This is a genomic window from Corynebacterium tapiri, assembly GCF_006334925.1.
GTDB classification, from domain to species: Bacteria; Actinomycetota; Actinomycetes; order Mycobacteriales; family Mycobacteriaceae; genus Corynebacterium; species Corynebacterium tapiri.
Window position 1 is genome coordinate 1 of record NZ_VDHJ01000008.1, and the last position, 178,663, is coordinate 178,663.

Consider the following 178,663-nt stretch of genomic DNA (forward strand, 5'->3'; position numbering starts at 1 on the left):
ACTGCTTGACGCTTTTCTTCGGGTGTGAACATGATTGCCTCCTTGTTGCAGGGTGACTCACAACAAGGCTGGCACTACGGGTCCTGTAAACATTTGCACTCGGCAGCGCCCCACCCACGCGCGCCAGTAGTCCGGGCATGGCAAAACCCCCGCCAGCATCAGCTTGGCGGGGGTTGAAAGCGTAAAGACGCTTAAGCGGCGAGCTTACTTGAGCTCGACGGAGGCGCCAGCCTCCTCCAGCTTGGTCTTAGCAGCCTCAGCGTCGTCCTTGTTGGCGCCCTCGAGGATGGCCTTCGGAGCGGACTCAACGAGCTCCTTGGCTTCCTTCAGGCCCAGGCCGGAGACGATCTCGCGGACAGCCTTGATGACGCCGATCTTCTTGGCGCCAGCGTCGGTCAGAACGACGTCGAACTCGTCCTTCTCCTCGGCCGGGGCAGCGCCCTCAGCACCCGGAGCAGCGGCGACGGCAGCAACCGGAGCAGCAGCCTCAACCTCGAAGACGTCCTCGAACTCCTTGACGAACTCGGAGAGCTCGATCAGGGTCATCTCCTTGAAGGCCTCAATGAGCTCATCCTTGGAAAGCTTAGCCATGGTGGCATCCTTTCTGTTGTGCGCTTAATCCTTCAGGGATTAAGCAGCGATATGTATGTGGTGTTGGTAGCGGGTAAAACGCCTTAGGCGTTTTCCTGCTTCTCCTGCAGAGCGACGGCGAGGCGCGCCATCTTGGTTGCCGGTGCGTTGAACACAGCGGCTGCCTTTGCCAGATTGCCCTTCATGGCGCCAGCCAGCTTTGCGAGGGTGGTCTCGCGGTTGTCCAGCTCGGCGATGGCCTTGACCTGGTCAGCAGACAGAGCGTTGCCGTCCATGTAGCCGCCCTTGACAACGAGCTTGTCGTTGCCCTCGGCGAACTTCTTGAACACCTTGGCAGCGTCCACTGCCTCGCCCTTGATGAAGGCGACGGCGGTGGGGCCGGTGAGGTGCTCGTCAAGGCCCTCAATTCCCTGCTCAGCGGCAGCGATCTTGAGGAGGGTGTTCTTGGCGACGTGGTACTCGACGTCGAAGCCGAGATCGTTACGCAGCTCCTGCAGCTGCGAGACGGTCAGGCCGCGGTACTCCGTCAGAAAAACGGAAGAAGCCTCAGAGAACTTCTCCTTCAGAACGGCGAGTTCTGCGGTGTTCTTCGGGTTCGCCATTGACCAACGCCTCCTTTCCCTTGTGTCGTACATGTGATCCGCCGGAGCCCTTCCCACGAATGAGAAAAGCCCCGTGCAGCAGGCACAGGGCGCACATCAATGCGAACAAGTGTCTCCTGCGTGGGCCAACTCCATACTCGGAGTTCCTTCGATCCCGCTTACCGGGATGACCGACGGTCTTCGGTGAAACTTGAAATCGCCACGAGGGCGATCAAACTTCATCCGGAAACACTACAGCCCGTCCACGTGCATTCCAAATCGCCGACTGTGGACAAACGCCTCCACCCCTGTTAGGGGAGCAAAGACACACAAACTGCCTGTTTATGCCCATAGTTCGGGTTAGATTAATAGCCACTGACATTGTCCAGTTTTCTCGCTAGGAGTTAGCTCATGCCCCAATCTGAGCAGGCACGGCTGAGCCTGCTGTCCCCGACAGCAGGCACCGTCGTCGACCTCAAACATGTTCGCGACGACGTGTTTGCTTCCAAGAAAATGGGCGAGGGATTCGCCGTTACCGACACCCCAGGTGGCGCGGTGGTCGCCCCGGTCGCGGGCACCGTCATCATGGTGGCCAAGACCAAGCACGCGGTGGGCATCGAAACCGCCGACGGAACGCAGGTCCTGGTCCACCTCGGCATCGACACAGTGGAGCTCGACGGCGCTCCGTTTACCCTCGACGTTCAGCGCGGGGACACCGTCTCGGCGGGCCAGCAGATCGCCACGATGGACACGACCACCATCGCCAAGGCTGGCAAAGACGCCACCATCGTGGTGGTGATTTCCAACTACGCCAAGACCATGTCGGGAATTTCGCTTGTCGACGGCCATGTGCGTGCCGGCGAAGTAGCCGCGGAAGCTACTCCTAACTTGGCGGGCGTTGTTGCGTCGAGAAGCGAAAAAACGGAGCTGACCGGCTTTGACGCGCTGGCCGCGGACATCATTCGTCTGGTCGGTGGCAAGGAGAACGTGCGCAGCCTGACGCATTGCATCACGCGTGAGCGCTTCTACCTGCACGATGAGTCGAAGGCTGACGATGCCGCAATCAGCGAGCTCGACGGGGTGCTGCAGGTGATGCGCGCAGGCGGCCAGTACCAGGTGGTCATTGGTCCAGACGTCGAGGACGTCTACGACGCGCTCATCGCGCAGCTGGGTGAGCAGGCCGCTGGCGGTGAGGTGGCAGCGGATGCGAGTGCCCAGAAGGAGCGGCCGACGTCGGCGCTCGGCTGGGCCAAGCACGGATTCTCGGAGCTGATCGGCGTAATCACCGGCTCGATGATTCCGGTGATCGGTCTGCTGGCTGCGGCCGGCATCATCAAGGGAATCTTGTCGCTGCTGACCACCTTCGAGGTAATCACGGGTGACTCGCAGACCTACGAGATCATCAACGCGATGAGCGACGCGGTCTTCTACTTCCTGCCGATCTTCGTCGGCTTCACCGCTGCGCGCAGGCTGGGAGCGGACCCGGTTATTGTGGCGATTATCGGTGGTGTGCTCACCTACCCCTCCATCCTGGAGATGTCCGAAGGTGAGGGTGCACGCTCGATCGCGGGTATGTCGCTGAATGCGGATTTCTTTGGGCTGCCTTTCCACATGGCCAGCTACTCCTACTCCATCTTCCCAATCATCGTGGCAGCATGGCTAGCCTCGCGCATCGAGCCCTGGCTGAAGAAGGTCATCCCGAATATGGTGCGCATGATCTTTGTGCCGCTTATCGAGGTCGTGGTGGTCTCCCTGGCGATCCTGCTGGTCCTCGGCCCGGTGATTACGTTCATCTCCACCGGCATCGCCAACGGTATCCAGAGCGTCTACGACTTCTCCCCCACCATCTCCGGCCTGATCATTGGCGGCTTCTACCAGTGCCTGGTCATCTTCGGTCTGCACTGGGCCGTGATCCCGCTGGTAGCGCAGGACATCGCGGCCACTGGCAACTCCTCGCTGAACGCCATCATCTCGGCCACCATGGTCGCCCAGGGTGGTGCTGTGCTGGCCGTGTTTGTAAAGACCCGCCGCGAGAAGATCAAGGGGCTGTCCGGCCCGGCCGCCATCGCCGCGTTCTGTGGCATTACCGAGCCGGCGATGTACGGCGTGAACCTCAAGTACGGCCGCGTGTTCGCCATGGCCTCCATCGGCGGTGCCGCCGGCGGCCTGCTGACCGGCCTGTTCAACGTGAACATGTGGGGCTTTACCGGATCGCTCATCGGCTTCAGCTCGTTTATCAACCCCGAGGGTCTGGACTTCAGCTTCTGGGGCTTCCTCATCGCCTCGGCCACCGCCCTGGTCGTCGCCTTCGTGCTGACCTACCTCTTCGGGTTCAAGGACTCGGATGTCGACTCCGGGCGCGAGGTGAAGAAGGTCCGCCTGGGCAACCGCGAGCCCGTGCAGCGGTAGGCGCTGTTAAAAATTAAAACCCGGCGAGCAATGCAGAGATGCTCAGCCGGGTTTTCTCATGCCCCCGTAGTCACGGGCGCGGGCTCAACCGCAAGTAGCTCATCCCCGCCTGCCACTTGAGCGGGTAGCTCAAGCACAGGAGCGACCGGGCCGGTCTTCTTGGAGTTGCTCACCACCACGGGGGTTGTGACCTGGTATCCGGCGGCTTCGATTCCTGCGATGTCGAACTCGCAGAGCAGATCCCCAGCCTTGACGGTGTCCCCCTTGGAAACGTGCGGGGTGAAGTGCTGCCCCTTCAGCTGGACGGTATCGAAGCCGATGTGCATGAGAACGTCGATACGCTGGCCGTCCGAGGATTCCCCACGCACAGCGAATGCATGCCCCGACGGGAATGCGACAGTCACCGTTCCATCGACGGGAGCGACCAGGCGGCCATCGGTGGGAATGACGGCGACACCAGCGCCGAGTTTGCCCGAAGCGAACATCGCATCCTCGACCGTGGAAAGGTCAACGGCTTCCCCCGTCAAAGGTGAATTCACTCGAACAGCGGTAGACGACGGCGCGGCAGCCACTGGCTGAACCGCTTCGACTGCGTCCGGATCGATGGAGCCATTGCGTTTGACCAGAGTGCGTCCATAAATCCAGGCGACTGCAAAGGTAACTACGAAGACGACACCGGCGGCAATGAGGAAGGGGATCCAGTCGCCCTCGGAGATCGATACCACGCCGATGAAGCCAGCAGCACCGAGAGCCGATGCTGTCACGCCGAAGAGAGCGACGAGCATTCCGCCCAGCGCACCACCGGCCATCGCGACGAAGAAGGGCCAGCGCAACCGCAGGTTCACGCCGAAGATCGCAGGCTCAGTGATGCCGAAAATCGCTGAAATGCCCGACGCTCCCGCAAGTCCCTTGAGTTTGGGACTTCGAGCAAGCGTGTACACAGCAAGGGTGGCAGCGCCCTGTGCGATGTTGGCCATCGAAGCGATGGCGAAGATGAATGAACCGCCTTGATTCCACAGCTGGATCTCAAAGGGCGGGAACGACTGGTGCAGGCCGGTAATCACGATCGGCGAGTAGACCAAACCGAAGATCAGGCCGCCCAGCGGACCGGCGAGTTCATACCCGCGCGCCAGACCCAAGCCCAGCATGTCACCGACCCAGCGCATGGCCGGTCCCACTGCGATGAAAGTGATGAAGCCTGTCACCAGCAGGGTGAGCACTGGCGTGACCAGGAAGTCAACTGTCCCTTTAAGGCGACGACGCAGGAACTTTTCCACCGTGGCGATCAACCACGAGACCACCAGAATCGGCAGCACGGTTCCCTGGTACCCAGCCTGCGCAACATTCAGACCAAAGAGATCCCAGTAAGGCATCTCGCCTTCTGTGATGGTCTGGGCAACCTCATAACCCGAGACAAGTGCTGGTGAGACCATGGCCATGGCCATGCCCGCGCCCAGGAACTCGTTACCGCCGAATCGCTTAGTAGCTGTAAAACCAACCAGAACGGGCAGGAAGGCGAACGGGGCGGACGCGAGGACGTTGATCATCTCGGCCAAACCGGCGATCTGCGGGAAGCGCTCAACCAGAGATTGCTCACCGAATAAACCACCGGCGACCAGCACGTTGTTGATCGCCATGAGCAGACCGCCGCCGACCAGGATGGGGATCAACGGCACGAAGATATCCGCCAGCACCTTGACCGCCCGGGTGAAGCGGTTGCCGGACTTAGCGGCGACATTCTTCAGTTCATCCGTGCTCACCGCGATGTTCTTGCTGGTCTTCTTATCGAGTTCCGCGAAGACGGTGTCAACGTCACCCGGACCAACGATGACCTGGAACATACCTCCCGATTCGAAGGTGCCTTTCAGGTCCTCGTCGTTATCGAGGGCTGCTCGATCTACGCGATCAGCATCCTTGAGCACCAGTCGCAGACGCGTTGCGCAGTGGGCGGCAGCCACGATGTTGTCCTCGCCGCCGAGAGCCTTCAGCACCCGATCGGCAACAAGTGAGTGGTCCACAGTTATAGCCTTTCTTCTGTAATTTCCGTCCAGTCGCCATACGCCATGCTGGCAGCCGCCACTAGGCCATCTTCCGCGGTCAGCTCCAGGGCGCATCCATCAACAGTCAGGTGCAGTTCGCCCGAACCGCACGCCATGGATCGAATGTCCCCTTCCCGCGAGAGCGTCAATGTCCCCTTTTCAGGCTCGTAATGCACCCTCGGGCCGGGATTGCCATGCGAGTCGAAGACCGTCAAGACACGTTCTTCGTCTGCAAGGTCGACTCGCGTCTGTAGCGCCTGTTCAGGAAGCAGGATCTCTTGTTTGATCCGTCCGTTTTCCAAGACCAATTCACGCACCGCAGTGAGGCAATGGACCCACCCCTCGGTCGGGGTCTCATCACGGCCAGGCAACCCCATCCAGGCCATCATCAGGGCACGCCCATCGCGGGAAACCAGGTGCGGCGCGTAGAACTCGTGGCCGAAATCCAGCGGTGCGAAGTCTGTCTCGATGTGGAAGCTCGTTCCGTCGAGAAGCCCCACAGCATAAACGCACGTGTCGACGTCACTTTGTGGGCAGATAACCAAAACATCCCGCTGCTCCCCCGTCTGCGTATCAGTCATGGTAAGCAGATTCGGGCATTCATACATGTACCCACGAGGTGCAGGCCGGTCGAAGTTTAGTGGTCCCTGGAATTCCCAGGAATCCAAGTCCTGGGAACGGTAGAGCACAACCTGTCCCTCCAGGGCGTCGTTCTGCGCTCCGATAACCATGCGCCACCCCTGTTCATCGCACGTGACGTGGGGATCACGGAAGTGGGCGGTAAAGCCTGGAGCAGGGCCATCGATGAGCGGATTAGCCGGGTCTGGCCTGAAGATTCCCCCATGGGGACCGTCTGGATCGGAGAGGTGAACCTGATTTTGCGAAGTGTAGCGCTCACCATTGACCTTGACGTTTCCGGTGTAGAACAGGCGAACGCCTTCGTTTTGCGGCACCGCGCAACCGGAATAGCAACCGTCAAGGTCATAAGGCAAATGCGGGTACAGGGCATCGGGCAGGTGGCGGGGAATGAGATCGCCGCCAAGGTCGATCGTGGCGTGCCCCCAGCCTGTACGTTTGGGCCTCGTAGGAAAGACTGGATCGTGTTGGTAGAAGACGTGGAGCTTATCTCCGCTTAGGAACAGTCCGTTCGGATCATTGAGCCTGCCTGCAGGAGCGGTGAGATGCCATTGTGGCCGCAAGAAGTCACGAGACATACTCTAAGAATAAGATATTTCTGTTGTTTTATGCCCGGTTTTCATGCCCGAACAGACACGAAAGGATGAAAACTCCATGATCAGCGTGTACGGCGAGGGACTCGTCGACCTCGTGCCCACCGACCACTCCCCGCTCGCCCCGCTGCAGCCCGCCCTAGGCGGCGGCCCCTTTAACGCCGCCATCTCTGCGGCTCGGTTGGGAAGCTCCGTGCAATTTCACTCTCGCTTATCGACGGATCATTTCGGCCAACAGTTGGCTAACGCCCTCACCGACGAAGGAGTCAACCTCGATTACCTGGAGCGCGGCCCAGAACCCACGACCCTGGCCGTCACCTCCATCGACGACACTGGCTCGGCTACCTATTCGTTTTATGTCGAGGGCACCGCTGATCGCCTTCATAGCCCGGTTCTTGCCGAGCCCCGCGTAGCAGCCTTTGGAACTCTCTCGCTTGCTCTGCCCCCAGCTGCCGACCGCTACGTAGAGGCAGCTAAAGAACTCGCAGCTCAGGGCTGCATCGTGGCGCTGGACCCCAACATCCGTCCGCTTTCGGATACCGCGGAGCATCGCGCGCGCCTGGCCGGTATGCTCCAGCACGTCAGCATTTTGAAGCTCTCGGAAGAGGAGCTGGAGTTCTTCTCAGACATTTCCTTGGACGTTCCCGTGGTGGTGACCACCCGCGGAGAGGACGGTCTGGTTATTGCGGTAGGCGGAAACCGAATTGAGATCCCAGGCGTACCCACCACCGTGAAGGACACCATCGGGGCAGGCGACACCATCTTTGGCGCCATCTGCGCACAACTCGACCAAGCCGAGGCCACTCCAGGAAATCTGCTCGAACAGGGCTGGGAGAGGATCGGGCGCTACGCCGTTACCGCAGCGGCAATCACCTGTTCGCGAACGGGTGCGCAGCCGCCAAGTGCGGACGAGGTCGAGGGGATGCTGAGTTAGACGCTTCCGGTCGACCAGGCCCAGAGATCCAACCAGCCCACAACAAAGCCCCGCTCCACACTGTAACGGTGGAACGGGGCTTAGCGTCGTGACGCGAACTTATGCCTGCTGAGCGTAGTTCTTCTGCACGGAAGGATCAACCGGGACGCCCGGGCCGGACGTGGAGGACACGGTGACCTTCTTCAGGTAGATGCCCTTGGCGGAGGAGGGCTTGAGGCGCTGGATCTCGTCGAGAAGCGCACCGTAGTTCTCGGCCAGCTTCTCAGCGGAGAAGGAAGCCTTGCCGATCAGGGCGTGCAGGTTAGCAGCCTTGTCGACGCGGAAGGCGATCTTGCCGCCCTTGACTTCCTGGATGGCCTTGGTGACGTCAGCGGTCACGGTGCCGGTCTTCGGGTTCGGCATCAGACCGCGCGGGCCCAGGACGCGAGCGACGCGGCCAACCTTGGCCATCTGGTCCGGGGTAGCGATGGCGACGTCGAAGTCGATGTTGCCAGCGGTGATCTGCTCGACCAGCTGCTCGGTGCCGACGATGTCAGCGCCAGCGGCCTCAGCCTCGGTAGCCTTCTCGCCCTCAGCGAAGACTGCCACGCGGACGGTCTTACCGGTGCCGTTGGGCAGGGAGACGGTGCCTCGAACCAGCTGGTCAGCCTTGCGCGGGTCAACGCCCAGGCGCACAGCGACGTCGATGGTGGCGTCGTAGTTCTTGGAGGAGGTCTCCTGAGCCAGCTTCACAGCCTCGAGCGGGTGGTACAGCTTGGAGGAGTCGATCTTGGACTTGGCTTCCAGGTAAGCCTTGGACTTCTTTGCCATGGTGAATTCCTTTGTGGTGTGTAAGTAGTTCGGGCCGGGTCACAGTGCCCGGGCCCTCCCACGGATGGAGTGTTTAGTTCTCGACGGTGATGCCCATGGAGCGGGCGGTACCGGCGATGATCTTGGCGGCAGCCTCGATGTCGCGTGCGTTGAGGTCAGCCTTCTTGGTCTCGGCGATCTCCTTGCACTGATCCCAGGTCACGGAACCGACCTTGTCGGTGTGCGGAACGCCGGAACCCTTCTGCAGGCCTGCAGCCTTGAGCAGCAGCTTGGCAGCCGGCGGGGACTTCAGCTTGAAGTCGAAGGAGCGGTCCTCGTAGACCGTGATCTCCACCGGGATAACGTTGCCGCGCTGGTTCTCGGTAGCAGCGTTGTAAGCCTTGCAGAATTCCATGATGTTGACGCCGTGCGCACCGAGCGCCGGGCCAACCGGCGGAGCCGGGTTAGCGGCGCCAGCCTCGATCTGGAGCTTGATAAAGCCAGAAACCTTCTTCTTGGCCATAGTTTTGTACCTCCTAGGTAACGGGGAAAACTTCTCCCCGACCGGATGCTCGCCTCAAGCGGGCCACCGGGGACGTGAAAAAGTAAATGAGTCGCGCCGCTTACACGATGGCAAGCACACGCGACTGTTCAGAATACGGCAGCAGCCAGGTTCAACCCAAATCGCTGCCGCAAACCTGGTTAGTTGATCTTCTCGATCTGATCCGGGGTCAGCTCCACCGGGGTCTCGCGACCGAAGATGGACACCAGAGCCTGGATCTTGCCCGTGGACGGGTCAATCTCGGAGATCGACGCCGAGACGCTGGCCAGTGCACCGGACAGGATGGTAACTGCGTCGCCGACCTGGAAGTCGTGAGCGAACTTCGGAGCCTCCTGCTCCTCCGGCATTGCGATAACCATCTCGCCCTCGGAGTTGGCCTGAGCCTGCTGGCCCTCCTCCGTCGGGGCAGTCTTAGGCATGAGGAACTTGGAGACGTCCCGGTGGCGCACCACGGTAGCGTTGCCCTCGTTGCCCACGAAGCTGGTCACACCCGGGGTGTCGCGCACAACCGACCAAGCGCGGTCGTTGAGCTCCATGCGGACGAGAACGTAACCCGGAAGCAGCTTGCGCTTGACGATCTTCTTCTTGCCGTCCTTCATCTCCACAACCTGCTCGATCGGGACGACGACCTCGTGGATGTACTCCTCAACCTCCAGGGTCTGAGCACGCATGTCCAGGTTCGTCTTCACCTTGTTCTCGTACGAGGCGTAGGTCTGGATGATGTACCACTGGCCCGGCTGCTTCTTCAGCTCACGGGTGAATTCGCGCAAACGACGGCGGTACTCGCTGTCCGCATCGGCCTCGGAGGTGTCGCCCAAAGCGGCGGCAGCGTCAGCGACAGCGCCATCCGGGTTATCAGCGTTGACGGCCTCGTTAGCCTCAGCCTCCTGCTCGGCTACGTACTCAACCTCGAGGTTGGAATCCTGCTCGTCGCTCATCTTTTTCGACTCCTCGTGTACTTAGTGGGTTTTGGGAAAAATTATCCCGCCTTAGCCGGGGCGGCTAGGCGGGAAATCATGTTGTTTATGAGGCTACTACGGCGTGAGTACCGCTTCAACTCCCAGGCGAACCAGCTGATCGATGCCCCACACCAGGGCAGTCAGCAGGATGAGGAAGGAGAACACGACGATGGTGTAGGTGACCATCTCGCGACCAGTAGGCCAGATCACCTTGCGGATCTCGGTAACTACCTCTGGCAGGAACTTCGTGGGGCCGCCGCCCGGCTTCTCATTCTTGTCCGCCGCGCGGACCGCCTGGGCGTTCTTAGCCTGGTAGGAGGAGGTGGAGACGGTGCTCGATCCCGACAGCTGACGCTTGCCAGTAGGACGGGCGGAACCCGATCCTGCGGTCTGGTTCTCGCTCAACATGAACTCCTCGGAAATGGAAGTACGTGGCAGGGGCGACAGGACTCGAACCTGCAACCTACGGTTTTGGAGACCGTTGCGCTACCAATTGCGCCACGCCCCTATGCATCGTTCGCTGGGAACAATACGGACCACCTTATCAAAGGTGAGTCGTAGCGGTGGAGAGACTCGAACTCTCGACCTCGCGATTATGAGTCGCGCGCTCTCACCAGCTGAGCTACACCGCCAGGGCTGCCACCAAACAATGCCTGGCAACAACAGAGCCCCCTAACAGAATCGAACTGTTGACCTTCTCCTTACCATGGAGACGCTCTGCCGACTGAGCTAAGGGGGCATCGACTTTTCACTCGAAGTGCTTGCGCCTTCTCGCTGAAGCCTTGGAAAGATTAACCCGGCAGGCCGCAAACACACAAATCGCCAGTTCAGTGGCACTTTTTCTGCTGTTTTTCGTTTTCTTAACGATCGTCCCACACCAGCACGACCTGCAACACGAAATGAGGACGTGCCCCTGCAAAATCTTTCGGCTCGACACCTGGAAGCATTTCGCACAGCGCGACCTGGGGTTTTACCTTCACTAAGTGCTCCAGGTGTCGAGCCGAGGGAATTGGGCCGTTAGGGAGCGCCCCGCGCAAGGTGCTCACAACAGCCTCACCCGGCGCGCCGGCTGGCAACAATGCATAACGGACAGCCAACTTTTGGGGCCAGGGTGTACTGCAAAGTTGCCAGGCGCGGTCGTGGCGAGGGTTAACCGGAACACGAAAAGTCCCCGCCACATAAGTGACGGGGACTTTCAAGCACATGGTGCCAGGTAGAAGATTCGAACTTCTGAAGGCAATGCCGGCGGATTTACAGTCCGCTCCCTTTGGCCGCTCGGGCAACCTGGCGTGCGGGATATGACTTTACTACGAAAACTGGGGTCCCCGGCAAATCGCCAGCATAAACCCCATAAATCGCCCTATCCGACTCGGCTGACCGTGTAGTGGCACAGGCTGCGCAGCGCGGCCTTGGCCGGGATGTCGGGCAGGCGGTCAAACTGCTCCTCTGCACGAGCGAGGTAGTCATTGACCACCTCGAGGGTGCGCTCACGGCCGTTTGAGCGGCTCAGCAGATCGAGGGCATGGTTAACGTCATCGTCGGAGTGCAGGGGACCGTCGAGAAGCGAGCGCAGCTCCTGAGCCACCTCACCGTCGCCCTCCATCGCCAGCAACACCGGCAGGGTGAGCACGCCTTCGCGCAAATCGGTTCCGGGCGTCTTGCCGGACTCTTCGGAGGTGGAGAAGATGTCGATGACGTCGTCAACGATCTGGAAGATCATGCCGATCAGGCTGCCGAGCGTGCGCAGCGCGTCGACGTGCTCGGAACTCGCGCCGGAGTGGATGGCGCCCAGGTGGCCGGCCGAGGCGATCAACACTGCGGTCTTTTCTTCGATGACCTTGAGGTAGTGCTCCACGACGTCATCGCCATCACGCGGGCCAATGGTTTCGCGCATCTGGCCGGTGACCAGCATGCGGAAGGTGTCGGCGAAGTGCGCGACGGTCTCCACGTCGAGCTGAGCCATCAGGGCCGAGGCGTGGGAAAGCAGAATGTCGCCGGACAAGATGGCCACGGAGTTTCCCCACCGCGAGTTGGCGGATTCCACCCCGCGGCGGCGGTCGGCCTCGTCCATCACATCGTCGTGGTACAACGTGGCCACGTGAACCAGCTCGACGACAGTCGCGGCCTTGATCACGTCCTCGCACCCCGGGTGCTTGCCGAACTCGGAGGCCAGCAGCGTCATCATCGGGCGGAAGCGCTTGCCTCCGGCGTGCACGAGGTGCGCCGCCTTCTCCAGGACGAAGTCCTCCCCCACCGCCAGCTCATCGGCCAGGCGCTGCTCCACGGCCTCCATGCCGGTGGCGACGCGGGCGTTGAGCTCGGGGTCACCGAGATCGACGGAACCGGCGTGCTGCTGTGGCGGGTTCTGGCCGTGGGTCATTCTCGTGGCGTTCCTCGTTCTCGGGCCTATATTCGGCCGGGGCAAATGTCTCCCTAACCGTAGTCCAAAGTCCATGCCAGCTACACGCCAGGGTCAGCGAGGTGCGACAATGACGCCCATGACTGCACACGTGGACCTGGTGGTGGTGGGAGCTGGCCCGGCTGGCTCCGCGGCGGCGATCGCGGCAGCAAGGCGGGGCCGCGAGGTCATTCTGCTGGAATCGGGAGAGCTGGGCCGCGACAAAACCTGCGGCGACGGACTCACTCCGCGCGCCATCCACGAGCTGCGCCACCTCGGCCTGGCCGAGCAGATTCTGCGTACGCACCGCAACCGGGGCCTCAAACTCCATGGGTACGGCGGTTCAGTGACCGCGCCCTGGCCACAGTCCGCCTTCGGCGCCGAGGGCTCGGCCATGCCCCGCACGCTTTTCGACGCCCTGCTGGCCCGAACCGCCCGCGACTCCGGCGCTGACCTGCGCTCCTCATCGACCGCGCACGCCCCCGACGTAGAGGACGGCAAGATCGTTCGCCTCCAGGTCACCGGGCCCGACGGCTCCTACGATCTCCAGCCCCGCCACGTGGTGGTCGCCGACGGAGTGCGCTCCCCACTAGGAAAAGAATTGGGGCGTACCTGGCACCGCGAAGAGGTTTTCGGCGTGGCTGCCCGCTCCTACGTCACGTCTGAGCGTTCGCGCGATGAGTGGATGCACTCGCACGTCGAGCTGCGCGGCACCGAGGGCGAGATCCTGCCTGGGTACGGGTGGATGTTCCCGCTGGGCAACGGCGAGATGAACCTGGGGTGTGGCGCGCTGTCCACGCAGGCTCGGCCCGCTCAGGTGAATACCAAGAAGCTGCTCAAGCACTACGCAGACACCTACCGCGCGGAGTTTGGCCTGGGCGAACCGACCAAGGTCACCAGCGCACTTCTACCCATGGGGGGAGCGGTGTCTGGTGTTGCCGGGAAAAACTATGTGCTCATCGGCGATGCCGCCGCCGGGGTTAATCCCCTCAACGGCGAGGGCATCGATTACGGCCTGGAGATGGCGCGCTTATGCCTGGACGTCCTGGAGGCCGGCGATGCCACCGAAGCCTGGCCGGCACTGCTGCGCGAAACCTACGGGGAGGCCTTCACGCTCGCCCGAACCGCCGCCCGGCTGCTGACCTACCCGCAGTTCCTACCGCTGGTCGGGCCCGTGGCCTTGCGTTCCCCGCTCGGTCCGCTTCTCATGCCGGCCGCAGCACGACTGATGGCCAACATCGTTACCGAGGAGGACAAGGACTTACTGGCGCGCGCCTGGCGCCTCGCTGGACGAGGAGCCCGGGTTGTCCGTCGCTCCAGCCCGCTGTGGAGCTAGCGCTTTACGGCAGAGTGCAGCGCAACGATGCCAAAGGTGAGGTTTTGCCAACCCGCTTCGCGCCAGCCATTGGCGTTGATCTCGGCGGCTAGCTCCTCCTGAGTGGGCCAGGCGCGGATGGACTCTGCGAGGTACTCGTAGCTCTCCGGGTTAGAGGACACCACGCGCGCCACCTTGGGCAGCAAGCGCATGAGGTATTCCTTGTACACCGTGCTCAGCAGAGGAACCGTAGGCGTGGAGAACTCGTTGACCAGCAGCCGGCCCCCGGGTTTGGTCACGCGGGCGAATTCGCGCAGAGCCGCACGAAAGTCGTGGATGTTACGCAGCCCGTAGCTGATGGTCACCGCGTCGAAGGACTCATCGGCGAACGGGAGATGCATGCCGTCGCCTACCACCTTGGGCACCTCCCGCTTCTCGCCCGCGGCCAGCATGCCGGTGGAGAAGTCGCAGGCCACGCACCACGCACCTGTTTCGGCCAGGGACACGGTGGACACAGCGGTTCCGGCCGCCACGTCCAGGACGCGCTCGCCCGGCTGGGGGGCTAGGCGGCGCGTGGCGCGCGAGCGCCAGTAGCGATCCTGCCCAAAGGAGATCACGGTGTTAGTGAGGTCGTAGTTCTTCCCCACCGCGTCAAACATCGACGCTACGTCAAAGGGCTGTTTGTCCAGGTCTGCTCGTCCCACGGGAGTCGAGTCTAGGCTACGCGGCCGCCCAGGCCCCGCGTGGCCCACTCCGGAAGCTCCAGACGCAGCCCGAAAGGGCCGCGGGAGGTCGACTTTTCCCGCTCGATCGCAGTGGCGTAGTAGCTCAACAGCTGATCGCCGAGCGCAGACCAGGTCTTGTTGGCAACGGACTGGCGGGCCTGCCGCTTCAACTGGTCAAGCCGGGAGTCGTCGAGAAGCCACTCCGCAGCGGCGGGCAGATCGACACTGAAAGTGTCCACATCGAGCAGCAGGCCGTTGACACCGTCCTGGACCAAGTCCACCGGACCGCCTGCGCGCGGACCGATCGTGGGCACGCCAGAGGCTTGGGCCTCCTGAATGGCCTGACAGAACGTCTCGAATTCCCCGGCGTGGACGAAGAGATCCAGCGAGGCGTAGGCCCGGGCCAGATCATCTCCACCCAGGGCTCCGGTAAAGACCGCGGAGGGAATGCGCGAGGCCAGCTCTCCGCGGGACGGTCCATCGCCCACGATCACGAGCTGGATGTCATCGCGCCCGCCCAGGCTGGCAAGACGATGGACGCCCTTCTCCGGAGCCAGGCGGCCAACGAATCCGACGATCTTCTTCTTACCGGTGGGGTCCCAGGAACGTCGCAAAGCGTCGTCGCGCTTGGCGGGATCGAAGCGCACAGTGTCCACCCCACGGCCCCAATGGTGCACGTTGTTGATGCCGTGGCGTTCCAGCTGCGCGATGGTTAGCGACGAGGGAGCGAGCGTGAGCTGGCACTGGTTGTGAATGGTGCGCGTCCAGTCCCAGGCCGCGGTGGCCAGCGGCGTCAGGTGGTACTTGGAGGCAAAACCCGCCACGTCGGTCTGATACAAGGCCACCGCCGGGATGCGGAGCTGACGGGCGGCAAAGGCACCGGAAGCACCCAGCACGAATGGGCTTGCCAGGTGAACGACGTCGGGGCGGAACTCGTGCAGAGTCTCCGCGACGATGGAGTTGGGCACGCCGATGGGCAGCGAATCGATAAGCGGGACGCGGACGGTAGGCACGCGCCGAATCGGGAAGCCGAGGTAATCAGGGATCTCTTCCTGAAAGTCACGCGCGCCCGGAGCGATCACAACGGCGTCGTGCCCGTGCTCCTTGAGGTGTTCGAGCACGCGGAGCACGGAATTGGTTACCCCGTTGATGTTGGGAAGAAACGATTCCGCCACGATTGCAACTCGCATGCGCCACACCTTTGCAAACTCAAGGAAACTTCGTGTGAAGTCCCGGTTTCGATTTCGCTAAACCTTGGTCACGCTTGAATCCGTGGTTCTCGGCCGCGTAGCCCAGTTCACGCCGGCTAAGCATAATCCTGCGATGAGCAAGCTGACCACCGCCACGCTTAACGCAGGAATGATCGCCAAACTCCAGCCACGTCCCTCCACCTTGACTATCTCGGGGTTGGTCTTGGCGTAAGTGACCCACACGTTCTGCCCCTCCCCGAGCCCGACGGGATAGAGCAGACCCGCTGGCGGGGAATGGTACACCCCGGTTTCGTCCTGGTAGCTCACCGAGGTCCGCAGCCACGACTGCCCAGTCACCGTGGCCAGGGCGCGCCCGGGATTGCGATGAATGGTGGAATCGTTAATCGCCGCCCCGCCCACCATGCTCACGCACCCAAGCAGCGCGCAGGCTGCCAGCGCCAAGACGAGCTGGCGCAAGCGACGGCGAACGGTCGCCCGGCTAGGGCGTGGCAGCGCACTCACAGCCCCATGGCCTTCTTGAGTGCGCCATCCAGAGCGCGCCGAGTGGTTCTGGTGGTCTTAGCCTCGATGACCTGGATACCGACGGGTTCCTCCGCTGCTTGTTCTACCGCCGTGATCAGTTCCTTCAGATCCCCTGCCAGCACGTAGTTCACCCCATACGCCGCGCAGGCTGCTTCCAGGTCCACTCCATGCGGAGTGCCAAAGGCCCGCTCGAAGCTGGGCCGCAGGCTGTCCTGGCCCACCTCCAGCGACTCGAAGATCCCGCAGCCATCGTCGTTGGCGACCACGATGGTCAAGTTTTCTGGAGCCGGTTGATCCGGGCTGACGAGCAGGCCGCCAATGTCGTGCAGGAACGTCACATCCCCCATGAGGGCGATGGTGCGGGGTGCGCGCACGGCTTCGGGGTCCGCGGACTGCGTGGCTAGGGCGATACCGATGGCCTGCGACACTGTGCCGTCGATACCCGCTGCCCCACGCGGGGCATAAACATCCACACCGCCGAAAGGCAGGCCCACCAACGCGGCATCGCGCACCGGGTTCGATGCGCCGAGCACGAAGCTGTCGCCCACTCCCAGCCCGTCGGCCACAGCGGCCGCGGCGTGCACCCCGGTGAAACCGAACTGCTCATCCGCCAGTACGGTGCGCACCGCCTCGGCCGCTGTCTCGCTCAAGCCCCGGCAGACATTGAGCCATTGCTTGCGCGGCTGGCCGGTGACCTTGACGCGGCTGGCCACCCGGCGCGACACCCCAGCCGGGTCGGTCACCGTCTCGGACCGGGTGAGAGTAGTGACGTCGATGGAGGGATCGGACATCAGTGCCAGCACCGAACGGTGCAGCGTGGGATGGCCGACCACCACGATCTGCTCCGGCTTGGTGCGTGCGACGTACTCGGCGTAGTCGCTGGAACCGTCGACCGAGATCTCTCCGCGTGCGAACAGGCCAGCGGCCAGCGGATGCACGGGTTCGAAGGGAGCCGGAGCGCTCGGCTCAGCCAGGGTGGGAACGTATTCGAGCCCCTCAACTTCCCAGGCTTCGTCGCCTGCGATGACCAGGGTGTCTTTCGAAATATCCAGGGTGGCCTCGCCGTGATCCACGTGCAGCGACACCGGGCTGCGTCGGGTCGCGGCCACGGGCTGTCCCTCCGGCTCGGGAAGCTCGGAATCGACCAGGGGCGTATCCAGGGCCACGTTCAGGTGGACCGCTGGGCGCTTGACTGCCTCCGCGATCAGGGCGATGTCCTCGGGCGCGGCGATTTGAGTGGTCTCTACGACCGTGGAAAAGATACCCACCTGCTCGATGGTCTGCGACGCGCCCGTTCCCACCAGGCGACGCGGGCGATCTGCAGAGAGAACGATCAGCGGAACATGGGCGTGCGCCGCCTCAGTGATGGCCGGGGCACAGTTGGCTACCGCGGTTCCCGAGGTGGTGACCACCGCTGCGTGTCGCCCACTGGCACGTCCGATGCCTAGTGCTAGGAAGGCAGCGCTTCGCTCGTCGATACGCGTGTGCACTCGCAGGTCACGTCGCGCCAGCAGAGCCAGCGACAGCGGAGAGTTGCGCGACCCTGGGCACAGAACGACGTCGGTGACGTGCTGGGCGAGCTGTTGCGCAACAATGCGGGCAAGTTCAGGTGAGGCGGACATGCCCGCGAGTTTATCCCGCCTGGTTTAGCGAGCGGTTGCCGGTTCCTGACCAGCACCCGTGTTGCCCAGCAGGCTATCCAGGAAGGACTCCACGTCGCGACTATTCGGCAGGTCCTGGGTTGGCAGCTCGGACGGGATGGGCAGATCCCGCTTGGTCTCGGTCACGGTCACCGGCGGGGCGGTTTCCGTCACCGTCTGCGTCACCGGCGGTGGTGGCGGCTGATTGGCCCGGTCAGAGGCGGCCTTCCACATGAAAAACAGCACGCCGGCGGAGATGAGCGCTAGCGCCAAGAGCACGCCGAGCACAGTCACTCCGGCATTCGACGAACGCTGCGGTTCAGGCTCCGGTGCGGGCTGCGGGGCAGGTGCCGCGTATCCGGAGTAGCCAGCACGGTATTCCGGCTGGTAGTTGGGGTCGTATTCACCCGGGTAGTACTGGCGTGCTCGGGGCTGGTGCGCCGGCTGCGGCTCGGGCTGGGGTTCCGGCCGCCGCCCGGTGGGCCCGAGGTAGCGAGTCTCGTTGTCCTCAGTCATACCCATCAAAGATACGCGTATGCCGCGCGCAACCGCTCCAGCCATGCTTCTCGACGCCCTGCCTCCGCAGATAGATCCTCCAACCGGGCAGGGTCTGGCGCCTGGGGCGTGACGTCCAGATGCCCGTCGACGATCTGGCGGGGTTCGCAGACGTCCTCCACGAACAGGGCCTGGGTGGCTAGTCCAGCGGGGTTGGGGTGAACGTCGATCCCCTCGTCGTCCTCCACGCTGCCCAGCGCGGCGACGGCGGCGAGCCCGGCGTTCAGCCCCACGGCGGTATCGAGCGCCGAGGCCACCGTGATGTCCATGTGGCGGGCGTTGAGGTCGCTGGCCAACTGCAGCGTACGACGTACCCCGCCCAGCGGTGCGACCTTGACCACCGCAACGTCGGCTGCCCTGAGCTCAGCCACACGGTAGGGATCCTCACTGCGGCGAATCGACTCATCGGCGGCGACGCGACAGAAGATGCCTGCACGCTGCAGCTGCATGCGCACCTGCGCGAGCTCCTCGGCAGAGTGACACGGCTGTTCCAGGTAATCCAGCGGGCCTAGGGCCTTGGCCGCCTCGACGGCCTCGTCCACGTTCCACCCGCGGTTCGCATCGACGCGGACGATTGCGTTAGGCACGGCTTCTCGCAGCGCCGCGACGCGGGCAATATCGTCTGCCAGGGTCTGGCCCTTCTCGGCCACCTTGACCTTGAAGGTCTGGCAGCCGGGAAAACGCGCTGCCACCTCGGCGACCTTCTCCGCCGGCACCGCGGGAATCGTGCCATTGACCTCTACTGAGCTACGCACCGGATCCGGGAAGCCCTCCCAGGCAGCCTCAATTCCACTGCGCAGCCACGCAGCTGCCTCGCGCGGGGAATAATCCTCAAACGGGGCAAACTCACCCCAGCCGCGCGGTCCTTCAATCAGCACGGCCTCGCGTGTGTCGACGCCCCGGAAGCGCACAGCCATTGGCAAAGCAACAACGTGCGCGCGCTCGATGATCTCTTCCACAGCTGGAACCATGCCCCCTAGACTACGGGGCATGACTGCTGAAGATTTAGGCGCATTCGAAGAGGTCGACGGCCTGCTGGTCGCCGATTTTGAGACCACCGACTTCAACCAGGGCGTGAAGTTCGTCGTCGCCATCGGCGAGGCCGCGGACAAGGCGGATCACCACCCCGACGTCCTTTTGGCCTACAACTCCGTGACCGTGACGCTCAAGAGTCACGACGTGGACGCCATCACGTCCCGCGACCACCGCATGGCCCGCACCATCACCGAACTACACTCCGCGCTATGACCTTCGACCCCTCGCAATGGACGCTTGTCGACGGCTTCGCTGACCTGACCGACATCACCTACCACCGGCACGTGGGTACCTCGCGTGCCGACGGAATCGTCCGCATCGCTTTCGACCGCCCCGAAGTCCGCAATGCCTTCCGCCCCCACACCGTGGACGAGCTCTACCGCGCGCTCGACCATGCCCGGCGCGACCCCAGTGTGGGTGTGGTGCTGCTGACCGGTAACGGACCGTCGCCGAAGGACGGCGGGTGGGCCTTCTGCTCGGGTGGCGACCAGCGCATCCGCGGACGCTCCGGCTACCAGTACGCCTCTGGGGACACCGCCGAGACAGTAGACACCGCCCGCGCTAAGGCCGAGGGTGGGCGCCTGCACATCCTCGAGGTCCAGCGCTTGATCCGCACCATGCCCAAGGTGGTCATTGCCGTCGTGGGCGGCTGGGCTGCCGGCGGCGGACACTCGCTGCACGTCGTCTGCGATATGACCATCGCGTCCCGCGAACACGCCCGTTTCAAGCAGACTGATGCTGACGTGGGATCCTTCGATGCCGGTTACGGCTCCGCCTACCTGGCACGCATGGTGGGCCAGAAGAACGCCCGGGAGATCTTCTTCCTAGGCCGCACCTATACCGCCGAGGACATGCACCGCATGGGTGCGGTGAACATCGTTGCTTCTCACGATGAACTGGAAGCTGAGGCTATCCAGGCTGCGCGCGAGATCAACGGGAAGTCCCCGACTGCCCAGCGCATGCTCAAGTTTGCGTTCAACCTGGTCGACGACGGCCTGATGGGCCAGCAGGTCTTTGCCGGCGAGGCGACGCGCCTGGCTTACATGACCGACGAGGCCGTCGAGGGGCGCGACTCGTTCCTGCACAAGCGCGATCCCAACTGGGAGCAGTTCCCCTTCTACTACTAGGGGCTCGTCTTGGGACTGCTCCACAGAGCTCTAAAGGAATCGGACCAAACCACCCGCCCTTTAGAGCTCTGTGGTCATTTTTGGCGCCCTTTGGTCCGATTCCTTTAGAGGTTTGGCACACACCCACCACAGTATTTGAATTTTCAACTTGACCCACTGCCCCTCCCCGCCTACTTTTGTGGCCATGACCGCAATCTCCTCCGTGTCCCAGCTCATCGCCCGCATCATCCTCGGTGTCATCCTCGTCGCCCACGGCTGGCAGAAGTTTTCTGCCGGCATTGGCAACACCGTCACCGGCTTCGAGCAGATGGGAGTTCCGGCCGCTGGCCTGGCCGCCCCTGCGGTGGCCACCGTCGAGCTCGTTGGCGGCATCCTGCTCATCCTCGGCCTGGGGACCCGCATCGTCGGCATCATCGTCGCCCTGGTGATGCTGGGGGCAGCGATCTTCGCCCACCTGCCCAACGGCATCTTTGCCCAGAATGGCGGTTGGGAGCTGGTCGGCGCGATTGGCACCAGCGCTCTTCTGTTGGCCGGCACCGGTGCGGGTGCACTGAGCATCGACGCCATCCTGGGTAAGCGTCGCAACGCAAATGACCACACCGAAACCGCTGGCAGCACGGCCGTCACTGCCTAGTAGCCACTGCCCCACGTCACCCCCGCCAGGCACCCAGCGCCAAGCGGGGGTTTAAATGTATGACGTGAAAAGCATCGAGGTCGTCCCCGTTGATCTGGCCAACCCCACGGCGTTAGTGCCCGCAGTCGAGCGTGCCATCGCGGGAGGTTCGGCCCTCCTGCCGGTTCCCGCCCACGACCGGGCCCGCACGGAGATCCTGCGCAATGCCATGCGCATCAACGACCCCATCGACGACGAGATCAGCGTCATCATGTCGACGTCCGGGTCCACCGGAACCCCCAAGGGAGCCCAGCTCACCGCGGCAAATCTCATTTCTAGCGCGGATGCCACCCACCAGCACCTCGGCGGGCCCGGACAGTGGCTGCTCGCCCTACCCGCGCATCACATTGCTGGCCTCCAGGTGATCACCCGCAACCTGGTGGCTGGGGTCGAGCCACTCGCTCTCGATCTGAGCGCAGGTTTTGATGTCGATGCCTTCCTCACCGCCAGCCGCGAGCTTAAAGAGACAGGCGATCGCATCTACACCTCCATCTCTCCCATGCAGCTGACCAAGGCCCTGGAGCGGGTTACCGGCATCGAGGCACTGCGTCTCTATGACGCCATCCTGGTTGGCGGGGCAGCCGTGCACCCCAAGGACCTCGAGGCGTGCTCCAAGCTGGGAATCTCGGTGGTCACCAGCTATGGCTCTTCAGAAACCGCCGGTGGATGCGTGTACGACGGACGCGCGCTCCCAGGCGCCCAGGTGCGGGTGCAGGACGGCCGCATCTACCTGGGAGGACCGATGATTGCGCACGGGTATCGCAACCACCCGGACCACGAGGCCTTTGCCGAAGAGGGCTGGTTTGCCACCACGGACTGCGGCGTGCTGGACAATGACCTGCTCACCATCACGGGAAGGCTCGACTCGGTCATCATCACCGGGGGCCTCAAGCTGCACCCGGAGGTCCTGGAGCGCGAACTGACCACCATCGCCGGAGTCGATTCGGCCTGCGTGGTGGGCGTTCCTCACCCCCGCTTCGGGCAGGCGGTCTGCGCAGTCTACGAAGGCAGCGCAGAGGTCGATGAGGTTTTCGACGCCCTGGATCACCTCCCCCGCTGGCAGCTGCCGAAGGACCTGCGCCGGTTGGCAGAGATTCCGCGGATTGGTCCGGGCAAGGTGGATAGAACGGGCGTCGAGAAGCTCTTTAATCCTCGAGCTGACTGATGCGCACCAAGTGCGCGACGTCCTCGGGCGTGTAAGCCTGGGCGATTTGGGCGTCGTTGCCGCCCCCCATGGTGTTGCCACGCACGAGCGCCTCGCGCTGAGCCGGCGGATTGACGGCAAAGCTGCGCGGGCGGGAGAACACCTGGCGGATCTGGTGGCCGGAGCGGAGGGCGCATAGGTGGAGCCAGACGTCGTCGGCACGCGGGGAGAGCTCCATAAAAGCGTCGCCCTGTGCGACCACGAAGTCCACAAAGCTCGCTGGGTAGAGCACGCCCGAAACACCCGTGGCAAAGTGCAGGAGCGAGGCATCCGAGGTATTGGCCGGCGACCACTTCTTGTACGGCATGATGCGCCCGGCGCGCAGCTCGATGCGGTGCGCGCGATAAGGCACCACGCAGTCGGGGCGCAGCTGCCCGATGAACAGCATGCGCTCGAGGAGCCACTCCGGGTAGATCATGTCGTCGTCGATCGTGACCACGCGGGTGCCCGTGCCGGCCAGCTCACGGAAGGTGGACCAATACTTGGTGTGCGGGCCATAGGAGCCGTCGGAACAGCGGACCTGCAGCCCACGATCCACCAGGCGCTGCAGCGAGCGCGGCCAAGGGGCGTGGAAGTCCTTCTCATCCAGCCACAGCACCACCGGGGCCTGGAGATTGCCGCGCGCAATAGATTCCAGCGTCAAATGCACATGCCGCAGCCGCCCACCGTGACTGGTCAGCGAAATCACCACGTTGTGCGGGCTCTTTTGGGGAATCCGCACACGCGACAGACGGTTAGCCACCATCAACGGCACCGAACGCAGCAGGTTAGGAACAGCTACGACGACCTGTTTGGCCACGTAGTCGATCCACATGAAGAATCACCCTACCGCCCAAGGCACAATGAGTCGCATGGCAGTATCGACGTACCCCGCAACCGCCCGCGACTGGCTTCGCGGCGCCCGCCCCCACACCTGGGCCAATGCTTTCGCTCCCGTCATCGTGGGCACCGGCGCGGCCAGCTGGTCGAGCGGCGCCAACCTGTTCCGGGCCTTCCTGGCGTTGGTGGTGGCGTGGGCGTTGATCGTGGGCGTGAACTACGCCAATGACTACTCCGACGGTATCCGCGGTACCGATGACGACCGCTCTGGCCCGGTGCGACTTACCGGTTCAGGCCTGGCTCGACCGGCGCATGTGAAGCGCGCGGCGTTCTTGGCGTTCGGGGTTGCGGGCGTGGCCGGGGTGGCGTTGTCTTTGTTGAGCGCCTGGTGGTTCATCCTGCTTGGCGCGCTGTGCATCGCCGCCGCGTGGTTTTACACCGGGGGCAAGAACCCCTACGGCTATCGCGGGCTGGGCGAGGTCGCCGTGTTCATCTTCTTCGGGCTCGTCGCCGTCCTGGGCACGCAATACACCCAGGCCGGTGTGGTGAGCTGGTTGGGCCTGGTGTGCGCAATCGCCATCGGTGGGATCTCCGCCGCGGTCAACCTGGCCAACAACATTCGCGACATCCCCTCAGATAACGAGGCCGGCAAGATCACCTTGGCCGTGCGCTTAGGGCAGCAGCGCTCGCGTTCGCTGTTCGCCGTCTTGTCGTTCCTGCCCGCGGTGGCGTCGCTGATTCTGATCTGTGCGTGGTGGCCGCTGGCCGTCGGCGTGCTCAGCGCCGTGCTGGTGCTTCCCGGCGTGCGCACCGTGCTGTCGGGCGCCCGCGGGCCTGCGCTGATCCCGGTACTGGGAGGCAATGGGCGCGCGATGCTCATCTGGAGCGTGGTGACCGCGCTGCTGCTCGGGCTCGGCTCCGCTTAACGACGCTTTATTCGCCTGGTTCCTTTGCCTGGTTCCTTCGCCTGCCAGCGCGCTATGCGCCAAAGCGCTGGGAGTCCTATACGCCAGAGCTCTAAAGGAATCGGCACAAAGCAGTAGCCCTTTAGAGGTTTAGGGCCGAAAATCGAGCCCTTTAGAGCGATTCCTTTAGAGCTCTGTGGCTGCGGCCCCGATCAGCCCTCACCCAGCCCCACGGCCTGAAGCGCCTAAACTCTCACACCATGCAGGGAGTGCTCACAGGTTTTGCCATCATTTTCGCGGTCGTGGCAGTGGGCTGGTTATTGGCCCGCCGCGGAGTCATCGAGGGCAAAAACCGGTTGATGTTCAACCGCGTGGCTTTCTATGCATCCACGCCTGCGCTCATTTTCTCCTCGGTCACGACCACAGACCCGGGAACGTTTGCCTCCCCAGTCGTCCTGGCCGTATCGCTGGCCACGGTGGCCACCTCGCTGATCTATGTGGTCATCTCGCGCTTGTTCTTCCCACAGAACCGCGCGACCACCACGATGGGCGCGGGCGCATCGAGCTACTACAACTCGGTCAACATCGGGCTGCCGGTGTCGCTTTACGTCCTCGGAGACGCAGCACATGTGATTCCCACGCTGTTGGTGCAGATGTCCCTGTTCACGCCCATCATCTTGGCGCTCATTGGCTCGTCTGGCGTGTGGCGATCTGTGCGCCAGGCCGTTTTCTCTCCGATCGTGCTGTCTGCCGTCAGCGCTTTGTTGATCTCGCTGTCCGGCATCACGATCCCGACCCCAATCCTGGAGCCCATCCGCATTCTCGGCGGGGCGTCTGTGCCCATGATCCTCATGAGCTTCGGAGCCTCACTGACGGCGGGTTCGGTACTCAAGTCCGAACGAGCCGGCACGCTCACGGCCACCGCCCTCAAGGTCGCGGTGATGCCGGCCTGCGCGTTCCTCATCGCCAAAGCCATCGGCCTCAGTGGCGACGTGCTGTACGCAGCAGTCGTGTTGGCTGCTCTGCCGACTGCGCAGAACATCTACAACTACGCGGCGACCTACCGCCAGGGCGAGACCATCGCGCGCGACACGGTGTTCCTCACCACGTTTTTGTCTCTACCCGCGATCCTGGTCATCGCGTTTTTGTTTGGGCGCTAGCGAGACGAGAGCTCGTCACGCACCCACTGCTTGCGGGCAGCTCGTTGGCGGGAGAACTCCGCGACGGCCTGCGTGGCGTCGCGACGCAAACCCGAGAAGATCAGCATGGACAGCGGGAAAGCCACAATCAGCGCCAACAGTGCGGCCATGACTAGCGGCACGGGCGCGCCGATCAGCACGGCAATCAGCTCGATGAGAACTGTCAGTGCGATAAAAAGCCCCAGGCGTGCGAGTCCGTAGATCACCGCGGCGCGACGCGCACGGGAGGCCACGGCTGGGTCGAGTTCGGGAGCGTTCTGGTTCTCGTTCACCTGGCCAACCCTAGCCGAGTAGGCTGGCTGCTTATGGGTCGCCTGCTGCTCTTGCTCCTCGTTGTCCTTGCCATCTACTTGTTGTGGCGTGCGTTCGGGCCCCAGTCACGGCCAAAGGAGCAGCCGCCGGCCATCAAGGGGCCGGATGATGACCCGGACTTTCTGTGGAACATCGAGAAGGAGCGCTTTAAGCAGCGCCGGGCCGAAGAGGAGCGTCGCAAGCGCCAGCAGCGCCGCGACGAAGGCGACAAAGGAACAGAAAGCTAGGCCTCCTGGAAGCTGGGGCGCAGCCCCAATTCTGCTGCCACCGCGAATACCTTTTCCCAGCGCACCCCGGTTCCTCCGTGCTCGATGGTGTGCAGGGTTGATCGCGAGACTCCGGCAGCATCTGCGACGTCTTGTTGTAGCCGCCCGAGCTCACGACGTCGGTCAGCCAGCTGCTCCCCGAGTGACTGCAGAACGGGGTTGTCGCTAGCCGGCTTACCTGATTTGTGGCGCGGGGTAGCCGAATCGCTCCTTGTCATAGGAATGCAGCCTACCTGTGAGTGCCTCTACAGTGGAGCGTTATTAACTCAGTAAAAGCAATCAAGAAAGGCCCGCACTGCGTGAATTGCCGAGCCCTGCCCGCCGCCGTTGTCTTCGACATGGACGGGGTGATTACTAACACCGCCTCTGTCCACGCACGTGCGTGGAAGAAGCTTTTCGACGCCGCCCTTGCCCACTACGCACCCGACGCCGCCGAGTTCGACGTCGATACGGATTACCCCGAGCACGTGGACGGCAAGCCGCGCCTCGACGGGGTCATAAGCTTTTTGGCCTCGCGGGGCGTGGAGTTGGCGCAGGAAGACGTCGTTAAGCTCGGCGACCAGAAACAGGGCTACTTTCTGGAGGCCCTGGAGGCCGACGGTGTCGAGGTATTCGACGACGCGGTGCGACTGCTGGAGCGAGCAGCTGAGGCCGGGATTCCGCGCGCGCTGGTGACGTCTTCGCGCAACGCTCGTGCGGTGTTGGACAAGGCCGAGCTCACGCAGCTTTTCGACGTCCTCGTCGACGGCAACGACGTGGAAAACGAGAACATTGCCGGCAAGCCCGCCCCCGACCCTTTCCTGCTGGCCGCGCGCCGGCTGGGTGTTGATCCGGCCAAGTGCGCCGGCTTCGAGGATGCCCGCAGTGGTGTGGAGGCGCTGTCCAAGGCCAAGTTCGGCCTCATCGTGGGTGTGGACCGCTCCGAGGAGGGCGACGAGGTTGCCGACGCGCTGCTCGACGCCGGGGCCGATCGCACGCTGCGCTCCATCGCGGAGATCGACTGGGGCATCGGCTGGTCGGATAAGTCCAAGGTGCGCCAGGTCGACGTGTTCGGTGTGGATGGCTGGTCGCCGAAACACCTCAGCGACCGCGAGACACTCTTTGGCACCGCTAACGGGTATTGGGGCACGCGCGCCAGCCTGCCTGGCACCAAGGACGACGGGCAGAACTACCCCGGCACCTACGTGGCTGGCATCTTCAACCGGGTCTATACCGAGAACATTGACCTCGAGTCGGAGCACGTGCCCAACGTCTTCGACTGGACCTACCTGCGCATCGTGGATGAGCAGGGCCGACAGGTGCTGCCTTTTACCGACGAGGTGCTGGACTTCCGCCGTGAGATCGACCTGGGCGATGGCATCTCGGTGACCCACATGCGCGTGCGTGACACCGACGGGCGCATCACCCGCGTGAGCGTGAACCAGCTGACCAGCCTGACCGACCGGCATGTCGCCGGCATGAAGGTGACCGTGGAGCCGGAGAATTGGTCTGGTGAGGTCACCATCGAGTCGGCGATTAATCCGCACGTGCGTAACCGCAACGTGGCCGACGACCGGATGCTGGATACCCGCCACTTTGATACTCCGCGCGGTAAGCACGTGGACGCGCGCACCGCACTCGTATCCGCAGAAACCCGCCAGTCGCGCGTGACCGTGGCGGTGGCGACCCAGACCACCTGCGTGGCCGGTGCGGTCAGTGGTGAGGGTGGCGAGATGCTGGACTCGGAGCTGGTCGGCCACCGCTTCCGGGCGCATGCCGCGGACGGCCAGCCCGCCAGCTTTGAAAAGTTGGCCACCTGCTACACCTCGCGCGATCGCGCGGTGAGCACCCCGGAAGACCAAGCGCTGTGGAAGCTGGGTCGCCTGGGTTCGTTCGACGAGCTTGCGCAGAAGCACGCCGATGCGTGGACCGACTGGTGGCGCGTCTTTGACATCAACCTCGGCGGCACCCGCCTGGAGGAGCTGGCCATGCAGGTCAACATCTTCCACGTGCTGCAAGCCGTCGCCCTGGTAGGCGAGGATCTGGATGTGGGCCTGCCCGCCCGCGGCATCACCGGTGAGGGCTACCGCGGACACATCTTCTGGGATGAGGTCTACGTTTACCCGCTGCTGACCACCCACCAGCCCGAGCTGACCAAGGCGCTGCTGCGCTACCGCCATCGCCGCCTGGAGGCCTCCCGCGAGATCGCACAGGCCGATGGTTTCCGTGGCGCCCTGTTCGCCTGGCAGTCCGGCTCCACGGGCCGGGAGGAGACCCCCTACAAGCTGTACAACCCGCGCACCGAATCCTGGATGCCGGATAACTCCCATAACCAGCGCCACGTTGCCCTCGAGGTGGCCTACAGCGCCTGGCGCCTGTTCCAGTACACCGGGGATCGCGACTTCCTGCGCGATACCGGCGCCGAGCTCATGATCGAAACCGCCCGGGCCTTCAGCTCCATGGCCCAGCGCGGGGAGAATGGCCGCTACTCCATCGAGCACGTTATGGGCCCCGATGAGTTCCACGACGGCTACCCGGATAACCCGGGCTCGGGCCTTAAAGACAACGCCTACAACAACGTCATGGCCTCGTGGGTGCTGCGTCGCGCGGCCCGCGTCTTCGATCACATCGACGAGCTGGAGTCGGTTGCTCTGCGTCGCCGTCTTGCGGTCACCGACGAGGAGTTGGCGCTTTTCGACGACGTGTCTCGCAACCTCACCCTGCACTTCCATGCTGATGGCGTGCTCAGCCAGTTCGACGGCTACGAGCAACTGAAGGAGTTCGACTGGGAGGGTTACCGCGAGAAGTACGGCAACATTGGGCGGCTTGACCTGATCCTGGCCTCCGAGGGAGATCAGACCAACCGATACAAGCTGTCCAAGCAGGCCGACACCCTCATGCTCTTCTACCTGTTCAACCCGGAGGAGCTGGACGAGACGCTGGCCCACATGGGTTATGAGCTCAGCCGCGAGGACGCGCAGAAGACCGTGGACTACTACCGGGCGCGCACCTCAGATGGCTCCACTTTGAGCCAGTTCGTGCATTCCTGGGCAATCTCCCAGTTCGACCTGGACGAGGGCTACGAGCTCTACCGCCAAGCGCTCGAGGCAGACCTGGACAACGACAAGGGCTCGTCCACCTCCGAGGGCGTGCACTGCGGCGTGATGGGCGGCACGGCAGACATGGTGATGCGCTGCTTCGGTGGCCTCGCCGTGCGCGGGGACACGTTGTGCTTTGATCCCCGCCTGCCTGAGGCCGTCGACCACATCACCTTCGTGGTGCGCTTCCGCGGAGCACCTGTGCACTTCCACTTCGACGGCTCCTCCACCACGCTGTCCATGCCACGCTCGTTTGCGGGCCCAGTGGACGTCGAGGTGGCAGGCGAGCACGGCGTGCTGCGCAGTGGCGAGGAGCTGAAGTTCTAGTTCAGCCCGGCGTAGGAGTGCAGGCCTGAGACCACAAGGTTGATAAAGAACAGGTTGAAGATCATCGAGGCCAGCGCCACGATGTTGATGATGGCAGCGCGGTAGTCCTTCCATCCCGCGGTGGCGCGGGCATGGAGGTAGGCCGCATAGAGGATCCAGGTGACAAAGGCCATGGTCTCCTTCGGGTCCCAGCCCCAGAAGCGGCCCCACGCGGACTCGGCCCAGATGGCGCCCAGCACCACGCCCAGGCCAAAGACCGGAAGCGTGAAGATCGCCGACTTGTATGCCAGCGCGTCGAGACGCTTCGCCGACGGCAGCGGCTTGGCCAAGAAGCCAAAGACACCCTTTTCCTGCCCGGGCGTCTGCCACATGCGCAGCAAATAGAGCAGCGAGAACACACCGGAGACGATGCCGATGGAGGCACCGATCGAGACGGTGGAGACGTGAATCGGCAGCCAGTGCGACTGCAGCGCAGGCACGACGGGAGCGGATTCCGCATAGAGCTTGGTGCCCCCGTAGAACATCAAGGCCAGCATGGGAGTGAGCACCCACGGCCACAGCACGCGCCAGGAGGTGCGGGTGAGCGCTACGGCGATGATGATCATGACGCCCAGGGTGATGGTCAGGACGTACTCGTAGAGGTTGCCCAGCGGGAAGCGCTGCGTGGCCAGGCCGCGCAGGATCACCGCGGCGGTGTGAAAGACGATCGCGAGCCACACCAGGGCCTGCGTTATACCGGCTGCCTTGGTGGCCTGGCGCTGGGCCTTCTGGCCTGCACCGTCAACCTCGGGTAGCGCCGGAGAATCAGCCGGGATGTCCGGGCCACCGGCACCTACTAATACCGGGGTGCGCTCAGCGGTACGAGCACGGTGGGACTCCACCACGGTTTGCATGCGGGTGTACAGCACTGCCGAGGCGGCAAGTGCTACCACGTACAGCACGAAGGCGGACTGAAAAGCAAGGTCCGAGTAGTTAGAGAGGGTCTGGTCCACGGGCATGGCTAGACCATACCGCCGCGGTCCTTAACCCTCCAACCTTTGATTGATCTAGCGGCCGAGAACGTCGTCGTCGACAAGCGAGTCCTCTTCGACCTCGTCCGGATCCTCCCACCCCATGATCTCGCGCACGAGCTCATCGAATTCCGGGCCCCAGCCGGCGCGGTCGGTGCGGGCCAGGCCACCGAACTCCACGTGGGTGCCGTCATCGGCGGGACGCAGGCGCACCCACACGCGGCGCCGGCGGATGGTCAGCGAACCCACCAGAGCGACGAGCATGACCAGGGAGGCGACCAGCACCCACTTCTGGAAGGGATCATGCGAGACCTGGTAGTTGCCGAACTCCGCGGCGCCGTCGAAGGTGACCGTCGTGCCGTCGTCGAGCGTGACAGATTCGCCCTGCTGTAGATTTACGCGCTCCATGCGCTGCAGCGCGCCGGAGTGGAGCAGGGAGCTATCTAGCTGGTAGATCGACTGTCCGCGGCCGGTGTCCAGGCCCGCGTCGCCGCGGTAGATGTCGATGGCCACGGCCGGGTCGCGCATCTCCGGGTACGCCGAGGTCAGCAGCTGGCCAGTCTCGCCGGACCACTGCGCGGTCGGGGCGAACAGTCCCTGAATGGCGATCTGATTCTGGCGGCGCTCATACAGGTCCGGGTACATGCCCGCCGGCGGATCGAAGCGGAAAACGCCGGAGGAGAGGAAGAACGTGGGATCCGTGGGCGCCCACTGCATCATCTGCGTGCGCTTCTCCCCGTTGGGCCATTCGATGGTGAACTGGGGCGCGTACCCGTGTCCCTGCAGGTACACGCGGTCGCCCGCCAGTCGCAGCGGGTGGTTCACGCGCAGGGTGTAGTCCTTCCACGTGCTCGGATCACTGAAGATGTCCTGGCCGGTGGCGTAGGAAACGTCCGAGGTGAACATCTCCGCCTGGCCGTTGGGCAGGTAGTCGGCATGGAAGTTATGTACCTGGAGGCAGAAGGGGTGCAGGCCAGTGCCGTCGAAAAGCGGACCGGCGCGGAAGGAGTCGTAGTTGGCGGTGGAGGTGTTGCACAGCTCGCTGGAGCGCTCGACCGGGACGGCGGTGGGTGCCTCGGACTCGGTGACCACCACGGCCTGGCCCTCGTAATACACCATCCGCCCAGCGGCCACAGCCAGCAGCAACGCGACGATGCCCATGTGGAAGATCAGGTTGGCCAGCTCACGGGTGTATCCCCGCTCCGCAGACAGCGACACTGCCCCGGCGCGGTCCTGTTCCGGGGTGTAGCGCTGCACTCGCCAGCCCTTGAGCTTGTCGGTGACCTCGCGCTCCACCTGCTCCAGGGGCTTGTCGACGCTTCCCTCAGCATGCAGCGGCAGCTTGTGCAGGTAGCGCGGTGCGCGGGTTGGCGGGGTCTTATACGCCCGCCAGTGATCGAGAGAGCGCGGGATGATGCACCCGATCAGGGAGGCCATCAACAGCAGGAAGATGGCGCTGAACCAGACGGACTCGAAGACGTCGAAAAGCTGGAGCTTGTCGTAGATTTCAGCGAGCTTGCCGTTGGCCGCGATGTAGTCGTCGACGTTTTGCTTGTTCAGACTGCGCTGCGGCAACAGGGCACCCGGGATGGCGGCCAGGGCGAGCAGGAACAGCAAGGCCAGGGCCGTGCGCATGCTGGTGAGCCAGCGCCATGCCCGCAGTACCCAAATCTTCATCTCTTATGCGTCCTTCACGTGGTCTAAATCAGGGTGGCGCCGTACTCGACAGTCCATTGCCGGGTGAAAGCGATGACGTGATTCCACATCCCGGTAACCAGAGCCAGGCCCACCAGGATCATGAGCACTCCCCCGGTGATCTGTATGGCGCGGGAGTGACGCCGCAGGAAGCTCACCGCGCTCAAGGCCCGGGCTGACCCCAGGGCAATGAGGATGAAGGGCAATCCGAGCCCTAGGCAGTAGCCGATGATCAGTAAGGCCCCGCGAGCCGCTGTCATGCCCTCGGTGCCCGCCGACACCGAAATGATCGCGGCCAGAGTCGGGCCCAGGCAAGGCGTCCACCCCAGCGCGAACACCCCGCCCAGCAGCGGGGCGCCGATCAGCCCGGTCCACTTCTTCGGGTGCATTCGGGTGTCGCGCTGCAGTGCGGGGATCAGCCCCATGAACACCACGCCCATGAGGATGGTGATTACTCCCCCGGCGCGCATGAGCACATCGGCATTGAGCGCCAGCACGCTAATCAGCCCGAAGACACTCACGGTGGCCAGCAGGAACACCACGGTGAATCCGAGGACGAAGAACCCCGCCGCGCCGGCCACGGCCCATTGACGCTTCTTGTCCACGACCACACCGTGCTCGGCATCCGGACGCATCTGCGCGCCGACCACCCCCGCTAGATAGGAAATGTATCCGGGCACCAGCGGCACTACGCACGGCGAGGCGAAGGAGACCACCCCGGCGAGCGCGGCGGCCAGGATGCCGAGGAGAAGCGGGCCGGTGGCGACGACGTCGGCAAAGGTGTGACCGAGAGATGTTCCTGCAGCTACAAGCACGAAAGTTTAGGCCTCAGCTTTCAGCTTCTCTGTGACCTCGATGAGCTCATCCGCGGTGATAGCCCGAAGGAACACGGCCGCCGGGCGGTGTTGTTTGTCCAGAACGATGGTGGTGGGCACCACCGAGCTGGGCACACCACCAAGCGCGGCCGCCGTGCGGAAGGGCGGATCGTAGATCGAGGGGTAGGTCACCCCGTTGTCCTTAACAAAGTCGCGCGCCACGGCCGGGTTGTAGTCGCGCACGTTGATACCCAAGACGGTGCCGTCCTGGCCTAAGGCTTCCTGGACCTGCTGCAGGTCGTCGACCTCTGCGCGGCAGGGAGCACACCACTGGCCCCACGAGTTGAGCACCACGACCTGGCCGGCGTAGTCATCCAGCGAGATCGTTTTGCCGGGCTCCATCAGGCTTTCGCCGCTGAAGTTGGCCACCTTCTTGCGATCGCCCGGCTCGTAGAAGATCTCGGTCTGTCCGCCGGGGGAATGGAACTGGAAGTCCCCACCGGTGGCCACCGCATTTTGTGCATCCTCGCTATCAACGCCGCAGGCACTCAGCAGGCCAACACTCAGTGCCGCGGCCAGCGCCAGGCCGGCCCCTCGTACGACACGCATTTAGATGTCCCTCGCGGGCTCGCTGTAGCGGTAGTCCACGATCTCCCCGTCGCGGAAGATCAGGGAGGTCACACTTGCCAGGTCACAACGGCGCTGGGTGGGGCTGTGCGGCAGGCGCTTGCCGGCCACGCTGCGCTGCACCATCACGATCGGAAGCTGGTGGCTGACGATGATGGCCTCGTGGCCCTCAGCCTGCACGCGGGCGCGCTCGACGGCGTTCATCATGCGGGCAGCAATCGCCTCGTATTCCTCGCCCCAGGACGGAGTCAGGGGGTTGGTCATAAACCGCCAGCGCACCGGGTTGAGCAGCTGGGAGCGCCAGCCCTTGGTGCGCAGGCCCTCGAAGCGATTGTCCGACTCGATGACGTCCGCATCAGTCTGCACGTCCAGGCCGGTCACACGCGCAATCGGCTCGGCAGTCTGCTGCGCGCGGTCGAGCGGGCTGGCGATCAGGGCTGTGACGTCGTGCCCGGTGAAAGACTCAGCGGTACGAGCTGCCTGGCTACGCCCGCGGGAGGAGAGGTTGAAGCCCGGCATGCGCCCGTAGAGCACCTGCGAGGGGTTATGGACTTCTCCGTGGCGCACGAGGTGAACGATCGTGGTGGTCATAGCTGTCCTTCCTACGCGTGGGCAGCCGCGGCAGCGCGCGCGGCGGGGGCCAGGGCGGCCTCAATCGCCTCAAAATCTTCGTCGCCGAGTGCGGTAGACACAAACCACGTCTCAAATACGCTCGGCGGCCCGTAGACGCCGTGGTCCAAAAGGGCGTGGTAGAAGGCCGGGAAGCGGAAGGTATCGGCGGCCTTCATGTCGGCGAAGTTCTTGCCTTCCCCCTCAGCAAAGCGGATCGAGAGCATCGTGGAGGCGCGCTGGATGTGGTGCGGCACCGACTCACGCGTCAACGCCTCCGAGATCAGGGATTCCAGGCGGTCGGCGTGGGCGTGCAGGGTCGGGTAAATGGATTCGTCGGCCGCGCGTAGCGACGCCAGTCCTGCAGCCACGGCGACCGGGTTACCGGACAGCGTGCCGGCCTGGTAGACGGGGCCGTTAGGTGCCAGGTGCTCCATGATGTCCGCGCGTCCGCCGAAGGCAGCCGCCGGCAGACCGCCCGAGACGACCTTGCCAAAGGTGGTCAGGTCACCCGCCACGCCGTCGACGCCGTACCAGCCCTGGTATGAGGTCCGGAATCCGGTCATGACCTCGTCGATGATGAGCAGCGCACCCTCGGCGTGGGCGATGTCCTTGAGCGCCTGGTTGAACCCGGGTTCGGGCGCGACCGTGCCCATGTTGCCTGCTGCGGCCTCGGTGATGATGGCGGCAATCTCTCCCGGGTGAGCGGCAAAGGCGGCGCGCACTGCGTCGAGGTCGTTATAGGGAACGACGATGGTGTCGGCGGCCTGGGCGCCGGTGACACCCGGGGTTTCTGGCAGGGCGAACGTCGCCACGCCCGAGCCGGCCGAGGCCAGCAGCGCGTCGACATGCCCGTGGTAGCAACCCTCAAACTTGATGATCTTGGCGCGGGAGGTGAACCCGCGAGCCAAGCGCACGGCCGACATGGTCGCCTCGGTTCCAGAGTTGACCAGGCGCACCTGCTCCACGGAGGTGCGCGCCACGATCTCCTCTGCCAACGCGATCTCACCCTCGGTGGGCGCGCCGAAGGACAGGCCGCGGGTGGCAGTCTCCGTTACGGCCTGAACGATCTCTTCCCGCGCGTTGCCCATAAGCATGGGTCCCCAGGAGTCGACGAGATCGACGTAGCGGTTGCCGTCGACGTCGATAAGCGTCGAGCCCTGGGCGCGTTCGATAAAGCGTGTCTGTCCACCCACGGAGCCGAAAGCGCGCACCGGGGAGTTCACCCCACCGGGGGTGACGCGCTGTGCACGCTGGAAGAGCTCGGCGGAGCGGGAGGTGTTCTCGGACGTCACAGGCGAGGAAGTCATAGTGCGCCATTGTATGCCACCCCTCGGGGTAGTCCATAGGTTGGAGGCCGGTGCCGGATTCACGCACACTGGCAGCCATGAAGATTGCATTCCTGGGAACCGGCCGCATGGGTACCGAGCTCGCCCTCCACCTCATCAACGCCGGGCACGAACTGACCGTGTACAACCGCACCAAGGACAAGACCGCGCGCCTGGCTGAGGCCGGAGCCAAGGTCGCGGACACCCCCGAGGAGGCCGTATCCGCAGCCGAAATCGTGGTCACCAGCCTCTTCGGCCCCGACACCGTTCGCGAGGTCGTTGTGACTCCCGGCCTTATCCCCGCGGGAGTGACCTGGGTGGACACCACCACGATCTCGCCGGACGACGCCCGCGAGTTCGCCTCCGCCGTGGACACCTACGTTCATGCCCCCGTCGTGGGCACGCTCGGCCCGGCGCGCAAGGGTGCGCTGGGGGTTTATGTCGGCGGTGCTGATGAGGAGCGTCGCCAGCAGGCAGCTGAGCTGGTAAAGCCCTGGGCCGAGGCGAATGTGGAGCGCCTCGTGGTGGTCGACAGTGCCGCCCAGGCAGCGACCGGCAAGCTGCTGGCCAACCTGGCCCTGGCCGTAAGCATCCAGGGGGTGAAGGAGGCGCTGTACCTCGGCGCCGCCGAAGGCCTGGAGGCAGAGGCCACCCTGAAGATGCTCAACTTCACGGGCCTGGAGTTTATGAAGAACATGAAGGCGCCCTTCATCCTGGGCGAACGCGAGACGGATCCGGGCGACTTCAGCGTCAATGCGATCGCGAAGGATGTGCGCCTGATGCTGGATACCGCCGAGGAGTCCCTGCCCGCCACCCGCGCCGCGCTGGACTCGCTGAGCGCACAACAGGAGGCGGGCCGCGGCGAGCAGGATTTCTCGTCGGTGGCGGTGTACCGCTAACTAGATCACGCGCCGCGCCGTCGCCCGCGCATCGGCGATGACCGCGGGCACGCCCACGCCACCCGCCCAGGCTCCGGTGACTTCCAGCCCCGGAACCTGCGCCACCCCCTCGAGGACCGTATCGACGGTGGCCAGATGGGTGTGGTCATAACGTGGCAGGCCACCGAACCAGCGCTGGGTGAAGATTTCGCTTAAGCCCGCCGCGCGGCCATCGAAGCCGGTAATGGTCTGCAGGTCGTCCAGCGCCTGGTCGACCAGAGTGTCTTCGTCCATAGTGAGCGCGGTGCGCTCGCCGAAGCGGCCGAAGCTGGCCCGCACGATCGCGCCGCCACGCTGCTGCAGGTGCGGCCACTTCTTTGAGGAGAAGGTGAAGGCTTTGGCATTCAGCTCCGGCTCGTCGGCGGCCACCAACACCCCGGAGTTCTCCGGCAGGCCCTCGGCGGAGTCGAATCGCATGGCCACCACGACGCTATCGGCCAGCTTGACGGCCTTGAGCGCGGCCGAGGTTTCGGGGGCAACGGACTTGAGCAGCAGAGCGGTCGTCGGTGCCGGGGTGGCCAGAATGACGCGGTCATAGGTCCCCTCGCCCGCCCCGGTGAGCTGGAATCCGCCCTGCACGCGCTGGAGGCCGGAGACGAAGGCATCGAGGTAGATGTCCGCGCCACTCTTGTCCGCCAGCAGCTCGTAGAGCTGGGCGTATCCTCCCCGGAGGGTGGAAAAGACTGGATCGTGGCTGGGCTGGCGCGCAGAGAGCATTCGATCCGCGGCCCCGGTCAGCGTGACTGGCTCGCCCTCGTTGGCCAGCGCGTCGAGCGCCCCTGCCAGCTGCGGCACCGTGGCGCGCAGTCCCAGGTCATCGGCGGCGCAGGAGTACACGCCTCCCAGCAGTGCGGAGACCAGGCGGTCAGCCACCGCATCCCCCAGGCGCGTGCGCACGAGTTGACCGAGGTTGACGTCCTGTCCGACCTGCCAATCGAGGGGCTCAAGAGTGCGCTCGGCATCAATGCGCTGTGCGGCCTGCTCCCCCACCAGGTTGGCCACCTCAGCAGAGGAGGCCGGAATACCCATCACAGTGTTGCGCGGCATGGTGTGAGCGCGCCCCTGGGAGTAGATCAACGACGGCGCGTTGGAGGGGAACACCAGGTCATCCCCGAGTCCCAGGGACTCCAGGTACTCGATGGCGTCGCGACGCCGATACAGCAGCGCCTCCGCCCCCACATCCGTCGGACCAGACTCGAAGGCCGCGGTGTAGAGCTTGCCGCCGATGCGCCCGGTGGCCTCGAAGACCTCGATTTTCGCCTCTGGCTCGACCGAATTCAGCTCGTGGGCCGCGACCAGCCCGGCCAGACCCGCACCGATGATGGCTACTCGCATGGTTAGTTGACCTCCTCGTGAATGATGGCCACTGCCTCGGTCACCGCATCCGGATCGGTGGTGGGCAGCACTCCATGGCCCAGGTTAAAGATGTGGCCCGTGGCGTTGCCCTCCGCGCGTGCCCGGGCGGCCTCCGCTTTGATCCGCTGCACCTCGGAGCGCACCACATCCGCTCCTGCGAAGAGCATGGCGGGATCAAGGTTGCCCTGCAGCACACGCGGTGCGGATTCTTGCGCTATACGACGCGCTGCCTCATCCAGCGGCACGCGCCAATCAACCCCCATGACCTCGGAGCCGGCAAGCGACATCGCGCCCAGCAGCTCTCCGGTGGACACACCGAAGTGGATGCGCGGGATCTCACCCTCCACCTCAGCAAGGATCTGCGTGGAGTACGGCAGAACAAACTCGCGGTAGTCCTTCTGCGTGAGGAATCCGGCCCAGGAGTCGAACAGCTGCATCGCGTCGATGCCGGCATTCACCTGGGTGCGCAGGAAGGCGGCGATCGTAGGCGTCAGGCGCTCCATCAACGCGTGCCAGGACTGTGGGTCGGCGTGCATGAGTGCTTTGGTGCGCTCGTGGTTCTTGCTTGGCCCACCCTCGACCAGGTAGCTGGCCAGGGTAAACGGAGCACCAACGAAACCGATCAACGCCTGGGTATCGCTGAGTTCGGCCAGGATGTGGGAAATACCCTGCGCGACCTCGTCCACGTCATGCTCGAGGATGGGTAAGGCGTCGATGTCAGCACGCGTGCGCACCGGGTTGGCCACGACCGGACCGCGCCCTGGAACGATCTCCACATCCACGCCGGCGGCCTTGAGCGGGACCACGATGTCAGAGAACAGGATTGCGGCGTCAACGTCGTGGCGGCGCACGGGCTGGAGGGTGATCTCAGCGAGGAGCTCGGGCATGAAGCAGCTATCGAGCATCGCGATGCCCTCGCGCACCCGCTTGTATTCCGGAAGTGAGCGCCCGGCCTGGCGCATGAACCACACTGGGGTGCGGTCGGGCTGGTGGCCCTGGGCGGCCTGCAGCAGGGGGGCGTGTACTAGCTCACGTCGGTTCATAGCCCATGATTATGGTCCAAAAGTTGTACTCCGGGCCAATCGAGCGCTGCGCCTAACGCGGGAAGTACCCCGCCGAGTTCGAGCGTGCCTCCACCAACAGGGAGGAGCACAACATCAACACGGTCGCGCCCATGGGGTTGAGCACGCCCGCCACCGCCAAAAGCACTGCGACAACGTTGTAGGTCCAGCTGATGAGGAAGTTGCGGTCAATAATGCGACAGACCCGGCGCGAGTGAGCTACCAGCTTGGCGATCGTCCCGACCGACTCGTCAAGCACCACCACGCCCACCCCGGTGCGATCGCCGTGCGCGGCCGCTTCGAGAGCCTGCGTGGAACCGGCCAGGATGCCCACGTCGGCTGCCGGCATGGCGTGCATAACGGTCTGGTCCCCCACCAAGGCGACGGTGCCGCCGCGGGTGTGCACGCCACGCACGGCCTTGAGCTTGTCACCCGGGGCGATGCCCGCCAAAACCTTGTCGATGCCGATTCGGTCGGCCAGGCGGCGGGAAACCGGGTAGGCATCGCGCGAGAGCATGACCGTCTCAATACCGTGCTCTTCCAGGGATTCCACGCCCTCGCTGGCGTCCTCGCGGACGGAGTCCAAAAGCGTGATCACACCGCGGTCCACCCCCTGCCAACGCACGATCAGCGGTGTTCCTCCGGACACGACCGCAGCCGCCAGGCGTCCCGACAGGTTGGACATCGTGCGCGGGCGCCACAGCTCCGCCTCGACCTGTCGGGTGCCGTTGCCATCCTTGCGGTTGAGCTCGATGATGCCGACGAACGAGCCCTCCTCCGTGATGCGCAGGCGAGACACGTCGATCCAGTGCGGGACTTCGCTCACGGTGGTGTGGTCGCGGTCGCGTGAGGCGCGTGCCGCCTTGACGATGGCCTGCGAAGCCGGGTGGTCCGACTCCATCATCAGCGCGGCTGCCACGCGCAGGATCACCTCGGGGTTCTCGCCGCGCTCGGCAACCACGTTTTCCAGCGTCATGGCGTTGGTGGTCAACGTACCCAGGCGATTGAATATGACCGTATCCACAGCGTCGATCTGGCGCACCGTGGCGCCATCGCGAAAGAGCACTCCGTGGCGAGCTGCGGCCTCCACTCCATGGCGGATAGCCAAGGTCGGGGACAGCGCGAGCGCCACGGGCGCGATTGAGGCCAGGACCGCGATGGCCGTGGCAATGGCGATGTTGAGGTTCTGGGACACCAAGTACCACAGCGCGAAGTCAATGACGGCCACGCCGATCGCCGCGGGGATGAGGACGGAGGCCGCCTTGGTGGAAAGCATGGTGGCGTGGTTTTGGCGTCGATTAGCCTCCGTCACCCAGGCATGCACCGACGCTAGGCGCGTGCGGTGCCCCGTGCGCTCGACGCGCACCTTGATCCGGCCGTCGAGATTGCGGGTGCCGGCGTAGACGTAGGAACCGACCTTGACCTCGGTGCCATGCTCGATGCCCGCAGCCACCAGCCCGGGGCTGAGGTGACAGGATCCGCCGACAACTTGGCCGTCGACGGGAATGAGCTCGCCAGCGAGGATGATGATGTCATCGCCCACGTTGACCTCACCCAGAGCAACAGGACGAGGCTCGCGTGGCTCCTTGGACGTGGCCCCCTTGTGCCCACGTTGCCCCACTGTGAGCACCTCCGCGTGCGGATCGGGGCGCCGCAGCTCCATCTCGCGCAGCAGGCTGCCCCGATGGCGGGTGGTGGCTAGGCGACCGGCGAGCAGAAGGGTCGTCATTACGCAGGCGACGTCGAGGAACAAAGCTCCGTCCGCGATCGGCCCATGGTCGAAAGAGAACCACGTGGGCTGGGTGTGCCACCCCAGGTCCCCGGCCCGGGTAAACAGCATCACCGCGAAGGACCAGAGGTAGGCCACGATGACGGCCAAGGCGCTTGCCCCATCCAGGGCGGTCAACCCCCTCCGGATACCGCCGGCCAGGGCTCGATGGAAGGGCCAGGCGCACCAGGTGACCACCGGTGTAGCTAACGCGAGGCTGAGCCACTGCCAGCCGGAGAACTGCGCGGACGACACCGAGAACATCACCACGACAGGCAGAGTGAGTGCGGCAGCCAGAATCAGGCGCGGCAGCGAGATCAGCTCGCGCGCGGTGTACAGCACGTCGCGGTCATGGTTGGACTCGGCCAACACGGCATGCGAGTCCTCCCCGAAGAATCCCGCGGCCTGGGCGCGCTCGAGGGCACGCTTTTCTTCCTCATGGTGCCGGCGCGTAGCCCACGGCACCTTGTGCATCTTCTTGCTCGCCCCGCTGGGACCCCGGCGCGCTGCCAGCGTGCGCCGCCGCAGCGAGGAATCGGTCAGCGTCGCCTGCACCCCAAAGGACTCAATGATCTCGGCCAACTGGGCGGGCTTGACCGTCTCCGGCGCGGTAATCCACGCGGTAGAGGAGGAATAGATCAGTCGCGCGCGCACTCCCGGGACGTCCTCGAGTGCCGCCTCGATGTCCGCGCAGTCGGGTGCCGAGCGCAGCCCCGTGATGTCAAAGGCGTAGGAGACGTTCGCTCCATCCTCCCCGCGGGCCTCCTCGCCCCCGGGGCTCAGGCCGACAGAACGTGCGGCCGACCACGCCTCGTTGATGGCGCGATCAGCATTGACGACGGGGTCGACAGAGTCCGCGAGATCACTGATCTCGGAGTGGAAGGGGCTGGACATGGCCGGAAAGCTTAGCGCAGATAGGCCGTAGCCGAGGGACGGAAGGCGTACACCAGCGCGAACGCCAGCAGGCCCACGATGACAATCGCCGCAAACGACGCCACCGTGACCACAAATCCAGCCACGTTAACGGCAATCACCAGCGCACTCAGCGCTGTATACCACCGGCGCGAGTGGCGCACCCCGCGTCGCATGGCAGCCACGGTCCACCCCAGCGCCACCGCACCGAGGATGTTGGACACCGCCACTACTCGCTGACTGCGCTCAAACGCGGCGATGACCTCCAAGGGGGCGTCGCCGCCCTGGAATCCGGCGGTCAGCATAATGATCGCCGAAATGAGCATGAGCGCCGCCGCACCCACCGTCAGCACCCACGCGATGGTCAACGAGTTAGGCACGCCATCGCCCTCGGCGTAGTCGTCTCGCCAGGAGCGGTTGGGGTCGCCAGGGGAAAAAGGCGTGGGAAACATCGACATGTTAGGCCTCTTTGTGCGCGGAGTTCACGTGCTCGATTGAGCTGGAGCGGTTAGCAAAAATAATCGCCAGCACAGCCGCGACAGCGATGAGTATTTGCACGCTGCCGTCGAGAAGCGGAAGCCAGGTGGGCACCTTCGTGCCGGCGGGGAACGCTCCGAAGATTAACAGGCCGCGCATCACCAGGAAGGCGGAGAAGATCGTGAGAAGGCGTTGCGACGTCGGCCCGTACCTGTGCAGCCGAGCGTAAAAGCGCAGCGCAACCCCGAGCGCGATAACAACGGCGATATTCAGCAGCGCCATCATCACAATGCTCACGTACACCGAGGCGTTCAACAGGTGATCCCCGGCCTCCGCAATCGTGGAGTTGGCCGAATCCTTGGCCACGGCGAGCAGCTCGGAGGGATCGATGAAACTGGTTACGGTCTGCAGAATCTGGTGGAGCAGCTCCCCACCGATCACCGCCGCCCAACAGTAGACCGCGAGGACAAATGACTCGGGAACGCTCGACTCGCTCTTTGCCATGGCCATTACCCGCGCAGAGCCCGCGCTGCCTCGATGGCGTAGTAGGTGAGGATCTGATTCGCACCGGCCCGCTTGATGGAGGTCAGCGACTCCATCATCACCGCGTGGGCGTCCACCCAGCCATTACGGCCGGCGGCCTGGATCATCGCGTACTCGCCCGAGACCTGATAAGCCGCCACCGGAACCGGCGACATCTCGGCCACCGCGCTGAGTACGTCGAGGTACGGCAGGGCGGGCTTGACCATCACAAAGTCCGCGCCCTCTTCGATGTCCAGCTGCGTCTCCAGCAGGGACTCCCGGAAGTTGGCCGGATCCTGCTGGTAGGTGCGACGATCGCCCTGCAGCGAGGACCCCACGGCCTCCCGGAAGGGTCCAAAGAACGCCGAGGCGTACTTGGCGGAGTACGCCATGATGGAAACGTCCTGGTAGCCGGCCTCGTCCAGGGCCTCGCGGATCTCGGCGACCTGGCCGTCCATCATCCCGGAGGGGCTCACCACGTGCGCTCCGGCCGCCGCCTGGGCCACGGCCATCTTCTGATAGAGCGGCAGGGTCGCATCGTTATCGACGACCGGGTTGCCCCGGTGATCGGTGCCCAGGACACCGCAGTGGCCGTGATCGGTGAACTCATCGAGGCAGGTGTCCGCGATGATCACCACGTCGTCGCCGAATTCCTCGCGCAACGCGGCGAGCCCGCGGTTGAGGATTCCCTCCTCAGCCCAGGACTGCGAGCCAGTTGGGTCCTTATCCTCATCCTGCGGGACGCCGAACAGGTCGATCGAGCGCACCCCCGCCACGAGCGCATCGTGGACGTGCGCCTTGAGCGAGTCCATCGTGTGCTGGTACACCCCCGGCATGGAGCTGATCTCACGCGGTTGGTCTAGGCCATCGGCCACGAAGGCCGGCAGGATGAAGTCAGCGGGGTCCAAGCGGAACTCGGCGGTGAGCTCGCGCATGGCCGGGGTGGTGCGAAGTCGACGGGGGCGACGGTTGATCATTGTGCTGAGCTCATCCTCAATGTGTGACGTCCATTAGGGCAGTAGAACGCCAGCCTAGGCGCTCTTCGTTTCCTCTGGCGAGTCGCCGGAGGCCTCCGCCGCCTTCTTGCGAGCCCGACGCTTCTTGCGCGCCGGAGGCAGCTGACCAGCAGCCCGCAGGTGCGCCACGTGGTCTGCCAGCGCATCCACCAGGTGCTCTACGTCTGCCACCTCGGGAACGACGTCGACCCGCAGGCCCATCTCCTTGGCCGTAGCAGCGGCCATCGGGCCAATGCACGCGATGATGGTGCGCTGATGCGGCTTGCCAGCAATGCCCACCAGGTTCTTCACCGTCGAGGACGACGTGAAGCACACGGCATCGAAGCCACCGGTCTTGATCATGTCGCGGGTCTCCGCCGGCGGCGGCGAAGCGCGCACGGTGCGGTAGGCGACCACGTCGTCGACTTCCCATTCGAGGTCGGCAAGGCCGTCGACAAGCGTGTCCGCGGCGATGTCCGCGCGCGGCAAAAGCACACGCGAGACAGGATCGATCTCGTCCACGTAATTGGGGAAGATCTCCAGTAGGCCCTGGGCGTTCTGCTTATGGCGCGGCGGGACCAGCTCGGGGATGAGGCCCTTTTCCACAACGGCGGCGGCGGTCTTCTCCCCCACCGCAGCGAGGTGCACGCCGGCGAAGGATCGCGCGTCCAAGCCCAGCTCGGAGATCTTGTCCCACACCGCGGTTACAGCGTTGACCGAGGTGAACACGATCCACTGGTAGCGGCCCTCGACAATGCCCTTGATCGCACGGTCCATCTGAGCCGGGTTGCGCGGCGGCTCCACCGAGATCGTGGGCACGGACTGCGGGATTGCGCCGTGCGTGGCCAGTCGCGCGCTCATCGAGGCGGCCTGCTCCTTGGTGCGCGGGACCAACACGCGCCAACCGTAGAGAGCACGGTTCTCCCACCAGGAGTACTTAGTGCGTTCATCGACGCCGGTGCCCAGGGTGATCACGACATTGCCCGGCAGGTCCACGCCCAGCTTGGGCAGGGTGGCCAGGGTCGCGTCATAGGTGCGCTGCAAACGCGTGGTGCCGTTGATCGTCACCGAGGCCGGGGTGTTCTTCTCCAGCCCGTGCTCAATGAGCTCGGCAGTGATCGTCGGGATGTCCTCGGCGGTTGCCTGCAACACCAGCGGCTTGGGAGCCTGGGCAAGCTGCGCCCAGTCCGCCTGGCCGCCCGTGACGTCGGTTTCCGTGTAGGTCGATCCCAAGGCGATTCCGGCGAATGACGGCACGGTCGACGGCAGGGACATGCCCGGGACCACCTGAAACTCCAGGCCTGCGGCGGCGACTGCGGCGATTTCTTCCTTGATGTCGTCACGAGTCAGCGGGTTGCCCGAGACGAGACGGACCACGCAGCCCCCGGTGGTCTCCGGGGACTTTGCGGCGTCGGCGAGCGCAGCTTGCAGGATCTCCACGGTAGCGGCGGTATCCGCACCTGCATCGCGTACGTCAGCTGCCCGCGGGGGCGCTGGGCGAGCAGGCTTACGGCGCGCGCCGGCCTCTTTAGCTTCTGCGCACAGCCTTTGGTACTCGGCCTCTGCGGCGTCGAGAAGCGCCTGGGGAACCGGGAGGTGCTCGGCGACGACCTCGCGCACACCAGCGCTGACGTCACTATCGGCAACTGCAATGGCGTTGGTTGCCAGCACGTCGCGGGCACGAACCGTGAGCAGGTCGGGGTTTCCCGGCCCGGCGCCCACGAAGACGATGGTCCCCGGCTGGGGAGTCGTTAAAGCCTGGGTCATTCGGATCTTTTCTAGGAATCGGTAAAGCGAAATCTCGGGCGTAGCTTGAGCACAGTCGCGTGTGCCGGGCGCGTGTGTCCCGGCGGGTTTTGCTAAAAGGGGACCCGCGAGTTCAGGCGGGAGCGACCGTATGGTATCCCCAACCTTAAGCCAGCCGGCCTAAATTCCAAAAAAGCCGGATTCAACTATTTCGCGTCGCTCATGACCTCGGCTGCCCCCGCATCCAGCAGACGCTGCGCCAACTGCTGCCCCAGTGCCTGCGGATCCGTACCCTGTGCCCGCTCCACCAGGCGGCGGCTGCCGTCGAGTGCGAAAACCCCCGCGCGCAGGTCAATATGCGCATCCTCGTCCACAGTTGCCCAGGCGGCGACGGGGGCCGTACAACCCGCTTCCAGGGAGGCCAACACAGTTCGCTCCGCCAGCGCACACGTAGTGGCTTGGGCGTCGGCAAGCGCGGTAATCGCCGCAACCGCATCAGCATCATCGGCGCGGCACTCGATGGCCAACGCCCCTTGGGCGGGCGCTGGGTACAGCTGCTCCGAGGCAAAGACCTGGGTGGCGCGCTCCCCGAGCCCCACACGGTTAAGCCCGGCGTAAGCCAGGACGACCGCGTCCAGTTCCCCGTCAGTTACTCGCCCCATGCGCGTGTCGATGTTGCCACGCAAGGGGACGATCTCCAGGTCAGGGCGCAGAGCGCGCAGCTGCGAGACTCGACGCGGGGCGGAGGTGCCCACGCGGGCCCCGGCCGGAAGCGTGTCCAACGTCAGGCCATCGCGAGCGATCAGGGCCTCACGGTTGTCCTCGCGCTGCGGAACCACCAGTCGAAAGCGCTCATCGGGGGCGGTCGGCAGGTCCTTGAAGGAGTGGACGGCGATGTCGCACTCGCCGCGCTCCAAAGCGTCGCGCAAGGCCTGGGTAAACACGCCCACGCCTATGCGCTCCACCGGAGACATGTTGACGTCCCCGGCCGTGGTGATGATCTTCAGCTCCGCCTGCACCCCACCCGCGATCAACGCGTCGCGGACGTGGCCGGACTGCGTGGTGGCGAGCTTTGATCCGCGAGTACCAATTCGCATCATCGGTTGGGTCCTTCCTCGAGTGTGCACAGGTCTTTCTCCACGCCCACGTCCTCGGCGGGCAGCTCCGTCGCGTCCACGGCCACAGCCGGTGCTTGCCCGGCATCCAGGCCGAAGAGTTGCTGGAGGGCCGTCTCGTAGCTCAGCGTCCCCGACTCGGCCGCCAATCGCTTGGCCTGCACGGTTGGTTCATGCAGAAGCTTATCGACGACCCTTCTTACCGTTCGCGTGACTTCCCTAAAGGCGTCTTCATCCACCGAGTTTGCGGAATCGAGTTTCCCGCGCAAACGGGCCAACTCGGCATCCGCAATGGCGGTGGCCGCCTGCCGCAAGGCCGCCACCGCGGGGGCCACATCGCGCACGCGCTGCGCGGAGGAGTAGGCCGCTAGCTCCTCAGCCACGATGCTTTGGGCCTTGCGATGCGCCGGCGAGCTGGACTCGCGGGCCGTTACAGAGGCGTGCAGGGACTCAATGTTGACCAAATGCGCGCCGGGCTGTTGACCTGCGGCGTCCTCGATGTCGCGGGGCAGGGAGAGATCAACCAGGGTCAGCTTTCGCTTCGACCGATCCCCTACCTCGGCTCCCGTCACTGTGAACTCGTCGGCTCCGGTGGCGGAGACGACGATGTCCACCTCACCCAAACCGGCTGCGCGCTCCTCGAAACGGATTGCCCGGGCTGGCACCCCGGCCTCGCGGGAGTGGTCGGCTAGGCGCTGGGCACGCTCGTAGGTGCGGTTGGCCACGACGATCTCGGAGACCCCCAGCTTGCCCAGCTGGGTCGCAGCCAGCGATGCCATAGCGCCTGCCCCCAGCACCAGCGCGGTGCGGCCTTCCAGGCCGTCCTCCCCGCGCGCGTGCAGAGCCTCGTCGAGAGCAAAACTCACCATCGAGGACCCGGCGTCGTCGATGCCAGTCTCAGCGTGCACCCGCTTGCCTGCCCGCAGGGCGGACTGGGATAACGCATGCAGGCCCGGTCCCACCGTGCCCTTTTCGCTGGCGCTTTGGTAGGCCGAGCGCACCTGGCCAATGATCTGCTGCTCCCCTACCACCATGGAGTCCAGGCCAGAGGCCACCACCATCATGTGCTCGGCAGCGGCATCGGCATAGCGCACGTAAAGGTAGCTGCGCAGCGTGTCCGCGTCCACCCCCGACATGTCCTTGAGCACGTCCACGACGTCACGCACGCCGGCATGGAAGGAGGTGGTGACGGCATAAACCTCGAGGCGGTTGCAGGTGGAGACCACCATGGCCTCGGTCAGCGCTGGACGCCCCACCAACTCAACGGTGGCCGCATCCACTCCGGCCCCGTCCATGCTCAGGCGCTCCAAGAGCGCTACCGGTGCGCAACGATGCGACATACCGACGACGAGCACACTCACAACGAACGGGCCTCCCAGGGTTGGCGAATATCAACCGAAAGGATAACCCCGGCCCGTCACCCCATGTCACATCGGGGCGGAAAGTCGCGCCCGCAGCTGGTCGCTATCGACTTCCCAACAGGAGAATTCTTCCCCATCCACCACGGTCACGGGCACCCGGTCGCCGAACTCCATGGCCAGCTCAGAGTCTTCGTCAACGTTGACGATCTCCAGGGCCCACCCAGCCTCCTGGACAATCGGCTCGATCTGCGCAGCCACCCGCGCGCACGACCCACAACTCGGCCGCACCATCAGTTCAACCACATGATTGTCCATTGGGCGGGCCTCCTACTCTCGGTTGTGGCACTCTACGATTGCGCTAGAGATACTACTGAATGGACCGCACCGTGGACACTAACCCTCACCCCGATCATTTCCCGCCCAGTGCTCGCGAATTCTTAAGCTCCTGGACCGCGAGCAGGGGCAACGTGCGCCATTTCATGGAGGACATCGCGGTCCCTCCCATTGACAGCGAGCACCAGCGCGAGGCCGGTGAGGCCGCCGCCGCGGCCGCCATCCAGGAGGTCTTTGGGCTGCAGCTGGAGGATTACTCCGCCGGGCTGGACTCCGTGCGTGGCTCCTTTGCCGCCGCCGGCACCGCCAAGCTCACCGCACCAGACCCGGACATTCCGGTGGATCCCGGCGCCGCCGCGTTCTTCGACGTGGACAACACCCTGATCCAGGGTTCCTCCCTGGTGCAGCTGGCCATGGGCATGGCCAAGCACAAGTTCTTCACCGCCCGCGACGTCGCCCCCATCGCCTGGAAGCAGGCCAAGTTCCGACTCACCGGCTCCGAGAACGCCGCCGACGTGGCCTCAGGCCGCATCCAGGCCCTGGAGTTCATCAAGGGCCGTCGCGTGGATGAACTCGTCGAGTTGGGTGAGGCAATCGTCGACAAGCGCATGATCAACAAGGTCTACGCCGGCACCCGCGACCTAGCGCACATGCATCTCGACGCCGGCCAGCAGGTCTGGCTGGTCACCGCTACCCCGGTTCAGCTGGCTCAGATCCTGGCCGAGCGGCTCGGCTTTACCGGCGCGCTGGGAACGGTGCCTGAGCAGATCGACGGGGTGTTCACAGGCCGCCTGGTCGGCGACATCCTGCATGGCCCGGGTAAGAAGCACGCGGTGGCTGCGCTGTCTTCCCTGGAGGGGTTGGACCTGGCGCGCTGCACCGCGTATTCGGATTCCGCCAACGACATCCCCCTGTTGTCCATGGTGGGCACAGCCGTGGCTATTAACCCGGACAAGACCCTCAAGGCAGAGGCAGCTAAGCGCGGATGGGTGATCCGCGACTATCGCAACGTGCGCCGGGCCGTGCGCACCTACGGGGTTCCTGCCCTGGCGGCGGCGGGGGTTTCGCTCGCCGGTTACAACGTGCGCCGACGCTTCACGCATTAAGAAAAGGAGGATGCCCACCGAAGTGGTGGCATCCTCCTTAACAGCGCTAGGGCTTACTTGCCCAGCTTACGACGCTGCACGCGGGTACGACGCAGCATCTTGCGGTGCTTCTTCTTGGACATGCGCTTGCGGCGCTTCTTGATGACGGAACCCATCAGTTACCTCACTTCTATTCAAGTACGTACTAGATCTGTTAGCGCAGTCCGTCCGCGGTGCACTCGCGGGCTCACAATGATGTGGAGCAAGCACGGACACATCGCTAACACGATTACCCAGCGAGTCTAGCCGCCTTCATGGGCAAGGCCAAAAAGTCAGGCTTGTTCGCGCTCCGCTCACGTCCTTTTCGGCATATCACCCGATTTACCCGCCTTGATTTTTAGGGTCGACCAGAAGCATTCCAGCGCGCTTCCGGTCGTCAGTAAGCAGCACCTCCAAGCGCAAAAGCCCAGGTCACGGTTCTCGAACCTGGTTTTGGAGTCGACCGGAAGGCGGGGTGGTCGCTTCCGGTCGTCAGTAAGCGGCACCTCCAAGCCTAAAAGCCCAGGTCACGGCTTCTCGACGAGCTCCCGTGGTCGACCGGAAGATCCCCAGCGCGCTTCCGGTCGACCAGAACCCGGGATAAAACGAGAAAACCCCCGTCGCTTTTTACAGCAACGGGGGTGTGAGCACGCGATCGAGCAATTACCCGACCTCGTAGTACGAGGAATCCAGGTACTCGTTCACGGCCTTCTCGTGGACTCGGAACGAGCGCCCCACGCGAACCGCCGGCAGCTCACCGGAGTGAACCAGACGGTAAACGGTCATCTTGGAAACGCGCATGATTTCCGCAACCTCCGCAACGGTGAGGAACGTTCCTTTGTCTTCGTTAGCCATACTTTTCCTTTAACCCTTCAGCAAGTGGCGCGCTGCAGGCTTCCCCTCCCGCAGGACCAACACGCACCTGCCTGTGTAAGTCTAGCGTGAAACCTGTGACTTGTGCGACTAAAGAGTGGGAGGTGTACCCCTGAGCTTCAAGTGCCCAGCGCAACGGGGGTTAATCCTGTGCGCCTAATTCCTTGGAGCGCAGGGCACACGCCTCGACTGCGCGGTAGAACGCACCCCGGATTCCGGACTCTTCAAGCTCACGCAAAGCGGCCACGGTGGTTCCCGCCGGGGAAGAGATGTTGGCACGCAGCTGTACGGGATCGTCCTCGCTGGACTCGATGAGCGCGCCTGCCCCGGCTGCGGAGTTACGCGCCAGGGTGGTAGCCAGGTCGCGGGGCAACCCCATCTGCACACCGGCGTCGATAAGCGCCTCCGTGACGAGGAAGTAGTACGCGGGGGCGGACCCGGAGAGCGCGCAGACCGCGTCCATGTCGGATTCGCTAACGACGACCGTGTCACCAACCGTGCCCAGCAGTTCCCGCACAGCTCCTAGTTGCTCGGTGCTGACGAATCGCCCGGGGCTGCAGGAGTTCATTCCTTTGCCCACCAGCATCGGGGTGTTGGGCATAGCGCGCACCACCGGGGTTCCCGCAGCCAGGGCGTCCTCCATTGCGGCCACGGAAATGCCAGCTGCGAGAGAGACGACGGTGGTGGAGTCGTTGTTATCGATGGCGTCGGACAGCTCCCCCAGCATCTCGACGACGTACTGCGGCTTCACGCAGATGAATACGAACTCGGCCTTGTCCACTGCCTGGACATTGTCTGAGGTCGTGCGCACCCCATACTCGCGCTCGAGAAACTCGCTGCGCTCTGGGGTGCGGTTGGTGGCAATAATGGACTGCGGATCCCGCCCAGCCTTGACCAGTCCCGCGATCAGGGCCTCACCGATATTGCCTGCTCCGATGATTGCAATGTCACTCATGCCCTCCGATGGTGCCAGAAGTCTGCACCAGCGGAGTATTCACCCGGGGCCTTAGAGGACCAGAAGCGCCGGGCCAAAGGTGACCACGAGGCCAACCAACCCGGCCAGCGTCATCGAAAGTCCGTCGCTGGAAGTGCGCAGGGCACGCACACCGAAGACCATGATGGCCACGACGACCAGAGCCAGCAGGGCAACCACCAGGGCCGGCAGCGCGTTCCACAGGAATTGGAAGGCGAGGAACACGACCGCGCCCAGGATGATGCCCACAGCAGCGAGACCGATGACCGGCAGGATCCCAGAGGAGGGGTTATCTTCCTCTGCCTCGCCCCTCCAGTCAGAGTTCACGGGTTCGACCGGAGCGGAGGGCTCCTCCGCAGGCTGCGGCTGGGGAGCATTAACCAGAGCGCTACCAGCAGAGTGTCCCTCTACACGCGGCATGACGCCGGTCTCGTCTGGGGCGGTGGCAGGCTGTGCCTCCGCCTTGGCTTCCGGCTTTGCCTCAACCTTCGGCTCTGGCTCAGGCTTCGCTTCCGGCTTAGCTTCCGGCTTCACTTCCGGAACGTCCTTGACCTTCTCGATGACGCCGGTGTCCTCGTCGGACGGGGCCGGCTTTTTGTCCTCATCAAGCGGCACTGCCGAGTGGCGCGACTCCGCCGGGGCAGCCTTGACTGCCTTGAAGGAGCCCGTCAGCTCGGCCACCGACACTCCGCCGTCCTCCAGGCTGCGACGACGGCGGCGCTTGGGAGCTTCCGCTTTGTCGGGATCATCCTTACGCGCGCGAGCCAGCAGCTCGGCGACAGTCAGCTGGTCCTTATCCGACATGGTGGCGTCTTTCCTTTACTTCGTCGTGTCTCTGGAGTGGCCTAGGCCAAGCCCTTATCGATCCGGCGCAAAATCACGCCTTCCCGCAGAGCCCACGGGCAGATTTCCAGTTCTTCTATCCCCAAGGCTCGCATACTCGCCTCGGCGACCAGGGCACCGGCCACAATCTGATGTGATCTATCAGAGCTTATCCCCTCGAGCTCCGCTCTGTCCGCAGCAGTCATGCGAGAGATGAAAGCAATGAGTTGGCGCAGACCCGGAGCAGTCAGCCTGCGCTTGACGTACGGGCCAGCCGAGCTGGGTGCGGCTCCGGTGAGCCGAGCAAGAGTTCGGAAGGTCTTTGAGGTTCCCACTGCCACGCCCGGTTCACCAAACTGGGCAAACTGGCGGGCTGGTTCCGTCAGCTCAGCGTCGATGTAATCGCGCAGCGCGTTGACTCGCTTGCGCTCCGGGGGATCAGCATCAAACCACTGGTGGGTCAGGCGCCCGGCCCCCAAGTCCAGCGAGAGCGCCAGGTCAGGGTGCTCATCGGATCCGGTGGACAGCTCCAGCGATCCGCCTCCAATGTCCAGGTTGGTGATGCGACCGGCCGACCAGCCATACCAGCGGCGCACGGCCAGAAACGTCAGGCGGGCTTCCTCCTCCCCGCTCAAGACCTCCAGCTCCACTCCGGTGTGCTTGGCCACGTGAGCCAGGACCTCGTCTCCGTTCGATGCGGAGCGAATCGCCGAGGTCGCAAAAGCTAGCAGCTCCGTGCAATTGAGCTTGTCGGCCAGTTCTGCGGCCTCCGCGACGGCGGCGACGAGCTTCTTCTTGCCCTTGTCGGTGATCGCCCCATCGTCGTCGAGATGCTCGACCAAGCGCAGGCTGGTTTTCCAGTCGCTCATGGGGGTCGGTCGGCCGCCCACTCGAGCATCCACTGCTACGAGGTGGACAGTGTTGCTGCCCACGTCCAATACACCTAAACGCACGGGCTCCAGGGTAGACGGTCTAGGTTGGGCAGGTGTGAATAACTCGCGCACTAACCCCGTTCACCTTGGATTCCCGGCCTCCTCTCCGGCTGCGGCGCAGATCCGCGCCGGGCGGGAGCTTGCGCCGAATTACCCGCGCGAGTTCTTCGAGTTTTACGACCCCCATGATCCAGAGCACCTGTTCAAGGTGGATCTGACGTGGATGGAGTCTCATTATGGCTGCGCGTTTGGCACCGAAAGGTGCCCGGGTATCGACGCCTCGCAACCCGATGTCGGCTGCTGCACTCATGGCGCCTACCTGGCCGATGACCAGGACCGACAGGAACTGGCCGATGCCGTCGCTCGCATGCCCGCGCGCTTCTGGCAGCACCGCGTGACCCGCGACGATGAAGACCAGCTGGAGCCATGGCTGACCTGGGACGAGCTCGATGGCGACGACGGCGAACCGGAGCCCGCACTCAAGACGGTGCTTGTCGACGGCGCCTGCATCTTTGCCAACCGGGCCGGCTGGGAAACCGGCGCTGGGTGCGCCCTGCACCAGTGGGCACTAGAGGCCGGCGAGGAATTGACCGTCGTCAAGCCTGAGGTGTGTTGGCAGCTGCCCATCCGGCGCCACGAGTCCTACATCGAGCGCACCGACGGAGCAGAAATCCTGCTCACCGAGGTCGGAGAATACGACCGCCGCGGCTGGGGCGAGGGCGGAGAGGACTTCGACTGGTACTGCTCGACGGACCCGGCCTGCCACGCGAACGCGCAGCCACTATGGAAGTCTCATCGCACCGAGCTGGTGGCGATCATGGGCGAGGCCGCATACGAGGTCCTGAGCCAGCGCCTGGCCCAGCGTGAGCGCCAGGGCGGGCAGCTGGAGCACCCGGCCACGGCGCAAGCGCGGAACTAGGCCTCGAACTTGTAGCCCAGGCCGCGCACCGTCACCAGGTGGCGCGGGCGCGACGGCTCGGCCTCGATCTTGGAGCGCAGGCGCTTAACGTGCACATCCAAGGTCTTGGTGTCGCCCACGTAGTCGGCACCCCAAATGCGGTCGATGAGCTGGCCGCGGGTAAGCACGCGCCCGGCGTTGGAGAGCAGGTACTCGAGCAGGTCGAACTCCTTGAGCGGCATCGGCACCGGCTCGCCATCGACGGTGACGGTGTGGCGGCTGATGTCCATGCGCACTCGACCGCCCTGCAGGATCTGGCCGGCGGAGTCGGCAGCCTCCTCTGTCTCACCGCCGCGGCGAAGCACAGCCCGGATGCGGGCGATGAGCTCGCGTGAGGAGTAGGGCTTGGTCACGTAGTCGTCGGCACCGAGCTCGAGGCCAACGACCTTGTCGATCTCGGAGTCACGCGCGGTGACCATGATGATCGGGACGTTGGAGGTGGTACGGATCTGCTTGGCCACGTCCGTTCCCGACATGCCCGGCAGCATGAGGTCGAGGAGCACGATGTCGGTCTCTCCCTTATCGAACTCCTGCAAGGCGCTCGGACCATCCGTCACGGCGGTGACCTCAAACCCCTCCTTGCGCAGCAAGAAAGCCAGCGGATCTGCGAGAGATTCCTCGTCCTCTACGATCAAAATCCTGGTCATATCGCCGTATCCTTTCTGCGCATTCCTCCGCCTCGCTTGGCCGGAAGGTTATCGGTGTGCAGCTCGGCCTCGGGGCGATAGATCGGCAGTTCCAAGGTGAACGTCGATCCTGTTCCCAGCCGAGACCATAGCTTTACATTACCCCCGTGGTTTGCCACCACATGCTTGACTATCGCCAAACCCAGCCCGGTCCCGCCGGTGGCCCGCGAGCGCGCCTTATCCACGCGGTAGAAGCGCTCGAAAACTCGTTGCTGGTCCTCCGGGGCGATGCCCAGGCCGCGGTCGGTCACGCGGATATGGACCACATCGCCCGCCACCCTCTGGGATACAGACACCGGCTTCGCCTTCGGGGAGTAGTTGATGGCGTTGGAGATGAGGTTGGACAAAGCCGTCACCAGCAGAGCCCGGTCGCCATTGACCTGCACTCCGCTGGGAGCACCCACCGTGAGGTTGATGCCGGCGCCCTCGGCGGTGAACTGGTTGCGCCCGATCGCCTCCTGCACCACATCGTCGACGGATACCGGGGCCATCTCCGGCAAGGCCTCTGCTCCCTGCAGCTTGGACAGGGAGATTAGCTCGGTGATCATTTCGCCCATTCGGTGGGACTCGTCGAGCAGCTTGGTGCCAAAGTACTCCACATGCTCGACGTCCTCGGGCGAGTCGAGCAGCGCCTCCGCCAACAGGCTCATGCCGCCGACAGGGGTTTTTAGCTCGTGGGAGACGTTGGCCACGAAGTCGCGGCGCGCATTCTCCATGCGCACGTATTCGCTCTCGTCGGTGCCGTAGACGATGAGGTAGCGGTCGTCGACAAGCGTGAGCGGCTTGATCAACGCCCGGACCTGGGTCACGCGATTGCCGGTGCGCCGCTTGGGCACGGACAGCTCGATCTCGCGTGCCTCGCGGTCCTCGCCCACCCGGTGCACATTTTCTAACACCTCAGGGTTGAGGGTGCGATTATGCACGATCGCCATCTCGTGGGCCCGGGTGTTCGACAGGATGATTTCTCCCTGCCGGTCCACCACCGTCACCGCGGTCGGTGAGCCCTGCATCGCCAGATGCAGCACTTGGCTCACCGTGGTGACCTGGTTGTCTTCCAGGTTTGCCTGCGAACGCGCCGAGCGGATGCGAGCTTTCAGGCGCGAAAACAGCGGGAACGCCGCTGCAACCAGCAGCGCTCCCGCGATGAAAGCGATGACGACGTTCAGGGCAAACGCACCCTTTTACTTACCTTGGTTGGCCACCGCAGCGGCGCCAGCGGCAGCTGCCTCGGGGTCAAGGTAGGTGCCACCCGGGTTCTTCACAGAACCATCGGCAGCGATCTCGTAGACCAGCGGCATACCGGTCGGGATGTTGAGGCCCGCGATCTCCTCATCCGAGATGTTGTCCAGGTACTTCACCAGGGCACGCAGCGAGTTGCCGTGAGCGGCGATCATGACCGTCTCGCCCTTCTGGGCACGCGGCAGGATCTCCTCGGTGAAGTAGGGAACGAAGCGCTCGACGACGTCCTTCAGGCACTCGGTCAGCGGGACCTCATTGAGGTTTGCGTAGCGCGGGTCACCGGACTGGGAGTACTCGTTGTCCGGGTCGATCTCCGGCGGCGGGGTGCCGTAGGAGCGACGCCACTCCATGAACTGCTCCTCACCGAACTGCTCGCGGATCTCCGCCTTGTTCAGACCCTGGAGCTTGCCGTAGTGACGCTCGTTGAGTCGCCAGTCACGGATGACCGGGATCCAGTGGCGATCAGCCGCATCCAGGCTCAGGTTGGCGGTGTTGATGGCACGGCGCAGCAGGGAGGTGTAGACCACCTCCGGCAGGACGTTCTTTTCCTTCAGGAGGGCGCCGGCGTTCTTTGCCTCGGCGACACCCTTCTCGGTGAGATCGACGTCTACCCAGCCGGTGAACTGATTGGACTCGTTCCATACGCTCTGTCCGTGGCGCAGGAGGATTAGCTTACCTTCAGTCATACGTACTACTTTGCCACTTTTCTCCGGTGCCAGCTAGCCCTGCGCCTGGCGATGCCCGCAGTCGTTGACCTCGCGCTGCATAACCCGCTCGTAGAGCTCCGCGAGACGCTCGGCAGACGAGGCCCAGCTGAAGGTCTTGGCGTGTTCGGCGGCTGCTTCGCCCATGGCGATTCGGCGGGGGTCGTCGTCGAGAAGCGACGCCAGAGCATCCGCCCACGCGTCGGTATCGTGCCCGCTGACCAGCACGCCCGTCTCATTGTCACGCACGGCGATCGGCAAACCGCCCACGCGCGAGGCCACCACCGGTGTGCCCGTGGCCTGGGCTTCCACGGCCACCAGGCCGAAGGACTCGTTGTAGCTGGGCACGGCCACGATGTCGGCGGCCTGATAGACGGCCACCAGCTCCTCTGGCGGACGGGGGTCGATGAAGCGGATGCGGCCAGCCACCCCCTCCTCCTGCGCCAGCTGGCGGTAGCGCTCCAGGGTGGAGGTGCTTCCCGACGCCCCTCCGCAGATGAGTACGCGCAGGTTGCGCTGCGGGTCGCGGCGAATGAGCTCGCCGACCGCGCGAATGAGCACCTGGGGCCCCTTGAGCTCCTGCATACGCCCCACAAACGCGATGACCTTGGCATGCAGCGGCACGCCCAGGTGGCGGCGGGAGCGCTCCGTGTTGCGATCAGTACCCGGGGTAAACACCTCGATGTCGGCGCCGGGAGAGACCACGTGCACCCGCTGCTGCTCGGCGTCATAGTGCTCGATGAGGTCCGCCACCTCCGCCTCGGTATTGACCACCAGGGCATCTGCATTGTCGGTGACCTGCTGCTCGCAGATCCGCCGGGCCTCGGATTCCGGGGCATCCCCCTCCGCGAGATAAGCATTCTTGACCGCCGCCAGGGTGTGGGCGGTGTGCACCAGCGGGACGCGCCAAAGATCGCGCAACAGCCAGCCCACCTGCCCAGAAAGCCAGTAGTGGGAGTGGATCAGGTCGTAGTGCAGGTTATGGCAGCGCTGGAACTGCACTATGCCTCCGGTAAAGGCTGCCAGCTGGGTGGACAGCTCGTCCTTGCTCAGCCCCTCGTACGGCCCGGCCACGATGTTGATAACGCGCAGCCCCGGCTCCACCTCGACGATCTCGCCTTGGCTCGGTCGCGTGGCACGGGTAAAGACGTCTACGCTCACTCCCCGGCGAGCGAGTTGTCGCGCGATGGCCAGAACGTACACGTTCATTCCCCCGGCGTCCCCCATCCCGGGCTGTTCGAGCGGGGAGGTGTGCATGGAGATCATCGCGACAAACATGAGGCAAGTCTAACCGCGCCGGCATTCCGCAGGGTTACGCTCTCGTAGGTTATGCTTACAGCCGCGAAACTAACTGAGTCCCCCGAAAACCTGTTGAGTTGAGGAGTTTTTCATGAGCGCAGCAGAGACCAAGGCCTGGCTTTCCTCCTACAGCGAGTGGACCCCCGCGTCGCTGGACTACGGTTCGATGACGCTTAACGACGTCTACCGCCACCGACTCGAGGAACACCTGGACAAGCCCGCAACATGGTTCTTCGGGCGCACCACCACCTATGGCGAACTGGACAAGCAGGTCAAGGGCGCAGCAGCCGGCCTACGTGCGCTGGGCGTGCGCACAGGCGACCGGGTTGTGCTGGCCATGCCCAACTGCCCGCAACACGTGGCCGCCTACTACGCGATTCTTTCGCTCGGAGCCGTCGTGGTCGAACACAACCCGCTCTACACCGCGCATGAGCTCACCGCCCCGATGGATAACCACGAGGCCCGGGTCGCCATTGTGTGGGACAAGGCCGTGCCTACCTTTGAGACGCTGCGCGCTAACACCAGCCTGGAGACGATCGTCTCGGTCAACATGATCCTCGCGATGCCGCGCTCCAAGCAGTTTGCGCTGAGCCTGCCCATCCCTAAGATCCGGGCCGCACGCGAGCAGCTGCACGCCCCGGCTAAGGACACGGTTACCTGGGAATCGCTGGTGAGCAAGGAAATTGGCGGTACCGGTGCTGATCTTGAACCGCTCGATTCGATCACCCCGGATTCCCCCGCAGTGATCATGTACACCTCGGGTACGACCGGCACCCCGAAGGGTGCGGTGCTCACTCACGGGAACCTCTACGCCAACCTCCTGCAGGGCAAGCAGTGGGTGCCCGGTATGGGCGAGAAGGAGGAGCGCATCCTGGCCGCACTTCCGTTCTTCCACGCCTACGGCATGACGATGGCACTCACACTCACGATCTTTCTCAAGGGGGAGATGGTCCTGGTGCCCACTCCTAAGATCGAGCTGATCAGCGACGCCGTGATCAAGCGCAAGCCGACCCTCTTCTCCGGCGTTCCCCTGCTGTTTGAGAAGACGATCAAGGCTGCCGAAGAGAACAAGAAGATGTCCCTGGAGTCGGTGCGCGCCGCCTTCTGCGGAGCCGCCAACATGCCGGCCGACATCACCGCTGAATGGGAGCGCCACACTTCCGGAATGATGGTGGAGGGTTACGGTCTTACGGAAACCTCCCCGATCGTGATCGGCACGCCCATGAACGATTCCCGCAAGCGCGGTTACATCGGCCTCCCCTTCCCCGACACCCACGTCAAAATCGCCAACCCGGACAACTTGGACGAGATCATGCCGGACGGCCAAGAGGGCGAGATCCTGGTCAAGGCCCCGCAGGTGTTCTCTGGCTACCTCAACAACCCGGAGGCGACTGAGGCGGCCTTCCACAAGGGATACTTCCGAACCGGTGACGTGGGAGTGATGGACCCGGATGGATTCGTCAAACTCGTGGCCCGCATCAAGGAGGTCATCATCACCGGTGGCTTTAACGTCTTCCCGCCGGAGGTCGAATCCGCTCTGCGCGAGCATCGCGACGTGGCCGACGTGGCCGTGGTGGGTCGCCCGCGCCCCGACGGCTCCGAGGACGTCGTGGCCTGCGTTGTGCTTAACGACGGCGCCGCGCTCGACCCGGAGGGCCTCAAGGACTTCGCCCGCGAGCGCCTGACCCGCTACAAGGTCCCGCGCACCTTCTACCACTTCGAGGAGCTGCCCACGAACATCATGGGCAAGGTCGTCCGCAAGGACGTCCAGGCCGAACTGCTTTCGCTGCTGGAAAAGGACAAGTAAGCACCTCCTGCATCGCCCCGGCAACACGCCCACCGAGTGGTGGGCGTTTCTTTTTACTCTGCCGTAAGTTACGGTTACGTAGCCGTATAGTTTTCTATGGGAAAGAACAGGATCAATCATGAGCTTGACCCCCTTGTCCGAACTCACCGGGAATCATCCCCCTGCGATCCTCTTCGCCGGCCAGGCAAGTGCCTGGCAAAAAGCGCTGGCCGACGCATCCAGCACCCCGCATAGCGCTGCCCGCCTGCGCGACCTCCTGCGTTCGGCCCGGGCACGCCTTGCCCCTCTTGCCCGCGAGCTCACTGCCACCCTGCCCGGCGCGGCCGACCGCCTGGCCGAGCTCATCGGGGCCGAAGCTACGAAAGTGACGAACCAGCCCCTCGACGTCCACCCCGCGGTAAGCATCCCCGGCATCACGCTGGGCCAGATCGCGGCTACCGATCACCTGCGCGAGATCGGCCTGCCGGTGGACTCCTGCGAGCTCATCGCACACTCCCAAGGCCGCCTCGGTGTGGCCGCGGTGGCTGAACCGGAAACCGCCCTCGCCTTCGCTCTGCTGCTGGGCGCAGCCGCCAACCAGGTGCACGGCAGCGCAGATAGCGATTCTCACCTGCTCAGCGTGCAGGGAATCAACCGGGAAGCCCTCCACGAGATCATTGCCGGAACCGGGGCGGAGGTCGCCGTGGTCAACGGCCCGCGCCATGTCACGCTCTCGGGAACCCCCGCTGAGCTCGCAGCGGCCCAGCGAGCACTCGAGACCGCAGCCGAGCGCAGCAACGACGAGATCTCTGCTGCCCGTCGAGGCGGTGCCGGAGTTGACCTGCGATGCACCCGGTTGGCGGTGGCCTATCCCTTCCACCATTCGACCAACCAAGCAGCGGCTGACCTGGCGGTCCGCTGGGCCGACGAATGCGGATTGAGCTTTAGCGGCACGAGCGCACACGAGCTGGCCGAGCAGATTCTGGTGGAGCCGGACGAGTTTGCCTCTCGTCCCATCGCCGCGCGCTACGTGCTGAGCTTGGACGAGGGGGTAGGACGCATCGTCGAAAAGCTCGTCGAAGGCCGTGGCACCGCCGTCATCAACGCAGCTACGGCGGCCGCGCGCGATCTGCTGGCAACCCCCGGCGCGACGCTGCCCGAGCCTCTGGATTACTCCTCCTTCGCCCCGCGCCTGGTCACGCTCGACGACGGCCGCACCTACACCCAAACCCGATTCTCCGAGCTCACCGGTTTGTCGCCGATCCTTTTGGGAGGCATGACCCCCACCACCGCGGACGCCGGCATTGTGGCTGCCGCCGCCAACGCGGGGTACTGGACGGAGCTGGCAGGCGGCGGCATGTACTCCGACGAGGTATTCAACGAGCAGGTCGTGCGCCTCGAGGAGAGCCTGCAGCCGGGTCGCACCGCGCAGTTCAACACGATGTTCATGGATCGGTTCTTGTGGAACCTCCACTTTGGACCGGCCGGCATCGTGCCCAAGGCGCGTGCCGCTGGGGCCCCGTTCTCCGGCGTGGTGATCTCCGCCGGCATTCCGGAGATCGACGAGGCGGGAGAGCTCATCCAGCGCCTGCATAAAGAGGGCTTCACCTACGTGGCGTTCAAGCCCGGAACTCCGTCGCAGATCCGGGATGTGGTGGCCATCGCCCAGGAGTACCCCGATGTCGATCTGGTGATGATGGTGGAGGACGGGCACGCCGGCGGGCATCACTCGTGGACCGACCTGGACGAGATGCTGCTGGAAACCTATGCGGAGATTCGCCGCAGCCCCAACCTGGTGCTGACCGTGGGAGGTGGCGTACATGCTCCGGAACGGGCGAGCGCGCTGCTGACCGGCGAGTGGTCCAAGCGTTATCAGGTCCCACCGATGCCGGTTGACGGGGTCTTTGTGGGAACGGTCGCCATGGCCTGCCGGGAGGCGCAGGCCACCGACTCCGTTAAACAGCTGCTCGTGGACACACCGGGCATCGATTACCAGACCAACGGCGGCTGGGTCGCCCGCGGCACGGGGTCGGGTGGTGCCGCCTCCTCGCAGTCGCACTTGCTGGCGGACATCCACGAGGTGGACAACTCCTTTGCCCGCGCCTCGCGCCTGATCACCTCGTTGTCGCTGGAAGAGTACGCGCAGCGTCGCGACGAGATCATCGAGCATCTCAACCACACCTGCAAGCCCTATTTCGGCGACGTGGAAGCCATGACGTATGCCGAGTGGATCAATCGCTTTGTGGAGCTGGCCCACCCGTTCGTCGACTCCTCCTGGGACGATCGCTTCCTGGACCTACTCCACCGCATCGAGGCCCGGCTTAACCCGGCCGACCACGGCGAGATCGAGACGCTCTTTCCTGTTACACCCGCCGACCCAGTTGCTGCGACACGCCAACTCCTTGAGGCCTACCCCAGCGCGCAGACCACCACGGTGTCTCCCCGTGATGCCGCCTGGTGGATCGCCCTGCACTACAAGCACCCCAAGCCCATGCCCTGGGTCCCGGCTATCGACGGCGATCTGGCCACCTGGTTTGGCAAGGACACCCTGTGGCAGGCCCAGGACGAGCGCTACACCGCCGACCAGGTCCGCATCATCCCGGGACCGGTTGCCGTGGCCGGCATTGCCCGTCAGGACGAACCCATTGCCGAGCTGCTGGCTCGCTTTGAGCAGGCAGCCACGCAGCGCCTTTCCGAGCTGGGGGTGCAGCCGGAAAGCGTCTTTGCTCGTTTGCACTCAGCCCGCTCCGCGGAGGAGTACCTGCGCAGCGCCCCGTACCTGGTGTGGCATGGGCACCTCATCGATAACCCGGCACACACGATGGCTCCCGAGGTCTGCGAGGTCGTCCACGACGAGGACGGCTGGGCCCTGCGGGTCCATACCGACTCGGCGTGGGATGAACTCGATCCTGCTGAGCGCCCCTTCTACGTCCACAGCGTGAGCATTCCGGTGCAGCTTCCCGCTGGCGCGGCCACGGGAGCACACCCCGTGGTCAGCGACGATCGCCTTCCCCGGGCAGTCTTTGACCTGCTCAGTGGCCTGGCAGGTGTGGGGTCTACGTCGGCCAGCGGTGACCGCATCGACAAGCTGCCGGCCCTGGAACCCAGCGATGAGTCCCCCTATGGCGTGGTCCACGACTCGTTTACCTTCACTCCCGACCTGTTGCAGGCGCACACCGCGGTCACCGGCGCAGCGCTGGGCAGCGTGCGCCCCGGAACCCCGGACGTGCTGGTTGGCCCCTGCTGGCCGGCCATCTACACCGCGCTAGGTTCGGGCCGCTTGAGCGACGGTTTCCCCGTCATCGAGGGACTGCTCAACGCCGTACACCTCAATCACGTCATTGACCTGCGCAAGGATCTCTCCGAGCTGGCCGACGGCCGCACGATCGACGTGACCAGCCGCTGCACCGCCATCGAGGAGTCCGCCTCCGGGCGCATCGTCACCGTGGAGCTGGAACTGTTCGATGCCGGAGAAATCGTGGCCACGCAGATGCAGCGCTTTGCCATCCGCGGCCGCGCCCACGGCAGCTCGGCCCCCTCCCCCGCACCGGAGTGGGGTGGCGGAAAGTCCTCGACCAAGGTCGTGAGCACACCGCGCTCCTTCCTGGAACGCGCCACCGTCCACGCCCCGGCGGACATGACCCCGTTCGCGCTGGTCTCGGGTGATTACAATCCGATTCACACCTCCGCGCACGCCGCCCAGCTGGTCGGCTTGGAGGACGCCCTGGTGCACGGCATGTGGCTGTCCGCCACCGCTCAGCACCTGGCGGGCCGCCACGGGTGCGTGGTGGGCTGGACCTACTCGATGTACGGCATGGTGCAGCTGCGCGATGCCGTGGAGATCACCGTCGAGCGCGTGGGACGTAAGGGCATTCACCCGGCCCTCGAGGTGACGTGCCGCATCGACGGCGAGGTGGTCTCGGTAGGCCAAGCGCTGCTGGCCCAGCCGCGCACGGCCTACGTCTACCCCGGCCAGGGAATTCAGACTGAGGGCATGGGAGCGGCCGATCGCGCCGCCAGCCCCGCTGCCCGCGAGGTCTTTGCCCGCGCCGACGCCCATACTCGCACCCAGCACGGCTTTTCCATCCAGCACATCATCGACGACAACCCGGTGGAGCTTTCCGTCCGTGGCACCCTGTTCACCCATCCGCAGGGTGTGCTGCATCTGACCCAGTTCACGCAGGTCGCGCTGGCCGTGGTGGCCTATGCGCAAACCGAGCGCCTGCGCGAGGCCAACGCCCTGGGCTCCAACGCGCTCTATGCCGGCCATTCCCTGGGCGAGTACACCGCTTTGGCCTCACAGGCCAATATCTTCGACCTGGAATCGGTCATCGACGTGGTCTACTCCCGCGGCACCGCCATGGGTTCCCTGGTCGAACGCGATGAGCAGGGCAATTCCAACTACGCCATGGCGGCCCTGCGCCCCAACCTGATCGCCGTCAGTGACGCGCAGGTCACCGACTATGTGGCCGAGATTGCGCAGCGCACCGGGGAATTCCTGGAGATCGTCAACTACAACATCGCGGGCCAGCAGTACTCGGTCGCCGGCACCAAGGCCGGCCTGGCGGCGCTCACCCAGCAGGCCACCGCGGTCCACCCCCGGGCCGTGGTGACCGTGCCCGGCATCGACGTGCCCTTCCACTCCAGTGTGCTGCGCCCCGGCGTGGCGGACTTTGCGGAGAAGCTCGACGCGTTGCTGCCTGCCCAGCTCGACCTGGATGCCCTGGTGGGGCGTTACATCCCGAACCTGGTGGCTCGTCCGTTCGCTCTCGATGACGACTTTATCGACGCCGTGCGTGCTGCCGCCCCATCGCAGCGACTGGCGGGCAAGAAGGTTGCCGACTTCGCCAGTGAGCACGAGCTCGCCCGCGTCCTCATGATCGAGCTGCTGAGCTGGCAGTTCGCCTCCCCGGTGCGCTGGATCGAGACCCAGGATGTGTTATTCGACAGCGCCGAACAGATCATCGAGGTCGGCCTCGCCTCCTCCCCGACGCTGAGCACCATGGCTCAGCGTTCCCTGAAGATCCTGGGCAAGGACATGCCAGTACTCAATGTGGAGCGCGATCAGGAGCAGGTCATGCTCAGCGACGTGGCCAGCGCCCCGGTCGAAGAAGAAGCGGACACTCCTGTCCCGGCTGCGGTGGAGGAAAGCCCGGAGGAGCCGGTTAAGCCGGTGGAAGTGAGCGTCGACAAGCGCCACACCGCCGCGCCCGAGCTGTCCTTCCGTGCCGCGGACGCGATCATGAACCTGTGCGCTTATAGCAACAAGCTGCGCCTGGAGCAGATCAGCGACACCGACACGGTGGAGGAGCTGACTAATGGTGTGTCCTCGCGCAGAAATCAGCTGCTCATGGACATGTCCGCCGAGCTGGGGGTGCCCGCCATCGACGGTGCCGCCGAGGCCACGATGACGCAGCTGCGCGAGCGCGTGGATGCCTCAGTTGCGGGGTACTCTCCGTTTGGCCCCGTACTCAGCGAGGCGCTGACTTCCCGCCTGCGCACACTCCTCGGAGCCTCCGGAGTGAAGTCCTCTGCGATCGGTGAGCGCGTCACCAGCACCTGGGGCCTGCCCGGCTCCTGGGTCCCGCACGTGGAGTGCGAGATTCTCCTGGGCACCCGCGAAGGCGACTCGGTACGCGGTGGGCAGCTGGCTACGCTTCCGACGAGCGCGTCGAACAAGGCCGAGGCGCATGCGCTTATCGACGCCGCCGTCAACGCCCTCGCCTCCCGCCACGGAGTCGCTGTTTCCCTGGATAATGCCTCCGCGCAACCGGGGGCGGCCATGGTCGACTCCGCCGCGCTGAACGCCTTCGCCGATTCAGTCACCGGCCCCGACGGAGTCTTGGCAGCCACGGCCCGCACTGTTCTCGAGCACCTGGGCCTGCAGCCCGAACCCGCGCCCGCCGCGGAGACCGACTCCCAGGCAGCCGTCTTAAGCACCATCGAGGCCGAACTGGGCAGCGGCTGGCTGGACATGGTCTCTCCTGCCTTCGACGAGCGCCAGGCCGTGCTTTTCGACGACCGCTTCGCCTACGCCCGCGAAGATCTCGCGCGCGTTGCACTCGGCGAGATCACGTTGCCTGCCCACCGCTTTGCCGGAGATGGGGCAGTCGTGGCCAACCAGGCGCGCTGGTGGGCAGATAACGGCGGTGCCGACCCGCAGCTGCTGGGCGCCATCGCTGACCAGGCGCAGTCTTCGCCAAAGCGCGAGTTTGCCGAGGATATTGCCCTGGTTACCGGTGCCGCTCCGGGATCCATCGCCGAGGCGCTGGTGGCTGGCTTGCTGGCCGAGGGCGCCACGGTGATCATGACCGCCTCGCGCATCAGCCAGCAGCGCAAGGAGTTTGCCCGCCAGCTCTTTGCCGAGCACGGCGTGGCCGGCTCCGCGCTCTGGCTGGTTCCGGCCAACCTCTCCAGCTTCCGGGACGTGGACTCGCTGATTGCGTGGATCTCCACCGAGCAGGTGGAGACGGTCGGTTCGGAAGTCAAGGTGCTCAAGCCTGCGCTGGTGCCCACGCTGGCCTTCCCCTTTGCCGCCCCCGGAGTCTCCGGTTCGGTGGCCGATGCTGGCCCTCAAACAGAGAATCAGGCCCGACTGCTGTTGTGGTCGGTCGAGCGCACCATCGCCGGCCTCGCGGAGGTGGCAGCGCGGAGCGCCGATACCCGCACGCACATCGTGCTGCCGGGCAGCCCCAACCGCGGAATGTTCGGCGGCGACGGAGCATACGCCGAGGTCAAAAACGCCTTGGATGCGATCCTGGCCAAGTGGAGCTCGGAGTCCGGCTGGCCGGAGGCGGTCACGCTGGCACAGGCCAAGATCGGCTGGGTTGCCGGCACCCACCTGATGGCAGGCAACGACGTCCTGGTCCCGGCCGCCCAGGAGGCGGGCATCCGCGTCTGGACCCCAGACGAGATCTCTGCGCATCTCCTGCAGCTGGCCACCCCGCAGGCTCGCGAGCGCGCCTGCGAGCGCCCGCTTGAGGCCGACCTCACCGGTGGGTTGGGCGAGCGCGAGTTCTCCATCGCCGAGCTGGCCCACGCTGCAGCTGCTTCTCCAAGCGCCGAGGAGCCCCGCGCGACCACGCACGTGCGTGCTCTGCCCAACACGCCGAATCCTCACCAGGTCGCTGGCGTGGAGGTCGGCGAGGTGACGCGGTCCCTGGAGGACATGGTCGTCGTCGTCGGCATTGGGGAAGCCTCCTCTTGGGGCTCTGGGCGTACCCGGTTCGAGGCCGAGTACGGCATCCAGCGCGACGGCACCGTGGATCTGACCGCCGCCGGTGTGCTCGAGCTGGCGTGGATGACCGGCCTGGTGCGCTGGAGCGAGGACCCCACTCCGGGCTGGTACGACGCCTCCGGCGAGCTGGTGGCGGAGGAGGACATCTACGATCGCTTCCGCGACGAGGTGCTGGCCCGCTCCGGCATCCGCGAGCTCAGCGACAAGTATCACCTGGTTGACCAGGGATCCATCGACCTGACCACCGTCTTCTTGGACCGGGACATCACCTTCCCGGTGGACTCCGAGGCCCAAGCTCGCGACATCGCTGCCGCGGACCCGGACATGACGCGCATTGCTCAGGTCGACGGAGAGTGGCAGGTCACCCGCCTCAAGGGCGCGACCGCGCACGTCCCGCGCAAGGCCACGCTGAGCCGCACGGTGGCCGGTCAGATGCCCGAGGGCTTCGACCCCGGCGCGTGGGGCATTCCCGAGCACATGGTGGATTCGCTCGACCGCATGGCGGTATGGAACCTGGTCACTGCGGTCGACGCGTTCATCAACGCGGGATTCAGCCCGGCTGAGCTGCTGCAGGCCGTGCATCCTCTCGACGTGGCCACCACCCAGGGCACCGGCATCGGTGGCATGGAGAGCCTGCACAAGGTGTTCGTCTCCCGCTTCCTGGGCGAGGATCGCCCCAGCGACATCCTCCAGGAGGCGCTGCCCAACGTGGTGGCCGCGCACACGATGCAGTCGCTGGTGGGTGGCTATGGTTCGATGATCCACCCCATCGGCGCCTGCGCCACGGCCGCGGTTTCCATCGAGGAGGCTGCCGACAAGATCGCCCTGGGTAAGGCGGACTTTGTGGTCGCCGGTGGTATCGACGACGTCCAGGTGGAGTCCCTCACCGGTTTCGGCGACATGAATGCCACCGCGCAGACCCAGGCCATGCGTAACAAGGGCATCGCTGATCGCTTTATCTCTCGTGCCAACGATCGCCGCCGCGGCGGCTTCCTCGAGGCCGAAGGAGGCGGAACCGTGCTGCTGGCACGCGCCTCTGTGGCGGCAGACCTCGGACTGCCGGTCCACGCGGTGCTTGTCCACGCCGCCTCGTATGGCGACGGTGCCCACACGTCCATCCCCGCGCCGGGCATCGGCGTGCTCGGCGCAGCTCGTGGCGGCGAGAATTCCCGCCTGGCTCGCTCGCTGCGCAGCCTGGGTCTGAGTCCGAACGACGTGCGCGTGTTGTCCAAGCATGACACCTCCACCAACGCCAACGACCCGAACGAGGCCGAGCTGCACTCGCTGCTCTGGCCGGCCATCGGACGCGACCCGGACGCGCCCATGTTTGTGATCTCGCAAAAGAGCCTGACCGGCCACGCCAAGGCGGGTGCGGCGCTGTTCCAGACGGGAGGGCTTATCGACGCCCTGCGTACCGGAAAGCTCCCCGCCAACGCCTCGTTGGACACCGTGGATCCGCTCATTGAGCCCAAGGCCACCAGCCTGGTGTGGCTGCGCTCGCCTCTGCACCTAGGCGAGGTCAAGGCGGCCGCGCTCACCTCGCTCGGCTTCGGCCATGTGGGAGCTCTGGTCGTCTACGCCCACCCGGGAGTCTTTGAGGCCGCCCTGCGCGCTGCTGGGCGCAGCGTGGAACAGTGGCGTAAGCGGGCAACCGAGCGTCTGCGCCGAGGGGCGGCTCGCCTGCAGGCGGGCATGCTGGGTAGGGCACCGCTCTTTGTTCCCATCGAGGGACGTCGTCTGCCCGCGGACAACGCACACGAGGCGGAGATCGCGATGCTTCTCGACGCCTCTGCTCGCCTCTCCGCCGACGGACACTACTAGGAGCGTAGGGCCGAGTGCTTCCGGCTGTAGCCGAAGTACACGGCCAGCCCCACCGCTAGCCAGATAATAAAGGTCAGCCAGGTCTCTGGCCCCAGCCCCAGCATCAGCAACGCGCAAAAGGCGATACCGAGCATGGGAACGAGGGGAAACAGTGGAGTCCGAAAGCCCTCGTTCACGCCCTCGGGGGCCTTGCGGCGCAGCACAATGACCGAGACGTTGACGATGGTGAACGCCACCAACGCACCGATGCTGGTGGCATCGGCGAGCTCGCCTAGCGGGATGAGCGCAGCCAGGATGGCCACAAATGCGCCGACGATGATGATGTTGGCGCTGGGCACATTCGTCTTCGGGTTAACTCGCCCGAAGATCGGGGGAATCAGCCGATCGCGCGACATGGTGAACAGGATGCGCGTCTGGCCGTACATGACAGACAGCACCACCGAGGAGATGGCGATCACCGCTCCCGCCGAGAGGATCAGCGCGGCCCAGTTGCCCTGCGTCGCTTCCTTCATCACACGTGCCAGAGAGGCCTCGGACTCCCCCAACTGGGTCCAGTTCAGCGCGCCCAACGCGGCAACGGCGACCAGGCAATAGACGGCGGTAACGATGCCGAGCGACCAGATGATCGCTCGCGGCAGGTCGCGCTGCGGGTTCTTCGCCTCGTTCGCGGCTGTCGACGCGGCGTCGAAGCCCACATAGGAGAAAAACACCTGGGAGGCCGCCACCGTCACTCCCACCGCTCCCAAGGGCGCGAAGGGCGCAAAGTTACCGGCCTTAAACGCCGTAAAGGCCACCACACAGAAGAATGCCAGCACGGCGATCTTGAGCCCCACCATGACCGTGTTGACCACGGCGGACTCCTTGCCACCGGTCAGCAGCACGAGCGTCGCCAAGATCACCACGACCGCAGCCGGCAGGTTGATGAGCCCACCTGAACCGGGGCCGGCATTCAGAACGTCGGGAAGCGCGACGTTAAACATGCCGGTGAGCAGCTCGTTGATGTACTGCCCCCAACCCACCGCAACTGCGGCCACCGAAACGGCGTACTCGAGCATGAGGCACCAACCACACACCCAGGCGACGATCTCTCCGACCGTGGCGTAGGCATAGGAATAGGAGGAGCCAGATACCGGCACGCGACTGGCCATCTCGGCATAGGAGAGCGCCGAAAATCCGGCGGTTAGCGCTGCCAAGACGAAGGACAACACCAGGGCTGGCCCGGCCAGCGGTGCCGCCTCTCCCAGTACGACGAAGATTCCCGTGCCCAGCGAGGCACCCACGGACAAAGCCGTGAGGTGGACCACGCCCATGGAGCGTCTGAGGCCACCGTCTTCTTCAGTGTCCTCGATGACTCGAGAAATGGGCTTGCGTGCAAAGACGGAAACCGCGGGAGTCGTTCCTGTCATGGGTTTACCACCTAAATACTCACGCCGATCCACACCGGCTCGGGCTCCAGAGTGATGCCAAACTTCGCGCTCACCCCGTCACGCACGGTGCGTGCGAGCTGCACAATGTCGTCCGTGGTGGCCGACCCACGATTGGTCAGCGCAAGGGTGTGCTTGGTCGATAGTCGAGCTGCCGCATCTTCTCCGGGGAAACCGCGCGGGAATCCGGCACGCTCGATGAGCCAGGCCGCCGAAAGCTTCACTCCTGCATCGACGTCCCAGCGCGGCATGCGCTCCTCACCGACTTTCTCGTACACGCGATCGGCGACCGCGGCGTCGACAATAGGGTTGGTAAAGAAGGAACCGGCGGACCAGGTATCCGGATCATCCGGGTCGCTGACCATGCCCTTAGAGCTGCGCAGCGCGAGAACCTCCGCACGCACCTCGGCGGCCGGTCGCCGGTCTCCCGGAGCGCCGGCTAGCTGGCCGAAGCGCAGGGGGGCAGAGAGGGCGTCGTCACGCAACTGCATCTCCATCTCCAGGACCACTGCGCGCTGGGTGAACTTCAGGTTGGAGTAGCGATACGCCAGATCCAGCTCGCTGGCCTGGACCCAGGAGGTCTCGCCGCTGCGCCGGTCGTACAGCTTGACCCGGGTGAGTACGTCGGAGATTTCAACACCGTAAGCACCCACGTTTTGCACCGGAGTCGCACCCGCGGACCCAGGAATTCCGGACAGGCACTCGATGCCTCCCAGCCCCTTGTCCACGCAGGCTGCCACAACGTCGTCCCACACCATGCCGGCCTGCACGCGCACGAGCCCGCCGTCGAAGAACTCGATCCCGGAGTTCTCGAGCTTGACCACCACGACGTCCACCTCGCCCTCGGCGATGACCAGGTTGGAGCCACCGCCGAGGATGAGGGTGGGCACGGCGGCATCGTCGAGAAGCGACACCACCTCGGTGATGGCCTCCTGGGTCTGGCACCGCACGAGCGCGCGGGGGCGTCCCCCAACCCGGAGCGTGGTCAGCTCGCTCAGGGTGGTGTCGTGCTCGACGGTGGCGCCGGGAATCTCACGGGGTACAAGAAACTCGTTCACCCGTACCACGGTAGTCTGTTGCCCATGGCTACCCGTAGCGAGAACACTGTCACCATCAATCAGCCGCTGGATAAGGTCCAGCAGGCCTACGCGAACGAGGACTACTGGCGTTACATCGCTGCCAACCTGTCCCCCGAGCCCGGCGAGGTTGCTGAGTTCAACCCCGGCTCCGTCACCCTGTACGAGGTGCTGCCGCTCGACCTGCTGCCCGAGGCCGTGCGCTCCATGGTTTCGCAGTCCCTGAAGGTCAAGCGCGTGGTCACCATCGAGGGTGAAAACTACAACTACACCGCTGACGTCAAGGGCACCCCGGTGGACTTCTCCGGTGAGGCCAAGCTGGCTGACGCAGGCGAGAACACCACCCTGGCCTACGACAACGAGGTCTCTGTGAACATCCCGTTCATGGGTCCGGCCATTGAGCCGAAGGTCGCTGAGGCCCTGGAGGAGCTCTTCCAGAAGGAAGGCGACCTCACCGCTACCTGGATCTCGGAGAACCTCTAACTCCGTATGGCCGATCACGCCCACAACCTCCGCGCCGAGGGTGGGCGTTTTCGTCCCTTTGGGGTGATTACCCGCGGCACGACCGGCGTCAACCGCCTCCGGCGTTGCGATCGCTGGATGACCCACCACCCCGACATTTCCTCTCTCCTGCGCGCGCACCCTGCGCCCCTAGCCCTGGACGTGGGCTACGGCGCCTCGCACACCACCACGGTCGAATGGGCTCGGTGGATGCGCCGCGTCAACCCGTCCGTCGAGGTCATCGGCCTAGAGATTGACCCCGAACGCGTCCTCGCTCCCCGCGATGGAGTGCGCTTCGAACTCGGCGGCTTCGAGCTGGCCGGCCACTCCCCTCATCTGGTCCGCGCCTTTAATGTGCTGCGTCAATACGATGTCGACCAGGTGCCCGCCGCCTGGGAGTCGGTGACGTCACGCCTCAAGCCCGGTGGGATGTTCGTGGAAGGGACCTGCGACGAGATCGGCCGGCGCTCGTGTTGGTTGCTTATCGACGCCTCCGGCCCCCGCACCCTCACCATGGCCTGGGACGCCTTCGACATCGAGCAGCCCTCAGACGTGGCCGAGCGCCTGCCCAAGGTGCTCATCCACCGCAATCGCCCAGGCGAGAAGATCTACGAACTACTGCTTGCGGCCGATGAGGCTTATCGACGCGCCGCCGCATTCGCGCCCTACGGGCCGCGTGTGAGGTGGGAGAAGGCACATGACTCCCTCCGCGCTGCCGGGGTTCCCATCTATCCGCGTTCGCGCCGGCGCACCCGCGATTGCTTCCTCACCATCGACTGGGAACACGTCAAGCCCTAAGCTTGTATGCCATGGCTCGTTCTTCTATCGGAAGCGTGCTGGCCAAGATTGTGGCCATCACCCTGCTCATACTGCTCATTCTCATCGTCGTGGGAGAGATCCTGGCGCGCATGTTCGTTGCTGATCAGATCCGCGAAGGATTTGTGGAGCAAGCAAAGGCCGAAGGCGCTACCTCGGTGGAAGAACCGCACGTCTCCTTCGGTACGGTTCCGCTACTGACGTCCCTGATCACCGGCAAGGTTCACCACCTCGACCTCGGGGTTCCCTCCACCCTCAACCTGGACGGGGCCAACATCACCGGCGTGCCGGCCTCCGATGTCTCCCTGGAGGGCATGGAGCTGCGCGGCGACAACGTCGCCGACAACGTCCACGTGAGCACCCAGCTGCCCACCGACATGCTGCTGCGCATCGTGCAGGATCAGATCGCCCAAAATCCGCCCGCCGACCTCGGTCCGCTGACCAAGTACCTGACCGTCACCGACATGACCACCCTGCCTGAGCAGGACGCCATAGGTGTCGAACTGGTCAACGGCGCGGCCACCCTCACCGTGCAGCCAGAGGCCCGTGATGGCCAGCTCGCGTTCACCGTGATCGACTCTCAGGTGCTGGGCATTTCCCTTCCCGACTCCGTGTCCCAGGCGCTGACGGCGGGCATGCAATCGGCGGTCGAGGACTCCACCGCACAGCAAGAGGGCCTGCGCATCGACGCCGTCGATGTACAGGCCCCCGGGGTGCACCTGGACTTGAGCGGATCACAGATCCCGCTCAAGCAGCTGCAGTAATTACCAGCCGTAGTTACCGGAGATAATGTCCTTGAGCTGCGGGCGGACATCGAAGAAGTACACGCCGATGACCACCATGCCCGCCCAGGACAGGAACGGGAAGTGGGTGGCCACCACCAGTGCCGAGAGCACCAGCAGGCCGACCCACACCCACTTTCCTTGACGATCACCCGCCGGGAAGGCATCTTCGCGGGTCATTGCAGCCAGCACCGCGCCGACCAGCCCGGCCACGGCAACGAGCAGGAACAGGCCAGCCTCCACGAAGCTGTACCAGTTCAGGATTTCAATCGGATGCATCCAGATCTCCCCTTCTCTTAGGCGCCGAAAAGCGCAGTGCTCACAGTGTAAATGGCCAGGCCCGCCAGCGCGCCCACGATGGTGCCGTTGAGGCGAATGAACTGCAGATCCTTGCCCACCATCAGCTCGATCTTGTCGCTGGCCTCTTCCGCATCCCACTGGTGCACCGTCTCGGAAATGATCGCAGTGATCTCTCCGGAGTAGTTCTCCGCCAGGAACCGGACGGCCCCGGTGAGTCGGCGGTCCAGGCTGGCCCGCAGCTGCTCATCAGTCTGAATTCGCTCGCCCCATTCCTGCGCGATCTCCGTGACCTTGCGGCGCAGCACGGATTCGGGGTCGCGGGCGGCGTCGACAAGCGCCTCCGAGGCAGCGCGCCACAGCGTTCCTCCTGCCTGACGCACGGCCGCCGATCCCATGATGTCGCTCTTAATCTCCTCCACGCGCGCGATCATGGTGGGGTCGCTTTGCAAGTCTTGGGCCAGCTGAGCGATGAACCTGCGCAGCGACTCGCGAGCCTCATGCTGCGGGTCAGCTTCCACGTCCTCGACGAAGGAGACGATCTCGCGGTAAACGCGCGCGCCCACCAACTCGCGGGCGAATTGCGGGGCCCAGGTGGGCATGCGCTCGTCGATTGCATTCACGATGGTGAATTCTGAGCGATAGATGCGCTCCTTCGCCCACGTGATCGCGGAGTCGATGAGCGGCTCCGTCTTGCCATCGCGAATCAGCGACTCCAGCATCGTGCCGGCGGGTGGGCCCCATTCGGGCTCAGCGAAGCGTCCCACGATGTGCGTCTGGATCAGCGCGGCCGCCTCATCGTCGTCCATCGCCGTTATCGCGCGTTCGGTAAAGGTGCCCACCTCGCGCGAGACGGTCCGCGCATTATCAGGCTGTGCCAGCCACCCACCCACGCGCTGTGGAATCTCCGCCTGGGCGACCTTCTCCGTGATCAGCTGGGGGTTGAGGAAGTTCTCCCCCACAAACCCGCTCAGGGAGTCGCCCAGCTGATCCTTCTTCTTGGGTACCAGCGCGGTGTGCGGGATCGGCAGGCCCAGCGGGTGGCGAAACAGCGCGGTGACCGCGAACCAGTCAGCCAGGCCGCCGACCATGCCGGCCTCGGCCGCGGCGCGCACGTAGCCTACCCAGCCCGGCACCGGCCCCTGGCTCTGCCACCAGGAACATCCCAAGAAAATCACGGCGGCAAGGATAAGCAGGGCTGTGACCCCCGCCTTGTGCCGGCGCAGAGCGCGGCGCCGCTGTTCATCAGTCACCGAGGACTGCGCAAACTGAAAACTCATAATGCTTTCCCTTGTACACCACAAAAGCCCGCTCCCCAACGGGAAGCGGGCTCGAGGGCAGCTAGGTTGCTACTGGGTTCGTCCCGATCGGCGGACGTACTCCTTGTAGCCCTTACGGCCGGAGAAGATCAGGCCGAAGCCGACGATCAGCAGGCCGAAGCCGATGATCGCTCCGATAATCAGGAACAGCGACGGGCTGTGATCCACCGATCCGGTGCCGACCAGGCTCTGCCCGGCAGCCCAGATCATGGTGCCGAAACCGACTAGCGAGGCCATTACCAGGCCCATGCCCACCCACGTGGTGGTCACTAGCAGAGAGGAGTGGGAGGCGCCGAGCGACGACGGCTCGTAACCCTCGATGTAGTTGTCTTCCGCGTTTCCGTGAGTGTAGACCGGGTGTCCGTTCTCACGGGTGCGGTCGAGCGACGCGCTGTGGGAGCTCATGGCTGGTAATGGTCCTTTCCGTATTTACCTAAGAGACTTTAGTCGTCCTTGCCACGGAACGCGGCACGCGCACGCTCGCGGGTGACCGACGACACGGCGGTCAGCGGAATGCCGGCCGGGCAGACATCGGCGCACTCGCCGTAAAGGCTGCAGTGACCGAAGTTGGTCTCCAGCTCATCCACCATCTGACGGGCACGCTTGCCACGCTCCTCCTTGCCCAGCGGCATCAGGGAGAGGTGGGTCAGCTTGGCGCCGGTGAACAGGTGGGCAGCACCGTTCGGGCAGGCTGCCACGCAGGCGCCGCAGCCGATGCAGGCGGCGTGGTCCAGCGCCAGCTCGGCCTGCTCGGAGTTCTGGTGCAGGGTGTCTGCATCCGGAGCCGTGCCAGCGTTGATGGAGACGTATCCGCCCTGCTGCATGACGCGGTCCAGCGCGGAACGGTCGACGACCATGTCCTTGATCACCGGGTACGCAGCGGAACGCAGCGGCTCGAGCTTGATGTGGTCGCCATCGCTAAACGACGTCAGGCGCTGCTGGCAGGCCGGAGCGTGCTGGTCGGGGCCGTGCGGGCGGCCGTTGACCATCAGGCCACAGGTACCGCAGATGCCCTCGCGGCAGTCGGAGGCGAAAGCGTAGGGCTCCTCGCCACGCGCAACGATGCCGGAGTTGATGTGATCGAGCAGCTCCAGGATGGACATCTGCTCCTCTGCGTCGGGGACCTCCACGGTCTCAAACGCGCCGTCGTGATTCGGTCCGGCCTGACGCCAGATTTCTACAGTCAGCTTCATTACTTGTAGTTCCTTGTCTGCAGCGGGATCGATTCGAAGGTCAGCGGCTCTGCGTGGCGGATGAACTGGTTCTCCCCGTTGGGCTCCCAGGCGGAGACGAAGCACCAGTTCTCGTCGTCACGCTCAGCCTCGCCGTCTTCAGAGAGGTGATCGTCGCGGTAGTGGGCACCACAGGACTCATCGCGGTCCAGGGCGTCCACGCACATCAGCTCGGCCAGGTCGATGTAGTCGGCCACGCGGGCGGCATACTCGAGGGCCTGGTTCATGTAGTTGGCCTCGCCCGGCACGCGGACGTTGGCCCAGAAGTCGGCGCGCAGGGCGCGGATCTTCTCGATCGCGGTGGTCAGATCCTCCACGTTGCGCGACACACCACAGCCCCAGTAGAGCAGCTCGCCCAGCTCGCGGTGGTAGTCCTCTGCCGGACGCGGGTTCGGGCCCTGCACCGTCATCAGGCGGTTGATGCGATCCTCTGCACGCTGGACCGCGGCCTTCACGTCGGCGTGATCCAGGTCCAGGACCTCGGCGCCCAGGTGGTTAGCCAAGTAGTGAGGCACCGTGAACGGGAGGGTGAACCAGCCGTCGACAGAAGCGGACAGCAGGGAGTTCGCACCCAGGCGGTTAGCACCGTGGTAGGTCCAGGAGCACTCACCAGCGGCGAAGAGCCCCGGCAGGGAGGTCATCTCGTTGAAGTCCGTCCACAGGCCACCCATGGTGAAGTGGACGGTCGGCGCGATACGCATCGGGGTGTCGTGCGGATCCTCGCCGATGGACTCCTCGTACATCTTGAAGAGGTTGGAGTAGCGAGAGTCGATGGTCTCTCGGCCCAAACGCTCAAAGGCATCGCGGAAGTCCAGGTAGGCGGCGTTGCGCATCGGGCCCACGCCGTATCCGGCGTTGATCTGCTGGGAGATGGCGCGGGAGGCCACGTCACGCGGCACCAGGTTGCCGAAGGCCGGGTAGCGGCGCTCCAGGAAGTAGTCGCGCTCCTCCTCCGGGATGGAGTTGGGATCGCGATCGTCTTCCTTGTTCTTCGGGGTCCAGATACGACCGTCGTTACGCAGGGACTCCGACATCAGGGTGGTCTTGGACTGCCACACCGAGTTGACCGGCAGACCGGTCGGGTGGAACTGCACGAACGCCGGGGAAGCCAGGTAAGCACCCTGCTCGTAGGCACGCATCATGCCGCCGGCGTTGGAGTTCTTGGCCAGCGTGGACATGTGATAGACGTTGCCGTAACCGCCGGTCGCCAGGATGACGGCGTGGCCGGTATGCGGCTCGAGCTCACCCGTGATCAGGTTGCGGGTGACGATACCCTGGCAGCGACGCTCACCGTCCTGCTCGGTAACGATCAGTTCCTGCAGGTCGTTGTGGGTGAAGATCTCCACATTGCCCAGGTGGATCTGGCGCTGCAGAGCAGAGGCGGTGGACAGCTGCAGCTGCTGACCTGTTTGGCCACGGGTGTAGTAGGTACGCGAGACCTGGACACCACCGAAGGAACGGGTAGCCAGGGTTCCGCCGTACTCGCGGGCGAACGGAGCGCCGATGGCCGACATGTGGTCGATGACTCGGACGGACTCGACCGCCAGGCGCCAGCAGTCGGACTCACGGCAGCGGTAGTCGCCACCCTTGACGGTGTCCTTGACGTGGCGGTAAGCACCGTCGTTGTCCACCTTCTTGCCGCGGGCGGAGTTAACGCCACCCTGCGCAGCGATGGAGTGCGCACGGCGCGGAGCGTCGTGGTAGGTGAAAACCTTCACGTTGTAACCGAGCTCGCCGAGAGCAGCAGCGGCAGCGCCGCCGGACAGGCCCGTGCCCACCACCAGGATGGTGAACTTACGACGGTTCAGCGGAGACACCAGGTTCATGTGCTCCTTGTGGTACTCCCACATGTCCTTGGTGGGAACACCCTTGGGCTCGGCGCTATCGAGCACCGTGCCCACGCTGACGCCGGCAACGGACGACTGCGGAGCGTTAAAAGCAGTGGATGCAGAAGCGGTTGTGCTCATGGTCTAAAGAACTCCTAGCTCAGCAGGCCGAGGGCAATGGACAGGGGCATGACGATGTTGCCGATGACAACGATCGCCGGGATCACGGCCGCGAGGAACGTGAACAGCGACAGCCACTTCTTACCGGTGATGCCCAGGTCCGACGCTGCCAGGCGAATGCCGTGGAACAGGTGCAGGAACAGGCACAGCATGGCGATGACGTAGAAGATGGTCACCGGCCAGCGAGAGAAGGTGGCGATCATGTTGCTGTAAACCTCGCCGTGCTGGAAGGCGGCGGAGGCTGCAGGCTGCACACCGAGGGTCAGGTCCAGGATGTGGAAGATGATGAAGGCCAACAGCAAAACGCCGGTGATCAGCATCGAACGGGTAGCCGTGGAATCCAGGCCGCCCATGAGGTTGGTGCGACGGAACTTACCGCGCGACTGCTTAGAGCGGCTGATCAGAGTGATGGCACCGTGGATGTGCGCGATCACGGCTACCAGCAGCACGATTCGAGCGATCCACAGCAAGCCCTCGTGAGGCAGCAGGGGCTCGCCAGCCGAGCGCAGGAACTCTCCGTAAACATCGATGGCCGGCTCACCGTCGTGAGCGGGCAGGAAGATCTTCAGGTTGCCCACCATGTGCACGAGCACGAACAGGGCGAAGATCAGGCCAGTGATGGCCATTACAAGTTTGATGGCCCACGTCGGGTAGGCCGGCCGCTGACGAAGCGGCTGCTCAGTAATCTTGCCGTGACGGATCGATTCACGGTCAACGTTGTTAACAGTCATGGCACCTCCAGTGTCTTTTACACTGTAGGCCCCGCCCGCCAGGCTTAACCAGCCAGGCGTACTGTTTTGCGGTGGCGCACCCGGGGATTTCGCATTCTTTCGCCATGAAATTGCAAGAATCCCCGCAAATGTGACCTTGGCCATACAAGGTCGCAGGCTACACGCTCGTCACCCCGATCGGCGTCAAACTTATGGATGATGGACTTTTAGTCGCGCCGAGCGTTCTCGCGCGGGTTATACGTCGCTGACCGTATTCGAGGTGAGCGATCGAAGTTGGAGGCCACCGCTCCGCCCAGAGTTCCCAGACACGCGGCAAACCAACCGATCCGGAAATAAGGCGTCGACCCTACTTGCTCTCGCAGGTAACCCGGCGGAACCACCACGAGCCCCAGCAACCATAGAGCTAAGACACTGGCCACGAAGATGAGCGCGGTACTGATCCCTACCGTAATAAGGGTCGACAAGTTATCCAGCCGGCCCAGCCAGCGCGGCTCTCGCTCGTGCGAATGCTCCCACAGACCGTTTCCCACCACCAGGGAAACGGTCACCGCCGCCACCCCCAGCACGCTGATCACGCTCAGACGGACGGGTGTGAGCTCTGCAGCCATGGTCCAGATTGATCCGTAGAACACTCCAAAGCCGCCGGTGGCCAGAATGGCGATGAAGGCGCTCATGAGCACCAGCGCCAGGCGTCCGGGTTGGTTGGAACGGATCATGCCAGCCAACAGTCGAGGCTGAGGAACAGCGCTCAGCTCAGTGCCGTTCCCCTCGAATATCGCGGCCAGTTTCTGAGGAATCCGCGTATACCCCAGAGCGACGGTGGAAATGACAGTCAGCTTCCCCTGCTCCACGATGGCCAACGGCTCGCCCTCGTTACCGACCAGTGGTTGGTCCGTAACGTAGAAAAGCCGAGACCCGCACTGCTCAGCGAATTCGGCCGCCTCCGTCCAGCCGTCCGGAGCTCCCAGTGGAAGGGTGTGCTCCTCGGGCTGCACAGGGGCGTCGATAAGCGAAAGCGCAGTGCGGGTGTCCGCTAAGGGAAGGCCGCTGTCCGCAATGATGCGGAAAATAACGGGCTCCTTCCTAGAGGTTGATCATGTGACCCTCGATGCCGTGGGCGGCTTCCTTCAGCGCCTCGGACAGGGTCGGGTGGATGTGCACGTTGCGAGCGATCTCCCCGGCGGTCAGGTCGAAGCGCTGCGCCAGGGTCAGCTCCGGCAGGAGCTCGGAGACGTTTGCGCCAACGAGGTGGGCACCGAGCAGCTCGCCGTACTCCTCGTCGGCCACGATCTTGGCAAAGCCATCGGTCTCAGCCAGGCCCACGGCCTTACCGTTCGCGGAGAACGGGAAGGTGGCGACCTTGATGTTCTTCTCCGGCCACTTCTCCTTCGCCTGTGCCTCGGTGTAGCCGAAGGAGGCGACCTGCGGGTTACAGAAGGTGGCGCGCGGCATCATCATGTAGTCGCCCAGCTCCTGGGTTTCGGCACCCGCGATGGTCTCGGCGGCCACCACGCCCTGCGCCTCCGCAACGTGAGCGAGCTGCAGCTTGGCGGTGACATCACCGATGGCGTAAATGCCCTCGACGTTGGTGCGCATGAAGTCGTCGATCTCAATAGCGCCGCGCTCGGTGAGCTTGACGCCGGTGTTCTCCAGGCCGAAGCCTTCCACGCGGGGAGCAAAGCCCACGGAGACCATGACGCGATCGACGGTGACGGTCTCGGTCTTGTCCGAGCCCTTCTTCTGGTAATCCACCTCGACGCTGTCCCCGTTGTCGCGGACAGCAGTGGTGGCGTGGCCGGTGAGGATCTTCACGCCCAACTTCTTGTAGGCCTTAGCGATGGCCTTGGAGACCTCGGCGTCCTCGTTCGGCAGAACGCGGTCCATGAACTCGATGACGGTGACGTCCACGCCGTAGTTGGACAGGACGTAGGCGAACTCCATGCCGATGGCGCCGGCGCCGACGATGACCATCTTCTTCGGAGCCTCGGGGTTGAGGATCTGCTCCTCGTAGGAGACAACGTTGTCCGAGAACTCCACGCCCGGCAGGGTGCGGACCACGGAACCGGTGGCGATGATGCAGTTATCAAAGGTGATGGTCTTGCCCTTGTCATCACCCTCGGTGATCTCCAGGGTCTTGGCGTCCTTGAAGGAACCCAGGCCGTTGATCTCGGTGATCTTGTTCTTCTTCATGAGGTAATGCACGCCGCCGACGATCTTTTCGGAGACCTTGCGGGAGCGCTTGTGGGCATCCTCAAACTTGAACGAGACGTCGCCCTCGATACCGAAGGTCTTCTTCTCGTGGGTGAACAGGTGGGCAACCTCTGCGTTCTTAATCAGGGCCTTGGAGGGAATGCAGCCCACGTTGAGGCAGACGCCTCCCCAGTACTGCTTCTCCACAACGGCAACCTTCTTGCCCAGCTGTGCAGCGCGGATGGCGGCGACGTAGCCACCAGGGCCGGCGCCGAGTACAACAACGTCAAAATGTTCGTTAGTCACGGTGCCCAATCGTACTAAAAAGGAACACCCACCGTGCCGATACCGACAGGTGGGTGCGCGTTCGCAGAAGGCCTTAGTTGAACAGGCCTGCCAGGATTCCGAGGTTGGCCGCCTGGGAAGAGAGGCCGTGCAGGCCGCCGCCGAGGAACTCGTTGATGAAGAGCTGGAACTGATCGAGCATAGGGATTCCCGTCTGGTGATAATTGACTTGTCTTAGGTGTTAGCGTGGCCGAAGGGCGCAGCGTTACGGTGCCTGATTATGCACTAGGAAACACTTGCACACCACCTGAAACAGGCCTAGCATTTTCCTTTAATTGGCACGTTAACGCTATCGTCGTCAGACACGATTAAGGCAGTTGCATGCCCCTAAACCCCGTAGCTTAAGGATTGCCCTAGTGAAGAAGTATGCCCACCTCGTAGCCGCCCCCGCGCTGGCTGCGGCTCTCGCTTTCTCCCTCGCACCAGCTGCCCACGCCGCCGAGAAGACCCCGGCACAGGTGGCCGGAAACGTCCAGGTGGGCGCGGTGTCCCCGATTACTGATCCGATCACCCCTGAGTCCCCCAAGTGGCGCCAGAAGACCGAGGGTGACAAGCGCGTTCAGCACCTCAACGTCTTCTCCCCTTCGATGAACCGCAACATCCCGGTGGCGCTAATTAAGGCTGATAAGCCGGGCGCTCCGACCCTCTACCTGCTCAACGGCGCTGGTGGCGCCGAGCAGAACATGGACTGGATCACCTCCGGTGACAATGTGGTGGACTTCTACCACTCCAAGGGCATCAACGTGGTCATCCCGATGGACGGCGCTTTCTCCTACTACATCGACTGGGTTGGTCAGCCGACCGGCAACAAGTACCTGGACAACGGCCCGCAGCGCTGGGAGACCTTCTTGACCAAGGAGCTGCCCGGCCCGATCGAGGCACACGCCCAGGCGAACAACAACCGCGCCATCGCCGGCATGTCCATGTCCGCTTCCTCCGCCGCCATCCTGGCTGCCCACAACCCGGGCTTCTACGACGCTGTGGCTGGCTTCTCCGGCTTCTACAACTTCGTGGACCAGCCGGCCCACGCAGTCCACGGCCTGACCCTGCAGCGTGGCAACGCCACCCCGGATCAGATGCTGGGCGCCCCGGGCTCCCCCTCCGCTCGCCACGCCGACGTGGTCCGCAACGCCGAGGGCCTGCGCGGCACCGAGCTGTACTTCTCCAACGGCTCCGGCCTGGCTGATCGCACCGACCAGGCGGGCTACTACCTCGAGCAGGGCATCAACCCGGCCGCTGCCACCATCGGTTCTGCTCAGCTGCAGGTCGAAGGCGGCGTTATCGAGGCCGGTACCAACGCCTCCACCCACTTGCTTGATGAGAAGCTGAAGTCGCTCGGCATCCCGGCCACCTTCAACTTCCGCAACAAGGGCACCCACTCGTGGCCGTCCTGGCGCGATGACCAGGAGAAGTCCTGGCCGGTGCTCGAGCGTGGCCTTTTCCGCTAAACGCTGAAGCCATTCTGGTCTACCCTGGCCAGCATGGCACGCCACGATATCGATCCCGTCGTTCTGGAGACTATCGATAACCCCGAGGCTCTGAGCTGGGCCCATGAGTGGTCGCAGGCAACCGAAACTGCCCGCGACCACTCTTTGCTATCTGCCCAGCTTCTCGAGGCCCTCAACGCTCAAGATCGCATCCCGTATGTCTCCCGGCGCGGGGACTACCTCTATAACTTCTGGCGCGATAGCACTCATCCCCGTGGGCTGTGGCGCCGAACCACGCTGGAGAGCTACACCGCGGACGATCCCCAGTGGGACGTGCTCCTCGACATCGACGCGCTGGCACAAGACGAAGCCGAGGACTGGGTGTTCAAGGGCGTTTCGCTGCGCCGACCCAATGCGGACCGCGCGCTGGTTCGCCTCTCCCGCGGCGGGGCGGATGCGGTCGTGGTGCGCGAGTACGACGTCGAGAAGCGTTGTTTCCTCCCCGAAGGATTTGTTCTTCCCGAGGCTAAGACAGAGATTTCCTGGGCCGGCGAGGATTCCGTGCTGGTGGGCACTGACCTGGGAGAGGATTCCCTCACCTCGTCTGGTTATCCCCGGCAGGTGCGTCTGTGGCACCGCGGGGACAGGGTGGACAACAGCGAGGTCCTGGCGACGGCCAGCCGCGACGATGTGCTCATCGCGGGTGACTACGACCACCAGTCGGGCCGCGTGAGTGTGGTGCGACTGTTGGATTTCTATTCCACCCGCTACAGCGTCTCCTCAGGCGGCGGAATGACCCAGCTTGCCCTGCCCGAGGATTGCCATGCCACGATTGATGGCGAACAGCTCTTCATCGAGCCGCGCACCGAGTTCGCGGGGGTTCCGGCGGGTGGTTTGGGAGTTATGCGTATCGACGACTTCCTTGCCGGCCAGCGCGATTTTCGCGTGGTCTTCCGTCCGAGCGAGTCGACCGCGCTGCGAGGCTTGAGCCTCACCCGTAACTACCTCGTGCTCACCGTGCTGGATACGGTGCGTACCCGGGTGCTGTTTGTCTCCCGGGACGTGCCTTCTAAGCCGGCCACTCCCCTGGCGCTGCCGGACATGCTTACGGCCACCGTGGTGGCCACCGACGACGACTCCGATGAGCTGTGGATCTCTGCTTCCTCCTTCGCGGTTGCTCCCACGCTGTATCGGGTGGACTTGTCGACGTCGCTTCAGCCCGAACCCATCAAGGCCATGCCCAAGCGCTTCGATGACCGGGGGGTGGAAACCCGCCAGCACTGGGCAGTGTCCGCAGACGGGACACGCATCCCGTACTTCATCACCGGGCGTTTCGAGGGCAAGCGCCCAACGCTCGTGGGTGGCTATGGCGGATTTGAGGTTTCACTGACCCCCTCGTATTCCCCGGTGCAGGGACTGGCCTGGCTGGAACGCGGCGGGTATCTGGTGCAGCCCAACCTGCGGGGTGGTGGCGAGTTTGGCCCGCAGTGGCATTCGCAGGTCACGGGCCGGAATCGCCACAAGGTATGGGAAGACCACGAGGCGGTGCTGCGCGATGTGCAGTCCCGCGGGTACGCCGATGCGCACCAGACGGGAATCCGCGGTGGCTCCAACGGTGGCCTGTTGACCTCGGGTGCGGTTACCCGCTATCCGGAATTGTTGGGTGCCGTCGTGGTCAATGTGCCCCTGACGGACATGCTGCGCTATCACACCTGGAGCGCGGGAGCTTCCTGGATGGCGGAGTATGGCGACCCAGACGACCCGCAGGATCGGGCAGCGATCGAAAAGTGGTCCCCGCTGCATAACGTCAGCTCCGCGCAGGCCTATCCGCCGACCTTGGTGACCACCTCCACACGGGACGACCGCGTTCATCCCGCCCACGCTCGCCTCTTCGCCCACGCTTTGTCGGCCGCCGGGCAGCCGGTGGACTACTACGAGAACTCCGTGGGCGGTCACGCGGGCGCTAGCGACAACGAGCAGATTGCCCACGTCGAGGCGCTGACCTTTGAGTGGCTCTGGCACCACCTGGGCTAGCATTGAGCCGGTTATGACTGCTTCTTATACCGGTGATGAGCCAAACCTCGGCATCCGCGTCAACCACTACGCCGTGGATTTGAATTATCGCGTGTTGCCGAACCGCCTCGATGCCCGCGCGGGCGTCAGCATCGAGCCCACCGGTGTGCTCGAGCACTTCACCTTGGATTTGCAGCCCTCGATGGCGGTGCGGCGCGTCAGCGCCACCGGGGCCACGGTCCGCAAATTCAAGCAGTCAGGCGGCAAGCTGCGGGTAACGCTCGAGCCCACAACCGAGCCCTTCACACTGGACGTTCGCTATGGAGGAACCCCGCGCCCACGCCGAACCACCTGGGGGGAAATCGGCTGGGAGGAGACCGACAACGGTGCACTTGTGGCCTCGCAGCCCAATGGAGCCTCCACCTGGTTCCCGTGTGATGACGCCCCCGGCGCAAAGGCCACCTTCGATCTGGTGGTCACCGCCGATAACCCCTTCACCGTCATCTGCCACGGCAACCTTGTTTCCCGCACCCCGGGGGCGTCGACAAGCACCTGGCGCTACGTCAGCGACACCCCGCTGGCTACGTACCTGGCCACGGTGCAGGTCGGCGAGTTCACGCACGTCGAGCTGGGGTCGCGGTGTACCGCCTTTGCCCCGGCGGAGCTGGCCTCGACGGTTTCTGCCTCTTTCGTGGACCAGCAGGAGATGCTCGAGCTCTACGAACGGTTGTTTGGCCCCTACCCGTTCGACGATTACCGGGTGGTGATCACCCGCGACGTGCTGGAGATTCCCCTCGAGGCGCAGGGGTTGTCGATTTTTGGTGCCAACCATGCGCGCCAACCCGCGGTGTATGAGCGTCTCATTGCCCACGAGCTGGCGCATCAGTGGTTCGGCAACTCCGTGGGAATCGGCCGATGGCAAGACATCTGGCTCAATGAGGGTTTTGCCTGCTACTGCGAGTGGCTGTGGTTCGAGCACCGGGGACGACCGGCCGCCGACAGCGCGCTGGCGCATTACCGCGTGCTCGCCCAAGAACCGCAGGATCTGTTGCTTGCCGACCCCGGCGCCCGCGACATGTTCGACGACCGCGTGTACAAGCGTGGCGCTCTGACCATCCATGCCCTGCGCACGTGCGTGGGTGATGAGGCTTTCTTCTCAGCGGTGCAGCGCTATGTTGCCGCGGGCCGTCACTCAGTGGTTACCCGGCCAACGCTTGCGGCGGCTTTCGACTCCCCCGAGGTTGACGCCGTGCTCGCTCGTTGGCTCGACTCTCCGGTGCTGCCGCCGTTCCCGCAATGAGGTCACTGACCGCGGCCACGCTTTTTGCCGCTCTGGCTGGCTTCGGCATTCTCATCGCAGCCTCGCGCACTCTTTCCGTCGCCGATTACGAGCGCTTCTTCGCAGCGTGGGGAGCATTCTTTGCCGGCACGGGAATCATCGACGGCCTCACGCATGAGACCACCCGTAGCGTCAACGCTTCTCGACGCGCCTCCGCTCCCGGCCAGGCACGCCCCTGGAAGCTGGCTATTGGCGTCGGCGTTGTAGGGGCACTGTTGGCGCTCGTTCTTGGTGGTCCCGCCGGCGCCTTGCTGGCGCTTGGCATTGCTTCCTATAGCTTCCAGGCAGTGGCTGCAGGTTCGCTGGCGGGGACTGGCCGGTGGCGGAGGTATGCCGGCCTCATCGCTTTCGATTCCGGTATCCGGGTTGTCCTCGCAGGTTTGGCCTGGTGGTTGAACTGGGGGCTGACGAGCTTCTGGATCATCACCGTGATCGGGGCCCTGAGCTGGATTTTGATCTACAGGCACATCGACATCGTTGTTGACGCCGATCAGCGCACTTTCAACCGGCGCAGTGCGGCGGCCATGGCAGCCGCCGGTTCGTCGGCGGCGATGATCCCAGGTTTTCCCTTTGTGCTGCATCTGACCACGCATGGCGCGGACTCGCTCACCGGAGTAACCATCGGCGCAATCATGACCGCGGTGACGTTCACTCGCGCCCCCATCGTTGTTCCACTACAAAGGTTCCAATCCGCGTTGATCGTCCGCTTCGCCCACACCACGCACGTGCGTGCTCTGGCGATTCCCGTCGGGATAGTCCTGGGAGTGGGGCTGATCGGTGCAATACTTGCCGGCGCCATAGGACCGCGTTTGATGTTGGCAATCACCGGCAATCCGGCGCTGGTGGCCCCGGGTGTGGTGCTCGCTCTTCTGACGTTCGCCTCGGCTTTCACCGGGGTCCTGCTCATCACCGGCGCAGCGAGCCTGGCGCGCGCGCAGCATCGCCGATACGTTCTCGGCTGGTTGAGCGCGACGCTCGCCTCGGCTCTAGTGCTCTGCCTACCCCTCCCCCTCGAAGTCGCCGTGATTTCGGCCCTCATCGCCGGACCCGTTATCGGCGGAACTATCCATGCCTGGCGCTGACCACGCACGTGCGTGGTCGTCGAACGAAAGTTCATCGACCCATTCTTCTGCACACGCCGGCACCACCCGCACCGGCAGAGAACGATTGTGGGAGTGATACTCGCTTCCATCGCGGAACCGGAATACGACTGTGGATGTGTCATTGTGCGCGAAGCCGATACTGAACACCCCATCCGAGACCCGCGCATGGCAATGGGAACACAGGGGAAGAATGTTGTTGGGATCAGTCAATCCTCCGGTCACCCATTCCTCGATGTGGTGAAACTCCATGAACTGTGTGTGCTTGCACCCTGGAGTCGCGCACATGAATCCCCAACGAGCGAGGACGGCTTCGGCCAGGCCATCGCTGACTAGGCGACGCGAGCGACCGTAGTACAAGTGTCTGCCTGCCGAATCGAGCAAGTGCCCGCGCATTTCCGCGTTGAGGATATCCCCGGTCAAACGTCGAGAGGGGCAGGCTGGATTCCCCGGTAGGAATGCGTGCCCGTCCTCCGAGAACATCACGTGAACCTGGGTCCCGGGAGCTCTCCTCCGGTTCATTGGCTGGCAATGCGCAATGCCGACTAGACCCAAGAAGGCTGGAACGAGATTCTTGCCGGCAGGTACGCCGTATCCGGAGGCGCTGCGTATCCGGGTAGTTTCCACAGGCTCCGGCTGCGTAGCCGTCTCCTCCAGCTTCTCATCCACATCCTGGGTGTTGTGGGGATCTGGTATGTCAGAGGCGTCGATAAGCATGGAGAGCTCTCCCACCTTCAGTGCCGCCTTGATCTTCTCACCGGTGAGTGGGTCGAAGTTCCCGGAGATATGGAGCCGGCCGGTAGCTTTGTTCGTCCAAATCCGGAGGCGGTTTTCCTCGTCATTGTCTTTGCTTCCTGGCTGGTCACGGCCGGCGAGCGCTCGCTCGAGCTCTCGGTAGGACAGGGATACCGCCAGTTCGACGAGGTCCAACTCGTTGTCCGTGGTGAGATACCTCGCCAGCAAGCGAACTTGCGAATAGGAGATCCGGCCAGCCATATATTCGTCGGCGCAGTAGACGTATTGCTTGAGTAGCCGGGCGACGCGGACATATTCGTAAGCAGTGTTGTCGGCCATATCGAAATAACGTGCGAGCCAGGCAGCCGTCGAAACGGCACCGCAGTAGCGGTAAACCTGACGTTCATCGAAGTCGCCAAGACACTCCAAGAAGCGTGCCTGGCTCCGCGAAATCTCTCGATGAGCTCCCGAAAGATCGCTAATAAGCTGCTCGTGAGTCTTTTCGTACACATTTTCCAGCACCGTCATGTTTCTCCCCCTAAGACGAAGCGCGCGATCTACCCCGACGCGCTTTCGTAGAACATAATAGCGAAAACCACACGCACCGCAACCCCATTTTCACACACTTGTTCGAATCACATCAAGACGCTATACTCTCCCCCATGACACGACTCACGATTACCGGCGGCGCCGGATTCATCGGTTCCAACTTCGTTCGTTCTGCGCTCAACCGCGGCTACGACATCACTGTGGTCGATGCATTCACTTACGCCGGCAATCGAGCGAACCTCGAGGGTCTAGATGTCGAGGTCATCGAGGGGGATGTGGCGGATCCGGACATCGCTCGGCGCGCAGCACAGCGAGGGGACACGATCGTGCACTTCGCCGCGGAGAGCCACAACGACAACTCCCTGAAGGACCCCTCCCCGTTCGTACGCACCAACATTCTGGGAACGTTTGAGCTGCTGCAGGCGGCGCTGCGTAACGACGTCCGTTTCCACCACATATCCACAGACGAAGTCTTTGGCGACCTGGAGATCGACGAGCCTCGAAAGTTCAACGAGGACACCGCCTACCACCCATCGAGCCCGTACTCCGCCACTAAGGCCGGTTCGGACCACCTGGTCAACGCGTGGATTCGCTCCTTCGGACTCGCAGCCACCATGTCCAACTGCTCGAACAACTACGGCCCTCGCCAGCATGTGGAGAAGTTCATCCCCCGGCAAATCACCAACATCCTCAGCGGACGAACGCCCAAGCTCTACGGCTCTGGCTTACAGGTTCGCGATTGGATCCACGTAGACGACCACAATGAGGCTGTCCTGGACATTCTCGAGCGCGGACGAATCGGGCAGACGTACGCCATCGGAGCTGACAACGATCACGTCAATAACCTGCAGGTCATCGAGCTGATCTGCGAGCTCATGGGCGCCCCCGGATACGAGCACGTGGCGGACCGAGCGGGGCATGATCAGCGCTACGCTATCGATTCCAGCAAGATTCGCGAAGAGCTGGGATGGCGCCCCCGGTTCACCGACACCGAAACCGGCATGCGCTCCGGTCTGGAGAATACGATTGCCTGGTATCGCGAGAATGAAGACTGGTGGCGGCCAGTCAAAGACCATGTGGAAAGTGCCTACGCACAGAAGGGGCAGTAGATGAGCATCGACGGCCTACACGTCATCGACCTGACCGTGCACCCCGACGCACGCGGGTACTTCAAGGAGAACTGGCGCATTGACTGGTTGGACTTCCATCCGGTCCAGCAGAATGTATCCCTCAACGTCGAACGCGGAACCACCCGAGGCCTCCACGCTGAGCCGTGGGACAAGCTGGTCTCCGTGGCTACCGGCTCGGTCTTCGGTGCCTGGATGGACCTGCGAGAAGGCTCCCCCACCTTTGGAGAGACCTTCACCACCACCATCACGCCAGACACAGCGGTTTTTGTGCCCCGGGGCGTGGCCAATGGCTTCCAGGCGCTCGAAGATGAAGTCGCGTACCTGTACCTGGTCAACGACCACTACTCCCCCAACGCCACCTACGCCAATGTCTCCTACCGAGTCATCGACTGGCCTCTCGAGCCCACCAACGTGTCAGACAAGGACCAGCACCACTCCCCAGAGCCCACCCCGGTTCCACCGAAGAAAATCCTTGTGACCGGCGCGAACGGCCAGCTAGGACGCGCGCTCAGAAAGCAGCTCGGCGATCGAGCCGACTACTTTTCCCACAAAGAGTTCGACGTCTGTAACCCGCCTGAACTGCGCTATCGCAACTATTCCGCGATCATCAACACTGCCGCCTACAACGCGGTGGACAAAGCGGAATGCGACGCGGCCAACGCCTGGGCCGTCAATGCGCAAGCTCCGGGAAAGCTGGCGGACATCGCCACCCAGCACGACCTCACCCTTGTACACGTGTCCACCGATTTCGTTTTCGCCGGCAGCGACCAGGATTACACCGAGGACGCTGAGGTCACACCGCTCTCGACCTACGGCGCCTCCAAGGCCGCAGGTGAGATCGCAGCTCAGCGCAGCCGACGCCATTACGTCGTGCGCACGTCCTGGGTCATCGGCGACGGCGCCAACTTCGTGGACACGATGCGTTCTTTGGCAGAACGGGGAGTAAAACCCAGCGTGGTCCATGACCAGGTAGGCACCCCGACGATGGCCTCCGAACTGGCCCGCGGGATCGTGCACCTGCTGGATAAGAAATGCGACTATGGCCTCTACCACCTCACCTCCGGTGGAGACCCCGTAGGCCGCGACGAGCTGGCCATGGCGACCTTTATCGCCGTGGGCCACGACCCGTCTGAGGTCCGCCCGGTAAGCACCGCGGACTACGCGCAGGGCAAGGAGCTGGCACGCCGCCCCCACCGCGCTGTGTTGTCGACCAGCAAAATCGAGGCGACCGGTTTCACACCCGAAAACTGGCGCGTGGGCCTGGCACTATATCTGGCATGAGAGGCATCATCCTGGCCGGCGGTTCCGGCACACGGCTGTACCCCATCACCCAGGGGATCTCTAAGCAGCTCATGCCGATCTACGACAAGCCCATGATCTACTACCCGCTCACCACCCTGATCCAGGCGGGTATTCGCGACATTCTGATCATCACCACGCCCGAGGACCAGCCGGCATTCCAGAGATTGCTTGGCGACGGTTCCCACCTGGGCATCATGCTCGACTACGCCGTGCAACCCCGCCCGGAGGGCCTGGCCCAGGCGTTTGTGATCGGCGCCGACTTCATCGGCGATGATTCCGTGGCCCTCGTGCTCGGCGACAACATCTTCGACGGTCACGGCTTCAGCACCGCTTTGCCGCAATGCCAGCACCCGGAGGGCGGAATCGTGTTCGCCTACGAGGTCTCGGACCCGCAGCGCTATGGCGTGGTGGAGTTCGATGAGACCGGGCGCGCAATCTCCATCGAGGAAAAACCAAACCAGCCGAAGTCGAATCACGCGGTCGTCGGGCTGTATTTCTATGACAACCGGGTGGTGGACATCGCATCGTCGATAAGCCCCAGCGACCGCGGGGAACTCGAAATCACCGCCGTGAACGAGGCATATCTTCGCTCCGGGGAGCTCGCGGTACACACCATGCACCGGGGCGATGTGTGGCTGGATACCGGGACGATCGACTCCATGGCGGAGGCGGCCGCGTATGTGGAGGTGATCCAGAAGCGCACCGGGCAGGTGATTGGATCGCCGGAGGTGGCCGCCTACGAGGCCGGATTCATCAATGCCGAGCAGCTGAAAGCGCTGGCCGAGCCGCTGATGAAGTCGGGGTACGGGCGCTACCTCTTAGACGCAGCGAGTTAGTGCCCGCGCCTGATCCACTCCTCGAGGTGAGGCGCCTCGTCCTTGACGTAGGTGTGCGGACCGTGACCGGTGCGCACCTTGGTCTCGGCCGGCAGGGTGAGGATCGACTTCTGGATGGAGTCGATGATCGTGTCGAAGGAGGAGAAAGAACGGCCAGTCGCACCTGGACCGCCCTGGAAGAGGGTGTCGCCAGAGAAGAGCTCGTTGGCTTCGGGCAGGTAGAGGCAGCAGGAGCCCGGCGAGTGACCTGGGGTGTTGAGCACCTGCATGTCAGTGCCGGCGATCGTGAAGGTCTGCATGCCGTGCATCTCGATGAAGGTCGTGTCACCGTGCGTCATCTCCCACAGCATGCGGTCGCCGCCGTGCAGGTAGATCGGGGCGGATAGGCGTGCGGAAAGCTCCGGGGCCACGGTCACGTGGTCGTTGTGTCCGTGGGTGCAGATGATGCCCCGGACCGTACGATCCCCGACCGCCTCGATGATGGGCGCAGCGTTGTGGGCGGCGTCGATGATGTAGACCTCGGAGTCATCGCCCACGAGCCAGATGTTGTTGTCCACGTTCCACTCTCCACCATCGAGGGCGAAGGTGCCGTTGGTTTCTACGTGATCGATGCGCAGCATTAGACCTCCACCACCGATCGCAGGACGTCACCCTTCTTCATGGTCGCGAAGGCGCGCTCCACGTCCTTAAGGCCGATGCGCTCGGTCACAAAGGCATCCAGCGGCAACTGTCCGTTGTTGAACAGCTGCACGTAGGCCGGGAAGTCACGCTCCGGCAGGCAGTCGCCATACCAGGAGGGGCGCAGGGATCCACCGCGACCGAAGAAGTCGATGGCAGGCAGTTCAATCTTGTCGGTGAGGTTGGGCACGCCCACCAGGACCAGGCGGCCAGCGTGATCGCGCGAGTAGAAGGCCTGCTGGAAGGTAGGCATGATACCCACCGCGTCGATGGCCACGTCGGTGCCAAAGCCATCGGTCAGGTCGCGGATCTTCTCGGCAACCTCCTCCACGCTCAAGTCGGTGGAGTTGATGGTGTGGGTCGCCCCGAAGTCCTTGGCCTGCTCGATCTTGCGCTCATCCAGGTCAACGGCGATGATCTTGGCCGCGCCTGCCAGCTTGGCTCCCGCCACGGCGGCCATGCCCACGCCGCCCAGGCCGAAGACGGCGACGGACTCGCCGATCTGGATCTCGCCGGTATTCACCGCAGCGCCCAGGCCGGCCATGATGCCGCAGCCCAGCAGGCCGGCGGCGGCCAGGTTGGTATCCGGGTTGATCTTGGTGCACTGGCCCTCGTGGACCAGGGTCTTCTCTGCAAACGATCCGATGCCCAGTGCGGCGGTCAGCTCCGTGCCGTCGGTAAGCGTCATGGGCTTCGACGCGTTGTGCGTGGCAAAGCAGTACTTTGGCTCCCCCTTCTTGCAGGCGCGGCACTCGCCACACACGGCACGCCAGTTGAGCACCACCGTGTCGCCGGGCGCGACATGGGTGACGTTCTCACCCACCGTTTCCACAATGCCGGCAGACTCGTGGCCCAGGAGGAAGGGGTAATCATCGGCGATATCGCCCTCGCGGTACGCCAGGTCGGTATGGCACACGCCGCAGGTCTTTACCGCGACGATGACGTCGTTCGGGCCGGGATCGGGGATAACGATGTCCGTTAGCTCGACCTCGGCACCCTTTTCGCGGGCGATGATTCCCTTGACAGTGGTAGGCATAATGATTCCTTTCGTTGAACCATCGCGAGCCTACCTGTCATATTCAATAGGCGCTTTTTATTGAAAACGCTTTCCGTAACCGTATTCGTAGCTCACACCGTCGCGGTCCAAGTACGCGTATCCAGACTCCTGGAACTTGCCCGGAACATCGCGCGCAGAGTTCTCCACCACGGCCACCGATGCCGGCAGGCTCATGGGCAGCTTGCCCTTCGGGCCACCGTCGACACCAGCCAGGGAGGCCAGCAGCTCATCCGGGGTGATCTCAAAGGTGGCCACCACCGAGTCGGCGGCTGGCTCTAGCTCGCCAAGCAGCCAGGGGTTGATGAGATTGACGCACAGCACCGTGGGCACGTCCTGCTCGATGCGCAGAATGCGGTCCACATCCACGCCATTGTCGCGCGGGTCGATGGACAGCGATGTGCCCTCCTTGTCGTCGGCGAAGAGGTTGATCTCCGGGCGGGCCCACACGATGGCCAGGTCGGCCTCGGCCGCGCTGTCGACCAGCTCGGCGTCGGGGAGTTGGCGGGATACGGCGTCGACAAGCTTCTCCTGCACCCGCTCCGGCTGCGTGCGACCGGTGACGTACACAAAGATCTTGCGGGCATTCAGCGGCAGCGTCTCACCCTGGCGCAGCAGAGTCACACTGTCACGCTGGGCTGCGCGGCCCAGCTCGGCCACCTCGTCGCCGCCGACAATGCGCTCGGCAGCGGCCTCATCCACGTAGGGGTTGTCAAACAGCCCCAGCTCGAACATCTCCTTCAGGAGGCGACCGCAGGCCTGATCCAGGTCGGCGTCCTCCAACAACCCCTGCTCATAAGCAGCGAGCAGCTGGCGGGGATCCGCCATGTCCGAGAAGATGTCCGTGCCTGCCTTCACCGCCGCCGCAAAGCGCTCCGGCTTGCTCAGTTCTTCCACTCCCCACGGCATGGCGTCGATGATTCCGGAGTCGGAGTTGACGTAGCCGGTGTGCCCCATCGTCTCGCGCAGCAGGCGCTGGATGAAGGTGGTGTTGTAAGCAAAGGCCACCTCCTCGAACTGCGTGGTCGGGCCCTGCCAGAACTGCTCCTCCAGCTGGGGTGCAGACTCGTTGACGGGCTTAGCGTAGTAGGGCATGACCGAGGCCACGCCCGCGTCGATCGCCGCCTGGAAAGGCGGCAGATGATAGCGCCCGAGGGCCGACTCGGTGGGGTACTCATTGGTCTGGCCCCACTCAAAGTGGGGATCGTGGCCGTCGTAACGCACTCCTCCACCCGGGAAGTGCTTCACCGTCAGCGCCACCGACTCCTCGCTCAGCTTCGCGCCCTGCATGCCGCGCACCAACGCCCCCAGGTAGGCCGAGGCCAGATCGGGATCCTCGCCAAAGGTGCCGTTGAAGCGCGACCACCGCGGCTCAGAGGCCACATCGGCCATGTACCCGTACAGCTTGTGTATGCCAGCCGCACGCCACTCCTGGGCGATGCGGCGACCATAGTCCTCCATGCGCTCGGCATCGTCCAGCGCCGCCAGGCCAATCTCGGCGGGCCACTCGGAGAACACACCGGAGGACTCATTCACGCCGAACGTGGCCACCAGCGCCACGTGGTTACGAGGGTTAGAGGCAAAAACCACCGGGATGCCCAGTCGCGATTGCTCGGCAACCTCCTGAACGGCGTTGGTCCACACAGCCAGATCGCGCGGCGCCAGGTTATCGCGGCAGATCAGGTAGCGCTGGTGCCGCTCGTTGATGGCGGTGTCCGTCGCCGAGGTGACCAGGACCGGCTCGGGGTAGGCCTGGGAGGTAATCGGGTTGGAGTCGCGCCAGACGTCCTTGGGGTTAAGGAGTTGACCTTCTTCGGCGTGGTCGAGAAACTCGGAGTACCCGGGGTAGTGCGACCCGATGATCATCAGGCCGATCTTCTCCTCTGGGCGCATCCGGGTGAGCAGATCAGCCGCGCGTTCCTGTGGACTCAGGCGCCAGTCCTCGTAGGGGGTAAGCTTTCCATCTCCGTCCAAATCACGGAACGAGTGCCCATCAACGGTCAGAAGTTCTTTGTGACGGCTTGTAACGCGCGGTTGATGTGTCATGTTTATCCATAATAGATAAGACTTTTAACCCGGCCAGTCTCCTCGCTTAAATAGTTTCGGGGGCGTAACGTTTGCTCAGAACTTTTCCATTTGCTTTAAGGAGCCCAGTGCGCAGCACCATCAGTGACGCAGCCTTTACCGCGAGCACCGTGGCAAAGAACCTGCCCGTCCTTTTCCGCAACCGCTTGATCGACCTGTCTGCGCCACCCAAGGCAACGCTCAGTCTCGTACCGGGACTCGCTCGTTATTGGTTCACCCTGGCCCGCGAATTCGAGCTGGCCTACGCCACCTGCCCTGATCGCATTGGGCTTATCGACGACGACGGCACCCTGACCTACCGTCAGCTCCGCGAGCAGGCACGCACGATTGCCCGCTTCCTTTTGAGCCTGGGCGAAGACGAGCTCCACATCGGCATCATGGCGCGTAACGGGCGCGGCATCATTCTGCCCATGGCCGCCAAGGGGTACGCCGGCGCCACCCTGTACCTGCTCAACGTGGGGTCCTCCCCCGAGCAGCTGCTTGGCTGCATCGAGGAGAACAACATCAACGTCCTCTTCGTGGACGACGAGTTCGCCGACCGCGTCCCGCAGCGCCCGGGCCTTAACGTGATCTATGCCCACCAGGCGCAGCAGCGCAACGACCACGTGGGCATCAACCACATCGTTCGCCACCCCGAGGATTACCGCAGCGTTTCGCTGCCAACCTTCCCGCGCCATGGCGGCATCATCCTGATGAGCTCCGGCACCTCCGGCGTGCCCAAGGGCGTGGTCCGCCCCGAGCCCAAGCTGCCCACCGTGCTGGGTGGAGTGATGCGCGCGATTCCTTGGCGTGCCGACGTCCGGGTGCAGATGACCGCCTCCATGTTCCACACCTGGGGCTGGTCCATGATCAACATCGCCTTCGCAGCCCGCGCCACTGTGATCACCCAGCGCGTGTTCGACGCCGAGAACTGTCTGCGACAGATCGAGCGCTACCGCGTCGAGGGACTGGTCAGCTCCCCCATCTTCTTCAAGCAGATGCTCCAGGTGCCCGGCAACGAGCAGTACGACACGAGCTCGCTGGACTTCATTGCCTCCTCCGGCAACGCGCTGACCCCCGCCCTGGTCGAAGAGACCATCGAGCGTTTCGGCCCCATCCTGTGCAACATCTACGGGTCTACCGAGCTCACCCTGGCCGCCAGCGCGACCGCCGAGGAGATCGCCGCTGATCCCACGATCGCTGGCCACATCTCCACCGGCACCCGCCTGAAGATCCTGGACAAGAACGGCAAAGAGGTCCCCAATGGGCAGATCGGCCGGGTGTTCCTGCGCAACAACACGTCACTGACCGGATACACCAACCCGAACATTCCGATCATCGAGGAGCAAGGCCTCATTCAGATGGGCGATCTGGGTTACCTCGATGAGAACAACATGCTCCACGTCCTCGGCCGCATCGATGACATGATCATCGTCGGCGGCGAGAACGTCTACCCGCGCAGCGTCGAAGAAATCCTGGAGCCCATGCCGGGCATCAAGGACCTCACCGCAAAGGGCGTGGACGATCCGGACACCTTCCAGCGCATCGCCGTGTGGGTCGTGCGTGACGAGACCCCCGCCGGGCAGGACTTGAGCGAGGATTCCGTGCGCGCCTGGGTGGCCGATCACCTGGCGGACCACTCCATCCCGCGCGACGTGCACTTCGTCGACGAGCTGCCCCGCAACGCCACCGGCAAGGTTATGCCGCGGATGCTGTAACCAGGGTTCCGACCTCACTCTGCCCCAGGCACACCTTGGTGTCTGGGGAATTCAGCGTCAGGGTCGCCCCTCCCCCGCGCAGCCGCACGTGAGTCTGGTGCAGGCCCTCATGCACGGGGATGATCACCGGCTCACCGCCTTCCAGCTCGATCGTGAGCTGCCCCTCAGCATCTGCCAGGTAGTTCAGCCGCAGCGTCCACTCCACATTCATGAGCGGCCCATCGAGGGCAATCGTGCGTGATCCCTCCACACACCCAGGCTGGGCAGCAGTGGACCGCGCGGGAATGAGGGTGGCGGGCACCAGCGCACCATCTGGGCCCACCAGATATGGCTTCTCGACGTCCGGGCTCACCCGGTCGGGGACCAACGTCGATAGCCGGTTGTACGGGTGGGTAATCGGTAGCAGCACCTGGAAGGATACCGCCTGGTCCAGCACCTGTTCCTCGCTGTTGTTAAAAGCCGCAAAGTAATCGCGCGCCGGCTGATCTGACCACGCACGTGCGTAGTTAACGATGCTCGTCAGCGACACAAGTAGCACTGCAGCCACCAGCCCCTTCCCCAGCCCCCGCGGAATCTGGCGGGCGGCGGGGGCTGCCAGGCTTAGACCCACCAGCAGGGCAACCTCGGGGAAATGGCGAAGTGTCTGTGTAATTTCTGGGGCCGTATTGGGACCAGATCGAGCAATTGCCAACAGTAGAAACACCAACGCGGGGTAGGCCAGCGCCACAATGGTGGGAACGACCCGTCGGTACAAAAGCAACCCCACCACAATGAACCCGGCGAGCAGCAACACAATCGGCGGGGTGGCCAGCGGCGGGCCCGGGTGCCAGCGTTCCCAGAGCACAGGCCCGCCGGCCAGCGCGGGTACGAAGGAATCCAGGTACCCGGTGCGCAAGAAGTCACCAAAGGTGGTCAAGGAAGCATGAATGGGGTTCCCGGCGACCAGCATGTACACCACCGCCCAGGCAGTCGAAGGAACCAGGACGGCGCAGACCAACCACGGGGAGATGCGACGGACGACTGCGAGGAAGATCAGCGTGAACGGTGCCAGAATGATCACCCGCTCGCTGAATGCCCCGGCCAGCCCGATGGCTGCGGCCACGACAAAGAGATCGCGCGGGTGCTGGGCGTTCCACGCGTGGGCACACCAGATGGCCGCGAGTGCTAGCAAGGGAATCGCCTGCACGGCGGCGGCTGCCCAGGTCGCCGCAGGAAGCGTGACGGGGTTAAGCAACACCACCGGCACCAACCACCAGGCCCTCGTCGGGGCAATGCGCCAAAAAGCGTATCCAACGCTCGCACACAGCAACAGGTTGCCCAGCCCCAAAGCGACGGCAGCTGCGGGCCAGGTTAGGCCCTCGCTCAGCTGCGCCCAGAGCCAGATCACCAGCCAGGCGCCGGGCATGAGGTGACCATCACGCACCTGCCATAGCAGGGTTCCCAGGTCGCTGTCCCGCGCCTGCGCCAACAGGACCAGGTCGTCCATATAGAACCAGCCGCTGGCTGCCACGAGGACTCGAATGAGCGCCACGATCACCACTGACGCAAAAGCTTTCTGCATGCTATCGATTATGCCCCGAAGGCCGCAGTTCCCACCGAGCGTCCCCCAACGCTTCTTCGGTGTCTGCGACCCCGGCTCGCCCCCGAGGAGCACAGTAGGCAACCATCCGGCGCGCCACGATGGAAGGTTGCCAAATGCAATGGTTGTCAAGAATTTGACTGATCACTCGTTGCCTGCAAAGCCAAAATCCGGCCTTGCCTGCTGTTCTCAGCGGGTAAGACCGGATGTTTGCCTGGAGCCGCCTGCGAGAATCGAACTCGCGACCTTTTCATTACGAGTGAAGCGCTCTACCGACTGAGCTAAGGCGGCAACACGCGACAATCTTAGTCGAGCTCACAGTCAGAGAGAAAACGCCAGGTTAGCGCACCTTAAAAGCGAGGCGGATGCGGCCGAGCATTCCGTCGAAGGCCAGCTGTGGGGTGACGTTGGCTCGCAGTCGCTCGCGGCATTGGCGAATCGCATCCTGGGCCTCGACCAGCGCGGGCATCCCACCCTTGTCCGCGAGCTCGCGGGCCAGCGGCTCAAAGTCCGGGTGGACGAGTTCTTCTTCGGCTTCAGCTGCGAGCATCATGGCATCGCGGTAAATCGCGGCGAAGTCCACCAAAGCCAGGTCCAGGATGTCGGTGCGCGCACGGGTGCGTCGCCGCTTCTGGTTGGCCTGCAGCTCCTTGATGTCACCGGCACTACCGCGAGTGGATTTGTGCACGCCCTTGCCCTTCGCCCCGTAGCCGAGGGACTCCTCGAGCTTGCGCAGCTCCTTTTCGTCCTGCTCTTCATAGGTCTCCGCGATTTCCTTGTCCACCGCCTTGAGCAGGGAGTTAACGGCCTGGAAGGCCTGATCGCCGTGGAATACTAGCTCCGCGAGGTTGATGGCCTGCGCACGGCGGGCCTGCATGCTGGGCATGTTCACCAGCCGCCGAGCCCGGCCGATGTGATGCAAGGAGGTCACGGCCGCCAGGTGTGCGTCCTGCGGGGTGGCCTTGTCCTCGTCGACAAGCAACTGGACGATGTGCTGCGTGCTGGGGCTCGGAATGTAGAGGTGCCGGCAGCGCGAACGAAGGGTGGGCATGAAGTCATCGGGCGCTAAGGAGGGCGCGCACATGAGTATCGCGGTGGAGGCTGGCGGTTCCTCGATCGTCTTGAGCAAGGAGTTGGCCGCGTGCGCGTTAAGACGATCCGCGTCCTCGATGATGACCACGCGCCATTGGGCAACCGTCGGCAGCGAGTGCGCCGCCGGGATGATGTGATCGCGGGCCTGGGCGGCCAGGATCTCGGAGCCCTGCGGGATGATTTGGACGATGTCGGTGTGCGCACCGGTGGCGGCATCGATGCAGTTCTGGCAGCGTCCGCACCCGATCTCTGCAGAGTCGGAGCACACCAGCGCCTGCGCAAAGGCTCGCGCCGCGACGGAGCGACCAGCCCCGGGCGGACCAGTCAGGACCCACGAGTGCGTCATCGCGTGGGCATCGGCCCCGTCTTCTCCTCGGGCGGCTGCGACGGCCGCGAATACGGCGTCGCGCACGCGGGGCATATCGGCCAACACTTCAGCCACGCTCTTGACGCTCACTCCCTACACCCTAGCGTCTAAAGTAAAACACCATGAGCAGACTGGTACGAGAGCTGAAGTGGCTGTGGTCGACGTCGTGGCCCCTCTATGCCGCCCTCGTGCTCAGTTGCAACCTCATCGGCGCGGTAGCCACCATGCTGTTTGTGCGCTACCTCCTGCCGCTGCGTGATCCGGCAACCTCGACCCTGGGGTCGGTGGAGCTGGGCGCGATCGGCGTCAGCTACGTGGTCTTCGCCATCGTCGTCGGCATCCTGGTCACCCTGCTGCTCTTCAGACCGGTGCTGGATTGGCAGCGCGACCCGGAGCGACACGACCCCAACATGGTCCGCTCCCTGGTCATGCGCCTGCCCGTGTACCAGGCGGTGGTGTGCGCGGCCGTGTGGCTGGTGGGAATCGTGTTAGCTGTGGCCATCATCGCCACCACCAGCACGGTCAATGCGATCGCCTCAGGCGCGGCGATGGCGCTGGCGGCCGCCGTGATCGTGCTGCTCACTTTCCTGCAGGCAGAGCGCCTCGTGCGTCCGGTGGCGGCAGAGGCCCTGGCCCGCCAGTTCGAGGACGCTTCCTTGGAGCCGCCGATCACCCACCGGTTGCTGCTCACCTGGATTATCACCTCGGCGGTTCCGATCCTGGGCATCATCATGACGCTGTTGGGTCAGCGCTACGGCCTGCTGAGCAACAACCCCGGTGAGGAGATTCCGGCGATCGTCGCGCTGGCGATCATGGCTATCGTCACCGGCTACATCGGCACGACGTTGTCCACCGCCAGCGTCACGGATCCCATCCACGAGCTGCAGGCGGCCATCAACCGGGTGCGCCGCGGCGACGCCGACGTGCAGGTAGACATCTACGACGGCTCCGAGATCGGCGTGCTCCAGGCCGGGTTCAACGAGATGATGCGCGGGCTCAAGGAGCGTCAACGCGTGCGCGACATCTTCGGCGCCTATGTGGGCACCGAGGTGGCCGAGCGCGCCCTCGAGGAGCAGCCCGAGCTCGGCGGGGAGGACCGCAAGGTGGCGGTGCTCTTTATCGACGTCATCGGCTCCACGACGTTTGCGGTCGATCACTCCCCGGAGGAGGTCGTCACGGAGCTCAACAAGTTCTTCGAGGTCGTCGTCTCCGTGGTGCACCGCAATAAGGGCATCATCAACAAGTTCCAGGGAGATGCCGCCCTGGCCATCTTCGGCGCTCCGCTGCAGGTCAATGACGCGACCAGCTGGGCTTTGTCCGCTGCCCGTGAGTTGCGCCAGGAGCTGCGCGACCTGCGCCTCCAGGCGGGCATTGGTGTGGCCGCGGGTCACGTGGTCGCCGGCAACATCGGTGGCCACGACCGCTTCGAGTACACCGTGATTGGCGACGCGGTCAACCTTGCCGCCCGACTCACCGAGCTAGCCAAGGACACCCCGGGGCGTGTGCTCACCAACTCCTCCACCCTGCGCGGCGCCAACGAGGCCGAGCAGGCGCGGTGGACCACCCTGAAGTCCATCGAGTTGCGTGGGCGCAACAGCATGACCCAGCTCGCCCGGCCAATTCGCGCCACCCTGGCGGATCGCTCCTAACCCTTGCCAGGGGCGCTCGGTCTGATCTAGCGTCGAGATCACCGCGACGACGCGGTCTACAGCTGTCATCGACGGGGACGACCCCGATTAAGGATTTCTCGTCAGAGAATGCCCACTGTCGTCGCACTCGCCGCTGCCGCGGTAATTGGAATTCTTCCAACCCATTCGCTCCTAGCAGTCTGGGCCATCCTCGGGCTTACGCTTGCGGCCATCGCCTATGCCTCTACCGGAGTACTGCACCACGCCGAGACCCTGGCCAAGCGGGTTCCCGATCCTTTTGGCACCCTCATCCTCACGATCTCCATCGTGGCCATGGAGGTCATCCTGCTCAGCGCCGTGTTGTTCGGCCCAGGCGAGCACGCCAGCATTGCCCGCGACTCCACCATGGCCGCACTTGCGCTGGTCATCGGGGCCTTGATTCCGGTGTCGCTGTGGCTATCCCCGCGCTCGTCTCAGCTACGCCGCTCCGGCTTGGCGACGTACCTTTTCACCCTGGTCACACTGGGCATCCTGGCCTTTGGCGCGGTGCATCTGCTTCCTAGCCTGTGGGTGGCTGCGCTGACCGCGCTCAGCTATGCGGCCTTTTTGTACCGTCAGCTGGTCACTCATCCGCACGACTTCGCCAGCAAAGAGGTGGACGCACCAGACACCAGTGCTCACTCCACCGGGGTACACGTGGGCCTGCTCTTGCTGACCGCCGCGCCCATCGTGCTGCTCAGCCACCACATGGCCGGGCTGCTCACCCCCGCCCTAGCCAGCATCGGTGCGCCCGGGGCCTGGGCGGGAGTCATCGTGGCTGCCACAGTGCTCCTGCCGGAGGGACTGACCACGCTGCGAGCGGCCCAGCGCGGTGACTTGCAGCGCGTCTCCAATCTCACCCACGGGGCTTTGACCTCGGTAGTAGGGCTTACCATCCCGGTCGTCCTGGTCATCGGCGCAGCCACCGGCCAAGCCATCGACCTCACAATCGGTGCCTGGCACGCCGCCACGCTGGCACTCGCGGCCGTAGTCACCGCCGCCCTGTGGGCCCATCCGCGGCCAGCGCATTGGCTCGCCGCCGCCCACCTCACGGTGGCAGCGGCATTCCTGGCCGGCCTCTAGGACGGGAACTTACTTGCGGCGGCTGCCTGCCTTAACCACGCGCTTGGTGGTGCGCTTGACCGAGGACTTTTTCTTCTTCGGCTTAGCGCCACCCTCCGCGGCCTCCTTCGCCCGGCGTTCGGAGAGCAGCTCGTTGGCGCGGGCATCGGTCAGCGTCTCCGGGGTATCGCCCTTGCGCAGCGAGGCGTTGGTCTCGCCATCGGTGACGTAAGGGCCAAAGCGACCGTCCTTGACGCTCATCGGCTTGCCCGAGACGTCGTTGTCGCCCAGCATCTTCAGCGGCGGCTTGGCGGCAGCGCGCCCGCGACGCTTCGGCTCGGCGTAGATGCGACGGGCCTGCTCGAGGGTCACGGTGAAGATCTCCTCCTCGCTGGCCAGCGATCGGGAGTCGGAGCCCTTCTTCAGGTAGGGGCCGTAGCGACCGTTCTGGGCGGTGATCATTTCACCGTCAGCCGGGTCGACACCGACCTCGCGCGGCAGGGCCAGCAGCTGCAGTGCCTCCTCCAGGGTCACCGACCCCGGATCCATCGAGCTGAGCAGCGATGCGGTTCCGGGCTTGAGCTTGTTCTCCACAAACTCGTTGATCCGCTTTTCCTTCTGCTTCGCAGCGGTCTTGGTGTCCCAGTTCTTCTTGCGCTTGCCCTCTTCGGCCCGCTGCTTGTCCTCGGCTTCGCGCTCGGCGGCGACGACCTGCTCGGCTTCGGCTTCTGCTCGCTCGCGCTCGTCGTCACGCACCTGCTCGGTGACGTAGGGGCCGTAGCGGCCCTCCTTAGCCATCACCATGCGGCCGTTGGCCGGGTTTTCGCCCAGCTCGCGCCCGCCCTGCGGGGTGGCAAACAGCTTCTCGGCCACCTCGAGGGTGAGCTCATCCGGCGTCGTGGCCTCGGGGAGGTTGGCACGCTGGTACTCGGGCTCGCCCTCGCTGGTGGTGCCCACGATGCGCTCGATGTAGGGCCCATAACGGCCCACGCGCACGGTCACGGCCCTACCCTCGTCGTCCGTGAAGAGCACCAGGGAGTTGACCTCGCGGGCGTCGATGGCTTCCAAATTGACGTCGACAAGCGTCTTCAAACCACCGCGAGCCGCGATCGAATCCGCCATATCGTCGCCGGCCTCGGCATCGCCAAAGTAGAACCCGGTGAGCCACTCGGTGCGGTCCTCCAGGCCCGCTGCGATGGCATCCAGCTGGTCCTCCATCGAGGAGGTGAAGCCGTAATCCACCAGCGAGGTGAAGTTACGCTCCATAAGGCCCACGACGGCAAACGCGACCCAACTCGGCACCAGGGCATTGCCGCGCGGGTAGACGTATCCGCGGTCCTGAATGGTCTTGATGATCGAGGCGTACGTCGACGGGCGCCCGATGCCCAGATCCTCCATCTTCTTCACCAGGCTTGCCTCGGTGTAGCGCGCCGGCGGGTTGGTGGAGTGGCCATCGGCGCTGATCTGCAGAGCGGTCAGCTCGTCACCCTTGGTTAGCCGCGGCAGGTGGGACTCGTTCTTCTCCCCCGCATCCGCGCTCAGTGCACGCATGAAGCCCGGGAAGGTGATGGTGCGACCGGTGGCGCTAAATTCCACCTGCTCACCCGAGGAGGCCTGGCCGGTGACGAGCACCTTCATCGAGGTGCCTCGGGCGTCGGCCATCTGGGAGGCGACGGTGCGGGCCCAGATGAGTTCGTAGAGCTTGAACTCCTCGGCATCGAGCTGGCCGGACAGCTCGCCCGGGGTGGCAAAGCGGTCGCCGGCGGGACGCACAGCCTCGTGTGCCTCCTGCGAGTTCTTCACCTTGCGCTCATAGCGGCGAGGAGATTCGGAGACGAACTTCTCGCCGAACAGCTGCCGGGCCTGGCTGCGCGCGGCGTCTAGCCCCTGCTTGGACAGGGCCGTGGAGTCGGTACGCATATAGGTGATGTGGCCGTTTTCGTACAGGCGCTGGGCGATGCGCATCGTGCGCTCGGAGGTGAAGTGCAGGCGCCGGCCGGCCTCTTGCTGCAGGGTCGAGGTCATAAACGGTGCCTGCGGCTTGCGGGAGTACGGCTTTTCCTCCACGGACGCCACGTGCAGCATCGCGCCGTCGAGCCCGGCGGCCAGCTTCTTAGCCACCGCTTCATCGACCACGGTGACATCCGACGCGGAGCCCTTGAGGCGGCCGTCGTCACCGAAGTCCCGGCCCTGCGCCACGCGCTTGCCCTCGAGGCCGCTCAGGCGAGCCGAGAACGTGCGCGGGTTCTCCTCATCGGACTGCGTGTTGCCGGTGTCCAGGTCGGCGGTCAGGTCCCAGAAGTCAGCTGAGACGAAGGCCATCCGCTCGCGTTCACGCTCCACGATGACGCGGGTAGCCACCGACTGCACACGTCCGGCGGACAGGCGGGGCATGACCTTCTTCCACAGCACGGGGGAAACCTCGTAGCCGTAGAGGCGGTCCAAGATGCGGCGGGTCTCCTGCGCGTCGACCAGGTGGTCGTCGATGTCGCGGGTGTTGCGTGCCGCCTCCTGGATGGCGGACTCGGTGATCTCGTTGAACACCATGCGCCGCACCGGCACCTTGGGCTTGAGCACCTCCAGCAGGTGCCACGCGATGGCCTCGCCCTCGCGGTCGGGGTCTGTGGCCAGGAAAAGCTGATCGCACTGCTTGAGCTTGGCCTTGAGGTCGGAGACCTTCTTCTTCTTGTCCGGGCTGACGATGTAGAGCGGCTTGAAACCGTGATCCATGTCCACACCCAAACGGGCCCAGGGTTCCTTCTTGTATTTCGCTGGGACGTCGGCGGCACCGCGGGGAAGGTCACGGATGTGACCCACGGAGGCCTCAACGATGTAGCTGGAGCCCAGGTACTTCTGGATCTTCTTCGCCTTCGTTGCCGACTCCACGATCACCAGGGTCTTGCCGGCTGGCTCCGGGGAGTCGCTGTGGGGAGCGTGAGTAGCCACAGTGTGCTCGTTGTCCTTCCTCGCGAACGGTGTTTTCACCTGTGACGGTACACAGTATCTAATGGGTCCCCTGCATGCCAGGTACCTTTAGGCGTCGTTACACTCGCCAACAGTGGCTCGGCAGCCTGGAGAAGCGAAGGGAGTGGCCATGACGGATCAGTTGACCCAATGGGTCGAAGCGGTCATGACGATGCCCTGGTTATATCCGCTCGTCTCACTCTTTGTTGCCATAGACGCCCTTGTTCCCCTGATCCCCAGCGAGACCGTCCTCAACCTCGCCGGGGCCTGGGCCGGCGCCACGGGACGCCCGAATCTGGGTGGAGTCTTCTGGGCGGCGATGGTCGGTGGCATTCTCGGCGACAACGTGCTGTTCTTCTTGGGACGTCGCTATGGTTCGCGTATCAACCAGTTCCGCCCCAACTCCAAGCCCGGGCGTGCCGTGAACTGGGTCAAGGGGTCGCTGCGCAAGAACGCCGGGGCCACGATCATCATCGCTCGCTTTATCCCCTGGGGGCGCTGGGTAACAACCCTGTTGCTGGGGTCGGTGAGCTACTCCTGGTTGCTGTTCGTGCTTTACGACGTCCTGGGCCTGGCCCTCTGGGCCGGAGTCGGCCTGGGCGTGGGCTTTGCGGGAGGCATGCTCTTCCAGGACGCTCCCCTGCTAGCACTGGTAGTAGGCATCGTGGCCGGCACGGCCGTCGGCCTGGCCATCCAGCGCCTGCAGCTGGCCGTCCTGGAGTGGATGGACGAGCGCCGAGGCCAATCGAAGGCATAAAAGAAGCGCCCCACCATCAGTTGGTGAAGCGCCATCTTTAGTGGTGCTTAGAGAGCACGCACCTGCTGAGCCTGCGGGCCCTTAGCGCCCTCGCCGACCTCGAACTCAACCTGCTGGTTCTCCTCGAGGGTGCGGAAGCCGTTGCCCTGGATCTCGGAGTAGTGAACGAAGACGTCGGAGGAGCCGTCGTCCGGAGCGATGAAGCCGAAGCCCTTTTCAGCGTTGAACCACTTAACGGTGCCAGTAGCCATGTTGTTTCCTTCAATCTGATTTCTGTGGGATTGGTCAGCCTTGCCACGTTGGTGACAAACCTGGGTCGGGCCGAACCACCAAGCCCCCTCAGAGAGGAAACCTGGTGCCCGCGTAAACGTCCTTGCGAGCACCTACGTGTAACTGCGCTAGAAATCCGCGACCACTGCCTAGTGTGGCACGGTTTAGGGGAAATAGCTTGCTTTAGACTGAAATTTTCCATTGCGGAGCACTACACCCGGGGGTAATCGTGGCAGGTCAAACACTGGGACAAGAGCTCATCGAGGCAGCTCAGAAACGCTTTCCTGAGTCCCATCTGACCCATCCGCATACCATCGAACCCCGCGCAGCTCGCTATGGAGATTGGCCCGATTGGGTCCTTGGCCCCCTTCAGCAGCGCCTCATCGACGCCGGAATTTCCCGCCCCTACATCCACCAGGTCGCGGTGGCCGAGGCCGCCTTTGGCGGCCACGACGTCATCGTCTCCACCGGCACGTCCTCTGGAAAGTCGCTGGGATACCAGCTGCCCATCCTGACCACGCTGGCCACGCACCCCCGAGCCTGCGCGCTGTATCTCACCCCCACCAAGGCCCTGGGCTCGGACCAGTTACAAGCGCTCACGCGCCTGATTAGCGGGATCGACGAGCTAGCTAACGTCCACCCCGCTCCCTACGACGGCGATACCCCCACCGAGGCTCGTTCCACCATCCGCGATCATTCGCGCCTGGTCTTTTCTAATCCCGACATGGTGCATTCCTCCCTGCTCGGGGCTCATGAACGCTGGGGGCGGTTCTTCCGAAACCTGCAGTACATCGTGATCGACGAATGCCACAGCTATCGCGGTGTTTTCGGTGCGAATGTCGCGCTGGTTATTCGCCGCCTGCTGCGCATCGCCGCCCGATATGGTGCCCACCCGGTGATTATCCTGGCCTCCGCCACGGTCGCCGATCCCGCCGACGGGGCTCGCCGCCTTACTGGCCGAGACGAAATCCTGGCGGTCACCGAGGACGGTTCTGCCCAGGGGGAAAGGACCGTCGCCCTCTGGGAGCCTGGGTTCATCGAGGGCGCCCAGACCCCGGATGGAACTCCGATCAGACGAGCGGCCACCACCGAGGCCGCCGGTTTAATGGCCGTGGCTATCCGGGAGGGAGCACGCACCCTGACCTTCGTGCGCTCCCGGCGCGCCGCCGAAATCGTGGCGCTTCGCACCCAAGAAGAGCTATCTGCCATGGGTCGGCTCGACTTCGCTCATCGCGTCGCGCCGTATCGCGCAGGTTACCTTGCCGACGACCGGCGAGAACTGGAACGCAAGCTCGACGACGGTTCCCTGCTAGGGGTGGCCACCACCAATGCCCTGGAGATGGGGATTGACGTCGGTGGCCTGGATGCGGTGGTTACCGCGGGCTTTCCCGGCACCGTCGCGAGCTTCTGGCAGCAGGCCGGTCGCGCGGGCCGGCGTGGCCAGGGTTCTCTGGTAGCCCTGGTGGCGCGCGACGACCCCATGGACACCTACCTGGTACATCACCCCGAAGCCTTGCTGGGGCGCCCGGTCGAGCGCAGTGTGTTCAACCCGGCGAACCCCTACCTGCTGCGCGGCCATCTCTACTGCGCTGCGGTCGAAGCACCGTTGACGCAAGAGGAGGTCACAGCTTTCCAGGGTGAGCAGGTGGTAGGCGAGCTACTGGACATGGGATTGCTGCGCAAGCGCCCACAGGGGTACTTTGCTGCTCCCCGGCCGCATGATGACAGCGACTTACCCACCCCGGACACCGCGCATTCCGCCGTAGCTATCCGCGGGGGCGCGGGGCAGGAGGTGATGATCGTCGACATGACCGATTCGCGGTTGTTGGGAACTGTCGACGCCGCCCGCGCAGCAGCTCAAGTTCATACCGGGGCCGTGTACCTCCACCAGGGAGAGAGCTTTGTCATTGAGGAGCTCGACCTAGACAACTATCTCGCCCTGGCCCGACCTGACGAGCCCGAATACACCACGAGTGCGCGCTCCACGACGGACATCCGCATCCTGGGCGAGCCCGATCAGCTGATCTCCTACGGAGCCGGGCTGTGGGTAGCCAACGTGGAGGTCGAGGTGAGCGACCGCGTCACGGGGTACGTCGTGCGCTTCCCTGATGGCACGGTCGGTGAGCACATCCCCCTGGATTTGCCGGAGCAAAGGCTGGTCACCAGGGCAGTTGCCTACACCGTTGATCCCCTAGTGCTCACAGCTGCTGGCATTACTGCCGGTGAGATCCCCGGCGCGCTGCACGCCGCCGAGCACGCGGCCATAGGCTTGCTCCCTCTATTGGCTACGTGCGATCGCTGGGACATCGGAGGAGTGTCCACCGCTTTGCACGCCGACACCGGGCTGCCCACAGTGTTCGTCTACGACGGGCACCCCGGTGGAGCTGGATTCGCCGACGAAGGTTTCCGGCGCTTCCCCGAGTGGATCGCCGCCACTTATCGAGCGGTCCGCGCCTGTGAGTGCGAGTCCGGGTGCCCGTCGTGTGTGCAATCACCCAAGTGCGGCAACGGGAATAACCCCTTGGACAAGCAAGCGGCATTGAGGCTTCTCGACGCCCTGCACACCCTCACGAGTTCAGAGGGCCAGCCCGCGCGCTGACCTGGGAAGCGCGAACTGCGACGGTCACCTGGACATCGCGCTCTTGTATCACGCATTCCTCCAGGCGGGCGTGGTTGAGCTCGGCCACTCTGACAGCCGTCGAGCAGCCGTCCTCCCCTCGGACGTGACGTTCGGCAGCAGCTACTGCGGTGAGGTCCGCGGCGAGGCGTGCCTGGTGAGTATCCAGGCGAAGCGTTGCTATCCCTGCCACCAGGCCAGTGAGGGCAGCGAGGGCGGCGATAATACCAACTGCTGCGATGGTGGCATTGCCGTGATCGTTTCTCACGGAACCTCCACGGGGAACACGGCCTGGGCTTCCATCGGCTTGATGGGGCCGGGTACCGAGGAGGTGACCCGCACAAAGTCTGTGTCCTGCTCGATGCTGACCGTGCCTATTGGTGGTTCGTAGTCCAGGCCCACGGCATGGGCGCGGGCGGCAGCGGCGGCAATATCAACGGCAGTGATCTTGGCAGCCAAGGTGGCCATGGCCGCGACGATCGCAGCTGCCACGATGACGAGGCTGGCCAGGCTAAGGGCGGCTTCGATCGTGACGGAGCCGCGGTCGTCGCGAAGCATGATCCTAGGCCGGGGAGTTCGAGAGGGCGTCGGTGATGATGGACTCGATGGCGTTGACTACACCGTCGCCATTAATGACGGTGTAGAGAACCGCAGCTAGAGCAGCTGCAGCCAAAGAACCCATGGCGTATTCAACAGTTGACATTCCCCCATCATTGGTAACGAGGGACTTGATGCGGAGGTAGATATTCATGGTCAAAAGACTTCTTTCTACGGTAGGTGTGTGAATAGTGAGTAGAGAAGGGGTGCTAACCCCAGGACGAGGAACGCGGGAAGAAAGCATCCGGTAAGCGGTAGGGAAATGAGGACCCCGGCACGCTCGGCCCGAGCCACGGCGTCGTCGCTTGCTTGTTCGCGCAGTCGGATGGCCAGCTGGCGCAGGCCCTGCACGAGGGATGACCCCGAGGAGGATGAGCGTCTCAGCATGCGACTGAGTTCGTCGAAGCCGGTGAGGCTCTCGGAATCCGCGAACGCTCGATCAGCACCAATGCCGAGTGCCATGAGGCTGCCGGCGCGGCGCCATTCCGCCTTCGTAGAGGAACCAGCCGCGTCTGCCACCGCTCGCACTGCATGGGTGAGCGGGAGGCCCGCCGCTAGGCAGAGGGCAAAGAGATCGAGGTCATCAGCAAATTCCAAGGAGTTGATCTTCCCCGGGCCGTCCCTTGGGTTCTTGGCAGTGCGCTGCCCGAGGGGCAAGCGTCGAGCCGGAGATATGAAAGGCAGGGCGCACACCGCTGCAAGCAGGACAAGTGCGAGGATCATGCCGCTGCCCTCGCAATGATCAGATCGGAGATGATGAGCCCGGCGCAGATCAACGCACTACCGCTGACCAACAGCGCCGCGCCGACACCGGGGCCCAAGAGAACTCCGAGCGGATCCGCACCCATGCTGGCTCCGAGCAGAATTCCTGCTAGTGGCAGGAGGCTCAAGATCACGGCCGTGGCGCGAGGACCTTGCAGGCTGGCAGAGGTCGCTCCCCGATGGGCTCGCTGCGCGGCCAGGCGCGCTCGCACTTGATCAAGAAGGTCTGCTGCTGCCAGGCCATGCGATTCACTCAGCGCCCACACACTCGCCAGGGGTGCTAGCTGCGGATGCTCCTGGAGCGCGAGGTGAGCGGGAATTCCGCGGCGCACGTGGGTGGAGGTTTGGGCGAAGACGGTGCGAAGTTCCTCGGGACAGTGCGCCGGTAAGTCCTCGCTGGCTCGGGTAAACGCGTTAGCCAAGAGTGCACCGGAGCGCACGTCTGCAACCACGTGAGTCAAAAGGGTTTCCGTTACCTGTTGGGCGGTCCGGCGCTGGCGCTCACGAACCCCGCGACTAACCAAGCGCACTCCGGTTGCGGCGAACAAAACTGCGCTGACAACCACTCCCGCTTGTCCACCGGCGCTCAGAATGAGGGCACCCACAATGGGTAACACCAACGCCACTGTGCGGGGGACTCCGGCCTGCTCACTGGGAACAATCCGCTTTCGCGGATGTGGGACACCGACGAGACAAGCCAGCGCAGCGAGCAAGGGAATAACTACGGAAGGCATCTACCATTCCTTCCCAGTCAGTTGCTCTCGCAGGCGTGCTGAAGCCGGTTCACCGCTGCGCCACAAGGTTCTTACTTGGACAGGGTTTCCCTCCAACACGGCGATTTGGGCAAGCTCGCGGGTTCCGTCCTGACGCCTGCGCATGACCAGTGCGATGTCTACCGCCGCAGCAAGCTGGGAATGCAGGGCCGCGCGATCCAGTCCGCCCAGGGCTGCGAGGGCTTCCATTCGGGCCGGGATCTCCGCGGCGGTGTTGGCATGCAACGTCCCCGCTCCCCCATCGTGACCGGTGTTGAGCGCCGCGAGAAGGTCCACCACCTCGCGTCCACGGATCTCCCCGACGACAAGTCGGTCCGGTCGCATGCGGAGCGCCTGCACGAGGAGGTCGGACATCGAAATGGCACCGGTTCCCTCAGTGTTGTGCGCCCGCGTGGTTAGGCCCACGACGTGGGGGTGGACGGGATCGAGTTCCGCGGTGTCCTCGATGCAGATGATGCGCTCGTGGGCGGGCACCTCGGCCAGTAGTGCGCTCAGCAAAGTCGTTTTCCCGGTACCGGTTCCGCCCACCACCAAAAAGGACAACCGGGCGGCGATCATGGACTGCAGCAGTTCGGCAATCTCTGCTGGCACGCTAGCTGAGCGCACGAGGTCTTCCAGGCGGGTGGTCGCCTGGCGCAGCACTCGTAGGCTGAGCAACGTATGGCTGCGCGCGGGAGGACTCAATACCGCGTGCAGGCGAACCAGGGTGCCGTCGTCACGCCGAATTCGCCCATCGACGAAGGGTTGGGCGTCATCGAGTCGTCGCCCACAGGCCGAGGCCAAACGTGTGGCCAGCCGGCGGACGTCGTCGTCTTCGGCGAAGCGCACCTCGGTCAGCTCAAGACCATGTCCCCGGTCGATCCAGACTTCCTGGGGACTGTTGACTATGACGTCGGTGAGGCCGTCGAGAAGCAAGAGCCGCTCGAGGGGACCCGCGCCAGTGACGTTATCTCGCAGGCGGCGGAGGACGTCGAGGAGTTCGAGATCGCTGATGACGCCGGCCTCGTCGCGAATGAGCCGGGCGAGTGCGGCCGGGTCGTCGATCGGGTTGTCTAGGAGGCGTCGCTGCACGCGGTCGAGCAGGTCATCGGACATGTTCATGCGCCGACCTCGCTGAGAATGTCATCGGCTAGGCGGGCCAGGGCTGCAGGCAGTCGCCGCGGCAATCCCCCTAGCTCGGTGTCCTTGGCCAGACCGCGCACACTTGGCAAGGTGGCCAAAACACTGCTGGAAGTAATGCGCTCTACCTCGGACTCCTCCAGCCCCGCCCACCCGCGGTTGCGAGCCACGATCACGTGCGGCAGGCGTTGGGCGCGCAGCCGTGCCGCGAGGCGAGCCGCGGAAGCTGCGGCGCGCACCTCGGTGGGGCACACGATCACGGTCAAGTCCGCGTTAATGAGCTCGGGCGGGGCGTCGACCACGATCACGCCGCCCCCACCGCGCAGGCTGGACAGCAGGGCATCCAGCGCCGAGGCAGTCAGCCGGAAGGGGTCATCGATGGTCGAGCGTGCCGCCGATAACACCGCCAGCTGATCGGGTCCCTGGATCAGCGCGGCCCGCAGGTCAGCATGGTTGAGCCCTTGCTCACCGCCGGGGATGTCCGGCCAGCGCAGGCCGGGGGCGTCTTCCACGCCGAGCAGCAAGTCGATGCCCCCGGATCGCGGATCCGCATCCACCAAGGTGACCGCCCCTCCGGCACGCCGCGCGATCGCCGCCGCCAAGGTCGAGGCGCCAGCTCCACCGGCACTGCCCACGACCGCGATGCACACGGCATTGCCTCCGATGGCAGCTCGAGGTGAGGCACCGGTAGCCGAGACCTTTGCCAAAGCTCGCAGCAGTTCGGCCGATTCGGCGGGCAGCGAGAAAGCCTGCTGTGCGTGCGCAGCGAGCGCGGCGTTCCAGGCCATGGGTACGCCATCGGGAGTCAGGAAGAACCTCGGAGGCCCCACCGGAGAATCAGGAAGGTGCGGCGCAAATTCCGCATCCACCAGCACCGCCGCGGCACGGTGAGAATGGCGGGCAACATCGTGCGGGGAGGTGGACACATCGATCACTGGACGGGTGCTAGCCGCAGCGATGTGGACTGCCTCAGGATGAAGCGTCGGATCACCCACCGCGACCACCACGAAGGCCTCGGTCCTGTGTGCTGCATCGTTCATGGCATCGTTCATGCCTCGAATGGTGCTGGACAAGTCGGCCACCCAGGCCTCGCGACGGAAAAGCTGGGGATAACTCGCCAATTAGTTGATGGATCCCCAAACAAGGTGGGGAAATTAAGAGACGGCCCGCACCTCGGGGGGATGTGCGAGCCGTCGTAACCCGGCCTCGGGGGGCGAGCCGGGGCCGATCAACCGGTAAACGGGATCAGGCACATGCGAGTATGACACACCAAAAGTCAAGCCTCCAAATACCTGGCGGGCGTGTTTTCACGGTGCTCATTCTTACGTAACGATGGTCAGCAAAGGCGTCGATAAGCTCCCTAGAACCCCTCCCCCAAACCACGTAGAGTCGAGCACTATGAGCCCACGGCCCACGGCAGCATTTTTTGACCTGGACAAGACCATCATCGCCACCTCTTCTGCGCTCGCGTTTGGGCGCGAATTCATGCACAACGGCCTGGTCACCCGCGCCGAAGCGATGCATTTCTCCCTGGTCAAGGCCAGTTATCTGGTTTCCGGGCAAACCAGCGAGCAGATGGATACCACCCGCGATCAGCTCACCGCCCTGGTCGCCGGCTGGGACGTCGATGAGGTCCAGCGCATCACCACCGAGGCGATGCATTCCGTGGTTACCCCGGTTATTTACGCCGAGGCCCGCGACCTGATTCGCCAGCACCGGGAGGCCGGCCGTGACGTCGTCATCGTTTCTGCGTCGGTGACGCACCTGGTGCACCCCATCGCCGCCGAGCTGGGGATTGCGCCGGAGGACGTCATCGCCTCCGAGCTCGAAGTGGAACAGGGGCGCTTTACGGGCGAGGTCCTGGCCTACCTCAAGGGTCCGGCTAAGGCGGAAGCTATGCGCGCCATGGCCGAGCGCCGTGGTTATGACATGGCAGGCAGCTACGCCTACTCCGACTCGGCCACTGACGTTCCCATGTTGGAGCAGGTCGGAAACCCGGTGGCCGTGAACCCGGATCGCGCCCTGAAAAAGGCTGCATTGGAGCGCGGCTGGACCATTCGTTCCTTTAAGGACCCGGTCCCCCTGGTCACTTTGCCCACCGCCCGCGACATCGGCATCGGCGCGGGCGTGCTCGCCGGGCTCGCTGCGGTCACGGCCGGAAGCATCTGGATAGCCCAACGCGGGCGCAACAGCTCGGCCTCCTAGCAGGCCGCCACGATAGATTCCGCTTCCGCAGCGCCTGCGCTCCAGGCACACAGCACCCCTTCCAACAAGGGAATCGGATCCTGCGCATAGCTCTTCGCCAACCCGTGGACCTCGGTGCGATGGCGCGAAAACCACACCTCCGGCACGCAGATGCCCGCGGGATCAGCACCATTGGCTCGGGCAAGTAGGCGCATGAACACGCGGGCCACGACCGCGCTGTGCTGTCCACACAGCTGGCGTCCCGCGATTTCCCCGTAGGCCACCGCGCACAGGAGCAACGGTTCGAGCTCGCTCTGCGCGATGGTCCGGCTCAGCTGACGCGCCCGCTCGGCTGCTCCCGGGGCAGGCGTGGCCTGGCCACCGGCCAAAACGCTCAGCCGCGCCAAGGCATGTGCTGGCTCCCGAAGCGCAACCCGGGCAGCGGCCTCCACGGAGTTGGGCGCTAAGAGGCCGTAGACGCGCAGGTCGGTCTTACCCAGCTCGCGCTGTTCAATGCGCGCGCTCAACCTAGCCCCGCGCAGGGCGGACTCAGCGGCGATCACTTCTCCCCGCCTGAGCACGGGCGGTCGACGATGGACGGTGGCGATGTCCGCCCGAGCCTGGTCATGCAGCGCCTGAAGGTCACCCACCTGCAGGAGTGAAAAAGTGGACATACCGCAACCCTAAGCCCTAGATAGCAACGTCTCGCTAGTAAGCTGTCAAGCAGCATTGCACGTTTTAGACGTACACTGTTGTTCTGGATCGGTCTCACACTATTGGTGAAGTCAGGGACCATGAGATCAACTCAAGTCAAGTACAAACCCATAAGGTAGGACACAACGTGAGCACCCCCGCGAACGAAAACGGCCTTTTCACGGAAGGCCCGGAGAAGTTCTCCGGCAAAGTAAATTCCATCCCGCTGAGCGACGTCGACTCGACTCGCCCGGGCGAGACCTCGCTGGGCGACCTCGTTTCCAACGCCACCTCGCAGATCTCCACCCTGGTCCGCTCCGAGATTGAGCTGGCCAAGACCGAGATCGCTGGTGAGGTGAAGAAGGGCGCCATCGGCGGCGGCCTATTCGCTGTGGCAGGCGTCATTGCCCTGTACAGCTCCTTCTTCTTTTTCTTCTTCCTCGCTGAGCTGCTCGACCTCTGGCTCGATCGCTGGGCTGCCTTCCTCATCGTCTTCCTGCTCATGCTGGTCATTGCGGCCGTTGCCGCTCTGATCGGTTGGAACCGCTTTAAGAAGATCCAGAAGCCCAAGGCCACGATCGACTCGGTATCGGAAATGAAGAACCTGGTGCCGGGCAAGGCGCAGAAGAAGATCGGTGCCCGCAACGAGCACGGCCTGTACACCTAAGCTGGCCCTAAGAAACCCCAGTCGCTGGTTGGCGGCTGGGGTTTTATCGTTCAAAGGACGTTTTTGCACGCATGGCATCTCCTAACACCGTGGCCTTTGAGGGCGACTTCGCACACACCTACCTGTACACCCGGGGTATCCGCTTGCACGTCGCACAGTCCGGAGAGCCCTCCGGCGAGCTGGTCATTCTGCTGCACGACGGGTTCGGCGCCTGGTTTGACTTCGCACACGTCATCGCACCCCTGGCCGCCCAGGGGTTCCATGTGGCAGCCCTGGACCTGCGCGGGTATGGACTCTCCGACAAGCCCCCGCTCGGCTCCGACTTCAGCGTCCGTACTCTCGCCAGCGACCTAGCGGGGGTGATACCTGCCCTTGGCCACGAGTCGGCGCACCTGGTGGGAGCTGACATCGGCGGCGCAATCGGGTGGGTGCTCGCCACGACCCATCCCCACCTTGTCACCTCGCTAACATCCATTTCCGCAGCCCATCCCCATGATCTGCGCCGGGCCATGCGCGCCCGCCCGTGGGATTATCTGGTTCTGCTGGTACGTCAGATGATGTTGCGCTTATCTGCGCCCCTTCCCTCCCATCAGCGGCTTCTTCACTGGTTGGCTGCCCGCCACGAGCGCCTTAACGTCACCCCGGAAAACGCCCCCAGCGAGCGGGTGCAGAGCCACCTCGCGCAGCGTCACGCTGGTATTCGCGTGGATGCAGCTGCGGGTGCCATGTCCCGAATCGCCGGACTGATTGTGTCTTATGTTCCCGGAAGCAGGGCGCGCGGCCAGGTACGCTGCCCGGTCCTGCTGCTCCACCCGCCACAGTCGCTTTGGCCACGCATGCTGCGAATCATGCGCACACGCGTAGCGGAGCCTGCCTTGCTGGCCCACGACCACATCGCTGGTACCAAGAACCTGCCGCACGTGGAACGCCCGGAGGAATTCACGCAGCGGGTCAGCGACTTTGTACGCAGCCTGCCGTGTCCACCAGCTGGGTCAGCTCAGTAACATCTCCGATGTGCGAGCGGACCTCTTCGGCTGTGAGGGCGAAGCCCATGCCTTCGACGTCGCGCGAGGCTCCGAACACCACGCCCATAACCTCGCCCTGCGGGGTGAGCAGCGGTCCACCCGAGTTGCCTTCACGGATGGTGCCGCGCACGCTGTAGGCCTCCCGCTCAATGCTGCCCTGGGCGTAGATGTCGGCCCCGGCGATACGTAGCCGGTCTGCGATGCGGGCCGGTGCGGCCTCGAAGGGACCAGACTCGGGGTATCCCAGAACGACTGCGTCATCTCCCGACGCTGCGGGCTTGGCTGCCCACGGCAAGGGAGAGATTCCCAGGTCGGGGCTGTAAAGGACCGCGATGTCCAGCTCCGGGTCGAAGTAGACCACGTCGGCATCCTTGACGCCGAGCACGGTGTCCAGGCGCACGGAATTTGTTCCGGCCACCACGTGGGCGTTGGTCACCACGTAATCGGGAGCGGTCACAAAACCGGATCCCATGAGGCGGCGCTGGCAGGTTTCGGCGGCACCCATAACGTGGATGACGGAGGGACGAACCTCGGCGATGACCTGCGGGTTAGCCAGTTCCTGGTCAGGTGCCGCTACCTCGCGTCCGAGCGGGTTCGGGTCGTGATCGACCAAATGGGGCAGGCCGGCGTCGTCGATAAGCGAGGACAGTCGAGACGGCACCGAGTGCAGCCACCTCGGGGCGAGCGAATCCACCGCCCCGAGAACGCGGGAGTCCTCGATTCCGCGCGCGACGGGCGGCGCGGGCTGCTCCAAGACGCGCCCAAGGGGTTGGGCCACGAACCAGCACACCACGAGCACGACTGGCACGTGCAGAATCGCCCCCAGCACGGAGTTGAGACGCATGGCAGCACGCGTACGGAACTGGCGGTGTACCGAATATCCCAAGTTGGCGCCGAGGTAGCTGCACAGCCACACCACCACGACCAGCACCACCAAGGCCAGGATGAAGCTCACGCCCTGTTCCAGGGAGGAGCGCATGATGACGGGCGCGATGGCAAGCCCCAGGAAGCAACCGGCCACTACGCCAATGGCAGAGAGCACCGAGCCGATCGCGCCATGGCGCCATCCCGCGGCGAAGGCGCTCAGCGCGAATCCGATGAGGATCACGTCAACTATCAGGCTGGCCACGTCAGTGTGCACGCTCCCCATCTGGGTATAGACAGCAGGGCAAATGAACTGAAAGTCTACTCCCTAGCGCCGGCGTTCCTGGTTTCTGGAGGCATCCAGCGCGCCGGCCAGGTCCTCGACCGGACCGTGTGGGTCCAGCTCCTCGGCCCATTCCGCGGCGACCAGCACCGACTCGATCACGCTGGCCGTAAAACCCCACACCAGATAGCCGTTGTGCCAGAAGGCTGGGCCTCGGTAATTGCCGGCACCCACCTGGATGCGTTGCGCGAGCAGCTCGTCGACGGAAGCCGAGAATACGTCGTCCACCTCCACCTCACTGTGCGGAAAAACCGGTGAGGGTGAGTGCCAATGGGCAAGCACTGGGTGGACGGGGTGGTTGTTGGCGCTGACGTGCAAAGCCCCCAACACGCCCAGGGGCGTGATGTCCTCGGCCCGGGCTGCAGTTTCCTCCCAGGCTTCACGCAGCGCGCACGCCACCACGGAGCGATCCTCCGGGTCGACCCTCCCGCCCGGCAGCGCGATCTGACCGGGGTGCGAGCGCATCGTCGGCGAGCGGTGGGTCAGGAGAAGCTGGGCCTCGTCCCGGCTATCCCCGGCAAAAAGAAGGAGGACAGCCGCGGCCCGCTTACCGCGGGGCGGATTCTGCTCATCGACCCCCAGCAGGTTGCGGGCGTAGGCGGTCGCCTGGGGCAGGCGCGCCACCGCGGGACGCAGCCACGCCGGCGCCCGTGATGGCCTCAGCGTGTCCACTACGACCTCCCTGCCAGCGCTTCTGCGACCTTGCTTTCAATCTGCTCCACGCTCTCGAAGGCGACGGGGATGCGGGCGACCGGCTCGCCGTCGACAAACACCACAGTGATGGGAACAACCGACGGCAGGCCCAGGGAGCCGGCGAAGCGATTGTCATTGTCCTGGTAGCTGGGCAATCCAACCCCCAGGTCATTGAGGAAGGCCGCGCCATTGCCGGCAGCCTTGTCGGCATGCACCCCAACCACCTGATGCTCTGGGTGGGCCTGCGAGTACTGCTCGAGCAACGGCAACTCCTCGCGACACGGCCCGCACCACCAGGCCCAGACGTTGGCGATGACCACGCCCTCATTTTGCGGTCGCTGCCCCGCATTACCGCCGAGGCACTCCAGGTCAATGCCCCCTATACCGTGGGAGGGGCAATCAGGGCGCTGCGGAACGGGGGCCGCCTGTTGGGATGCTTCTGCGCTCTGCTCGTTCGAGGTTCCCGACGAGGTCAAAAACAAGGCTGCTGCCACCACCGCGATGATGGACACCAGTGCTAGCGCGATCCCGGCGATCAGGGACTTCTTGTTCATCGGAGTGCCTCCAGATTGTCTCGGCGCGCCAGATCCGCCTCACTCACCAAACTCTGAGCTGCGCCTGGTTCGGCCGGCCCGGCGATCCCAAAGGAGGGACAGTCCGCGGCCAAGGGGCACACCCCGCACGCGGCTTTCCGGGCATGACAGTACCTGCGTCCGTGCCAGATGATGCGCTGGGAAAAGTCGGTCCACTCTCGCTTCTCGACGCGCCTTCCCACCTCCTTCTCAATCTGCTCCGGAGTCGGTTTTTGTCCTAGCCCGTCGATTACCCGGAAGCGTGCCATCAGGCGCTGAAAGTGCGTGTCCACGGTCAGCCCGGGCTGGCCAAAAGCATTTCCGCGCACAACATGCGCGGTCTTGCGACCTACTCCGGCAAGACGAACCAGGTCATCCAGTCCCTCCGGCACCTGGCCGCCGTGCTCGGTGACCAGGCTTTGCGCCAGGCTGATGATGTTTGCCGCCTTGGCGCGGTAGAAACCAGTGGGTCGAATGATCTCCTCGACCTCCGCCGGGGAGGCGCCGGCCAATGCCGCCGCGTTGGGGAATCGTGCGAAAAGGCGCGGGGTGACCTGGTTGACGCGCACGTCGGTGGTCTGGGCGGACAGTACGGTCGCAATCAGCAGCTCGAAGGCAGAGTTAAAGTCGAGCTCCGCGTGGGCATCCGGGTACACCGCTGCCAGCGTGCGGTTGATTCGGCGGAGCCGGCGGGTAGCACCCAGGTCCGTTTCCTTCCCGCGCGCTGCCCGGTGGGAGCCCACACGTGGCAGGTTCGCTGGAGTCAGGCTCCCGGACGCTGTTTCAGCTGGCGACATATCTCCAAATATTAGTGCGCGGCGCGGCAGGTTAGGATGTTGGGCATGATCGTCCTACTCGTCCTGGCAGCCCCGCTCGCGCTCGCCCTCTTTACGATGTGGATGGAAAAGATGGAGTCCGCCGTGTTGCGGCGCCCGGATACGACCCCGCCCGATCCCGGCGCATGATACTATCTTTAAAGGTTTTGTGACTATTGCACTTTTACTTTCTCCAGCGTGACCAAAAACACGGTAAGGTAGACCGGGTAAAAGTTACATAGCATCAATCGCTAGCGCCGGACTCTCCACTACCTCGCCATTCGGAGCGCATTTTCACGGTGAATCCGGCACGCACATGTAGCCAAGAGGAAGAGCTTATGGAAAACGTCCAGGAAATTCTCGCCCGCGCAGGAATTTTTCACGGGGTAGACCCGACGGCCGTCAACAACCTGATCAAGGAGCTGGAGACCGTCCGTTTCACCCGCGGAACCACCATCTTCGACGAGGGCGACCCTGGCGACCGCCTCTACATCATTACCTCGGGCAAGGTGAAGCTCGCCCGCCACGCCAACGACGGCCGCGAGAACCTGCTGACCGTCATGGGCCCCTCCGACATGTTCGGCGAGCTGTCCATCTTCGATCCGGGCCCGCGCACCTCCTCGGCCGTCTGCGTCACCGAAGTTCACGCGGCAACTATGGATTCTGAGCTGCTGCGTAAGTGGATCTCTGATCACCCGGAGATCTCCCAGCAGCTGCTGCGCGTGCTGGCTCGACGCCTGCGCCGCACCAACGCGGCCCTGGCCGACCTCATCTTCACCGACGTGCCAGGCCGTGTGGCTAAGACCCTGCTGCAGCTGGCCAATCGCTTCGGCACCCAGGAGGGTGGCGCCCTGCGCGTGAACCACGATCTCACCCAGGAGGAGATCGCTCAGCTGGTAGGCGCCTCGCGCGAGACCGTGAACAAGGCGCTGGCCACGTTCGCCCACCGCGGATGGATCCGCCTGGAGGGCAAGTCGGTAGTCATCGTGGACACCGAGCACTTGGCCAAGCGCGCGCGCTAATTACTCCTGCTCAGCGAGGTAACGCAGGGCCACTCGCGTGGACTGCTCTGCGGCACCTCGCAGCACCGGGTCGACGTCCTGGTACATGGCGTCGACCAATTCCCCGACGCTGATGTCGCGCCCCTTGAGCTCCCACTGCTCCTTAATCTGCTGCAGACGGTAGAGACGGCGCTCGATGTACTTCTTCGCCACCGCAGACACATCCGGCTGCTCGGCACCGTGCCCGGGCAGCAGGGTGATGTCCTTGCCGCGCTCCTGCAAAATCTCGAGGGATCGCAGGTAGTCACCGAGGTCGCCATCGGTTTCGGAGATCATAGTGGTGTGGCGGCCGGCGAGCGTATCGCCGGTGATGATGCCCTCGAGCTGGGAGTTCTTAGCCTCACCGCCGTAGACGAAAAGGCTGACGGAATCGCGGGTATGGCCCGGGGTGTGCACGACCTCTACCTGAGGCGTGACATCCTCCACGGTGAGAATTTCCCCGTCGACAAGCGCCTCTCCCCCAGCACAGTAACGCGGATCGAAGGAGCGCACGGGAGCGCCGGTGAGCTGGCGGAAGCGTTCGGCACTGTCCGCGTGGTCGTAGTGACGGTGAGTCAGCACGACCAGTCCCACGCGCTCTCCCCGAGCGGCGAGCACATTGAGGTGCCCCTCATCTTCGGGGCCGGGATCAACGACGATGCTTACCTCGTCTTCAGGCGCGCGCACGACCCAGGAATTTGTTCCCTCGAGGGCCGCGTAGCTCGGGTTCGGGCACAGCACAACGGCTGCCGAATCCGTGACCTGACGAAGCTGGCTATAAGCAGGGTGCTCCATGGGTATTAAGCCTACCGCGCATCAGGCGATGCACAGCAACTCTTAGACGCGCGCCTCGACGACGACCTCAACCTCAACCGGGGAGTTCTTCGGCAGCACCGCCACGCCCACAGCGGAGCGGGCGTGGATGCCGGCCTCGCCGAATACGTCGCCCACGAGCTCGGAGGCGCCGTTGGCCACCTGCGGCTGGCCGTAGAAGTCAGGGGCGGAGGCCACGAACACGACCACCTTGATCACTCGCGTGACGTTGTCCAAGCCCACCTGCGCGTCGATAGCCGCAAGAGCGTTCAGCGCGCTGGTGCGGGCGTACTCGTAGGCCTCTTTCTCCGAGATCTCTGCGCCTACCTTGCCGGTGGCGGGCAGCTGCCCATCCACGAAGGGGAGCTGGCCCGAGGTGTGCACCTGGTTTCCTACGGTTACCGCCGGCACATAGGCCGCCACTGGCGCGGCCACCGGGGGAAGCTGGAGTCCAAGCTTCTGCAATGCGCTGGTTGCCGACATATTAGGAACGCTCCCGCTTCAAGTAGGCGATGGAGTTCTCCGGGTTCGGGCCCGGGGTCACGGTCACGAGCTCCCAGCCGTCTTCACCCCAGGTGTTCAGAATCTGGGTAGTGGCGTGGCTCAGCAGCGGAACGGTTGCGTATTCCCAAGTAGTCATGCCCCAACCCTACCTACGCAGGACGCTGGCGCTCGGTGGCAGCGATGCAGTGGGCGGCGCCGCGGCCCGGGGCGACGATCTCTCCACCCTCGGCAAGGAAACGGGCCCAGCTGGTCACGTCGGGGTTTGCCCGCAGAAGCGCACGGCGCTGGCGCTCGGTGAGACCACCCCAGACGCCAAATTCGATGCGGTTATCCAGGGCATCGGCCAGGCACTGTTGTGCCACCGCACAGGAGCCGCACACGCTGGTGGCCACGCCCCGCTGCTCAGCGCCACGCACAAACAGCGCCTCCGGATCCGCCCCGCGGCAGCGCGCCTTGGTTACCCACTGAGAACGACGAAATTCCTCCGGAGCCTCATCAATCTTGGTATCGCGTCGAGGTGCCTCGGTGACCATCGTGCTCATTCGCTTCGACTGCTCCTTGTCGTGTTCGTCGTACAACAACTCGCGGCAAGTTGTTTCTTATAGAAACCCAACTACTGTCAGTGTTGGTTAAGGTTTTCACACAATTTCCACATTGTCGAACAGATCACACATTATGGGGTAGCTGTCAGTTCCACATCGGGGGTAGAGGCCGTAATGTGTCGAGAGTGAATGCACAGAAATCCCTGGGACACGTCCTCCTGGCCACGTTGGCAGCCGGTGTGCTCATCGCACTTGCACTCACCCCCGCCGCTGGCCTCGCCGGTGCCGCCGCGCACCGCACTACCAAGACCATGGAGTCGAACCTGGCGGATATGACCTCTGGGTGGACCCCCGGGGTGACCACGATCAACGACTCAACCGGGCAGCCCATTGCCCGGTTGTTCAAGCAGAACCGCACCTCGGTTAATCCTGATCAGATCGCCCAGCCCATGAAGGACGCGATCGTCTCCATCGAGGATCGCCGCTTCTACGAGCACGACGGCGTGGATATCCAATCCACCGCCCGAGCACTGCTGACCAATCTTTTCGCCGGTGGCGTGGAACAGGGCGCCTCGACGCTCAACCAGCAATACGTGAAGAACTACCTGCTGCTGGTCACCGCCGACTCCGAAGAGGAGCAGCAGGCGGCCACCGAGCAGTCGATCCCGCGCAAGCTGCGAGAAATGCGCATGGCCACCGAGCTGGACAAGCAGCTGAGCAAGGATGAGATTCTCACCCGCTACCTCAACCTCGTCCCCTTCGGCAATCACGCCTACGGCATCCAGTCGGCCGCGCAGACGTACTTTGGTGTCGATGCCGCCCAGCTCACCGTCCCCCAGTCGGCGATGCTGGCCGGAATGGTCCAGTCCTCGGAGTATCTCAACCCGTACACCAACACCGACGAGGTGATTGCGCGCCGCAACACCGTCTTGCAGTCGATGGTGGATTTTGGCGCCATCGATCAGGCCACTGCCGACCTGCACGCTGGCGAACCGCTCGGAGTGTTGGAGTCCCCCAACATCCCCACCAATGGTTGCATCGGTTCCGGTAACGCCGGATTCTTCTGTGACTATGCCCTGACCTACCTGCAGGCCAAGGGCATCGACGAGGAACAGCTGCGTACCGAGGCGTTGACCATCAACACCACCCTCGACCCGCAGGCCCAGGAGGCCGCACACTCGACGGTGGTCTCCAACGTCAGCCCCACCCAGCCCGGTGTGGCCCAGGTGCTCAACGTGGTGGAGCCCGGCAAGGACTCTCGCCGGATCCTGGCCATGACGTCCTCGCGCAACTACGGCCTTGATGCTGAAGCCGGGGAGACCTATCTACCCCAGCCCACCTCCCTGGTTGGCAACGGCGCCGGCTCCGTGTTCAAGGTGTTCACGGCGGCTGCGGCGCTTGAGCAGGGGCGCGGGCTTAACGACGTTCTCCCTGTCCCGACCCGCTACGAAGCCCAAGGCCTGGGTGATGGCGGTGCGGACAACTGCCCGCCGGGCCGCTACTGCGTGGAGAACGCTGGCACCTACAAGCCGCAGATGACCATGGCCGAGGCCTTGGCTCACTCCCCGAACACCACCTTTGTGCAGCTCATCGAGCAGGTAGGCGTGCCCGCGGTCGTGGATATGTCGGTCAAGCTGGGACTGCGCTCCTATGACGACCCCGGGACCTACAACGAAGATCACTCGATTGCCTCCTACTTCAAGGAGGCAAACCTCGGCTCCTACACCCTGGGTCCGACCCCGGTTAACCCGCTTGAGCTGTCCAACGTTGGCGCCACCCTCGGTTCTGAGGGCATGTGGTGCGAGCCCAGCCCGATCGAAAAGGTACTCAACCCGCAAGGCGATGAGCTCGCTCTCGAGCGCCCGGAGTGCGAGCAGGTCGTTGACCCCCAGCTGGCCGGTTCACTTTCCCAGGCCATGACCCTGGACATTAAGGAAGGAACGGCTTCCGAGGCCGCCAAGGCCTTGGGCTTCGGCGGAACGGCCGCCGCAAAGACGGGTACGACCGAGTCCCACCAGTCGGCCGCGTTCCTGGGCTTTAACAACGCGATCGCCGCGGCTCCGTACATCTTCAACGACGGAACCTCCACCGCCCCGCTGTGCACCTCGCCGGTGCGCCAGTGTGGCGAAGGCACCCTCTTCGGCGGCAAGGAGCCCGCTCGCACTTTCTTTGGCACCGTCAACCAGCTACCACGCGCCATGGCCGGCGGCCTGTCCGGCAGCAGCGGTGCCTACGAAAAGGGTGAGTTGGAGTCCATCGCTTCCGAGGTGCGCGGCCAGTCCGAGGCCCAGGCCCGCAACCGGCTGAGCTCCAAGGGATACTCGGTGACCTCGACCAGCTATGTCAGCGGCTCGGGCTACCCGCGCGGCACCGTGGTGGGCGTGGCCCCTGAGCGCGACCGCAAGGTCGTCCTGCAGATTTCTGATGGCACGGGGTCCCGGCCAGCGTCGCCAAGCCCCTCCTCCCCCGGCACCACCGGAACGCCGCAGCGACCGGAACAGCCTGCCGGCCCCAGTGAGCTCGATCGCGCCGTGGAGGACCTCAACAACACGCTGGAGGAGTTCCGCCGCAATTTCGGCCTCTAGTAGGCTGGCGAGGGTGATTAAGCCTCGCCATCTGCTTGCCCCCGCCCTCGCCGCTACCGCCGCTGGGGCGGGGTTTCTTGCGTGGGGAAACTCCGAGCTGCGCCGCTTTGAGCTCAAGAAGGTCACCGCGCCGGTCCTCGAGCCCGGCACGCTGGGCGAGGGCGAGCGCTTCACCATTCTGCACATCTCGGATCTGCACATGATCCCCGGCCAGGACACCAAGATCGCCTGGGTATCCGCACTCGACGCCCTTGATCCCGACCTGGTGATCAACACCGGAGACAACCTCTCGGACGAGCGCGCGGTACCTGACGCGCTGGCCGCCATGGGGCCGCTGCTGAACCGCCCAGGAATGATGGTTTTTGGCACCAACGACTACTGGGCCCCTCGCCCTGCCAATCCCTTCAATTACCTGTTGGGGCGCAAGCGCGAGCCGTCGCATGTGGACCTGCCATGGAAGGACCTGCGCGCCGGCATGATCGAGCGCGGATGGCACGATGCGACTCACCAGCGCATTGAGATCAAGGTCGGCCCGCTGCGGCTCGCGGCTGCGGGTGTCGACGACCCCCATCACGACCTGGATGACTACTCCACCATCGCGGGAACCCCCAATCCCGACGCTGACCTACGACTCGCGCTGACCCATTCCCCTGAGCCACGCATCCTGCGTCAGTTCGCCGCCGATGGCTACCAGCTAGCGCTGGCTGGGCACACACATGGCGGGCAATTCTGCCTGCCGGGGTCCCGCGCGATCGTGACCAACTGCGGCATCGACACCGCCCGCGTGCAGGGCTTAAGCACTTTCGATGGCATGCACCTGCACGTCTCCAACGGCCTGGGAACCTCCAAGTACGTGCCGTTCCGATTCTTCTGCCGCCCCTCCGCCACGCTCATCACTCTCACCGAGAAGGCCGAATAACCTGCAGTTTTGCTGTGCGCTCCGGCATTGGTCTAAGGTATGTGGATGTTCGCGCAGCCCTGTTGGGAACGCTGAACGCACCGGGATATGGCGCAGCTTGGTAGCGCGCCTCGTTCGGGACGAGGAGGTCGCAGGTTCAAATCCTGTTATCCCGACCAACTAGTACGGCCCCAGGCAAGATTATTTGCCTGGGGCCGTTTTTTGTTCATCGTCCTACGGCGCGCAGCGCGATGCATGGCGCATCTGTGGTGTCGACCGGAAGGCCGCCTTAATGCTTCCGGTCGACAGTAAGCGGGGATCTCCGTGCCACAAACACTGCCGTCACCGCCGCGAGCCCGGCCAGTACTGCCAGTGCGATCCACGTCAGGTGGGAATTTCCGGCATTGCCCAAGGCGGCGAGTGCCGCCGTCGCCCAGTTCAATGGGGAGGTAGCTGCGGCTATCCACGACCACTCAGGCAGCTGGCTGGTGGCAGCTGCTCGCCAGACCCATCCCACAAATCCCAGCTGCACCAAAGCGCCCAGCAGGACCATCACTGCGCCCAGGGTTGGACCTCCCAGGCGGACGGCGAGCGTCGTTAAGCCCGCCGAAGAGGCCGTAGTGAGGAACAACACCGCACCTGAGAGCGCGGCCGCGGCCGCAGGCATGCCAGAGGCAAAGACGAAGAGACAGACCAACCCAGTTACAGCTCCCAGTGCCGAGGCAACGGCAAGGGTGAGCAGGCGCCGCTGAGCCCCCGCAGCTGAAAGCAGAAGGTAACCGCCGGCGATGCCAATCAGACCCGCCAGTGTTGCCACCAGGAGCGCCACCTGCGGGGGAAGGGCACGCACGGTGTTCGCAGCTCCCCACGCCGGTGCCGGCAGGGCCCGGTTCACGGCACCGACCCGGTCGTTGGTCTCCTGCGCCATGGTGTTGACTCGTTCGCTGCCCTCGCGCAGCTGGGTGCTGCCCGCGTGGGCGTCAGCGGCTCCGGTCGAAAGGTCGTCCAACCCAGCGGCCAGATCGTGAGCCCCCTTGTGCGCCGAGTAGATCCCGTCGTGGAAGGCATAGCCCGGAGCATTCAGCTGATTGGCCAGCTCGCGGGCCCCGCTGCGCACGCGCTCCAGCTCCGCGGTCGCGTTGGCATCTGTGGGCAGGGCGTTGGCCTGATCTCGCAGTGCCCGCAAGTCCTCGCGTACCTTGGCCACCTCCGGGTCGGGGTTGCCCTCCAGGGCGGCGATCGTGCGATCCAGCTTGCCCACCAGCTGACCCGATACTGCCCCGGCGCCGATGAGCGGGGCGGTGGCTGCGTCCACGCCGTCGGCAAGCTGGGTGGCCCCAGCACCGAGCTGGCCGACTCCCGCCTGGAGCTGGGTGAGGCCGTCGGCAAGCTTCTGCGAGCCTTCCGCAGCGTCGTTGGTTCCCTCGGCCAGCTTGGCCGTGCCGCCCTCAAGCGCACGGGCCCCATCCTGAAGCTGCGTAGTTCCGCTGGTCAGAAGGCTGGACTGGCTGGCTGCTTCGCCGGCAGCCCGGCGCGCCTGCTGCACCTCGGGCGACTGTCCGGCAGCGCTCACGCTCGGCGCGCCTCCCGCCTCGTTGGTCCAGGACTTCGAGGGTTCAAGGTGGGCGAAAGCGGCCACCCCGGCCGCGGCTAACAGGATGAGCACGCAGAGGGCGGGAAAGAGGAGTTGGCGACGCATAACCTCTCACGGTATCCAGCGTTCTCTAAGAAACTCTCGAGGCACTCCGAACTTTTCGCAACGTGTAACGTGATACGGGCTTAATGCATAAAGCTCAACCAGAAGTGAGGAGTCGATGGCGCTTCTAGTAGCGATCCTCGCCGTGGCCTCCGCTGTCGTCCTGTCCCCAGTGGCGGTGCGCGTGATGGACCGGGCGTCTGGCTACCCGCTGGCCGCCCTCTTTGCCATAGGCGCTGTAGCGCTGGCGCGAGAGGCGTCAGCCGTGTGGAACGGTCAGGCGCTGACCTATTCAATAACGTGGGCTCGGGGGGTGTTCGGCCCCACGACGGACGTGGTCTTCTCGCTAAAGGCAGATGGCCTGAGTTTGTTCTTCGCCCTGCTTGCGCTGATTATCGGCGCTGCGGTGTTCGTCTATTCCGCGGCGTATCTGCCCAAGAAGGACGGCAACTTAAGCTTCTACCTGATCATGACCGCCTTCACCTTGTCGGTGCTGTTGCTGGTCACCGCGGATGACGTCCTCGTGCTCTTCATTGGCTGGGAGCTGGTCTCGCTCGCGTCGTTCATGCTGATCGCGCGCTCGGGACTCTCGGGTGCCGACGGTGCCTCGCGCACCCTCATCCTCACCTTCGTGGGTGGTCTGACGCTGCTGGCTGCCCTGGCGATTGCCACCATGGCGGCGGGCACGACCAACCTGACGCAGATCCTCGCCTCCGACGTCTGGGATCAGCGCCCCGGTATGACCGTGCTGGTGGCGCTGCTGATTGCTGCCTCTGCCTTTACCAAGGCCGCGCAGTTCCCCTTCCACTTCTGGCTGCCCGAGGCCATGGCCGCTGCCACCCCGGTCTCGGCGTTCCTGCACGCGGCCGCCGTGGTCAAGGCTGGTGTGTACCTCCTGCTGCGTTTCAGCGCGGTCTTTCATGATGTGCCCGCGTGGAATGCCACGCTGATCATCGTCGGTATGTTCACGGCGCTCATCAGCGCTGCCTTCGCCCTGCAAAAAACCGACCTGAAGCAGCTGACTGCCTACTCCACGGTGTCTCACCTGGGCTGGATCGTGGCCACCATCGGCGTGGGGACTCCCGCTGCACTGGCCGCCGCGCTGGTGCACACCCTGGCACACGCGCTGTTCAAGTCCTCGCTGTTCATGCTCATCGGCGTCGTCGACCACGAGGCCGGTTCGCGTGACATGACGCGCCTGGGCCCGCTCTGGCGCAAGATGCCCTTCACCTTTGGCTCCACCGCGATCGCCGCGGCGTCCATGGCCTCGATTCCGCCGCTGTTCGGATTCGTGTCCAAGGAGGGCATGCTCACCGCGTTCGAGGAGGCCCCGGCCGCCTCCTGGTTGCTGCTTGCTCTCGCGGGCGTGGCTGCGCTGCTGACCTTCAGCTACTCCGCCAAGATCATCTTTGGCGCATTCTTCGACGGCCCGCGCGACGTCTCGGGCGTGCACGAGGCTCCGGTGCGTCTGTGGCTGCCGGCGGCACTTCCGGGATTGCTTTCGCTTCCCTTGGCGTTCCTGCTTCCGCTTCTCGACGCCCCCGTCGACGCGGCAGTCAAGGCCATCGCCCCGGATACTCACCACCACTCCCACCTGGCCCTGTGGCACGGCTTGACCATCCCGCTGCTGATCACCGTCATCGTGCTGGTGGCCGGCGTATTCGTGGCCATCAACCGCCGCCGAGTGTGGAACTTCTTCGAAAACACCACGTTGTCCCCGGTCACTGGTAATGACGCGCTGCACTCCATCACCCGCAGCGCCGAGTGGTCTGGCCGCAAGCTGGGTTGGATCGCTGACTCGCTCGATCCGTCCCGCCACCTGTCGGGCATGATCGCGCTGATCGTGGTGCTGGGTGGTACCACCCTGGTCAACTCCTGGATCGCCGGCGGCGTGGATGGCGTGGCGCTGGCACCGCGTGCCGACGGCCTGGACAACCCGTGGGACCTCCTCCCGCTGGCCATCATCCTGGGCTCGGTCGCCGGCCTGGTGCTCACTCGTACCCGCTTGACGGCTGCCATCCTCCTGGGTGGTGTCGGCGTGGGCATGAGCCTGCAGATGCTGCTGCTGGGTGCACCGGACGTAGCGCTTACCCAGTTCCTGGTCGAGTCGCTCACCGTCATCGTGATCATGCTGGTGGTTCGCCACCAGCCCAAGACCTTCTTCCTCGTCGGGCCGACCCGCAAGAAGATCAGCATCGTGCTCGCCCTGCTCTCCGGCGTAGTTGCTTTCGCGGCCTCCCACGCCCTGCTGGGACGACGCGACCGCTCCGACCTGGCTATGTGGTTCCTGGACCACGGCAAGGAGATCACCGGGGGCAACAACATTGTCGCCGTGATCATCGTGGAGTTCCGTGGATTCGATACCCTCGGCGAGCTGTCCGTGCTGGGCATGGGCGCAGTCGTGCTGGCTGCCATGGTCACCACGATGCCGCGCTACCCCTTCTTGCGCGGTACTCACCCGGCCCCGTTTGGCCAGTCCGAACTCAACGCCCTGCCGCTGCGCATGGTGTTCAAGCTGGTCTTGCCGGTCCTCATCGTGCTCAGCGTGCTTATCTTCTTCCGCGGCCACACCGCTCCGGGTGGTGGCTTCGTTGCCGCCCTCGTGCTCTCGACCGCCTTCGGGCTGTCCTACCTCTCGCAGAAGTCGGACTCTCCGGTGGTCTCGCGCAAGACGCCGATGTTCCTGTCGGGAGTGGGCATCATCGTTGCCATCTCCTCCGGTTTCGCTGGCCTGCTCGAGGGTGGCTTCCTCTACGCCATCCACGGCCACATCCTGGGGCAGCACGTGACCACCTCGCTGATCTTCGATGCCGGCATCTATCTGGCGGTGTTGGGCATGATCACCGAGGCCATCAATGCCCTCGGTGACTACCTGCGCCCGGGCGTGTCGTCTGTGGACGACCTCAACTACTCGCGCCTCAAGAGCGAGCTGCCCGACGTCCCCGACGTGGAGTACACGGGAGATGTGGATGAGGACTTCCCGCGTCCCATCAACCCGGCGGAGAATCCGCTTGGCGTGGCTGCCGATCCCACCTCGGGCAACCACCCGAACCCGAAGGAGGACGCGTAATGATTTTGTCCACCACAATTGCCATTCTGGTGGCGGGCGCGGTCTACCTGGTGCTCCAGCGCTCGATGGTGCGCGTGATCTTTGGCATGTCCCTGATGTCTCACGCCGCCAACCTCCTGCTGCTCGCCGGTGGCGTGGGTGCCTGGCGCGGCGAGGCCTTCGTCGGCATGCGCGACGTAGACCAGGCTGCCGATCCCCTCCCCCAGGCCTTTGTACTCACCGCCATCGTGATCGCCATGGCGACCACGACCATCCTCCTGGCAACCGCCGCGCTGGGCGCCGACGACGACACCGAGGATGAGGGCGGACACGAGGGTCCCGGCATCGATGACGGCACACCGGATGTGCACGAAACCGCTGACCCGTTCTCCACGCTGGGACGTGATTCCCAGCGCGCCCGGGAGGTTAAAGCAAGTGAAAAGCAGGCTCGTCGAGCCCGGAAAGGCAGCACGGCCAGCCGTGCGCAGAAGAAGGCAGGTGCCTAAGTGACCATCGACGCCACCCTCCCCCTCTTCGTCGCCACTCCGCTCATTCTGGCTGCGGTCGTAGTTCTTAGCCCTGCCAAGTGGATCCGCGATGCTTTACACATCGCTGTTCCGGCGATCCTCGCGATCGCGTCTGTCGCGCTCTTTGCTCACGTCCAGGACCACGGCACGGTCGCGCATGTCATCGGCCTGTACCCCGGCAACGTCGGCATCACCTTCGCCGCGGATCAGTTCTCGGCGATCATGCTTTTCACCACGATGCTGGTGGCCACGATCGCTAACTGGTTTGCCACGGCCACCGGTGAAACCCGCTCCCGCTATTACCCGTCTCTGACCTTGATCCTGATCACCGGTGTGAACGGCGCCTTGCTCACCGCGGATCTGTTCAACTTCTTCGTCATGATCGAGGTCATGCTCCTGCCCTCCTATGGCCTCATGGCCATGACGGGCGGACGAGATCGCCTCCGCGCCAGCCGCATGTTCATCCTGGTCAACCTGGCAGCCTCAACGCTGCTCGTGGTCGGCGTGGGCATCGTCTACGGCGTGACCGGTGTGGTTAACATCGCGGCCCTCAAGTCCGCGGCCGCCGGAAACGGCCCGGTGACGGTGGCCATGGGGGCAATCATCATCGCGATTGTGGTCAAGGCGGGCGTGTTCCCGGTCCATACCTGGTTGCCGCGCACTTACCCCAACACCTCGGCGGCCGTCATGGGATTGTTCTCGGGCCTGCACACCAAGGTCGCCGTGTACATGCTCATGCGCATCTACGTGGTCATCTTTGACGTCGAGAAGCGCTTCGAGTGGCTGATCATCGTCGTCATGGTGATCTCGATGATCATCGGCGCTTTCGCTGGTCTTGCCGAGAACTCGATCCGCAAGGTTCTGGCTTACCAGATGGTCGTGGGCATGCCGTTCATCCTGGTGATGTTCGCCTTTGCCCCCGAGCACCCGCGGGTCGCCCTGTCCGCGGCGCTGATGTACACCCTGCATCACATGATCACCGTCGGCGCGCTGATCCTGAACTCCGGCGCGATCGAGGAGACCTATGGCACCGGCCAGCTGTCCAAGCTCTCGGGCCTGGGTTCCCGCGACAAGTGGACCGCGGCTATCTTCGCCGCCGGTTCCTTCTCGGTGCTGGGATTCCCGCCGTTCTCCGGACTCTGGGGCAAGGTCATGCTGGTCGTCGCGGCGGCGCAGTCGGGTGATGTGAAGGCGATCGTCGTGATCACCACCATCATCATCGCTTCCTTCGGCGCGCTGCTGTCCATGCTGCGCGTCTGGCGCAAGGTGTTCTGGGGACGCCCGATGCAGCGCGTGCCCGACAACTTGACCGTGCGGTGGCGCTTGCTCGCCCCCTCGGCGACTCTGATGGCGATCTCGGTGCTCATGTTTGTTGCGGCCGGCCCGCTCGTGGACGCCGTCAACGGGGCGACGGATTCGCTTCTCGACGTCGACAGCTACACCTCAGCGGTGTTGGGCGACGACGCAGTGGGCCTGCCCGATCTGACTGGCCTGCAGGAAGGACGCTAGAGCATGCATTACTTCACCTATGCCCTGTGGCTGATCAAGGAGATCTTCGCAGCCGGCTGGTCGGTTGCCATCCGGGCTATCCGCCCGGACATGGGTTTTAGCCCGATCGTGGTGCGCTACCCGCTGCGTGTGACCAGCGACTGGCACATCTTCTGGTTCTCCACGTCGATCACCGCCACCCCGTCGACACTCTCGCTGGGTTTGCGTGAGCCTGCCGGGGAGGGTCAGCCGCGCATCCTGCTCGTTCAGGATGCCTTCGGAGTCGATCCCGCGGAGACCACTCGTGGCTTGGCTGAGATGGAAGAGCGCCTCGCCCCACACGTCAAGGGCATCGACCATGGGGTCCCCGGGCAAGGAAGCGCCGAAGAGCTCGACCCGAGCCTCTACGACTTCACCCGCCCCTTCGAGCATTAGGAGAAGGAGTAGATCATGAGTGCATTCGAGTGGATTTTGCTGGTGTGCATGATCACCGTAGGCCTATGCCTGCTCGCCGGGCTGGCCTTGATCCTGCTTACTAAGGACATCCTCAGCCGCGCCGTGCTGTCGGACATGCTGTTCTACGCCATGGTGTGCTTCTACTTGATCTGGACGATTCGTAATGACACCTTCATCGCCTATGAGATCGCCATTCTGGCGGGCCTGGTGGGTGGCGTGATGCCCACCCTGTCGATGTCGCGCGTCGTTTCCCGAGGACGGAGGTAAATCGCATGAGCCTCGTCGAAATTATCGTGGCCATCCTGGTCATCTTTGCCACGTTCATGGTGGTCGCCACCGTCTTCGCCCAGTGGCGTGCCCCGGATGCTCTGACCCGGGCCAACCTCATGGGCCCCACCGTCGCCGTGGCGTTTCCGGTGTTGATCGTGGCCAAGCTCATCTACGATATCGCCGAGCACGGGTTCGACCTGCACGACTTCCTGCGCGCGCTGCTCGCCATTGCTGGCGCCTGGATCGTCGCCTCGGTGGGTTCCTTCTACCTGGCCCGCTCGATTTACGGCGTGACCGTCGTCGACGAAACGCCCGAAGGCTCGGCCTCGGAGGGTGCCGGCAAGTAAGCCTTAAGGTCGCACAAGAAAACCCGCTGGTAAAAAGCCAGCGGGTTTCTTATTGTCTACGCGCTACTTGGAGGAGGTGAAGATCTCCTTCACGCGTGCGCCCAGGTCCGGGTGCACGTTGGTCCAGTATTCGTAGCAGCGCTGCTCAGTCTCCGGCTTCACACCGTCCATGGCGCCGGCGATGTTGTTGGCCAGCTCCTCCTTCTCCTCGTCGTTCATGACGTCGCGGTAAAGGATGGTGGCCTGGATGAAGTTGTCATCCTCGGCGTGCTGGACGTACTGGCCGCGGTAGAGCTGGTTACCGTGCTGGTCGTTGCCCACCATGGCGTCGTCAACCACCGGGTGCTCGGCGGAGTGATCGGAGGTCTCGCCGCTGTCGAGTACGCCGGCGCCCTTGTTGGTCTTGTTCGGGGAGTACGGCAGCGATCCGTTCTCGTTGAACTGGTAGGCCATCGGGCCGTTCTGGCTGTAGGTGTTCACATCACCGTTGACGGGCTGGTTGATCGGCAGCTGACGGTAGTTCGGTCCGATGCGGTAGCGCTGCTGATCGGAGTAAGCGAAGATGCGCCCCTGCAGCATCTTGTCCGGGGAGAAGCCCACGCCCGGAACCAGGTTGGAGGGGTCGAGGGCGATCTGCTCGATCTGCGCGTGGAAGTTCACCGGGTTGCGGTTGAGCTCGAAGTAGCCGATCTTCTTGCGCGGGTAGTCCTTCTTGGACCAGACCTTGGTCAGGTCGAACGGGTTGAAGCGGTAGGTCTCGGCCTCATCCAGCGGCATGATCTGAACCTCGACGCTCCAGCGCGGGAAGTCGCCACGCTCGATGGCTTCGTAGAGGTCCTGGCGGTGCAGATCCGGGGTCTCACCGGCGGCCTTGGTGGCCTCGTCCTGGGTGAGATTGTGCACGCCCTGCTCGGAGATGAAGTGGTACTTGACCCAGAAAGCCTCGCCTTCGGCATTGATCCACTGGAAGGTGTGGGAGCCGTAACCGTTCATCTCGCGAGCGCTGCGCGGAGTTCCACGGCCGCCCATGAGGTAGGTGACCTGGTGGGCGGACTCCGGGGTGCGGGTCCAGAAATCCCACTGCATGTCGGCGCTGCGCAGGCCGGTTGCCGGGTGACGCTTCTGGGACTGAATGAAGTCCGGGAACTTCACGGAGTCGCGCATGAAGAACACGGGGGTGTTGTTGCCGACGATGTCGTAGTTACCCTCCTGCGTCCAGAAGCGCAGGGCGAAGCCGTGGACGTCACGCCAGGTATCCGGGGAGCCGGACTCGCCTGCCACGGTGGAGAAGCGAGCAGCCATCGGGGTGACGGTGCCCTTCTGGAACAGGGACGCCTTGGTGTAAGCAGAGACGTCCTCGGTGATGTGCAGCTCACCGAAAGCCCCCAGGCCCTTGGCGTGCGGGATGCGGTCAGGAACAACCTGGCGGTTAAACGCAGCCAACTTCTCAATGAGGTGGATGTCGTTGAGGATCACCGGTCCCTGCTGGCCCGAGGTGACGCTGTGGTTTTCGCTCTGGACGGGCGAACCATTGAGCTTGGTGGTGTGGGCGTGCGCGTTGGTGCGCTCACCCCGGTTGAGGATGTCATCGATGCCGGTCATAGCTTTAACCTTCCGATTGTTAGACAGTTCCTATTAGAACGTTTCTACTGATAGGTTACCGCGAAATTGCGTGGGGACGCAACGGTATCCAGTTTAGGGACAAATCATTTCCATGCAGCAGAATGCATGCGTCGACAAGCGCGCAGTGCCTGAGCATTCCACTGCTACCCTCAATGTTCGTGTCCCCCCAAGATCCGCGCGATGACGAGCGAGTAACCGAACTCGCCCTGCGCGCGGGCAGCGGCGACAAGCGCGCGCTGGCCGAATTCATCCGGCTCACCCATGGCGACGTGTGGCGCCTCCTGGCACACCTGGCCGGCCCAGAGGCGGCCGACGACCTCACCCAGGAGACCTACCTGCGCGTCCTCGGCGCGCTCCCCCGCTTTGCCGCTCGCTCCTCGGCACGCACGTGGCTGCTCTCACTGGCGCGACGCGCCTGGGTCGACAACATTCGCCACGAACGGGCCCGACCGCGCAAGTCCGCCACGGAATACGAGGACGCGGCCGCCACCTCGACCGTGGCGGACACCGACTGGAGCGCGTGGATCGACGCACGCACCATGATCGACCAGCTGGACCCGGATCGTCGAGAAGCACTCATCCTCACCCAGGTACTGGGATACTCCTACGACGAAGCCGCACGCATCGCGGGCGTACGCGTGGGCACGATCCGCTCCCGGGTGGCACGCGCGCGCAAGGAGCTTATCGACGGCTCGACAACCCCCTCCCGAGAGCATTAGCGAGAAGCGCAGCAACCTGTTTAGATAAGACTATTGCCCTGTTTTATCTAAATAGAAAGCCAAAATTATGTGGCAGCGAGCCATATCAGTCGCACTAGCTTTTACTGGCGTCATCGTCGGCGCCGGCTTTGCCTCCGGCCAGGAGGCCCTGCAGTTCTACGTCGCCTTCGGTGTGTGGGGCGTGGCAGGTGCTCTTCTGGCTTCCGCCCTCATGCTGATCTCGGGCGTGGCCGTCCTCCAGCTCGGTAGTTACTACCAGGCACGCGAGCACATGAGCGTGCTCAGCCGCATCTCCAACAAGGCGATTGCCTGGATCCTGGATATCTCCACGATCATCACGCTGTTTTCCATCGGCTTTGTCATGTTCGCCGGCGGCGGATCCAACCTGCAGCAGCAGTTCGGCCTACCCCTCTGGGCCGGCGCGGGCCTCATGCTCGTCTTGGTGCTGATCACCGGCATGATGGACGTGAATAAGGTCTCCGCCGTGATCGGTGCGATTACCCCGTTCGTGATCGCGACCATCCTCTTTGTCACCATCTACACCCTGGTGACCTCCGACTGGAATTTCGCGCACCTCAACGAATACTCCCAGGCTGAGGTGGCCACCACCCTGCCCAACTGGTGGATCTCCGCCCTGAACTACATCGGCCTGTGCATCATGACCGGCGTGTCCATGGCCATCGTGATCGGCGGCAACATGATGGACACCAAGGCCGCGGGCTTCGGCGGCCTGCTCGGTGGACTGTTCTTCACCATCATGCTGGTGCTGTTGGTGGCCGCCATGTTTGTCAAGGTCGAGACCGTCAACGGGGACGCGATGCCAGTGCTGTCTTTGATGACGGACATCCACCCCTGGCTGGGCGCATTCATGGCGATCGTGGTCTACGGCATGATCTTTAATACCGCTATCGGCATGTTCTACGCCCTGGGCAAGCGCCTGACTCGCAAGAACCCGAGCCGCTACCGCGTGGTGTTCATCGTTACCTGCTTGGTGGGTTTTGTGCTCTCATTTGTCGGCTTCAAGACGCTAGTCGCCTATGTCTACCCCGCTTTGGGTTACCTAGGCGTTCTCCTGATCGCCGTCCTGGCCTACGCCTGGATCCGCGGTGGAGCAAAGCTGCGTTCCGAAGGCCGCCGCCGCGCCCGCGCACTCGCCCTCACCGAACGCAAAATGGACCCGCGCATGCGCTTCTCCAAGCGCAACGAACGCGAACTGGCCAAGCTCACCGCCGCCTCCAACCTCGAAGACAAAGACTTCACCGAATCCATCACCGACGAAGTCCACGACAAACTCGAAGCAGACGACGAACTCCCCGACTACGACCGCACCGAGGAACCCGCGGACGTCACCTACGTGGCCCACACCGAACCCGTGGCCCAGGGTGAACACCACCACCGCGACGTCACGGAAAACGAGTAATTAGGACAAACGCCTCCCCCAGGGGAGGCGTTTTTTATGGCGCAATCGTTATCAATGGAGTTAACTAAGTTTCTACCCCGAGTGTGTGAGCATCGATCGCCGATCCCTGGAATACGACCGTCGCAGACCGACGCGACACTCTCTATCCACAGGGCCATACTCGGAGGGAACATACACAGGAAGAACTCCCATGCTTAAACGAGCTCTCGGCATTGCGCTCGCTTTTACTGGCGTCGTTGTTGGCGCCGGCTTTGCTTCCGGCCAGGAGGCCCTGCAATTCTTCGTCGCCTTTGGCACGTGGGGTCTGGTAGGCGCAGTCTTTGCTTCACTACTCATGGTCGTTGTTGCAGTGGCCCTGCTGCAGCTTGGCAGCTACTACCAGGCCAAGGAGCACATGAGTGTGCTCAGCCGCATCTCCAACAAGGTAGTCGCGTGGATTCTGGACATCTCCACCATCGTGACCCTCTTCTCCATCGGCTTCGTCATGTTCGCCGGCGGCGGCTCCAACCTGCAACAGCAGTTCGGCCTACCCCTGTGGGTTGGCGCTGTGATCATGCTGGTGCTGGTGCTGATTACCGGCATGATGGACGTGGAAAAGGTCACTGCCGTCATCGGCGCCGTGACCCCCTTTGTGATCATCTTCGTCGTCTTTGTCACCGTGTACACCCTGGTGACCTCCGACTGGAACCTGGCAGCTCTCGATGAGGCCTCGCGCAGCGTGGAAACCACCCTGCCCAACTGGTGGATCTCCGCCCTGAACTACACCGGGCTTAACGTCATGACTGCCGTGTCCATGGCCATCGTGATCGGCGGCAGCTTCATGGACACCAAGGCTGCCGGCTACGGCGGCCTGCTGGGCGGAATCTTCTACCTGGTCATGCTCATGCTGCTGGTCTCCGCGCTCTTCCTTCAGGTCGAGACTGTCAACGGCACCGACATGCCGGTGCTCACCCTCATCAATGAGATTCACCCGTGGATGGGCGTGGTCATGACCTTCGTGGTCTACGGCATGATCTTCAACACCGCCATCGGCATGTTCTACGCCCTGGGCAAGCGCCTGACGCGCACACGCCGTCACCTGTTCCGTCCGGTGTTCATCGTGACGTGCCTGATCGGTTTCGCGTTGTCCTTCGCCGGCTTTAAGACGCTGGTCTCCTACGTCTACCCGGCCCTGGGATACCTGGGCATCCTCATGATCATCGTGCTGTCTACCGCGTGGATCCGCGGTGGAGCAAAGCTGCGTTCCGAAGGCCGCCGCCGCGCCCGCGCACTCGCCCTCACCGAACGCAAAATGGACCCGCGCATGCGCTTCTCCAAGCGCAACGAACGCGAACTAGCCAAACTCACCGCCGCCTCCAACCTCGAGGACAAGGACTTCACCGAGTCCCTGACCGACGAAATCCACGACAAACTCGAGGCAGACGACGAACTCCCCGACTACGACCGCACCGAGGAATCCGCAGGCGTTACCTACGTGACTCACTCGGAGCCGGCCGCTCGCGAGGAGAAGAAGAACTCCTAGACCAGGAGTTCGGCAATCTGGATGGTATTCAGCGCGGCACCCTTACGCAGGTTGTCGCCAGATACCACCAGCACCAGGCCCTTGTTGTCGGCGACGGCCTGATCCTGGCGGATGCGTCCGACCAGGGAATCGTCCTTGCCGGCCGCGTTGAGCGGAGTCGGCACGTCGACGAGCGAGACTCCCGGCGCGTCCCGGAGCAGATCCTCTGCCTCCTGCGGGGTAATCGACTGGTCAAACTCGGCGTGGATCACCATGGTGTGACCGGTAAAGACGGGGATGCGCACGCAGGTGGCCGACACACGCAGCTCGGGGATGCCCAGAATCTTGCGCGACTCATTGCGCAGCTTCTGCTCCTCATCCGTTTCCAGCGAACCGTCGTCCACGATGGAGCCTGCCAGGGGCACCGCGTTGAACGCGATCGGAGCGACGTAGGGGCCCAGGTCCTCCGGAGCCAGCAGGGAACCATCGTGCGCGAGCTCCACGTTGTGGTCCCCGATTTCCGCGGTCTGGCGCGCCAGCGTTTCCACTCCGGCCAGCCCGGAACCCGATACCGCCTGGTAGCTAGCCACCCGCAGCGTGTTCAGCCCCTTGGCCTTGTGCAGGGCACTCATCACCGGCATCGCCGCCATGGTGGTGCAATTCGGGTTGGCGATAATCCCCTGTGCCTTTGCGGCCTCCGCCGGGTTGACCTCGGAGACGATCAGCGGAACCTCCGGGTCCTTGCGCCAGGCCGAGGAGTTGTCCACCACGGTCGCGCCGGCCGCAGCAAACACCGGGGCCCACTGCTTCGAGGTCGCGCCTCCCGCGGAGAACAGCGCAATATCAATCCCGCGCAGGCTCTCCTCGGTCTGCTGGGTAAGGTCCTCGACCTCCACAGTCTGCTCCCCGAACTCCAGCTGCTTGCCGGCCGAACGCGGGGAAGAGAAGAAGCGCACCTGATCTGCGGGGAACTTACGCTCCAGCAGGATGTCGCGCATGACGCGTCCTACTTGTCCGGTTGCGCCGACAACGGCAACGGTAGTCATCTGGGTATTCCTCTCTTACGTGTCTTTAGCGTCCGGTTCCGGCGTAAACGACGGCGATCTCGTCACCGCCCAGCTGGAACTTGTTGTGCAGCGCGCGGGTGGCCTTGGGCAGTTCGGTCTCTCGCAACACAGCGGTGATCCGGATCTCGGAGGTGGTGAACATCTCGATGTTGATTCCCTCGTCGCGCAGCGCCTCGGAGAAGTCTGCGGTCACCCCAGGGTGGGACTTCATGCCCGCGCCGACCAATGAGACCTTGCCGATCTGGTCGTCGTAAAGCACGTCCTTCCACTCCCCCTCTTCCTTCAGCGCCGAGAGCAGCTCGACGGCGCGGGGGCCGTCGGCACGCGGGCACGTGAAGGTGATGTCGGTGGTGTTGTCGTCGACCGCCGAGATGTTCTGCAGCACCATGTCGATGTTGATCTCAGCGTCGGCCAGCACGCGGAAGACCTTGGCAGCCTCCCCCGGGTGATCCTTAATGCCAATGACGGTGACCTTGGCCTCGGACTGGTCGGTTGCCACACCGGACAGGACTGCTTCTTCCACGGGAATATCCTCCATTGAGCCGGCCACTAGGGTGCCGGGATCGTTGCTGTACGACGAACGGACGCGCAGCGGGACGTTAAACGCCCGGGCGTATTCCACGCTGCGCAGGACGAGAATCTTGCTACCCGATGCGGCCAGCTCCAACATCTCGTCGAAGGAGAGTTTCTCCAGCTTTTGGGCATCGGGCACGATGCGGGGATCGGCGGTGTAGACGCCGTCGACATCGGAATATATTTCGCACACATCGGCGTTGAGCGCCGCGGCGAGGGCGACCGCGGTGGTATCCGAGCCGCCGCGCCCCAGGGTGGTCACGTCGCGGGTTTCCTTGTTCACGCCCTGGAAGCCAGCGACGATGCAGATCTTGCCCTCGTCCAAGGCCTCCTGGACGCGCCCCGGGGTGACGTCGACGATGCGCGCATTGCCATGGCGCTCCGTCGTAAGCACGCCCGCCTGGGAACCCGTAAACGAGCGGGCCTCTGCGCCCAGGCTGGAAATCGCCATGGCAACCAGCGCATTGGAGATGCGTTCACCGGCGGTGAGCAGCATATCCATCTCGCGGGCTGGCGGAACGGGATTGACCTGCTCGGCTAGATCCAGCAACTCGTCGGTGGTGTCGCCCATGGCGGAACACACCACAACGACGTCGTTTCCGGCCTTCTTCGTGGCGACAATTCGCTGCGCTACCGCACGAATTCGCTCAGCGGACTCCAGGGAAGACCCACCGTATTTCTGAACAACTAACGCCACGTTGTGTTCACCCTCTAACAATTGCCGGGTACTAAGTTCTGACAGCCACAATAGACTGCTCGGTTCATCATAGTTGCAAGATCAAGCCCGGGTGGCTACCGGTAAAGTAACGCGCGTGCACAACAACCTCGTGGCGGTGATCTTCGCCCTCGCTTCTGCTCTCACGATCGCGTGGGGCACCGTCGTACGCCACCGCATCGCCGGTGAGGCCACACTCGACGGAACGCTCAAGGGCTCTCCGCTGATCAACGCCATCACCCGCCCTCTCTGGTGGGCCGGAACGTCCACGGCGCTGTTGGGTTATGGCTTCCAAATCATCGCCCTGGCCTTTGGCACGCTGCTGGTGGTCCAGCCGATCCTGGTGCTGTCGCTCATGTTTACTCTGCCGCTGGCGGCGCGTTACGACGGCCGAAGGCTGCACAGCCAAGAAATCATCTGGTCCTGCCTGCTCACCATTGCCGTAACAGTGCTGGTCTTGCTCGGCCGCCCCGCCCCCGGAGATCCGCATCCCCCGCTTAGCCGCTGGATGTGGGCGCTGGCCCTCGGCCTATTGGTCATGACCGGACTGGGGATCGCGGCTCGCTGGATGCAGGGCCCGCCGCGCGCCTTGACCCTGGGCATCGTCACCGGCGGAATCTTCGGTTACGTCGCCGTGCTGTCGAAGGGATTCGTGGACATCGCAGTCAACCAGGGAGTCTTTAGTGTTCTGACCTCCTGGGAGACCTACGCGCTCATCGCCGGAGCCACCCTGGGCACCATTGTGCAGCAGTATTCCTTTAATGCCGGACAGCTGCGCCATAGCTTGCCGGCCATGACAGCGGCTGAGCCAGTTTTCGCCTTCAGCTTGGGTTATGCCGTCCTCGGTGAGCAGTTTCAGGTCAAGACAATCGCCGGGTGGTGCGCGATGGCAGTCTCCCTGGTGGTCATGATTGCCTCTACCGTCCTCTTGTCTCGTCGGGGTATATAGATCCGTTCCATGCCGTGAGATTTACTCGCCACGCTGTGGACAGGAGAGACGCGGATCACTACAGTGGGTTCGCATGAACGCTAGGGCGCAGCTCCTTCTACGCCGCGGCGGGGCCTAGTTCTTCTTCAGCCGAATGTCACGGCCGGCACCCCGTCGCGTAGTTCCTCGCGCCGGCCGTGAGCACACTTCACGTAAGAAGGACACTATGAGCTCCAACGATTCTTTTTTCTCTGCACCGGCCGACATCCGCACCCCCAACGGTGAGATCCCTGCCGACCAGCCCTCCTGGAACAAGCAGCGAGCTTCCAGCATGCCTGTGAACCGCTACCTGTCTTTCGCCCAGGAAGTTGAGGACATCCAGCTGCCGGACCGGACCTGGCCCGACAAAAAGATCACGCGCGCTCCGCAGTGGTGTGCCGTCGACCTGCGCGACGGCAACCAGGCTTTGATCGACCCCATGAGCCCCGAGCGCAAGCGCCGCATGTTCGAACTGCTGGTGCAGATGGGCTACAAGGAAATCGAGGTCGGCTTCCCGTCCGCCTCTCAAACGGACTTCAACTTCGTGCGCGAGATCATCGAGAAGAACATGATCCCGGACGACGTCACCATCCAGGTCCTGGTCCAGGCGCGCGAGCATCTGATCCGCCGCACCTTCGAGGCCTGCGCGGGAGCTAAGAACGTCATCGTTCACTTCTACAACTCCACCTCGAAGCTGCAGCGCAAGGTCGTGTTCCGTAAGGAGCGCCCGGCCATCAAGAAGCTGGCCACCGACGCCGCCGAGCTGATCAAGTCCATCGCAGCCGACTACCCCGATACCCACTGGCGCTGGGAGTACTCGCCGGAGTCCTTCACGGGCACCGAGCTGGACTTCGCTTTGGAGGTCTGCAACGAGGTCGTCGACATCATGGGTGCCACCCCAGAAGATCCCATGATCATCAACCTGCCGTCGACCGTGGAGATGATCACGCCCAACGTCTACGCGGATTCCATCGAGTGGATGCACCGCAACCTCGCGCGTCGCGACGCCATCATCCTCTCCCTGCACCCCCACAACGACCGTGGCGAGGGCATCGCCGCTGCAGAGCTGGGCTACCTCGCGGGTGCCGACCGCATCGAGGGCTGCCTCTTCGGTAACGGCGAGCGCACCGGCAACGTCGACCTGATCACCCTCGGGCTGAACATGCTGACCCAGGGAGTTGACCCGCAGATCGACTTCTCGGACATCAACAAGATCCGCTCCACCGTCGAATACTGCAACCAGCTGCGCGTTCCCGAGCGCCACCCCTACGGCGGCGACCTGGTTTTCACCGCGTTCTCCGGCTCCCACCAGGACGCCGTGAACAAGGGCCTGGATGCCATGGCCGCCAAGATCAAGGAAGGCGCCGACAACACCCAGGTCAGCTGGGACGAGCTGCGCGGCGTCACGTGGGAGGTCCCCTACCTGCCGATCGACCCCAAGGACGTCGGCCGCGACTACGAGGCCGTCATTCGCGTGAACTCGCAGTCCGGCAAGGGCGGCGTGGCCTACATTATGAAGACCGACCACGGCATCAACATGCCGCGCGGCATGCAGCCCGAGTTCTCCTCGGTCGTACAGGCTGTCACCGACTCCGAGGGTGGCGAGGTCAACTCCAAGAACATGTTCGACCTCTTCGCCCGCGAGTACCTGGATCGCGACGAAGTCCTGGAGCACACCCACATCCACGTCGATGGTGCCGAAGAAGACGAGGCTGCCCTGACTGCCACCGTGACTTTCCGGGGCTCCGAGCAGGAGATTTCCGGCACCGGCAACGGCCCGATTGCGGCCTACGCCAACGCGCTGGAGAAGATCGGGGTCGACCTCGAGGTGCTCGACTACACCCAGCGCTCGCGCTCCTCAGGTGACGACGCCGAGGCCGCCTGCTACATCTACGCGGACGTCAATGGCACCCAGGTCTGGGGCGTGGGCATCGCGGGCTCGACGACGCGCGCCTCGCTCGACGCAGTAGCCAGCGCTGTCAACCGCGCACTCGCGGAGGCCTAGCTGGTTTTCGGGGACCCTGGAGTTTTGGACAGACCTCTAAAGGAATGGGCACAAAGAAGCCGTCCTTTAGAGGTCTGTGAGCTTTTCTCGCGTCCTTTGTGCCGATTCCTTTAGAGGTTTAAGCCCCGCACCTCTGCGCCTAACCCCGATCCTCGGCATACTCCCCAACCATGGGGGAAAATTTCACAACTCAACTCATCGAACTGCGAAAACTTCAGCACGACGACCACGCAATCAAGCGCCAACTCGCCACCGGGGAACTCGTCAGGCTCAACGCGGAAGTCGCTATCCGCAAAGAAGCGCTTAATACGGCCACTCCGTGGGAACGCGCTCGTTTATATGCCTGGGCATACGCCAAAGCCAGCGACCGGGCCGTCTTGGTGTCGCTGTCCGCAGCACGCATCTACGGGCTTTCTTGCCTCAGCACATCTACCGAGGTCGAGCTCTCCTACATCCGCAGCCGACGCCCGGGGTACGGACGCAGCATCCCCGGCTTGGTACGGTTTCGTGGCTCGCGCTTGCGCGAAGATGAGACTCAGCTTTACGACGGCGCCCGCGTCACCACCTTAGGAAGAACCGTCATCGACGTAGCTCGCTTCCACGGTGTTACCGAAGGCGTCGTAGCTATGGATTCGGCCCTGCAATGGAGCAGGTCTTCGCCGGAATCCCTCGATCAATACCTAGCCGATTGCTCGAATATGACTGGCATTGCTCAGGCACGGAAAGCAGCCAAACTGAGTACGGGCAAAGCAGAGAGTGCACTGGAATCTCTCGCTCGCTTGGCGTGGACCACCTGGGACGATCCCCGCCTCTTCTCCGTAGAAGAACAGTGGGAATGCACACTCAGCGCACACCTCATTCGGGTCGATTTTCTCCTCAACGGTTGGCTCATCGTAGAAGTCGATGGGGCCATCAAGTACGACGGACAGACCTTCGGCCGCACCACAGATGAAGCGATTCGTCGCGAACGTGACCGGGAGAAGGCGCTGCAAAACGCCGGCTTCATCGTTGCCCGCTTCTCCTATTCCGACATCAATGGCCCTCAAGGAGCGCGCCCCATGTTGCGCCAGATTGCCGCGCTTTTCGACGCCTACGGTGCCCGCGGTCCTCGATCCGCCGCGTAGATTTCCACCGGGTCCGGCCGCGTTGGCCCCATATCCGCACAAACCTCTAAAGGAATCGGCACAAAGGGGTCGAATTTTGCCCCTAAACCTCTAAAGGACGACTCCTTTGCGAACATTCCTTTAGAGGTCTGGAACGGTGAACCACGCAGCTAATCAGCCACACCTCGCTCCTGGGCTAGACTTGAGCCAATGAACCAAGAGAGTGACTTCCCCTACGTCGCGTTGGTGGCCCGAGGCAGTGGCATCCACCCGTCGACGTCTCGGCTGATCACGCTCGATGCCCTCACGTTCGACGACCACGGCTCGGCCGGCGAGCGCATTCACCTGCGTTTTAACCCCGGCACTGATCCCGGGCCCCGGCACATGCACGGGTTGACCCATGAGGAGGTCGCGGAGGCACCTCGTTTCGCCTCCAGCCTGAAGAAACTGGACGCGCTCCTCGACGATCGCACATTGGTCACCCACCGCACCTCGCTTACCTGGGGGTTTGTGGTCTCCGAAGCGCGGAAGGCCATGAACGCGGCTGCCCGGGCAAATCGTTCTCGGGGCCGGGGGCGAAACCGCGGACGCGGCCGCCAGCGCGTAGGCCATGTACCGCGCCCGGCGACGATCGTGGATACCCTCGCAACGGCTCGCCGCCAAGGGGTGAGTTTGAGCGATACGCGAATCCCGCACGTCGCAAAGCACTACGGGGTAACGGAGCAGGCCCCTGTCGACATGGTCAAGGACCTGTTCCTCGAGCAGCGCCGGCGCGGAGCCCTCGCCGAGTGTGGACCGAAGGAGTTGCGCGCGGACCGTTGCGGGTTGCAGCGTTCGCATGTGCGTATCGACGCCGTGGAGGCGCCTCGTCCTGTGCCCAACCCGGGCCAGTACCGGCCGGGCAGCGAGCTCAAGCGCGGTATGGAGATCGTGGTGGCACCGGAGATCGAGATGGATCCGAATGAGGTGGTCGAGGCGATCGTCAAGGCGGAGCTGGCGTATTCGGAGAAGCTGACCCGGCAGACCTCGCTGGTGGTGTGCAATGAGACCACTGACCTGCACGGCAAGGCGATGCATGCCCAGCGCAAGGACATTCCGCTGATGTCTGATGTGGCCTTCATGGAGGCTGTCCAGCGAGTGGAAGGCAACTGAGAGGGCGACTGACGGCTAGGGTTGAGGGTCATGAATGCTTCACTGCTCGGTTCGTCAGGCCCGCTGCGTCGTTTGCGCTCGAAGGCGGCCACCACGGCCGCTCGCTTGGCCACTAAGGCTTCCCAGGTTTCTGGACGTGGCGCCGGCGGAATGATCGGCGGCCTCGTGGCGGGAGCGATCGACCCCACGATCATGAGCCAGCTGGGCGGACAGCGCCCGGCAGTGCTGGTGACCGGCACGAATGGCAAGTCCACCACGACCCGCATGCTGGCCGCCGCGCTGCGCACCCGCTACAGCGTGGCCACCAACGAGGGCGGCGACAACATGGACGCCGGCATCATCTCTGCGCTGATGGCGGGGCGCGATGCCGACGCCATCGCATTGGAGGTCGACGAGCTGCACGTTCCCGCGGTGGCGGACAAGCTCGAGCCCAAGGCACTCGTGCTGCTCAACTTGTCGCGCGACCAGCTCGACCGGGTGGGTGAGATCAACAAGATCGAGCGCGCCCTGCGTTCCTGCGTGGAGGCGCACCCGGACATGGTGGTGATCGCCAACTGCGACGACGTGCTCATGACCTCGGTGGCCTACGACGCCAAGAACGTGGTGTGGGTGTCCGCGGGTGCCGGCTGGCTGGGTGACTCGGTGACCTGCCCGCGCACGGGCGGGCACGTGGTGCGTACCGACGACGACTGGTACGCAGTCAAGCCGCTGCCCGATGGCCGCCAGTTCCGCCGCCCCACCCCGACGTGGGAAGTCAACTCCGAACAGCTCACCTCCCCCGCCGGTAGCCGCCCCATGTCGCTCACGCTGCCCGGGCGCGCCAACCGCGGCAACGCAACCCAGGCCATCGCAGCAGCGGTCGAGGCCTTCGACGTTGAGCTCGACGCGGCAGTCTCCGCTGCCGAGGCCGTGGACAACGTGGCGGGTCGCTACTCCACCATCGAACTGGGTGAGCACAGCGTGCACCTGTTGCTGGCCAAGAACCCGGCCGGTTGGCAGGAGGCGCTGACCATGGTGGATCGCACCGCCGACGGTTTGGTGGTGGCGGTGAACGGCCAGGTCGCCGACGGAGAGGACCTCTCCTGGCTCTGGGACGTGAAGTTCGAGGACTTCGACGATCTAGCGGTCAAGGCGGCCGGAGAGCGCGGCACGGACCTGGCCGTGCGCCTGACGTATGCCGATATTTCCCACGAGCTCATCGCCGATCCGGTAGAGGCCATTCGTGCCTGCCCGCCCGGGCGAGTCGAGGTGCTGGCCAACTACACCGCCTTCCGTGATCTGCGTAAGGCTCTGACCAAGCAGGAGGATTACCGTGGCTGATCAACTCACCATTGGCCTGGTCTTGCCCGACGTTTTGGGCACCTATGGCGACGACGGCAACGCCCTGGTCCTGCGCCAGCGCGCCCGCATGCGCGGCATCGACGCCGAAATTCACCGCGTTCACCTGGGCGAACCAGTCCCCGAGTCCTTGGACGTGTACTGCATGGGAGGTGGCGAGGACACCGCCCAGATCTTGGCGGCAGAGCACCTCATCGCAGATGGCGGGCTGACGCGCGCTGCCTGGGCCGGGCGCCCGATCCTGGCGATCTGTGCTGGCTTGCAGGTTCTCGGAGAGTCCTTCCGTGCCTCGGGTCGCGTGGTCGATGGTGTGGGGCTTATCGACGCCACCACTGCATCCATGCAGCGTCGAGCCATCGGAGAAGTCGCCTCGACCCCAACCCGAGCAGGCCTGACCGCCGAGCTCACCGAGCCGCTCACGGGCTTTGAAAACCACATGGGCGCTACAGTGCTCGGCCCAGAGGCGCAGCCGCTAGGCACCGTGACCACCGGCGTGGGCAACGCCGATAACTCGGCGACTGAGGACCTCGCCGACGGTGCTGCGCAGCGCGTGGCGGAGGGAGCGGTCCAGGGCTCGGTGATCGCTACCTATATGCACGGTCCAGCCCTGGCGCGTAACCCCCAGTTGGCCGATCTCCTGCTGGCCAAGGCCATGGGAGTGAGCCTGGATAGCCTCGAGCCGCTGGCCCTGCCGGTGGTCGACCGACTGCGCCTCGAACGCCTGGCGTAACTAAAGCTACAGAGCCCGGCGCCCGCTTAGGGCCCGGGACAGGGTGAGCTCGTCGACGAACTCCAAGTCCCCGCCCAGCGGGATTCCCGAGGCCAGGCGGGTCACCTTAAGGTCTGGGAAGTCGCACAAGAGGCGGCCCAGATAGGAGGCCGTGGCCTCTCCCTCCGTGTTCGGGTCGGTGGCCAGGATGACTTCGGTGATGTTGGGGGCGTCGTCGTAAAGCCTGTTCTCCGGGGTGGAGTCCGCGAGTTCGCGATCAGGCAGCACGCCGCCGATTCGTTGCAGCAATTGAGCAATAGTCAGATCCTTGGGGCCCACGCTGGCCAGCGGATCCAGCGCTCCGCCGAGCACGTGGTAGCGCCCGGTGTATTCGCCGGTGCGCTCGATGACCTGGATGTCCTTGGCCTCCTCGACCACACAGATCAGGCTGGCGTCGCGCCCAGAATCCGCGCAAATCCGACAGACTTCCTGGCGGGACACGTTAGAGCAAATGCGACAGAAGGTGACGCCGTCGCGGACGCTGGCCAGGGCGTCGCGAAGCCTATCGATGTCCTCGGGCTCCACGCGCATGAGATGAAAGGCGATGCGTTGCGCGCTTTTTGGGCCGATACCGGGAAGGCGCGAAAACTCGTCGATCAGGTCCTGCAGGGGCCCTTCAAACACTGTGGTGTACCTCGTGGATGCGTCGAAAAAGAACCCGCGGCAGGCAGGCACAACTTAAGGTTGCACCCAACCCGCCGCGGTGGATGAAAAGGAAGCGGGCTGCTTAGCCGAACATGCCGCTCAGGTCTCCACCCTGAGCGTCAGAGAACGGGCCCATCTTTTCCTGGGCGACTTCGCCAGCCTTCTGGTGAGCGTCGCGGAAAGCACCCAGGACCAGGTCCTGGAGGGTGTCTACATCCTCGGGATCAACCACCTGCGGGTCGATCGTGACGGCCTTAACCTCTGCGCCGCCGGTCATGGTCACGGACACCAGGCCATTGCCGGCAGTTCCGGTGACCTCGGTGTTCAGGATCTCCTGCTGGGCCTGCTGGAGCTGTGCCTGCATCTCAGAAGCGCGGGCGATGAGCTCGTTCATGTCGGGCTGCGGGGAAGTCATAGTGTGCTTAACGTCCTATCGTTGTTGGGTACGCAGTTCGCCTGGACGATTCTACGCGTGCTCGGATTCATGGGCCCACCGGCAAAAGCGATTACGCCCGGCGCGCTCCAAGCTCGGTCTGGAGCAGATCGACTGCCACCTGGGTGGCATCCCGGTGATCACGCGTGCCTGGTTCTCGGGCCTCGTCCGCCATCATCTGCTCCTCCTCGTCGCGGCTGGGCGCAGGAGGTGCAGTAGGCGCTGCTGCCGGTCTTGCCGCAGGTGGTGCCGACGGTGGCAGCGAGGCTGGATCGGGTTCCCACTCCTCTTCGGGCCCCGGCTCGGGCGGCAGCGGGACGCCGTTGGAAAACGACATCGCCGAATCTCGCTCCGAGCGTTGCGCCGCCTGTTGTGCTGCTCGCTGAGCAGCCTGGCGCCAATCTGGGGTTTGCCGTGGTTGCTGGGCGGGCGCGGGTTCCGGGCGAGTGTGGGGACGCGGCGGCGGTGTCGGTTCCGCAGAGGGTGCTGGCGCTGCTTCCTGATCAGGGATCGCTGCGGGACGCTTCCATCCCCGAGGTTCCTCGGCGGGGTGGGGTTGGTCGTCTTCTCGGGAGCTCTCGGTAGCCTCACCGGACTGCTCAGTGCGCGCCTGGCGCTGGTTGGCCTGCGGATTCCAGGTCTTGGGGGCAGCCGCGGCGGAGAAACCCGCTGCGGAGGGATCCGTGCCCACCACGCAAGTCACCTTCAGTTGCCTCTGTGTGCGCGAGGACACGACCTGCGCGATCGCGGAATTGTTGGAACCCGCATTGATGCGCTGCGCCAACGCACCCGTGTTGTGCCCCAGGACGAGGGTGTCGTCTTTGATTCCCAACACGCGAGCCTCGGTGAGCATGATCTCGGCGATTCGATTGTGCTTGCCCACCTCCTGTCGGATCTGGGCCCAGTCCGCACGCAGCTTCTCGACGATCTCCTCGCCAGCCTGGCCAGTGGACTCCGACTGTTGCGTTTCCGGCTGGGCAGGCTCTTCCGCCTTTGGCTCCGGCTTTTGCGCGGCAGCCTCATTGGGTTGCGGCGTGTCGACCTTGGGCCGCTCGGTCTTAGGCTCTTCCGCCTTCGGATCGGGGCGCTGTGGCTCCGGGCGCTGCGGCTCCGGGCGCTGCGGCGCAGACGGGCGGGGCTGCTCTTTAGGCTCAGCAGCCTGCGGTTCCTGCTTCGTCGCCGGGGACTGGGCTGCCTGGGGAGCCTTAGGAGCCGAGCGGGTCGCCGCCAGCTTGGCAGCCGCCGCAGCAGCAGCCGCATCCCGCGACGTTTCGGCCACCGGGGCCGGGGCCGGCGAGGAGTCGACGAGCATGCGCGCACACGCGATCTCCAGGAGGAGTCGCTGCGAGGTCGGCCCCTTCATGTCGTCGAGAGCCTGGTTGACCGTACTGGCCAGGCGGGCGACGCTATCTCCAGTGAACTGCCCGGCCTGGCCCTGCAGGAGCTCGGCGCGGTCGGTCGGGGCCGCCACCAACCCCTGGTCGATGGCGGTGGGAACTGCCTGGATGACCATGAGGTCGCGCAGGCGCGCCAGAAGATCCTGAGCAAAGCGACGCGGTTCGTGGCCCGAGTCGACCACCTGACCCACCACGCGGAACAAGTCAGCGGCGTTGCTGTCCGCCAGGGCGGTCACGGCGGCGTCGAGAAGCGAAAGATCGGTCGCGCCCAGCAGCGGAAGCGCCTGCGCATAGGTCAGACCGCCCTCCCCGGCACCGGCGAGCAGCTGGTCCAGAATGGACAGGGTGTCGCGCGGGGAGCCACCACCAGCCTCGATGGCCAGCGGGTAGACGGCGGGCTCAACCTGGACGCCCTCCTCGGCCACGATCCGCTCCATGAGCCCCTGCATGTCCGGCGGGGACACCAGGCGGAACGGGTAGTGGTGCGTACGCGAACGAATGGTGCCAATGACCTTTTCCGGCTCCGTCGTCGCAAAGATAAAGATGAGGTGCTCCGGCGGCTCCTCCACCACCTTCAGCAGGGCGTTGGAACCTGCGTTGGTGATCATGTGCGCCTCGTCGATGATAAAGACGCGGTATCGCGACTCCGCCGGCGCATAGATCGCCCGGTCGCGCAGCTCACGCATGTCCTCGACGCCATTGTGGCTGGCAGCATCCAGCTCCATGACGTCCAGGTTGCCGGGACCGCCCGGCGCGAGCGCCACGCACGATTCACACTTGCCGCACGGAGTCGAGGTCGGCCCGTGCACACAGTTGAGCGAGCGCGCCAGGATGCGGGCGGACGAGGTCTTACCGCAACCGCGCGGACCCGAAAACAGATAGGCGTGATTGATCCGCCCGGCGTCGAGCGCCTTCGACAGGGGGACGGTTACCTGCTCCTGCCCCACAACCTCACCAAAGGTGGAGGGGCGATACTTCCGGTACAAAGCCACGTCCCACAGACTACCCGCCGGGGTGCGCACCGCCGGATCAGTCGAGTGGGCGCTGCCAATCGTTGGGGTTAACCGCCCGCCGACGCAGGCGCGTCAGCAGCGCATCGACGCCCTTTTCTCGCGCAAGCTGATACTCCTCATCTGAGATCAGGACCAACTGCGCCAGCAGCGTGATGCGTCGATCCTCCTGAACCTGCGGCACCTGCCCACCCCACGGGGTCGGTGCCACCAGCGCCCCGTGCGTCAAGGTGGTACTCAGCTGAGTGCGCTTGACGACGTCCGGCAGCAACGTGCCCGGTTGCGCCGGCACCACACCGTTCGCCTGCTTGAGTAGGTCCGCCGCTGCCAAGACAGCCTCCGCTGCATCGGCCTGGGAGCCATTGGTGAAGGTGAGAAGCTCGCACCGGATCTCGGTCTCTGGGTCTTGCTCCATGACCAGCCCGGTGTCTACGTCGCCAAAGCCGATGCTGGCAGCAAAGCTAATGCCCTCCGGAGCACTGCCGGTGGCTACTCGCCACTGCCCTACCTGGCGCAGCGAGAGCTCCCCGGGCAGGACCCCATCCAGCCAATACGCGGTTTCCTCCGGGCTCAGCTTAGGCCTCCAGCTTTTCCAGTGCGGCCAGCAAGGCGCAGGTGGTAAAGCCCTTCATGGCCTGCTCGAGCTCATTGATGGGCGGCATCGAAGGGGCAAGGCGCAGGTTGCGGTCGTTGGGATCGTCGTGAAGCGGGAAGGATGAGCCTGCTTCGGTGAGCTTGATTCCGGCCTCGCGCGCGAGCTCCACAACGCGGGCAGCGGTTCCATCGATGAGGTCCACCGAGATGAAGTAGCCACCCTCCGGAGTGGTCCAGCGAGCGATGTCGTATTCACCCAGGTTGGACTCGAGGATGTCCAGCACCCGACGGAACTTCGGCGCCAGCAGGCTGGCGTGCTTACGCATAACCACGCGCACCCCCTCGGCGTCGTGGAAGAAGCGCGCATGCGCGAGCTGGTTGACCTTGTTGGGCCCGATTCCGCGCACACCCGCGATTGCGAGGTACCAGGCGAGGTTGGCCTCGGAGGAGGCGAAGAAGCTCACGCCAGCACCCGCATGGGTAATCTTCGAGGTCGACGCCATGTGCCAGAAGCGGTTCGGGTTACCGGCCTGCTCGGCGAGCTCAAGGACGTTGATGGGGGTCGGGAAAGACTCGCTCAGCGTATGGACGGCGTAGGCGTTATCCCAGATGATGCGGAAGTCCGGGGCCGCGGTCTCCATCTCGGCCAAGCCACGAGCGATGTCTGCAGACACGGATTGGCCGGTGGGGTTGGCAAACATCGGCACGACCCACATGCCCTTGACCTGGGGATCCTTGACTGCCTCGCGAATGGCGTTGAGGTCCGGGCCGTCTTCGAGCCACGGCACGGTGATCATCTCAAAGCCAAACTTCTCCGTGATGGTGAAGTGCCGGTCATACCCCGGCACCGGGCAGATCCATTTGACCTTCTCCTCTGCGGACCACGGGCGCTCGGAGTCGTTCGTTCCCCAGATGTACGAGGCGGAGATGAGGTCGAACATGATGTTCAGCGAGGAAGCATCCCCGGCCACGATCTGCTCCAGCTTGATCCCGAGCAGGTCCGCCCAGATCTGGCGGATGTCCGTGATGCCCTTGAGGTTGCCGTAGTTGCGCACGTCGGCACCACTGGCGTCCTTAATGTCGCCTTCCCCCGGCAGGCTCAGCAGCTCGTGAGAAACATCCAGTTGCTCGGACGAGGGCTTACCGCGGGTGAGATCCAGGTTGAGGTTCGAGGCCTTGAGTTCCTCGTAATCCTGCCGTACGCGAGCCAGCAGCTCCGCGCGCTGATCAGCGTCCAAATCCAGCAGCGACATTACGCTTCGCACCTCCTGCGAGGGTGGGGTCAGGGTATGAATCCCTTTCAGCCTACCGCGTCACCGCTGGGCTCCCCCTGCAAGAAAACTAAGGGGACCTCACGCACCCGCCAGAGCCCGCTGACCCTTGCTGCATTCCTGCCCTGGGGGAGTTCACGAGATGGACGCCGCATGAGGTCCTGGCGGTCAGTCTATCCAGTCAGCAGGCGCACGCCAAACCCACGTCCACCCATTCCTCCCTAAGCACTCCTGACCAGCGATTTTGTTGGATGAGGGGTTATCCACTAATGTTTGTCCACGGAGGATTCGACTAGCGGCCTATGTCACACGCCTGGAACGCGTGCGGGAGTCACATCCCTCAGGGGTTCAAATCCCCTATCCTCCGCCAACGAGCAGCGGCTCGGTTTTCGTCCGAAAGGATAAAGACCGGGCCGCTGCTTTTTACTTTTGGGCGCTTAGCCAAGCCGCCCAGGAGATTTAAGGCCGAAACGTCCAGGGGTCGCGGGACAAGTGCGCGGGATCGAACACCTCGCGCAGCTGCGCCAGCGTGTGCGCCTCCGGATAGCCCAGGGACTGACAGATCAGCGCCGGGACGTCGACGCCTTGCTGTTGAAGTTCGCGGAGGGTGACCGCACCGTCGCGCTTGGCCAGGCGCTTGCCCTCCGGCCCCAGGACCAAAGGAACATGGACGTACTCGGGCACGGGGTAACCCAGCAGCTGCGCCAGATAGGCCTGCCGGGGCGCGGAACTTAACAGGTCATCCCCGCGCACGACCTGATCAATCCCAGCGTCGCCGTCGTCGATCACCACGACAAAGTTGTAGGCGAAGTCGCCCGCCTGGCCGATGTTTCCTCCGCGTTGGAGCACAAAGTCGTCGATAGGCGCCTCAAACTCACCGGCGTAGTAGTCAAGGATGCGGTGCACCGGGGCGTCTACACGCAAGCGCAGCGACGGCGCCCTCCCCTGAGCCGCCACCTCCGCGCGTCGCTGTTCGCGCTCGCTCTCACTTAGGCTCCGGCAGGTTCCGGGGTAGGAACCGGGGGCGGAGTGGGGCGCACTGGCGGCCTGCTGGATGTCGCGGCGGGTGCAGTAGCACTCGTAGGTCAGGCCGCGGGCAGAAAGCTCGTCGAGCACTGCGTGATAGCGATCGAAACGCTGGGATTGGTAGACAACCTCACCGTCGAAATCCAGGCCGATCGACTGCAGGTCCTCGATCTGCCGGTGGGCGGAGTCGAGAGAGGAGCGCCCGGAGTCGATGTCCTCGACCCGCAGATAGAAGTCCCTGCCTGTGGTGCGGGCGAAAAGCCACGCCAGCGCGGCGGTCCGGAGGTTGCCTAGGTGCAAGTCTCCGCTTGGCGACGGCGCATAGCGCCCTGCAGGTCCAGTCATAGTTTTCCAGCCTAAAATGTCGCTTATGACTACCGCACCCCGCCACGTTCCTGTGGGCTCTGGCATCTACCCCGTCTTGGTGGCCATCAGCTCCGCTGTCTTTTTGGTATCCAACATCAACGCCTCGAAGGGAGTGGAGATTGGGCCGCTCGTTCTGGATGCGGCGTTCTTCCTCTTCCCCATCTCTTACATCGTCGGTGACGTCCTCGCCGAGGTCTATGGGTTCCGGGGTGCGCGACGGGCGATCTTTACGGCCTTTGGTATCACGCTGGCCGCCACGATCTGCTTCTACATCGGCATCTGGCTGCCGCCGGCCAGCTTCTATGAGAACCAGGCGGAGTTCGCGCTGATCCTAGGGCTCGTGCCGCAGATCGTGCTGGCCTCCCTGGCGGGGTACGCCGTGGGTCAGTTGCTGAATGCCTGGTCGCTGGTGGTGCTGAAGAAGCGCACCGGAGAGTCCTCCCTGTGGGTGCGCCTGATCGGCTCCACCGTGGTGGGCCAGTTCGGCGATACGCTGCTGTTCTGCGCGATCGCCGCCCCGGTCATCGGCATCACCACCATGGGGGACTTTGCCAACTACGTCATCGTTGGCTTCGTGTGGAAGACCGCCCTGGAAGCCATGCTCCTCCCGGTCACCTACGCGGTTGTCCGGGCAGTCAAGCGCCGGGAGGGGTACCACCAGGCGGCTTAGTGCTGCTGAGCTCTAGCGCTGGTGGGCAGCGATGAAGCCCAGTGCCTCACCCACCTGGGGGGCACCGTAGACGTTATGTAGAGCTTGGGCCCGGCTGACTTCAAAGGGGTTCAGCGGCATAGCGGCGGCAAGTGCCTGGTTCATTTCACCGGCGCCGGGGAACTTACCCTGGCCAAGTCCGATGCCCGTGCCCGCGGTCTCGGCGACAGTGCGCCAGTTGGCCTGCGGGTCGCACACCAAATCTCCCGCGTTGCAGATGTCCAGGGTGCGCGGGGTGAGCTCGCCGTAGCCCATGCCCGGCCCGAGGATGCCGTGGCCAGCCGGTGCGCCGGACTGGTTCGGGGTACCACCGCGGTGCGGGTTGGCTACGAAAACGCCGGCCTCGAACTTATCCGCCGAGATGGGCCCACGCCCGGCAGCGATTTCCGACGTTAGAGTCGCCGCGATATCCGCACCCATGGAGTAGCCCACGATGCTGAACTTGGTGTTGGGGCAAGCCTGCGCGCGCTCAGCCATGATGCCAGCCACCACGTGGCGTGCAGAGTTCGAGGCCGAATCGTAGGAGTCGTTGAGGAAGGGGGTGGCGTCGTAATTCGCGGTGATCACCGAGGTGTCACTGAGCATCTGGGGCGCCATGGACACAACCTGCGGGGCCACCCAGCCGATGCCCACGTTGGACTGCAGGACCTGGGCGCTGCTCAAGCCTCCGGGAACGTTGATGAGGGTATGCGCCGTGCAGTTGCCCTGGGGGCCAAGGTCGACCGTCGCCAAGCCAAGAGAGGACTGTTGCGCCATCGCGGGCGTATTCACGGCGGAAGCAACACAGGCAAAAGCAGCACACACGGTGGCTGCGATCTTTGAAGACAAGGACACGGCGGCAGGCTCCTTGAGGAGAGGTCGACAATCTACTCGGTGCACTTCTTTAAGCAAATGCACATATTCCTGGCATACATTAGTACGCCTCCATGACATTTGTGCAGCGTGGCGCCGAAACCCTTTATTTTCCTTCCGGGGCCCGCCCGCCATTGGCGTAGTAGCGCCCCAGAAATTCGGCGCGGTACTCCTCAAAACGCCCCTCGGCGATAGAGGCACGGATGTTATCCACCAGCGTCACCATGAAGGCCACGTTGTGAATCGTGCACAGCGTGCCAGCCAGGAACTCCTTGGCCTTGAGCAGGTGGTGAAGGTAAGCACGCGAGTAGTTTTCGGAGACGTATCCCCCAAACTCCTCATCCACTCCGCGGAAATCGCGCTTGAAGCGAGATGCCACCAGGTTCATACGCCCGTCGAGTGTGTACACCCCGCCGCGGCGGGCCAGGCGGGTCGGCGCCACGCAGTCGAAGGTGTCTGCACCTGCGGCGACGGCGGTAAACAGGTCGTCCGGCTCCGAGATGCCCAGCAAATGACGCGGCTTCTCAGCGGGCAGCTCATCGCATACCCAGCCCACGATCGTGCCCAGGTTGCTCTTCTCCATCGCCCCGCCGATGCCGAAGCCTCCGAAGCCGCGCATCCCCTTCTCTTGCGCTTGCTCGGACATCTCGACCAGCTGGCGAGCTGCCAGCCGGCGCAGGTCCTCGTAGTTGGCGCCTTGTACCACGCCCCATAGGGATTGCTTGGGGCGATGCGTGCGCTCTTGGGTCAGGCGGTTGTGCTCCACCAGGCAGCGCTGCGCCCAGCGACGGGTCCGCTCGACGGACTCCTCCTGGTAGGCACGCGTGTCCACGAGCGTGGTCAGCTCGTCGAAGGCGAACATGATGTCCGCGCCCAGCCCATGCTGGATCTGCATGCTCACCTCGGGGGTGAAGCGGTGCTTGGACCCGTCGATGACAGAGCGGAAGTCCACCCCGTCCTCGTCCACCTTGGCCAGGCGTTCCTTGTCCTTGGCCTTGATGTCCTCGGGGTTGAGCTTGGCGGTGTCCATCGCCAGCACCTTCCGGAAGCCCGCGCCCAGGCTCATCACCTGAAAGCCGCCCGAATCGGTGTAGGTGGGGCCGTGCCAGTTTTCAAATGCGGCCACTCCCCCAGCCTCATCGACGATGTCATGCCCCGGCTGCAGGTAGAGGTGATACGCGTTGGACAGAATCGCCTGCGCGCCGGTCGAGCGGATCTGCTCCGGGGTCAGCGTCTTCACTGTCGCCTTGGTGGCCACCGGAATGAACGCCGGGGTCTGAATATCCCCATGCGGGGTGTGAATCGTGCCCGTGCGCCCATGGCGCCCCACGCCAGCATCGGAGATCTCGGTGCCGAGGCTGAAACTCACATCATCCATGTTCTAGTCCTTCTTGGGGGCGCTTGTCGACGCCCGGGTTGATCCAGATTGCTCAAAGCGCTCCTCCAGCTTGGTGCCCTCGATGTCGATGGCCGGCAGGAGCTTGTCCATCCAGCGCGGCATCCACCAGGTTGCGCGTCCCAGCAGGAACATTGCGGCGGGGACGAGTGCCATGCGGATGAAGAAGGCGTCGAAAAGCACACCCAGACCCAGCGCAAAGCCGAAGATCTGAATGAAGGGCAGCGGCTGATTAATAAATGCCACGAACACCGCGATCATGATGATCGCCGCGGCGGTGACCACACGAGCGGCCCGCGAGAAGCCCACGATCACGGACTCCTCGACGGCGTTGTAGACCGAGTCCCTGCGCGAGCGCCCTCCTCCTCGCACAAAGTGCTCGCGCATGCGGGTGACCAGGAATACCTGGTAGTCCATGGCCAGGCCGAAGGTCACGCCGATCAGGAAGATCGGCATGAAGGAAATCAGCGGCGCCGGGGTGGGCACCAGGCCCCACAGGCCCTCCTGCCAGACCAGGACGGTGAGGCCAAAGGCGGCGCCGACGGACAGGAGGAAGCCCAGGCCGGCGACGATCGGAACCATGATGGAGCGGAAGACAATCAGCAGCAGGACGATGGCCAGGCCCACCACGACGCCCAGGTACAGCGGCATCGCCCCGGCAAGGCGCTCGGTGATGTCCATCTGCACCGCTGTCAGGCCGGTCAGACCGATGGAGGCGCCGGTGGCGTCTGAGATCTGCTGTCCGAGCGAACGCAGAGAGTGCGCCGTCTCCACGGTCTGCTGGTCCGCCGGGCCCGAGCGGGGCCACACAGCGATCTGCGCTGCCGTGCCGTCCTCGCTCTGGGCGATGAGCTGGGCATGCTTCACATCCACCAGCGAGTTGACCTGCCCCACCGTGTACAGGAACGAGGAGGTCTGGGCCGCCTCCTGGGGCGAGATGGTGGACTCCGGACGCGACGTCTGGGCGTCGATGAGCGGGGCCAGGGCCGGGGACTCGGGATTCGCATTCTCGGCGTTAACAATCATCAGCAGGGGCGCGTTGATGCCCTCGCCGAAGCCCTTTGCCATCAGCTCAGCCGATTGGCGCTGGGTGGTGTCGTAGTTGCTGGTCATGTCCGAGGGCAAGGCCATCTCCAGTTTGGACACCGGAAGCGTCATCACCCCGAGGCTCAAAATCACCACGGCGATGACCAGGCCCGGAACACGGTGCACAAACTTCACCCAGCGCGCGCCCATGGTCTCTGGCATGCGGCGACGCTTGCCACGGCCACGGCGATTTCCGGCCACTCCGGGGACTCGGCCCGCAAAGGCCTTGGATCCGAATAGACCCAGCAATGCCGGGGTCAGCGTCAGGGCGACGAGCACGGCGATCAACACGGTGACCGCGGCGGCCAGGCCCATCCAGGTGAGGAACTCGATGTTGGCGATCACCAACGCCGCCAGCGCCACAAACACCGTGGCGCCCGCGAACACCACGGACGATCCGGCGGTGCCGGTGGCCAAGCCGGCTGCCTCGGGGCCACTGAGCCGCTGCCTTTCTGCGCGGTAGCGCGAGAGGATGAACAGCGAGTAGTCGATACCCACGGCCAGGCCGATCATCACTGCAAGGACCGGGGTCGTGTCGTTGAGCTCCACCCAGTGGGTGGCGGTAAACAGCAGCGCCATTCCCAGGCCCACACCCACCACGGCGGTGACCACGGGCATTACGGCGGCGGCCAAGGAGCCAAAAGTGATCACCAGGACCACGAAGGCGATCGCCAGACCGATGATCTCACTGGTGGAGTTGACTACGATCGGATCGCCAAATCCGGGGCCGCCGGCCTCGACCCGCAGGCCTTGATCGCGCCCGATCTGCAGGGCCTCGTTGATGACGTCGCGCTGCTCCTGCGTGACTGCCTGGGCGCTTTCCACGTCGATGGTGAAGGTGGTGTACGCAATCGTGCCGTCCTCGGACACCATCGACAGGTTTTGCGCATCATTGCGGGCTGTTTCCTCTGGCAGCCCCATGCTGGTCTCCTGGTCAAAGACCATCCGCTGCAACTCGGGAGAGATCTTGAGTGGGTTGCCAAAGCGCTCGGTGTCCCTGATCTCGGTGAGGTTGTCCTCGACATGTCCGACGACCTGATCGATCGCGGCTGAACTCTGCGGCGTGTTCAGGGTCTGCCCCTCTGGGGCCTCGAACACGAGGTTGACCGTGGCCGCATTGACGGTTTCCCCCGCACCGGGGAACTTTTCATCCAGCTGCGAGATGGCGTCGATCGATGGGGTACCACTGATGGCGAACTCGCTGGTAAAGGGCTTCATCAAGGTGGCGGCCGCGCCGCCTACTCCACCCAGAATGATGACCCACGCGATGATGACCTTCCACTTGTTCAGGAAGGACCACGATCCCAATCGATAGAGAAGTTCAGCCACGGAGGCGCTACCCCTTTGCGGTAGTCGGCGGTCGGTTCATTTTTAAAGCAACCTAGTTGGCTCATCGAGTCTAAACGTTGCCCCTGGGCATTTGCTTAAGGCGGTGCAGAACCGAAAAAGACCCGGCACCTACGAGAGGTAACCGGGTCTTTATTCAAGAGCGGTGGCGGCGGGATTCGAACCCGCGGTGGTTTTACCCACATTCGCTTTCGAGGCGAACACCTTCGGCCGCTCGGACACGCCACCGCTAACCAAAGTAACGGAGCGCGCGCCCGGCGACCAAATCAGCCGCTACTTGTTGTCCTGGAACTTGCCGAGCAGCTTGTCGGCGCCTTCCTTGACAGCGTCCTTAGCGTTGTTCAGGGCGTCCTTGATGTCACCCTTGGTCTGGTCGGCCTTGCCCTCGTTCTTGAGGGAGTCGTTCTCGGTAGCCTCGCCGAAAACTTCCTTGGCCTTGCCACCCAGCTCGTCGCTCTTGGCGTTGAACTCGTCCTGAATGTCAGCCATGTTTACTGCTCCTCGTTGTTAGCGTCGTCGCCCTTGGGGGCGAACTTTTCCTGGGCCTTATCGATGCCCTCGTTAACCTTATCGTTGTTAACGAACTTCTCCTGCGCCTTATCCACACCAGTGGTGGCTGCTGCGTCCTTAGCCTTATCCATGATTCCCATGAGTTAACCTCCTGCTAAATGCGATGCGTTTAACGTGCGGGTTCCACGCTAGACACGGTGTGCGGGCTTCGCCACCTTCGGCGCCACACCGATACCTAACTGTGATCCGGGTTGCAGCGCGGGCACAGCCCTAACGCAGGGTGCGAAAAAACTCCCTGAGCTGGGCTGCTGCCTCACTCTCCAGAATGCCCCCACGCACCTGCGGAACATGGAGGGCCCCTGGCGCCCGGGGCACGTCGACCAACGACCCGCAGGCCCCCGTGCGGGGTTCAAACGCGCCAAAGACTATCGAATCAATGCGGGCGCCCACTGCCGCGCCCGCGCACATTGCACAGGGCTCCAGGGTGACGACGAGCTCGCAACCAGTCAGGCGCCATCCGTCGCCAAGCGCCTCCACCGCGGAACGAATCGCCGCGATCTCAGCGTGCCCCAGGGGGTCTGTGTCTGCTTCTCGACGATTCACCCCCCAGCTCAATTCCCTGCCCTCCGCGGAGTAGATCACCGCCCCCACCGGAACATCGCCAGGTGGGGTCAGCGCGGCCACCTCGAGCGCGCGCCGCATTCGGCGCTCGGCCTCGACGACGCCGCGCGGGCGTGGCAGGGCGCTCACGAGTAGTCGGTGGCGTCGCTGAGCTCCTCGGAAAAGCCCAGCTCGTCCGCGATGCGCATGATCGCCTGGTGGGGATACAGGTCCTGGTCGTCGGCAATCACTCCCAGGATTTCCTCGGAGAGCCCCAGGTCCTCCAGCACCTCGAAGTCACCTTCGGGCCAGCCGTCGATGTCGTCGAGAGTGTCGGGGTCGATGTCCGGGATCTCCATCCCGGCGTCCTCGGCCAGGTCGCGCGCGTAGTCGTCGTCGACTGCCATGGTGACGTCGGACAACAGCACAAGGTTGCGGCTCGGGGCGGGGCGCAAAATGACGAAGTATTCATCCTCTACGCACAACAGCGCGAAGGCCGCGCCTGGGGAACGCAGCGCGCGTACGGCCTTGAGAGCTCGCGTCGGATCGGTGAAGTCGTCCGCGAATCGCCGCACCTGCCACTGGCCGTCATCGCTGGTCACCGTGACGGCGAAGCTCATTTCCCGCATAAAAAGTCAGAGTAGTCGGGGTGGGGCATAATTGTCACCGTGAGCTTCCAAAACCTAACCCGCCCCATCTGCATCGTTGGCCTCGGCCTCATTGGTGGTTCGCTCATGCGCGACCTCGCCGCCGCGAACCAGCCCGTGTTCGGGTACAACCGCTCCACCTCCGGCACCCGCACCGCGGTCAAAGAGGGGTTCGACGTCTCCGATAACCTCGATGCCACCCTTGAGCGCGCCGAGCAGGAGAAAGCGATCCTGGTCCTCGCCGTGCCCATGCATGCGATAGGCGAAGTCCTCGACCGCGTGGTGGAGCTGGCGCCCAGCTGCGGCATCACGGACGTGGTGAGCGTGAAGTCCCCGGTGTATGAGGAAATTCGCGCCCGCGGGTTGGAATCGCGCTACGTGGGTGGCCACCCGATGGCCGGCACGGAAAGGTCGGGCTGGAAGGCCTCCCAGCCCGGATTGTTCACCCGGGCGGCGTGGGTGGTCACCTATGACTACGCCGCGGAGCTGGCCGAGCGCGGCGAGCACACGCCGAACGAATGGATCGACCTGTTTTCTAACGTTGTGCGGATGATCGTCCGCGTCCAGGCCGAGGCCGTCCCGGCGCGTGTGTCCAACCACGATGCCGCCGTGGCGCGCGTGAGCCACCTTCCCCACATCGTGGCCGAGGCCCTGTCGATTGTCGGCGACGACGGCGGTGTGCTCGCGCAATCGCTGGCGGCGGGCTCATTCAAGGACGCCACGCGAGTGGCCGCTACCGAGCCCTCCCTGGTGCGAGCAATGTGTGAGTCCAACGCGCCAGCGCTGGTCGATGCGTTGGATCAGTTCATCGACAAGCTGGCCCAGGCGCGGGATTCGCTGGCCGCGGAACAACCGGACATTCGAGGGCTGGTGGAGGCTGGTCACCGCACACGCACCCGCCTGGAGGCACGCTCGGGCGCACGCCAGGATTCCGTGTCACCGGTGAAGATCTCCTCCCGCCCCGTGTTGCGCTTGCATCCGGGTGGACCTCGGTGGGTCCAGCAGCTAGCTCAGACCGAGGATCTGGGCGGGCGCATCGAGATTTTCTAGGCCTCTGCGCTCTCCTCGGGGCTCGCGTTCGTGGCGTCGACCCGGCGCAGCAAACGCGAGATGAGGTAGCCCAGCGCCATATACAGCGCGCTGGCTACCACCGCCACGGACAACGGCCGGGCGAGGAAGTCGGTGATGATCACCGTTCCGATAAAGAGCAGGACCAGCTCAACACCGTTTCTTAGCTTGGCGGACGATGTGGGCAGGTATGGGGACGCAGCAATCCCTCCTGCCAGCTTCTCCACCAAAATCAACGCTCCAGGCAAAGTCAGCACCGTGCACACCAGGGAGAAAAAGCTTAAGTCCCAACGCCACTCCCCGGCAGGTATAAGAACCACGGCGCACACCACGATCAGGAAATACGGGATGGTCGTGAGAGCCATGACAGCGAGGGCTCCGGCGATGTCGCCGGCCTTCAGCCGCTGGTTATCCATGTGCCTGACCTTCCCCAAGAATTTTCAGCGTTAGCTTACCGCGCACCTACGATCGACGTGGAACGGAAAAGGCCCCTAGGCGCAGTGTTTCACTGTTCCTAGGGGCCTAAATGGTGCGCCCGGAGGGATTCGAACCCCCAACCTTCTGATCCGTAGTCAGATGCTCTATCCGTTGAGCTACGGGCGCTGGTGCCGTTTTCCTTGGCAACGGAATGAAACTTTACACCCGCCCCCTTAAGTAAACAAAACGGCAGGTTAACTGGACTTTAAAGGACTTGGGAGGTCGGGTTAAGTGGCAAAATGTGCATCTTGTCTCGGCGCGTCGCCTGGGGGTTGTCGGTGGCGGGTTGGGCTCGAGTCCACCGTTGGTGGCAACTTTGTCGTACACCCGCGCCCAAAATTGCGGGCGCCCGTACTGCATTGTTGCCAGCCAAATACAACAAAGCCCGCAGACTCAGCTTGTGAGTTCTGCGGGCAGTTGCGGTGCGGAGATGAGAGGATTCGAACCTCCGGACCTCGCGAGAGGTCAACTCCTTAGCAGGGAGCCCCATTCGGCCGCTCTGGCACATCTCCAGCCGATGCTAAAGCATCGCCCAACATCGTAACGGTCGGCTACGGCCCCCGCCAAACCGCCCCGGCACAAGCACTACCATTACCCCTATGATCCGGCCCGACTTGTCCTCCCTGCCGTCCTACGTCCCGGGCACGCGCGTGCCCGGCGCGCTCAAGCTTTCCTCCAATGAGGTGGCCGCCGGCCCGCTACCCAGCGCGGTCGAGGCGATGACGCAGGCGGCCGTGCAGGCTAACCGCTACCCGGACATGGGCGCTACTGAGCTCAAGCACGCCCTGGCCGAGCACCTGGGCCTCCAGGTAGACAACATTGCTGTGGGAACGGGCTCGTCTGCCCTGTGCCAGCAGCTCGTCCAGATCACCTGTGTACCCGGGGACGAGGTGCTCTTTGCCTGGCGAAGCTTCGAGGCCTACCCGATCTTCACCCAGGTCGTGGGTGCGAAGGCAGTGCAGGTTCCGCTCCTGCCCGACGGCCACCATGATCTGCCCGAGATGGCTCGACGCATCACGGAGCGCACCCGGTTGATCTTCCTCTGCTCCCCCAACAACCCGTCGGGGCAGGTGATTAGCCGCGAGGAGTTCGCGGACTTCATGGCGGCGGTGCCCGCGCATGTGGTGGTCGTGCTCGATGAGGCCTACTTCGAGTTCAACCGCGATCCATCCGCCATCACCGGCACCGAGGCAATCAGCGCCTATCCCAACGTCATCGCCCTGCGCACCTTCTCCAAGGCCTACGGTCTCGCCGGGGTGAGGGTCGGCTACGCCTTCGGCGCCCCGGAGCTTATCGACGCCCTGAACAAGGTGGCTATCCCCTTCGGCGTCAGTTCCGTTGCCCAGGCCGGGGCCCTGGCCAGCCTGGAAGCCCGCAACGAGCTGTTGGAGCGCACGGAGGAAACCGTGGCTGTGCGCGATAGAGTCGCCGACGCTCTTGGCGCACCCCACAGCCAGGGCAACTTTGTGTGGTTGGATTGCGACAATGCCGCAGACTTGGCGGCGCAGCTCCAGGAACATGGTGTGCTAGCGCGCGCCTTTCCGGAGGGATTGCGGGTAAGTGTGACCACCCGGACGGAAGCCGAACAATTCCTCCGCGCCTGGCAGCAGGTGGGTTAGCCGCCGGCGAAGGGCGGGAGGACGTCGATACGCGAGACCCCCGTCAAGTCATGTTCGCGCTCCACCCGCGTGCCGTCGGCGAGGAAGGTACAACGGTGAAAGATCTCCCCCAGGCTCAGCCCCGAATCGGTGGTGCCAGAGTGGGCAGCAGCCAGGGCAACGAGCAGCTCCTTGAGGGTGGCTGGGGGCGTGACCGTCTCGCTGGCGCATCCGGCGGCTGCGCGGGCAGCGGCAAAGTAATGGATCTCCATGTGATTGACCTTAAACGACGAGTCGAAAGGAACAGCGGTGCGCAGTATTGAGGAACATCGCCAAGTCATCCGCGCCGAGCTCTCGCCGCGGGAAACTGAGCGCGTTCGCCTGGAAGCGGCTCGCGGACGTGTGCTGGCCCGGGATATTTCCGCCGAGTGGGACTCACCGCGCTTCGCCAACTCGCAGATGGATGGGTACGCGGTTGCGCATCCTGCAGCGGGCGCGCGCGTGGTGGGCCCGACCATCGCTGCCGGGGCCGATCCTGCGCAGCTGTATCCGGACGGGGTGGGTGATCTCGCCGCTCCGATCATGACGGGGGCCGCGCTGCCGGTTGGTGCCCAGTGCATCATTCCGGTGGAAAAGGCGCAGCCTGCGCGCTTTTTGGGCGAAGGCGAGGAGGTTGTTCTCCCTGAGAGCTCGGTCGGCGCGTTCGTGCGTGCGCAGGGTAATGACATTGCGGCGGGTGAGCTACTGCTGCGCGCCGGTACCGCGCTGACCCCGGCGGGCGTCGCTGCCATAGCCTCGCAGTCCATTGCACAGGTGGAGGTGTACCAGCGCGCGCGCCTGTTGGTGGTCACCGGCGGCGCGGAGATCTCCTCGTCCGCTGAGCATCCCGCGCAGATCCCCGACGCCAACGGCCCCATGATCGCCGCCGCAGCCGAGCGCTACTGCATGGAGGTCGCGGGGCACGTGCGCACCAACGACAACCCAGATGTGTTGCGCGCCGACCTGCAGTCGGCCGTGGACGCGTTGTGCCCGGATGTCATCGTGACCTCGGGAGGCATCTCTGCCGGGGCCTTCGAGGTGGTGCGCCAGGTTCTCGACGGCCCGCACGCCTGGTTCGGGCACGTGGGCATGCAGCCCGGTGGCCCGCAGGGTATTGCCCGCTTTGCCGGATGCCCCGTCATCTGCTTGCCCGGCAATCCCGTATCCACCCTGGTCAGCTTCCGATTGTTCGTCGCTCCCCTGCTGGGTAGGACTCCCGCCGAGCGCTCGGCACACGTGGTCGCGGACCAGCGTGGCCTCGAGGGCAAGGACCAGCTGCTGCGCGGGCGCCTCGATTACGCCGGGGCGCAGGTGAGCGTGAGCGTGGTCGGTGGCGCTGGTTCGCACCTGATCACCCAGGCCGTGGACGCCGATTGTTTGCTGCGCGTTCCCCGCCAGGCCGAGCTCAAGGCCGGCGATCTTGTAACCGTCTATCCCCTCTAGGAGTGCACACCTTGTCTTCTCCCCGTGCCCAGGTCGTGGTCGCCTCCACGCGTGCCGCTGCCGGTACCTACGCTGACCGCTCCGGTCCCATCGCCGTGGACTTTCTGCGTTCACAGGGCTTTGACACCCCGGATGCGCTGGTGGTCGCCGATGCGGACATCACCACCACCGTGGCTGACATTCTGCAAGACCCCCACCCGCCCCGGGTCCTGCTGACGTCTGGAGGCACCGGCATTACCCCGGATGACCAGACCGTCGAGGCGGTGCAGCCCCACCTGGAGCGAGAGCTTCCCGGGATCGTCCATGCTTTCTGGGAGCTGGGCCGGCAGAAGGTGCCCACGGCCATCGTCTCGCGCGCGGTCGCCGGGGTCACCAAACGCACCTTTGTAATGACCCTGCCCGGATCCACTGGAGGGGTCAAGGATGGCTGTAGCGTGTTGCAGGACGTCTTGACGCACATCGTCGATCAGTTGGAGGGCATCCATGAGCACTAAGGACCCGGCCTACGTGGCCGAGCAAACCGGGCAGGTCCTGGCTGCGATCATCACCGATCAGCCACTGGAGCCGCTGGTAGCCGAGGCCAAAGCGGACGTGGTCACCGCTGCGATGGGGGCCTGCGTGGTCTTCGACGGCATCGTGCGCGACCACGACTCCGGCCAGCGAGTGAAGTCTTTGACCTACACCAGCCACCCCACCGCCCAGGCGGAGATCGAGCGAGTCGCAGCCGAGGTGTCGGCAGCTCATCCCCGCACCCGCCTGTACACGGCGCATCGCGTGGGCGCGCTGAGCATCGGGGACAGCGCTTTTGTGGTCATCGCGGCCGCCGCCCACCGCGGTGATGCCTTCGCCGCCTGCTCCGAGATGGCCGATCGGGTCAAGGCCGAGGTCCCTATCTGGAAGGAGCAAACGCTTCTCGACGGCACCGCCACCTGGGTAGGTCTGGAATGAGCGAGCGCTATCGCCGCCAGGTCACGTTGAACGGGTTCGGGCAGGCCGGCCAGGACGCGCTTGCCCACGCCCACGTTGCCGTCATTGGGGCCGGCGGCCTGGGCTCCCCGGCTTTGCTCTACCTGGCAGCGGCCGGCGTCGGCCGCATCACGCTCATCGACGACGACACCGTCTCCCTATCCAACCTGCACCGCCAGGTCATCCACACCACCGACCGCGTGGGTGAACCCAAGGTGAATTCCGCTCGTACCACAATGGCTGCGCTCAACCCCGAGGTCGAGGTGAATGCCGTCGAGGCGCGTTTGACCTGGCCCGGGGCCATCGACGTGCTGCGCGGGGCGGACGTCGTGCTCGATGGCAGCGACAACTTTGACACCCGCCACGTGGTCTCCTATGCCTGCGCTCAGTTAGGGATCCCCCACGTCTACGGTTCCATCCTGGGATTCGAGGCCCAGCTCAGCGTCTTTCATGCCGGTCACGGGCCGGTCTACGAGGACCTCTTCCCCGCCCCACCCGCTCCCGGGGCGGTGCCCTCCTGCGCCCAAGCCGGGGTGCTCGGCCCGGTGGTGGGGGTGGTCGGCTCGGCCATGGCCATGGAGGCCATCAAGCTGATCACCGGAATTGGAACTCCACTGCGCGGCACGCTCGGCTACTACGACTCGCTGACCGGCCGCTGGGAGTACATTCCGCTGGGTTCCAACGACATGGACTTGTCCGGCACTCCCCCGCGCCAGGAACTTCCCCAGGTGCGCGAGGTGGACGCAGTTCCCGAGGCTGCTGTGCTTATCGACGTTCGCGAGCCCGCCGAGACAACCCTTGGCATCATCCCCGGCGCACAGGAAGTCCCGCTGGCCACGGTGTTTAATGGCTGGACCCCGGCGCGCGATTCTGGCCTGGTGGTTACCTACTGCGCCACCGGTGTGCGCTCAGCCCAGGCAGCAGAAGCACTGCAGGCCCGCGGCTTTGAGGCCGCGAGCCTGCGTGGGGGTTACGAGCGCTGGAAGTCACTCGGTTAACTGCGCGGAGACGGCGGGATTTGAACCCGCGGAGGGTTTAACCTCGCTGGTTTTCAAGACCAGTGCATTCGGCCGCTCTGCCACGTCTCCCCGCTCACATTTGTGAGCGCCCGGTCAGTCTAGCCGATAGGACTAGACAATCGGCCAACCGGGAGTAGTCTTGCCGCGTGCACAGCACTCGACACGATCCCACGGATCGGCATGCTCTCGCCCCGGCCCGGCTCGCCGCCGCAGGCCTTACTGGGCTCGTCGCCTTAGGCACTGTGGCCCTGGCGTCCCCGTGGGCCTCGACGGATCATCACCCCACGGCGCTTATCGACGCCCTGTTCACCGCAGTATCCGCAGCCTCACTTACTGGCTTGGTCACAGTGGATACGAGCAGCCACTTCAATTTATTTGGGCAGATAGTCATTCTGGCGCTCATCCAGATCAGTGGCCTGGGAGTGATGTCGCTGGCATCGCTGTTGGGCATGGTGCTCCGGCATCGTTTGAGCTTGCGCCATCGTCGAGTAGCGGAAGCCGAGGGACGAGGCATCTCCAGCAGGTCTATCAAGGGCACCCTCCAGGCCACGGTGATGCTCACCCTCGTGGTCGAGTCCGTCATCGCGGCGGTGCTGGCGCTGCGTTTTGCGCTGGCCTATGGCCACTCCTGGGGGCAGGCCATCTGGCTCGGTGTGTTTCATTCCATCTCGGCGTTTAACAACGCTGGGTTCAGCCTGCAGTCCGACAGCCTCATAGGTTTTGTTGGAGACTGGTTCATCATCGGGCCGATCAGCTTGGCCATCATCGTGGGCGGCTTGGGGTATCCGGTTCTGGCCGAGGTACAGCGGCGCTGCCGGGGAACAGCAGCGCGCCCGTGGTCGGTGACCAGCAGAATCACGTTGCTCTCCACTGCCGCGCTCATCATAGGTGGGGCGCTGGTTTTTGCGCTGACGGAACACCGCCATACCTTCTCTGGCCTGGGACCATCGTCGTTTGCTGCGGCCAGCACCTTCGCCTCGGTCACCGCGCGTACGGCCGGGTTCAACTCCATCGACTATGGGCAGGCCTCCCCCATCACCTTGATGATGACCGACGCCCTTATGTTCATTGGCGGTGGCTCTGCCGGCACGGCCGGTGGCGTCAAGGTCACCACGGTGGCGGTACTCGCCGCCGCCGTGCTGGCCGAGTATCGCGGCCGCGAGCACACCACGGTGGGCAGGCGGATGATCCCCAGTTCCACCGTCCGCCAGGCCATGGCGGTCATGGCCGCGGGCATCTTCACCGTGGTCATAGCCACGGCACTCATCCGCGCGCTGGAACCTCACTTCGACGGAGACGCGATCGTCTTCGAGGTGGTCTCGGCCTTCGGCACGGTCGGGCTTTCGACCGGCATCACCGGCAAGATTGGCGCTGCGTCTCAGCTCATTCTGGCGGCAGTCATGTTCCTCGGGCGCTTGGGACCATTCACGTTGGTCGCGTCCTTGGCCTTAAGGCACGTCGACAAGCGATTCAGTTACCCAGAAGAAAGGCCCTACATTGGATAACCCGTTTTCTCGCATTCGTCAGCCGCGCCAGGAACCGGTCGGCGTGGTGGGGCTCGGCCGCTTCGGCTCCACCCTGGCCCTCGCGCTGGCGGAGGAGGGCGTGGAGGTGCTGGGCATCGATACGGATCCGAAGGTCGTCCGCGAGCACGCCACCCTGTTGACCGAGGCCGCTGTCGCCGACGGAACAGACGAGGAGGCCCTGGAGCAGCTCGGCTTCTTCGACCTGTCCACCGTGGTCGTGGCCGTGGGACATCACCTGGAGGTTTCAATCCTCACCGCCGCCACCCTGGCCGAGCGCGGGGTCGAATCGATCTGGGCGCGCGCAGACACCGCGGCACATGCCCGCATCCTGGAGAGGGTCGGCGTTCACCACGTCGTTCGCCCGGAGTACGACACGGGCCGACGCGTGGCACACCTGCTCGACGGCCGGATTCGAGAGTTCGCCGAGATCGCACGCGACTACTCGGTGGTGGCCATGATTGCCCCTCAGGCGGTAACGAAAACCCCCGATCAGCTGTTCACGGAATACGGCGTCCAGATCGTCTCCGTCAAGCGCGAGCGCGCCTGGCAGCCGGTGCGTTCCACCGCCGACCTGCGCCCCGGAGACCTGATCACGGTTGCCGGCAGCCCGAATGCCCTGGAGCGCTTCTCTAACTTGCTCTCCGCCCAGGATCACTAGGGTGGTGGCATGAAAGCCATCATTCAGACTGATCCGGACAACCCCCGCTCCCTGGAGTGGCAGGACGTGGACACGCCTCAGCTGCGCCCTGGTGAGGTGTTAGTCAAAGTAGCCGCGGCGGGGGTCAACCGCGGCGACCTCATGCAGGCCAAGGGGATGTATCCGCCGCCCCGGGGAGCCTCGGAGATCATCGGCCTCGAGTGCGCCGGCACCATCGTGGACTCCGGCGACACCGACTGGGCAACCGGCACGGAGGTCGGGTGTCTGCTGGCAGGAGGCGGCTATGGCGAGTACGTTGCCGTGCCCCAAGGACAGCTCACTCCCGTCCCGAAGGGCTACTCGCTGGCGCAGACTGCCGCCGTTGTGGAGGTGGCCTGCACAGTATGGTCCACGCTGAAGATGACGGCCGGGCTGCGCGATGGGCAGACGGTGCTCATTCATGGCGGGGCTGGCGGGATCGGCACGATGGCCATCCAGATCGCCAAGGCCCTGGGCGCACGCGTGGCCGTCACCGCCGGTAGCCAGGAAAAGCTCGACGTGTGCCGGGAGCTCGGCGCGGATATTCTGATCAACTACCGCGAGCAGAAGTTCGTCGAAGAGCTCAAGGACCAGTGCGATGTCATCCTCGACATCATCGGCGCCGACTACCTCGCCGACAACATGCGGTGCCTGGCCCTCGACGGACACCTGGTGGTCATCGCGGTCCAGTCCGGGCCGAAGGCCGAGCTGAATCTGGGGCGCATGCTGCCACGCCGGCAATCCATCACGGCGGCTACGCTGCGTGCGCGCGACCTGGAGGACAAGGCGCGCATCGTGGCAGAGACGGTGAAAAATGTATGGCCGTTGCTCGAATCCGGGCAGGTCACTCACCGCCTGCACTCCACACTCCCCATGCGGGAGGCGGCCCAGGCGCACGAACTGCTCGACTCCGGCAGCGTGACCGGCACCCTAGTCCTCGAGATCTAGGCCAGTTTTAAGCCAGAGAGGCCACCACGCGTACCAGGTGCTCCAGGTCCGCGTTGGTGTTAAAGGGCCCCAGGCCCACGGTCACTGCGCCGCCAATCTCGGCCACACCCATGTGCTCCGTCAACGGCGTGATTGGAGTGAGAGTGGTGATCAGCCGGTTGGCCACCAGCCGGCGCTGCACCGTCTCGGCCGGCACTCCCTGCACGGCAAAGGACAATCGCGGCAAGCGGTCCGTGGTCGCACCCGCTGCCGCCTCACCTGTTACGCCGATGACGTGGACGGCCGGAAGCGAGCCGAGGAACAAGTACATGTCGTCGGCCAGCGAACCCAGGTACTGCTCCAGCGCAGTCATCGAGGTGCTCAGCTGGTGGCGCCGGTTGCCCGCGGATTCCACCAGGCTGGCCATGTGGTCCACCACGGCGGTCACGCCACCGGCCAGGCCCGTCGAGATCGGCGAATCCAGGGCCGCTGCCCCGGAGCGCCCCGCGAAGTCGGCCAGGCGATTGAACATCAGGCGGTCGCGGAAGATCAGAGCGGCAACCTGCGGTCCGCCCATCTCGGCCAGGTCCAGGCTCACGATGTCCGCACCCCAGGCCGCCATGTCGAGACGCCGGTAGGGCACAAAGCTCGAGGCGTCGACAAGCACCCACGCGCGCGAACGAGCACGGACCTTCTCCACGACCGAGGCCACATCCGTGACGGACCCGAGAACCTTTTCTGCGGCGGAGAGAGCAACGAGGCGGGTTGAGCCGTCGACAAGCTCCTCGTACTGGAACCCGGGAACCTCGCCCGTGCCCAGATCCGCGTGCGCCCAGCGCACCTGCGATCTCCATCCGGTAAACGGCGCAGTTAGTGCCGGGCTGTCAGAGCTGCGTAGCACCACCGAGGAACTCGCCCCGAGCAAGCGGGGTCCCAGTGCCCGCGCCAGGTTGGCATAGAGCACCTCGAGGGAGGGGCCGAGGACCACACATTCTGGTCGCACACCAGCAAGATCAGCCACGGCCACCCGGGCCTGGTGGACAAAGCGGTCGCCCTCGGGTGTGCCGGCACCCCAGTGGCGGGCGTGATGGCCTGTCTCCTCCGGATCGGTCACTGCGGCCGAAAGGCGGAAGGAGCGGCCCACAGCGGAGACCACGCGTTCGGGCACTTGCGGGCAGGAATGCGCATTGAGATACGTCCAGCCATCGCCCAATGACGTGTACAGACCGCGAACGCCAAAGACATCGTAGCTGCTCATGCGCTCTCCTTTGGTGCAATTAGCGGTCGGTCTCCGGCTATTCAACCACCCCCACCCGGTTAGTCCAAGTGCCCTAAGAGTAGCCCAGGTCCGGGTGCTCTGCGCGCCGCAAAAATGCTTAGGCGCGTGAGCGGACTAGGCTAGTGCTCCGTGCAGGAGAAGTTACAAAGCGACGTCAATCGCATGATCTCAAGCCCATCTGAGGAGGCGCCTTCCTCGCGCTCCACCACGTTCGGGGCCGCCTTCGGCGACCTCGTCCGCGGTGCCCGCCAACACGAGCTCTGGCTCCAACTGGGATGGCAAGACATCAAGCAGCGCTACCGCCGCTCGACCCTCGGCCCGCTGTGGATCACCATCGCCACCGGCGTGATGGCCTTGGCGCTGGGGTTGCTGTATTCCATGCTCTTCCAGCTGCCCCTGAGGGACTTTTTGCCACACGTCACCGTGGGCCTGATCATCTGGGGATTCTTAAGCGGATGCATTAAGGAGGGCGCGGAGGTCTTCATCGAAAACGAGGGCCTGATCAAGCAGCTCCCCTCGGCACTATCCGTGCACGTCTATCGCCTGGTGTGGCGCCAGGCGCTGTTCCTGGCGCACAACCTGGTCATCTGGATCGCGCTCGTGCTGATCTTCCGCATCAACCTGGGATTCAACGTGCTGTGGGCGATCCCGGGCATGCTGCTGCTCATCGTCAACGGCGTCTGGGTCTCCATGCTCTTTGGCATCGTGGCCACGCGCTTCCGTGACGTCGCCCCCCTGCTGGAGTCCCTGGTCCAGCTGCTCTTCTACATCACCCCCATCGTGTGGACCACGCACACGCTCAAGCAGCAGGGCGGAGAGGTCGCCGAGCGCGCCCGCATCGCGGAGATCAATCCGCTGTACCACTACCTCGAGATCGTGCGCGCGCCCATGATCGGCCAGCCCGTTGCGGCCTACCACTGGGGCATCGTCGCCATCGTCACCGTCGTCGGATTGCTGCTCGCCGCTTTGGCCATGCGCCAGTGGCGCTTCCGCGTGAGCTACTGGGTTTAGGAAGGTAACGCTCATGGTTTCTATTGACACCTACAACGCCTGCGTCGACTTCCCCATCTTTGATGCCAAGTCCCGCTCCCTGAAGAAGGCCTTCCTCACCACTGCTGGCGGGGCGATCGGCAAGAACTCCTCCAACACCGTGGTTGTGGAGGCGCTCAAGGACATCAACCTGCACCTGCGCGAGGGCGATCGCGTCGGCCTGGTCGGCCACAACGGCGCCGGCAAGTCCACCCTGTTGCGCCTGCTTTCGGGCATTTACGAGCCGACGCGCGGCAGCGCCGACGTGCGCGGACGCGTCGCGCCCGTCTTCGACCTTGGCGTGGGCATGGACCCGGAGATTTCGGGTTACGAGAACATCATCATCCGCGGCCTCTTCCTCGGCCAGACGCGCGCCCAGATGCGCAAGCGCATGGACGACATCGCGGAATTCTCCGAGCTCGGCGACTACCTGGCCATGCCCCTGCGCACCTACTCCACCGGCATGCGCGTGCGCCTGGCACTCGGCGTGGTCACCTCCATCGAGCCCGAGATCTTGCTGCTCGACGAAGGCATCGGCGCCGTCGACGCCGCCTTCATGGCCAAGGCCCGCGGACGCCTCGAGGAGCTGGTGCAGCGCTCCGGCATCCTGGTGTTCGCCTCCCACTCCAACGACTTCCTGGCGCAACTGTGCTCCACCGCGCTCTGGGTCGACCACGGGCAGATCCGCCAGGCCGGCCTGGTGGGCGACGTGGTGGAGGCCTACGAGGGCAAGGAGGCCGGCGACCGCGTCCGCCAGATGCGCCGCGAGCTCGAGGCCGGACAGTAGCGCCACCGTTGCGTGAGCCTGTTGTGCGCACCCTTTGTGCCACAATGAGCCCATGCCTTTGAGCCCCTCGGATTCCATCGCCGCTGTCATCGTTACCCACCGCCGCGTGGAGCTATTGCGGGCATCCCTGGAGATAGTGGTTAACCAGACACACCCCGTGAACTGGGTGATTGTGGTGGACAATGCGGCGGAGGAGGGCGTCGAAAAGCTCGTTGCAGAGCTTGCCGGCGAGCGCGGAATCTACCTGCCCTCCCACACCAACCTCGGCGGCGCGGGAGGGTTCGCCTACGGATTCCTCCACGCGCTGGCGCTGGGTGCCGACGCGGTGTGGTGCGCCGACGACGATGGCCGCCCCGGTTCGGTGGACACTCTGGAAACGCTTATCGACGTCGCCCGCCGGCGCGGACTCGACCAGATCTCGCCGACCGTGTGCAACCTCGAGGACCCCGAGCGGCTCGCCTTCCCCCTGCGCCAGGGCACGACCTGGCACCGCCGCCGCGACGAACTCACCGGTGACTTTCTGGAGTCCTACGCCTCCCTGTTTAACGGCGCGCTCATCTCGGCCCACGCCATGGAGCGCATCGGCGTGCCGGATTATCGCCTCTTCATCCGCGGCGACGAGGTCGAATACCACCGCCGCCTCAAGCGCTCGGGCCTGGCTTATGGCACCGCGCTCAACGCGTTCTACCTGCACCCCGACGGTTCCAGCGAGTTCCAACCGATCCTGGGCGGCAAGATGCACGCGCAGTACCCGGAGGGCGAAGGCAAGCGCTTCTTCACCTACCGCAACCGCGGCTACCTGCTCTCCCAGCCCGGTAACCGGGCACTGGTGATCCAGGAGCTCGGGCGATTCGGCTGGTTCTTCCTGGTGCAGCGCAAGGATCCGCGCGGCTTCCTGCAGTGGCTCAAGCTGCTGCGTCGCGGCATGCGCGAAGATTTCCGCCGTCCTTAAGGGAACCGATCCGGGCCCAGGGCCGTCCCAGGTAGTAGCAGCTACTACCGGAAGGACTCACCATGGCTTTGCGCTCCGGACTGCCTCTTTTGCCGGGCACCTGCCCTCCTTTGCTAGGGGCGGGCCGGGGTATCCCGGTCTCCCGGCATTACAGCGTTGCCCCCGAGCACGCTGTCTCGCACGCTGCCCAGCTTTCGCTGCTGCACCCGCGCCAGCTCGCCTATCCCGCTCCCGCTGCTGCCCGCGCGGTGGCCGTGCTTCTCAAGCACCCCACCTGGGTCGCCGACTCCTTCAGCGCGGCTTGCCTCCTCGGAGTCCCGGAGTTCAGCGAGGGTGCGGATGTGTTTGTGCTGGGTAAGGGGAACCGTCGATTAGCGAGCCACCCTCTCACCCCCACCATTCACCGTCTACCTGCGGGTCTAACCGCCTGGACGCTCTGGTACCACGACCACCCATTGCGCTGCCTGCCGCCCGCGATGGCGCTCGTGCGGTGCCTGCGCATACTCAGCGACGGATTGCACACCTGGCCCGTGCCCGCGATGGCGCACCTGTCCGCGTCCACGGTGCGCGCCGTCCAGCTCATCGACCAATTTCGACGCCGCACGGAGGTCACGGAGGCAGAGATCGTGGCCGCTGCACGCTCGCGTTTCGACGCCCGCCTGCTCCACAAATACCTCGCTCTCAGCAGTTCGCTCGCCGACTCCGTTCCCGAGACCTCTCTACGCCTCATGCTCACCCCGCAGGCCCGCGACCTGGGCGTTCATCTGGTCCCGCAGGTTCCCGTGCGGTCGGGCGAGCGCCTGGTCACGGTGCTCGACCTGGCCGATCCGCAGGCTCGCGTCGGTGTGATGTACGACGGCGCGCATCATTGGACGCGTGACCAGCGCAACCGCGATGCCCGCATCAACGCTGAGCTCAAGGCCATGGGCTGGGAGGTCATTCGCTTCTCGCAGGCGGCTCTGGCGAACGCCCCGGAGACCCACCTGCTCTTCGAGCGCTTCGTGCGCGCCGCGCGGCGGTAGGTGGACGGGGTCGCGGGGCTGGGCGCGGGCCTTCGAGTGCAAGATTCTGCACGACCCGTAGTGCCAGCCTTGTTGTGAGTCACCCTGCAACAAGGAGGCAATCATGTTCACACCCGAAGAAAAGCGTC

164 protein-coding genes, 11 tRNA genes, 1 other RNA gene and 1 pseudogene are annotated in these 178,663 nt (G+C 64.3%); 70 read left to right on the forward strand and 107 right to left on the reverse strand.

Going from position 1 to position 178,663, the window contains the following annotated elements:
• Nucleotides 1-204: 204 nt before the first annotated feature.
• Nucleotides 205-591, reverse strand: a complete 387-nt coding sequence (gene rplL / locus FHE74_RS06175; protein ID WP_139465642.1) for a 50S ribosomal protein L7/L12 — start codon at nucleotides 589-591, stop codon at nucleotides 205-207.
• 83 nt (nucleotides 592-674) lie between these two features.
• On the reverse strand, nucleotides 675-1,193 hold the full coding sequence (gene rplJ, locus FHE74_RS06180; RefSeq protein ID WP_139465643.1) for a 50S ribosomal protein L10: 519 nt from the start codon (nucleotides 1,191-1,193) through the stop codon (nucleotides 675-677).
• A gap of 390 nt (nucleotides 1,194-1,583) precedes the next feature.
• Here rplJ and FHE74_RS06185 point away from each other — a divergent pair, with 390 nt between their 5' ends.
• Entirely contained in the window at nucleotides 1,584-3,581 is a 1,998-nt protein-coding gene (locus tag FHE74_RS06185; protein WP_139465644.1) for a PTS sugar transporter subunit IIABC, read from the forward strand.
• Nucleotides 3,582-3,637: 56 nt separating this feature from the next.
• Here the strand turns inward: FHE74_RS06185 and FHE74_RS06190 are convergent, their stop codons facing one another.
• Together FHE74_RS06190 and FHE74_RS06195 are read right to left on the reverse strand one after the other, a co-directional pair.
• Complete coding sequence (locus FHE74_RS06190; RefSeq protein ID WP_139465645.1) at nucleotides 3,638-5,599, reverse strand: sucrose-specific PTS transporter subunit IIBC; 1,962 nt, start codon at nucleotides 5,597-5,599, stop codon at nucleotides 3,638-3,640.
• A 2-nt stretch (nucleotides 5,600-5,601) separates the two neighbouring features.
• Nucleotides 5,602-6,834 (reverse strand): glycoside hydrolase family 32 protein, encoded by a 1,233-nt coding sequence (locus FHE74_RS06195; protein ID WP_139465646.1) that lies wholly within the window; start codon nucleotides 6,832-6,834, stop codon nucleotides 5,602-5,604.
• A gap of 76 nt (nucleotides 6,835-6,910) precedes the next feature.
• Here FHE74_RS06195 and FHE74_RS06200 point away from each other — a divergent pair, with 76 nt between their 5' ends.
• Nucleotides 6,911-7,783 (forward strand): carbohydrate kinase family protein, encoded by an 873-nt coding sequence (locus FHE74_RS06200; RefSeq protein WP_139465647.1) that lies wholly within the window; start codon nucleotides 6,911-6,913, stop codon nucleotides 7,781-7,783.
• Between the two features lie 99 nt (nucleotides 7,784-7,882).
• Here FHE74_RS06200 and rplA read toward each other — a convergent pair whose 3' ends face one another.
• From rplA to FHE74_RS06245, 9 genes are all read right to left on the reverse strand, one after another.
• Nucleotides 7,883-8,593: a 50S ribosomal protein L1 gene (gene rplA / locus FHE74_RS06205; protein ID WP_139465648.1), complete on the reverse strand. Its 711-nt coding sequence runs from the start codon at nucleotides 8,591-8,593 to the stop codon at nucleotides 7,883-7,885.
• A 73-nt stretch (nucleotides 8,594-8,666) separates the two neighbouring features.
• Entirely contained in the window at nucleotides 8,667-9,095 is a 429-nt protein-coding gene (gene rplK, locus FHE74_RS06210; RefSeq protein WP_139465649.1) for a 50S ribosomal protein L11, read from the reverse strand.
• 179 nt (nucleotides 9,096-9,274) lie between these two features.
• Nucleotides 9,275-10,072 carry a transcription termination/antitermination protein NusG gene (gene nusG / locus FHE74_RS06215; RefSeq protein WP_139465650.1) on the reverse strand — a complete coding sequence of 266 codons (798 nt, stop codon included), beginning with the start codon at nucleotides 10,070-10,072 and terminating at the stop codon, nucleotides 9,275-9,277.
• Between the two features lie 96 nt (nucleotides 10,073-10,168).
• Nucleotides 10,169-10,498, reverse strand: a complete 330-nt coding sequence (gene secE / locus FHE74_RS06220) for a preprotein translocase subunit SecE (protein WP_139465792.1) — start codon at nucleotides 10,496-10,498, stop codon at nucleotides 10,169-10,171.
• Nucleotides 10,499-10,525: 27 nt separating this feature from the next.
• Nucleotides 10,526-10,601, reverse strand: a tRNA-Trp gene (locus tag FHE74_RS06225).
• 50 nt (nucleotides 10,602-10,651) lie between these two features.
• A tRNA-Met gene (locus tag FHE74_RS06230) sits at nucleotides 10,652-10,725 on the reverse strand.
• Between the two features lie 34 nt (nucleotides 10,726-10,759).
• Nucleotides 10,760-10,832, reverse strand: a tRNA-Thr gene (locus tag FHE74_RS06235).
• A 465-nt stretch (nucleotides 10,833-11,297) separates the two neighbouring features.
• Nucleotides 11,298-11,382 (reverse strand) — tRNA-Tyr (locus tag FHE74_RS06240).
• Nucleotides 11,383-11,453: 71 nt separating this feature from the next.
• A complete protein-coding gene (locus FHE74_RS06245) occupies nucleotides 11,454-12,473 on the reverse strand; it encodes a polyprenyl synthetase family protein (protein ID WP_139465651.1) in 1,020 nt (339 codons plus the stop codon).
• Between the two features lie 118 nt (nucleotides 12,474-12,591).
• Between FHE74_RS06245 and FHE74_RS06250 the strand changes: the two genes are divergently transcribed.
• On the forward strand, nucleotides 12,592-13,827 hold the full coding sequence (locus FHE74_RS06250) for a geranylgeranyl reductase family protein (protein ID WP_246049211.1): 1,236 nt from the start codon (nucleotides 12,592-12,594) through the stop codon (nucleotides 13,825-13,827).
• Here the strand turns inward: FHE74_RS06250 and FHE74_RS06255 are convergent.
• From FHE74_RS06255 to FHE74_RS06280, 6 genes are read right to left on the reverse strand one after another with little or no spacing between them, the layout of a single operon-like run.
• Nucleotides 13,824-14,510, reverse strand: coding sequence for a demethylmenaquinone methyltransferase (locus tag FHE74_RS06255; protein ID WP_139465653.1), 687 nt, complete (start codon nucleotides 14,508-14,510; stop codon nucleotides 13,824-13,826). The two genes, FHE74_RS06250 and FHE74_RS06255, sit on opposite strands and share 4 nt — an antisense overlap.
• Nucleotides 14,511-14,521: 11 nt before the next feature.
• Nucleotides 14,522-15,721 carry a glycosyltransferase family 4 protein gene (locus tag FHE74_RS06260; RefSeq protein WP_139465654.1) on the reverse strand — a complete coding sequence of 400 codons (1,200 nt, stop codon included), beginning with the start codon at nucleotides 15,719-15,721 and terminating at the stop codon, nucleotides 14,522-14,524.
• Nucleotides 15,722-15,778: 57 nt separating this feature from the next.
• The gene (locus FHE74_RS06265) at nucleotides 15,779-16,243 is read right to left on the reverse strand and encodes a DUF3592 domain-containing protein (RefSeq protein ID WP_139465655.1); all 465 of its coding nucleotides are present in this window, start codon (nucleotides 16,241-16,243) and stop codon (nucleotides 15,779-15,781) included.
• Nucleotides 16,240-17,886: a 2-succinyl-5-enolpyruvyl-6-hydroxy-3-cyclohexene-1-carboxylic-acid synthase gene (menD, locus tag FHE74_RS06270; protein ID WP_139465656.1), complete on the reverse strand. Its 1,647-nt coding sequence runs from the start codon at nucleotides 17,884-17,886 to the stop codon at nucleotides 16,240-16,242. Before menD ends, FHE74_RS06265 begins: the two co-directional genes overlap by 4 nt.
• 24 nt (nucleotides 17,887-17,910) lie before the next feature.
• Nucleotides 17,911-18,420: a hypothetical protein gene (locus FHE74_RS06275; protein ID WP_139465657.1), complete on the reverse strand. Its 510-nt coding sequence runs from the start codon at nucleotides 18,418-18,420 to the stop codon at nucleotides 17,911-17,913.
• 5 nt (nucleotides 18,421-18,425) lie between these two features.
• The gene (locus tag FHE74_RS06280) at nucleotides 18,426-19,430 is read right to left on the reverse strand and encodes an o-succinylbenzoate synthase (protein ID WP_139465658.1); all 1,005 of its coding nucleotides are present in this window, start codon (nucleotides 19,428-19,430) and stop codon (nucleotides 18,426-18,428) included.
• A 19-nt stretch (nucleotides 19,431-19,449) separates the two neighbouring features.
• Here FHE74_RS06280 and FHE74_RS06285 point away from each other — a divergent pair, with 19 nt between their 5' ends.
• The 4 genes from FHE74_RS06285 to menE all read left to right on the forward strand — a co-directional run bounded on the left by FHE74_RS06285 (nucleotide 19,450) and on the right by menE (nucleotide 22,459).
• Nucleotides 19,450-19,707: a 4a-hydroxytetrahydrobiopterin dehydratase gene (locus FHE74_RS06285; RefSeq protein ID WP_218973320.1), complete on the forward strand. Its 258-nt coding sequence runs from the start codon at nucleotides 19,450-19,452 to the stop codon at nucleotides 19,705-19,707.
• Nucleotides 19,704-20,621 (forward strand): 1,4-dihydroxy-2-naphthoyl-CoA synthase, encoded by a 918-nt coding sequence (locus FHE74_RS06290; RefSeq protein ID WP_139465660.1) that lies wholly within the window; start codon nucleotides 19,704-19,706, stop codon nucleotides 20,619-20,621. The genes FHE74_RS06285 and FHE74_RS06290 overlap by 4 nt, the downstream gene beginning before the upstream one ends.
• A gap of 184 nt (nucleotides 20,622-20,805) precedes the next feature.
• On the forward strand, nucleotides 20,806-21,255 hold the full coding sequence (locus FHE74_RS06295) for a DoxX family protein (RefSeq protein WP_139465661.1): 450 nt from the start codon (nucleotides 20,806-20,808) through the stop codon (nucleotides 21,253-21,255).
• Nucleotides 21,256-21,310: 55 nt separating this feature from the next.
• Nucleotides 21,311-22,459, forward strand: a complete 1,149-nt coding sequence (menE, locus tag FHE74_RS06300) for an o-succinylbenzoate--CoA ligase (protein WP_139465662.1) — start codon at nucleotides 21,311-21,313, stop codon at nucleotides 22,457-22,459.
• Here menE and FHE74_RS06305 read toward each other — a convergent pair.
• The gene (locus FHE74_RS06305; protein WP_139465663.1) at nucleotides 22,440-23,312 is read right to left on the reverse strand and encodes a glycosyltransferase; all 873 of its coding nucleotides are present in this window, start codon (nucleotides 23,310-23,312) and stop codon (nucleotides 22,440-22,442) included. The genes menE and FHE74_RS06305 overlap by 20 nt on opposite strands.
• A gap of 37 nt (nucleotides 23,313-23,349) precedes the next feature.
• Between FHE74_RS06305 and FHE74_RS06310 the strand changes: the two genes are divergently transcribed.
• Both FHE74_RS06310 and FHE74_RS06315 read left to right on the forward strand, forming a co-directional pair.
• The gene (locus FHE74_RS06310; protein WP_139465664.1) at nucleotides 23,350-24,243 is read left to right on the forward strand and encodes a 1,4-dihydroxy-2-naphthoate polyprenyltransferase; all 894 of its coding nucleotides are present in this window, start codon (nucleotides 23,350-23,352) and stop codon (nucleotides 24,241-24,243) included.
• Nucleotides 24,244-24,482: 239 nt separating this feature from the next.
• Entirely contained in the window at nucleotides 24,483-25,382 is a 900-nt protein-coding gene (locus FHE74_RS06315; RefSeq protein ID WP_139465665.1) for an AEC family transporter, read from the forward strand.
• Here the strand turns inward: FHE74_RS06315 and FHE74_RS06320 are convergent.
• Nucleotides 25,379-25,693, reverse strand: coding sequence for a DUF4229 domain-containing protein (locus tag FHE74_RS06320; protein ID WP_139465666.1), 315 nt, complete (start codon nucleotides 25,691-25,693; stop codon nucleotides 25,379-25,381). The genes FHE74_RS06315 and FHE74_RS06320 overlap by 4 nt on opposite strands.
• Before the next feature lie 33 nt (nucleotides 25,694-25,726).
• Between FHE74_RS06320 and FHE74_RS06325 the strand changes: the two genes are divergently transcribed.
• Entirely contained in the window at nucleotides 25,727-25,960 is a 234-nt protein-coding gene (locus FHE74_RS06325) for a hypothetical protein (RefSeq protein WP_139465667.1), read from the forward strand.
• Here the strand turns inward: FHE74_RS06325 and FHE74_RS06330 are convergent.
• On the reverse strand, nucleotides 25,957-26,217 hold the full coding sequence (locus tag FHE74_RS06330; protein WP_139465668.1) for a helix-turn-helix transcriptional regulator: 261 nt from the start codon (nucleotides 26,215-26,217) through the stop codon (nucleotides 25,957-25,959). The genes FHE74_RS06325 and FHE74_RS06330 overlap by 4 nt on opposite strands.
• 81 nt (nucleotides 26,218-26,298) lie before the next feature.
• Here FHE74_RS06330 and FHE74_RS10865 point away from each other — a divergent pair.
• Nucleotides 26,299-26,889: pseudogene (locus FHE74_RS10865) on the forward strand (beta-phosphoglucomutase family hydrolase); the annotation flags it as partial.
• A 165-nt stretch (nucleotides 26,890-27,054) separates the two neighbouring features.
• Nucleotides 27,055-29,403: a glycoside hydrolase family 65 protein gene (locus FHE74_RS06335; protein WP_425456332.1), complete on the forward strand. Its 2,349-nt coding sequence runs from the start codon at nucleotides 27,055-27,057 to the stop codon at nucleotides 29,401-29,403.
• Here the strand turns inward: FHE74_RS06335 and ccsB are convergent.
• The 6 genes from ccsB to hemL are packed head-to-tail and all read right to left on the reverse strand — an operon-like array spanning nucleotide 29,400 to nucleotide 35,469.
• Nucleotides 29,400-30,401 carry a c-type cytochrome biogenesis protein CcsB gene (gene ccsB / locus FHE74_RS06340; protein WP_139465670.1) on the reverse strand — a complete coding sequence of 334 codons (1,002 nt, stop codon included), beginning with the start codon at nucleotides 30,399-30,401 and terminating at the stop codon, nucleotides 29,400-29,402. The genes FHE74_RS06335 and ccsB overlap by 4 nt on opposite strands.
• A gap of 48 nt (nucleotides 30,402-30,449) precedes the next feature.
• Complete coding sequence (locus FHE74_RS06345) at nucleotides 30,450-32,090, reverse strand: cytochrome c biogenesis protein ResB (protein ID WP_139465671.1); 1,641 nt, start codon at nucleotides 32,088-32,090, stop codon at nucleotides 30,450-30,452.
• Nucleotides 32,091-32,113: 23 nt separating this feature from the next.
• Complete coding sequence (locus tag FHE74_RS06350) at nucleotides 32,114-32,923, reverse strand: cytochrome c biogenesis CcdA family protein (protein WP_139465672.1); 810 nt, start codon at nucleotides 32,921-32,923, stop codon at nucleotides 32,114-32,116.
• A gap of 6 nt (nucleotides 32,924-32,929) precedes the next feature.
• Nucleotides 32,930-33,532: a TlpA disulfide reductase family protein gene (locus tag FHE74_RS06355; RefSeq protein WP_139465673.1), complete on the reverse strand. Its 603-nt coding sequence runs from the start codon at nucleotides 33,530-33,532 to the stop codon at nucleotides 32,930-32,932.
• Nucleotides 33,533-34,141: a histidine phosphatase family protein gene (locus FHE74_RS06360; RefSeq protein ID WP_139465674.1), complete on the reverse strand. Its 609-nt coding sequence runs from the start codon at nucleotides 34,139-34,141 to the stop codon at nucleotides 33,533-33,535.
• Between the two features lie 11 nt (nucleotides 34,142-34,152).
• Nucleotides 34,153-35,469: a glutamate-1-semialdehyde 2,1-aminomutase gene (gene hemL / locus FHE74_RS06365; protein WP_180339700.1), complete on the reverse strand. Its 1,317-nt coding sequence runs from the start codon at nucleotides 35,467-35,469 to the stop codon at nucleotides 34,153-34,155.
• Between the two features lie 77 nt (nucleotides 35,470-35,546).
• Here hemL and FHE74_RS06370 point away from each other — a divergent pair, with 77 nt between their 5' ends.
• Nucleotides 35,547-36,386, forward strand: a complete 840-nt coding sequence (locus tag FHE74_RS06370) for an NAD(P)-dependent oxidoreductase (protein WP_139465675.1) — start codon at nucleotides 35,547-35,549, stop codon at nucleotides 36,384-36,386.
• On the opposite strand, the gene FHE74_RS06375 is transcribed toward FHE74_RS06370, so the two are convergent.
• The 10 genes from FHE74_RS06375 to FHE74_RS06420 all read right to left on the reverse strand — a co-directional run bounded on the left by FHE74_RS06375 (nucleotide 36,387) and on the right by FHE74_RS06420 (nucleotide 48,053).
• Nucleotides 36,387-37,760, reverse strand: coding sequence for a protoporphyrinogen oxidase (locus FHE74_RS06375; protein ID WP_139465676.1), 1,374 nt, complete (start codon nucleotides 37,758-37,760; stop codon nucleotides 36,387-36,389).
• Nucleotides 37,761-37,762: 2 nt separating this feature from the next.
• Complete coding sequence (hemE, locus tag FHE74_RS06380) at nucleotides 37,763-38,824, reverse strand: uroporphyrinogen decarboxylase (protein WP_139465677.1); 1,062 nt, start codon at nucleotides 38,822-38,824, stop codon at nucleotides 37,763-37,765.
• 52 nt (nucleotides 38,825-38,876) lie between these two features.
• Nucleotides 38,877-41,504: a heavy metal translocating P-type ATPase gene (locus tag FHE74_RS06385; protein ID WP_139465678.1), complete on the reverse strand. Its 2,628-nt coding sequence runs from the start codon at nucleotides 41,502-41,504 to the stop codon at nucleotides 38,877-38,879.
• A gap of 11 nt (nucleotides 41,505-41,515) precedes the next feature.
• Nucleotides 41,516-41,980 (reverse strand): hypothetical protein, encoded by a 465-nt coding sequence (locus FHE74_RS06390; protein ID WP_139465679.1) that lies wholly within the window; start codon nucleotides 41,978-41,980, stop codon nucleotides 41,516-41,518.
• A gap of 1 nt (nucleotide 41,981) precedes the next feature.
• Nucleotides 41,982-42,503 (reverse strand): hypothetical protein, encoded by a 522-nt coding sequence (locus FHE74_RS06395; RefSeq protein WP_139465680.1) that lies wholly within the window; start codon nucleotides 42,501-42,503, stop codon nucleotides 41,982-41,984.
• A 5-nt stretch (nucleotides 42,504-42,508) separates the two neighbouring features.
• Nucleotides 42,509-43,498, reverse strand: coding sequence for a porphobilinogen synthase (gene hemB / locus FHE74_RS06400; RefSeq protein WP_139465681.1), 990 nt, complete (start codon nucleotides 43,496-43,498; stop codon nucleotides 42,509-42,511).
• 54 nt (nucleotides 43,499-43,552) lie between these two features.
• Nucleotides 43,553-45,283, reverse strand: coding sequence for a bifunctional uroporphyrinogen-III C-methyltransferase/uroporphyrinogen-III synthase (locus FHE74_RS06405; protein WP_139465682.1), 1,731 nt, complete (start codon nucleotides 45,281-45,283; stop codon nucleotides 43,553-43,555).
• A gap of 185 nt (nucleotides 45,284-45,468) precedes the next feature.
• Nucleotides 45,469-46,362: a hydroxymethylbilane synthase gene (gene hemC, locus FHE74_RS06410; RefSeq protein ID WP_139465683.1), complete on the reverse strand. Its 894-nt coding sequence runs from the start codon at nucleotides 46,360-46,362 to the stop codon at nucleotides 45,469-45,471.
• A complete protein-coding gene (locus tag FHE74_RS06415; RefSeq protein ID WP_139465684.1) occupies nucleotides 46,359-47,738 on the reverse strand; it encodes a glutamyl-tRNA reductase in 1,380 nt (459 codons plus the stop codon). Before FHE74_RS06415 ends, hemC begins: the two co-directional genes overlap by 4 nt.
• Before the next feature lie 66 nt (nucleotides 47,739-47,804).
• Entirely contained in the window at nucleotides 47,805-48,053 is a 249-nt protein-coding gene (locus tag FHE74_RS06420; protein ID WP_139465685.1) for a glutaredoxin family protein, read from the reverse strand.
• A gap of 59 nt (nucleotides 48,054-48,112) precedes the next feature.
• On the opposite strand from FHE74_RS06420, the gene FHE74_RS06425 reads away from it, so the two are divergent.
• Nucleotides 48,113-49,177, forward strand: a complete 1,065-nt coding sequence (locus FHE74_RS06425; protein WP_139465686.1) for an HAD family hydrolase — start codon at nucleotides 48,113-48,115, stop codon at nucleotides 49,175-49,177.
• Nucleotides 49,178-49,230: 53 nt separating this feature from the next.
• Here FHE74_RS06425 and FHE74_RS06430 read toward each other — a convergent pair whose 3' ends face one another.
• The 5 genes from FHE74_RS06430 to FHE74_RS06450 all read right to left on the reverse strand — a co-directional run bounded on the left by FHE74_RS06430 (nucleotide 49,231) and on the right by FHE74_RS06450 (nucleotide 52,816).
• Nucleotides 49,231-49,332, reverse strand: a complete 102-nt coding sequence (locus tag FHE74_RS06430; RefSeq protein ID WP_003855542.1) for a 30S ribosomal protein bS22 — start codon at nucleotides 49,330-49,332, stop codon at nucleotides 49,231-49,233.
• A gap of 526 nt (nucleotides 49,333-49,858) precedes the next feature.
• Entirely contained in the window at nucleotides 49,859-50,050 is a 192-nt protein-coding gene (locus FHE74_RS06435) for a helix-turn-helix domain-containing protein (RefSeq protein ID WP_139465687.1), read from the reverse strand.
• Nucleotides 50,051-50,210: 160 nt separating this feature from the next.
• Nucleotides 50,211-51,023 carry a pyrroline-5-carboxylate reductase gene (gene proC, locus FHE74_RS06440; RefSeq protein WP_139465688.1) on the reverse strand — a complete coding sequence of 271 codons (813 nt, stop codon included), beginning with the start codon at nucleotides 51,021-51,023 and terminating at the stop codon, nucleotides 50,211-50,213.
• A gap of 51 nt (nucleotides 51,024-51,074) precedes the next feature.
• The gene (locus FHE74_RS06445) at nucleotides 51,075-51,845 is read right to left on the reverse strand and encodes a hypothetical protein (RefSeq protein WP_139465689.1); all 771 of its coding nucleotides are present in this window, start codon (nucleotides 51,843-51,845) and stop codon (nucleotides 51,075-51,077) included.
• Between the two features lie 41 nt (nucleotides 51,846-51,886).
• The gene (locus FHE74_RS06450; protein ID WP_139465690.1) at nucleotides 51,887-52,816 is read right to left on the reverse strand and encodes a Ppx/GppA family phosphatase; all 930 of its coding nucleotides are present in this window, start codon (nucleotides 52,814-52,816) and stop codon (nucleotides 51,887-51,889) included.
• 34 nt (nucleotides 52,817-52,850) lie between these two features.
• Here FHE74_RS06450 and FHE74_RS06455 point away from each other — a divergent pair, with 34 nt between their 5' ends.
• Nucleotides 52,851-53,714 (forward strand): DUF3109 family protein, encoded by an 864-nt coding sequence (locus FHE74_RS06455; RefSeq protein WP_139465691.1) that lies wholly within the window; start codon nucleotides 52,851-52,853, stop codon nucleotides 53,712-53,714.
• Here FHE74_RS06455 and FHE74_RS06460 read toward each other — a convergent pair.
• The 4 genes from FHE74_RS06460 to mshA are packed head-to-tail and all read right to left on the reverse strand — an operon-like array spanning nucleotide 53,711 to nucleotide 57,660.
• Nucleotides 53,711-54,400 carry a response regulator transcription factor gene (locus FHE74_RS06460; RefSeq protein WP_139465692.1) on the reverse strand — a complete coding sequence of 230 codons (690 nt, stop codon included), beginning with the start codon at nucleotides 54,398-54,400 and terminating at the stop codon, nucleotides 53,711-53,713. The genes FHE74_RS06455 and FHE74_RS06460 overlap by 4 nt on opposite strands.
• The gene (locus tag FHE74_RS06465) at nucleotides 54,397-55,605 is read right to left on the reverse strand and encodes a sensor histidine kinase (RefSeq protein ID WP_139465693.1); all 1,209 of its coding nucleotides are present in this window, start codon (nucleotides 55,603-55,605) and stop codon (nucleotides 54,397-54,399) included. Before FHE74_RS06465 ends, FHE74_RS06460 begins: the two co-directional genes overlap by 4 nt.
• A 15-nt stretch (nucleotides 55,606-55,620) precedes the next feature.
• Nucleotides 55,621-56,364, reverse strand: coding sequence for a phosphoglyceromutase (locus FHE74_RS06470; RefSeq protein ID WP_139465694.1), 744 nt, complete (start codon nucleotides 56,362-56,364; stop codon nucleotides 55,621-55,623).
• A 33-nt stretch (nucleotides 56,365-56,397) separates the two neighbouring features.
• The gene (mshA, locus tag FHE74_RS06475) at nucleotides 56,398-57,660 is read right to left on the reverse strand and encodes a D-inositol-3-phosphate glycosyltransferase (protein WP_139465695.1); all 1,263 of its coding nucleotides are present in this window, start codon (nucleotides 57,658-57,660) and stop codon (nucleotides 56,398-56,400) included.
• A 112-nt stretch (nucleotides 57,661-57,772) separates the two neighbouring features.
• On the opposite strand from mshA, the gene FHE74_RS06480 reads away from it, so the two are divergent.
• Both FHE74_RS06480 and FHE74_RS06485 read left to right on the forward strand, forming a co-directional pair.
• Complete coding sequence (locus FHE74_RS06480; protein WP_139465696.1) at nucleotides 57,773-59,488, forward strand: long-chain-fatty-acid--CoA ligase; 1,716 nt, start codon at nucleotides 57,773-57,775, stop codon at nucleotides 59,486-59,488.
• Between the two features lie 118 nt (nucleotides 59,489-59,606).
• On the forward strand, nucleotides 59,607-68,525 hold the full coding sequence (locus FHE74_RS06485; protein WP_139465697.1) for a type I polyketide synthase: 8,919 nt from the start codon (nucleotides 59,607-59,609) through the stop codon (nucleotides 68,523-68,525).
• Here the strand turns inward: FHE74_RS06485 and FHE74_RS06490 are convergent.
• On the reverse strand, nucleotides 68,522-69,931 hold the full coding sequence (locus tag FHE74_RS06490; RefSeq protein ID WP_139465698.1) for an amino acid permease: 1,410 nt from the start codon (nucleotides 69,929-69,931) through the stop codon (nucleotides 68,522-68,524). The genes FHE74_RS06485 and FHE74_RS06490 overlap by 4 nt on opposite strands.
• An 11-nt stretch (nucleotides 69,932-69,942) precedes the next feature.
• Nucleotides 69,943-71,007, reverse strand: coding sequence for a UDP-N-acetylmuramate dehydrogenase (locus FHE74_RS06495; RefSeq protein WP_139465699.1), 1,065 nt, complete (start codon nucleotides 71,005-71,007; stop codon nucleotides 69,943-69,945).
• Between the two features lie 24 nt (nucleotides 71,008-71,031).
• Between FHE74_RS06495 and FHE74_RS06500 the strand changes: the two genes are divergently transcribed.
• The 3 genes from FHE74_RS06500 to FHE74_RS06510 are packed head-to-tail and all read left to right on the forward strand — an operon-like array spanning nucleotide 71,032 to nucleotide 73,106.
• Nucleotides 71,032-71,508, forward strand: a complete 477-nt coding sequence (locus FHE74_RS06500; RefSeq protein ID WP_139465700.1) for a DUF2505 domain-containing protein — start codon at nucleotides 71,032-71,034, stop codon at nucleotides 71,506-71,508.
• A gap of 6 nt (nucleotides 71,509-71,514) precedes the next feature.
• Nucleotides 71,515-72,324, forward strand: coding sequence for a class I SAM-dependent methyltransferase (locus FHE74_RS06505; protein ID WP_139465701.1), 810 nt, complete (start codon nucleotides 71,515-71,517; stop codon nucleotides 72,322-72,324).
• A gap of 11 nt (nucleotides 72,325-72,335) precedes the next feature.
• Complete coding sequence (locus tag FHE74_RS06510) at nucleotides 72,336-73,106, forward strand: LmeA family phospholipid-binding protein (protein WP_139465702.1); 771 nt, start codon at nucleotides 72,336-72,338, stop codon at nucleotides 73,104-73,106.
• Here FHE74_RS06510 and FHE74_RS06515 read toward each other — a convergent pair whose 3' ends face one another.
• The 8 genes from FHE74_RS06515 to lpdA all read right to left on the reverse strand — a co-directional run bounded on the left by FHE74_RS06515 (nucleotide 73,107) and on the right by lpdA (nucleotide 81,205).
• Nucleotides 73,107-73,403, reverse strand: coding sequence for a DUF2516 family protein (locus tag FHE74_RS06515; RefSeq protein ID WP_139465703.1), 297 nt, complete (start codon nucleotides 73,401-73,403; stop codon nucleotides 73,107-73,109). It lies immediately after the preceding gene.
• Nucleotides 73,404-73,420: 17 nt separating this feature from the next.
• Nucleotides 73,421-74,701: a DUF445 domain-containing protein gene (locus tag FHE74_RS06520; RefSeq protein ID WP_139465704.1), complete on the reverse strand. Its 1,281-nt coding sequence runs from the start codon at nucleotides 74,699-74,701 to the stop codon at nucleotides 73,421-73,423.
• Between the two features lie 69 nt (nucleotides 74,702-74,770).
• Nucleotides 74,771-75,145: a hypothetical protein gene (locus FHE74_RS06525; protein ID WP_180339701.1), complete on the reverse strand. Its 375-nt coding sequence runs from the start codon at nucleotides 75,143-75,145 to the stop codon at nucleotides 74,771-74,773.
• Nucleotides 75,146-75,183: 38 nt separating this feature from the next.
• A complete protein-coding gene (locus FHE74_RS06530) occupies nucleotides 75,184-75,933 on the reverse strand; it encodes a succinate dehydrogenase/fumarate reductase iron-sulfur subunit (RefSeq protein WP_139465705.1) in 750 nt (249 codons plus the stop codon).
• Nucleotides 75,933-77,939: a fumarate reductase/succinate dehydrogenase flavoprotein subunit gene (locus FHE74_RS06535; RefSeq protein WP_139465706.1), complete on the reverse strand. Its 2,007-nt coding sequence runs from the start codon at nucleotides 77,937-77,939 to the stop codon at nucleotides 75,933-75,935. Before FHE74_RS06535 ends, FHE74_RS06530 begins: the two co-directional genes overlap by 1 nt.
• Before the next feature lie 14 nt (nucleotides 77,940-77,953).
• Nucleotides 77,954-78,709, reverse strand: a complete 756-nt coding sequence (locus FHE74_RS06540; RefSeq protein WP_139465707.1) for a succinate dehydrogenase cytochrome b subunit — start codon at nucleotides 78,707-78,709, stop codon at nucleotides 77,954-77,956.
• A 206-nt stretch (nucleotides 78,710-78,915) separates the two neighbouring features.
• On the reverse strand, nucleotides 78,916-79,704 hold the full coding sequence (locus tag FHE74_RS06545; RefSeq protein ID WP_139465708.1) for a hypothetical protein: 789 nt from the start codon (nucleotides 79,702-79,704) through the stop codon (nucleotides 78,916-78,918).
• Between the two features lie 88 nt (nucleotides 79,705-79,792).
• The gene (lpdA, locus tag FHE74_RS06550; RefSeq protein WP_180339702.1) at nucleotides 79,793-81,205 is read right to left on the reverse strand and encodes a dihydrolipoyl dehydrogenase; all 1,413 of its coding nucleotides are present in this window, start codon (nucleotides 81,203-81,205) and stop codon (nucleotides 79,793-79,795) included.
• 395 nt (nucleotides 81,206-81,600) lie between these two features.
• Between lpdA and FHE74_RS06555 the strand changes: the two genes are divergently transcribed.
• From FHE74_RS06555 to FHE74_RS06570, 4 genes are read left to right on the forward strand one after another with little or no spacing between them, the layout of a single operon-like run.
• Complete coding sequence (locus FHE74_RS06555) at nucleotides 81,601-82,692, forward strand: alpha/beta hydrolase (protein WP_139465710.1); 1,092 nt, start codon at nucleotides 81,601-81,603, stop codon at nucleotides 82,690-82,692.
• A 33-nt stretch (nucleotides 82,693-82,725) separates the two neighbouring features.
• Entirely contained in the window at nucleotides 82,726-84,705 is a 1,980-nt protein-coding gene (locus FHE74_RS06560; protein ID WP_139465711.1) for a prolyl oligopeptidase family serine peptidase, read from the forward strand.
• 13 nt (nucleotides 84,706-84,718) lie between these two features.
• Complete coding sequence (locus tag FHE74_RS06565) at nucleotides 84,719-85,984, forward strand: M1 family metallopeptidase (RefSeq protein WP_139465712.1); 1,266 nt, start codon at nucleotides 84,719-84,721, stop codon at nucleotides 85,982-85,984.
• Nucleotides 85,981-87,105, forward strand: a complete 1,125-nt coding sequence (locus FHE74_RS06570; protein ID WP_139465713.1) for a hypothetical protein — start codon at nucleotides 85,981-85,983, stop codon at nucleotides 87,103-87,105. The genes FHE74_RS06565 and FHE74_RS06570 overlap by 4 nt, the downstream gene beginning before the upstream one ends.
• On the opposite strand, the gene FHE74_RS06575 is transcribed toward FHE74_RS06570, so the two are convergent.
• On the reverse strand, nucleotides 87,022-88,386 hold the full coding sequence (locus FHE74_RS06575; protein WP_139465714.1) for an HNH endonuclease signature motif containing protein: 1,365 nt from the start codon (nucleotides 88,384-88,386) through the stop codon (nucleotides 87,022-87,024). The two genes, FHE74_RS06570 and FHE74_RS06575, sit on opposite strands and share 84 nt — an antisense overlap.
• Before the next feature lie 134 nt (nucleotides 88,387-88,520).
• Here FHE74_RS06575 and rfbB point away from each other — a divergent pair, with 134 nt between their 5' ends.
• The 3 genes from rfbB to rfbA are packed head-to-tail and all read left to right on the forward strand — an operon-like array spanning nucleotide 88,521 to nucleotide 91,675.
• A complete protein-coding gene (rfbB, locus tag FHE74_RS06580; RefSeq protein WP_139465715.1) occupies nucleotides 88,521-89,516 on the forward strand; it encodes a dTDP-glucose 4,6-dehydratase in 996 nt (331 codons plus the stop codon).
• Nucleotides 89,517-90,818: a dTDP-4-dehydrorhamnose reductase gene (gene rfbD / locus FHE74_RS06585; RefSeq protein ID WP_139465716.1), complete on the forward strand. Its 1,302-nt coding sequence runs from the start codon at nucleotides 89,517-89,519 to the stop codon at nucleotides 90,816-90,818.
• On the forward strand, nucleotides 90,815-91,675 hold the full coding sequence (rfbA, locus tag FHE74_RS06590; RefSeq protein ID WP_139465717.1) for a glucose-1-phosphate thymidylyltransferase RfbA: 861 nt from the start codon (nucleotides 90,815-90,817) through the stop codon (nucleotides 91,673-91,675). Before rfbD ends, rfbA begins: the two co-directional genes overlap by 4 nt.
• On the opposite strand, the gene FHE74_RS06595 is transcribed toward rfbA, so the two are convergent.
• Genes FHE74_RS06595 through FHE74_RS06605 form a run of 3 tightly spaced genes read right to left on the reverse strand, consistent with a single transcriptional unit; the run spans nucleotide 91,672 to nucleotide 95,453 of the window.
• On the reverse strand, nucleotides 91,672-92,295 hold the full coding sequence (locus FHE74_RS06595; RefSeq protein ID WP_139465718.1) for an MBL fold metallo-hydrolase: 624 nt from the start codon (nucleotides 92,293-92,295) through the stop codon (nucleotides 91,672-91,674). The two genes, rfbA and FHE74_RS06595, sit on opposite strands and share 4 nt — an antisense overlap.
• The gene (locus FHE74_RS06600) at nucleotides 92,295-93,389 is read right to left on the reverse strand and encodes an S-(hydroxymethyl)mycothiol dehydrogenase (protein WP_139465719.1); all 1,095 of its coding nucleotides are present in this window, start codon (nucleotides 93,387-93,389) and stop codon (nucleotides 92,295-92,297) included. The genes FHE74_RS06595 and FHE74_RS06600 overlap by 1 nt, the downstream gene beginning before the upstream one ends.
• 57 nt (nucleotides 93,390-93,446) lie before the next feature.
• Nucleotides 93,447-95,453, reverse strand: a complete 2,007-nt coding sequence (locus FHE74_RS06605; RefSeq protein WP_139465720.1) for a glycoside hydrolase family 3 protein — start codon at nucleotides 95,451-95,453, stop codon at nucleotides 93,447-93,449.
• A 107-nt stretch (nucleotides 95,454-95,560) separates the two neighbouring features.
• On the opposite strand from FHE74_RS06605, the gene FHE74_RS06610 reads away from it, so the two are divergent.
• Complete coding sequence (locus tag FHE74_RS06610) at nucleotides 95,561-97,189, forward strand: AMP-binding protein (protein ID WP_180339703.1); 1,629 nt, start codon at nucleotides 95,561-95,563, stop codon at nucleotides 97,187-97,189.
• Here FHE74_RS06610 and FHE74_RS06615 read toward each other — a convergent pair.
• The 3 genes from FHE74_RS06615 to FHE74_RS06625 form a co-directional block, all read right to left on the reverse strand.
• Nucleotides 97,170-98,750 (reverse strand): hypothetical protein, encoded by a 1,581-nt coding sequence (locus FHE74_RS06615; RefSeq protein ID WP_139465721.1) that lies wholly within the window; start codon nucleotides 98,748-98,750, stop codon nucleotides 97,170-97,172. The genes FHE74_RS06610 and FHE74_RS06615 overlap by 20 nt on opposite strands.
• A 233-nt stretch (nucleotides 98,751-98,983) precedes the next feature.
• Nucleotides 98,984-99,059 (reverse strand) — tRNA-Thr (locus tag FHE74_RS06620).
• Nucleotides 99,060-99,108: 49 nt separating this feature from the next.
• A complete protein-coding gene (locus FHE74_RS06625) occupies nucleotides 99,109-100,317 on the reverse strand; it encodes a DNA polymerase III subunit delta' (RefSeq protein WP_180339704.1) in 1,209 nt (402 codons plus the stop codon).
• 32 nt (nucleotides 100,318-100,349) lie between these two features.
• Here FHE74_RS06625 and FHE74_RS06630 point away from each other — a divergent pair, with 32 nt between their 5' ends.
• Both FHE74_RS06630 and FHE74_RS06635 read left to right on the forward strand, forming a co-directional pair.
• The gene (locus FHE74_RS06630; protein WP_139465722.1) at nucleotides 100,350-101,876 is read left to right on the forward strand and encodes an adenylate/guanylate cyclase domain-containing protein; all 1,527 of its coding nucleotides are present in this window, start codon (nucleotides 100,350-100,352) and stop codon (nucleotides 101,874-101,876) included.
• Between the two features lie 108 nt (nucleotides 101,877-101,984).
• The gene (locus tag FHE74_RS06635) at nucleotides 101,985-102,977 is read left to right on the forward strand and encodes a calcium:cation antiporter (protein WP_139465723.1); all 993 of its coding nucleotides are present in this window, start codon (nucleotides 101,985-101,987) and stop codon (nucleotides 102,975-102,977) included.
• A 9-nt stretch (nucleotides 102,978-102,986) separates the two neighbouring features.
• On the opposite strand, the gene topA is transcribed toward FHE74_RS06635, so the two are convergent.
• Entirely contained in the window at nucleotides 102,987-105,902 is a 2,916-nt protein-coding gene (gene topA / locus FHE74_RS06640) for a type I DNA topoisomerase (protein ID WP_139465724.1), read from the reverse strand.
• Nucleotides 105,903-106,014: 112 nt separating this feature from the next.
• Between topA and FHE74_RS06645 the strand changes: the two genes are divergently transcribed.
• Entirely contained in the window at nucleotides 106,015-106,677 is a 663-nt protein-coding gene (locus tag FHE74_RS06645; protein WP_246049212.1) for a DedA family protein, read from the forward strand.
• A 47-nt stretch (nucleotides 106,678-106,724) separates the two neighbouring features.
• Here FHE74_RS06645 and cspE read toward each other — a convergent pair whose 3' ends face one another.
• Entirely contained in the window at nucleotides 106,725-106,928 is a 204-nt protein-coding gene (gene cspE / locus FHE74_RS06650; RefSeq protein ID WP_139465725.1) for a transcription antiterminator/RNA stability regulator CspE, read from the reverse strand.
• A gap of 248 nt (nucleotides 106,929-107,176) precedes the next feature.
• Here cspE and FHE74_RS06655 point away from each other — a divergent pair, with 248 nt between their 5' ends.
• On the forward strand, nucleotides 107,177-109,546 hold the full coding sequence (locus FHE74_RS06655) for a DEAD/DEAH box helicase (RefSeq protein ID WP_139465726.1): 2,370 nt from the start codon (nucleotides 107,177-107,179) through the stop codon (nucleotides 109,544-109,546).
• On the opposite strand, the gene FHE74_RS06660 is transcribed toward FHE74_RS06655, so the two are convergent.
• Genes FHE74_RS06660 through ssd form a run of 7 tightly spaced genes read right to left on the reverse strand, consistent with a single transcriptional unit; the run spans nucleotide 109,515 to nucleotide 113,867 of the window.
• On the reverse strand, nucleotides 109,515-109,832 hold the full coding sequence (locus FHE74_RS06660) for an Rv3654c family TadE-like protein (protein ID WP_139465727.1): 318 nt from the start codon (nucleotides 109,830-109,832) through the stop codon (nucleotides 109,515-109,517). The two genes, FHE74_RS06655 and FHE74_RS06660, sit on opposite strands and share 32 nt — an antisense overlap.
• Nucleotides 109,829-110,122: a hypothetical protein gene (locus tag FHE74_RS06665; RefSeq protein ID WP_139465728.1), complete on the reverse strand. Its 294-nt coding sequence runs from the start codon at nucleotides 110,120-110,122 to the stop codon at nucleotides 109,829-109,831. The genes FHE74_RS06660 and FHE74_RS06665 overlap by 4 nt, the downstream gene beginning before the upstream one ends.
• A gap of 4 nt (nucleotides 110,123-110,126) precedes the next feature.
• Nucleotides 110,127-110,315 carry a DUF4244 domain-containing protein gene (locus FHE74_RS06670; RefSeq protein WP_139465729.1) on the reverse strand — a complete coding sequence of 63 codons (189 nt, stop codon included), beginning with the start codon at nucleotides 110,313-110,315 and terminating at the stop codon, nucleotides 110,127-110,129.
• 17 nt (nucleotides 110,316-110,332) lie between these two features.
• Nucleotides 110,333-110,884 (reverse strand): type II secretion system F family protein, encoded by a 552-nt coding sequence (locus FHE74_RS06675; protein ID WP_139465730.1) that lies wholly within the window; start codon nucleotides 110,882-110,884, stop codon nucleotides 110,333-110,335.
• Nucleotides 110,881-111,657: a type II secretion system F family protein gene (locus FHE74_RS06680; RefSeq protein WP_139465731.1), complete on the reverse strand. Its 777-nt coding sequence runs from the start codon at nucleotides 111,655-111,657 to the stop codon at nucleotides 110,881-110,883. The genes FHE74_RS06675 and FHE74_RS06680 overlap by 4 nt, the downstream gene beginning before the upstream one ends.
• Nucleotides 111,658-112,797 (reverse strand): TadA family conjugal transfer-associated ATPase, encoded by a 1,140-nt coding sequence (locus tag FHE74_RS06685; RefSeq protein WP_425456329.1) that lies wholly within the window; start codon nucleotides 112,795-112,797, stop codon nucleotides 111,658-111,660.
• On the reverse strand, nucleotides 112,794-113,867 hold the full coding sequence (gene ssd / locus FHE74_RS06690) for a septum site-determining protein Ssd (protein WP_246049213.1): 1,074 nt from the start codon (nucleotides 113,865-113,867) through the stop codon (nucleotides 112,794-112,796). The genes FHE74_RS06685 and ssd overlap by 4 nt, the downstream gene beginning before the upstream one ends.
• 346 nt (nucleotides 113,868-114,213) lie before the next feature.
• Between ssd and FHE74_RS06695 the strand changes: the two genes are divergently transcribed.
• A complete protein-coding gene (locus FHE74_RS06695; RefSeq protein WP_139465732.1) occupies nucleotides 114,214-115,020 on the forward strand; it encodes an HAD family hydrolase in 807 nt (268 codons plus the stop codon).
• Here FHE74_RS06695 and FHE74_RS06700 read toward each other — a convergent pair.
• Nucleotides 115,017-115,673, reverse strand: coding sequence for a hypothetical protein (locus tag FHE74_RS06700; RefSeq protein ID WP_139465733.1), 657 nt, complete (start codon nucleotides 115,671-115,673; stop codon nucleotides 115,017-115,019). The genes FHE74_RS06695 and FHE74_RS06700 overlap by 4 nt on opposite strands.
• Before the next feature lie 167 nt (nucleotides 115,674-115,840).
• Between FHE74_RS06700 and FHE74_RS06705 the strand changes: the two genes are divergently transcribed.
• Together FHE74_RS06705 and FHE74_RS06710 are read left to right on the forward strand one after the other, a co-directional pair.
• Complete coding sequence (locus tag FHE74_RS06705) at nucleotides 115,841-116,359, forward strand: phage holin family protein (protein ID WP_139465734.1); 519 nt, start codon at nucleotides 115,841-115,843, stop codon at nucleotides 116,357-116,359.
• A 71-nt stretch (nucleotides 116,360-116,430) separates the two neighbouring features.
• On the forward strand, nucleotides 116,431-117,363 hold the full coding sequence (locus FHE74_RS06710) for an alpha/beta fold hydrolase (protein WP_139465735.1): 933 nt from the start codon (nucleotides 116,431-116,433) through the stop codon (nucleotides 117,361-117,363).
• Here the strand turns inward: FHE74_RS06710 and FHE74_RS06715 are convergent.
• Genes FHE74_RS06715 through nth form a run of 4 tightly spaced genes read right to left on the reverse strand, consistent with a single transcriptional unit; the run spans nucleotide 117,311 to nucleotide 120,653 of the window.
• The gene (locus FHE74_RS06715) at nucleotides 117,311-118,525 is read right to left on the reverse strand and encodes a MarP family serine protease (RefSeq protein ID WP_246049214.1); all 1,215 of its coding nucleotides are present in this window, start codon (nucleotides 118,523-118,525) and stop codon (nucleotides 117,311-117,313) included. The genes FHE74_RS06710 and FHE74_RS06715 overlap by 53 nt on opposite strands.
• A 51-nt stretch (nucleotides 118,526-118,576) precedes the next feature.
• Nucleotides 118,577-119,215 (reverse strand): NUDIX hydrolase, encoded by a 639-nt coding sequence (locus FHE74_RS06720; RefSeq protein ID WP_180339706.1) that lies wholly within the window; start codon nucleotides 119,213-119,215, stop codon nucleotides 118,577-118,579.
• Between the two features lie 47 nt (nucleotides 119,216-119,262).
• Nucleotides 119,263-119,838 (reverse strand): TlpA family protein disulfide reductase, encoded by a 576-nt coding sequence (locus tag FHE74_RS06725; protein ID WP_139465738.1) that lies wholly within the window; start codon nucleotides 119,836-119,838, stop codon nucleotides 119,263-119,265.
• Entirely contained in the window at nucleotides 119,835-120,653 is an 819-nt protein-coding gene (gene nth / locus FHE74_RS06730; protein ID WP_139465739.1) for an endonuclease III, read from the reverse strand. Before nth ends, FHE74_RS06725 begins: the two co-directional genes overlap by 4 nt.
• A 45-nt stretch (nucleotides 120,654-120,698) precedes the next feature.
• On the opposite strand from nth, the gene FHE74_RS10805 reads away from it, so the two are divergent.
• Nucleotides 120,699-120,821, forward strand: a complete 123-nt coding sequence (locus tag FHE74_RS10805) for a hypothetical protein (protein ID WP_281279412.1) — start codon at nucleotides 120,699-120,701, stop codon at nucleotides 120,819-120,821.
• Nucleotides 120,822-121,009: 188 nt separating this feature from the next.
• On the forward strand, nucleotides 121,010-121,693 hold the full coding sequence (gene glxR / locus FHE74_RS06735) for a CRP-like cAMP-activated global transcriptional regulator GlxR (RefSeq protein WP_139465740.1): 684 nt from the start codon (nucleotides 121,010-121,012) through the stop codon (nucleotides 121,691-121,693).
• On the opposite strand, the gene FHE74_RS06740 is transcribed toward glxR, so the two are convergent.
• The 4 genes from FHE74_RS06740 to FHE74_RS06755 are packed head-to-tail and all read right to left on the reverse strand — an operon-like array spanning nucleotide 121,694 to nucleotide 123,561.
• Nucleotides 121,694-122,506, reverse strand: a complete 813-nt coding sequence (locus FHE74_RS06740) for an MBL fold metallo-hydrolase (protein ID WP_139465741.1) — start codon at nucleotides 122,504-122,506, stop codon at nucleotides 121,694-121,696.
• A gap of 42 nt (nucleotides 122,507-122,548) precedes the next feature.
• Nucleotides 122,549-123,007 carry a RidA family protein gene (locus FHE74_RS06745; RefSeq protein ID WP_139465742.1) on the reverse strand — a complete coding sequence of 153 codons (459 nt, stop codon included), beginning with the start codon at nucleotides 123,005-123,007 and terminating at the stop codon, nucleotides 122,549-122,551.
• A 1-nt stretch (nucleotide 123,008) separates the two neighbouring features.
• Nucleotides 123,009-123,164 carry a Sp36 family protein gene (gene sp36, locus FHE74_RS06750; protein ID WP_139465743.1) on the reverse strand — a complete coding sequence of 52 codons (156 nt, stop codon included), beginning with the start codon at nucleotides 123,162-123,164 and terminating at the stop codon, nucleotides 123,009-123,011.
• A gap of 13 nt (nucleotides 123,165-123,177) precedes the next feature.
• On the reverse strand, nucleotides 123,178-123,561 hold the full coding sequence (locus tag FHE74_RS06755) for a WhiB family transcriptional regulator (protein WP_246049218.1): 384 nt from the start codon (nucleotides 123,559-123,561) through the stop codon (nucleotides 123,178-123,180).
• Between the two features lie 194 nt (nucleotides 123,562-123,755).
• Between FHE74_RS06755 and FHE74_RS06760 the strand changes: the two genes are divergently transcribed.
• The 3 genes from FHE74_RS06760 (at nucleotide 123,756) to FHE74_RS06770 (ending at nucleotide 127,232) form a co-directional block, all read left to right on the forward strand.
• Nucleotides 123,756-126,155, forward strand: coding sequence for a penicillin-binding protein (locus tag FHE74_RS06760; protein WP_246049215.1), 2,400 nt, complete (start codon nucleotides 123,756-123,758; stop codon nucleotides 126,153-126,155).
• 13 nt (nucleotides 126,156-126,168) lie between these two features.
• Nucleotides 126,169-127,074: a metallophosphoesterase gene (locus tag FHE74_RS06765; RefSeq protein ID WP_425456331.1), complete on the forward strand. Its 906-nt coding sequence runs from the start codon at nucleotides 126,169-126,171 to the stop codon at nucleotides 127,072-127,074.
• Nucleotides 127,075-127,155: 81 nt separating this feature from the next.
• A tRNA-Pro gene (locus tag FHE74_RS06770) sits at nucleotides 127,156-127,232 on the forward strand.
• A gap of 110 nt (nucleotides 127,233-127,342) precedes the next feature.
• Here FHE74_RS06770 and FHE74_RS06775 read toward each other — a convergent pair.
• Nucleotides 127,343-128,752: a hypothetical protein gene (locus FHE74_RS06775; protein WP_139465746.1), complete on the reverse strand. Its 1,410-nt coding sequence runs from the start codon at nucleotides 128,750-128,752 to the stop codon at nucleotides 127,343-127,345.
• A gap of 115 nt (nucleotides 128,753-128,867) precedes the next feature.
• On the opposite strand from FHE74_RS06775, the gene FHE74_RS06780 reads away from it, so the two are divergent.
• The 6 genes from FHE74_RS06780 to FHE74_RS06805 are packed head-to-tail and all read left to right on the forward strand — an operon-like array spanning nucleotide 128,868 to nucleotide 134,886.
• A complete protein-coding gene (locus tag FHE74_RS06780) occupies nucleotides 128,868-131,819 on the forward strand; it encodes a DUF4040 family protein (RefSeq protein WP_139465747.1) in 2,952 nt (983 codons plus the stop codon).
• The gene (locus tag FHE74_RS06785; protein WP_139465748.1) at nucleotides 131,819-132,304 is read left to right on the forward strand and encodes a cation:proton antiporter subunit C; all 486 of its coding nucleotides are present in this window, start codon (nucleotides 131,819-131,821) and stop codon (nucleotides 132,302-132,304) included. The genes FHE74_RS06780 and FHE74_RS06785 overlap by 1 nt, the downstream gene beginning before the upstream one ends.
• Nucleotides 132,305-133,834 (forward strand): monovalent cation/H+ antiporter subunit D family protein, encoded by a 1,530-nt coding sequence (locus FHE74_RS06790; RefSeq protein ID WP_139465749.1) that lies wholly within the window; start codon nucleotides 132,305-132,307, stop codon nucleotides 133,832-133,834.
• 3 nt (nucleotides 133,835-133,837) lie between these two features.
• A complete protein-coding gene (locus FHE74_RS06795; protein ID WP_139465750.1) occupies nucleotides 133,838-134,248 on the forward strand; it encodes a monovalent cation/H+ antiporter subunit E in 411 nt (136 codons plus the stop codon).
• A 15-nt stretch (nucleotides 134,249-134,263) separates the two neighbouring features.
• Entirely contained in the window at nucleotides 134,264-134,536 is a 273-nt protein-coding gene (locus FHE74_RS06800) for a cation:proton antiporter (RefSeq protein WP_139465751.1), read from the forward strand.
• 5 nt (nucleotides 134,537-134,541) lie between these two features.
• Complete coding sequence (locus FHE74_RS06805; protein WP_139465752.1) at nucleotides 134,542-134,886, forward strand: Na+/H+ antiporter subunit G; 345 nt, start codon at nucleotides 134,542-134,544, stop codon at nucleotides 134,884-134,886.
• Nucleotides 134,887-134,949: 63 nt separating this feature from the next.
• Here FHE74_RS06805 and FHE74_RS06810 read toward each other — a convergent pair whose 3' ends face one another.
• Complete coding sequence (locus FHE74_RS06810) at nucleotides 134,950-136,488, reverse strand: catalase (RefSeq protein WP_139465753.1); 1,539 nt, start codon at nucleotides 136,486-136,488, stop codon at nucleotides 134,950-134,952.
• A gap of 173 nt (nucleotides 136,489-136,661) precedes the next feature.
• Between FHE74_RS06810 and FHE74_RS06815 the strand changes: the two genes are divergently transcribed.
• The 3 genes from FHE74_RS06815 (at nucleotide 136,662) to FHE74_RS06825 (ending at nucleotide 140,170) form a co-directional block, all read left to right on the forward strand.
• Complete coding sequence (locus tag FHE74_RS06815; RefSeq protein WP_139465754.1) at nucleotides 136,662-137,228, forward strand: RNA polymerase sigma factor; 567 nt, start codon at nucleotides 136,662-136,664, stop codon at nucleotides 137,226-137,228.
• 67 nt (nucleotides 137,229-137,295) lie between these two features.
• Complete coding sequence (locus FHE74_RS06820; RefSeq protein WP_139465755.1) at nucleotides 137,296-138,648, forward strand: YkvI family membrane protein; 1,353 nt, start codon at nucleotides 137,296-137,298, stop codon at nucleotides 138,646-138,648.
• Between the two features lie 190 nt (nucleotides 138,649-138,838).
• On the forward strand, nucleotides 138,839-140,170 hold the full coding sequence (locus FHE74_RS06825) for a YkvI family membrane protein (RefSeq protein ID WP_139465756.1): 1,332 nt from the start codon (nucleotides 138,839-138,841) through the stop codon (nucleotides 140,168-140,170).
• On the opposite strand, the gene FHE74_RS06830 is transcribed toward FHE74_RS06825, so the two are convergent.
• Both FHE74_RS06830 and FHE74_RS06835 read right to left on the reverse strand, forming a co-directional pair.
• Nucleotides 140,167-141,195 carry an aspartate-semialdehyde dehydrogenase gene (locus FHE74_RS06830; protein ID WP_139465757.1) on the reverse strand — a complete coding sequence of 343 codons (1,029 nt, stop codon included), beginning with the start codon at nucleotides 141,193-141,195 and terminating at the stop codon, nucleotides 140,167-140,169. The two genes, FHE74_RS06825 and FHE74_RS06830, sit on opposite strands and share 4 nt — an antisense overlap.
• 25 nt (nucleotides 141,196-141,220) lie before the next feature.
• Nucleotides 141,221-142,486: an aspartate kinase gene (locus tag FHE74_RS06835; RefSeq protein ID WP_139465758.1), complete on the reverse strand. Its 1,266-nt coding sequence runs from the start codon at nucleotides 142,484-142,486 to the stop codon at nucleotides 141,221-141,223.
• Nucleotides 142,487-142,601: 115 nt separating this feature from the next.
• Here FHE74_RS06835 and FHE74_RS06840 point away from each other — a divergent pair, with 115 nt between their 5' ends.
• The 6 genes from FHE74_RS06840 (at nucleotide 142,602) to FHE74_RS06865 (ending at nucleotide 149,799) form a co-directional block, all read left to right on the forward strand.
• On the forward strand, nucleotides 142,602-143,453 hold the full coding sequence (locus tag FHE74_RS06840) for a DMT family transporter (protein WP_139465759.1): 852 nt from the start codon (nucleotides 142,602-142,604) through the stop codon (nucleotides 143,451-143,453).
• A gap of 205 nt (nucleotides 143,454-143,658) precedes the next feature.
• Nucleotides 143,659-145,476, forward strand: coding sequence for a 2-isopropylmalate synthase (gene leuA, locus FHE74_RS06845; RefSeq protein WP_139465760.1), 1,818 nt, complete (start codon nucleotides 143,659-143,661; stop codon nucleotides 145,474-145,476).
• A 170-nt stretch (nucleotides 145,477-145,646) separates the two neighbouring features.
• On the forward strand, nucleotides 145,647-146,600 hold the full coding sequence (locus tag FHE74_RS06850) for a PDDEXK family nuclease (protein ID WP_139465761.1): 954 nt from the start codon (nucleotides 145,647-145,649) through the stop codon (nucleotides 146,598-146,600).
• Nucleotides 146,601-146,789: 189 nt separating this feature from the next.
• Entirely contained in the window at nucleotides 146,790-147,731 is a 942-nt protein-coding gene (locus FHE74_RS06855; RefSeq protein WP_139465762.1) for a DNA polymerase III subunit epsilon, read from the forward strand.
• 30 nt (nucleotides 147,732-147,761) lie between these two features.
• Nucleotides 147,762-149,051 (forward strand): Mur ligase family protein, encoded by a 1,290-nt coding sequence (locus FHE74_RS06860; RefSeq protein WP_139465763.1) that lies wholly within the window; start codon nucleotides 147,762-147,764, stop codon nucleotides 149,049-149,051.
• Entirely contained in the window at nucleotides 149,044-149,799 is a 756-nt protein-coding gene (locus FHE74_RS06865; protein WP_139465764.1) for a type 1 glutamine amidotransferase, read from the forward strand. Before FHE74_RS06860 ends, FHE74_RS06865 begins: the two co-directional genes overlap by 8 nt.
• Before the next feature lie 6 nt (nucleotides 149,800-149,805).
• Here FHE74_RS06865 and recR read toward each other — a convergent pair whose 3' ends face one another.
• From recR to ffs, 6 genes are all read right to left on the reverse strand, one after another.
• The gene (recR, locus tag FHE74_RS06870; RefSeq protein ID WP_139465765.1) at nucleotides 149,806-150,462 is read right to left on the reverse strand and encodes a recombination mediator RecR; all 657 of its coding nucleotides are present in this window, start codon (nucleotides 150,460-150,462) and stop codon (nucleotides 149,806-149,808) included.
• Nucleotides 150,463-150,565: 103 nt separating this feature from the next.
• Nucleotides 150,566-150,898, reverse strand: coding sequence for a YbaB/EbfC family nucleoid-associated protein (locus FHE74_RS06875; RefSeq protein WP_139465766.1), 333 nt, complete (start codon nucleotides 150,896-150,898; stop codon nucleotides 150,566-150,568).
• Nucleotides 150,899-150,989: 91 nt separating this feature from the next.
• The gene (locus tag FHE74_RS06880; protein WP_139465767.1) at nucleotides 150,990-153,305 is read right to left on the reverse strand and encodes a DNA polymerase III subunit gamma and tau; all 2,316 of its coding nucleotides are present in this window, start codon (nucleotides 153,303-153,305) and stop codon (nucleotides 150,990-150,992) included.
• Between the two features lie 37 nt (nucleotides 153,306-153,342).
• The gene (locus FHE74_RS06885; RefSeq protein ID WP_139465768.1) at nucleotides 153,343-153,897 is read right to left on the reverse strand and encodes a suppressor of fused domain protein; all 555 of its coding nucleotides are present in this window, start codon (nucleotides 153,895-153,897) and stop codon (nucleotides 153,343-153,345) included.
• A 1-nt stretch (nucleotide 153,898) separates the two neighbouring features.
• Nucleotides 153,899-155,170: an aspartate aminotransferase type Ic gene (locus tag FHE74_RS06890; protein WP_139465769.1), complete on the reverse strand. Its 1,272-nt coding sequence runs from the start codon at nucleotides 155,168-155,170 to the stop codon at nucleotides 153,899-153,901.
• Nucleotides 155,171-155,257: 87 nt separating this feature from the next.
• An RNA gene (ffs, locus tag FHE74_RS06895) (signal recognition particle sRNA small type) lies at nucleotides 155,258-155,354 on the reverse strand.
• Between the two features lie 115 nt (nucleotides 155,355-155,469).
• Here ffs and FHE74_RS06900 point away from each other — a divergent pair.
• Nucleotides 155,470-155,558 (forward strand) — tRNA-Ser (locus FHE74_RS06900).
• 89 nt (nucleotides 155,559-155,647) lie between these two features.
• On the opposite strand, the gene gluQRS is transcribed toward FHE74_RS06900, so the two are convergent.
• Nucleotides 155,648-156,559, reverse strand: a complete 912-nt coding sequence (gluQRS, locus tag FHE74_RS06905; RefSeq protein ID WP_139465770.1) for a tRNA glutamyl-Q(34) synthetase GluQRS — start codon at nucleotides 156,557-156,559, stop codon at nucleotides 155,648-155,650.
• 25 nt (nucleotides 156,560-156,584) lie between these two features.
• On the opposite strand from gluQRS, the gene FHE74_RS06910 reads away from it, so the two are divergent.
• Nucleotides 156,585-157,250 carry a queuosine precursor transporter gene (locus FHE74_RS06910; protein ID WP_246049217.1) on the forward strand — a complete coding sequence of 222 codons (666 nt, stop codon included), beginning with the start codon at nucleotides 156,585-156,587 and terminating at the stop codon, nucleotides 157,248-157,250.
• 12 nt (nucleotides 157,251-157,262) lie between these two features.
• Here the strand turns inward: FHE74_RS06910 and FHE74_RS06915 are convergent, their stop codons facing one another.
• From FHE74_RS06915 to FHE74_RS06945, 8 genes are all read right to left on the reverse strand, one after another.
• Nucleotides 157,263-158,123 (reverse strand): cutinase family protein, encoded by an 861-nt coding sequence (locus FHE74_RS06915; protein ID WP_180339707.1) that lies wholly within the window; start codon nucleotides 158,121-158,123, stop codon nucleotides 157,263-157,265.
• 124 nt (nucleotides 158,124-158,247) lie between these two features.
• Nucleotides 158,248-159,519 (reverse strand): tRNA guanosine(34) transglycosylase Tgt, encoded by a 1,272-nt coding sequence (gene tgt / locus FHE74_RS06920; RefSeq protein ID WP_139465773.1) that lies wholly within the window; start codon nucleotides 159,517-159,519, stop codon nucleotides 158,248-158,250.
• A gap of 3 nt (nucleotides 159,520-159,522) precedes the next feature.
• Nucleotides 159,523-161,952, reverse strand: a complete 2,430-nt coding sequence (locus FHE74_RS06925) for an MMPL family transporter (RefSeq protein WP_139465774.1) — start codon at nucleotides 161,950-161,952, stop codon at nucleotides 159,523-159,525.
• A gap of 161 nt (nucleotides 161,953-162,113) precedes the next feature.
• Nucleotides 162,114-162,198, reverse strand: a tRNA-Ser gene (locus FHE74_RS06930).
• A gap of 45 nt (nucleotides 162,199-162,243) precedes the next feature.
• Nucleotides 162,244-162,459, reverse strand: coding sequence for a CsbD family protein (locus FHE74_RS06935; RefSeq protein ID WP_139465775.1), 216 nt, complete (start codon nucleotides 162,457-162,459; stop codon nucleotides 162,244-162,246).
• A 2-nt stretch (nucleotides 162,460-162,461) separates the two neighbouring features.
• Nucleotides 162,462-162,620 carry a hypothetical protein gene (locus tag FHE74_RS10665; RefSeq protein WP_180339708.1) on the reverse strand — a complete coding sequence of 53 codons (159 nt, stop codon included), beginning with the start codon at nucleotides 162,618-162,620 and terminating at the stop codon, nucleotides 162,462-162,464.
• Between the two features lie 130 nt (nucleotides 162,621-162,750).
• Nucleotides 162,751-163,182 (reverse strand): nucleoside deaminase, encoded by a 432-nt coding sequence (locus tag FHE74_RS06940; RefSeq protein ID WP_139465800.1) that lies wholly within the window; start codon nucleotides 163,180-163,182, stop codon nucleotides 162,751-162,753.
• A gap of 44 nt (nucleotides 163,183-163,226) precedes the next feature.
• Entirely contained in the window at nucleotides 163,227-163,709 is a 483-nt protein-coding gene (locus tag FHE74_RS06945) for a tRNA adenosine deaminase-associated protein (protein WP_139465776.1), read from the reverse strand.
• A 39-nt stretch (nucleotides 163,710-163,748) separates the two neighbouring features.
• Between FHE74_RS06945 and FHE74_RS06950 the strand changes: the two genes are divergently transcribed.
• The gene (locus FHE74_RS06950) at nucleotides 163,749-164,777 is read left to right on the forward strand and encodes a prephenate dehydrogenase (protein ID WP_139465777.1); all 1,029 of its coding nucleotides are present in this window, start codon (nucleotides 163,749-163,751) and stop codon (nucleotides 164,775-164,777) included.
• On the opposite strand, the gene FHE74_RS06955 is transcribed toward FHE74_RS06950, so the two are convergent.
• The 3 genes from FHE74_RS06955 to FHE74_RS06965 all read right to left on the reverse strand — a co-directional run bounded on the left by FHE74_RS06955 (nucleotide 164,774) and on the right by FHE74_RS06965 (nucleotide 165,784).
• Nucleotides 164,774-165,211, reverse strand: coding sequence for a hypothetical protein (locus tag FHE74_RS06955; RefSeq protein WP_139465778.1), 438 nt, complete (start codon nucleotides 165,209-165,211; stop codon nucleotides 164,774-164,776). The two genes, FHE74_RS06950 and FHE74_RS06955, sit on opposite strands and share 4 nt — an antisense overlap.
• Before the next feature lie 111 nt (nucleotides 165,212-165,322).
• Nucleotides 165,323-165,398: transfer RNA gene (locus tag FHE74_RS06960), tRNA-Arg, on the reverse strand.
• Between the two features lie 299 nt (nucleotides 165,399-165,697).
• Nucleotides 165,698-165,784, reverse strand: a tRNA-Ser gene (locus FHE74_RS06965).
• An 87-nt stretch (nucleotides 165,785-165,871) separates the two neighbouring features.
• Here FHE74_RS06965 and hisC point away from each other — a divergent pair.
• Nucleotides 165,872-166,891: a histidinol-phosphate transaminase gene (gene hisC, locus FHE74_RS06970; RefSeq protein ID WP_139465779.1), complete on the forward strand. Its 1,020-nt coding sequence runs from the start codon at nucleotides 165,872-165,874 to the stop codon at nucleotides 166,889-166,891.
• Here hisC and FHE74_RS06975 read toward each other — a convergent pair.
• On the reverse strand, nucleotides 166,888-167,142 hold the full coding sequence (locus tag FHE74_RS06975) for a MoaD/ThiS family protein (protein WP_139465780.1): 255 nt from the start codon (nucleotides 167,140-167,142) through the stop codon (nucleotides 166,888-166,890). The two genes, hisC and FHE74_RS06975, sit on opposite strands and share 4 nt — an antisense overlap.
• Before the next feature lie 37 nt (nucleotides 167,143-167,179).
• Here FHE74_RS06975 and FHE74_RS06980 point away from each other — a divergent pair, with 37 nt between their 5' ends.
• The 4 genes from FHE74_RS06980 to FHE74_RS06995 are packed head-to-tail and all read left to right on the forward strand — an operon-like array spanning nucleotide 167,180 to nucleotide 170,316.
• Entirely contained in the window at nucleotides 167,180-168,352 is a 1,173-nt protein-coding gene (locus FHE74_RS06980) for a molybdopterin molybdotransferase MoeA (protein WP_139465781.1), read from the forward strand.
• Between the two features lie 11 nt (nucleotides 168,353-168,363).
• A complete protein-coding gene (locus FHE74_RS06985; RefSeq protein WP_139465782.1) occupies nucleotides 168,364-168,846 on the forward strand; it encodes a MogA/MoaB family molybdenum cofactor biosynthesis protein in 483 nt (160 codons plus the stop codon).
• Nucleotides 168,836-169,300 (forward strand): molybdenum cofactor biosynthesis protein MoaE, encoded by a 465-nt coding sequence (locus tag FHE74_RS06990; RefSeq protein WP_139465783.1) that lies wholly within the window; start codon nucleotides 168,836-168,838, stop codon nucleotides 169,298-169,300. The genes FHE74_RS06985 and FHE74_RS06990 overlap by 11 nt, the downstream gene beginning before the upstream one ends.
• Nucleotides 169,297-170,316, forward strand: coding sequence for a ThiF family adenylyltransferase (locus FHE74_RS06995; protein WP_139465784.1), 1,020 nt, complete (start codon nucleotides 169,297-169,299; stop codon nucleotides 170,314-170,316). Before FHE74_RS06990 ends, FHE74_RS06995 begins: the two co-directional genes overlap by 4 nt.
• Before the next feature lie 5 nt (nucleotides 170,317-170,321).
• Here the strand turns inward: FHE74_RS06995 and FHE74_RS07000 are convergent.
• Nucleotides 170,322-170,406, reverse strand: a tRNA-Ser gene (locus FHE74_RS07000).
• A 77-nt stretch (nucleotides 170,407-170,483) separates the two neighbouring features.
• Here FHE74_RS07000 and FHE74_RS07005 point away from each other — a divergent pair.
• Genes FHE74_RS07005 through FHE74_RS07015 form a run of 3 tightly spaced genes read left to right on the forward strand, consistent with a single transcriptional unit; the run spans nucleotide 170,484 to nucleotide 173,487 of the window.
• Nucleotides 170,484-171,842, forward strand: coding sequence for a TrkH family potassium uptake protein (locus tag FHE74_RS07005; RefSeq protein WP_139465785.1), 1,359 nt, complete (start codon nucleotides 170,484-170,486; stop codon nucleotides 171,840-171,842).
• On the forward strand, nucleotides 171,835-172,521 hold the full coding sequence (locus FHE74_RS07010) for a potassium channel family protein (protein ID WP_139465786.1): 687 nt from the start codon (nucleotides 171,835-171,837) through the stop codon (nucleotides 172,519-172,521). The genes FHE74_RS07005 and FHE74_RS07010 overlap by 8 nt, the downstream gene beginning before the upstream one ends.
• 9 nt (nucleotides 172,522-172,530) lie before the next feature.
• Nucleotides 172,531-173,487, forward strand: a complete 957-nt coding sequence (locus tag FHE74_RS07015; protein WP_139465787.1) for an NAD(P)H-quinone oxidoreductase — start codon at nucleotides 172,531-172,533, stop codon at nucleotides 173,485-173,487.
• Nucleotides 173,488-173,494: 7 nt separating this feature from the next.
• Here FHE74_RS07015 and FHE74_RS07020 read toward each other — a convergent pair whose 3' ends face one another.
• Nucleotides 173,495-174,724, reverse strand: a complete 1,230-nt coding sequence (locus FHE74_RS07020) for an aminotransferase class V-fold PLP-dependent enzyme (protein ID WP_139465788.1) — start codon at nucleotides 174,722-174,724, stop codon at nucleotides 173,495-173,497.
• A 183-nt stretch (nucleotides 174,725-174,907) separates the two neighbouring features.
• On the opposite strand from FHE74_RS07020, the gene wzm reads away from it, so the two are divergent.
• From wzm to FHE74_RS07040, 4 genes are all read left to right on the forward strand, one after another.
• Nucleotides 174,908-175,756 (forward strand): galactan export ABC transporter permease subunit Wzm/RfbD, encoded by an 849-nt coding sequence (gene wzm / locus FHE74_RS07025; protein ID WP_139465801.1) that lies wholly within the window; start codon nucleotides 174,908-174,910, stop codon nucleotides 175,754-175,756.
• Nucleotides 175,757-175,769: 13 nt separating this feature from the next.
• Nucleotides 175,770-176,561 carry a galactan export ABC transporter ATP-binding subunit Wzt/RfbE gene (wzt, locus tag FHE74_RS07030; RefSeq protein WP_139465789.1) on the forward strand — a complete coding sequence of 264 codons (792 nt, stop codon included), beginning with the start codon at nucleotides 175,770-175,772 and terminating at the stop codon, nucleotides 176,559-176,561.
• A gap of 52 nt (nucleotides 176,562-176,613) precedes the next feature.
• Nucleotides 176,614-177,513, forward strand: coding sequence for a galactofuranosyltransferase GlfT1 (gene glfT1 / locus FHE74_RS07035; RefSeq protein ID WP_139465790.1), 900 nt, complete (start codon nucleotides 176,614-176,616; stop codon nucleotides 177,511-177,513).
• A gap of 62 nt (nucleotides 177,514-177,575) precedes the next feature.
• Entirely contained in the window at nucleotides 177,576-178,535 is a 960-nt protein-coding gene (locus tag FHE74_RS07040; protein ID WP_139465791.1) for an endonuclease domain-containing protein, read from the forward strand.
• Nucleotides 178,536-178,663: the final 128 nt, after the last annotated feature.

Coding starts and splice junctions, on each gene's coding strand:
- FHE74_RS06515 (WP_139465703.1), bottom strand. CDS start 73,403: ATGCATCCGATTGAAATCCTGAACTGGTACAGCTTCGTGGAGGCTGGC.
- FHE74_RS06955 (WP_139465778.1), bottom strand. CDS start 165,211: ATGGATAACCAGCGGCTGAAGGCCGGCGACATCGCCGGAGCCCTCGCT.
- menE (WP_139465662.1), top strand. CDS start 21,311: ATGTATGACGTGAAAAGCATCGAGGTCGTCCCCGTTGATCTGGCCAAC.
- FHE74_RS06295 (WP_139465661.1), top strand. CDS start 20,806: ATGACCGCAATCTCCTCCGTGTCCCAGCTCATCGCCCGCATCATCCTC.
- FHE74_RS06710 (WP_139465735.1), top strand. CDS start 116,431: ATGGCATCTCCTAACACCGTGGCCTTTGAGGGCGACTTCGCACACACC.
- FHE74_RS06670 (WP_139465729.1), bottom strand. CDS start 110,315: ATGAATATCTACCTCCGCATCAAGTCCCTCGTTACCAATGATGGGGGA.
- FHE74_RS06370 (WP_139465675.1), top strand. CDS start 35,547: ATGAAGATTGCATTCCTGGGAACCGGCCGCATGGGTACCGAGCTCGCC.
- FHE74_RS06785 (WP_139465748.1), top strand. CDS start 131,819: ATGATTTTGTCCACCACAATTGCCATTCTGGTGGCGGGCGCGGTCTAC.
- FHE74_RS06420 (WP_139465685.1), bottom strand. CDS start 48,053: ATGGACAATCATGTGGTTGAACTGATGGTGCGGCCGAGTTGTGGGTCG.
- FHE74_RS06780 (WP_139465747.1), top strand. CDS start 128,868: ATGGCGCTTCTAGTAGCGATCCTCGCCGTGGCCTCCGCTGTCGTCCTG.
- FHE74_RS06345 (WP_139465671.1), bottom strand. CDS start 32,090: ATGAAGATTTGGGTACTGCGGGCATGGCGCTGGCTCACCAGCATGCGC.
- FHE74_RS06290 (WP_139465660.1), top strand. CDS start 19,704: ATGACCTTCGACCCCTCGCAATGGACGCTTGTCGACGGCTTCGCTGAC.
- FHE74_RS06315 (WP_139465665.1), top strand. CDS start 24,483: ATGCAGGGAGTGCTCACAGGTTTTGCCATCATTTTCGCGGTCGTGGCA.
- FHE74_RS06940 (WP_139465800.1), bottom strand. CDS start 163,182: ATGCGGCGCGCGCTCGAGGTGGCCGCGCTGACCCCACCTGGCGATGTT.
- rfbD (WP_139465716.1), top strand. CDS start 89,517: ATGAGCATCGACGGCCTACACGTCATCGACCTGACCGTGCACCCCGAC.
- glxR (WP_139465740.1), top strand. CDS start 121,010: ATGGAAAACGTCCAGGAAATTCTCGCCCGCGCAGGAATTTTTCACGGG.
- FHE74_RS06605 (WP_139465720.1), bottom strand. CDS start 95,453: ATGACACATCAACCGCGCGTTACAAGCCGTCACAAAGAACTTCTGACC.
- FHE74_RS06810 (WP_139465753.1), bottom strand. CDS start 136,488: ATGACCGGCATCGATGACATCCTCAACCGGGGTGAGCGCACCAACGCG.
- rfbB (WP_139465715.1), top strand. CDS start 88,521: ATGACACGACTCACGATTACCGGCGGCGCCGGATTCATCGGTTCCAAC.
- FHE74_RS06305 (WP_139465663.1), bottom strand. CDS start 23,312: ATGTGGATCGACTACGTGGCCAAACAGGTCGTCGTAGCTGTTCCTAAC.
- FHE74_RS06490 (WP_139465698.1), bottom strand. CDS start 69,931: ATGACAGGAACGACTCCCGCGGTTTCCGTCTTTGCACGCAAGCCCATT.
- FHE74_RS06565 (WP_139465712.1), top strand. CDS start 84,719: ATGACTGCTTCTTATACCGGTGATGAGCCAAACCTCGGCATCCGCGTC.
- FHE74_RS06995 (WP_139465784.1), top strand. CDS start 169,297: ATGAGCGAGCGCTATCGCCGCCAGGTCACGTTGAACGGGTTCGGGCAG.
- FHE74_RS06990 (WP_139465783.1), top strand. CDS start 168,836: ATGAGCACTAAGGACCCGGCCTACGTGGCCGAGCAAACCGGGCAGGTC.
- FHE74_RS06245 (WP_139465651.1), bottom strand. CDS start 12,473: ATGACCCACGGCCAGAACCCGCCACAGCAGCACGCCGGTTCCGTCGAT.
- FHE74_RS06185 (WP_139465644.1), top strand. CDS start 1,584: ATGCCCCAATCTGAGCAGGCACGGCTGAGCCTGCTGTCCCCGACAGCA.
- FHE74_RS06405 (WP_139465682.1), bottom strand. CDS start 45,283: ATGACCCAGGCTTTAACGACTCCCCAGCCGGGGACCATCGTCTTCGTG.
- FHE74_RS06445 (WP_139465689.1), bottom strand. CDS start 51,845: ATGTCGGATAAGGACCAGCTGACTGTCGCCGAGCTGCTGGCTCGCGCG.
- FHE74_RS07040 (WP_139465791.1), top strand. CDS start 177,576: ATGGCTTTGCGCTCCGGACTGCCTCTTTTGCCGGGCACCTGCCCTCCT.
- cspE (WP_139465725.1), bottom strand. CDS start 106,928: ATGGCTACTGGCACCGTTAAGTGGTTCAACGCTGAAAAGGGCTTCGGC.
- FHE74_RS06795 (WP_139465750.1), top strand. CDS start 133,838: ATGCATTACTTCACCTATGCCCTGTGGCTGATCAAGGAGATCTTCGCA.
- FHE74_RS07020 (WP_139465788.1), bottom strand. CDS start 174,724: ATGAGCAGCTACGATGTCTTTGGCGTTCGCGGTCTGTACACGTCATTG.
- wzt (WP_139465789.1), top strand. CDS start 175,770: ATGGTTTCTATTGACACCTACAACGCCTGCGTCGACTTCCCCATCTTT.
- FHE74_RS10665 (WP_180339708.1), bottom strand. CDS start 162,620: ATGGGAATCATGGATAAGGCTAAGGACGCAGCAGCCACCACTGGTGTG.
- FHE74_RS06830 (WP_139465757.1), bottom strand. CDS start 141,195: ATGACTACCGTTGCCGTTGTCGGCGCAACCGGACAAGTAGGACGCGTC.
- FHE74_RS06820 (WP_139465755.1), top strand. CDS start 137,296: ATGTGGCAGCGAGCCATATCAGTCGCACTAGCTTTTACTGGCGTCATC.
- FHE74_RS06520 (WP_139465704.1), bottom strand. CDS start 74,701: ATGAGTTTTCAGTTTGCGCAGTCCTCGGTGACTGATGAACAGCGGCGC.
- FHE74_RS06540 (WP_139465707.1), bottom strand. CDS start 78,709: ATGACTGTTAACAACGTTGACCGTGAATCGATCCGTCACGGCAAGATT.
- FHE74_RS06275 (WP_139465657.1), bottom strand. CDS start 18,420: ATGACTGAGGACAACGAGACTCGCTACCTCGGGCCCACCGGGCGGCGG.
- FHE74_RS06630 (WP_139465722.1), top strand. CDS start 100,350: ATGAGCAGACTGGTACGAGAGCTGAAGTGGCTGTGGTCGACGTCGTGG.
- FHE74_RS06285 (WP_218973320.1), top strand. CDS start 19,450: ATGACTGCTGAAGATTTAGGCGCATTCGAAGAGGTCGACGGCCTGCTG.
- FHE74_RS06325 (WP_139465667.1), top strand. CDS start 25,727: ATGGGTCGCCTGCTGCTCTTGCTCCTCGTTGTCCTTGCCATCTACTTG.
- FHE74_RS06535 (WP_139465706.1), bottom strand. CDS start 77,939: ATGAGCACAACCGCTTCTGCATCCACTGCTTTTAACGCTCCGCAGTCG.
- FHE74_RS06755 (WP_246049218.1), bottom strand. CDS start 123,561: ATGGTCACCGAGGCACCTCGACGCGATACCAAGATTGATGAGGCTCCG.
- FHE74_RS06480 (WP_139465696.1), top strand. CDS start 57,773: ATGAGCGCAGCAGAGACCAAGGCCTGGCTTTCCTCCTACAGCGAGTGG.
- rfbA (WP_139465717.1), top strand. CDS start 90,815: ATGAGAGGCATCATCCTGGCCGGCGGTTCCGGCACACGGCTGTACCCC.
- tgt (WP_139465773.1), bottom strand. CDS start 159,519: ATGGATGATGTGAGTTTCAGCCTCGGCACCGAGATCTCCGATGCTGGC.
- nth (WP_139465739.1), bottom strand. CDS start 120,653: ATGTCGCCAGCTGAAACAGCGTCCGGGAGCCTGACTCCAGCGAACCTG.
- FHE74_RS06390 (WP_139465679.1), bottom strand. CDS start 41,980: ATGTCGATGTTTCCCACGCCTTTTTCCCCTGGCGACCCCAACCGCTCC.
- FHE74_RS06500 (WP_139465700.1), top strand. CDS start 71,032: ATGGCTACCCGTAGCGAGAACACTGTCACCATCAATCAGCCGCTGGAT.
- FHE74_RS06355 (WP_139465673.1), bottom strand. CDS start 33,532: ATGCGTGTCGTACGAGGGGCCGGCCTGGCGCTGGCCGCGGCACTGAGT.
- FHE74_RS06680 (WP_139465731.1), bottom strand. CDS start 111,657: ATGCCTTCCGTAGTTATTCCCTTGCTCGCTGCGCTGGCTTGTCTCGTC.
- FHE74_RS06435 (WP_139465687.1), bottom strand. CDS start 50,050: ATGGCTAACGAAGACAAAGGAACGTTCCTCACCGTTGCGGAGGTTGCG.
- FHE74_RS06525 (WP_180339701.1), bottom strand. CDS start 75,145: ATGAGCTCCCACAGCGCGTCGCTCGACCGCACCCGTGAGAACGGACAC.
- FHE74_RS06825 (WP_139465756.1), top strand. CDS start 138,839: ATGCTTAAACGAGCTCTCGGCATTGCGCTCGCTTTTACTGGCGTCGTT.
- FHE74_RS06385 (WP_139465678.1), bottom strand. CDS start 41,504: ATGTCCAGCCCCTTCCACTCCGAGATCAGTGATCTCGCGGACTCTGTC.
- hemB (WP_139465681.1), bottom strand. CDS start 43,498: ATGATCAACCGTCGCCCCCGTCGACTTCGCACCACCCCGGCCATGCGC.
- FHE74_RS06560 (WP_139465711.1), top strand. CDS start 82,726: ATGGCACGCCACGATATCGATCCCGTCGTTCTGGAGACTATCGATAAC.
- FHE74_RS06775 (WP_139465746.1), bottom strand. CDS start 128,752: ATGCGTCGCCAACTCCTCTTTCCCGCCCTCTGCGTGCTCATCCTGTTA.
- rplJ (WP_139465643.1), bottom strand. CDS start 1,193: ATGGCGAACCCGAAGAACACCGCAGAACTCGCCGTTCTGAAGGAGAAG.
- FHE74_RS06635 (WP_139465723.1), top strand. CDS start 101,985: ATGCCCACTGTCGTCGCACTCGCCGCTGCCGCGGTAATTGGAATTCTT.
- hemL (WP_180339700.1), bottom strand. CDS start 35,469: ATGACTTCCTCGCCTGTGACGTCCGAGAACACCTCCCGCTCCGCCGAG.
- FHE74_RS06665 (WP_139465728.1), bottom strand. CDS start 110,122: ATGCTTCGCGACGACCGCGGCTCCGTCACGATCGAAGCCGCCCTTAGC.
- FHE74_RS06425 (WP_139465686.1), top strand. CDS start 48,113: ATGGACCGCACCGTGGACACTAACCCTCACCCCGATCATTTCCCGCCC.
- FHE74_RS06280 (WP_139465658.1), bottom strand. CDS start 19,430: ATGGTTCCAGCTGTGGAAGAGATCATCGAGCGCGCGCACGTTGTTGCT.
- FHE74_RS06615 (WP_139465721.1), bottom strand. CDS start 98,750: ATGCAGAAAGCTTTTGCGTCAGTGGTGATCGTGGCGCTCATTCGAGTC.
- FHE74_RS07015 (WP_139465787.1), top strand. CDS start 172,531: ATGAAAGCCATCATTCAGACTGATCCGGACAACCCCCGCTCCCTGGAG.
- FHE74_RS06805 (WP_139465752.1), top strand. CDS start 134,542: ATGAGCCTCGTCGAAATTATCGTGGCCATCCTGGTCATCTTTGCCACG.
- rplA (WP_139465648.1), bottom strand. CDS start 8,593: ATGGCAAAGAAGTCCAAGGCTTACCTGGAAGCCAAGTCCAAGATCGAC.
- hemE (WP_139465677.1), bottom strand. CDS start 38,824: ATGAACCGACGTGAGCTAGTACACGCCCCCCTGCTGCAGGCCGCCCAG.
- FHE74_RS06200 (WP_139465647.1), top strand. CDS start 6,911: ATGATCAGCGTGTACGGCGAGGGACTCGTCGACCTCGTGCCCACCGAC.
- FHE74_RS06505 (WP_139465701.1), top strand. CDS start 71,515: ATGGCCGATCACGCCCACAACCTCCGCGCCGAGGGTGGGCGTTTTCGT.
- FHE74_RS06875 (WP_139465766.1), bottom strand. CDS start 150,898: ATGACTTCCCCGCAGCCCGACATGAACGAGCTCATCGCCCGCGCTTCT.
- FHE74_RS06485 (WP_139465697.1), top strand. CDS start 59,607: ATGAGCTTGACCCCCTTGTCCGAACTCACCGGGAATCATCCCCCTGCG.
- mshA (WP_139465695.1), bottom strand. CDS start 57,660: ATGTTTGTCGCGATGATCTCCATGCACACCTCCCCGCTCGAACAGCCC.
- rplL (WP_139465642.1), bottom strand. CDS start 591: ATGGCTAAGCTTTCCAAGGATGAGCTCATTGAGGCCTTCAAGGAGATG.
- FHE74_RS06330 (WP_139465668.1), bottom strand. CDS start 26,217: ATGACAAGGAGCGATTCGGCTACCCCGCGCCACAAATCAGGTAAGCCG.
- FHE74_RS06740 (WP_139465741.1), bottom strand. CDS start 122,506: ATGGAGCACCCTGCTTATAGCCAGCTTCGTCAGGTCACGGATTCGGCA.
- proC (WP_139465688.1), bottom strand. CDS start 51,023: ATGAGTGACATTGCAATCATCGGAGCAGGCAATATCGGTGAGGCCCTG.
- FHE74_RS06945 (WP_139465776.1), bottom strand. CDS start 163,709: ATGCGGGAAATGAGCTTCGCCGTCACGGTGACCAGCGATGACGGCCAG.
- ssd (WP_246049213.1), bottom strand. CDS start 113,867: ATGAACGATGCCATGAACGATGCAGCACACAGGACCGAGGCCTTCGTG.
- FHE74_RS06890 (WP_139465769.1), bottom strand. CDS start 155,170: ATGTCGCTGCTGGATTTGGACGCTGATCAGCGCGCGGAGCTGCTGGCT.
- wzm (WP_139465801.1), top strand. CDS start 174,908: ATGATCTCAAGCCCATCTGAGGAGGCGCCTTCCTCGCGCTCCACCACG.
- FHE74_RS06600 (WP_139465719.1), bottom strand. CDS start 93,389: ATGCCTACCACTGTCAAGGGAATCATCGCCCGCGAAAAGGGTGCCGAG.
- glfT1 (WP_139465790.1), top strand. CDS start 176,614: ATGCCTTTGAGCCCCTCGGATTCCATCGCCGCTGTCATCGTTACCCAC.
- FHE74_RS06855 (WP_139465762.1), top strand. CDS start 146,790: ATGAACCAAGAGAGTGACTTCCCCTACGTCGCGTTGGTGGCCCGAGGC.
- FHE74_RS06360 (WP_139465674.1), bottom strand. CDS start 34,141: ATGACCACCACGATCGTTCACCTCGTGCGCCACGGAGAAGTCCATAAC.
- FHE74_RS06745 (WP_139465742.1), bottom strand. CDS start 123,007: ATGTCGGCAACCAGCGCATTGCAGAAGCTTGGACTCCAGCTTCCCCCG.
- FHE74_RS06250 (WP_246049211.1), top strand. CDS start 12,592: ATGACTGCACACGTGGACCTGGTGGTGGTGGGAGCTGGCCCGGCTGGC.
- FHE74_RS06395 (WP_139465680.1), bottom strand. CDS start 42,503: ATGGCAAAGAGCGAGTCGAGCGTTCCCGAGTCATTTGTCCTCGCGGTC.
- FHE74_RS06595 (WP_139465718.1), bottom strand. CDS start 92,295: ATGCTGCGCATCGATCACGTAGAAACCAACGGCACCTTCGCCCTCGAT.
- menD (WP_139465656.1), bottom strand. CDS start 17,886: ATGTCCGCCTCACCTGAACTTGCCCGCATTGTTGCGCAACAGCTCGCC.
- hisC (WP_139465779.1), top strand. CDS start 165,872: ATGATCCGGCCCGACTTGTCCTCCCTGCCGTCCTACGTCCCGGGCACG.
- FHE74_RS06695 (WP_139465732.1), top strand. CDS start 114,214: ATGAGCCCACGGCCCACGGCAGCATTTTTTGACCTGGACAAGACCATC.
- FHE74_RS06850 (WP_139465761.1), top strand. CDS start 145,647: ATGGGGGAAAATTTCACAACTCAACTCATCGAACTGCGAAAACTTCAG.
- FHE74_RS06685 (WP_425456329.1), bottom strand. CDS start 112,797: ATGAACATGTCCGATGACCTGCTCGACCGCGTGCAGCGACGCCTCCTA.
- leuA (WP_139465760.1), top strand. CDS start 143,659: ATGAGCTCCAACGATTCTTTTTTCTCTGCACCGGCCGACATCCGCACC.
- FHE74_RS06675 (WP_139465730.1), bottom strand. CDS start 110,884: ATGATCCTCGCACTTGTCCTGCTTGCAGCGGTGTGCGCCCTGCCTTTC.
- FHE74_RS06975 (WP_139465780.1), bottom strand. CDS start 167,142: ATGGAGATCCATTACTTTGCCGCTGCCCGCGCAGCCGCCGGATGCGCC.
- FHE74_RS06530 (WP_139465705.1), bottom strand. CDS start 75,933: ATGAAGCTGACTGTAGAAATCTGGCGTCAGGCCGGACCGAATCACGAC.
- FHE74_RS06460 (WP_139465692.1), bottom strand. CDS start 54,400: ATGACCAGGATTTTGATCGTAGAGGACGAGGAATCTCTCGCAGATCCG.
- FHE74_RS06725 (WP_139465738.1), bottom strand. CDS start 119,838: ATGAACAAGAAGTCCCTGATCGCCGGGATCGCGCTAGCACTGGTGTCC.
- FHE74_RS06430 (WP_003855542.1), bottom strand. CDS start 49,332: ATGGGTTCCGTCATCAAGAAGCGCCGCAAGCGCATGTCCAAGAAGAAG.
- FHE74_RS06470 (WP_139465694.1), bottom strand. CDS start 56,364: ATGACTGAAGGTAAGCTAATCCTCCTGCGCCACGGACAGAGCGTATGG.
- gluQRS (WP_139465770.1), bottom strand. CDS start 156,559: ATGACTGGACCTGCAGGGCGCTATGCGCCGTCGCCAAGCGGAGACTTG.
- FHE74_RS06260 (WP_139465654.1), bottom strand. CDS start 15,721: ATGCGAGTTGCAATCGTGGCGGAATCGTTTCTTCCCAACATCAACGGG.
- FHE74_RS06310 (WP_139465664.1), top strand. CDS start 23,350: ATGGCAGTATCGACGTACCCCGCAACCGCCCGCGACTGGCTTCGCGGC.
- FHE74_RS06575 (WP_139465714.1), bottom strand. CDS start 88,386: ATGACGGTGCTGGAAAATGTGTACGAAAAGACTCACGAGCAGCTTATT.
- FHE74_RS06935 (WP_139465775.1), bottom strand. CDS start 162,459: ATGGCTGACATTCAGGACGAGTTCAACGCCAAGAGCGACGAGCTGGGT.
- FHE74_RS06910 (WP_246049217.1), top strand. CDS start 156,585: ATGACTACCGCACCCCGCCACGTTCCTGTGGGCTCTGGCATCTACCCC.
- FHE74_RS06800 (WP_139465751.1), top strand. CDS start 134,264: ATGAGTGCATTCGAGTGGATTTTGCTGGTGTGCATGATCACCGTAGGC.
- ccsB (WP_139465670.1), bottom strand. CDS start 30,401: ATGCCCGTGGACCAGACCCTCTCTAACTACTCGGACCTTGCTTTTCAG.
- FHE74_RS06860 (WP_139465763.1), top strand. CDS start 147,762: ATGAATGCTTCACTGCTCGGTTCGTCAGGCCCGCTGCGTCGTTTGCGC.
- sp36 (WP_139465743.1), bottom strand. CDS start 123,164: ATGACTACTTGGGAATACGCAACCGTTCCGCTGCTGAGCCACGCCACT.
- FHE74_RS06510 (WP_139465702.1), top strand. CDS start 72,336: ATGGCTCGTTCTTCTATCGGAAGCGTGCTGGCCAAGATTGTGGCCATC.
- FHE74_RS10805 (WP_281279412.1), top strand. CDS start 120,699: ATGATCGTCCTACTCGTCCTGGCAGCCCCGCTCGCGCTCGCCCTCTTT.
- hemC (WP_139465683.1), bottom strand. CDS start 46,362: ATGATGCGAATTGGTACTCGCGGATCAAAGCTCGCCACCACGCAGTCC.
- FHE74_RS06195 (WP_139465646.1), bottom strand. CDS start 6,834: ATGTCTCGTGACTTCTTGCGGCCACAATGGCATCTCACCGCTCCTGCA.
- FHE74_RS06815 (WP_139465754.1), top strand. CDS start 136,662: ATGTTCGTGTCCCCCCAAGATCCGCGCGATGACGAGCGAGTAACCGAA.
- rplK (WP_139465649.1), bottom strand. CDS start 9,095: ATGGCCAAGAAGAAGGTTTCTGGCTTTATCAAGCTCCAGATCGAGGCT.
- FHE74_RS06570 (WP_139465713.1), top strand. CDS start 85,981: ATGAGGTCACTGACCGCGGCCACGCTTTTTGCCGCTCTGGCTGGCTTC.
- FHE74_RS06375 (WP_139465676.1), bottom strand. CDS start 37,760: ATGCGAGTAGCCATCATCGGTGCGGGTCTGGCCGGGCTGGTCGCGGCC.
- nusG (WP_139465650.1), bottom strand. CDS start 10,072: ATGAGCGACGAGCAGGATTCCAACCTCGAGGTTGAGTACGTAGCCGAG.
- FHE74_RS06700 (WP_139465733.1), bottom strand. CDS start 115,673: ATGTCCACTTTTTCACTCCTGCAGGTGGGTGACCTTCAGGCGCTGCAT.